Here is a 226,591-nt window from a genome sequence, read left to right as displayed (position 1 = left end):
CGGGAGGCGGAGATCGACGCGCTGACGGGGCGGAGCCGCAGGGTGCTCGGACATCTGCTGGACCGCGCCGACTCGGAGCTCGCGCACACCCGCGCCCGGGTCGTGGCGCTGTCGCCGGCGGCGACGCTGGAGCGGGGATACGCGGTGCTGCAGCGGCCGGACGGCCATGTGGTGCGCTCGCCCGCGGACGCCGGGGCGCCGGGCGAGGACCTGCGGGCGCGGGTCTCGGAGGGCGAGTTCACGGTGCGGGTCGCGGAGTGAGGCCGGTTCTGCCGGAGCCCCCCAACGGCGTGAGGCCCGGTTCTGCCGGAGCCCCCGCACGGCGTGAGGCCCGGTTCTGTCGGAGCCCCCGCATAGGGTGGACGGCATGACGGACGACGGGACGACGACGGCTGCCGCGACGGGCACGCTCGGCTACGAGCAGGCGCGGGACGAGCTGATCGAGGTCGTGCGCCGCCTGGAGGCGGGCGGCACGACGCTGGAGGAGTCGCTGGCCCTCTGGGAGCGCGGCGAGGAGCTGGCGAAGGTGTGCCGGCACTGGCTGGAAGGCGCGCGGGCCCGGCTGGACGCGGCGCTGGCGCGCCCGGACGGGAGTGCGGAAGCCGGCGGCTCCACGGACTGAGGGGCAGGCGGGGCGCGCCCCCGGGTGCACCTGTGGGGTGGATCACTTCGCTCCGGATTTAGTTGAACTTTAATCTATATCCCGGTTAGGCTGCACTCACAGCTCGCCCCCGCATCCGTCCGGAAGGTAACGCCCCAGATGTCCCTCGTTCTTGACCCCGCCGCCCAGGACCTCCTCTTCCGCGAGGCCCGCACCGCCAACACGTTCACCGACGAGCCGGTGACCGACGAGCAGGTCCAGGCGATCTACGACCTGGTCAAGTACGGCCCGACGGCCTTCAACCAGTCGCCGCTGCGCGTCGTCCTGGTCCGCACCCCCGAGGGCCGCGAGCGTCTGGTCAAGCACATGGCCGAGGGCAACCGCCCGAAGACCCTGGCCGCACCGCTGGTGGCGCTCCTCGTCGCGGACCACGAGTTCCACGAGGAACTCCCCGCGCTCATGCCGCACTACCCGCAGGCCAAGGACGCGTTCTTCTCCGAGCGCCCGGTCCGCGAGCAGTCCGCCGGGCTGAACGCCGCCCTGCAGGCCGCCTACTTCATCATCGGCGTCCGTGCCGCCGGCCTCGCCGCCGGCCCGATGACCGGCTTCGACGCCGCGGGCATCGAGAAGGAGTTCCTGGACAGCGACCACAAGCTGCTCATGGCCGTCAACATCGGCAAGCCCGGCGAGGACGCCTGGTTCCCGCGCCTGCCGCGCCTGTCCTACGACGAGGTCGTCACGACCGTCTGATCCCCACCCCGTACGTCGAGAGGGCCCGCAGCGCCGAGCGCTGCGGGCCCTCTCCGCGTACAGGGTGCCGGGGATTTCAGGAGGAGGACGTCTCCAGGGCCGCGGCCATCTCCGCCAGCCGCTCCTTCGGAGCCGAGCCCGTGACCACCGTGGTCACTCCCTCGGCGTGCAGCACGAGGGCGTCGTACTTCGGCCCCTCCCAGCGCTGCCACTCCTTGCCGGCCACCTCTTCGGTGCGTCCGGTGTCCTCGGCGTCCTGGCTGACGTCGGGGACGTACTTCTTGGCGGGGGTCGTGGACTGCTCCACCGCGACGTAGTTGCCGTCCGGGTCGAGGAAGCCGAGGTGCCAGCCGGAGCCCGCCTGGCCCTCGTACGAGACGGAGGTCGGCTTCCACTCCTTCGACAGCCCCGTGGGCGCCGCCACCGGGTACGGCGCGGCACGACGGGCCGTCGCGAGCTCGACCCGGTAGTCGACCGCCTTGATCGGGTCGGCCTTGTCGTCGTGCGGGATGAAGAGGTAGACGACGCCCGCCACCGCGGTGATCACGAGCATCGACAGGAACATGTCCCGGACGGTCTGCTTGCCTCGCTTGCTTGCCACGGACTCAATGGTGGCATGGGCCTCAGGCCGCCCGACCGGCGGGCACCCGCTCATACGTGACCCGCCCTGCTCATTTTATCGACCTACCGATAGAGTCACAGCACCCTCTTTTCCGGTCGTCGTCGTACAGAAAGGTGCGCTCCGATGTCCGAGCATCATCTGCCGTCCCCGCTCGAGGTCTCCCCGGAGGCCCCCGACCGCAACCTGGCCATGGAACTCGTCCGGGTCACCGAGGCCGCAGCCATGGCCGCCGGTCGCTGGGTCGGCCGCGGCGACAAGATCGGCGCCGACGGCGCCGCCGTGAAGGCCATGCGCACGCTCGTCTCCACCGTGTCGATGAACGGCATCGTCGTCATCGGTGAGGGCGAGAAGGACGAAGCGCCCATGCTGTTCAACGGCGAGCGCGTCGGCGACGGCACCGGAGCCGAGGTCGACATCGCCGTCGACCCGATCGACGGCACCACGCTCAACGCCAAGGGCATGCCCAACGCGATCGCCGTCCTGGCCGCCGCCGACCGCGGCGCGATGTTCGACCCGTCCGCCGTCTTCTACATGGACAAGCTGGTCACCGGCCCGGAGGCGGCCGACTTCGTCGACATCAACGCGCCCGTGTCCGTGAACATCCGGCGCGTCGCGAAGGCCAAGAGCTCGGCCCCCGAGGACGTCACCGTCGTCATCCTGGACCGCCCCCGGCACGAGAGCGTCGTCAGGGAGATCCGGGAGACGGGCGCCCGGATCAAGTTCATCTCCGACGGCGACGTCGCCGGGTCGATCATGGCCGCCCGCGAGGGAACCGGCGTCGACCTGCTCATGGGCATCGGCGGAACCCCCGAGGGCATCATCTCGGCCTGCGCCATAAAGTGCCTCGGCGGTGTCATCCAGGGCAAGCTCTGGCCCAAGGACGAGGCGGAGCGGCAGCGCGCGCTCGACGCCGGTCACGACCTGGACCGGGTGCTGTCCACCGACGACCTCGTCAGCGGCGACAACGTGTTCTTCGTCGCCACAGGGATCACCGACGGCGAACTCCTGCGCGGTGTGCGGTACCGCGCGGAGACGGCCACCACGGAGTCCCTGGTGATGCGGTCCAAGTCGGGCACGATCCGGAGGATCGACTCGACGCACCGGCTCTCGAAGCTGCGGGCCTACAGCGCGATCGACTTCGACCGCGCCAAGTAGCCCCGGCGGCACGGATGGGGGGACCGCCCGGCGGGCGGTCCCCCCACCCAGTACGCGAGCGCTTCAGCCCGCCGCGGCTATACGCCCCGTGGGGGCCGCCGCCTTCAGCTCCATGTCACGCCTGCGGCGCCGGGCGAGCACCACGCGGCGTTCCGCTGCGGTGAGGCCGCCCCACACCCCGTAGGGCTCGGGCTGGACCAGCGCGTGCTCGCGGCACTCCACCATCACCGGACACCTCGCACAGACCTGCTTCGCCGACTCCTCACGGGACAGCCGGGCAGCGGTCGGCTCCTTCGACGGGGCGAAGAACAGCCCGGCCTCGTCCCGGCGGCACACCGCCTCCGAGTGCCAGGGCCCCGCCTCATCCTCCCGCGCGGGTGCGCGCTGGGACGGCACGGCGGCGACCTGCAGGGGCTGATGCGGCATGTGCAGCACGGTCCACTCCTGACGACGGCTTGGGCTTCGCGAGCAAGAGGCGATGCAGCACTCCCTACCCGCTGTACGCACGCCTATGCACTGAGTGGCGTCGCCGGCGGGCCCCCGCGGGCGCTCCGCGCCGCCGACTGGCCTGAAATCGCGGGTGCCGCGGCGTCAGTGGCCGAGGTGCTTGCGCAGCTGCTGGTGGAGGTTGGCGATGAGCTTGCCGCGCTTGGGCTTCGCCTCGACGCTTCCGAAGACGGAATAGCCGTTCACCACGACCACCGGAGCCTCCGGGTCCGCGGATTCCAGTGTGTCGACCTCGAAATTGCCGAAAACGCCCGTCCCGCTGCCCCGGAGCGAGATGTTCTCGGGGACCTTGATCTCGACGCTGCCGAAGATGGACGTCGCGTTGATCACCGTCAGGCGCTGGCCGAACAGCGCCTCGGTCAGGTCGATCTCGACGCTGCCGAAGAGCGCGAAGGCGTTCGTGCGGCCGCCGACGCGCCAACGGCCCCTGCGGGTGGAGCCGCTGAAGACCGCCACCAGGTTCTCGGCGGGCCCGGAGGCCCCGGTGGTGTCGGCGTAGGGCGAGCCGGCCTGACGGGTGCTGCCGCCGGGCGCCGGCAGGTCCTGGACCAGCGGCTCGAGCTCGCCGACGGTCTTGGCCCGGTAGACGAGGTCGACCCGCTCGGCGTGCTCCTCGGCGGTCAGCCGGCCTTCGGCCACGGCCTCCCGCAGGATGTCCGCGATCCGGTCGCGGTCCGCGTCGGAGGCGCGGATCCCGGCGGGCGCGGGACCGGCCGGAGCGACGGGCTGCTGAGGCTGCTTCTCGAGGTCCACCGGACCAGCCTACCCAAACGCGATAGATCGCGACCAGTGCCTCTCCGGCCTCGTCGCGAATCCCTTCCGGGGCCACCGGCCCGCCGGACCGGCCGGTCCGGGTGAGCCTTACCTCACAGGCTCGGCGCGTCCCCGGCGCTCTACCCTGGTGGATGCGCTGCCCAAGGGTGGTCAGCCGCTGTCGCCGAGTGAGGAATGGCCGTAATGCCAGAGTTTGCGTACTCCGATCTGCTCCCCCTGGGAGAGGACACCACGCCGTACCGGCTGGTGACCGCCGAGGGCGTCTCGACCTTCGAGGCCGACGGCCGTACGTTCCTCAAGGTGGCTCCGGAGGCCCTGCGCACCCTCGCCGCCGAGGCGATGCACGACATCTCGCACTACCTGCGGCCCGCGCACCTCGCGCAGCTGCGCCGCATCGTCGACGACCCCGAGGCCTCCTCCAACGACAAGTTCGTCGCGCTGGACCTCCTGAAGAACGCGAACATCGCCGCCGCGGGCGTCCTGCCGATGTGCCAGGACACCGGCACGGCGATCGTCATGGGCAAGCGCGGCCAGAACGTGCTCACCGAGGGCGGTGACGAGGAGGCCCTGTCGCACGGCGTCTTCGACGCGTACACGAAGCTCAATCTGCGGTACTCGCAGATGGCCCCGCTGACCATGTGGGACGAGAAGAACACCGGCTCGAACCTGCCGGCGCAGATCGAGCTGTACGCGACGGACGGCGGCGCCTACAAGTTCCTCTTCATGGCGAAGGGCGGCGGCTCGGCCAACAAGTCCTTCCTGTACCAGGAGACCAAGGCGGTCCTCAACGAGGCCTCCATGATGACGTTCCTGGAGGAGAAGATCCGTTCGCTGGGTACGGCGGCCTGCCCGCCGTACCACCTGGCGATCGTCGTCGGCGGCACGTCGGCCGAGTTCGCGCTGAAGACCGCGAAGTACGCCTCCGCGCACTACCTGGACGAGCTGCCCGCCGAGGGATCCCCGACCGGCCACGGCTTCCGGGACAAGGACCTGGAGCAGAAGGTCTTCGAGCTGACGCAGAAGATCGGCATCGGCGCCCAGTTCGGCGGCAAGTACTTCTGCCACGACGTCCGGGTCGTCCGCCTCCCCCGGCACGGCGCCTCCCTGCCCGTCGCGATCGCCGTGTCCTGCTCGGCCGACCGCCAGGCGACCGCGAAGATCACCGCCGAGGGCGTGTTCCTGGAGCAGCTGGAGAAGGACCCGGCGCGTTTCCTCCCCGACACCACCGACGAGCACCTGGACGAGTCCGGTGACGTGGTGAAGATCGACCTGAACCAGCCGATGGACGACATCCTCGCCGAGCTGACCAGGTACCCGGTCAAGACCCGCCTCTCGCTGACCGGCCCGCTGGTCGTGGCACGCGACATCGCGCACGCCAAGATCAAGGAGCGGCTGGACGCGGGCGAGGAGATGCCGCAGTACCTCAAGGACCACCCGGTGTACTACGCGGGCCCGGCCAAGACCCCCGAGGGTTACGCGTCCGGCTCCTTCGGCCCGACGACGGCCGGCCGGATGGACAGCTACGTCGCGCAGTTCCAGGCGGCGGGCGGCTCCAAGGTGATGCTCGCCAAGGGCAACCGGTCCAAGCAGGTCACGGACGCGTGCGACGCGCACGGCGGCTTCTACCTCGGCTCGATCGGCGGCCCCGCCGCCCGTCTCGCACAGGACTGCATCAAGAAGGTCGAGGTCGTCGAGTACGAGGAGCTCGGCATGGAGGCGGTCTGGCGGATCGAGGTCGAGGACTTCCCCGCGTTCGTCGTGGTCGACGACAAGGGCAACGACTTCTTCACCGAGCCCGCCCCGGCACCGACCTTCACCAGCATCCCGGTCCGCGGCCCCGGCCTCGGCTGACCTTCCCGGCCCGGCGACCGCAGGGGCATCCGGCAGACTGCCGGGTGCCCCTGCCGTGTCTCCGGAGCGGGCCGGCGGCTCCTGACCCGTGCGTTTCGGCCACCCGACCTCCATCAGCACCCGGCCGCCACTGGCCGAGGCCGCTCCTGCCAAGGAACCCGGGGCGTAGTTCACGCCATTGATCGTCCCGTCACTACTCTCGGATGCATGGCGCATCTAGTTTGAACAGGCGTTCGACGCGCGATCTCCTCGCCCGGCCACCGGCTCGGGCACACCCGTTCCGGCAGGAAGAGAAATCGGTCATGTCACGTTTCGCAGTTGCCCTGCGCTCCGGCCTCGCCGCGGCCGCCCTCGCCGGCGCCGTCCTGGGCGCGCCCCAGGCCGTCGCCTCGGACGTGCCCGCGGTGGCGGTGTCGGCGAAGGCCGACGCGACGACCCTGGCCCTGGCCGAGGAGGACCCGCAGGCGACGGCCGCCGCCGCGACGGTGTGCGGGACCGGGTACGCCCTGAACAAGGCGATACCGCTGCCGGTCGGAACCGAGCCCGACATGCGCCTGGCGACCCTGTTCTCCTACACCAACGGGGCCAAGGGCTGCGCGATCCTGGACAACAACGTGGGCGTCTCCCGTTACATGTACCTGAAGGTCTGCAAGGTGGACGGAACCGGCTGCGACACGGACACCGGGAACTTCACCCAGTACGCGGGCCCCGTCTATGTGTCGAGCATCGCGTGCGCCAAGGTGACGGCGAAGATGGGCACCTCGTCCAGCAACCTCTCCGTCAACTACTCGAGCGACTACGTGTTCCCCTGCAACTGATCCGCACCGCTCGGGCGGCAAGGAGCGGGCGCGCATCCGACGGCGCCCGCTCCGCCGCGTCCGACCGGCCGACGACCTCTCCGCGGATACCTTTCCGGCGGGAGACGCGCGGGGAATACGTGGAACACCCCGCGTGCTCATCTGCATCAGGAGGTCTGAACACCATGGACGGAACGGCCGAGGAAACGACGTACCGCGTCGAGCACGACTCGATGGGCGAGGTGAAGGTGCCCGCGCACGCCAAGTGGCGTGCACAGACCCAGCGCGCGGTGGAGAACTTCCCGATCTCCGGGCAACGGCTGGAGCGCGCCCACATCGAGGCGCTGGCCCGGATCAAGGCGGCCGCCGCCAAGGTGAACGCCGAGCTGAAGGTGCTGGATCCGGACATCGCGGACGCGATCCAGGAGGCGGCCGCCGAGGTCGCGGAGGGCCGCTGGGACGAGCACTTCCCCGTCGACGTCTTCCAGACGGGTTCCGGCACGTCGTCCAACATGAACACCAACGAGGTCGTGGCCACGCTGGCCGGCGAGCGGCTGGGGCGCGAGGTCCACCCCAACGACCACGTCAACGCGTCCCAGTCGTCGAACGACGTGTTCCCGTCGTCGATCCACATCGCCGCGACGGCCGCCGTCACCGCCGACCTGATCCCGGCACTCGAACATCTGGCTGCCTCGCTGGAGCGGAAATCGGCCGAATTCTCGGAGGTCGTGAAGTCGGGCCGTACGCATCTGATGGACGCCACGCCCGTCACCCTGGGCCAGGAGTTCGGGGGCTACGCGGCGCAGATCCGTCACGGTGTCGAGCGGTTGCGCGCCTCGCTCCCCCGCCTCGCCGAACTACCCCTGGGCGGTACGGCGGTGGGCACCGGGATCAACACCCCGCCCGGTTTCTCCGCAGCGGTGATCGCCGAGGTCGCCCGCACGACCGGGCTGCCGCTCACCGAGGCCAGGAACCACTTCGAGGCGCAGGGGGCCAGGGACGGGCTCGTCGAGGCCTCGGGCCAGCTCCGTACCATCGGCGTCTCCCTCACCAAGATCTCCAACGACCTGCGCTGGATGGCCTCCGGCCCCCGCACCGGCCTGGCCGAGATCAGCCTGCCCGACCTGCAGCCCGGCTCGTCGATCATGCCGGGCAAGGTCAATCCGGTGATCCCGGAGGCGGTGCTGATGGTCGCCGCCCAGGTGACGGGCAACGACGCCACGGTCGCCGCCGCCGGGGCGGCCGGAAACTTCGAGCTCAACGTGATGCTCCCGGTCATCGCGAAGAACCTGCTCGAGTCGGTGCGGCTGCTCGCCAACGCCTCCCGGCTGCTCGCGGACCGCACGGTCGACGGCATCACGGCCGACGCCGAGCGGGCGCGGCGGTACGCGGAGTCCTCTCCCTCGGTCGTCACCCCGCTCAACAAGTACATCGGCTACGAGGAGGCGGCGAAGGTCGCCAAGAAGTCCCTGGCCGACGGCACGACGATCCGGGAGACCGTGCTGGCCGGAGGGTACGTCGACCGCGGCGACCTGACGCTGGAACAGCTGGACGAGGCCCTGGACGTGTTGCGTATGACCCGGCCATGACCGTAACCCGCCGCACCGGCGCGCACGTCTCTAAGATCTCTTCATGACAGCGACGGACGCGGGTACGGGAGCAGGCACCGGGGCGGGTGCGGGGGACGGAGTGCGCTGGGCGCCGGGGGACCGGATTCTCTGGCGCTACCGGGCCAACGAGAGGCCCGGTGACGGCGACGGCACGGTCCACATCTGCCGGCCGGTCACCGTCGTCCAGGACACGGACGAGCTGCTGGCCGTGTGGATGGCGTCCGGCACCGAGTGCGTGAGACCGGTCCTCGCCGACGGCACCCAGGTGCACGCCGAGCCCCTCGCCACCCGCTACACCCGCCCGCGCACGACGGCGCGCTCGCGGTGGTTCGGCTCGGGGGTGCTGAAGCTGGCCCGGCCGGGCGACCCCTGGTCGGTCTGGCTGTTCTGGGACCGGGGCTGGCTCTTCCGCAACTGGTACGTCAACCTCGAGGAGCCCCGCTCACGCTGGGCGGGCGGGGTCGATTCGCAGGACCACTTCCTCGACATCTCCGTACGCCCCGACCACAGCTGGGAGTGGCTCGACGAGGACGAGTTCGCCCAGGCCCAGCGCGTCGGGCTGATGGACGAGGCCACCGCCCGGCGGGTGCGCGAGGCCGGGCTGGCCGCGGTCGAGGTGATCCAGCGCTGGGGCGCGCCCTTCAGTGACGGCTGGGAACACTGGCGGCCCGAACCCCACTGGCAGGTCCCCCCGCTGCCCGATGACTGGGACCGCACCCCCGCCCCCACGCCGTCGTGAGACCCTTGATGCACCCCAGGGGGGCAACCGTAGGATCGCCCTCCATGAACCGCCCCTCCGGACCGATGCGCCACAACCGGCGTGACCGGACGGGGGCCTGACCATCAGTCACCGCGCGCGTCGCACGAGTCACACGGTTCACGAGACCGGTGGACGTGCGGTCGCCCGAACCACTACGAGGGGGTGGAGACGTGCTCGCTGTCCGCTGCCCGGCCACCGGGAGACCCCGGACCGGCCCCCTGCGCGGCCGAACGGTTTCGGCCCCTTTCCCGAGGGCATCCGGTGACAGCCGTTGTTCTCACCGCTCTTGCCGGGGCACAGTGGCGCAAGGCCCCGAGGTGACCGCGCCTGCCTCATACAACCGGCCCGGACGGACGGAATCCCACGCGTGACGGAGCATCCCACCTCCCACGAAGGCCGACAGCCCCTCGCTGCCCGGCCGCAGGAACGCGCCCGGCCCCGGCAGCAGGAGGCCCCGCCGGGCGCCGCTGCCACGGCCGCGATCCCCGGCCCCTCCCCCGCGGTGCCGAACGCGGTGAAGGGCCCGGTCCCGAACGCCCTGCCGAACCCGGCACCCGGCGCGGAGGCCGCCGCACCCGTCGCCGACACCCAGACGGTCTCCCGCCGCGAGGGGGACCGTCTGCGTTTCGTCGGCGCGGCGACCCGCCGGATCGCCCGGGGCATAGACCTGGACGAGATCGTGCTGGGCCTGTGCCGGGCGAGCGTGCCCACGTTCTCCGACGCCATACTCGTCTACCTCCGCGACCCGCTCCCGGTGGGCGACGAGCGCCCGGCCAACCCCTTCGTACTGCGGCTGCGGCGCACCGACAGGCTGCGGCTGGCCGACGAGGAAAGCGAGAGCGGTCCGGAGGGCGAGCGGCTGCGGCTGCCCGTCACCGACCCGCAGGCCGGGCTGCTGCCCGCGGCCGACCTGTGCGAGATCATGGCGGGCGGCGCGCTCGCCGAGGTGCTGCGCGGGGTACGCCCCGTGTTCGGTGACTCCGCCGCGGCCCGCGTGGCCCTGCCCGAGCTGCTGGGGGCGGGCCGGACGGTGCCGACCGGGCACCGCGCGATCCTGGCGCCGCTGCGCGGCCGGCGCCGGGTGATCGGTGCCGCGGTCTTCCTGCGCGGCACGGACCGCCCGCCGTTCGAGGCCAACGACCTCCTGGTCGCGGCGCAGCTGGCCACGCACACGGCGCTCGGCATCGACAAGGCCGTGCTGTACGGGCGCGAGGCGTACATCGCCGACGAGCTCCAGCGCACGATGCTGCCCGACTCGCTGCCCCAGCCCACCGGCGTACGCCTGGCCTCGCGCTACCTCCCGGCCGCGGAGACGGCCCGGGTGGGCGGCGACTGGTACGACGCGATCCCGCTGCCCGGCAGCAGGGTCGCCCTGGTCGTCGGTGACGTGATGGGGCACTCCATGACGTCCGCGGCGATCATGGGCCAGCTGCGCACCACCGCGCAGACCCTGGCGGGACTCGACCTGCCTCCGCAGGAGGTCCTGCACCATCTGGACGAGCAGGCCCAGCGGCTCGGCAGCGACCGCATGGCGACCTGCCTGTACGCGGTGTACGACCCCGTCGCACACCGCATCACCATCGCCAACGCGGGGCACCCGCCGCCCGTGCTGCTCCATCTGGGGGGCCGGGCCGAGGTGCTCCGGGTGCCGCCGGGCGCGCCGATCGGGGTCGGCGGGGTCGACTTCGAGGCCGTCGAGCTGGACGCGCCGGCCGGTGCCACGCTGCTGCTGTACACGGACGGCCTGGTGGAGTCCCGGATGCGGGACGTCTGGACGGGCATCGAGATCCTTCGGGAGCGGCTGGCCGCCACCGCCCAGCTGACGGGGCCGGACCACTCGCCGCCGCTGGAAGCGCTCTGCGACGACGTGCTGGACATGCTCGGGCCGGGCGACCGGGACGACGACATCGCCCTGCTCGCCGCCCGCTTCGACGGGATCGCCCCGAGTGACGTCGCGTACTGGTTCCTCGAACCGGAGGACGCGGCTCCGGGACGTGCCCGCAGGCTGGCCCGCAGGGCCTTGAGCAGGTGGGGCCTGGACGACCTCTCGGACGAGGTGGAGCTGCTGGTCAGCGAGGTGGTGACCAACGCCGTGCGCTACGCGGAGCGGCCGGTGACACTGCGGCTGCTGCGCACGGACATCCTGCGCTGCGAGGTCGGCGACGACTCCCCGCAGCTGCCCAGGCAACGGCGTGCCCGGGAGACGGACGAGGGCGGCCGGGGACTGTTCCTGGTCAACCGGCTGGCCAGGCGGTGGGGGGCGACCCGGCTCTCCACGGGCAAGGTGGTCTGGTTCGAGATGGCGACCCCCTAGGGGATCGCCCTGTCCCCGCCGGTTCCCCTGTTGCCGACCTCCCGTCGGCGGAGTTGACCTCAGCCGCAGCGCGGACGACGACCGGGGACAGCCCGGCACCCCTGGTGCGCGGGGTCCTGGACGACGCGGCGCGCGAGCGGCTCGTCTCCGACATCTCCGGCCATCTGCCGGACGGGGCGAGCAGGCCGGTCCTGGAGCGTGCGCCGCAGTACTGGCGCAACGCGGACAAGGACCTCGGCGACCGTGTCGCGAAGAAGGTCAACGGCGGCTGACGCCGGACACGTAGGAGGGGCGGGTGCCGGCCGGCACCCGCCCCTCCTACGTCGCTACTGCCCGAGCAGCCCCTCGGCGCCCGGCCGCTCGCCCGGCGGCTGCTCACCGTCGTCGGGGTCCTTGGTCTCGCTGGGTGTCCCGCTCGGCGTCTGGGAAGGGGTCTCGCTCGGCGTCTCGACCGGCGGCGACTCCTCGCCGGGCGTCTCGCTCGGCGACTCGGAGGGCTCCTCCGGCTCCTCGGACGGCGTCTCGGAGGGCTCCTCGGTCTCGGACGGGGTGACCGAGGGGGTCTCGGTCACCGCCGTCTCGCCGCGCTCCACACCCTCCAGGTCGAAGGTGGCGTCCGAGCCGCCCCCGAGCGCGCCCAGCGTGTAGTCCGCCCAGATCTTCGCGGGGAATCCGCCGCCGTTGGCCCGGCCGGAGTTGGCCGTGCCGGTGAGGCTGACCTGGCCGCCGCCCTCCTTGGTGGACTCGCCGAACAGGGCCACGGCGGTGGAGAGCTCCGGGGTGTAGCCGGTGAACCAGGCCGCCTTGTTGTTCTCCGACGTGCCCGTCTTGCCCGCGGCGTCGTAGGCGGAGGTGTTGGCCTCGTGGCCGGAGCCGATGTCGACGACCTCGGTCAGCGCCTTCGTCACGGTGTCGGCGGACGCCCTGCTGATCACCTGGCCGCCCACGCCGTCGACCGGCTCCATGGTGCGGTCACGGTTCGCGGCGGACTTCACGATGGTCGGGGTGACCTTCTTGCCGTGGTTGTCCAGGGTGGCGTAGACCCCGGCCATGTCCCACGTGGAGGCGTTCATGGTGCCCAGGGTCATCGCGGGCGTCTCGGGGAAGTTCTTGTCCGGCACGCCCAGGGCGAGCGCCGTCTTCTTCACGGCGCTCGGGTCGGCGTCGACGACCATCTGCGCGAAGACGGAGTTGATCGACTTGTCCATGGCCCGCTGGACGGTCGGACTGTCGTAGCTGATGTCGTCCTCGTTCTGCGGGGCGAACGGGACGCTGCTGCCGACCACGGGGCGCTTGCTGGTGCCGTCGTAGATCGTGTTCAGGCCGATCAGGTCGCCGTCCTGGGTCTTCGAGCCGTTCTCCAGCGCGGAGGCGAGCACCAGCGGCTTGAAGGTGGAGGCCGGCTGGTAGTCCTGGCGGGTGGCGTTGTTGTACCAGTGCTCGGTGGCGCCGACGCCTCCGTACAGCGCGACCACCCTGCCGGTCTTCGGATCCACGGAGGTGGCGCCGGCCTGCACGGTCGCGTCGACCTTGTTCGTGTCCCGGTCGAGCTGGTTCTCCAGCTGCCGGTTCACCGACTTCTCGAGCTGCTTCTGCCGCTTCCGGTCGATGTTGAGGGTGACCGTCCAGCCCCCGGCGTCCAGCATCTCGTCGGTGATGCCCTGCCGCTTCATCTCGTCGTTGGCGGCCTCGACGAGGTAGCCGGTCTGGCCCTCCATGCCGGGGGCCGCCTTGGGCGCCTTCGGGACGGGGAACGTCAGCTTGTCCCGCTCGGCCCGGTCGAGCCAGCCCTCGTCGACCATGTTGTTCAGCGTGTAGGCCCAGCGCTCCTTGACCAGCTTCTTGCCGGTCGGGGTGGCGTAGGCCCAGTCGTACTGGCTGGGGGCCTGGAGGAGGGAGGCGAGGTAGGCGCCCTGGGAGGTGTCGAGATCCTTGGCGTCGACGCCGTAGTAGGCCTGCGCCGCCGCCTGGATGCCGCTCGCGCCGCGCCCGTAGTACACCGTGTTCAGGTACCCGGCGAGGATGTCGTCCTTCTTCATGCGCTGGTCGACCTTGAGCGAGATCACCAGCTCCTTGAGCTTGCGGGTGACCGTCTGGTCCTGGGTGAGGTAGTAGTTCTTCACGTACTGCTGCGTGATCGTGGAACCACCCTGCTTGCCCTTGCCGGAGAGCGTGTTGAGCAGGCCTCGCGCGGTGCCCTTGAGGTCGACGCCCTGGTCCCGGTAGAAGGACTTGTTCTCGGCGGCGACGAAGGCGTGCTGGACGCTCTTCGGTACGACGCCGAGGTCGACTATCTCGCGGTTGACCTCGGAGTTGCTGCGGGCCAGGAGCGTGCCGTCGCTGTACTTGTAGACGTTGCTCTGCTTCTCGGCCTGGGCGTTGGCCTCGGGCACGTCGACGTACACGTAGAGCGCCGCGAAGGCGCCCATCACCAGCAGGCAGAGCCCGAAGAAGGTGCCCAGGACCTTGCGCCAGGTGAAGAGCCGGCGTATTCGGCCGCCCTCGGCGGCCTGGCGCGCTCCCCGCCCCTGGGCTCGTCGCTCATCCGCTCGACCCATCGCTGTGGTGCTCCTGTTCTTCTGCTCGTACCGCTCCGGTCAGACCTGCCAGCTAACACTGAAAGCTTGGACAAATGGCAGGCGATCCGGTCTTTTCCGGACGTGAGAATCAGCACCCGGTCCCGAAGGAACCGACTCGCGAGGGATGCACAAGGTTGCGAGACGCGTTAATGTGAGATCACATTGCTAGCGCGGCGCCTTGCCGCGGAGAACGGGGGACCCATGTCCGCACCGCACGACCTTCCCGGCACCACGGGCCCGGGCGCCGACCTGACGCCGGACGCGCCCGAGATGCCCGCCCCGCAGGTCAGGGAGGTGACCGCCCACTCCATCCCCGGCGGCCTGGGGCTCCTGCTGACCGTCCTCGGGGTGTTCCTCGGCGTGGCGCTCGCCATCGTCGGGGGCGTCCTCGGCTCCGACGGGCACAACGGGGTCGGCATCCCGCTCTTCGTCCTCGGACTGCTCCTGGCCGTCGCCTCCTTCTTCTGCATGAGCGGTGTGAAGATGGTCGCTCCGGGCGAGGCCCGGGTCATCCAGCTCTTCGGCCGTTACGTCGGAACGATCCGCGCGGACGGCCTGCGCTGGATCAACCCGCTGACGTCCAGCCGCAAGATCTCCACCCGGGTCCGCAACCACGAGACGGCCGTCCTGAAGGTCAACGACGCCTACGGCAACCCGATCGAGCTGGCGGCGATCGTCGTCTGGAAGGTCGAGGACACGGCGCAGGCGCTCTTCGAGGTCGACGACTTCCTGGAGTTCGTCGCCACCCAGACCGAGGCGGCCGTCCGGCACATCGCGATCGAGTACCCGTACGACGCCCACGAGGAGGGCGGGCTCTCCCTGCGCGGCAACGCCGAGGAGATCACCGAGAAGCTCGCGGTGGAGCTCACGGCGCGGGTGCAGGCGGCGGGCGTGCGGATCATCGAGTCCCGGTTCAGCCATCTCGCCTACGCCCCCGAGATCGCCTCGGCGATGCTCCAGCGGCAGCAGGCGGGGGCGGTCGTCGCGGCCCGTCAGCAGATCGTGGAGGGCGCGGTGGGCATGGTCGAGATGGCCCTGACGCGGATCGCGGAGCAGGACATCGTCGAGCTCGACTCCGAGCGCAAGGCGGCCATGGTCAGCAACCTGATGGTGGTGCTGTGCGGCGACCGTGCGGCGCAGCCGGTCCTGAACACGGGCACGCTCTACCAGTGACCGACGACGCCGCCCCTCCTCCGGACCGGGCACCCCGGCGCGGCTCCGCCCGCAAGCAGATGCTGCTGCGGCTGGATCCCGCGGTGCACGACGCGCTGGCCCGGTGGGCCTCGGACGAGCTGCGCAGCGCGAACGCGCAGCTCGAGTTCCTGCTGCGGCGGGCCCTGGCGGAGGCGGGCCGGCTGCCGGGCGGCGCGGGTCCGATCCCCCGCCGGGGCCGCCCGCCGAAGGCCCCGCCGCCCGAGCGGCCCGAGCCGGACGGGACCGCGGACTGAGCCCGCGGGCGGATCCCACCGCGGGCCCGGGCGCCCGGACCGGAGGGGGCGCCCGGCCGGCCGCAGGCGTATACATGCGAGGTATACACACCATGTAGAGTGCGGCTCATGTCAATCGGTCACACCCTCCTCGGACTCCTGGAGTCCGGCCCCCGCCACGGCTACGACCTCAAGCGCGCGTTCGACGAGAGGTTCGGGCACGATCGCCCCCTGCACTACGGCCAGGTCTACGCGACCATGTCCCGCCTGCTGAAGAACGGCCTCGTCGAGGTCGACGGGGTCGAGACGGACGGCGGGCCCGAGCGCAAGCGGTACGCCATCACGGACGCCGGCATCACCGATGTCGCCGCCTGGCTCGCACAGCCCGAGAAGCCGGAGCCGTACCTCCAGTCGACCCTCTACACGAAGGTCGTCCTCGCGCTGCTCACCGGCCGCGACGCCGCCGACCTGCTGGACGCCCAGCGCTCCGAGCACCTGCGCCTGATGCGCATCCTCACGGACCGCAAGCGCAAGGGCGACCTCGCCGACCAGCTGATCTGCGACCACGCGCTCTTCCACCTCGAAGCCGACCTCCGCTGGCTGGAACTGACCGCCGCGCGGCTCGGCCGGCTCGCCGAGGTGGTCGCCCCGTGACCCCCGCCGGCTCCCTCCTCACGGCCCACGGCCTGCACAAGGCCTACGGCTCGACGCCCGCGCTCGACGGCGCCTCGTTCTCCGTGCACCCCGGCGAGGTCGTCGCCGTCATGGGGCCGTCCGGCTCCGGCAAGTCGACGCTGCTGCACTGTCTCGCCGGCATCGTCACGCCGGACTCCGGCACCGTCACCTACGCCGGACGCGAGCTGTCCGCGATGTCCGACGCCGAGCGCAGCGCCCTGCGCCGCGGCGATTTCGGCTTCGTCTTCCAGTTCGGTCAGCTCGTCCCCGAGCTGACCTGCGTGGAGAACGTCGCCCTGCCGCTCCGGCTCGCCGGTGTCCGGCGCAAGGCGGCCGAGGGCACCGCCCTGGAGTGGATGGCGCGCCTGGAGGTCGAGGACCTGGCCGCCCAGCGTCCCGGCGAGGTCTCCGGCGGTCAGGGCCAGCGCGTCGCCGTCGCCCGCGCCCTGGTCGCCTCCCCGAAGGTGGTCTTCGCGGACGAGCCGACCGGTGCGCTCGACTCGCTCAACGGCGAGCGGGTCATGGAGCTCCTCACCGAGTCCGCCCGGACGGCCGGCACGGCCGTCGTGCTCGTGACGCACGAGTCGCGGGTGGCCGCGTACTCGGACCGCGAGGTCGTCGTCCGCGACGGCCGCTGCCGCGACCTGGAGTACGCCGTATGACCTGGCTGCGCGATCTCGGCCTCGGCATACGCTTCGCCGCGGCGGGCGGCCGCGAGGGCTGGGCGCGGACCGCGCTCACCGCCGTCGGGGTGGGCCTCGGCGTGGCGCTCCTGCTGATCGCCTCCTCCGTTCCCCATCTCCTGGCGGAACGCGCCCATCGCGACCTCGCCCGCCAGGAGAGCGCGGCTTCCTACCAGGACAAGGCCGCGAGGTCCGACACCTCCGTGCTGCGGATCAACGCGGAGACCGAGTACAGGGGCCAGGTCGTCGGCGGCTTCCTGATGCGTCCTGAGGGCGCGCACCCGGTGACCCCGCCCGGAGTCGGGGCACTCCCCGGCCCCGGCGAGATGGTGGCCTCCCCCGCACTGGAGGAGCTGCTCGGTTCACCCGAGGGCAGCCTTCTGCGGGAGCGTCTCCCGTACCGGATCACCGCGACGATCGGCGATGCGGGCCTCCTCTCCCCCGGCGAGCTGTACTTCTACGCCGGCAGCGACACCCTGACCGCCGCCGCGGGCGGCCATCGGGTCGACGGGTACGGGGACAGGGTCAGGGACGAGCCGCTCCCGCCCGCCCTCGTCGTCCTGGTCATCATGATCTGTGTCGTGCTGCTGGCACCCGTCGCGATCTTCATCGCCACGGCCGTGCGGTTCGGCGGCGACCGCCGCGACCGCCGGCTCGCCGCCCTCCGCCTGGTCGGTACGGACATCCGGTCGACCCGAAGGATCGCGGCGGGCGAGGCCCTGTTCGGCTCGCTGCTCGGGCTGCTCGCGGGAGTGGTCTTCTTCCTCGTGGGCCGCGGGTTCAGCGGCTCCGTCGAGGTGTGGAACTACAGCGTCTTCCCGTCCGACCTGGCGCCCGCGCCGTGGACGGCGGTGCTGATCGCCTTCGCGGTGCCGCTGTGCGCCGTACTGGTCACGCTGGTCGCCATGCGCGCCGTCATCGCCGAACCGCTGGGGGTCGTACGCGGCACGGGCCACCGCGGGCGCCGCCTCTGGTGGCGTCTGCTCGTGCCGGTCCTGGGGCTCGCCGTCCTGGGAGTGACCGGCAGGGTCGGCGAGGGCGACTTCGTCGACCCGTACCCCATCGCGGCCGGCGCCGTCCTCGTCCTCGTCGGGCTCGCCCTGCTGCTGCCCTGGCTGGTCGAGGCGTGCGTACGCCCGCTGCGCCGCGGCCCGCTGTCCTGGCAGCTCGCCGTCCGCCGGCTCCAGCTGAACAGTGGCGCGGCCTCCCGCGCGGTCAGCGGGATCGCCGTGGCGGTGGCGGGCGCCGTGGCCCTGCAGATGCTGTTCGCGGCGATGGGCGACGAGTTCACGCGCATGACGGGACAGGACCCGTCGCGCGCCCAGTTCCACACCTTCTCCGAGAAGGTCAGCGGGGACGCCGCCACGCGGACCATCGAGGAGTTCCGCTCCACGAAGGGCGTCGAGGCCGTCATCGGCACGGTCGAGACGTACGTGACGAAGCCCGGGACGTACAAGGAGGACCAGGTCACCCCGACCACCTCGCTCAGCATCGGCGACTGCCCGACCCTGAAGGAGCTCGCCGAGATCGGCTCCTGCGCGGACGGCGACGTCTTCGTCGTCCACCCCAGGGGCGACAAGGAGATGAGCGACTGGGTCGACGAGACGGCACGCAAGGGCCAGGAGGTCGAGCTCGACTCCGGTGCCGAGCTGCCGCCGGGCGGCAAGAGGCTGCTCTGGACCCTGCCCGCGGACGCCCGGACCGTCACCGCCGCACCCGACCCGCTCGGCGAGGAGCACTGGGGCATCATGGCGACGGTCGGAGCCGTCGACCCGCGCACGCTGCCGGACGCCCAGACCGTCGCGCAGATCAAGGTGGACGACGGCGTCGAGGACGTCGCCGAGTACGTGCGGAACACCGCCGCCAGGATCGACCCGGGCATGCGGGTCGCCGCCCTGACGTCGATGACCCGCGACCGCCAGTACGCCAGTGTGCAGACGGGGCTGCGGTTCGGCGCGCTGGTGACGCTGCTGCTGATCGCCGCGTCGATGCTGGTGTCCCAGCTGGAGCAGCTCCGGGAGCGCAGGCGGCTGCTGTCGGTCCTGGTCGCCTTCGGCACCAGGCGTTCCACGCTCGGCTGGTCGGTGCTCTGGCAGACGGCGGTCCCCGTGGCCGTCAGCCTCCTGGTCGCGGTGGCGGGTGGCGTCGCGCTCGGCGCCGTCATGACCTGGATGCTGGCCAAGACGGTGACGCGGTGGTGGGTGTTCCTGCCGCTGGCGGGCGCGGGCGGGGCGCTCGTCGTGGCCGTGACGCTGCTCTCGCTGCCCCTGCTGTGGCGCATGATGCGCCCGGACGGGCTGCGTACGGAGTGACGGCGGGAGGGGTGGGTCCGGCGCCGCGCGGACCCGCCCCTTCGAGCCGAGCGGGCCCACCCCTCCCGTACACCCGGCGCCGAGCGGGCTCACCCGTCCGCGTACACCCGCACGGGCAGCGCTCCCAGCGCGGCGCGCAGCGCGGCCGCGAGCTCCTCGAACTCCTCCTGCCGCGCCGAGCCCGTCCGCACGGCCAGCGCGACCCGCCGCGAGGGCGCCGGGTCCGTGAAGCAGCCGGTGGACAGCGCCTCGTTGCGTCCGGTCTCCACGGTCACCGCCGTACGGGGCAGCAGCGTCACCCCGAGCCCACCCGCGACGAGCTGCACCAGGGTGGAGAGCCCCGCCGCGGTCGTCGTCACCGGCGCCCCCTCGGTGCGCCCCGCCTCCCGGCAGATGTCCAGCGCCTGGTCGCGCAGGCAGTGCCCCTCGTCGAGCAGCAGCAACGGCAGGTCCCGCAGCGTCTCGCGCGGCAGTCCGGTCGTCCCGGCGAGGCGGTGCTCCTTCTCCATGACCAGCACGAAGTCCTCGTCGAACAGCGGCAGTTCCGTGACGCCTGGCACCCCGAGCGGCACGGCGAGCAGCAGCAGGTCCAGCCGGCCGGCGGCCAGCCCGTCCAGCAGCGAGGAGGTCTGCTCCTCGTGGACCTGGAGGTCCAGGTCCGGATAGCGCTCATGGACGAGCCTGAGGACCGCCGGCAGCAGATACGGCGCGACGGTCGGGATCACGCCGAGCCTGAGTATCCCGGTGAACGGCGCGCGCACCGCCTCGGCCTCCTCCATCAGCTCGCCGAGCGCCTCCAGCACCGCCCGGCTCCGCACCGCGAGACGCTCCCCCGCGGGCGAGAGCAGCACCTTGCGCGTCGTACGCTCGATGAGCTGGACACCGAGTGCCACCTCCAGCGCGGACACGGCTCCGGAGAGTGCCGGCTGACTCATCCCGATTGCTGCCGCCGCGTCCCGGAAGTGCAGATGTTCCGCCACGGCCGCGAAGGCGCGCAGCTGCGAGAGGCTGGGCTGCTTGACCCTAATAGCCTGATTTACATACGCCACTGATAGGCACCTCCGATCATCCCGACCGAGTGTAGCTATTTCCGCGATCAATGCACTCTGTGCCAGAGTGGGAACCGTCCAACCCCCAGGAACGCCCTCAAAAGGGGATTTCCTACGCAGCAAGGAGTGCGCGTGCTCACTGTCGGTGACAAGTTCCCCGAGTTCGACCTGACCGCTTGTGTGTCGCTGGAGAGCGGCAAGGAGTTCGAGCAGATCAACCACAAGACCTACGAGGGTCAGTGGAAGATCGTCTTCGCGTGGCCGAAGGACTTCACCTTCGTGTGCCCCACCGAGATCGCCGCCTTCGGCAAGCTGAACGACGAGTTCGCCGACCGTGACGCGCAGGTCCTCGGCTTCTCCGGCGACTCCGAGTTCGTGCACCACGCCTGGCGCAAGGACCACCCGGACCTGACCGACCTGCCCTTCCCGATGCTGGCCGACTCGAAGCACGAGCTCATGCGTGACCTCGGCATCGAGGGCGAGGACGGCTTCGCCCAGCGCGCCGTCTTCATCGTCGACCAGAACAACGAGATCCAGTTCACGATGGTGACCGCCGGTTCCGTGGGCCGTAACCCCAAGGAGGTCCTCCGGGTCCTCGACGCCCTGCAGACCGACGAGCTGTGCCCCTGCAACTGGACCAAGGGCGAGAACACCCTCGACCCGGTCGCGCTCCTCTCGGGCGAGTGAGCTGATACGACATGGCACTCGATGAACTGAAGTCCGCCATACCGGACTTCGCCAAGGACCTGAAGCTGAACCTCGGTTCGGTCATCGGCAACAGCGAGCTCCCCCAGCAGCAGCTGTGGGGCACCGTCCTGGCCTGCGCGATCGCCTCGCGCTCGCCGAAGGTGCTGCGCGAGCTGGAGCCGGAGGCCAAGGCCAACCTCTCCGCCGAGGCGTACACCGCGGCGAAGTCGGCCGCGGCGATCATGGCGATGAACAACGTCTTCTACCGCACCCGGCACCTGCTGTCGGACCCCGAGTACGGGAACCTCCGTGCGGGCCTGCGGATGAACGTCATCGGCAAGCCGGGCGTGGAGAAGGTCGACTTCGAGCTGTGGTCGCTCGCCGTCTCCGCGATCAACGGCTGCGGCCAGTGCCTGGACTCCCACGAGCAGGTGCTGCGCAAGGCCGGCGTCGACCGTGAGACGATCCAGGAAGCCGTCAAGATCGCTTCGGTGATCCAGGCGGTCGGCGTGACCCTCGAGGCCGAGGCCGTGCTCGCCGAGCAGTGACCCGCAGTACCTTGTACGAGAAGGGCCCCGAGGACGACCGACCGTCCTCGGGGCCTTTCTTCATGTCCGCCCCGGTGTCAGGGAGCGGGGGGAACTACTGCTTCTGGTCGTCCGGCGTGTCGGTCCCGTCGGAGCGGCCGTCCTCGTCCGCGGGGCCGGCGGCGTCGTCGTCGGCGTGGGACCGGGTGACGGGCGGTGGCGTCGGGGCGAAGGAGATCGCCGTGGCCCCGTGGGGCCCCGGCCCGTCGGGCACGGCCTGTCCCTGCCCGTACGAGCGCAGATAGCCGACCACCGTGTTGGTCACGGCGACCAGGGGCACGGCGACCACCGCACCGCCGATGCCGGCGACCATACCGCCGGCCGCGACCGAGAGCACCACGGCCAGCGGGTGGACGCGTACGGCCCGGCCGAGGATGAACGGCTGCAGGATGTGGCCCTCGATCTGCTGCACCGCGAGCACCACGATCAGCACCATCAGAGCCGTGAACACGCCCTGGGTGACGAGCGCGACGACCACCGCGAGGGCACCCGAGACCACGGCGCCGACCAGGGGGATGAAGGCGAAGAGGAAGATGAAGACGGCGAGCGGGACCGCCATGGGCACGTCGAGGAAGTAGATCCCGAGCCCGATGAAGATCGCGTCGATCAGGGCCACGATCACCGTGCCCCGGACATAGGCGGTGAGGGTGCGCCAGGCGCGCGGTCCGGCGCCCGCGACACCCGGCCGGGCCTGCGAGGGCACCAGCTTGAGCACCCACTGCCAGATGCGCTTCCCGTCGTAGAGCAGGAACAGCGTCGAGAACATCGCCAGCAGCAGCCCGGTGAGGAACTCCACCATCACGGTGACGCCCTGGAGCCCGGCGGAGGTGATCTCCTCGGTGTTGGTGCCGATCGTGTCGCTGAGGTTCTTCGCGATGTCGTTGATCTGTGACTCGGTGACGTGGAAGGGGCTGTCCAGGAGCCAGCGCTTGAGCTCGTCGATCCCGTCCCGCACCCGGTCGGACAGCGTGTCCAGGTTGTCCATCACCTGCCAGACGACGAACCAGCCGACCAGGCCCATGACGACGAAGCCGAGCACCGCGGTCACCGCGGTCGCCAGCCCGCGCGGGAGCCCGACCCGTCTCAGCCGCACGACGGTCGGCTGGAGCATCGCGGTCACCAGCAGCGCGGCGACGAACGCGAGGACGACCAGCTGCACGGCGCTGATGATCCGCATCAGCACCCAGAGCGTGCCGGCCAGCACCAGCAGCCGCCAGCCCGCCTCCGCCGCGACGCGCATCCCCCAGGGGATCGCCGCCACGGGTTCGGGCTTGGCGGCGACGGAGGGGGCGTACGTGGGCGGCCGCGGCACCTGCTCGGCGGCGACGGTGGAGAGCGTGGAGGAGGACCCGCTGGTGACGTCGGCGTCGGCACGGCGCTCGTCCTCGGCGCGGCGTTCTTCCAGGCGCGCCCCGATCTCGGTGAGTTCTGCGCCCAGCCGGCCGAGCCAACCCGGAAGTTTCGACATGGTTTTCCCTTTTCCCCCGTCCGCCCCACACACGCCCCCGGAGCTGTCCGGATCGACCGTACACGCGCGATGCCCCGCACCGTAGGACGGTGCGGGGCATCGCGGAGTTGGGCGTGGAACCTCGCGGGGCTCCTAGTACCAGTGGTTGGCCTGCCAGAACGACCAGGCCGCACAGGGGCTGCCGTAGCGGTCGCTGTTCATGTAGCTCAGGCCCCACTTGATCTGCGTGGCCGGGTTGGTCTGCCAGTCCGCGCCCGCCGACGCCATCTTGGAGCCCGGCAGCGCCTGCATGATGCCGTAGGCCCCGGAGGACGGGTTGGACGCCTGGTAGTTCCAGCCCGACTCGCGGTCCACGATGTTGCTGAAGCACTGGAACTGATCGGCCGGCATCATCTGACGCGCAATGGCCTGGACCTCGGCCACGCTGTAGGAGCCCTGCGCCGAGAACGAGGTGGCGTCACGGACGGACGACCGGCTCGCGCGCTCGGCCTCCTTCTTCTCCTTGGCCTCGCGCTCCGCCTCCAGCTTGTCCTCGGCCGCCTGCTTCTTCGACTTGGCGTCCTTGGCGGCCTGGATGCGGGCCGTCTCCTCGGCGGACTTCTTGGCCGCCGCGTCGGCCGCGGACGCCTGGGCGTCGGCCTGCTGCGTCAGCGAAGCGGTCTGCACCTGGGCCTGCTGGCCCGCGGGGATGTCTGCGAGCAGCGTGGTGTCGGCTGCGGCCGCCTCGAAGTTGTTGTCGTCGACAGCGGGAGTGCTGCCCGACGCAACGCCTACGACGGCGCCTACGGTGGTGACCGCGGTGGCAGATGCCACGGCGAACCCCCGGACCGAGATCCGGCTCACACGGTGTCCTTCCAGCATCGCCCGCTTAGGTGACCTCGCGAGCGCAATCGTGCCCTTGACACTGGCCTCCCTACTGCTTGGGTCACGGGAGGCACGGGCCCGGTGGGCACTCCCTTGCGGAAGTGCCGCGTGGTACTCGCGGGCGGCATACGGACGGCGTCTGTTGAGTTGTGTGATGCGAGGCGCCTCTGGAGGTGCCCAAGTGCCGTATGCGGGGCCTGACGGAAGCAAGACTCTGCCGGAAGGACACGGTGCGTTGCAATTCTGTGTTGCGTGTGAAAGCTCACACCTCGTTTGGCGCACAACTTTTTCGGAAATGACGGCGCAGCACAATGCCGCCCGGCTAAGCTCCTTGGCTCGCCGGGCGGCATCTATGGGGTGTACCAGGTCAGATGTGGCCGTCCTCCAGCATTTCGGTCACCAGCGCGGCGATCGGCGAACGCTCCGAGCGGGTGAGCGTGACGTGCGCGAAGAGCGGATGCCCCTTCAGTTTCTCGACCACGGCGACGACTCCGTCGTACCGGCCGACCCTGAGGTTGTCCCGCTGCGCCACGTCGTGGGTGAGCACCACCCGCGAATTCGCCCCGATCCGGGACAACACGGTCAGCAGGACGTTCCGCTCGAGCGACTGGGCCTCGTCCACGATGACGAACGCGTCGTGGAGCGACCGGCCGCGGATGTGGGTGAGCGGCAGGATCTCCAGCATCCCGCGCCCCAGCACCTCTTCGATGACCTCGCGCCCCGCGACCGCCGACAGCGTGTCGAAGACGGCCTGTGCCCAGGGGCTCATCTTCTCGGACTCGCTGCCGGGGAGATAGCCGAGCTCCTGGCCGCCGACCGCGTACAGCGGCCGGAAGACCATCACCTTCTTGTGCTGCCTGCGTTCCAGCACGGCGTCCAGCCCCGCGCAGAGCGCCAGGGCGGACTTGCCGGTGCCCGCCCTGCCGCCCATCGACACGATGCCGATGTCCGGATCGAGGAGCAGGTCGAGCGCGATCCGCTGCTCGGCACTGCGGCCGTGGATCCCGAACGCCTCCCGGTCGCCGCGCACGAGACGGACGTTGCCCTCGGCCGTGACCCTGCCCAGCGCCTTCCCGCGCTCGGATTGGAGGACCAGGCCGGTGTGCACCGGGTAGTCGGCGGCCTCCGGGATGTAGAGGCTCTCCTCGCTGAAGAGCAGGTCGACCTGCTCGGCCGCGAGGGAGAGCTCCGACATCCCGGTCCAGCCGGAGTCGGTGATCGCGAGTTCGGCGCGGTACTCCTCGGCGAGGAGGCCGACCGAGGACGCCTTGATCCGGAGCGGCAGGTCCTTGGAGACGACGGTGACGTCGTACCCCTCCGCCTGCAGGTTGCGCGCGACCGCGAGGATCCGTGAGTCGTTGTCCCCCAACCGGTAGCCGGCGGGCAGGACGCCGGGGTCGGAATGGTTGAGCTCGACACGGAGTGACCCGCCCAGATCCCCGAGCGGGATCGGGGCGTCCAGCCGGCCGTACCGGACACGGAAGTCGTCCAGCAGGCGCAGGGCCTGCCTCGCGAAGTATCCCAGCTCGGGGTGGTGCCTTTTGGCCTCCAGCTCCGTGACCACGACGATCGGCAGCACGACTTCGTGCTCGTCGAAGCGGGCCATGGCGTTGGGGTCGGCCAGCAGGACGCTGGTGTCGAGAACATAGGTGCGCCTGTCGGGCATGCGGCGCTTAGTGCTGGTCACCACGGAAGGACGTACCCCCTCGGACGAGGTCGGGGAGTGCGACGGGCGTCGCGGAACTTCCCGAAGGGAGAGGACGGACCGGGTTCGGACCCCGTGCGCGGGCCGAACGCCGGCCCTCCGCGTCGGCCGCACGGTGTGCGGTCCTTCGTGTGCAAAGGGCCTCCCGGGCGAGCGGGCTGGGTGCCGCTCACTTGGCTGCGACGTCCGCCTGGTTGCTGACCGGACATCGACCTGAGAGCTGTATTCCCTCGAACACGCGAAGCCATGCCGCGGCCTGCGAGAAGGTGTGTCCCGCCGGGCTCCCGGCCCCCCGTGACCCCGTGCCGTCAGGCCCCGTAGCGCCGGTGGCGCGCCGCGTAGTCACGCAGGGCGCGCAGGAAGTCGACCTTGCGGAAGGCCGGCCAGAAGACCTCGCAGAAGTAGTACTCCGAATGGGCGCTCTGCCAGAGCATGAAGCCCGACAGCCGCTGCTCCCCGCTGGTACGGATCACCAGGTCCGGGTCGGGCTGTCCGCGGGTGTAGAGGTGCTCGGAGATGAGGTCCGTGGAGACGACCTCGGCGAGCTCCTCGAAGGTGGTGCCCTTGGAGGAGTGCTCCAGCAGCAGGGACCGCACGGCGTCCGCGATCTCCTGGCGTCCGCCGTAGCCGACGGCGACGTTGACGATTATCCCGTCGACCCCCGCCGTGGCCTCCTCCGCCTCCTTGAGGACGGTCTGGGTCCGCGCGGGCAGCAGGTCGAGCGTGCCGACGTGGTGGACGCGCCACCGCCCGTCGGACGCCAGCTGGCGCACGGTGTTCTCGATGATGCCGAGCAGCGGGATGAGCTCCGCCTCGGGCCGGTCGAAGTTGTCCGTGGACAGCAGCCAGAGGGTGACGACCTCGACATCGGTCTCGCTGCACCAGCCGAGCAGCTCGGAGATCTTGTCCGCGCCGGCCTGATGCCCCTGCACGGCCGAGCCGCCGGACGCCTTCGCCCACCGCCGGTTCCCGTCGAGGATGACTCCGATGTGCTTGGGCACCTGGTCGTGGTCCAGGCGGCCTCCCACCCGGCGTGCGTAGAGCCCGTACACCAGGTCGCGCAAGTTCACTGAGTTCACCCTCTCGGTTCCGTGCGGGCCCGGGGCCCGCCCTCCCCCTCGCCGGGGGTCCGGGGCCGCCCCCCGGGGGACGCCGTGCGGTCCGCGCTCTCGCGCCGCGGATCGGCATGTCCCGAAGCGGCCACATTACTGCGGACGGGTCACGGGGGCCCAACCCGGCCTGTCACAACTCCGTGATAAGGAGTGAAACGTGACTGATTCCCTCTCCTACCGCGCCGATACCGCACGCTACGACTCCATGGAGTACCGCCGCACGGGCCGCAGCGGGCTCAAGCTCCCCGCCGTCTCGCTCGGCCTCTGGCACAACTTCGGCGACGACCGCGCCCTGGGATCCCAGCGGGCGATCCTGCGCCGCGCCTTCGATCTGGGTGTGACCCACTTCGACCTGGCCAACAACTACGGCCCGCCTCCCGGCTCCGCCGAGCTGAACTTCGGCAAGCTCTTCCGCCAGGACTTCGCCCCGTACCGGGACGAGCTCGTCATCTCCACCAAGGCCGGCTATCTGATGCACCCCGGCCCGTACGGCGAGTGGGGGTCCCGCAAGTACCTGCTCTCCTCGCTCGACGCGTCGCTGAAGCGCATGGGGCTCGACCACGTCGACATCTTCTACTCGCACCGCTTCGACCCGGCCACCCCGCTGGAGGAGACGATGGGGGCGCTCGCCTCCGCCGTGAGCCAGGGCAAGGCCCTGTACGCCGGCGTGTCCTCCTACACCGCGGCGCAGACCGCGGAGGCGGCCCGGATCCTGCGGGAGATGGGTGTGCCGGCCCTGATCCACCAGCCGTCCTACTCGATGGTCAACCGATGGGTGGAGTCCGACGGACTGCTCGACACCCTGGAGGCGGCCGGCATGGGCTGCATCTCCTTCGCGCCGCTCGCCCAGGGGCTGCTCACCGGCAAGTACCTGGCAGGCATCCCGGAGGGTTCGCGCGCCAGCCAGGGCAAGTCCCTCGACCCCGGCCTGCTGTCCGAGGAGATGGTGCGCCGGCTGCGCGGGCTGAACGACATCGCACAGGGGCGCGGCCAGTCGCTCGCCCAGCTGGCGCTCAACTGGGTCCTGCGGGACAGCCGCATGACCTCGGCCCTGATCGGCGCGTCGAGTGTGCGGCAGCTGGAGGAGAACGTGGCCGCGCTCGCCGCACCGGCGCTGACCGCCGCCGAGCTGAAGGACATCGACACCTTCGCCGTGGACACCGCGAGCACCAACATCTGGGCCAACCGGGGCTGAGGCACACGGCCGCCGCGGGGTGGATCTCCGTGCGCCGGGGGGTGGATCTCCGTACGCCGCCGGGGGTCGACACCGGCCCCGCACGCGGCCCGCACATCCGGAGCACACTCCGGGCACAAAAAACGGGCCGGTCCGTGGGGGGGGTTACGGACCGGCCCGAGGGGGGGTTTCCACCATAACCCTTCGTAAGTGATGCTGGGTGCCACGCCACGAAATAATCACTCTCCGAATTCGGCGAACTGCGCTGCGGGACCCTCCGTAGGCGCCTGAGCCGGACGCCATCAGGACCGTTCCTGTCCTGTAGACGTCCTACATTCGGCCCATGACGACACGAGCCCGCGGCGCGACCGTGACCTGGGCCCGGGCGAACGCCCGGCGCCTCGACCGGCAGTCCCTCTCCGACGGCCCCTCCTCGGCCGCCCACGCCGCCTCCGGTGTCCCCGGTGCCGTCGCCGCGATGCTGGGGGCCCATGCGCAGGTGCTGTCCGCCGCCGAGCTCTCGACCGGACTGCGTGCGCCGGGGGTGACACGGACGAACGTGCGTACGGCGCTGTGGACCGACCGGACGGTCGTGAAGACGTTCGGGCCGCGCGGCACCGTGCACCTGCTGCCCGCCGAGGACCTGCCGATGTGGACCGGGGCCCTGTCGGCCGTGCCGGCGGGCGGCAGCCCGTTCACCAAGGACGCCCGGATGACACCGGAGCAGGTCGAGGCGGTGGTGGCCGCGGTGGCCGACGCCCTGACCGGCGCCGAGCTCACGATCGACGAGCTCTCCGACGAGGTGATCGGCCGCACCGGCACCTGGGCGGGCGACCTGGTGATGCCCGCGTTCCAGGGGATGTGGCCGCGGTGGCGCCAGGTGCTGCACCTGGCCGGCCATCGGGGCGCGCTCTGTTACGCGCCGAACCGGGGCCGGAAGGCGACGTACACCAACCCGGGGACCGTCCCGATGCCCGGTCCGGAGGCGACCGCCGCGCTCGTGCGGCGCTACCTGCGGGCCTACGGCCCCGCCACTCCCGTCCACTTCGCCCAGTGGCTGGCGGCGCCCCACAGCTGGGCCGGGCGGCTCTTCGAGGACCTGGCCCGGGCCGGCGCGATCGAGGAGGTGGTGTTCGAGGGCTGCGGGGCCGCCTGGGTGGTGGCGGGCGACACCCGCTTCCCGTCGGCGGGTCCGCGCGGCGTGCGCCTGCTTCCCTACTTCGACGCCTTCACCATCGCCTCCCGGCCCCGCGAGCGGCTCTTCCCCGGCGCCGCCCGCGAACGGGCGCTCGCCGGCGGCCAGGCGGGCAACTTCCCGGTGCTGCTGGTGGACGGCACGGTCGCCGGGGTCTGGCACCAGCGGCGCTCCGGGAGGCGCGTCGCGGTGACCGTGGAACCGCTGAGCCCCCTGGACGCCGGTCTCATGCGGGCGCTGGAGTCGCGGGTGGAGCACCTGGGGCAGGTGCTGGAGGGGACCCCGGAGCTGACGGTGGGAGAGGTGACGGTGGGCGCGCACGCGTAGGGCACGGCCCGGCGGGGCTCAGTGCGGCACGAAGCGGATCGCCACCGTGTCGCCGCCGAGGACCACGAAGTCGCCGTTCTCGCACCGGAACACCGCCTCGCGCACCTCGCCGTGCTCGTCGCGCCGCTCCTGCGTGCCGGTGACGGTCCAGGCACCGCCGTACGGGGGTGGCGGAAGCCGGCTCAGCTGCTCGAACTGCCACTGCCCCGCGGGCACGCACCAGTCGGGCAGGACGGGCCAGGCACCGGAGGTGATGCTCAGCGTCCGGTCGGAGGCGCAGGTGAGCAGCACCGACTGGCCGTCCTCCAGAACGAATTCGACGGCTTCGGGCTCCCCCGCGAGGCCCTCGGGGCGGTAGAACAGGCCCTGGACGGAGGCGATCCGCGCACCCGTGAGCCAGTCGGCCCTCCCGTGGCGCGGCCGGCCGGCGGGAGCGCTGATCTCCTCGCCCGGCAATTCCCTTCCCACCGACATGACCTGCTCCTTCGTTGTGCGCTCAACCACCAGGGTCGCACCACTCGTGGGTAGGACGGAGGGGCAGGTGATGCCGTTGCGTCGGCGGCGTGTGAAGGCGCCCTCAGCGCAGGCCCGTTGGCGATTCCTCCGGCTTGCGCGCCTCGATCAGGAAGCGGGCGCTGTGGGCGACGAACGGCCCCTCCCGCTCGATCCGGCGGTGCAGTGAACGCAGTTGGGGAAGGTAGGCACCCACGGTGAATCCGGGCACCATCCAGATGACCTTGCGCAGGAAGTGGACGACGGCGCCGATGTCGAGGAACTCGATCCGGAGCCGCTCGGCGCGCAGGTCCCTCACCTCCAGCCCGGCCGCCTCGGCGTCCTCCCGCGCAGCCTGCGGATCCCGGGCACCGCGCTCCTCGGCGGACCGCGGGCCGAGGAAGTACTCGACGAGCTCGAACACGCTCTCCCTGCCGACCTGCTGGGAGAAGTACGTGCCCCCGGGGGCCAGGACCCGGGCGATCTCGGCCCACCAGGTCGTCACCGGGTGCCTGCTCACCACCAGGTCGAAGGCACCGTCCGCGAAGGGCAGCGGCGGCTCGTCGGAGTCCGCGACGACGACGGCGCCGCGCGGATGGAGCAGGGCGGTGGCACGGGCGACGTTCGGCGGCCACGACTCGGTGGCCACGGTCAGCGGCGCCAGCACCGGCGCGGAGGCGAGCACCTCCCCTCCCCCGGTCTGGATGTCGAGCGCGGCACGCGCCCGCGCCAGCCGGTCCGCCATGGCGCGCGCGTACCCCCAGGACGGACGCTCCTCGGTGGCCCGCCCCTCGAACCACGAGAAGTCCCAGCCGTCGACGGAGGCGGCGTCGGCCTCCGCGACGAGGGCCTCGAAGCGCGCGTCGGAAGCGGAGGGGACGAAGGGCGCCGAAGATCCGGTCATGGGCCAAGGGTGACAGCCCGCCGCGGACCGGCGCGACCGGATATTCCGTACGTCCGTGCGCCGGGTGGGAGTCAGGCAGCGAGGCCCCCGAACAGCAGGCCGACCAGCGCTCCCGCGATCATGAACGGGCCGAACGGGATGCCCGTCCTGCGTCCGGCGCGTCGCGCCAGCATCAGTCCGGCGCCGTAGAGCGCGCCGAAGAGGAACCCGGCGAAGCCCCCCGCGCAGAGCACCGCCCAGCCGTACCAGCCGAGGGCCACACCGAGGGGGAGGGCGAGCTTCACGTCGCCGAAGCCCATGCCGTTCGGGTTGATCAGGAAGAGCAGGAAGTAGAAGCCGCCGAGCGCCGCTCCGCCGAGGAGGGCGGACGTCCAGGATCCGCCGTGCTCGGGCAGCAGGGCCGCGCCCCCCAGGAGCACGGCGGCGGCGCCGGCCAGGGGCAGCGTCAGCGTGTCGGGGAGCCGGTGGACACGGCGGTCGATGACGGCGAGGAGCACCGCGACGGGGGCCAGCAGCAGCCAGACGACGGCCTCGGGCCGGAGGCCGGTGGCCGCGGCCAGGGCGACGCAGGCGAGCACCGTGACCACCGGGGCGACGACGGCGGGCGCGTAACGGCCGGGCCGGGGCGGCGGAGGGGCCTGCGGTGTCGCGCCTCCCGGGAGCGTGGGGACGGCCACGGCGCAGGCGCCGCAGCGGGTCGGGCCGAGCCAGCCCCCGGCCGGCCCCGTGAGCGCGTGTCCGGCCGGGCACGCGTCCCGCCAGGGCTCCTCGGGCTCGACGGAGAAGCGGTAGGCGGCGCGTGGGAGCAGCAGTCCGGCGGTCACGCCCCAGAGCGCGGCGACCGCAAGCAGGGTGGCGTCCACGGATCCGACCCTAATCCGGCCCGCACGGCGGGGTCTTGGGCCCTGGGACCCACTGCGTGCCGTTCCGGACCCACTCGGCGGCCGGGGGGTCTACGGTCGGTGCCCATGGGGAAATGGCGCAACGGCAGCGGGACACTGACGGTCGGGTCGGACACGGAGGTGCGGGAGGTGCCGCTGCGCATAGCGGCCTCCTACCGGGCGCGGGCGCGCGGACTGCTCGGTGTGGACGGCGTCGACGGCGCCCTGCTGATCACCCCGTGCGGGAGCGTGCACACCTTCCGGATGCGGTTCACCATCGATGTGGCGTACTTGGACCGGAAGTTCGGCGTCCTGGCGGTACGCACGATGAAGCCGGGACGGCTCGGGCTGCCCAGGCTCCGCGCCCGGCACGTGGTGGAGGCGGAGGCCGGGGCGATGGAGCGGTGGGGCCTGCGGCCCGGGACGCGGGTGCGGGTCTCCGTACCGGCTACGGAAGTTTCGCCGCCTGTGCCGTGACGAGCGCGGCCGGGACCTCCGGGGCCCTCGCCGTCAGGAAATTGGCCGCGTAGAAGGTGACGACCGTCGATCCCCTCCGCACGAGGTGGAAGACGAGCGGCACCTCGGTGCCCTCCAGGCTGCCCGTGACCTGGTAGGCGAAGGACTCCTGGCCGGCCTTCGCCGCGGGCAGCGCCTTGACCTCGGTGTAGGTGGACGGGCCGTCGTCGCTCGTCGTACGGAAGCCGTCGGCGCAGGCCCGCACCGCGTCACGGACGGCGCGCAGCAGTTCCTCGGCCCCGCCCTTCGGGTGCGACGTGAGGATCTCGGTGACGACGGTCTGGTCGTCCTGGCCCTCCTCCGTCGTGTCCATCGCCGTACGGAAGACGGTGGCGGCGGGCGTGGGTTCGGGCGAGCCGTTGACGATCGCGATGATCGGCCGGCAGGCCTCGTCCTCGGACTCCTCGGTGCCGCGCTCGTCGGTCCCCTCCAGGGGAGCGATCTCGTAGCCCTTCACCTCGCCCGTCCTCAGGACCACCCCGGCGAGCTGCGCCTCGGTCAGGGTCCTGCCGCTGCCGGCCGTCGTGGGGACGGGAGTCCCGGCGTCGACGGCGTCCGGGCCGTCCGCGGAGCCGGCGGCCGGTGTCGGTGAGGCGGTGGCCTTCCTGCCCGGCCCCCTGCCCTCGCCGTCGTCCGGCCCGCAGCCGGCGGCCGCCAGGCAGAGGGCGAGCGCGCCCGCCGCCACGACAGTGATCCGTACCCTCATCGCTCACCGCTCCTGACCGCCGTGCACCGGGTCAGCACGCTAACAAGCGGGGTGCTCCCGGCGCGTGGGTCCGTGGGCCCAACTCAGGGCGGCCCGGTCCCCAGCAGCGTCCACGCACCGTGGACGGCGGATCCGAGGGCCAGGGCGGCGACGACCGCGCCCGTACGCGCCGTCGTGCGCAGCCCCGCGAGGGCGACGGCCGGGGGCAGGAGCAGCGGGAACGCGGGCATCATCAGGCGCGGCCGGGAGCCGAAGTAACCGGAGCCGATCAGGGAGACGACGACGACCGCGATGCCGTACACCAGCACGGGGAGCGGCTGCCGCTGCCGCACGCACAGGACCACCAGCCACCCCAGGAGCCCCAGCGCGGCGCAGAGCCCGAGTGCGGCGGGAAGCGGCAGCCCCGCGATGAAGGCGGCCAGCGCACGGCCTCCGTCGATGCTGTTGCCCCACTGCGCCTGGACGTCGAAGTACGCGAACGGGCTGCCTTCCCGCACGGCGACGAACACCACGTACGCCAGCCACCCCAGCGGTGCCAGGCAGACCCCCAGCAGCATGCGCAAGTTCCGGCGCACCAGGTCCCGCCGGCCGCCGGCCCTCCACTCCCGTACGAGGACGGCGGCAGCGGTGACCGCGAGCGCCGCGATGAGCGCGGCCGCCGAGGGCCGCGTCAGCCCGGCGAGCACGCACAGCGCGCCCGCGGCGATCCAGCGGCCCCGGAGCACGGCGTACAGGGACCAGGCGGAGAGCGCGGTGAACAGGGTCTCGGTGTACGCCATCGACTGCACGAAGGCCGTCGGGTACGCGCCCCACAGGGCGGCCAGCACCACCCCGGCCCGCCTGCCGTGCAGCTGTGCTCCGACGGCGAAGATCCCCCAGGCCGCGAGGAGCCCGGCCAGCCAGGCGACGGCGATCCCGGCGCCCTGCACGGTGAACGGCGTCACCGCGGCCAGGCCCCGCTCCAGGGCCGGCAGGAGCGGAAAGAAGGCCAGGTCGGGGTGGACCCCGCCGTCGGGGAGGGTGACGGTGTAGCCGTAGCCGCCCTCGGCGATCCGCTGGTACCAGACGGAGTCCCAGCGTCCGCCCAGCAGGTGCAGGGCGTCCTTCCCGGCGGCCGGCGCCCACACTCCGAGGACCAGGAGCCCCACGGCCCTGACCGCCGCGTAGGCGCCCAGGGCGGGAGCGGCGGCGGTGAGCAGGGCGGCGGCACGGTCCCGGGTACTGCGGGGTTCGGGCGCCACCGGGCGGGAGCGCGTCTGCTGATCGGGCATGCGGCCGATTATGGGCCCGCCGCCGGTGAGGTCACCAAGCCGGGGGAGGTCACCGAGCCACGAAGGTCACCACGCCGGGGAGGGCGGAGGCGCTCCTCCCGCCCGCAGCACCTCCGCGTGGGGGGTGTGCCGGGTGCCGAGCCCCCGGCCGACCAGCGGGGCGACCGTACGGATCAGCTTCAGCTGCGCCGAGCGCAGGACGCGCAGGGTGGTGTCGTCGGACCAGCCGGTCGTCGTGGACCACTCGTACCCCGAGCCGACGACCTCGCTGGCGAAGGCCAGCTCGGTCGCGAGCAGGGCCCGCGCCCAGTCCATGGGGTCCAGCGCCTCCTCCCGCGCGAGGGCGCCGCGGATCGACATGCCGCGGAGGCTCAGGTCACGGATGCCGTCGAAGCCCATGGCCACGGCGAACTCCTCGGTGCAGCGGGCGGGACCGCACCATTCCATCAGCCCTTGCTGGAGGAGACGGGACTCCTCGTCGGTCAGGGCCAGCTGCTCAGCCGTGGGCACGCGCCGTCACCTTCCTGTTGCGGCCCGGCCCGGCGCCGTGGGGGTGCGCCGGGACGGGCGTCGATCACCTGCTGCGCAGACGCTAGGCGTGCGGCGGCCCGCCGTCTTGGGCCCAGGGACCCAACTCGGCATTTCAGCCGTCCCGGCCCGCCCGGAGGTCCGCCGCGGAGGCTGCCGCGATACGCCGGATCCTCTTCGTGCGGCCGTGCTCGGCCAGCAGGTCCAGCAGTCGGCGGCTCCGGGTCGCGCCGCCCCGCGCCACCCGGAGCTGCAGCCGGTCCGACCACGCCTCCACGCTCTCGGCGTCGTGGGCGGCGGCGTCCCGGTCCAGGGAGGCGAGGACCGCCAGCTCCCCCGATCGGCGTTCGGCGAAGCCGCGGACGTCCGGACGCAGGGCGGCGGTCCAGCGGCCGTGCTCGGAGACGGGCAGCCTCTCCAGCATCAGGACCACGACGGCCGACGCCAGGGGCTCATCGGTCTCGGCCCGCACGGCGTCCAGCAGGAGCTCGTGCGCGGGCGGCCGGTCCGCGGCCCGCCGGTAGAGCTCCCACCGGTCGTGGCCGTCCTCCCAGGAGGCGCCGTCCTTGTCAGCCGCGTCACCGTCCACCGCCGAGGCCAGGGCAGCCGGCCGAGGTGGCAGAGCCGTGGGCGGGCTCTCCCCGTACTCCTCGTGCTCTTCGTGCTCCCCGTGCTCCTCGTGTTCCCCGTGCTCCCCGTCCTCGCGCTCCTCGCGCTCCTCGCCGGAGAGCTCGGCGAGCACCTCGACCCGGGCCGTCGGCAGCTGCTCCATCGGGGTCTCGACGGCGTCGACGACGAGCACCGGCGGCACCTCCTCGCCCTCCAGCAGACGCGCCCTGGCCACCCGACCGTCCGGCCCGGCCGCCCAGTAGGCCGAGGGCCGCACTCCGGACGCGGGATACAGGACGGTCGTGCGGAGCAGGACCGCGAGGCGCGAGGCCGCCTCGGCCTCGGACGGCGGCGACGTCACCGCGTCCGAGGCGGAGACGTCCCAGGCGAGCGCCAGGTCACCGGCCACGGGGTGATGGGTGCAGAGCACCGGCGCGTCCCGGTTCCGGTCGTCCGTCCGCCCCGTGTCCTCGTCGGCCACGTCCACGTCCTGGGCCTCCGCACCGAGAGCGCAGGCCAGCGCCGACGCCATGGTGCGGGGCGCGGGCCGGTGCACGGTCAGGAAGGTGTAGACCGTCGCCATGGGCGGTCACGTCCTCGCGTCACGGTCCACCGCGGCGCCGCCCGTGGGGGGTGCCGGTGCCCGGCGCCGGCCGGCTCACGCCCGTACTTCGGTGGTGATCATGGCGACATCCGGAAGAGTGCTGGGCGGCTCGTCGCCGTACCACGCGTACTCGATCGCCGAGAGAAAGCCCTCGGTGGCCCAGAGCAGGATCTCCCCGAACAGCGAACCCGTCGGGTCCACGACCGTCGCGTCCACGGGGACGACACCGGAGAGCCCCGGTGACCGGGGAGCGTCGTCCCCCACGCGGAGATCGACGCTCGCCGAGTGCTCGCCCCACTTCGCCACCACCTGGACGTGGTCCACCTGGGCGCGCAGTTCGGCCGCGCCCGGGAAGTCGTGGGCGAGCACGAGCTCGGCCACCGCTTTCTCGGCCTGGCTCAGGGGACGGGGAGTGATCGCAACGGGCACGAGTGGAGCCTCCGTGTAGCCGCCCCTCCGGGGCGATGGTGTGGCACTAGCCGGGGAACTTTCCAGGGATGAACGCCGTACCGAGCCTGGGGACTCCGTTGACGATGGCACCCCGGATCGTCACAGTCTCCCCCTCGATCACCCGGCTCACCTCGTACCTCCCGGCAGCCGGCAGATCCTTGGCACCCTTGAGGCTGTTCATGATCGCGCGGAGGGCCTGCTCACGGCCTCCGGCCTTGGCCACGAGGTCTCCGAACCCGTGCTTGGCCGGGTCGATCACGTGCTCGAGGTTGGCCGGCGTGTTCCACGTCGGCCACGCCTCCTCGAGTGCTTCGGCCGTCACACCGCAGCCGGGGTCGTTGTTGTGGACCAGCACCGGGGTCGCGCCCGCCACCACGTAGTACGTGTGGATCCCGGCGACGGTGAGGTCGTGCGTGGTCTGCCGCTGTGTGTAGCGACCGACCGCGGCGACCGTCAGCGTGGTGCCGTCCGGTGTGCGGAGCCCGGCCCCCGGGCGGATCTCGCCGGCGTCCACCCAGCGCCGCGCGTCCACCGACCAGAACGGATGGGTGTCGGTCGCCGTGACCACCGCGGGTCCTCCGGGCGTACGGAACACGAGCCGGGTGAAGTGCTTGTCCTCGTGCGTCGTGATCAGCCGCTCGACCTCACGTGCACCGGACAGCCCCGTCTCCGGGTCCGTCGCGGACACCATGGCCCCGGGCACGACCTTCTCGATCCCGATGCGCCGCCCGTCCGCGAGCAGGACCCGCGTGCCCGGGAGGAAGCTGTGGGCGGCCGGGCACGTCGGCGGCTTGTCGTCCTTCGGGTCCTTCTTCGGCGGGTCCTTCTTCTCGGCGTCGAGCTTCTTCTGCGCGTCCGCGAGCTTCTTCTCGGCGTCCTTGACCTTCTTGCGGTTCTTGATCAGGCCCTTCAGCCCGTCGTACAGGTCACCACCGTGCTTCTTCAGCGCCTGGATCAGCTTGGCGGCCTTCTTCCACTTCCACGGCGCCCCGTACTTCGCCGCGAGTTTCCCGACCGCGCCCCCGACCAGGCTCAGCAGCACATTGATCAGCGTCTCCGTGCAGGCGCCCATGTCGCCCTTGGTGATGCAGTCCAGCGCGTCGGTGATCCCCAGCTCCTCCGCCAGGATCTTGGCCAGCTCCTTGGCCGCCTCGAGCGCCTTGTCCGAGCTGGTCTTCTCCGCCGCTTGGGCGTCCTGGAGCTCCTTGAGCGCGGCGTCGTAGTCGATCTGGGACTGCGACTTCGGCGATCCGTCGTCCGTGACCGGCTCACCGTCACCCGGCGCCCCCTGGGCCTCGGGGTTCCCACCTCCGCCACCGCAGTCACCGCCGCCGCCGATCCGGCAGACCTGCGCGCCGATCTTCTCCGTCAGCTCGGCACCGATCCCCGTCGCCACCAGTGCGCCGATGATCGCCACGACCACCATGACCAGACCGACGTACTCGATCGCGCCCTGACCGCGCTGGCCCCGGCGCAGTCCGGCCATGCGCACTCCCGTCCGCGGCACCCTCTTCCGCGACCAACGACGCAAACGACGACGCATCTCCCCCGGACCAGTCATACCCGCGACGCTAACCACCGGGCGTGCGGGCGGTCTTGGGCCCGAGGGCCCAACCTGGCGCCGCCCGCGCCCAAAAGCGCGCGTACCCGTGCCGTCCCGGGTCCCGGGCCCCGCGGCGCGCGCACGGCACGCCGTGCAAGGGTTTCGAGCGGCCGTACGCCCGCACTGCCCGTACGCCCGTACGGGCGGTGCGGAGCGGGAAGAAGGGCGACAGCGGATGACGGCCGGTTCCCCGGTACCGACGGCGGAGGAACGTGCGGAGCAGCCCCCGCACGGTGATCCGGACCCCTGCCCCGGCTGCTCGTGACCCTGTTGGGGATCGGCTCGGCGTTCTGGGGGCTGGTGTTCGGGGTGGCCGCGCAGCTACTGCTGAGCGGCGGACGCCGTACGCCTCAGGAGTGGCCCGGGCCGGATCACCCCATCCCGCCCGGGTGCTCCTGGAGCGCGTTCAGGGCGAGACGGACGTCCGAAGGACGGTGCAGAAGGAATCCCACGAGGGCAGAAGCCCGCGTACGTGCGGTGCCTCCCCGTCCGGGCTGCCGGGCGGGACGTCGCGGTCGGGGAGGACGTCGCTGTCGGGCGGGACGTCACCGATGCCCTAGGCCTCCAGCACGTAGAACTCCGATCTCTGCCCGAGCATCTCGAGCCTCGAATCGGGGAAGAACGAGAACTCGGCGCGGAAGAGGCCGTCGAGATGCCCGGGCACTCCGGAGACGACCGTCCTCGCCGTGGGGCCTTCGGGCGCCGCCCCCGCGGTCCAGTCGAAGGAACGCAGGCCACGCATCACGAGGAGCGCGGTGTTGCCCTCGTCGAGCTGCCGGGCGGTGCGCAGCTCGAAGAGCAGGGCGGCCGTGGACGCCGGCTGGTCCACCCGCCAGTCCAGCAACTGCGCCTCCCTCAGCGCGTCCGGCTCGCGGAGCGGATCCCGCCCGGCGCTTCCCGGCGAGCCGGGCGCGGCCTCGTCCTCACCGACGACGAGGTCGTACACGACGACGAGGGTGTCCGGGGCGGGGGCGCCACTCCCGGACGTGCCGGCCGTACGCCTGGACGCGGGGTTCGCCGGCCGGGCGGCCTCGCTCATGTGGTCCACCAAGCAGTCATGCGGGGACGGTAACGGCCCTCCTCCGCAACGGTCTTGGGCCCATGGACCCAACCGGGCACCCACCCCGGAGGTCCTCCGGCGGTCCAGGGACCGACCCGCCACTCGCACGGACGACCTGCCCGGCAGCGGTCCTCGGACCGAGTGCCCGGCCGCCGCCCACATACCGAGTGCCGGGCCGCCGTCCTCAGACCGCGGTCACGCTGCCGACGAGAGCGCTGAGGAGCCCGCGCCCGGACTCCCACTCCCCGTGGCCGCTGTCGGAGTTGATGTGCCCCTGCCTGCCCACGGACGTCCGGGGCACCTGCCAGCCGGAGGCGAGTCCGGCCGCCGCAGCGGATTCGCAGTAGGGGTCGTCGTCACTCGACACGAGCAGGCTCGGGCACGGCAGCGGACGGGCGGTCATGCCCCGGAACGTCGGCGCCGCCTCGCGCGGAAAGTCCGGCCCCCGCGGATCGGGCGGTGCGGCCAGGAAGGCCACGACGCCCTCCGGCCGCGCCTCCTCCAGCCACTGCGCGGCGGCCCAGCAGCCGAGACTGTGCGCCACCAGGACGACGCCGTCGACGTGCTGCCGGGACACGCGCTCGTACGCCGTCCCAACGGACGCGACCCAGTCCCCCAGGTCCGGAGCCGTCCAGGAACCCGGCGCGATCCGTGCGGCGGACGCACCCCATCCGGCCTCCCACACGCTCTGCCAGTGCCGTTCGTCCGAGCCCCCGATCCCGGGGATGATGACGTACGCGACCATCGCCTCTCACCCTTCTTTCCGTCGTCCCCGACCTCTCCGTCGGCCGGGTCTCCGAAGATTCTCGGGTGAGGCAGTGGCGGCACTTCGCCGTGGCGGATGATCGCGAAGGAAACGGGGAGAACAACGATGGAATCACTCGACGCGACGGACCACTCCATCCTCGCCGTCCTCCAGACCGAGGGCCGGCTCTCCGGGGCCGAGGTCGGGCGCCGGGTCGGGCTGTCCCAGCCGGCGGCGAGCGCGCGTATCCAGCGTCTGGAGCGGCAGGGCGTCATCACCGGGTACCGGGCGGTGGTCGACCCGGCCACGGTGGGGCTGAACATCCACGCCGTCGTCCGACTGCGCACCACCCACGCCCGGTTGACGCCGGCGCTCGCGCTCGCAGCCCGGATTCCCGAGGTCGTCACGACGCTCCGTGTCACCGGCGAGGACTGTCTGCTGTTCGATGTGCACTGCGCTGATGCCGGCAGGCTCGAACAGATCGTGGACTCCCTCGCCCGCTTCGGACCCGTGACGACCTCGCTCGTGCTGCGCGGCTATCCGCCCAAGCCGCTGCCCACCGAGTAGGCGGCTGCCTCCGGGGCTCGCCTGCCGCCGAGTAGGCGTCGTGATGTGGGACTTGGGCCCGCATTTGGGACCGAGGGCCCAGGTCACGCGCCTGTTCCCTCCGTACGCTCACCTCCCACGGAGAGCGGGGCAGGTGTCGGCGAGAGGGTGAACCGTGAGCGGTGGCAGCGACTGGGGAGGCAGGATCCCGGGCCATGTACCGCCCGGCGCCGCGGGTGACGGGAGCGGGAGCGGCTGGTTCTTCCCTCTGACCCGTGGCTGGGCGGCCGGGGCCCTCGTCTACGTCGTCGCCGGGTTCCTGGTGACGCGGGCGCTCGTCGAGACGCTCGCCACCGACGAGCGTCTCGACTCGTTCGGCTGGCGGCTGGCCCTGCTGCACCTGCCGGCCGTCCTGGTGACCGTGCTGACGGTCCTGGCCGCCGCCCGCGCCCTGCCCGACCGGCACCGGGAATCGCGCCTCCTGCACCTCCTCGGCACGCTCGCCGTCCCCGTCGCCGGACTCGCGTACGGCTATGTCGTGGCCTGGGACGTCGTGGGCACCGAGGGCCTGCTGATGCCCGCGGTCGCGATGGTCACCGGTGCCGCCGTGGGACTGGCCGTGGACCGGCTCCTGGAGGACGGCGACACGGATGCGGCACCCTCGTCGACGTACACCCGCTCGTACGACTGGCGGGACCAGGGCGCCACCGCCATGGAGTACCTAGGTGTCGTCCTGCTGGTCGTCGCGCTGGTCGGCGCGCTCGCCATGGCCGGGGTCGGAGGCCGCATCGGCGACCGGATCCGCTGCGCCATCTCCTCGCTCACGGGGGACGGCGGCGGCTGCGCGACGGGGGGCGACGGCACCGCGCAGCCCAAGACCGACGCCGACTACGAACCCAAGCTCTGCCAGATATCCAACGTCTCCGACACGGCGGGCGGCAAGGTCAAGATCGGCTGGTTCGAGTGGGGTGAGGAGTACGGCTTCCAGCAGAAGGTCGCCCAGGCCAACACCGACGTGAACGAGGACGGGAAGGTCGACGAGAACGACAAGCTCGTCTACATGACGTTCACCGACGCCGCCTCGGCGGGGGTCAACGCCAGCACGCCGGGAGCCAAGCTCGGGAGCCTGGGCAAGGCGGACGTCGACATCGGCGGCGGCATCAAGATCACCAACGGTGACACCTGGGTCTTCAAGAGCGAGGCCGACGCCCAGAAGATGCGGGACGACATCGAGGAAATGAAGATGTGGGAGACCTCGATGAAGCACAGCGGCGGCTACGGCGGCGGCTGGTACTCCGGCATGAAGTGGGCGGAGAAGAAGGAGGACATCGAGAAGAAGATCGGCGACAAGAAGATCTCCTACTCGACCATCGGCCTCAACGTGTACGCCGACGGCGGTCTCTCCCTCAAGCCGGCCGACGAGACCGAGCTGAGCGCGAAGCTGGGCGGCAAGGCCAAGTTCTCGCCGGACGTGACGATCACCAAGGACGACGTCAACGGCAACGAGTCCTACACCTACACCGCCAAGCTCGAGATCGAGGGCAAGGTGAGCGGCACCGCCGGCCCGCTGGGCGGCACCGCCGGGGCCAAGGACACCCACACGGGGGCGATCACCGTCACCCGCGACCAGAAGACCGGGAAGATCGTCCGGATCGACATGACGAAGACGGTGGAGAAGACCTCGACGTCGGACAAGGGCGAGGCCGGGGGCGACAACGGCCAGAAGGACAAGGACAAGCGGGGCGGCAAGGGCAGCGTGACCGACTCCTCCGGGGACACGGGCATCGAGGTGCAGACGAACTCGATCGTCTTCGGGAAGGAGACCGACAAGATCACCGAGGCCAAGCGCTCCCTCGCCGAGGAGTGGCTCGACGGATCCGGCAACAACACCGCTCCCTTCGAGTACATGTTCGGCGACCAGTCCCTGCGGGAGAAGCCGGCCGGGACCGACCCCTTCGAGCAGCTGATGTTCCAGGACGGCCTGTCCAGCACGATGCAGTACCACGGGGAGACGGACGCCCAGGAGTTCGGCTTCGAGGTCTCCCTGGGCATGAGCCTCGGGTTCTCCCTCTCCGACGAGCACAAGAAGGAGACACTGACGGACGCCCAGTTCCTCGGAGCTCCGCAGGGCGACAAGCGCACGTACCTCCCGTACAGCTACTGCGCGCGGTGAACACGCGCGACGAAGAGGCGATCACGTTGACGAAGTCCACGGCGCTCGGCACCGCCCTTGCCGCCTCCCTCGGCCTGGCCCTGCTCACCGGCTGCGGCGGCACGGACGCCGCAGCCGTCCCGGACGGCTGGGGCACGCTCGACACGAAGAGTGTCTCCGTCGGCTACCCCCAGGACGACGGGTACGCCGTCCAGCCGGCCGCCGAGCGGAGCAAGGCCAACGCGGCGGTGGCGCTGAAGGAGGAGAAGGGGCTGCGCACCGGCATGGTGTCGGTCCAGCTGGACTTCGCCACGGGCGTCGACGACGCCGGCGAGGCCGCCGCGGCGGCGGGCGCCGGGATCGGCCTCGGAGCGACCCGCGAGGACACCCGGGACGTGCGCCTCGCGGGCGAGGAGAGCGCCCGGGAAGCGCGCAGGATCGACTACGAGTTCACCTCGACGGGCGAGGAGTCGACCCCCGTGAAGGGGACGCGGATGACGGGGGTCGTGGTGGCCGGGGTCGACTCGCAGGACGTACCGTTCGCCATCCGGATCAATGCGGTGAAGGGCACGCTGAGTCCGGCGGACCTCGATGCGTTCGTCGAGTCCATCACCGTCAAGTAACCCGTAGCGGAGCTTCGTTCATGGACGTACTGCCCGGTGGCACGGCCACCTTCCTGCTGCTGTTCGGCCTGTTCCTCGGCGCGTTCGCGGTCCGCTCCGGCCTCCGGCTCCTGCGCGTGCTGCGGCTGGTGCGGCACGGCGAGCGGGCCGAGGGCCGCTGCTCGGACCGGCGTGCGGTGGACCGCGGCCCGGACACGGAGAACCGTTACCGCACCGAGTACGTCTTCGCCTTCCGCACCCCGGACGGCCGCGAGGTGGAGTTCACCGACCACGCCCCCGGCCCGTTCGGCTTCCGGGTCGGGGCGCCGGTACGCGTCTCCTACGACCCGGCGGCCCCGGACCGGCTGGCCACGGTGGCCGGGCCGGGGGCGTGGGGCCCGCTGCTGATGCCGGCGGTGTTCGCCGGGGTGCTGGGGCTGTTCTCGCTGGGGCTGCTCGCCGGGTTCGCGGCGGAGCGGGGCTGGCTCTGAGGGGCTGGGCTGGCTCTGAGGGGGGGCTGGATCTAGGGGCGCGCGCTCTGAGGGGCGGGGCCGGCTCTGAGGGGCGGGCTTTTGAGGGGCGGGGCCGTGCCGGTGGGCGCCGCCCCTCCGGCCGTGCCGGTGGGCGCCGCCGGTCCACGTGCCCCTGTCAGTCGGCGGCGTAGGCCGGTCCCAGGGCCACGGCGAAGAGGACGACCGGCTCCTCCTTGTCCATCTGCCCGACGCCGACCCCGACCGCGCAGCCGTATGCGTCCCAGAGCTGCAGGTCGCCGGAGTAGCCGAGTTCGATGAGCGCCGCGAAGAGCGGTGGGACGACGGCGCCCGCCGCCTCGCACTCCTCGTACGGAGCCGTGGGAAGCACGCGGTGCGCCCCCCAGCGCGCGTCCAGCGCGAGTACCACTCCCCAGCGCTCGGTCTCGAACTCCTCGTGCGCGGCGTCCCGGTCGGCATGGGCAGTGGTGGCGGCACCGGCGCCTGTTCCGGCGTCGTAGAAGTCCTCGCCGACCCGGAGCGCGACGATCGCGAAGTCCTCTCCGTGGGCCGAGCGGCCGGGGTCGGCGCAGCACGCCCAAGGCGGCGCGTACGGGCCGGTGCGCAGCGTCTCGATCGCGGCGATGTCGTCGCGGACCCTCGTCCTGAGTTCCGGTGCCCCGCTCACCAGGCGGGACGGGGGGCGGCGACGGGCAGGGGTTCGAGCGCGCCCGCCTCCGCGAGCGCGCGCTGGGCGGCCTCGACCGCCTCGGTGGAACGCCCGGAGTCCAGGACCAGCCCTCCGCCGGCCGTCGGGTGCCGGGATCCGGGCAGATCCCCGGGCACCAGTGCGGCGCGGTTGGCGGAGAGATAGGTCGCCCAGCCGCAGCGGGGCTGCGAGTTGCGCAGGCCGAAGGCCGCCCGGACGGCGTTGAACAGCGGGCGGTCGTAGGACAGACCGGTGTCGGCCTCCCACGATTCGGCCAGGGCGATCAGGACCTCGGGCAGCCGGCCGGCCAGCGGCGGAGCGGCTCCCGCGGGCGCTTCGGCCCCCGGGAACAGCTGGAGGGTGGCCGTGAACGGCGTGTACGCGTCGCTGCCGCCCCCCTTGGCCCTGAGGTACGCGTAGCCTCCGTCCGGCCAGGTACCGACGACGGCGGCCTGCCGGCCGAGAATGTCGGCGTCCTCCTCGGGCCCCCCGGCCTCGACGACGCCGGCGAACTCGTCGGTGTCGGAGGGGACGGGATCTCCCTTCCCGCCCTCCGTGTCCCACCGCCAGTCGACCGGTGCCGGCGCGGACAGCTCCGCCAGCCTGCCGAGCGTCTCCAGCCAGCGTGCCGCCAGCACCTCGGAAGACTCGGGCCGGGGCCCCCAGGACACCTTCACCACCAGTTCGCCGGACATCTGCCTCTCTCCGCCCTCGTACGTCCGCTGCCGCTACGTCCGTTGCCGCTACGTCCGCTGCCGCTAGTTCTCCACCGCAGTGTGCTTCACGATCACATCCACGTCGGCGTCGTCGAACGCCTTCTGCGCCGCTTCGGCGACCTTCGGATTGGAGAAGTTCCATTCCACCGGCTTGCCACCGGCGGCACGGACCTGCCGTTGCGCCTGTTCGACGAACTTCGCCGCCTGGGCCGGCTCGAGTGTGCCGTCGGGCCGCACCTTCTTGCCGTATCCGAACTTAGCCTCCTTGAACGTCTGGGAGGCGGAGTCCCAGCCGTCGAAGTCGACGTCACGGCCGGTGCTGGGGTCCTTGACCGCGTACTCCTTGCCCCGCTTCACCCCGGAGACCTGTTCCTGGTAGCGCATCCAGCGTTCCATGCCGGGCCAGTAGGCCACGGACTGCTTGGCCTTCCACTGGCCGGCACCGAGGTCCTTCGACCCCTTGCGGGGATTCTTCAGGTCCCCGTACCAGGAGGGTTTCGCCCACTTCGCGACCTGCTTGCGGCTGGCCTCCTTCGCGGCGGCCTTGGCCGCGTCCGCGTCCTTCTGCGCCTGCTCGGCGGCGTCGATCTCCTCCTGGCTGACCCCGTCGCAGTCCTTCTCCGCCGCGAAGAGCACCGGGACGCCGTTGACGCGGTACGCAACCGGGACACCCGCTGCCGCGTTCACACCTCCGGCGTACGAAGGCTGCCGTGGGCCGCCGCCGAGCGGCCCCGAGCTGATCAGGCAGCCCTTCTCGGCCAGTTCGTCGGCCGCGTCGTCGGCATGCTCCTGGGCCTCGTCCGCGGCCTTCTTCGCGCCGTCGACGTCGCCCTTGTCCACGGCCTTGCGCGCCCGCTCGGCGGCCTTGCCCGCCTTCTGGGCCGCCTCGCCGAGCTTGCCCAGCTTGCCGAGTTTCCCGAGCTTGCCCAGCTTCTGGGCGATCTTGGCCTCGCCGTAGCCGGGGATGAAGAGGGAGCCGATGTTCCACACGACGGTGGTGCCGGCGCGGGTCTTCTGACCGTTGTTCCACTGGTCCTTGACCTCGTCACCGATGAACATGTCGTCGAGGACGGTCAGTCCCGTGTCGACGGAGGAGCCGCCCCAGTCGGTCAGGGCATCCCAGTAGTCGCCCTTGCTCCACTTCTCGCCGGCGTCCTTGGTGCCCTCGGACCACGCGTCACCGAGCGAGCTGCCGTAGTCCTTGATGCCGTCCCAGGTGCCTGGGAGGTCCGTGACCGTGTCCCAGATCCCGGTGACGTCGCCCCAGATCCCGTCGACGAAGAGACCCTGACCGACCTGCTTGACCTTGTCCCCGGCGCAGGAGAAGAAGGCCCCGAATCCGGAGAAGCAGTCCTCCTCGTCCTCCTTGTCGTCGTCTCCGGCGGCCTCGTCGTCCTCCCAGCCGGGCTCGTCGTCGGCGGCGTCGTTCTTCTCCTCGTCGGTCTCCTCCTGCACACTGCTCGCCGGGTCGGCCTCCGTGCCGCCGGTACTGCCGCCTGTGGTCCCGCCGGTGCCGCCGGCCGTGGTCCCACTGCTCGTGCCTTCGGTGCCGCCGCCCGTGGTCCCGCCAGTCCCGCCTCCGGTGCCGCCGCTCGTGCCTTCGGAGTCACCACCGGTCGTGCCTTCTGTGCCGCTCCCCGAGGCTCCCCCGGTGGTGCCGCCTGTGGTGGAGCCCCCTGAGGCGGCGCCACCCGTATCGGTACCTCCGGCGTCCGAGCCTCCTGCGTCCGAGCCGCCCGTGCTGGATCCCCCGGTGCTGGATCCCCCGGTGTCGGACCCACCTGTGTCGGACCCACCGGTGTCGGACCCACCTGTGTCGGACCCGCCCGTGCCGCTTCCTCCGGTCTGTGACCCACTGCCCGTCGTGGTGGACCCGCCGGTGACCGTGCTGCCGCCGTCCACGCCGTCGTCTGCGCCGCCCTCGCCCTCGTCACCGTCACCCGCGACCACGTCACCGGGGGCGGGCGCTGGGCACGAACTACCGGTCAGCTCACAGAGCGCGCTACGGATCCCACCGGTCAGCTGGGTGCCGATACCGGTGGCCACCAGCCCGCCGATGAGGGCTACGACCACCAGGATCAGGCCCAGGTACTCGAGCGCGGTCTGCCCACCGTCACGGCGCCACGTGATCATCCGGGCGATGCTGAACGGCCGGTGCGGGGCACGCTGTTCAGGCCGGAGATCGAACCAGTCACGGGAACTGCGACGGCACAACAGGACCAGGGTGACCAGCGGGACCACGAGCTGGGTCAGACCACGACCGGTCTGCCCGCCGCTCAGCGTCGCGCACGCCCCGAGAAGGAACCACACGTGGACGCCGAGGAGCCCGCGCCAGATCCAGACATCGCCCGTGCGGACATGCATCGACAGGGTGAAACCCGCAGCACCGGGCAGGGCGGCGTACAGCAGGAGCCCGAGCAGTTCGCCGTCAACGCCGTCGACCGACGCCGCCAGCATCAACCCGCTGATGCCTCCCGCCACGGTGAACCCGAACAGCGCCCGGACGAGGACCAGCACCACCCGCAGAGGCCTCGGCAGCGACGTCCTCCCCGGAGGCAGCGATATCCAACCGGAGCCGCCGACAGCCGCGAATCCTCCTGTGCCAGACACCCTGATCCCCCAACCAGTCGCCCATGCATGGGATTTCACCCACGAGACCCATCGGACCACGGGCGACGCCCATCGGCATGGGCCTCAGGGCCCAAATAAGGGTTGCCGCACCGCGCCGCCCCTGCTCCGGCATGCCTGGGGGCCGACACCAACCGGTGCCGGCCCCGAGGTATGGACAGAGCTCAGGAGGTGCCGCGTCCGGAATAGTCAGGGATCCACGACGCATCAGGATCGGATGCGCCGTGGAACCCTGAGAGCCCGTACCGGCTTGCTACGAGGTGCCCCCGCGCTGGAATGAGACCTCCACGCGGCGGTTCTTCTTCCGGCCCTCTTCCGTGCTGTTGTCGGAGATGGGGTACTCCTCGCCGTAACCGCGGATCTCGAAGGTGACCGTCGGGGGCAGTTGCTTGGACAGGACACCGTTGACCGCTTCGGCACGCTGCTTCGACAGCACATCGCCGTGGGCTGCCGAGCCGAGGTCGTCGGTGAAGCCGAACACCCGCACCTTGGTGGCGTTCTGCTTCTTGACCTCATCGGCGATGGCGGCGATCCGGGAATTCGCCTCCGGGCCCAGCTTGGCGCTGTCCTTCCCGAAGAGGACCTCGGCCTGCAGAGCGAACTTGATGTCTGCGTTGCTGTCCTCCCGGCGCTCCTCGCCGCCCAGATCCTCCACCACCTGGATGATGTCGAGGACCCTGGCGGGCGCGAGCGTTCCGCCCTCGGGCATCTGCAGATCAGGATCATTGCCGTCGACTTCGACCGGCGGCTCGGCACTCGCTTCGGTGCCCGGCGGAACACTGGGACCGTCGTCGGCAAGAGCCGGACCGGCTCCAAGCATCGTCGTACCAGCCATCAGCACGACTGTCGCAATGATCATGCCCGCCGAATCCGGCGCCCTGAACCGTGCACGGATACGTGTCATGTGGATCATCACCCGGAGATCTTCAGCGAGGTTGTCGCGAAGGTCGGCAGGGTGAAGTCAACCTCCGTCGTCGTGTCCGGCGGAGCCGGGAATTGCATGAACACCGGCAAGGACTTCCCGGGCATCACGCCCGAGATCCCTGCTGTGCAGAGGCAACGTCCGTCCGTGTCCCTCAGAATGTAGTAGCGCTTCTTTCCCGTCTTGTCGACGAGTGTGGCACCACCGACGGAGTTGAGGTTCGTCTGGACGATGATCGGCTCGCTACCTGACCAGCCCGAGGGGTTGACTGGTTCGTCCCCCTCGTTCGTCATGGTCCCCTGGACCGTGACGAACCCCGATGAGTCGCGCTTCACCTCGTTGATGACGAGGACCATGTCTTTGGCGCCCTTGATTTCCGCCAACTTTGCATTCGGGTCCACGTTGTCCCCTGCGGCGGTGTCCTCCTGGCCCCCCGCCCCGTCGTCCGTGGGCTTCGCCGTGGCAGGCGAGGAGGACGTCGCGTTGCTCTCCGCACCGCCACCACCTCCGTTCTCACCACCGCAGGCAATGACGGAAAGGGCCATGACAACCACCATGGAGGCAGCCGCCACCGCCCTTCGAGGATCTGTAGCACGCCGGATGCTCATGGATTCTGCTTTCTCAGTCGTGATTCGCGGTCAACGGTCGATCAGGTGCACGGCAAAAAGCGTCTTGACCAGAACGGACCATCGGTCGGGTTTCGCCAGGTCGATACCGAAACCACCTCGGCCGTCACAGCTCAGGGTGACCAGGGCGCCGACGATGTCATCGGGCTTGGGGCTGCAACGGAACTCGATCACCGCGGTGGCATCGGCGGTGGCGTGATCGTCCTCCGTGCCGGGAATCACCGATCCGCCGACAGTGTTGCGGGTCTCCACATTCACCGTGACAGCGTCCTGCAGATAGCCGTAGTCCCACGAGCACCCACCACGAACATCCGATTTGTTCGCAGCGGCGAGACGGCCCGCCGACCCGCACTCGTCGTAGAACCGGTGCTCCCGAAGGAACTGGTCCAGGCCCTCAGGCGTACGCAACGCCGCGAGGAACTCCGGACCCATCCCGTCCCGGGCGTCCTGGGCGGCCGCGAGAGCCGCAGCGTCTGCGGCACCCTGCGCTCCGTTGCGCGTGGCGGCTGCCTGACCGACCGCGAAGAAGGCGAACGCGACGAAGAGCAGGCCCACCACCATCACGACATAGATGGGGAAGGCCTGCCCTCGGTCTCCGCGAAATCCTCCGGCCATTAGCCAGCCTTGATCTGGTCCACCAGCTTGCCGATCCGCGTCGTGATCGAGGTGCCGATACCCAGGCCCACGATGCCACCGATGATCGCGATGACCACGAGGATGATGCCGAGGTACTCGAACGCCGTCTGCCCCTGCGAGCGCTCGCGGCCCGCCATCCGGGTCACGACGGTGTTCTTCCAGCCCCGCACGGCCAGCTGGGTCTGGACTGCGGTCTTCAGCACGGTGTTCGACATGGTGTACCCCTCCGGTATCGGCCGACCGTGGGACGGCCGACGCGTACGTCTCTGTGGTGTCTTCCACGTAACCGGCTTCCTCCTGGCCGGTGCCGCTTTCGACGAGAGAAACGTACGTCGGCACACCTCGCGCACCGGAGGGTCCGTGGGCCCAATCGCGGGCCCAAAGTCCGAGTTGGGCCCGCGGCTCTACACGGCCGACGCGCCTGCCCCTGCCCCGTTCATCCATGGCTGCCCGTCCCCCCGGTTCCAGGCCCCGCGCTCGGCGCGGTGCCGAGCCAGCGGGCGATCGCCTCGCTCCTGCTACTGCTGTGCAGCTTGGTGAAGATGCGGTTGATGTGGTTCTTGACAGTCTTTTCGCTGATGAAACAGGTCGCGGCGATCTGCTGGTTGCTCATCCCCGAAGAGATCAGTTCCATGACTTCCGCCTCCCTCGAACTCAGCTGGTACTGCGCTCTGTTGGGAGAACTCCCCCTATTCAACGACTGTGCCACAACAGGTTGCAGTTGCGAAAGACCCTGCCCGTTCTCCGCGAGTCGCTCCGCCACGTACGCGGAGTCGACGCGAGGCGCGTGCCGCTGCGCGCCGTAGGGCTCGACAGACGGGCGCAGGCCTTCGTGGCCCGTCCCCGTGTATGGGGCGCCTGTTGTCAACGCCGCACCCAGACCGTCGGGAAGGGCCTGCCCCGCCAGACCGAGCCCCTGTCGCATATGGGCGAGGAGCGCGTTGGCCGCTGTGGCTGTGAAGTGCGCGCGGCCGGCCCTGGTGTCCCTGACGGCCTGCACGAGCTGGTCCGCCGTGAACTCGCCGTGGACCAGGTAGCCGCCTGCACCGAGGCGGAGCGCCTCGTGCACGACCTCGCTCTCACGGCTGTACGTCAGCATCATCACGGGTGCAACCTGCACCAGGTGCGGCAAAGCGGAGATGCCGTCCACACCGGGCATGCGGACATCGAGCAGGACGACGTCGGGCCGGTGCCGCACCGCTTCGTCATAGGCCTGCCGGCCGTCCGCCGCCTCGGCGACCACTTCGATGTCGGCCCGGCCGGACAGCAGGACTCCGAGTCCTGCGCGGACGACGGGGTTGTCGTCCGCGACGACGACCCGCAGAGGGGCCGCCACCGGTGCGCCGGGTCCAGTCGGGAAAGCGGGCAGTTCCTCGGGTGCCGCGGAGCGCTGGGGGACGGGGAACCCGGCGGAGCTCTGTTCGGAGCTCGGCGGGTCGGCCTGCGGGGAACTGTGCTGGGAGGCGTGGTTCTGTGCTACCCAGCTCTGGCCCGGTGCGTGCGAGATGTCGTCCGGCATTCTGCGACCTCCTCTCATGGGTTGGGGGACGGAGGTGGAGCGGGTGAGGAAGCGATGAGCGGGTCACTTCAGCTGCGGCACGAAGGTTCCGTCGGGCCGGGCCGTGTACCCGGGTACGGGATCCGGAGCGGGCGCGAGAGCGGCCATGGGCAGTTCCAGCCGCACCTCGGTGCCCTGGGCGGCCTTGCCTTTGCCGATACGGATACGCGCGCCAATCGACGCCGCGCGTTCGACCATGCCCACGAGGCCGAAGTGGCCGGCGCGCTTCAGACTGTCGAGGGTGGTCCCGGAGGGCAGGCCGTCTCCGTCGTCGTACACGGTGACGCGCAGGACGTCTCTCTTGATTCCGGCGAGGACGACGACGTAGGTGGGGTGGGCATGGCGATGGGCGTTCTCCATCGCCTCCGAGGCGATGGTGAGCAGTTGCCGTGCCACCACCTGAGGGATCGGTGGCACGGGTGTGTCGTTGAGCAGACGGAAGACGGCGGACAGGGCGTGCCTGCCGCTGAAGTCGTCCACACGGGCTGCGAGCTCCGCGATGACGTCCACACCGCCGTCCAGGCCGGATTCGCGGCGGAGGTCGGAGAGGAGTTCCCGGGACTCCGCGGCTGCCCGGCGGGCGGACCGTGCCACCAGATCCGCCTGGTGCTTGACGGTGAGCGGGTCCATGCGGTCGGCGGAATGTGCGAGGCCGTCGGCCGCCAGGGCCAGGCCGTGGAGGGTTTTGGCCACGGAGTCGTGCATCTCCCTGGCCAGGCGGGTGCGTTCACCTTCCACCGCTTCGCTCACCGCCAGCCGGGCCCTGGTCTCGGTGAGTGCCTGGCTCGCGGACCCGAAGCGCAGGAGCAGGTTCCGGAGCGTGACCCCGGCTGCTCCCGCGACCATGCAGAAGCCCGGTAGCAGGAGGGACGCCGCACCGCCGGCCTCCAGATCGTCGCTCGTGCCGTAGACGCCGAAGATGATCACCGACTGGAAGGCCGCGAAGATCGCGGCCCCCCGCCAGCCAGATGTCAGTCCGGCCAGCAGGGGGGTACACACGGTGACGTAGGCGAGCGTGGACTCGGGTGTGGCAGTGATCAACAGCAGGGATCCGAACAGCGCGTCGACCGCGATGACCCAGGGGTGACGCAGGAGCAGGGGCCCGAAGCGCTCCCAGTCCCGGAAGAGGACGTACGAGCCCATGAACGTGACGACGATCGCTGAGCCGACCAGCCAGGTCGCGAACCCCGAAGCGGTTCCGGCCAGGGCGAACGGAGTCGCCATGGCGATCATGGCGAGCCGGAATCCGAAGACCTGGCGGCACATCGCCTGGAGCGCGTTGACCTGGATCGCGAGCGCGGGTCGGGGGCGCGCGGCGACCTGGGCCGCCGTGCCCACTTCCGCCCTCAGCCGTGCGGTGAACAGCCTGACCTGGCTCGCCATGGCTCACCTATCTCCCGTCCTCGATGGTCCGGGCCATGTCGTCAGCCACCGCCCAAGAAGCTGAAGTCGACGTTGGCGCCGTAGACGAAGCCGACGACCAGAAGGATCAGCGTCCCCGGCAGCAGGAACGAGGTCACCGCGAAGGTCGCCTTGGGTACCGCCTTGGAGGCCTTGCGGCGGGCGTTCTGGGCATCGGTCCGACGCATGTCGTTGGCGATCTGGATGAGCGTCTCGACGATGGGTGCGCCGAGTTCCTCACCCTGCTGGAGAGTGGTCACGAACATCGCGACCTGCTCCGAGTCGTTGCGTTTACGAAGCTGCTCGAACGCCTCCCGCCGGCTGACACCCATGTCCATCTGCCGCAAGGTGATGCGGAGCTCGTCGGCCCAGGGGCCTTCGTACCGTTCGGCCACCCGTCCCAGGGCCTGACGGAATCCGAGACCCGCCGAGACCACGACCGCCAGCACGTCGAGGAAGTCGGGCAGCGTCCGGTCGATGTGGTCCCGGCGTACCCGGACCGCGGACCAGATGCCCGCCTCGACCCAGAACAGACCGAAGGCCGCCATGAACAGCGCGATGAGGATCTGTCCGCGCGCCAGCATCAGGAGCGCCGCGACCAGCCCCAGCACCCCGTACACCGCTCGACGCGCCGCGTAACGGTCGATGGTGAGCCCGCCCGGGTTGCCCGCCAGGTCGATCTGCCGGCGCTTCTTGCTGACGGCCTTGGGCCCCATCATCCGGAGAACCACCGGGGCCCAGCGCATGCCCAGGCGGTCGACTCCCGAGCCGACCACAGTCGTCCGGCTGGCACCGACCTCGAGGGCCACCGCGAGGTCACCCGGCAGCTTCGCCTCCGCGCGGTACATGCGTATGCCGTGGATCGCCCCGTAGACGGCCAGACCCACGACAGCGGCAAGAATCAGGTCCATGTCAGGTCGCCTTTCAGACGTCGATGCGCGACAGGCGCCGGATCACGACGAACCCGATCGTGTACAGGATGAGCGAGACGACCACGGCCACCTGGCCGATCAGGGCCCCGGTCATACGGTCGAGCGCACCCGGCATGACCGAGTTCATCAGGAGCATCGCCCCCAGTCCGAAGATCGGTACCGCATAGGCCGTGACCGTCACCTGGGACAGCTGGGTCTTCACCTCGCGCCGGGTCTCCTTCCGCTCCTCCAACGTCTGGGTGAGGTTGCGCAACGAACTGACGACCGTGCCGCCGGCCCGGTTGGAGAGGACCAGTGTCGTGACCAGGACGACGAGCTCCCTGGAGGGCAGCCGGTCGGTCAGCTCGCTGAGTGCGTCGTCGAGCGGTTCCCCCACGGCCAGACGGCGCGCGACGCGGGCCAGTTCCTCACCCGCCGGGTCGTCCATCTCCTCTGCGGCCATGGAGATGGCGGTGCGCAGGGCGAGTCCCGCCTGGGTGGCGTTGGCGAGGATGCGGGAGAGCTCGGGGAGCTGATTGATGAAGCGCTCGGTCCGCTTGGCCCGCTGCCAGTTGAGGAAGGTGTTCGCGCCCCACAGGCCGATGAGTGCGGCGACCGGCCCGAAGAAGGAGGCCAGGAGCGAGGACGCGATCACCCACACGGCCGCGACCACCACGAGCGCGTAGACGAAGAACTCACCCGGTGTGATCCCGAGGCCCGTCGCCGCCAGTTTCAGCTCGATCCTGCGGCCCAGCCGTGTCGCGCGCAGCCGTCGGTCGATTCCCCGGAACCGCCGCGGTCGGCTGCCGTCCGTGATCTGTCCGGTGTGCGAGAGGCGGTCGACCAGCGCCTCGCGGTCCGCGCGTCCGGCGGCGTAGGTGTACAGGCCCATGACGCCGAGCACGCCACACAGCAGCGTCACGCCGACCGTGATCAGAGGGAGATTGTTCATGGCGCGATACCTACTTGGCCTCTCGGGTGGCGAGTTGTTCTTCGGACGAGGCGACCCCGAAGGCCTGCGGAATGGGCTGGCTGGCCATGTAGAGGCGCTCGGCCGTCCTGCGGGGGAGCGGGAGGTACTGGAACTGGCCGTGGATCCGGCCGTCGGCGGACATCGGCTGCGCGTTGAAACGGGCGACGGAGACGATGCGGTAGTTGTCGCGGCCGTGGGAGTCGAGGATCGCGATCTCCGTGATCTTCCTGGCGCCGTCGGCGTGCCTGGTGAGCTGGACGATCACATCGACGGCGCTGTTGATCTGGTCGTGCAGCGCCTCGAAGGGAATCTTGATCTCGGACATCGAGGCCAGGGTCTGCAAACGCATGAGGGCGTCCTCGGCGCTGTTGGCGTGGACGGTCGCCAATGAGCCGTCGTGACCGGTCGACATCGCCTGGAGCATGTCGAGCGACTCCCCGCCTCGGACCTCACCCACGACGATCCGGTCGGGACGCATACGCAGGGAGTTGCGGACGAGGTCGCGGATGGTGATCTGCCCCTTGCCCTCGACGTTGGCGGGGCGCGACTCCAGGCGGATCACGTGGTTCTGCTGGAGCTGGAGTTCGGCGGAGTCCTCGATGGTGACGATGCGCTCGTGGTTGGGGATCAGGCCGGAGAGCGCGTTGAGCAGGGTCGTCTTACCGGTACCGGTGGCTCCCGAGACGATGATGTTGAGCTTGGCCTGCACGAGCCCCGACAGCAGGATGAGCATCTGCTCGTCGAGGGATCCGAAGGAGATCATCTCAGGCAGGGTGAAGGAGCGCGGGAAGCGCCGGATGGTGAGGGTCGCGCCGGTCAGCGACAGCGGCGGGATGATGACGTTGACGCGCTCGCCGCTGGGCAGGCGGGCGTCCACCATGGGGTTCGATTCGTCGACCCTGCGGTTGACGGTCGACACGATGCGCTCGATGGTCTGCATCAGCTGCTCGTGCGAGCCGAAGCGCATGGGGAGCTGTTCGACCTTCCCGCTGCGCTCGACGAAGATCTGGTCAGGGCCGTTCACCATGATCTCGGTGATGGAGGCGTCTTCGAGCAGGGGCTCCAGGATGCCGAGGCCGAGTGCCTCGTCGACCACCCTCCGGATGAGCTGGGAGCGTTCGACGGTCGAGAGGACCGGGCCCTCGCGGCTGATGATGTGTCCGAGGACGCGCTCCAGCCGGGCCCGGCGGTCCGCGGCCGCCAGCGAGGACATCTCCGCGAGGTCGATCTCCTCGAGCAGCTTGGCGCGGTAGGTGGCGACCATGTGGCCGTCCTCCCGTCCCCCGCCGCGCTCCTCGGGGGCGGTGATGCGTGCCCGCAGGCTCATGCAGTGTCTCCTCGGTCTGGTGGCCCGGCCGTCGGACCCGCCGGTGCTGGATCGGGCCGGTCAGTCGCGGGGCATCGTCGAGCTCCGCTCCGCCCAGCCCCAGTCGTCGATGCCGGGGACGACCGAAGGGATCCTGACCCGCGCGGTGTACGTCACGTCGTCGCCGCCGAAGCTGGGGGTGAAGGCCGAGTCGTCGGCCAGCCAGTCGCTCATCGCCGCGCGCCCCGCAGCCGGGGGTGGAAGGTCCGGCCGGTCGAAGCTCGCCATGCGGGCGGCGGCCCGTGCACCCGTGCCGGCCTGGCTCACCGTGTAGGCGGCGACCCCCAGCTGGATGGCGAACAGCCCGACGATGAGCAGCAGCGGGATGAACCCCATGTACTCGATGGCGACCTGACCACGGTCCGTGCGCCTCCTGCCTCGTACCACGCTCATCGCTCAGCCCTCCTTGACCGCGGCGGCGTCGCCCTCGACGGTCATCGGGAAGTCCAGTACGCCGGGGACCATCACGGGCACCTTCAGCGAGACCACGGCCCGGTACATGCCGATCTCGGAGCGGCAGCTGATGTCGGCGCCCTCCGCCCAGGCGTCCGGAAGGTCCTCCTCGGCCGCCCGCTGGCAGGCGACCCCGCGGGCGAAGGGTGCGCCGGTGCCCGCGCGTGCTCCCTCGTCCGCGGCGTTGCCCGCGAGGCTGTAGGTGTAACCGATCAGCGCGCACTGCCAGAGCGCGACCGCCACCAGAATGATCAGTGGCGTGACTCCGACGAACTCGATCGCGGTCTGACCGCGGTCACGGGCTCGTCGCCCGTCCGAGCCCGCGCGTAGCCGCCCGGGTATCCCCGTACCCGCTCTCCGCATGATGGTCATCGGTCAACATGCCCCCTCGTCGGTCGTGCCACCGTTCTGAGCCGTGCTGTCTCACGTGCGGCGTGCGCGCCCGAGGGCGCCCCGGTCGTTGCGGTACTTCCCGCCGCCCTTCTCATTCCTCTCGGATGCCTTCACGAGTCCGAGCTCGCCGGCGAGGCTCCAGAGTGCCTGCTTGACCCCGCTCTTGGCGTCGAGTTCGTGCATCCGTCCCGCGTCCACCGCTCCCTGGAGCTCCTTGAAGTTCGCCGGGATCGCCGTGGCCGCCATCCGGGTCCCGGTGATGCGCTGGATCAGTGGCGGCTGGATCTCGGTGTTGCGGTTGAAGCGGTTGACGAGGGTGACGGTCTCCTCGGCCTTGCGGATCTGGAGCCGGTCCCACATCCGTACGATGCGCTTGGCACCCCGCACGGCGACGACGTCCGGCGTCGTGACCAGGACGGCGGTGTCGGCCATCTCGATCGCCGCCGCGTTCGCCCCGTTCATCTGGCTCCCGCAGTCGATGACGACGATCTCGTAGCGGGATCGCAGGGCGCTGACGATCTGGCGGGCGGAGCGGTCGCTGACCTCCTCGCCGCGTTCGCCCTCGCCGGGCGCCAGCAGCAGGGCCATGCCTGTGGAGTGCGAGAAGACGGCGTCGGACAGGACACGCGGTGATATGTCGGTGATCGCCGCGAGGTCGACGATGGAGCGCCGGAACTGCACGTCGAGGTACGAGGCGATGTCACCGGTCTGGAGGTCCAGGTCGACGAGCGCCGTCGTGTACCCCGAGGCCTGTGCCGCGAGCGCCAGTTGTACGGCCGTGACGGTGGCCCCGACTCCCCCCTTGGCCCCGGTGACGGTGACGACGGTGCCGCCCGGCCCGGTGAACACGTCGCCGCCCGAACCGAGGTGGCGCCGCACACCGGTGGACCACTGGGCGGCCGCCTGGACCCTGTTGGCGAGTTCCTCGTAGCTCAGCGGAAGGGTGACCAGGCCCCGGGCGCCGGCGTCCATCGCCGCGGCGAAGAGGCCCTGGCTCGCGTCGGCGGTGATCAGCACGACCCCCACGGCGGGGAAGCGGAGGGAGACCTCCCGGATCAGCTCCAGGGCAGGCACCGGGCCGATCCGCTCGTGGACCAGCACCACCTCGGGCAGTTCCTCGATGGACTCTCCGGCGAGGCGGGCGAGCGTGTCGATGAGCTGTGTCGAGTCACCGGCCGGAGCGGCCGGCTCCGCGTCCGGGAGCTGGCTGAGCAGGGTGGTCACGGACCTGGCCGCGTCGGCGTCACCGACGGCCGGGAGGATCCTCGAGGTCATCCGATCCTCACTTGTCCTTGTCGAGCGTGTAAGTGCGGTCGCCCGGGCGGATCGTGCCGTCGCTGCCGGGCGCGATCAGTGCGAGGCGTACGTGTTCGGCGAAGGACTCCGCGTACGCGACGCGCTGGGTGTCGAGGGTGTTGAGGGCGAAGGTGATCGGTACGACCTCGGACGCCTGGTTCCTGTCGTCCCCGTTCGGGTCGAGCGCGGTCAGCTCGCCGACGTCCAGCACCTTCGCGTTGGAGACGATGACCTTGGACTGGGACACGTCGCCGTCCCGTTCACCCGCGAAGGTGGCGTAGATGTTGACCTTGTCGTCCGGGTGGATCTTGCCCGCCACCCCGGTCGCCGCGTCGATCATGATGGCGATCTCCTGCTCGCCCGGACGCAGTTCCGGACTCTTCACCATCATGTCGGACTGCATCAGGGAGCCCTTCCGCAGTTGCGTCACGGCGATCTTGCCGTCGATCTCACCGATGTCCGTGACGGCGTTGTCCGACAGCCAGCGTTTGGGCATGGAGACCTTCTCGAACTTGTCGGCGGACAGGTCCGTGTAGGGCGCCACGTTGGACTTGAGCCGGTAGGCGTCGACCTCGGGTCCGACCTTCGAGTTGACGTCGCTGATCACCGAGAGCACCCCGGCGAAGGCGCCGAAGGCGCAGAGGACCGACAGGAGCAGGAGTATCACGCCGCGGCGCTGGCGGGAGTTCATGAGCCGGACAACCTCGTTCGAATCGGATGCGTGGAGCAGCGGACAGAGAGGGATGCGCGGTGTCTGCGGAGAGCCGTGGGGACGCTAGGAGCTCGGTGGCCCGGGCGCTCCATGGTTCAGGACACCCGGGGAGTGCATTCGGTTCTCCGACGGTGCCAGCGGGGAGGAACAGAAGCCGCAGCGGTCGCCGATGAGCTCCATTCCGCACCAGGGGCAGATTTCCCGCCTCACCGAGGAAACGAGCTGGTAGATCACGGAGATGTCCGGGAGGAAGGACGCGAATTCGATCAGTTTCCCCGTGCCCCACCAGCGCGGCGATCCGGTGGGCAGCGGGCACTCCTGGACGGCCTGTACGTTCCAGGCGGGGGCGAGGGTCTGCTGGACCCACTCGGAGGTGAGCTGCCCCTTGGCGATCATCAGCTGGGTGGCGAACGGTGGTCCGGCCGGGGGTTCGACGGACGGCCCGATCCGGATCAGCTGAGGGCTGGGCCCGGCGACCACGGCGAACTGCGATCCGGGCACCCAGGACTTGGCGTGCGTCTTGAGGCTGACGGGGACCCGGTCCAGCCGGGCCACGGAGTTCAGCAGGGCCCCGGCGTGGATGTAGTGGGCGAGGAGCCGGACCGCCGAGGCCACCACTCCGGGGCTGAAGTCGCAGACGGACAGCTGGCGCAGCTGGCGCACCAGCACGGCCACGCCCAGTGGCGGCAGGTCCACCTTGAGCAGGGCGATGCGGTCGCTCTCCAGGACCGAGCGGATGGCGTGGAGTCGGCGTTCGTGGGCGGGGCTGATGCTCGTCGGGTAGACCGCGACCACATAGCCGTGCTGCTCCAGGAGCAGGTTCATGTCCCCGATCGCGAGGTCGAGGGGCTGGGCTCCGGGTGCCTGCAGCAGGGCTGCCGTGGGTGTCTGCTGATCGGTCGGCGGCAGCACGAGATCAGCGCTGGTCACTGCTATTGCGGTCGGCACGCTCTTCCCCGTTCGGCTCCGGCCGTCGTCATGGATGACTCCGGCCGCAATCGCTCCTGCTCCGTGCTTCTTCCCCAGCACTTTAGCCACGTCATACGAGGCAGAGAACAGATATCGGAACCCAGTACGAAGACGTGCGGCACAGACGTTCGCAACGCCTCCGTACGAAATCGGACGAAAAGCAGATTGGTTAACTCCTGTACCACTGCACAGAGTTACTCCGCCGCCCGGGTTTGAAATGCGTGGGAATTCATCCGCCCACGTCAGAACGGATACCGGCCGCTTTCCGCAGCCCTCCGGGATATCCACTCCGTCACCATCCGGACGGCTCGGCCGAGTCACCCTCGCGAGTGCACGAGCCGAGCCCGGCAGGCGTCACCCGAACGGGGGGTGTACCGCCCCCACCCGTCCGTCGACCTGCCCCGCTGTCCACATCCGGACCACCAGAGGTCTTGACAACTTGATTGGTCTGGACCAGTTTATCGGCCAACGGTGGCCACCGTTCCCGCCAGCACCCCAACTCCCCCACCGGAGGCAGCAAGTGGAACGCTCCGCAGGCAGCAGCAGGCACAGAAGACGCCCGGTCCGGCCGCTCCTCGGCGGGGCCGTCGCCGTGGTCTCGGCCGGGGCGCTCGCCGTCACCGGTCTCGTCGGAACCGCCCAGGCGGCCGACGTCAACGTCGCCAAGAACGCAGGATTCGAGTCCGGGCTCGCCAACTGGACCTGTTCCGGGGGCAGCGGCGCCACCGTCTCCTCCCCCGTGCACGGCGGCACCTCCGCGCTCAAGGCCACCCCGGCCGGGCAGGACAACGCCAAGTGCACGCAGACCGTGGCCGTGAAGCCCGGCTCCACCTACACGCTGAGCTCCTGGACGCAGGGCGGTTACGCCTACATCGGCGCGAGCGGCACCGGCACGACGGACGTCTCCACCTGGTCGCCCGGCTCCACCAGCTGGACCCAGCTGAGGACCACCTTCACCACCGGCCCCTCCACCACCTCGGTGACCGTCTACACCCACGGCTGGTACGGCCAGGCCGCCTACTACGCGGACGACGTCCAGGTGACCGGGCCCGACGGCGGTGGCGGCACCGACCCGGAGCCCGCCGTCCCCGGGACCCCCGCCGGGCTGAGCGTGGGCACGACGACCAGCTCCTCCATCGCCCTGAACTGGAGCGCCGTCTCCGGCGCGACCGGGTACACCGTCTACCGCAACGGTACGAAGGCCACCACCGCCAGCGGCACCTCGGCGACCGTGACCGGGCTGGCGGCGGACACCGCGTACCAGTTCTCCGTCAGCGCCACCAACGCGGCCGGCGAGTCGGCCAAGTCCGCCGCGGTGACGGGCCGTACGGCGAAGACCACCGACCCGGGCGGCCCCTCGACCTCGGTGCCCAAGCACGCGGTCACCGGCTACTGGCAGAACTTCAACAACGGCGCCACCGTCCAGAAGCTCAGCGACGTCCCCGCGAACTACGACATCATCGCCGTCTCCTTCGGGGACGCCACGGCCACTCCGGGCGCCGTCACCTTCAACCTCGACTCGGCCGGCCTCAACGGCTACACCGTCGCCCAGTTCAAGGCCGACATCAAGGCCAAGCAGGCCGCCGGGAAGAACGTCATCATCTCGGTCGGCGGCGAGAAGGGCTCCGTCGCGGTCAACAGCGACGCGTCCGCGAACGCCTTCGCCGACTCGGTGTACGCCCTCATCCAGGAGTACGGCTTCAACGGCGTCGACATCGACCTGGAGAACGGCCTCAACGCCACCTACATGACGAAGGCGCTGCGCTCCCTGTCGTCGAAGGCGGGCTCCGGCCTCGTCATCACGATGGCACCGCAGACCATCGACATGCAGTCGACCTCCGGTGAGTACTTCAAGACGGCGCTCAACATCAAGGACATCCTGACCGTCGTCAACATGCAGTACTACAACAGCGGTTCGATGCTCGGCTGCGACGGCAAGGTCTACTCCCAGGGCTCGGTGGACTTCCTCACCGCGCTCGCCTGCATCCAGCTGGAGGGCGGCCTCGCCCCGTCCCAGGTCGGTCTCGGTGTACCCGCCTCCACCCGTGGCGCCGGCAGCGGCTACGTCGCCCCGTCCGTCGTGAACGCGGCCCTGGACTGCCTGGCCAAGGGCACGGGCTGTGGATCCTTCAAGCCCTCCAGGACCTACCCGGACCTGCGCGGCGCGATGACCTGGTCCACGAACTGGGACGCCACGGCGGGCAACGCCTGGTCCAACGCGGTCGGCCCGCACGTCCACGGGCTGCCGTAGCCGGCGATACCGGCCGTCCGTCCACGGGCTGCCACAGACAGCGGTACCGTCCGACCACGGGCTGCGGTGGCCATCGCTACCGCGACCCCCTCGGACCGAGGTCCAGCAGCGCCGCCGCTCCCCCGGCGGCGCTGCTGCGTCGTACCACCGTCCACGCCGACGTCACCAGGGCAGCTCGCGCACCTGCTGGACGCACAGCACGACGAACAGAAGCCCCGCCGCGCCCAGCATCCCGTTGCTGAGCCATCCGTTGCGCCATTCCCTGGGGGTTCGCTCCGAGTTGAGCAGCCAGAGCAGGGTCAGGGCCAGGAAGGGCATGAAGAACGCGCCGAGCACCCCGTAGCCGATGACCAGTCCGAACGGCTCGTCCAGCCAGAGCAGGGTCATGGGCGGGAAGGTCAGCCAGAGCAGATACGCGCGGAAGGGCACGGACCGCTCCTGGCGGCCGACCGTCTCGCTGCTCGCCTTCTCCACGCCCGCCCCGACGCGGCCGGCGCGGATCCGTTCCACGAAGTCGGCGAACATCAGGCTCACGCCGTGCCACACACCGATGAGGGACGAGAACGACGTCGCGAAGAAGCCGACCAGGAACAGCTTCGCGGTGCCCGCACCGAAGCGGTCCTCCAGGATCTGCCCGAGGTCGATCAGCCCCCGGTCCCCCTTCGTCAGGGCGATCTGCGAGGAGTGCAGCAGTTCGGCGCCGACGATCAGCATGGCGACGACGAAGACACCGGTGGTGAGGTAGGCGGCCCGGTTGTCGAGCCGCATCACCTTCATCCAGGAGGTGTCCGACCACCCCTTGGCGTTGACCCAGTACCCGTACGCCGCCATGGTGATGGTGCCGCCGACCCCGCCGATCAGACCGAGCGTGTAGATCAGCGAGCCGTCGGGCAGCACGGGGAGCAGCCCGGCGAAGGAGGCGCCGACGTCCGGCACCACCCGGATCGCGACGTAGACCACGACGACGAACATGATGCCGATCAGGACCGTCATGACCTTCTCGAAGACGGCGTACTGGTTGAACCAGACGAAGACCAGGCCGATCAGCCCGGTGATGATCGCCCAGGTCTTCAGCCCCGGTCCGTCCGGGAAGAGCGCCACGATGGGCAGGGCGCTGGAGGACATGGCCGTCGCGCCGTACACGAAGCCCCAGATCACGACGTACACCGCGAAGTAGCCGGTGGTCCACCCGCCGAGGGTGCGCCAGCCGTCGAAGAGGGTGCGGCCCGTCGCGAGGTGCCAGCGGCCGACCGCCTCCGCGAGGGAGATCTTGACGAGGCAGCCGATGACGGCCGCCCACATGAGGGTGTAGCCGAATTTGCTTCCCGCGATGAGCGTCGCGACCAGGTCTCCGGCTCCGACCCCGGTCGCCGCGACGACGATGCCGGGTCCGATGTAGCGCCAGCTGGATTTACGCGGCGGGGAGCCGGGCTCCCCCGTTTGCATGGTCTCGCTTGTCTCCGCCATTCGATCAACGAAGCGCATCATGCCCCTTCACACAAGAGGGCGCGTCGTACCCCCGTCATGCCCCCGCGTGGCGCCGACAGCTGTGGATGTTCCGTGACAGGAGACAGTGGTGCACTCCCCCACGACCCGTGGGACGCTTGGCGCGCTCGACGGTAGGGCGCTGGACGGGGGAAGTGGCATGACAGGCGCGCAAGTTGATCCGCTGGGGAGCGGGGATCCGGCGACGCTCGGCAGGTACGAGCTGCTCGGGAGGCTGGCGTCCGGCGGCATGGGGCGGATCTATCTCGCCAGGGACGCCGACGGGCAGCTGGTGGCTGTGAAGACGCTGCTCGCCGAGGGTGTCGTCAGCGACGTCGAGCGGCGGCGCTTCACCCGCGAGGTGGGGCTCGCCCAGCGCGTCGACAGCACGTTCACCGCACGGGTGCGCGAGGCCGCCCCGCGGGCGGAGAAGCCGTGGATGGCGATCGACTACATCGCCGCGCCGTCGCTGTCCGAGCTGGTGCGCACGGCCGGTGTGCTGCCCGCGTCAGCCGTGCAGTGGCTCGCCGCGGGCACGGCGGAGGCGCTGGTCACCCTCCACGGCGAGGGCATCATCCACCGGGATCTCAAGCCGCAGAACATCCTGCTGCCGCTGCCCGGCCCCCGGGTGATCGACTTCGGCATCTCGCACGCGAACGACCTCACCCGCACGAGCCTCACCCTGGGGACGATCGCCTTCACCTCGCCGGAACAGGCACGCGGGGAGCCGTCGACCGAGGCGTCGGACGTGTACTCGCTCGGGGCGACCCTGTTCCACCTGGCGCTCGGCAGGCCTCCGTACCGGGCCGACAGCGACACCCTCGGTCTGCTCGCCCAGGTCCAGCGGGGCCAGCTCGACCTCGACGGCCTGCCGAAGGAACTGACGAACCTGATCCGCCCCTGCCTGGCGGCCGATCCCGCCGAACGGCCCGTCCCGGCCGAGATGCTGGCCCGCTTCCGGCAGTCGCTGGCCGGGCTCCCGGTGTCCCAGGGGGGCCGGCGCTGGCTGCCGCCCCGCTGGACGGATCTGATCGGCGCGTACGAGCGTCACGGACGCGACCTGGCGCGTGGGGCCGGCATCGGCGTCGGTGACACGGGCCCCGTGGGAGTCGCGGGCGATCAGCCCACGGGGGTGGTCCCGCCGCCCGGGCCGACCCTGGTACTCCCGGAGGAACGGGAGCAGGCGGAGCGCGCCGAGCGGGAGCGCGCCGAACAAGCCGATCGCGCCGAACGTGAACGCGCCGAACAAGCCGGACGGGCCGCACGCGAGCGGGCCCAGCAGGAACAGGCCCTGCGCGCACCCGAGCGGCGGCGCGAGGAGGAGCGGAAGAAGCAGCAGAAGAAGGAACGGAAGAGGGCGCAGCAGGAGGCGGAGAGGCAGCGGCGTGAACGGGTGGAGAACGAGGAGCGGGAGCGGGCCGAGAAGGAGGCCGCCCGGCTGAGGGCCGCCGAGGCCAGGGCCCGGCAGCGCGCCTCACGGACGCCCGCCGCCTCGGCCTCCGCGGGGCTGTCGCCCAGGACGGACCGGCCGGCGCCCCGCCCCGCTCCGCCCCGGGCTCCCGCGCCCACCAGGTCCGGGAGGGGGTCCGCCTTCGTGACCTGGCTGGTGGTGCTGTCGGTCGTCGCGCTGGTCGTCTGGCTGGTCAGCTAGCCGGCCCCGGACGCGGGGGCTCCGGCATGGACCCCAGCAGGCACTGCACGGCACTGCCCCGGCATGACCCCAGCACGCACCGCACGGCACTGCTCCCGGAGCAGTGCCGTGCGGTGGGTGGCGGGCCCGGCACGAGCCGGACGAGAGACGCTAGATCACCAGGCTCAGCGCCGCCGCGACGACGAAGCCCGCGACCGAGAGGACAGTCTCCAGGACCGTCCAGGTCTTCAGGGTGTCGCGCTCGGAGATGCCGAAGTACTTCGAGACCATCCAGAACCCGCCGTCGTTGACGTGGGAGGCGAAGATGGAGCCCGCCGAGATCGCCATGATGATCAGCGCGAGGTGGGCCTGCGACATGTCCTGGCCCTCGACGAGCGGGACGACGATACCCGCGGTGGTGACGATCGCGACCGTCGCGGAGCCCTGGGCGACGCGCAGGACGACGGAGATCAGCCAGGCCAGCAGGATGATGGGCAGGCCGACGTCGTGGAACGTGTCGGCGAGCGCGTCGGCGATGCCGCTCCCCTTCAGCACGGCTCCGAAGATGCCGCCGGCGCCGACGACGAGCAGGATGTTGCCGACGGGCTTCAGCGAGGCGGTGGAGACCGACTCGAGGGACTTGCGGGACCAGCCGCGCCGGATGCCCAGCAGGTAGTAGGCGAGGAGCAGCGCGATGGTGAGCGCGACGAACGGGTTGCCGAAGAACTCGACGACGGAGCGCAGGGTCGACGGGTCCAGCGCGATGGAGGAGAACGTCGCGGCGAGGATGAGGATCAGCGGGGTGCCGATGATCGTCAGCACGGTGCCGAGGGAGACGGGCTCCTCGTGCGGGGTGACACCGGAGGCGCGCTGTTCGGCGACGACCGCGGCCTTGGACTCCTCGGCGGCCTCGACCATGTCCTGCGGGACGTCGACGAAGACGCGCTTGCCGATCCAGGCGGCGTAGACCCAGGCGGCGAGGACGGACGGGATGCCGACGACGGCGCCCATCAGGATGACCCAGCCGAGGGAGACGTTGAAGAGGCCGGCGGCGGCGACCGGTCCGGGGTGCGGCGGGAGGAACGCGTGGGTCATGGAGAGGCCGGCCAGCAGCGGCATCGCGTACAGGATGATCGACTTGCCGGAGCGCTTGGCGGCGGCGTAGACGATCGGCGCGAGGACGAAGATGCCGACGTCGAAGAAGACCGGGATGCCGAAGATGAGGCCCGTGAGTCCCATGGCGAGCGGGGCGCGCTTCTCACCGAAGAGGTTCAGCAGGCGGGCGCTCAGGACCTCCGCGCCGCCGGACACCTCCAGGATCGCGCCGAGCATCGTGCCCAGGCCGATGATGATCGCGACGTGCCCGAGGATGCCGCCCATGCCGGATTCGATGACGGACACCGCGGCGGACTTCTGGACCGTGCCGAAGAGTTCGGTGACGGAGAGACCGGCACCCAGGCCGACGGCTATGGACACGGCGAGCAGCGCGACGAACGGCTGCAGCCTGACCTTGATGATCAGGAGGAGCAGCAGTGCGATCCCGAGGGCGGCGACGGTCAGCAGACCGGGCGTTCCGCCGATCAGGAGGAGCAGTCCACCGGTGTGGGGTGGCGCCTCGGGAGTGGGGGCGGCGGCGAGCAGCATGAGCGGTCAACTCCGGTGGTGACAGGGGGTCCTTCGGGGCAGGGGGGAGCGCGGCACGGCGCCCCTGTGCGAAAAGGGGGACCGGGGCACCGTGCCGTGGTGCGGGGTACTGCGAACGGCTCGGGGGGAGCCGTGGCCCGGGGCCGCGGACCGGCGGGTCAGCGGGACACCGGGGCGTCCGGGCCGGTGCTCAGCCGAGGACCGGCCCGGGCGGGACGGTGATCAGCCGAGGACCGCGAGGGCGTCGATCTCGATGAGCAGCCCCTTGGGCAGGCCGACGTACACCGTCGTACGTGCGGAGGCGGGGGCCTCGAGGCCCTGCTCCTCGAAGTACGCGTTGTAGATCGCGTTCATCTCGGCGAAGTGGTCGACGTCCGTGAGGTAGACGCGCATCATCATCACGTCGTCCCAGCTCGCGCCGCCCTCCTCCAGGATCGCCTTGACGTTGGCGAAGGTCTGCAGGGTCTGCTCGCGCAGCGTCGGGCCGGCCGGGGTGGGGGCCTGGCCCTCGACGGCGGGCAGGAAGCCGACCTGACCGGCGACCTGGAGGATGTTCCCCTTCTTCACGCCGTGCGAGAACTTGGCGGGCGGGGCGGTGTGGGTGCTTGGGGTGAGGGCGGTCTTCTCGGTCATGGCGGTTCAGGCTTTCTTGGTGGGGGTGGTGCCGGAGTACTCCCGGCTGATCGTGTCCGCGGTGCGGCGCACCAGCGGGAGGAGGGTGAGGAGTTCCTCGGCCGTGACGACCACGTTCGGCGCGGACACCGACATGGCGGCGACGACCCGCCCGTCCGCGCCCCGGATGGGGGCGCCGACGCAGTTGATGGACTCCTCGTGGCCGCCGAGGTCGGTGGCCCAGCCCTGTTCGCGTACGACGGCGAGTTCCTTCAGGAAGGCGCCGGCGTTCGGGAGCGAACGGGACGTGTACATGGGGTAGTCGAGCCGTTCGGCGATCGCGCGCCGTTCGGGCTCGGTGAGGTCGGCGAGGAGCAGCTTGGCGACCGCGGCGACGGTGATCGCGACGGGCTTGCCGATCCGTGAGTACATGCGCACGGGGTAGCGGCTCTCGACCTTGTCGATGTAGAGGACCTCGTTCTCCTCGTACACCGCGAGGTGGACGGTGTGCCCGCACTGCTCGTTGAGCGCGACGAGGTGGCTGTGGGCGATCTCGCGTACGTCGAGGTTCTCGACGGCCTCCTGCGCGAGGGCGAAGAGCCGGGCGCCGAGGCGGTAGCGCTGGTCCTCCTGGCGGTAGACCAGGCCGTGCTCGTGGAGCGTACGGAGCAGGCGCAGGGCCGTGGACTTGTGGACCCCGAGCCGCTCGGCGACCTGGCCGAGGTCGGCGGGGCCCTGGGCGAGCAGCGGCAGGATGCTGAGCGCGCGGTCGACGGTCTGGCTCATGTGACTCGTACCTCCTCGTTCGCCCCGGCGGCGGCTGTCCAGCCGGGGCCGAGACGAAGTGTGCCCCAGGCCGTGTCGTCCAGGGCGGCGAGCCGGTCGGCGTACGCGCGGGATGGGGGTCCGGTGAGGTCGCCGGGGACGGTGAGGACCGCGGCGGCCATGAGGTGGCCGTGCCGGGCCCGGTCGCGTACGGGCAGGTCGCGCAGGGTGGCGGAGAGGAACCCGGCGGCGAAGGCGTCGCCGGCGCCGACCGCGGCGACGACGTCGACGCGGAGGGAGGGGACGGTCGTGACCGCGTCCGGTCCGCCGCTCGCCGTCCGCGAGAAGACGGTGACGCCGTCGGCGCCCCGCTTGACGACCAGGACGTCGGGTTGGGGCAGGGCCGCGCGTACGGCGTCGGCGCCGTGGAGCCCCCATGCCTCCTCCGCCTCGTCGTCCCCGACGAAGACGAGGTCGCAGCGGCGGGCGAGGGCGAGCAGGACGTCCGGGCCCTCCTCGGCGTCGCGCCAGAGGCCGGGGCGGTGGTTGACGTCGAAGGAGATCAGCGGGCGGCCGTCGCGGGGGGCGGTGAGGTCGTGGAGGAGCGCCAGGCAGTCGGCGGAGAGCGCGGCGGTGATGCCGGACAGGTGCAGGACGCGCGCGGAGAGGAGGTCCTCGTACGGGACGTTGCGCGGGGACATCGCGGAGGCCGCGGATCCGGCGCGGTAGTAGGCCACCTCGTGGGTGTCGGTGGCCCGGTCCGTCGCCGTGCGGAAGTAGATGCCGGTGGGGCGGTCCGGGTCGCGGCGCACGGCGGAGGTGTCGACGCCGTATCCCGCGATGGTGTCGACGAGGTGGTCGCCGAAGCCGTCGGCGCCGACCCGGCCGACCCACTTCGCCCGGTGGCCGGCGGCGGCGAGCGCGCAGGCGACGTTGGACTCGGCACCGCCGATGCCCCGGCCGAAGGAGGGGACGTCGGCGAGGCGGCCCGGCTGCGAGGGCAGGAACGTCACCATGGACTCGCCGAGGCAGACGACGTCCGCGGTGGCTGTCCTGGCTGCGGATCCGGACACTCTGGGCTCCTCTTGGTCGGCCGTGGGCGCCGGTGCTCACCATTGACCCGGCATCGGCGAGGATGTTAGACAGCGTTAAGCGATATGCGCAATGGCCGTTGCAGACAATGCAACGATCACGTTCCCGAGGAGGATCCCTTGGCCGCCCAGCAGTCCCCCGAGCAGTCCGTGACGGCACTCGCCGCCGAGCGGGTCGACCACCGCTTCAAGGCACTGCCGCCCGACGCGGAGGGGCTGACCGTGGGCGCTCTCGCGGCCGAGCGCCGCAACCTCTTCACGGGAGGCTTCACCACACCCGTGCTGGCGCTGTCCGCCGAGTCGCTCGAGGCGAACCTCGCGCTGCTGGAGACATATGCCGAACGTCACGGCCTTGCGTTCGCCCCGCACGGCAAGACCTCGATGTCCCCTCAGCTCTTCGCCCGCCAGCTGGAGTACGGCGCCTGGGGCATCACCGCCGCCGTCCCCCACCAGGCCCGGGTCTACCGCGCCCACGGCATCCGCCGGATCTTCCTGGCCAACGAACTCGTCGACGCCGTGGCGCTGCGCTGGCTGGCCGGCGAGCTGGACGCCGACCCGGACTTCACCTTCGCCTGCTACGTCGACTCCGTGCGCGGCGTCGAGCTGATGGACGAGGCCCTGCGCGCGGCGGGCGCGGTGCGCCCCGTCGACGTCGTCGTGGAGCTGGGGGCCGGGCAGGGCGCCCGCACCGGTGCCCGTACGGACGCCGACTGCGCGGCCGTCGCCGACGCGGTGGCCGCCGTCCCGACCCTGCGCCTGGTGGGCGTCGCCGGTTACGAGGGCGAGGTGCCGGACGCCTCACCCGAGCGGGTACGGGAGTGGCTGCGCCGGCTCGTCGCGCTGGCCGCCGGGTTCGACGCGGCCGGCCGCTTCGACGCGCTCGCGGACGGCGAGGAGATCCTGGTCAGCGCCGGCGGCAGCGCCTGGTTCGACGCGGTCGCCGATGTCTTCGCCGGCATCCCCGCCCTGAGCCGTCCCGTCTGCAAGCTGCTGCGCTCCGGCGCGTACGTCAGCCACGACGACGGCCACTACCGCCACCTCACCCCCTTCAACCGGGTCCCCGAGGAGGGCGCTCTGCAGCCCGCCTTCCGCCTCTGGGCTCAGGTCGTCTCCCGCCCCACCCCGGAGCAGGCCTTCGTCAACGCCGGGAAGCGCGACGCCGCCTACGACCTCGACCTCCCCGAGGCGCAGGTCGTCCGCTCCGGACGCGACGGTTCGGTGCGCCCGGCCACCGGCATCACCGTCAGCGGGCTCTCCGACCAGCACGGCTGGGTGCGCACCGAGGCGGGCGCCGAGCTGGAGGTCGGCGACTGGATCGGCATGGGCCTCTCGCACCCCTGCACCTCCTTCGACAAGTGGCAGCTGATCCCGCTGGTGGAGGCGGACGGCACCGTCACCGACTACATCCGCACCTTCTTCTGATCCCGGCGGGGTCCGTCTCCGAAAACCCCTGAAAGGCGAGCAACACCATGGACCTGGTCATTCGCAACGCGTCCGTCGTCGACGGCACCGGCACCCCCTCCTACCGCGCCGACGTGGGCATCACGGACGGCCGGATCACGGAGATCCGCGGGGAGGGCGAGGGCCCCCGTCCCACCGCCGCCCGCACCGTGGAGGCCGACGGCCTCGCGCTCTCGCCGGGCTTCATCGACATGCACGCGCACAGCGATCTCGCCCTGCTGCGCGACCCCGACCACAGCGCGAAGGCCGCCCAGGGCGTCACCCTGGAGGTCCTCGGCCAGGACGGACTGTCGTACGCGCCCGCCGACGACCGCACCCTCGCCGAGGTCCGCAGCTCCATCGCCGGCTGGAACGGTGACGGCAGCGACATCGACTTCGACTGGCGCACCGTCGGCGGCTACCTGGACCGCCTCGACCGCAACTTCGGCGGTCAGGGCATCGCCGTCAACGCCGCCTACCTCATCCCTCAGGGCACGGTCCGGATGCTCGCGGTCGGCTGGGACGACCGCCCCGCCACGGACGCCGAGCTGGAGCGGATGAAGGAGCTCGTCGCGCAGGGCATGGCCGAGGGTGCGGTCGGCATGTCCTCGGGGCTGACGTACACCCCCGGGATGTACGCGAAGGACGCCGAACTCACCGAGCTCTGCCGGGTGGTGGCCGCCCACGGCGGCTACTACTGCCCGCACCACCGCTCGTACGGCGCGGGGGCGCTCGCCGCCTACGAGGAGATGGTGCAGCTCACCCGCGACGCGGGCTGCCCCCTCCATCTCGCCCACGCCACCATGAACTTCGGGGTGAACAAGGGGAAGGCGCCCGAGCTCCTCTCCCTCCTGGACGACGCCCTCGCGGCGGGCGCGGACATCTCCCTCGACACCTATCCGTACACCCCGGGCTGCACCACCCTGGTCGCGATGCTGCCCAGCTGGGCCAACGAGGGCGGCCCCGGGGCGGTCCTGACCCGGCTCGCGGACGAGGCGACGGCCGCGAGGATGCGCCACGACGTGGAGGTCGTCGGCTCCGACGGCTGCCACGGCGTCCCGATCGAGTGGGACAGGATCGAGATCTCCGGCGTCGGCTCGCCCGAACTGTCGTCGTACGTCGGCCGTACGGTGGCGGAGTCCGCCCGGCTGCGTGGCGAGGAGCCGTGGGTGACGGCCCGTCGGCTGCTCGTCGAGGACCGGCTCGGCACGACGATCCTCCAGCACGTCGGCCACGAGGAGAACGTGCGGCAGATCATGCGCCACCGGGTGCACACCGGCGGCAGCGACGGCATCCTCCAGGGCGACAAGCCGCACCCGCGCGCCTACGGCACGTTCCCCCAGTACCTCGGCCGGTACGCACGGGAGCTGGGCATCCTCCCGCTGGAGGAGTGCGTCGCCCACCTCACGTCCCGTCCGGCCGCCCGCCTGCGCCTGCCGGACCGCGGGTACGTCCGCGAGGGCTACCGCGCGGACCTGGTCCTCTTCGATCCGGCCACCGTGGCGGCCGGATCGACCTTCGAGGAGCCGCGCACCCTGCCGGTCGGCATCCCGCACGTCCTGATCGACGGCCGCTTCGTCATCGAGGACGGCAGGCGCACCTCCACCCTGGCGGGCCGGGCGGTACGCGGCAGCGGGCGCCGGGCGGCCTGAGCGGCGTCGTCACGGCCTGGGCGGCGTCGTCACGGCTTGGGCAGCGCGCAGCCCGCGCGGTTCAGGTCGATCTGGCTGCCGGTGCCGACGCACGGCACGATGCCGTAGGTCTGCTGGGCGTAGTTGATGCCCTCGCGGACGGTGACGGTGCCGTTCTCGTCGACCTCGCACGGGTTGTTGTCCGTGCACCGCTGTCCGTCCTCGTTCCCGGTGTTGTTGACGGCGACGACCTTGCCGGTCGCGTCGTCGATCACCGGGGACCCGGACGTGCCGCCGATGGTCTGGCAGGCCGAGGTGTAGCGGACCGAGTCCTTCCAGGTCCAGGCACCCTCCTTGAGGCGGTACGCGAACCCGTCGACGGCACAGCTGTACGTGCGCTTCCAGTACCCGGAGGCGACCGTGATCGCGGTGCCCTTCACCGGGTGCGCGGCGGAGAGCTCCAGGGCCTTGATGCCGTAGGAGCTCTCGATCTGCGCGTAGGTGCGCGTGAGCTGGTACAGCGAGACGTCGGTGTCCGTCATGGTCCCGTACGCGATCTTGGAGGCCCGCAGGGTGCCGACACCGCTGCCCGCGGCGTTGAGCAGGGTGAAGCTGCGGGTCGACGCCTTGTTGAGCACGACCTGCCCCGGGGCCGGGAAGCCCGTCTCCAGGCAGTGGCCGTTGGACAGGACGAGCGCGGGGTCGCCGGGCTGCGCCGAGGGCACCCGGACGACCGAGCCTGAGCAGTTGCTGAGCGCGACCGTACCGGCGAAGGTGACGGCCTTGGCACGGACCTCGGTGGCGTCCGTCCTCGTGGCCGCGGCCGTTCGCGCGGCCGTGGCTGTGTCCGTGCGCGTGGTCGCGTCGGTGGCCGTGGACGCTGCTGCGGGTGCGACGCCCGCCCCGAGGAGCAGGACGGAAAGAAGTGCGCCGACGAGAGGCTTGTTCATGTGGGGGTCCCCTCCAGATGCGCCAGTGACCGGAGTTCTTCCGGTTTGACATGCGCATGCTTGCGCACAGGGAGGAGATCCAACAAGGGGCGAAATCAAGCCGCCGGAGATCGGCGCACCGGCTCCGCCGTCCGCGGGGGGCCCGGCGCCCCGGACACCTTCCCGGACACCGGCCGGCCGAGGAGAACCCCCGCCAGCACGAGCCCCAGCCCGCAGAACTGACGGACCGCGAGCGTCTCGCCCGCGATCAGCGTCCCCAGCAGCACCCCTGTCACCGGATTGAGCAGCCCCACCAGGCCGACCGTCGCCGCGGGCAGGTGCCGCAGGCCGGCGAACCACGCGGCGAAGGCCAGAGCCGTCGCCACCACGGAGACATAGGCGAAACCCAGGAGCGCCGGGCCGTCCAGATCGGGCGGCGCGCCCTCGACGAGCACGGCGAACGGGAGCAGCAGCACCCCGCCGGCGATCAGCTGCCAGGCCGTCGAGGCCAGCACATCGACCTCCCCGCCCCATCGCTTGGCGAGGACGTACCCCAGGGAGGAGAGGAGCATGGCCCCCACGGAGGCGAGCACGCCGCCGGGCGAGGCCGACGCCGTACCGCCCAGCAGCATGAGCGCGACTCCCCCGGCACCGACGACCGCCCCGGCCAGGTGCCGCGCGGGCGGGCGTTCCGCGACGAGCCCCCAGGCGACCGCCGTCATGACCATCGGCGAGGTGGCCATGATCGTCGAGGCCAGGCTGGTCGGCAGCGACTGTGCGGCGATGTACACCAGGGCGAAGAAGACGCCCGTGTTGAGCAGTCCGAGCACGGCACTGCGCCACCACCACGAGCCCCTCGGCAGCCGCCGCCGGACCACGAGGAGCAGCAGCCCGGCGGGCAGGGCCCTGATCGCGGCGCCGTACAGCGGGTCCCCGGCGGGCAGACAGGCGTGGGTGACGAGGTAGTTCGTACCCCAGGACACCGGGGCCACCGCCGTCACCAGTGTCCAGCGCACACCAGCTTCCATGGAAGCTATTATGCCTTCCTGGGAAGCTATAGTGGAACCATGCAGGAGCATCCCGGCGGACCGCTGGACCACGTGGCACGGATCCAGGCCGAGTGGGCCCGGGAGCGCCCGGATCTCGACGTGCGCCCGCAGGCCGTGATCGGCCGGCTGCACCGGCTGGGCGCCCTGCTCACCGAGCAGTTGTGCGCCGTGTACCGCCGTCACGGCCTGGGCGAGGGCGAGTTCGACGTCCTCGCCGCCCTCCGGCGCGCGGGAGAGCCGTACGAGCGCGCTCCGGGCGAGCTGGCCGCCCACACCATGGTCACGACGGGCGCCATGACCAAGCGCGTCGACCGCCTGGAGCGCGACGGGCTCGTCACCCGCCGCCGCTCGGCGGCCGACGGCCGGGGGCGGGTCGTGGCGCTCACCCCGGCGGGACGGGACCTCATCGACCAGGCGTTCGGCGCGCACATGCAGAACGAACGCCGCCTGCTGGACGCCCTGTCGCCCGAGGAGGCAGCGCGGCTGGAGACCCTACTGACCGCCTGGCTGGCCCGCGTCGAACCACCGGCTCCGGGCGGCTGAGCCGCGGGAAGCCGGGCCCTCGTCCCCGCGGGATCCGCGCCCGCCGCAGGGCGCGGTGGGGCCGCGTTCCCCGTGTCTTCTGCGCCGTCAGGGCAGGTGAGAAACCCCTGAGTGTCTGCGTAGTGTCGGGGTATGACACTCGACCTCGACGCCTACTTCGCCCGCATCGGCTGGGCGGGAGACACGGACCGCCGCCCCACCGTGGAGGTGCTGCGGTCCGTGCACCGCGCCCACGTGCTGGGCATCCCGTTCGAGAATCTGGAGCCCCTCCTCGTCGGCGCCCCGTCCCTCGCGCTCCCGGACCTGGAGAGGAAGCTCGTCCGCAGCGAGCGCGGCGGGTACTGCTACGAGCACAACACCCTCCTGACCGCCGTCCTGACCCAGCTCGGGTTCCGGGTGACGCTGCTGACCGCGCGGGTGGTGGTGGGCGCCGCGCCCGGTGACGTCCGGCCCCGGACGCACATGCTCATGCAGGTGGACGTGGAGGGGGAGCCCACCTCCTGGCTGGCCGACGTCGGCTTCGGCTCGCACGGGGCGCTGCTGGAGCCGATCCCGCTGGTGGTGGACACCGAGCTGGTCGACACCCCGCGCCGCCACCGGCTGGTGCACGCCCCGCACGACGGGCCGCTGGAGATGTGGGAGCTCCAGACGGACAAGGGCGGCTACTGGGAGCCGCAGTACGAGTTCACCCTGGAGCCCTTCGAGGCCCCGGACTACGAGGTCATCAACTGGCACATCGCCACGAACCCGCGCTCGCCGTTCCGGCAGGCGGTGTACGCCCAGCGCACCTTGCCGGGCCTGCACCGGGCCCTGTCCGGGCGGACGCTCGTGGAGACCGCCGACGACGGCACGGTCGAGGAACGGGAGCTGAGCGACTCCGCCGAGGTGCTGCGGGTGCTGGCCGAGGACTTCGGCGTACGCCTGCCCGAGGGGACCGTCCTGCCCGGCTGACCGGTTCCCGCGCCCCGTCGCGCGGGGGCGCGGGGGCCTGGTGCGCGCCCCCGCGTGGCGCATCTCACCCGGCCCCGCGCCCCACGCGCCCATTCCAAGCCGCGGCGCCGCCCCGACCGGCCCTTCCCACGGTCTGCGGGCGGGGCGGCATGCCGATGGAAGACCCGGCGCGCCGGCGCGCGTCCCCGGAGGGAGCAACAGGTGCGCGAACCGGGCGCACCGCGCGAGGCACGGTCGTAAGCTCGCAGCCATGCAGGTCATCCAGTCCACGAAGCTCTCCGGCGTCTGTTACGAAATCCGCGGCCCCGTGCTCGAGGAAGCGATGCGGCTCGAAGCCGCAGGTCATCGCATCCTCAAGCTCAACACGGGCAACCCGGCGGCGTTCGGGTTCGAGTGCCCGCCGGAGATCCTCGAGGACATCCTGCGCAACCTCTCGGGCGCCCACGGCTACGGCGACGCGAAGGGCCTGCTCTCCGCGCGCCGCGCGGTGATGCAGCACTACCAGACCAAGGGGATCGACCTCGGCGTCGAGGACATCTACCTGGGCAACGGCGTCTCCGAGCTGATCCAGATGTCGATGCAGGCGCTGCTCGACGACGGCGACGAGGTGCTCGTCCCCGCTCCGGACTACCCGCTGTGGACGGCGTCGGTCGCGCTGGCCGGCGGGACGGCCGTGCACTACCGGTGCGACGAGCAGGCCGACTGGATGCCCGACCTCGCGGACATCGAGCGGAAGATCACCGACCGCACCAAGGCGCTCGTGATCATCAACCCGAACAACCCGACGGGCGCGGTCTACGACGACGAGATGCTGCGCGGGCTGACGGAGATCGCCCGGCGCCACAACCTGGTCGTCTGCTCCGACGAGATCTACGACCGGATCCTCTACGACGGCGCGACGCACACCCCGACCGCCGCCATCGCCCCGGATCTGATGGTGCTCACCTTCAACGGGCTCTCGAAGAACTACCGGATCGCCGGTTACCGCTCCGGCTGGATGGCGGTCTGCGGCCCGAAGGCACACGCCTCCTCGTACATCGAGGGCCTGACGGTCCTGGCGAACATGCGCCTGTGCGCCAACATGCCCGCCCAGCACGCGGTGGCCACCGCGCTCGGCGGACGGCAGTCGATCAACGAGCTGGTGTTGCCGGGCGGACGGATCCTGGAGCAGCGGGACGTGGCGTACGACCTGCTCACCCAGATCCCCGGGGTCACCTGTGTGAAGCCGAAGGGGGCGCTGTACCTCTTCCCGAGGCTCGATCCCAAGGTCTTCAAGATCAAGGACGACCGGCAGATGGTCCTCGACCTGCTGCGGGCCGAGAAGATCATGGTCGTGCAGGGCACGGGCTTCAACTGGCCGGAACCCGATCACTTCCGGGTGGTCACGCTGCCTCCGGCCAAGGACCTGACCGACGCGGTGACCCGGATCGGGAACTTCCTGGACGGGTACAGCCAGCCGTAGGACCAAGATCTTCGGATCCGACACAACTTTAGACTGAATCCAAGATAGGATGGCCTTACAGCGACACCAGGAGGCCACCCATGTACGAGCCGATCCGCACCAAGTCGGTCCACACATCGGCCGACGACGCCGATTTCCCGCACCGCAGCCGTGAGGACGAGCTGGACATCCAGCTCGCCGGGCATCTCGCGGCCCTCCTCGCCGTCACCGACGAACTGGGCCTGGACGCCATGGGCGACCGCATCGCCCAGCAGGTGGCCCGGCTGCGTTCCGCGCCGCCCGCCCGGCACGCCGGACGGAGCGAGGCGTCCCCGGCCGCCCTGCACCGCCGCGCCCACGCCCTGGCCGGCCGGGCCCTCGTGGTCGCCGCGTCCCGCGCCGACACCGCGGCGGCGATCCTCGCGGCCGAGGCCATGGACACGCACACCGCGGCCCTCGCCGCTCCCGCCGCGCCGGCGGTCCTGGTCGGCGCCCCCTGACGCACCCGGTCCACGGGTCGCGAAGACGCGTGGACCGGGTGCCCTGCACGAGCGGGCGCGGACCGGACCCGCCTCACGCGCGGAGGCTACGCTGCGGGACGGACCCGCACCGTGGCCGAGGCGGTCGAGGCACTGTGCAGCCCGTCCCCCGCGTAGGCGACCGTGTAGACGACCTCACCCCGGACGGACGGCAGGTCGTTGATCCTGAAGGTGCCGTCGGCCGCGACCGCCGCCGACGTCAGGGTGCCGGTGCCCTTCTTGTCCGTCCGCCGCACGGACAGCGTGATGCCTGAGGGAAGCGCCCGGCCCTGGCCGGTCAGGGTGCCGGTGATCTCCAGGCTCTGGTTCTTCGTCGCCTCGGCCGGGGCCGTGAGCGCGATGGCCGTCGGCGCCTTGGCCACCGTGACCTGGAGGGTGACGTCCTCGGCGGGACGATGGGTCACGCCCCCCAGGAAGGACAGGGTGTACGTGGCCTCGCCGACCAGCGAGGGGACGTCGAGGACGGTGAACGTGCCGTCCGTGTCGACCTCCACGGCGGCGAGCTTGCGGTCGCCGTCGGCGTCACGGCGTACCGCGGACACCTTGACCGGCTCGGCGGGTGCGGCGCCGTCGAGTTCGAGCCGGCCCCGGATGCCGAGCGGTTCGCCGACGACCGGCGCTGCCGGGGTGGTGGACAGCGCGCCGGTGAAGCGCGCGTCGTACTGGGCGGCGGGCGGCTGGATCACGTGCAGCCAGTAGGACGTGCCCGTGGAGTTGGTGGTCAGGGCGAAGAGCCGGGAGCCGTCCTTCGACCAGCCCAGGCCCCGCGGCGCGACCCGGGCACCGTCGAGGTCGCCCTCGAAGGCGAACTCGAACGCCGAGGCGCCCTCCTCCGGGTCGGCCTTCTGGATCAGTAGATCGGGTACGGAACCGGCCGCCGTGGCGCCCCGGGCGATGTACTCCCCGTCCCCGCTGAACGCGACGGCGGACGCCTTGGCCCCCTCCGGCAGCGCCCGGTAGGGCGTCGGGGCGTCGGACAGGTCGCCCGCGTCGAGCAGCCGGGTGCCGTACGCCGCGTCGGCGACCGCGACCCGGCTGCCGTCCGGGGACAGCGCGAGGTCCTTGAGGTCGAGCCCGCCCACCCCCTCGCCGTCCGCGAAGCGGCGCTGCGGCCCCCGGACGAGGGTGTCACCGCTGCTGTCGAACGCGGTGAGATAGGGGTCGGTCCCGGCCGTGCTCAGCGTCTGGCCCATGACCAGCGTCCCGGGCGCCTGGGGCGCCGTCGCGAAGTAGAGCTTTCCGGTGCCCTCCCAGCCGGTCGCGTGGGGCGCGCCGAGGGCGCTGCCGTAGAGGTAGCTCCGGTACTGGTCGCACTGGCTGGCGGTCGGCGTCTCCGTGTGCCACACCTTGCCGCCCGCGTAGGCGACCTGGCGTCCGCACTCGCCGTAGTACGTGGTGGCCGTGTGGACGGTCTTCGCGTACGTCTCCGTGTCGTACGCGGCGATCCGGCCCATCTCCGACACGAACAGCTTGCTGCTGTCCGCGGAGAGCGCCATGCCGCCCACGGCTCCGTAGCTGCTCGTCAGGGTGCCGACGCGCTGCCCCTGGAAGGTGTAGACGAGGACCGACGACTTGGTGTTCAGGCTCCGGGTGTCGTCGCTGATGTAGATCCGTTCGTGCGCGGAGTCCACGACCATCGAGGAGAACGACGTGATGGGCACCTTGGCCACGTCGTCGTCCGCCGCCTGGGCCGTCGGCGCCGCGAACACGGTGAGTCCCGCGCCGCCGAGCGTGAGCGCGAGGAGTGTCGCGAGTCCGCGCTTCCTCTGTCCTGGCCTGTTCAACTGTTGCCCCCCACACGGTTGTCGGCGCCCGCCGTACCGGTCGGCGCCCTGGGGGGATCATGCAACAGATGTGAAGGTTATGTGCGCAAGTTGTTGGCGATGCATGGACGTTCCCCCTGAAATGGGGTGCTGCCCCGCCGGAGGCGTTCTCCTGGAAAGAAGCGGCACCCGGAACCATGAGGGGGCTCCGGGTGCCGTGCCGCGGCGGGCCGTCGACCCCACAGGTCAGGGCGGATGCCGAAGTGACCCGGCCGCGGGGACGGTGAGGGGATCAGCCCAGGCGCCGGACCAGCGCGCGGTACTCGTCCCACAGCTCCTTCGGCGTGTGGTCACCGAAGGTGTTCAGGTGCTCGGGGATCAGCGCCGCCTCCTCGCGCCAGACCTCCTTGTCCACGGTGAGCAGGAAGTCGAGGTCGGACTCGGAGAGGTCGAGTCCCTCGGCATCGATCGAGCCCTTGGACGGCAGGATCCCGATCGGCGTCTCGACGCCCTCGGCGGTGCCCTCCAGCCTCTCGACGATCCACTTGAGGACGCGGCTGTTCTCACCGAAGCCGGGCCACACGAACGAGCCCGCCTCGTTCTTGCGGAACCAGTTCACGTAGTAGATCTTCGGGAGCTTCGACTGGTCCGCCTTGTCGGCGCCGACCTCGATCCAGTGCTTCATGTAGTCGCCCATGTTGTAGCCGCAGAACGGCAGCATGGCGAACGGGTCGCGGCGCAGCTCGCCGACCTTGCCCTCGGCGGCGGCGGTCTTCTCGGAGGCGACGTTGGCCCCGAGGAAGACGCCGTGCTGCCAGGTGAAGGACTCGGTGACCAGCGGGACCGCGGAGGCACGGCGGCCACCGAAGAGGATGGCCGAGATCGGCACGCCCTTCGGGTCCTCCCACTCGGGCGCGATGATCGGGCACTGCCCGGCCGGCACGGTGAAGCGGGCGTTGGGGTGGGCGGCGGGCGTGCCGGACTCGGGCGTCCAGTCGTTACCCTTCCAGTCGGTGAGGTGCGCGGGCGCCTCCTCGGTCATGCCCTCCCACCACACGTCGCCGTCGTCGGTGAGCGCGACGTTGGTGAAGACGGAGTTGCCCCACATCGTCTTCATGGCGTTGGCGTTGGTGTGCTCGCCGGTGCCGGGCGCGACGCCGAAGAAGCCGGCCTCCGGGTTGATGGCGTACAGCCGGCCGTCCTCGCCGAACCGCATCCACGCGATGTCGTCGCCGATGGTCTCGACGGTCCAGCCGGAGATCGTGGGCTCCAGCATGGCGAGGTTGGTCTTGCCGCAGGCACTCGGGAAGGCCGCGGCGACGTACTTCGACTCCCCGCGCGGCGGCGTGAGCTTGAGGATCAGCATGTGCTCGGCGAGCCAGCCCTCGTCGCGGGCCATCACCGAGGCGATGCGGAGCGCGTAGCACTTCTTGCCGAGCAGGGCGTTGCCGCCGTAGCCGGAGCCGTAGGACCAGATCTCGCGGTCCTCGGGGAAGTGCGAGATGTACTTGGTGGCGTTGCAGGGCCACGGCACGTCGGCCTCGCCCGCGGCCAGGGGTGCGCCGAGGGTGTGCACGGCCTTGACGAAGAAGCCGTCGGTACCGAGCTCGTCGAGGACCTCCTGGCCCATGCGCGTCATCGTGCGCATCGAGACGGCGACGTAGGCGGAGTCGGTGATCTCCACGCCGATCGCGGAGAGCGGCGAGCCGACGGGGCCCATGCAGAACGGGACGACGTACATCGTGCGGCCGCGCATGGAACCGCGGAAGACGCCCTTCTCCCCCACGAAGATCTCCCGCATCTCGGCGGGGTCCTTCCAGTGGTTCGTCGGACCGGCGTCCTCCTCCTTCTCGGAGCAGATGAACGTCCGGGTCTCGACGCGCGCGACGTCGCTCGGGTCGGATGCGGCGTAGTACGAGTTGGGACGCTTGACCGGGTCCAGCTTGGTGAAGGTGCCCTTGGCGACGAGCTCCTCGCACAGGCGCTCGTACTCGGCCTCCGAGCCGTCGCACCAGACCACGCGGTCCGGCTGGGTGAGGGCGGCGATCTCGTCCACCCAGGAGGCCAGCTCCTGGTGCCGAGTGGGAACAGTGAGGGGAGCCGCGATGTCTCGCGCCACGATCGCTCCTTGTGATGAGGGTGTGTTGTCAGGCCCCGTGGGGGCTGCGACCCGGATGCTGACCCCTTCGAATTCCCCTGGCGCTCATCCGGTGCCGACCGCACTCATTTGATCATCCGACTATCCCGCCCATATGTCCAGAGGGCCGCCCACGTGAGCATCGCCACGTGTAGCAGTTACCTACGGGGGCGTAGGTAGCATGCCGATATGACTTCTGCCGCCCCCGGGTCCGGACCCGTCGAGCTCACCGACCCCGTCCCGGTCAAGCCACGGATGCGCGGCTGGCTGCACGCGGGCATGTTCCCCGCGGTGGTCATCGCCGGGATCGTCCTGATCGCCCTGTCCGACAGCACGCGCGCACGGGTCGCCTGCGCCGTCTACGTGCTCAGCGCCTGCCTGCTGTTCGGTGTGAGCGGGGTCTACCACCGGGGCACCTGGGGCCCGCGCGGCGAGGCCGTGCTGCGCAGGCTCGACCACGCCAACATCTTCCTGATCATCGCGGGCACCTACACGCCGCTGACCCTCCTGCTGCTGCCGGAGTCCACCAGCCGCCCGCTCCTGTGGGCGATCTGGGGCGCCGCGGCGGCCGGTATCGCCTTCCGCGTCTTCTGGGTCGGCGCCCCGCGCTGGCTCTACACCCCGTGCTACATCGCGATGGGCTGGGCCGCGGTGTTCTTCCTGCCGGACTTCATGCGCGCCGGCGGCATCGCGGTGCTGGTGCTCGTCATCGTCGGCGGGCTGCTCTACAGCGCGGGCGGCGTCATCTACGGCCTCAAGCGCCCGAACCCTTCACCGCGCTGGTTCGGCTTCCACGAGGTGTTCCACTCGCTGACGCTCGCGGCGTTCATCGCGCACTACGTCGGGATCTCCCTGGTCGCCTACCAGCAGTGACCGATCCGTCACGGCGAAGGGCCCGGCCATCGGCCGGCCCCTTCGCCGTACGCCCGTCAGCCGCCCAGCTTCACGGCGAGCTCCCCCGCGTCCGTGGTCGGCGCGTCACACACGAAGTGCCGGCAGACGTACGCGGTCGGCTCACCGCCCACCAGCGGCCGGTCCACCAGCAGCGGGAACTCGGTGCCCGCGTCCGCCACCTCGCCCGCCGCCACGACCGCGCCGGGCGCCCGTCCCAGCAGCGCCGTCCGGTGCAGCTCCCCGCCGACCGGTCCGGCCACCGCGACCTCGCGCGGACCGTCCAGCAGCGCCTCGGCGACCGCGAGCCCCCAGCCGATGAACCGGGGGGCCTTCGGGCCGAGGGCCCCGACGATCCCGAGGGCGCCCTCGGCCGCCGTACGGTGCGGCTCGGAGCCGGTGTGCGCGGCGTAGGAGAGCAGCGCGCCGGCGGCGGCGGTCCAGCCGGCCGGGGTGGCGCTGTCGGTGGGGTCCTGGGGGCGCCGGATCAGCTGCTCCGCGTCGTCGGCGGTGTCGAACAGCTGCCCGCCCTCGCCCGAGAAGTGCTCCAGCACGATGTCCAGCAGGAAGCCCGCGAACTCCAGCCAGGCGCCCTCACCGGTGACGGAGGCGAGGGCGAGGAAGCCCTCGGCGACGTCGCCGTAGTCCTCCAGGACCCCGGAGTTGGCCCCCGCGTGGCCGTCCTTCGAGGTGCGGCAGAGCCGGGCGACGTCGCCCATGTGCACCCGCACCAGCAGGTCGGCGGCCTCGGTGGCCCGCTCGACCAGGTCCGGACGGTCGAAGTAGGCACCGGTCTCGGCGAGGGCGGCGATCGCCAGCCCGTTCCAGGCGGCGACGATCTTGTCGTCGCGCTCGGGGCGCACCCGCAGATCGCGCGCCGCCAGCAGCCGGGCCCGCACGTCGGCGACGCGCCCGGCGTCGGCGGGCTCCGCCTCACCGGCTCCCACGAGCCGCAGGACGGAGGAGCCCTCCTCGAAGGTGCCTTCCTCGGTCACCCCGAAGTACTCGGCGGCGAAGGCGGCGTCCTGGTCGCCCAGCACCTCGCGCAGCTGGGCGGGGGTCCACACGTAGTACGCGCCTTCGACGTGCCGTCCCTGCGCGTCCGCGCTGTCGGCGTCCAGCGCGGAGGCGAAACCGCCCTCGACGGTGCGCAGTTCGCGCACCATGAAGTCGGCCGTCTCCAGGGCCACCCGGCGGGCCAGGTCCGAGCCGGTGACCCGCCAGAGATGGGCGTACACGCGGCAGAGCAGGGCGTTGTCGTAGAGCATCTTCTCGAAGTGCGGGACCACCCACTCACGGTCCACCGCGTAGCGGGCGAATCCGCCGCCGAGCTGGTCGTAGATCCCGCCGTGCGCCATGGCCGCGCAGCTGTCGGCGGCCATCTGCAGGGCGCCCTCGGCACCCGTGCGGGCGTGGTGGCGCAGCAGGAACTCGATGACCATGGACGGCGGGAACTTGGGCGCTCCGCCGAAGCCGCCGTGCTTCTCGTCGTAGTCCCGGGTCAGCCGCAGCAGGGCCTGCGCCAGCTCCGCCTCGCCGGGCAGTCCTCCCTCGGCGGCGGTGAGGGAGCGGCCGGCGAGGTCGCGGACGATGCGCCCGGCCACCTCGGCGACCTCCTCACGACGGTCGGACCAGGCGGCCACGACCCCTTCGAGGACCTGCGGGAAGGAGGGCATGCCGTGGCGGGGCTCGGGCGGGAAGTACGTACCGAAGTAGAAGGGTTCGGCCTCCGGGGTCAGGAAGACGGTCATCGGCCAGCCGCCCTGACCGGTCGCGGCCTGCACGGCCTCCATGTACACGGCGTCGACGTCGGGCCGCTCCTCGCGGTCGACCTTCACCGGCACGAAGTGCGCGTTGAGGTAGTCGGCGGTGGCCGCGTCCTCGAAGGACTCGTGGGCCATGACGTGACACCAGTGGCAGCTGGCGTAGCCGACGCTGAGCAGCACCGGGACGCCGCGCCGCCGGGCCTCCTCGAAGGCCTCGGGTGCCCACGGCCACCAGTCGACGGGGTTGTCGGCGTGCTGCAGGAGGTACGGGGACGTGGTCTGCGCAAGTCGGTTGGCCATGCCCCAATCCTTGCGCACCGAGGGGTGGCGTCGGGGGACGGGCTCACCGGGGGCGGGGTCGGGCCCCTGGGGCGCCCACCCGGCACGGCGGCGGACCCGGTGCCCGGCGGCATGCGGACCGTAGGCTGAGCGGAGCAGCACCGGACGGACGAGCATCCTCGAAGGGGGCACGCCATGACCGCCGAGATGGTCGTACCCGCATGGATGCACCAGCAGGTCAGCGCGGAGCAGTACGACTCCTGGTCCGACGAGCAGTGTGCCGGCATCGAGATCGTGGACGGCATGGTCGTCGTGAGCCCGAGCGCCTCCAAGCGCCACAACCGGCTGGCCCGGATCCTGGCCAACGCCCTGGACGCCGCCGCGGGCCCGGACCGGAACGCCGACACGGACTTCGACGTACGGCTCCAGGACGTTCCCCTCACCAACCGCCGCCCGGACATCGCCGTCTACCGTGCGGAGACCATCGATCTGACACCCACCCGCCCGGAACATGTGCTCCTGGTCGTCGAGGTCGTGTCACCCGGCTCGGAGACCACGGACCGGATCGTGAAGGTGGACCAGTACGCCAAGGCCGGCATCCCCTTCTACTGGCGGATCGAGCAGGCCGCCACCGGCGTCCCCCTCGTGTACACGTACGTTCTCGACCCCGCCACCAAGGCCTACAGGGAGGGCGAGATGTTCACCGGCGTGATCAAGGCCGCCGCGCCCTTCCCCGTCACGGTCGATCTGGGAACTGTCTGACGGCGTTCCGCCCCCAGCGGCATCGTCTGCGGCCGGCCCGGGGTCAGCGTCGGGCTCCCGTCGACGGGAGCCCGACGGATCACCGGTGCACGGCGAACACCCGGGCCGGGAAGCCGGAACCACCGTACGGTTTGGGCCAGGTGGCGACGATCAGGGCGCCCGCCTCGGGGAGCCGGTCCAGATGGGCGAGGAGTTCGATCTGCCACCGCCCCTGCCCCAGGACGTACGCCTCCAGGCCGTAATCGCCAGCGGAGGCGGCGAGCCCCGGGTCGGTGTCGGACTGTTCGTGGCCGATGGCGGTGACGCCCGCGTCCTCGATCAGGTACCGCAGGACCTCGGCCGACCAGCCCGGCCGGTGGCTGACGCCCGCCCCGTCCAGGTTGGCCATCGCCACCGGGTCCGGCCACCGCCGGCTCCATCCCGTGCGCAGGGCGACGAACGAGCCGGCCGGCACGGGGCCGTTGCGGCGCTCCCAGGACTCCACGTCGTCCGGCGTGGGGGTGGCGTCGGGGTCGGCGTCCACCCGGGCGGTGATGTCGAGGACCACCAGCGGGAGGATCATCTCCTCGACCGGGATCCGGTCCAGCGTCCGGGCCCCGGCCACGAAGTGGGCGGGCGGGTCGACATGGGTGCCCCACTGGCCCACCAGGGTGTAGCGGTCGACGGTGAAGCCGTCACCCCGGTCCAGGTCGAAGACCTTCTCACGCCGCTCGTCGCCGAAGCCCGCGAAGTGCGGCTGTCCCGGCCGGAAGGCATGGGTGAGGTCGGTGTAGACGGCCTTCCCGGTCAGCTCGCGGTACGCCTGCCACAGCCCGGGCAGGGGCTCGCCGGTGGTCATCGGACGTCCTCCAGGTCGGTGCTCCGGGCGTCCGGGCCGTGGGTGGCCGGTGAACCGGCGGCGGGTGAGTCGGCGGCGGGTTCGCCCGGCGCCCGCTCCTCGGTGACCGCCGCCGGGCCCTGCCGCCGCGTCATCCCGACTCCGACGAGCACGACCGCCATGCCCAGCACCACCCGCACGCCGATCTCCTCGCCCAGGACGACCGCTCCGAGCAGTACGGAGACGACGGGCAGGAGGTAGCCGACCACGGCGGCGCTCGTGGCGCCCTCGTCGTTGATGATCCGGTAGGTGAGGTGGAAGGTGATCGCGGTGCAGAAGACGCTCAGGACGACGGCCGCGACGACCACCGTCGGACCGGGGTCGATGGACTGGAGGCCTCCGATCGGCACCGCCACCGCGGTCAGTCCGCTCGCGGCGACGAGCTGGGCGGCGGAGAGCGAGATGGTGGGGGTGCCCTTCCGGACCAGGGTGCGGCCCATGTAGGTGAACGCGACGGCGTAGCTGGCGGCCGCGCCGATGATGGCGAGGGCGCCCCAGCCCGCGGCGCCGGTCGTCTGCCAGGGCGCGAAGATGAGGATCGTGCCGGCGAAGCCGAGCAGGAGGCCCGTCAGGCGTACGGGGCGGAGTCCGCGTTCGGAGCCGAGGGCGAGCCCCAGGGCGAGCGACCAGAGCGGGGTCGTGGCGTTCAGGACACCGGCGAGGCCGGAGCCGACGCTCTGCTGGCCCAGGCTGAACAACGCGAACGGAAGGGCGTTGCAGAAGAAGGCCGCGACGACGATGTGCCGCCACACGGCGATGCCCCGGGGCAGCCGGTGACCCGCCAGCCGGCAGGCGACGACGAGGACGAGCGCTCCGAGGACACAGCGGGCGAACGTGACCTGGAGCGGGGAGAGGCCCCGCAGGGCCAGCTCGATCCAGAGGAACGTCGAGCCCCACAGCAGGGCGAGCACCGCCACCCGCAGTCCTGCCCGGAGACTCCGCGTACTGCCGTTCTTCATGCTTCCTCCACTCGGTTCAGCACACGGTCCGTGCGGGCTCCCGGGGTGCCTCCGTCGGGCGTCCGGTCCATCCCGGTTCTTCGAAGGTGCCCCAGCAAAGCTGTAATGACAAGCAAATGGTTCTACCTGATCTGTTAAGCTGTGCTACATGCTTGACGTGAGGAGACTGCAGGTCCTGCGCGCGGTCGTCACCAGCGGTACGGTCACGGCCGCCGCGGCGCACCTCGGCTACACGCCGTCCGCCGTCAGCCAGCAGATGGCGGCGCTGGAGAAGCAGGCAGGCACGGCCCTGCTGGAGCGGGTGGGCCGCGGGGTGCGGCCCACGGCCGCCGGCCTGCTGCTGACCGAGCACGCGGCGCTGATCAGTTCGGCGGTCGCCCAGGCGGAGACCGCTCTCGCCGACCTCCGCGCCGGACGCACCGGGCGCCTGTCGGTCCGCTACTTCGCCACGGCCGGATCCACCCTGGTGGCCCCCGCTCTGGCCGGGCTGCGCACCGCGCATCCCGGCATCCGCATCGACGCCCAACTCACCGATCCCGAGGACCCGTTCCAGGAAATGGTGCGGGGCCGCGCCGACGTGGCCGTGGTCGTCCAGGCGTCGGGCCGCATCGGCAGGGGCTTCCGGCTCGTCCACCTCCTCGACGACCCGTACGCCGCCGTGCTGCCGCTCGGCCATCCGCTCGCCGGCCAGGAGGTCGTCGACCTGCATGAGCTCTCCGGCGAGCAGTGGGTCGGCTGCGAGCCGCCCGGGCCCTGCCTGGAAGCGGTGACCGAGTCCTGCGCGGCGGCCGGTTTCAGCCCCGACTTCGTGATCCAGAGCGAGGACTACGCCACCGCACAGGGCTTCGTCGCCGCGGGCCTCGGCGTGGGCCTGATGCCGGGGCTGGGACTGCGCAACCGGCACCCGGGCGTCGTCGTGCGCCCGGTCCGCAACCCCGAACCCGTCCGTGTGATCTCGGCCGCCGCGCGGGAGGTCTCCCTCCAGCAGCCCGCCCTGCGTGACCTGCTGGACGCACTGCAGGAGGCGGCCGTCACCGCGGGCCCGCCCGGGACGGGCTGAGGGCGACCACCGGGCGCGGACCTGCGCCGCGCGCCACCGGTACGCACGTCGCGACGCACCTCGCGGCTGGGGGCGGTCGGCGGGCGCCGACCGGAGACAGGCGTCAGGCCGCACGGACGGAGTGGGCGGCGGGCGCGACGGGCGCGGTGGCCAGGGTCACGACGCTGGTGAAGATCTCCCTGCCGCCCTGCCGGGCGCTGATCCGGATCCTGCCGGGGTCCGCCGTCCACTCGGCCTCCAGGTCGCAGGCGATGTCCATCTCGGCGTACTTCATGAACTCGTTCTCCATACCGGTGACGACCATCGGCCTCGGGTGCGCCGCTGCCAGGGCAGCCTGGCGGGCGGCCTCCAGCAGGAGCATGCCCGGGGCGTGGTCGACGAGGTGGTCGAAGAGGACGGGGTGGGTCGTGTCGACCCGCAGCTGCCAGCGGTCGGGCCGGTCCGTGGCGGCCAGCACCACGTCCTCGAAGCGGTCGCGGCCGAACGGCGTGAGACCGGCCGGGGGTGACAGCGGCAGGGCCCGCGCGGTGGCCGCGGTGGCGTCGGCGTAGGCACCGCGCAGCCGGTTGTAGACCGTGCGGTCCTGGATGGTGAAGCGCGAGCGCGCGGTGGCCATCGGGCGGCCCGCCCGCTCCACGTCGACTCTGAGCGATATCGCGGCGGCGCGGTCCCGACGGTACGTCACGTCGTCGCAGGTGATGTGCAGTTCGAGCTCGGCCGGGCCGCCGTCGGCGAACGTGGCCGCCGGGTCGAGCGTCCAGCTGAAGTCCTTCCAGAGCAGCTGGTGGCCGAACGGCACCTGGTAGGCACCGTGGGACAGCAGCGGCAGGGTCTGGCGTACCGTCTCGCTGAGCAGGAGCGGATCGTGCAGGCCGTGGCGGCCGGCGTAGAACGGATGCGCGGAAGGCCAGGCGGCGGTGACGGTGAAGGCGTCGGGCGCCGTCCGCCGCCAGGTGCGCAGCAGCATTTCGTCCTGGTTCACCTTGTGCGTCAAAGTGGCCGAAACCATCTCAAACTGGCTCTCGACGGCACGCTGAACAAGGCTTACGGGCATGGCTGGTCTCCCTGATGTGGTGACTCTCGACTGGGCACACACAGATGGAGCAACGACGCCCGTAGTGACACGAGAGCGCCGACGTGAATAAAATAGAGGTCGTTCTTTTTGTTTGTCTACAGGTACTAGGGAGACTGCCGATGGCACGGCAACGGCAGGAGCGCGCCGAGCGGACTCGGGCCGCCCTCATCCACGCGGCCGCGGAGATGTTCGACCAGGTGGGCTACCACGGAGCGGGTCTGAACGCGATCCTGCAGAAGGCGGGCACCACCACGGGAGCCATGTACTTCCACTTCAAGTCGAAGGAGGACCTGGCGCGCGCGGTCATCGTCGAGCAGGCCGCCGAGCTTCGGTGGCCCGACGACGGGAAGGGCCTGCAGCAGCTGATCGACGTCTGCCAGTACCTCTCCGTGGAGATGCGCTCCAACGTCCTCTTCCGGGCGGGCGTCCGGCTCGCCGTCGAGCAGAGCGAGGTGAACCTGCTCGACTACTCGGTCTACGACTGGTGGGGCGATCAGTTCCGCACCCATCTGACCGAGGCGCGCGAGCTCGGCCAGCTGTATCCGGACGTCGACGAGTACGCGTACCCCCCGGTGATCGTCGCCGCGTACACCGGCACACAGATCATGTCGCGGCTCGCCACCAACCGGGCCGACCTGCCCGAGCTCATAGAGAACATGCTGCGGTGCCTGCTCCCGGCCCTGGCACCGCCCGAGGTCATCGCCACGCTCACGTTCCCGGAGAACGGCGGGGAGGAATCGCCGGAGGGTGCGAAGCGGACGGCGCGGACAGCGGCGGAACCTCCCGGGGACGCCGCGCGGTGAGCCCGGTCCAGGTGCTGCTGACCGGCTCGACCGGCTTCGTCGGGCGGGCGGTGCTCCGCCGGCTGCTGAGCGAGCACGCGGACGGCAGGGACGTCGAGGTGCGCGCCGTCACCCGCGGGGACCCCACCGCCGCACCGGTGCCGGAGGGGGTGGAGCGGGTCCGCGCGGACCTGTCGGACCCCGCCTCGCTCTCCAGGGCGGCGAGCGGCATGGACGTCCTCGTCCATCTCGCCTGCCGGGTCGACGGCGACGCCGAGGAGTGCGAGCGGACGAACGTCGGCGGCACCCGGGCGGTCGTCGACGCGGCCCGGCGCGCCGGGGTGGGCCGCATCGTGCAGCTGTCCACGGCGGCGGTGTACGGGCCCGGCCCGCACCGGGGCATCTCCGTAGACGAGGTCACGCCGGCCCCCGTGTCGGCGGCGAGCCGGACCCGGCTGGCCGCCGAGCGGATCGTGCTCGACGCGGGCGGCGTCGTGCTCCGGCCCGGTCTCGTCCTCGGAGCCGGGGACCGCTGGGTCGTGCCCGCGCTCGGTGAACTGCTCCGGCGGGTGCCGGCCCGCTGGGACGGCGGGCGCGGACGGGCCTCGGTCGTGGACGTCGAGGACCTGGCGCGTCTCCTCTGCGCGCTGGCCACGGCACCGGAGGCCCTGCCGCCAGGGGTGCACCACGCAGGCCATCCGGTGCCGGTGCGCAACCACGACCTCATGACGAGGCTGGCGGACCTGGCCGTACTGGAGCGGGTCACCGGTGATCTGTCCTGGGAGCAGTGCCTGGCGCGGCTGCGGGAGACTCCGGGCCGCATCAGCGAGAGGCAGTTCACACTGCTGGCACGTGACCACTGGTACGCGAGCGAGGAGATCTGGCGGCTCACGGGCTGTGCCCCGGGACCGGGTCCGCTGGACCGGCTGGCCGGGGCGGCCGCCTGGTACCGCGCCCACCTCGCGGCGGTGTGAGGCGGTCCCGCAGGCCGGTGCCGCGTCCCGCCCGGGCGGTCGCGCACCACCTGCGGGGAAGCCGGATCGCACACAACCGACTTGGCGGAATCGTTCCCGCGTCGGGCACGGGAGGGGCCGGTGCGGGGATCCGGCGGTACGTTCGCAGGACTGGGGGCCGTGACCTCCCGGACTCCGCCCGGACCGTGGGCGGGCGGGAGTGCGACGGAGGAACCCCACCCCCGGCACCCGGAGCGCACCTCGCCGTCCGGTCGGCCCGTGGGGTTCAGTCCCCGTAACGGATACCGAGGTCGCACCCATGGTGAAGCAGGTGAGAGCGGAACGCACCCGACAGGCCCTGATCGCCGCGGCTGCCGTCGAGTTCGACCGGCGGGGGTACGCCGGGACCTCGCTGTCCGCCGTGCACCGGGCCTGCGGGATGACGATGGGAGCGCTCAGCTTCCACTTCCCCACCAAGGCGGAACTGGCGCGCGCGGTCCTCCAGGAGGCCGAGGACATCACCCGGGGGGCGCTTGCGCGGTTCGCCCCGGCCCGTCCGGTCCCCCCGGTCGCCGAATTCACCCTCGCGCTCGCCACGCTGCTGGACGAGGAGGCCAGTGTCCGTGCGACGGCCAGGCTCACCCACGAGCAGGCCGTCCCCTCCCTCTGGCCGACCCTGTGGCGGACCGCCCTCCAGGACCTGATGGCCCCGGCGCGCGAGCGGCCCGGCCCCGGCCCCGCGCCCGGTGAACTGGAGCTGCTGGCCGTCTATCTGACGGCGGGCGCCGAGGCGGCCCTGCGGGCGGGCCGCACGGGCGAGGAGGTCCGGGCCCAACTCGCGTGTCTGTGGTCCCTGGCCCTCGGTCCTTCGCCGGACCCGGCTCCGGAGGCCCTCGCGCCTTCCACCGACGAGTGTCCGGTCGACGCCGCCCCCACTCCGCACTGATCCGATTCCCCCCTCCCGTGCCGCTGTGCACGGAATCGCGTTCCTACGACGAAAAGGCTCTCTCCATGACTCGACGCTGCGCGCTCGTCACCGGTGGTTCCCGAGGGATCGGGGCCGCCGTCGCGACCGAACTCGCCGCCACGGGGCACCGGGTGGCCGTGCACTGCCGCGCCGAATCCCCGGCCGCGAAGGCCGTGCTGGACTCCCTGCCCGGCACCGGCCACGCCCTGGTCACCGGCGATCTCGGCACACCTGGTGCGGCCCGCGAGATCATCGCGTCCGCGGTGGAACAGCTGGGCGCGGTGGACGTGCTCGTCAACAACGCCGGTGTCTACGCCGAACAGCCCGTCACCACCACCTCGTACGAGGACTGGCAGGCCGACTGGCGCCGCCTGGTCGACGTCAACCTGCTCGGACCGGCCGACCTGATCTGGCACCTCGTCGAGCACCTCCAGTACCGGCTCCAGGGGCCGCAGGGTGCGCGCATCGTCAACATCGGCTCGCGGGGCGCCAGTCGCGGCGAGCCCGACGCCCCCGCCTACGGGGCGACCAAGGCCGCCCTCCACGCGCTGACCCAGTCGCTCGCCCAGTCGCTGGGCCCGCTCGGCATCGCGGTGACCGCCGTCGCCCCCGGGTTCGTCCGCACCGACCTCACGGAACCCATGCTCGTCGGGCCCACCGAGGAGCAGGTGCGCCGGCAGAGCCCCCTCGGCAGGATCGCGGCGCCCTCGGACGTCGCCGCCGCCGTGTCCTGGCTGAGCAGTGCGCCGGCGGAGTGGTGCAGCGGCGCCGTACTCGACGTCAACGGCGCCTCCCACCTGCGCTGAACCGCCCCCCTCCCGACCACGAACGGAGACACACGTGCGCGCCGCGCTCCTGCAGATCGCCGTACGACCGGACGAGACCGTCACCGCACGCCGGACCCGAGCGGCGGCCCTCGTCCGCGAGCAGCACGCCGCCGACCTGGTGATCCTTCCGGAGCTCTGGACGGTCGGCGCGTTCTCCTTCGACGCGTTCCACGACCACGCGGAGCCCCTGGACGGGCCCACGGCCCATGCCATGAGCCGGGCCGCGGCCTCCGCGCGGGTCTGGCTGCACGCGGGCTCGATCATCGAACGCGGCCCGGACGGCACCCTGTACAACACCTCTCTCGTGTTCGCGCCCGACGGAGCACCGCAGCGTCGGTACCGGAAGATCCACCGCTTCGGCTTCGACCGGGGCGAGGCGGCCCTGCTGGCCCGGGGCGAGGAGACCGTCACGGTCGCGCTGGGCGACGGCGGGCCGACGGCGGGGCTCGCCACCTGCTACGACCTGCGCTTCCCCGAGCAGTTCCGCGCGCTGGTGGACGCCGGTGCCGAGATGTTCCTCGTCCCGGCGGGCTGGCCCGCCGCACGCCGTGCCCACTGGTCCCTGCTGGCCCGCGCCCGGGCCGTCGAGTCCCAGGCGTACGTCCTCGCCTGCGGTACCGCGGGCACGCACGCCGGGGTGGAACAGGCGGGCCACAGCGTGGTGGTCGACCCGTGGGGTGAGGTCGTCGCCGAGGCGGGGTCCGGGGAGGAGACACTCGTCGTCGACCTCGATCCGGCGCTCGTCACCAGGACACGTGCGGACTTCCCCACCCTGCGCGATCGGGTCCTCGGTGTGCCGGCGCCCCGCTGACCGGCCTCGCCGTCAGGTGCCGCTCACCTCCGCACGCGCGGAGGCGGGCGGCACCTGTCGTATGAGTCCTCCGGCCCCAAGGCGTCCCCCACGCGCCGTCAACTCCCGTCCCGCACAACGGAGTCGATTACATGGCCGCAGACCCTTGCGGCCGACCTCGCAGACGTGTAACACTCTTTCGCGAGGCAGTCTGCCCTCTTCCAGGAGCCTTCGCACTGCCCTCGCGTCGCCATCAGGCGGCGCTTTTTTGTTTCCCCGCCACGGTCCTTCTTCCCGAAGTCTCCCGAATCTCTTCCGAAGTCTCCCGAAGGTGAGGCGACCCGTGCCCATGGCCGACCCGACCCCCTCGCAGTCCCGCCCCGAGCAGTGCGCGTCGAGCCGTTGCCGTCGCGCTGCCCACTCCGACGCCCTCCCGCGCCGACGCGCCGCCCCCGGTGCGCGGCTCTGCGGCTCCTGCAAGCGCGCTCTCGCGGCCGATCTGGCCGCGCTGCCCACGCTCCACCACGAGAGCGAGCAGCAGCTCGTACTCCCCGCACGTCAGCGGGGCCCGGCCCGGATCACGGGCCACCGCCCCGACGCGCCGCCCGTGAGCGACGCGGCGCTGGAGGCCCGGCACGACGCACTCGTACGGCTGAGCTCCTGGGCCCGCCTCGTGCTCGACGAGGCCGGTTCCGTCGGGACGCCGCCGGACCGGACCGTCCCCGCACTGGCGTCCTTCCTCGGCCGGCACACCGACTTCCTGGCCGCCCACCCCGCCGCGGGCCCGGCGGCCGACGAGATCGGCCACGTGGCCACCGCCCTGCGGGCCCTCGTGGCGCCGCCCCGGCCGGAGCTCGTGCCGCTCGGCCGCTGCGTCGAGCCGGACTGCGACGCCGAGGTCTCCCTCCCCGGGCGAGGCGGCGACGACCTGGTGCTGCGCGGACCGATGTGCGGCGCGGGACACGTACTCACACCGCGGCAGTGGCTGCTCATGAACCGCCGCCACCGGACGGAACAGGCGAAGGAGCCGGCATGAACGGCGAGCACACCGCACGCGGCACACGCGTCCCCACCTCACTCGCGGCCCTCGCCCTGGGAGTCCGTGAGGGCACGATCCGCCAGTGGGCCCGCCGCGGCAGGATCACCCGGTACGGGACCAGGCGGCAGGCCCTGTACGACCTGAACGAGCTGGCCGCGCTCGCGGCCGGGGAGGACGGCATGACGGCCGCCTCCCCCCGCACGCCCGGCGTCTGACCGACCGCACCGCACCCCCCTTCCACACACCACCGTCCGGCTACCGCCGCGCGGTGCCGACGCATGCCCGGATCCGGGCCGTCGGACCAGCCCCGAGGAGACAGAGACATGCAAGCACCGCAGGAATCGCAGTGGCAGCAGCACTGGCAGGCGCGGCGTGACCCCTTCGTCGACGAGTGCCTCCGGGCTCGCGAGAGCCTGCTCGCCGACCTGAAGGACCCGGGCGCCGCCCAGGCCCGCGTCCTGGACGACCTCATCGACATCGGCGCCAGCTCACTGCACTGGAAGGAGCAGGGGTACGACGCGGTCGCCGCCGACCCGGCAACCTTCCGTTCGGTCCTCCCCGTCATGCGCTACAACGACTTCACCGAGCAGATCGACCGGGAGACCCGCACCAAGGGCGGAATCCTGTCGTGCAGCCCCGTCCTGCGCTGGCTCAAGACCAGCGGGACGACGGGCACCCCCAAGCGCGTCCCGTACACGCTGCACTGGCTGCTGACGTACCGCATCCCGGCGATGAAGGCCATGTGGGGCACGTATCTGGAGCACCACCCCGAGATCCTCGCGCACCCCTGGGCGACGCTCGACACCCAGACCGTCCGCGAGGACGTGTACGACTTCGTGCACGGCGTCGAGCACCAGGCGATCAGCAACCGGCACCCTCAGATCAACAGCCGCGACTGGAACCCGCCGTGGTACGAGTCCCCGTGGTTCGGCCCCGGCACGCCCGCCGACCACGCCGGTCGCATGTACCACCGCATCCGGCACCTCGTCGGCAAGGACCTGCACTACATCTCGGCGATCAACCCCAGCACCCTGGTCTCGCTGCGGGACCTGATCGCCCGGCACGGCGCCGAACTGGTGCGCGACGTGCGGGCGGGCACCCTGCGGGGCAGGCCGTGGACCGATCCTGACGAGGACACCGCACTGCGACTCGAACGGACGCTGGAGAAGGACGATTTCTCCCTGGTCGACATCTGGCCCTCGCTGACCCTGTACAGCTGCTGGCTGTCGGCCTCCGCCCAGCTGTACCGGCCGCGCCTGGACGCCGTGCTGCCGGGCGTCGCCAAGCTGCCGTTCATGAGCTGCGGGACCGAGGGCGTCACCACCATCCCCGTGGACGACACCCTGGACAGCCAGCCGCTCGCCGTCAGTCAGGCCTACTTCGAGTTCGTCCCGGCCGACGTGCCGCTGGGCGCGCTGCTCGACGCGGGCGGGACCGTCGAGACGCTGCTGTACGACGAGGTCGAGGCGGGCCGCGACTACCACTTGATCATGTCCCAGGGCAACGGCCTCTACCGGCTGTGGACCGGTGACATCTACCGCGTCGACCGGATCGTGGACGGCACGCCCTGGGTCCACTTCACCCATCGCGACGGGCTCTTCCACTCCTTCACCGGCGAGAAGATCACCGAGGGGCAGGTCACCCAGGCCATCCGCCAGGGACTCGAGGCCGGCGGGCTCGACACCGGGCTGTACATGTGCGGCCCGCGCTGGGACGAGCTGCCGTCCTACACGGTCGTCGTCGAAGTGCCCACTCCCGGACCGGAGCTGGACGGCGAGATATCCACGGCGATCGACCGCGAACTGTCCGTCATCAACATCGAGTACGCCTCGAAGCGGGACAGCGGACGGCTCGCCGCCCTCCAGGTACGGACCGTCGCGCAGGGGGCGATCGCCACCTACGTGGAGTCCCGCCGGCAGAAGGGCAACGCCACCCAGTACAAGTACACGCCGTTCCAGAAGGACATCGACTTCGTCGACGCCGTCCTCGCCCACTGACGTCCGCCGGAGAACCGCTCCAACCGACACCAGCCGACTCCACTCCACTCCGCTTCGCCAAGGAGAACCGACCATGATCGAGACCCTGAGGCCCCCGCAGAACACCCGCCGCGAGATCATCGACCTGCCGTGCGGCGACGCCCGGCTCGCCATGCACGTGTGGCGGCCCGAGCAGATCAAGGGAGCCGTCTTCTACTTCCACGGACTGCAGAGCCACGCCGGGTGGCTGTGGGAGGTGGGGCCGCAGTTCGCCGACAACGACATCGCGCTCTTCGTCCTCGACCGCCGCGGCAGCGGCATCAGCCCGGGGACGCCGGGTGAGATCCCCGACGCCGACACCGTCCTCGGGGACTACGCGCGGGCCGTCGCGTTCGTCCGGGAGATGATCGGCGACGACGTGCCCCTGTCGCTCTTCGGCCACTGCCTCGGCGGCTCCTTCATGGCGGCCCTGATGTGCCACGAGGGGTTCACCACCTCGTACGACGCGGCCGTGTTCTGCTCCGCCTGGCTCGGGCGGATGCACGCCACCCTCACCCCGGAGGCACGCGCCGCGCTCGCGGCGGACGGGAGCGCGGAGCCGTGGGACGCGGGGCTGCGGGCCGCCGACTTCACCGACGAGGTCAAGTACCAGCACTTCATCGACCACGACGACCTGGCCGTGCGGCAGTTGACGCGCCGTTCGCGGGCCGTGCTGCTCGACCTGGAGCGGCGCTACCTCGCGCCGGGAGGTGTGCGGCCCCAGGCGCCCGCCGCGACCTTCGTCTCCGGGATGACCGACCCGGTCGTGGACCTCGACGCGGCCCACTCCGTCTTCCAGGACCTCGTGGCCGGGCGCGGCGCGATCATGAAGTTCCCCACCGACAAGCACTACCTCTTCTACACCGACGTCAGCGGCGACCTGGTCGACTGGACGTCGACGTACACCCTGCTCCAGGGGCTGAACCGTGGCGCCTGAGCCGGGGAGGGCCCGGCTGTACCACGTCGAACTGCCCATGCGGACGCCGTTCGACCACCCCGCCGCCCGGCGCCGTACGTCGGACAGCCTGGTCCTGAGGCTCTCGGCCGACGGGGTGGACGGGATCGGTGAGTGCGCGCCGCGGCCGTACGTCACGGGCGAGACGACCACGGGGGTGCGCGCCGCGCTCGAACGGGTCGACTTCGACGCGGTCCTCGCGCCGCTGACCGGCCGGGATCCCGCGGAGCTGCTCGGCCTGCTGCACCGGGACGGCTTCGCGCGGACCTTCGGCATCGACGGCGGCAACAACCTGCTCTGCCTGCTGGAGACCGCGGTGCTCGACTGGCTGGGGCGCCGGCTCGGGGTGGGCGCGGGCAGCCTGCTGCCCGGCGGGACCTCCCGGGAGCCGGACGCGCTCGCCGTCTCGCAGGTGCTCGATCTCAGCCTGGACGCCGAGGAGTTCCTCGCCACCCGGGGCCCCTTCCACTTCGTGAAGATCAAGGCCTCGGACGACATCGGGCGGGACGTCCGTACCGTCCGCACGATCCGCTGCAAGATCGGCGACGACGTGCCGGTCATGATCGACGCCAACATGTGCTGGACCCCCGCGAACGCGGTCGGCCACGCCCGCCGGCTGGCCGGGGCCGGGGTCGACTACGTGGAGGAGCCCCTGCCCAAGGGCTCCTGGGAGGCGCTGCGCGTGCTGCGGCGCGACGGCGGGGTCCGGATCATGCTGGACGAGTCGGTGTGCACCTCCCTGGACGCCCGTACGGCGGTCGAGGCGGGGGCCTGCGACGCGTTCAACATCAGGGTGTCGAAGAACGGCGGCCCGCTGCCTGCCGCCGGGCTCGCCGCCTACGCCCAGGAGCACGGGGTCCGCTTCCAGTTCGGCGTCCAGGTCGCCGAGGTGGGCCCGCTCATCAACGCGGGCCGCGCCCTGGCCTTCGGCCGTCCGGGGGCGCTGACCGTCGAGGCGGGACAGTCCGACCGGTTCTTCCCGGAGATGATCGTCGCCCCGCCCCCCGCGGTCGACCGCACCACCAACACCCTGTCGCCCACGCACGGCACCGGCTGGGGCATGGACCTCACCGGCAGCGCGGAGCGCTGGGCCGTACGGGACCTCTGAGGTACGGGCATCTCGGACCAGGCATACCGGGCCTCCGGGACACAGCCACACGCCCGCGCGGGGCCTCTCCCCGCACGCACGTCAGGACGGGCCGTCCGCCGCAGGGCGCTCGTCCACTCCCCCTCGCACACCATCCGCGTACACCCATGCCCGAAAGGCGGGAACTCACATGACCGTACTGTTCGAATGCACCTACCGGAACGAGCGTTACTTCGGCCTCGGCCTCCCCGAGGACGACGAGCCGCTGCGCCTCACCCCGCTCGGCGGCGTGGACCTGAGGAAGCTGCTGCTCGCACGGGGGGACGTCGCCGTCCTCCGTGCCGCCTCCGGGACGGTGACCGTCCCCGTGGGCGAACGCGACGCGGTGTCCTTCCGTCCGCCCCTGCTGCCCGACCACCCCGGGGACGCCATGGTCGGCGGCTTCATGCAGACCCACAACGTCAAGGTGGACGCGGACACCCCGTCCCAGCCGAACTGGTTCCTCAAGGGCCTCGGTGACGTGCTCAGGACCTCAGGGGAGGAGTTGCGCGCGCCCGCCGGCGCGGTCGCGCTGACCGAGGAGGCGGAGGTCGTCCTGGTGTACGTGACGGACGACGACCACCGGCCCCGGTACGTCGGTCACACCTTCGGCAACGACCTCACCGACATCGGCCGCTTCCGCCGCAACCGGGGACACCTCTCCTACGCCAAGCTGTGCGACGCGGCCGTGGCGCCCTGGCTGTTCCTGGACGAGCCGCCGCGCCACGTCACCGGGCACGTCACGATCGAACGGGACGGCGATCCCCACTGGCGGGGCGAGTTCACCACCGGCGTCAAGGCCCTGCACTACGGGCTCGACGCCATCATGTCCGAACTCTTCTCCCACGACGCCCTGCTCGCCCCCGGCCGCGTCCACTACGTCTACATCGGCGCCGACCGCAGCAGCTTCCACGACGGCTTCCGCATGACCGACCGCGATCGCGTCACGCTGGACTTCACGAGCCACGGCGTCACCCTGTCCAACACCGTGCGCTGCGCGTCACCGGCTCTCGCGGCCGGCGCGGCCGAGCGCCCGTGAGCGGGGGCGAGGGGGTGCGTGACCACGGGAGGGACGTGCGCGGGCTCAGCGACGCCGAGGCCGCGTCGGCCTACTCCCACGCACTCCTGCGCGGCAGCGGCCGGCTCACCGCCTCCTTCGCCGTGGACGGCGTCCTCCCGCTGGAGCAGGTCGAGCGGGCCGTGGAGCCGTGGATCCGGCGGCTGCCGTCCCTGTCGCTGCGGATCGAGGACACCGGGGGCGCCGGGCTGCGGTTCCGGCAGGGGGCGCATGGCCCCTGCTCCGTCCAGGCGTCCGCGGCCGTGGACGCGGGGGACGACGCACTGACCGAGGGCGGGCGGCTGTGGCGGCTGCGGGTCGGACACGACCGCGGGGGCGCGACCCGCTTCCGGCTCACCCTCCACCCGGCGATCTGCGACGGCTACTCCACGGCTCGTTTCGTACGGCCCCTGCTGGACACCCTGTTCGCGTCCCCGGGCCACGACGCCCGCCAGGTCCCCGGGCACGCCCTTCCGCCCGACACCGACGCCCTCACCTACGAGGGCGGGGGCGGCGCGTGTTCGTGCGGCGCCTGCATGCCGTCGGGGTCGCCGCGACGGCTCCGGCGGGCCGTGACGTCGTACGCGGAACACGGCTCGTACGGGGGCGGGCGCCGGGAACGGCGGGGCGGGCGGGCCGGGGATGCCGTGACCCTCGCGCTGACCGCGTACGAGAGCCGCCGGCTGCGCGACTGGTGCGAGGCCCGGCAGCTGACGGCGAGCGGGTTCCTCTCGACCGTGCTGGCCGACGCGCTCGCGCGGGAGACCGGCCGCAAGGAGGTCACCGTGGCGACGTCGGTCTCCCTGCGGCGGCGGTACGCCGAGCGGACGCTGATCGCCGAACCGGGGTGTGTGACGGGGGCGGTGAGGGTGCCGCTGCGCCCCGGTACCGCTGGCGATCCCGTGGGCCGGGCCAGGGCGCACGCGGCGGCGCTGTGTGCGGCGGAGCGTGCCTGGCGTCCGGAGCGGCGCGGGCACGCCGGGATCCGCCGGTCCGTCGAGCGGGACGCGACGGGCACGGGGGTCCCGGAGCTGCGGGTCACCGACGCCGGGTCGGTGGACACCGCGCTGGGCCCGCACGTGGGGCGGATGACGGGGTTCCGGGCCCTCGCCGCCTCCGGCGGCGGCCCGCCCGGAGGCACTCTGTACCTGTCGTCGTTCAAGGGCGCGTTGACCGTCGCACTGACCTCCCGGGGGCTCGGGACGGGGTGGCCGGTGGTCGCGGAGCGGGAGCTCGCCGAGGCGGCGCTGCTGCGGCCCGCACTCCTGCCCGCGTAAACGCGCAGGTGGGCGCCATGCGGAGGCGCGTACTCCTCGAAGTCGTCGTCGGGGAACCCTCCCCCTCTTGAAAACAAAGAAGTCGTTCTCTATTTTTTTAGAGCGGGCTTCGGACAGACGGACCCGCGGAACGCGACCAGTCCACAGGAAGGGAAGGCGCCATGGTGAGGACGTTGTCCCCGACGGCTCCCGGGTCCACCATGGCGGCGGCCACCATTCCCGCCGTACGGCCTCCGCGCACCCGGGCGGGATCCCCCGTGAACCGCCCGGCTTTCGACGCCTTCGTCGCGGAGGTCTTCGAAGGGCTGCCCCGCGCGGACCAGCGCAGGTGGGCCCATGTGTACACACGTGGCCTGCTGGTGACGCCGGGTCGCAAGACCGTGCGGAGGCTCGCGGCCTCCGTGTCGGACTCGGCCACGGCCGCCCAGGCCCTGCACCAGTTCGTCAACGCCAGCCCCTGGAGCTGGGAGCCGGTCCGTGCCCGTCTGGCCGACTGGGTCGTACGGCGCTCCCGGCCCCGCGCCCTGGTCATCGGCGTGGCGGTGCTGCCCAAGCGGGGAGACCGCTCCTGCGGAGTGCACCGCCGCTTCGTCCCGCAGGGCGGACGCACCGTCAACTGCCAGGTCGGCATCGGCGCGTTCCTCGCCACCGACGACGTGACGGCACCCGTCGGCTGGCGGCTGTTCCTTCCCGGCCCGTGGTCCGAGGACCGGGAACTGCGCGGCCGGGCCCGCGTCCCCGAGGGTGCTCCCGGCACCCGGGGCCCCGCCGACGCCCAGGTACTGGATCTGGTCGACGGGGCCGGCCGGAACGTGACGGACCGGGCGGCGGACGGTCTGCCCGTCGTCGCCGACCTCGCCGGCTTCGCGGACACCACCGCGCTGGTCGGCGGGCTGGTCGCCAGGCGGCGGCGGTTCGTCGTGTCGGTGCCGGGTGACCTCGTCGTCCTTCCGGACCGTGCCGGCCCCGGCACCTCCGGCTCCCGGGCCGGCTCCGGGCCCGTACGCGCGCGGGACCTCCTGGCGGCGCACCTGGCCCGGCCCCCGCTGCGGCCGCCGACGGCGGCGGCCGTGGTGACCGGAGGGGCGACGGGGGTGGTCCGCCTCCCCGGCATCCCCGTCCCCCTCCGGCTGATCGGCGGGCGCGGGCCGGACGGGTCCGGTGGCGGCCGGATCTGGCTCACCGACCTCGTGGACCGGCCGCCCCGCGAGGTGTGGGCGACGGCCGGGCTGTCCACGCGCGCCGCCGACACGATGGAGCTCCTGGCCGACGACTTCGGTCTGCGTGCCTTCGAGGGGCGGTCGTACCCCGGCTGGCACCACCACATGACGCTGGTCTCCGCCGCCTTCGCCTACGGCGCACTCGGCTCCACCGCACCGCCGGCCGCCCCCGCCCGGTCCCCTCACGGACCGCGGGCCGGACGGCCACCGCGCGGGGCGCGGAGCACTGCGGGTCCCGCACGCGGTCCGGCGGGTCCGGCCCGGGGATCGGCGGGTTCGTCTCCGGAGGCGTCGTCGCGGGCCCCGTCGGCTCCGACGCGGTCCGCTACGGCACCGTCGCGGACCCTCCCGACCCCGACACGAACGGAATGCTCCTGATGAACCTCCCCAAAGCGTTCTGGCTGCTGTGGTTCGGGCAGACCGCCAGCCGGCTCGGGACGCTCGCCCCCGCCTTCCTCGTCCTCTACCTGGAGGACAACGGGCTCGTGGCCCCCGGCACGACCCCCCTCGTCGTCGGCCTCTTCGGAGCCGGTGTGGTGCTGTCCGGGCTGGTGGGAGGGGCGGTCGCCGATCTCATCGGGCCGCGCCGCACCATCGTCGCCGCCCAGCCGGTCGCCGCCGTGGCGGCCCTGTTGTTCGCCCTCGCCGACCACGTGGTCGTGCTGTGCGCGCTGTCGCTGATCACCGGCTTCCTCTCGTCGGTCGACCGGCCGGCCGGAGCCGGGCTGATCTCCTCGATCGTCCCGAAGGAGCAGTTCTCGAAGGCGTACAGCCTCTTCCTGGTGGGCTTCAACATCGGGATGTCGCTGAGTCCGGTGCTCTCCGGGTTCCTTCTCGAAGTCAGCCCCACCGCCCTCTTCGTGGTCTGGGCGGCGTCCAGCCTGGTCTACGCGGCCCTGGTCTTCGCCGTACCCGCCGATCCGCCGCCGGTGCGGGGCTCCGACCGGCCCACCGGGCTCCCGGCCGCCCTCAGGTCGTCCGCGCGTGACATCGCCGAGCCGTTCCGCACCCCCGTCCTGGTCGCCTTCCTCCTGCTGACCTTCCTGCTGGCCTGCGTCTACCTCCAGGTCAACTCCGCGCTCCCGCTGGACATGCGGGGCAGTGGACTGACCAGCGGGAACATCGGGTTCGTCCTCGCGGTCAACGCGGTGCTCTCCATCCTGCTGCTGCCCCTCGTGCCCCGCCTCGTCGGCGGGATGCGGGCCCACGTCCCGCTGATCCTGGCGGCCGGGTTCATGGCGCTCGGCTTCGGCGCCAACGTCTTCGCCCACAGCATGATCTCCTTCACGCTCGCCACCGTCGTGTGGACGCTCGGAGAGGTCCTGTGGGCCCCGATGTCCGCGACCTTCATCGTGGACCGGGCCCCCGCCGGACGCATCGGCACCTACCAGGGCTCGTACTTCTTCGCCTGGAACGCCGCGTTCGTCATCGGTGGCCCCGCAGGGCTCGCACTCGCCCACACCCGTGGCTACGGGGCGCTGTGGATGTCCGTCCTCGCCCTCGGCCTCGCCGTGGCGCTCGGCTTCGCGCTGCTGCCTCGGCTGGCGGGCTTCGGAGCCGGGTCCGGCTCCGGAGCCACTCCCCGCACACCTACCGACACCACCACTCTGACACCGAAAACCAGGTGACCAGCATGTCCGCACCCACCCCCCGCACCGCCCTGCTGATCGGCGCCGCCGGAGGCATCCTCACAGAGGTCTCCCGCAGGCTCGCCGAGGAAGGCCACACACTCGTCCTGTTCGACCGGGACCCGGAGGCCCTGGGCCGGCTCGCCGAGGAGCTGGCGGAGATCACGAAGGTCGAGGCCGTCGTCGGTGACATCACCGACATCCCGGCCGCGGAGCGCCAGTTGACCGACATCGTCGACCGGTTCGCCCCGTCGGTCCTCGTCAACGGGGTCGGCGGCGACACCCGGGTGATCAACTACGCCGACCTGACCGCGGCCCACTTCGACCAGTCGTTCCTGGAGAACGTGGTCAGCAGCTGGATAGCGGTCAAGGTGTGCGCCCCGCGCATGGCCGCCGACGGCTACGGCCGCATCGTCAACTTCGCCTCGGCGGGCGGCCGTACCTACAGCCACTTCAACAACGCCGCGTACGTCGCGTCCAAGGCCGCCGTGATCGGCATGACCAAGCAGATGGCGTACGAGCTCGCGGCCGACGGCGTCGTCCTCAACGTCGTCGCCCACGGCCCGATCGCGACCGAGCGGGTCGCCGGCGCCTGGGAGCGGCGCGACCCGGCGCAGAAGGAGGCCGTGCTGTCCAGGCTGCCGATGGGGCGCATGGGCACCGTGGCGGAGGCGGTCGGCAGCGTGCTCCACCTCTGCTCGGAGAGCGCCGGCTACTCGACCGGTTCGGTCATCGACATCAACGGCGGCCTCTACATGTGAGCCCCGTCCACCCCCCACCCCACGACCTGCCCCGGGAGGCATCCATGGCGACGTTCGTCGTCGAGTTCGAGTACACCGTCGACCGCGCGGGCCGGGAGCACCTGCACCCCGCCCACACCGACTACCTGCGCGCCCTCACCGACCGGGGCGTACTGCTCCTGGCCGGTCCGCTCCAGGACGCCAACGGAGGCCTCCTCGTCTACGAGGCCGAGGACCGCGACCACCTCCAGGACATCCTCGACGCCGAGCCCTACGTCGACGGCGGGATCGTCGGAGACGTCCGTGTCCGCCGGTGGGCGCCCGGAAAGGGCACGGGGATCGCGCCCCAGCCGTCAGCCGCCTGATCCAGAGGCCATCAGCCCGATCCACAGAGGTTCCCGAAAGGACCACCTGACGTGCCCGTAACGACCGCTCAGCCAGACACCGCCCTGCGCCGGGAAGCGCTGCACGCCGGCATCGTCGATCCGGACATGGACTCGATGCGCCTGCTCAGCGAGACGGCGATGAGGTTCCCCGACGCCCTGTCCTTCTCCTCGGGCGCACCCCACGACGGTACGCACGACCTCTCGAAACTCTCGCTCCACGTCGACCGGTACATCGCGCACCTGCGGGAGAAGGGGGTGCCCGAACAGCGCATCACGCGGCTGCTCTTCCAGTACGGACCCGTCAACGGGTTCATCCAGGAGGAGGTCGCCCTCATGCTCGCCAAGGACGAGGACATCGATGTCACTCCTGAGGCGATCATGATCACGCACGGCTTCCAGGAGGCGGCACTCGTCGCCCTGCGCGGTCTGTTCCGCTCGCCCGACGACGTGCTGCTGTCCGTGTCCCCCGCGTACGTCGGCATCCGGGGCGCCGCCCGCATGCTGGACATCCCGGTCAAGGGCATCACCGAGGGGCCCCGCGGACTCGAACCGGAGGCCGTGGCCGCCGCCGTGCGCGCCGTGCGCGCCGAGGGGAAGCGCCCCGCCGCGCTGTACCTGGTCCCCGACTTCTCCAACCCCTCGGGCACGGTCGTCCCGCTCGACGCCCGCCGGCGGCTGCTGGAACTGGCCGCCGAGGAGGGGTTCACCATCCTGGAGGACAACCCGTACGGGCTGTTCGCGAGCGACGAGGAGCGGCTGCCGACCCTGAAGTCGCTGGACACCCGCGGTGACGTCGTCTACCTCGGCTCCTTCGCCAAGTCCGCGTTCCCCGGTGCCCGCCTCGGCTACCTGGTCGGCGACCGCACGGTCGTCGGCGAGGACGGCGTCCGGCGCACCCTCGCCCAGGAACTCTCCAAGGCCAAGGCGATGTTCACGGTCGGCTCGTCCTCGCTCTCCCAGGCGGCGATCGGCGGCATCCTCGTGGATGCCGGCCACGACCTGCGGTCCGTCACCCGCGAGCTGGCCGCCGTCTACCAGGAGCGGCTCGCCGCCACCCTCGACGCCCTCGCCGAGCACTTCCCGCCCGAGCGGTACGCCGCGCACGGGGTGCGCTGGAACCGGCCGCGCGGCGGCTTCTTCCTGGTCGTCGAGGTGCCCTTCACGGCCGACCTGGCCGCCATGGAGCGGTCCGCCCGCGACCACGCGGTGAGCTGGGCGCCGATGACCATGTTCCACCTCGACGGCAGCGGCGAACGGGCCCTGCGCCTGGGCTTCAGCAATCTGGCCCCCGCCGCGATCCGTGAGGGCATCGCCCGCCTGGCCCGCTTCATCGACTCCGAGTCGGAGGCCCACTCATGAGCAGCACCGCCAGCACCGGATCCCGGCCCGTCGCCGTGATCGTCGACGGCTACTCCGCCGGCAACTTCTACCCCGCGGCCTTCGCGGCCCACGGCACGGACGTCGTCCACGTCCAGAGCACCCCGGAGCTCATCCCCGCGATGGCCCCGCCGGATCTCACCGCGTACGCGCGCAACGTCGTGGGCACGGACGAGTCCGCCCTCGTCGGCCTGTTGCGCGACCTCGGCCCGGTCTGCGTGATCGCCGGCCAGGAGTCGTCGGTGCCGCTCGCCGACCGGCTGAGCGAGGCGGTCGGTGTTCCGTCCAACGGCTCGGCGCTGTCCTCCGCCCGCCGCGACAAGTACGAGATGATCGAGGCACAGCGCCGGGCGGGGGTGCGCTGCGCCCAGCAGTTCAAGACCGACGCCCCGGACGCGGCGGTGGCCTGGGCCGAGGACCACGGGCGGTACCCGGTGGTCGTCAAGCCGCTCAGCTCGGCGGCGTCCGACGGAGTCGTCGTCTGCGACGGCCCCGACGCCGTGCGCACGGCCGCCCGGACCGTGCTCGACGCACCGAACATGTTCGGCCTCGCCAACACCGAGGTCCTCGTGCAGTCCTACCTCAAGGGCACCGAGTACATCGTCGACACCGTCAGCTGCGACGGCGAGCGCTACGTGTGCGGGGTCTGGGAGTACGAGAAGACGCTGCTGCCGTCCGGCAAGAACATCTACAACCGCGACCTCCTCGCCGACCCGGACGACAACCCCGTGGTCGCCACGCTCACCTCGTACGTCGACGAGGTGCTCGCCGCGCTCGGCATCGCCTGGGGGCCGTCCCACGCCGAGGTCATCGTCACCGACGAAGGGCCCGTCCTCGTCGAGATCGGCACCCGTCTCAACGGCAACCTCAACGCCCCGTTCCACGACGTGTGCCTCGGCCACAACCAGGCGGCGCTCACCGCGCAGGCGTACACGCGGCCCGACGAGTTCCGCGCCCGGTACGCCGGCCGTACCTACACCCGGAAGCAGCCCGCCGCCGTCTACAACACCCCGACCGAGCAGGACGGCGTGGTGGAGTCCGTCGACGGGACGGCCGTGGCGGAGATCCGCTCCCTGGAGAGCGTCTTCCTCGCGACGGTCAAGTTCGCGCCCGGCTCCCGGATCACGCCGACGGTCGACCTGCTGACCAGCTCGATGCGCGTGTTCCTCACCGCGCCCGGTGAGGCGACGCTGACCGCCGACTACGAGAAGGTCCGCTCGCTGAAGGACGCGGTCTACCGGACCGTCTGACGACCCGCCGGTCGCCCCCACCACTGCTCGACACCCACTCCTCACCCCTTCTTCGGAGGCTCGCTGTGCACAGCCGTATCGGTATCTTCCTGTCCCCCGTCCACGAGACCGGTCAGGACCCGCACCTGGCGATACGCCGGAACCTGGACCTCGTCGAGTACGTCGACGACCTGAACTTCGACGAGGCGTGGTTCGGTGAGCACCACACCCTGGGCTGGGGCCTCGTCGGGGCGCCGGAGGCGATGATCGCCGCCGCCTCGCAGCGCACCAGCCAGATCAAGCTGGCCCACGGCGTCGTACCCCTCTCCGGGCACCACCCCTTCCACGTCGCGAGCCGGGCGGTCCACCTCGACCACCTCACCCGGGGCCGGTACATCCTGGGTGTCGGCCCGGGTGTGCCCTTCGACGCGAAGATGTTCGGTCTGGAGCAGCCGGTGCAGCGGCGTCGTCTGGAGGAGGCGCTGCCGACCGTCCTGGAGCTCGTCAACGGCGATGAGCGGATCACCCAGCAGACGGACTGGTTCGACCTGCGCGAGGCCAAGATCCAGCTGCCGCGCTTCAGCCCGCAGGGCATCGAGGTCGCCGTCGCCACCTCCGGGACCTCGCAGTCCAGCCCGCGGCTGATCGGCCAGTACGGCCTGAGCATGACCTCGTTCGCGCTGCCCTTCGCCCTGCTGACGCCGGGTGCCCCCGCGCACATCAACCTCGCCCACCAGTGGAAGTACGCCACGGAGGCCGCCGAGGAGCACGGGCAGACCCTCGACCGCGACAAGTGGCGCATCGCGCTCCCGGTGCACGTCGCCGAGACCCGCGAGGAGGCGTACGCGGACGTGCGCGAGGGCTACGACCGCTGGCTGTTCGAGTACTTCGGCAAGGCGGCCGGCCGCGAGGTGCTCAGCCCCGACGTGCCGCGCGAGAGGGCCCTGGAGGCCCGGGTCGAGGCCGGTGGCGCGCTCGTCGGCTCCGTGGACGACGTCGTCGCGGGCATCGAGCGGCTGCACGAGATCACCGGCGGCTTCGGCTCGCTGCTCGTCTACGTCGCCGACTGGTGCTCGTGGGAGAAGACGAACCGCAGCATGGAGCTGCTCGCCCGTCATGTCGCCCCGCGCCTCACGGGTTCCGCCAAGCGCCCGCAGGAGGCCGTGGACTTCGCGATCGCCGCCCGCAACCGGTAGGCCCCGCCCGCACGGCTCCGGGAAACCCCGCGGGAAGCGTTCCGGGAGGGTTTCCGGAAGTCGTTCCCGGAAGTCCGCCACGCCGGGGCCGTGCCGGCCCGGCGGCCGTCCTCTTCGATCGGAAAGAACTCATGCTGGAGCAACGCTCGTTCCGCGACATACTCGGCCGGTTCACCACGGGAGTGGTCCTGGTCACCGCCGACACGGCCGAGGGCCCCAAGGGCATGGCGGTCAACTCCTTCACCTCCGTCTCCCTGGACCCGCCGCTGGTCGCCCTGTGCGCCGCGGACACCTCCGCCACCTGGCCGGCCATCCGCGACACCGGGTCCTTCGCCGTGACGATCCTCGGCGACCGGCACGCGGAGCTGTGCCGCCTGTTCAGTGCCAAGGGCGTCGACCGGTTCGCCGGCGGGGAGTGGTCGACGACCCGTGCCGGACACCCCATTCCCGCCGACGGTCTCGGCTGGCTGGACTGCCGCATCAGCACGGTCCACCCGGCGGGCGACCACGAACTGGTCATCGCCGAGGCCCTGGACGGCTCCCTGACGGACCAGGCGGGCCCGCTGGTCTTCCACGCCGGCCGCTTCACCGCGCTGGCCGCTGCCTGACACCGGCGGGCCGGCGGGTGCCGGGCCCCGGCCAGGGGCTCCGGCCCCCGGGGCCCGCCCCGGGCACGACGGGGTCCGCCCCGGGCCGACGGGGGTCCGGCCGCCCGCCACGCGTTTTCCACGCCTGCCGCGCGCCGGGCCGAGGCCACCGGCGCCCTCGGTCCGCTCCGGCCGGGCCCGGCACCTCCACCCGGTACGCGACCCCGCCTCGTCGCCCACGAGAAAGGCAACCTGCGTGTCCCCCACCGATTCCACGCTCACCCTTGCCCTGCCGCCGGACGCCGGGGACGAGGCCGGCCTCCGTTTCGTCCGGAGCGCCCCACGCCATCTCGTCGACCGGAGCGCGGTGACCGAGGTCCTGATCACGGACTGGCGGCGACTGGGGCCCGACGCCTTCCGGCTGGGAGCCCAGTGGCCGCGCGCGCACCCCTTCTACGCGCCCATCGCCGGCGCCTGGTACGACCCCCTGCTGGCCGCGGAGTCACTCCGGCAGGCGTCCGTCCTGGTCGGGCAGACGTACTACGGGGCTCCGGCCGATCACCACTTCACCATAACCGAACTGGAGTTCGAGATAGTTCCGGGTGCCGTCCTGCTGGGCACCCGGCCCGCCGAGATGCGTCTGGAGGCGGCCGCCACGGACGTCCGGCGCCGGCGGGACACCCTCACCGCCCTCACCCTGGAGGCCGACCTGCTGCGCGGCGGTGACTTCGCCGGCGCGGGACGGCTGACGCTGCACGCGTCGGCCCCCGTCGGCCCCGCCGCGCGGGAGGTCGGCGCGTACCCGCCCCTGCCCGACCCCGTCCCGCCCGAGATCGTGGGGCGTCTGGACGAACGCGACGTCGTCCTCGGCGTCCCCCGCAGCGCCGCCGCCCGCCGCGGCCTGACCTGGGACCTGCGGATCGACCCCGGCCATCCGGTGCTCTTCGACCACCCCACGGACGATATCCCCGGCATGGTCCTCGTGGAGGCCGCCCGCCAGGCCGTCCAGGCGGCCTGCGCCCCCTACCGCGTCCTCCCCGTCGAACTCCGCAGCGCCTTCCACGCCCCCCTCGACCTGGCCACCCCCTGCCGTATCTCCGCGACCAGACTCCCCGCACGGGACGCGGGCGAGGACGCGGCGGTCCGGGTCACGGCGTGGCAGTCCGGCCGCCTGGCCTTCGACAGCCTCGTGGTCGCGAGCCTGTGCGGCTGAACCCTTCCGCCGGCCGCGGGGACGCCCCCTCCCGCGCGTGACGGGCCCGCGACGCCCGGCCCGCCCGGTCGCTCTCTCGCGCTGACGGGCCGTACGCAGGACACTGGGTGCCTGTGGCAGCTGGTCGGGCCGAAGTCGCCGGAACTCTGGGGGGACACATGCGGGACAGCCATCGGGCGGAAGCCGAAAGGCTGTTGGTACGGGCCGTGGAGGAGGAGGCGCGGCGGACAGGAGGCCGGACGGACACCGGCGCGCTGCTGGCGCGTGCGCGGGGCGCGCTGGACACCATCGCGGCGGGCGCGGCCGACGAGTACGCCGCCTACACGCAGGCGCTGGACGCGGCGGGGTCGGGCCGGCAGCCGCTGTCGGCGCGGTTCAGCAGAGCGACGCTGGGAACCCCGATGCTGGTGACGGGAGTTGCCGCCGCGGCCGCCTTCGGCGCGGACCTGGCGCTCGGCACCGCGACCGGTCTCGCCCTCGGCGCGGGCGCGGTCGTCGCCGTCGCGGGGACGACCGCGACGGTGGCGCGGGCGACGGCCTCCCACTGGCCCGCCGCGCACCGCAGGGCGGGCGAGCTGAACCAGCCCGGCGGCCCCGAGCAGCTGCGGCTGGCGTGGCTGACGGCCCTGGAGGTCCGGGGCATCCGCCCGTTCCTCGACCAGCAGCGCGTACTGACGGCCTCCACCCGTCCGCCGAAGAAGAAAGCGGGAGCGTCGGTCGTGCCGCAGCTGCGCGGCGGGGACCGCAGCGCGGCCGCACGCACCCGCTCGCTCCTGGAGCAGTCCTTCGGCCATCTGCCCTCCGTGGACGGCCCGTTCGCGGGACGCCGCACCGAACTGGCCCGGATCGCCCAGTGGGTGCACGCGGCGCGTGCCGCGACGGAGACCAGGCCGACCGTCGTCGTCCTGCACGGCGCCCCGGGCTCCGGGCGCACGACCCTCGCCGTACGGGCGGCGCACGCGCTCAAGGACCAGTTCCGCGGGGCGTGCGTGGTCGACCTGCGCGGCGCTGTCTCCGGCGAGGCCCCGCTGCCGACCCGGGACGCCCTGCTGCACCTGCTCAACCGGCTGGGTGCACCCCGCGAACAGCTCCTCTTCCGCGAGAGGTCCTCCCCCGAACAGCAGGTACGGCGGCTGAGCGAGCTCTACCACCAGCACCTGACGGGGACGCCCGTCACGATCGTCCTGGACGACGCCACCGACGCCGCCCAGGTCCGCACGCTCGTCCCCGAGCGCTCCGACAGCCTCGTCCTGGTCACGTCCCGCGAGCCGCTCGACCTGCCCGGCGACATCCCGGCCCGGGTGCACCACCTCCCCGTCGGCGCCCTGGACGCGGCGGGTGCCGAGGAACTGCTGCGCGCGTCGGCCCACGACGAGGAGGCCGGCCCGTACGACCACGCGTCGACCGACACCGTCGCCGAGCTGTGCGGCGGCCTGCCGCTCGCCCTGCGCGTCGCGGGCTCCTCGCTCGGCGCGCGGACGAGGGCGGAGCTCGCCGCCGCCCTCGGGGCGTACGGTCCGGTCGCCCCCGTGGAGCGGGCCCTGTGGCTGCGCTACACCGACCAGTCCGAGGCCGCCCGCCGGCTGCTGAGGCGGCTCGCCCTGGCCGGACGCTCCAGCCTCGGGGCCGCCGCCGCGGCGTCGCTGCTCTCCTCCGACGAGCAGGAGGCCGGCCGCCTCCTGGAGTCACTGGCCGGGGCCGGACTCCTCGTATATGTGCGCGGAGCGCGCTACCGGCTCCACGACCTCGTACGGGACTTCGCCCTGGCACGGCTGCTGGACGAGGAGCCGGCGACGGACCGTACGGCCGCGCAGGAGCGCCTCATCCAGAACTACGCGGAGCTCGCCGACTCCGTGATCCGCATGGTCGACGGCAAGATGTCCACCCGCGCCGGGCAGTTCGGCTCGCACGGCTTCAGCTCGCTGGACGCGGCCCTGCGCTGGCTGGACGACGAGTCGAGCTTCATCACCTCGGCGCTGCGGCACACGGAGGGCGTGGACCAGGGGGCGGTGCTCCACCTGCTGGGCGCCCTGTGCGACTACTGCCTGCTGCGCGGCGACCTCTACCGGCTCGGCGAGATCAGCGAGCTGACGCGCGCCGTCGACCAGGGGCTCCTGGAGCGGTCCGTCCAGTGGCGTACGGGCATCGCGGCCCGGCAGCTCGGTGAGCTGGACAAGGCCCGCACCACGCTGTCCTCCGTCGTCGGCCTCTACCGCGAGGCACAGAACGACGCGGGCGCCGCCCTCGCGCTCTGCTCGCTCGGCATCACGCTGCACCACCAGGGCAATCTGCGGGAGGCCTCCGCGCGGCTGCGGGAGGCCCTCGACCTCCAGGCCTCGCCGGAGCAGGCCGAGGACCGCGCCTGGTCCCTGCACGCCCTCGCCGCCGTCGAGCGCGACCGGGCCAATCTGGCCGAGGCGCTGACCCTGCTGGACACCGCGCTGACCCTGCACCGGGAGGGCGAGTCGCTGCACGGCGAGGCCTGGACGCACTTCCAGCTCGGCCAGGTCTGCCTGCGGATGGGCGAGGTCGCGAGGGCCGAGGAGGAGCTGTCCACCGCCCTGGACCTGTACGGCCGCACCCGGGACGAGCGCGGGGAGGCCTGGGCCCTGACGCAGCTGGCCCGCGCCCGGCTCCTCGACGGCGACCCCGCCCCGGCGGTGGAACAGCTGCGCGGAGCCCTCGCCCGGCACCGGGGCAACGAGGACGCGCGGGGCGAGGCCTGGACCCGCTACTACCTCGGGCAGGCGCTGGAGGAGGACGGCGACACCGACCAGGCCGTACGGGAGCTGGAGCGGGCCCGCACGATGTTCTCCCGGATGCGGGACGTCTACGGGCTGGCGTGCGCCCGTCACCACTCGGGGCGCGTCACCCGCGACCAGCGGGCCGCGCAGACGGGCAACCTGCGCAACTCCGGCTTCGCCCGGCAGCTCCTGGTGGACGCCCGGGCCGACTTCCGGCGGATCGGGGTGGCCCACGGCGAGGCCTGGACCTGCCTGGAGCTGGCGCTGGTCGACGGGGGCAACAACCGCGCTGCGCAGGCGCTGGAGCTGTGCGGCGAGGCGATCACCCTGTTCGCCTCGTACGGCGACGTCCGGGGCGGCGACTGGGCCGCGTTCCTGCGGTGCACCCTCCTGCCGTACGCCTCACCCGGCGGCAGCGAGGTGGGCACGGTGGTGGCCCAGCAGGAGCTCGCGGACCTGCTGGAGGCCGCCCACCCGCTGCGCGACGCGAAGCTGGAGGACTGCGCCGAGGCCTTCCGGGTCGTCCTGAACCGCGGGATCGACCTCGACGACGGCTGGCAGGCCTGGCGCCTGGGCCTGACGCCGTCCCGGCACGCCCGTGAGGTGATGGGGGTGCCGGTCGGCGTACGGCCCTGAGCGCGGAGGCGGGGCGGGCGGCGGCCGACGGGCAGGGCGGGCCCACAGGCCGCCCGGCCCCGTCGCGTCAGCCCTGACCGGAGGGGCCCGCCTTCGTCGTGCCGGAGGCGGCCGCCCCGGCCTTGCCGTCGGTGCCCTCGGGCTCCGCGGCCGGGTCGGGGGCCTCCTCGAAGTCGACCCTGCCCATGTGGCGGTTCATCGACTTCATCAGGAACCACACCCCGACGGCGAGCGCCGCGAAGACGAGGAAGCCGAGGACGCCGGGGGTCACCTTGTTCTTGTCGAGCTCGTCGGCGGCGAGCGGAACGAGCTGCGTCAGTGCCTGGGTCGCGTACATATCAGGCATTGTCGCGGATGCCCGCGAAGAGGTCGCTCTCGGGGAGGGAGGTATCGACCAGGGACTTGGCCAGCTCGTACTCCTCGGTCGGCCAGACCTCCCGCTGGACGTCCATCGGGACCCGGAACCAGCCGCCGTCCGGATCGATCTGCGTCGCGTGCGCGATCAGCGCCTTGTCACGGATCTCGAAGAAGTCGTCGCACGGGATGTGCGTGGTCAGCGTGCGTTCGGCGCGCTCGAACTCCTTCCAGCGCTCCAGCCAGTCGCCGTACGGGGACTCCAGCCCACGGGCCAGCAGGGCCTCGTGGAGGGCGACCGTGCGCGGCTTGTTGAAGCCCTGGTTGTAGTAGAGCTTCTGCGGCTGCCAGGCCGGGCCGAACTCCGCCTCGGGGAACCTCTCGGTGTCCGCGGCGGCCTCGAACGCGATCATCGAGATCGTGTGCGTCTTGATGTGGTCGGGGTGCGGGTACCCGCCGTTCTCGTCGTAGGTGGTGATCACCTGCGGCCGGAACGCCCGGATCTTCGCGACGAGACGCCCCGCCGCCGTCTCGTCGTCCTCCAGCGCGAAGCAGCCCTCGGGCAGCGGCGGCAGCGGGTCGCCCTCGGGCAGACCGGAGTCGACGAAGCCGAGCCACTCCTGCTTGACGCCGAGGATCTCGCGGGCCTCGTCCATCTCCTTGCGGCGCACCTCGTGGATGTTCGCCTCGATGTACGCGTCGCCCTGGAGCTTCGGGTTCAGAATGGAGCCCCGCTCGCCCCCTGTGCAGGTGACGACGAGGACGTCCACCCCCTCGGACACGTACTTGGCCATGGTGGCCGCGCCCTTGCTCGACTCGTCGTCGGGGTGGGCGTGAACGGCCATCAGTCTCAGCTGCTCGGTCAAGACTCGGTCCTCAGTGATTGGTCGCAGTGGTCGGCTTCTATAGTGACTGAACCGGGGGGTGGAAAATTCCTCGATCCCCGGTACGGGAGGAACGATCATGGCAGCGGTTCGCGAGGCCTTGCCCGAGGGGCGTTACGGCCGGTCGCAGGACGAGCGCGCGGACCGCAAGCTGAAGATCGTCGGCTCGGTGCTGGGTGTGGCCTTCCTCGCCATGGTCGGCTGGTTCGGCTACGACTACGTGGCCGGCCAGGACGTCAGCGCGGAGCTCATCAAGTCCAGGATCGTCTCCGACACCCGTGCGGAGGCCCACCTCGAGGTCCGCAAGGACCGGGACGCCGACGGGCACTGCACCCTCCGCGCCCTCAGCGAGGACGGCGGCGAGGTCGGCCGGGCGGACTTCCGCTTCGACGAGCGCTCCGGGCGGATCGACGAGGTCGTCTCCCTGCGCACCACATCCAGGGCGACGGCGGTGGAGCTCAAGGGGTGCTCCGCGGACGGCTGACCGTGCGGGGCGCGCGCCGCCCCTGATGCCCGCGCTCCCGCGCCGACCTGCGGGAACGCACGTGTGACGTTTTACCTTCTCCCCCTTTTCGCGCGGAATTGTTAGGCTCGTTGTTTCGCCCACCCGTGGCAGCGCATGCTTGGGGTAGGGCGTTGCTTTGTATTCCCAGCACCGACGAGGAGCACCCTGTGACCCAGACCAGCGATAACGTCACCTGGCTCACGCCGGAGGCGTACAACCAGCTGAAGGCGGAGCTGGAGTACCTGTCTGGTCCCGCGCGCACGGAGATCTCCGTCAAGATCGCGGCGGCCCGCGAGGAGGGTGACCTCCGCGAGAACGGCGGCTACCACGCGGCCAAGGAGGAGCAGGGCAAGATGGAGCTCCGGGTCCGTCAGCTGACCCAGCTCCTGGAGCACGCGAAGGTCGGCGAGGCCCCCGCCGACGACGGCGTGGTCGAGCCCGGCATGGTCGTGACCATCGCCTTCGACGGCGACCTGGACGACACGGTCACCTTCCTGCTCGCCTCCCGCGAGTACGCGAGCACCGACATCGAGACCTACTCCCCCCAGTCCCCGCTGGGCACCGGCGTGAACGGCAAGCGGGTGGGCGACGACGCGGAGTACGAGCTCCCGAACGGCAAGAAGGCCGGCGTGAAGATCGTCTCGGCCAAGCCGTACCAGGGCTGATCCCCCCAGCACATGAGGAGCCCCGGCCGCACATGCGGCCGGGGCTCCGTCGTGCCCGGGGCCGGCGGGCCAAGGCCCTCCGTCCGGATCAGGCCGGGCTCGCGGGCTCAGCGGGCCAGCAGGTCCAGGATCGCCGCCGCGATCTCGTCGGGAGCCTCCTCGGCCATGAAGTGCCCCGCCCTGGTCAGCCGGTGGTCCAGGTCCGGCGCCCACGCCTTCCACACCCCGGCGGCGTCGAACCCCAGCTGCGCGCCCCAGTCCTGCTGGATGACCGTCACGGGCATGGCCAGCTGCGACCCGGCGTCCAGGTCCGCCTGGTCGTGCGTGACGTCGATGCCCGCGGAGGCCCGGTAGTCGGCGACGATCGACGTCACCGCCGCGCCGCTCGCCCGCAGGTACTCGGCACGCACCTCCTCCGGCATGGCGGCCGGGTCGGCGGCCCAGGCGTCGAGGAACGAACCGAAGAACGCGTCCGCGCTGTTGGCGATCATCGTCTCCGGCAGGCCGGGCGGCTGCGCCATGAGGAAGAGGTGGTAGCCGACCGCCGCCGGGACGCCGTGCAGGACGTTCCACATGTCGAGCGTCGGCACGACGTCGAGGATGCCCAGGTGCGTGACGGTCTCGGGGTGGTCCAGCCCCGCCCGGAAGGCGACCAGCGCGCCCCGGTCGTGGCCGACGAGAGCGAAGCGCTCGTGGCCGAGCGCCGCCGCCAGGGCGACGACGTCGGCGGCCATGGTGCGCTTGGCGTAGACGTCGGGGCCGGTGGCCTCCGGCTTGTCGCTGGAGCCGTAGCCCCGCAGGTCGGGACAGATGACCGTGTGCTCTTCGGCGAGCCCCTCGGCGACGTGCCGCCACATCAGGCGGGTCTGGGGGAAGCCGTGCAGCAGCACGACCGGGGTGCCGCTGCCACCGACGGCGGCAGCCAGCTCCACCCCGTCCGCACCGGGGAGGCGGATGTCGTCGAAGCCGGGGAGGGTGAGCGTCATGAGGGACCGTCCTGTCGGGTCGGGGGCTGACCGGGCCAGCGTGGGCGAGGGCGATCAGCAGCCGATCAGTACGGTTGGGCGCGGCCGCCCCCGGCACGGAGGATGGGTGCATGCGAATCGACGTGCTCGGTGCCGTGCGGGCCTTCCACGACGACGGGAGCCCGGTCGGCCTGGGCGGGCCCCGCCATCGTGAGGTGCTCGCCCGGCTCGTGGCCGCCGAGGGGCGGATGGTCACCACCGACACCCTGGTCGACGACCTGTGGACCGACCCGCCGGCCCGCGCCGTGGGCGCTCTGCGTACGTTCGTCGCCGCGCTGCGCCGTGCCGTCGAACCCGACCGGCCGCCCCGCGATCCCCCGCGCGTCCTCGTCACCGAGGGTCCCGGCTACGCGCTGCGCCTGCCGCGCGAGGACGTGGACGTCCACCGGTTCGAGGACACCCTGGCCCGTGCCCGGCACAGCCCCGACGCGGTGACCGACCTCGACGCGGCACTCGCGGCCTGGCGTGGCCCCGCCTACGCCGATGTGACCGGCTCCGTATGGGCACAGCGCGAACGGACCCGGCTGGAGGAGCTGAGGCTGGAGGGGGTGGAGCTGCGTGCCCACATCCTCCTCGACTCCGGGGAGGGGGCCGCTCTCGTCGCCGGACTGGGCGCCCATGTCGCCGAACATCCGTGGCGCGAGCCGGCCTGGGGGCTGCTCGCCCGGGCGCTCCACCGGGCGGGCCGCCAGGCCGACGCGCTCGCCACCCTCCGTCGCGCCCGCGCCATGCTCGTCGGCCGGCTGGGGCTCGACCCCGGCGCCGGCCTCCGGCGGCTGGAGGCGGACATCCTCAACGGGTACGAGCCGCCGGAAGCCGCGCCTGCCCCGTGGACCGGCCACGGGGTCCGGTTCGGCCCGCGCACCACCGTGGATCTGGCCCGCACCCTCGCGCTGGCGGGCGGAGAGGCCCTCGTCCACTCCCGGCGCGACCGTCTCGCCGCCGTCCTGGCGGCGGAACGCACCGGGGACCTCACCCTGACCGCCCGGATCATCGGCGCCTACGACGTGCCCGCCGTCTGGAGCCGCGCCGACGACCCCGAGCAGTCCCGCGCCGTCGTCGCGGCTGCCGAGCGCACGCTCGCCGCGCTCGGCCCCGACGGCCCCGCCGACCTGGTCGCCCGCCTCCTGGCCACGGTCGCCGTCGAGAGCCGCAGCGCGGATCTGTCCCGGCCCCGGCTGGAGCGCGCCCAGCAGGCGGCGCGGCGGGCCGAGACGGTGGCACGGGAGCAGGCCGATCCCGCCCTGCTGGCGTTCGCCCTCAACGGGGTGTTCCTCCAGTCCTTCTCCAGCCCCGGCCTCGCCCCCGTACGGGACAGGACCGGCGCCGAGATCCTCGGCCTGGCCACCCGCTTCGGGCTGCCGGACTTCGCCGTGCTCGGCCGGCTCGTACGCCTGCAGTCCGCCTCGGCCCTCGGCGACCTCGACGCCGCGGCCTCGCACGCCGACGCGGCCGAACAGCTCGCCGCCACGACCGAGGCGCCCCTCGTCCCCGTCCTCACCAGGTGGTTCCGCGCCCGGGCCACGGCCGCCCGCAGTGCCGAACCCGGCGGACCGACCGCCGCCGAGGCCGCGGCGCACTACCGCGCTGCGGAGGACGCCCTCCGGACAGCCGGTATGCCGGGGCTGCACCGCGGTCTGTTCCCGCTCGCCCTCCTGGGGCTGCGCCTGCTCCACGACCGGCCCGCGCCCACTGGCCCGCGCCTCGACTGGGGCCCGTACGGACCCTGGGCGCACCCTCTCACGCTGCTCGCCCAGGACCGGGCCGAGGAGGCCCGTGCGGCCCTCGCCGCGGTGCCCGACCCCCCGCGTGACCACATGCAGGAGGCACTGTGGTGCCTGACCGCCCACGCCGCCGCCCGCCTCGGCGAGCGCGGGACCGCGGCACGGGCGGCGGCCGCCCTGCGCGACGCCCGCGCAGAAGACGCCGGCGCCGCGAGCGGGATGCTGACCCTGGGCCCGGTGGCGCGCTACCTGGCGGAGGCGGAGGCCTGCGCCGGCCCGCACACACCGACGCCGTGACCCGGCAAGCCCCAGCCGGCTGGCCTGGTCACAGCCTGGTCCGAGCGGGCTCCTAGTATGAGAAACCGTGTTCTCCGACGGACGCTGACGCCCGCTTGGTCGTGCCCGCCGCCCAACGCCTGACACCACGTCCAACGCGCGGCGACAGAGCCGAGCATCGAGGAGAGGAACGTTCATGCGCGCCCGGAGCATCGCAGCGGCCACCGCGACGGCAGTAGCGCTGGTGGCGGCCCGCGACCTCGTCCAGAAGAAGCACGCACTGCTCCGGAACTTCCCGGTGATCGGGCACGCCCGCTACCTGCTGGAGACGATCGGGCCGGAACTGCGGCAGTAAATCGTGACCTCCAACGACGAGGAGCGCCCGTTCAGCCGCGACCAGCGCACGTGGATCTACGCGTCGGCGAAGGAGGAGAACAACTACTTCGGGTTCGGAACCGACAACGACGTCGAGCACATGCAGGGGCACGCGTACCTGAAGCAGCGCACGTTCGCCGGTGCGCTGCCCGACGTGCACGACCCGCAGGCCCCGCTGCCTTCGGCCAAGGTGCTGGGCGGGCCGCGTGGGCGCGCCCGGGCGTTCCGGCCGGCGAGCGTGGTGAACATCTCGGCGATGAGCTTCGGATCGCTCTCCGGTGCGGCGGTCACGGCGCTCAACAAGGGCGCGGCGCTGGCGGGCACGCTGCACAACACCGGAGAGGGCGGCCTCTCGCCGTACCACCGCAACGGCGGCGACCTCGTCCTGCAGATCGGTACGGCGTACTTCGGCTGCCGCAACGAGGACGGCACCTTCAGCATCGACAAGCTCAAGGATGTCGTCGCCGGGGCCCCGGTCAAGGCGATAGAGATCAAACTCTCCCAGGGCGCCAAGCCAGGGCTGGGCGGGATGCTGCCGGGCTCGAAGGTGACCCCGGAGATCGCCGGGATCCGCAGTATCCCGCTCGGCCAGGACTGCGCCTCGCCCTCGCGGCACACCGCGTTCAGCGACGTCGACTCGATGCTCGACTTCGTCGAACTGATCGCCACCGAGACCGGTCTGCCGGTCGGGGTCAAGAGCGCGGTCGGCGAGATGAACTTCTGGCAGGAGCTGGCCCAGCTGATGGCGCGTGGTGACCGTGGTGTCGACTTCGTGACCGTGGACGGCGGCGAGGGCGGCACCGGGGCGGCGCCGCTGACCTTCGCCGACTCGGTGTCGCTGCCGTTCCGGATGGGTTTCTCCCGGGTCTACGGCACCTTCGCCGAGCTGGGGCTGACCGACGACCTGACCTTCATCGCCTCCGGCAAGCTCGGCCTGCCCGAGAACGCCGCGGTCGCCTTCGCCCTGGGTGCCGACATGATCAACGTGGCGCGTGAGGCGATGCTGTCGATCGGCTGCATCCAGGCGCAGAAGTGCCACACCGACAAGTGCCCCACCGGCATCGCCACCCAGAACCCCAGGCTGGCCCGCGGCATCGACCCGGCCTCGAAGGCCACCCGGGCGGCTGCCTACCTGCGCACCCTGCGCAGGGAGCTGATGAAGCTCTCGGCGGCCGTCGGCGTCGCCCACCCGGCACTCATCACAGCCACCGACGTCGAGATAATGAACGGCGACTACGACGCCCGCACCCTGCTCAGCGTCTACGGCTACAAGAACGGCTGGGGTGAGCTCGGCCCGCACCTCGCCGAGGAGCTCACCGCCCTGCTCACCACGAAACCGGCCTCCGGCCAGAAGCCGATCGCCTGACCCGCCGGTATCACCCTGCCTGATCCGAACGAAAGACCCCTAGGCGAGCATAAATGTCCGAAAAAGTGAGATTCCAAAGCACCGTCGGCCCTGAACTGGCCGGAGTGATCGACCAGCCCGAGGGCGAGATCCGGGGCTGGGGGCTCTTCGTGCACGGATTCACCCTCGGCAAGGACTCACCCGCCGCCTCGCGCGTCAGCAAGCAGCTGGCACGCGAGGGGATCGGGATGCTGCGCTACGACAACCTCGGGATCGGCGACTCCGACGGCGACTGGGGAGACGGTTCCTTCACCATCAAGGTCCAGGACACGCTCCGTGCGATAACCCTGATGGCGGAGCGGGGAACTCCGGTGGAACTGCTGGTGGGGCACTCGTGGGGAGGCGCGGCCGTCCTCGCCGCAGCGGCCGAGGCGACCGGCGTCCGCGCGCTCGCCACCATCGGGGCACCCATCGACCCCAGCCACGTCGAGCGGCAGTACGACGCGGTCGTGGACCGCGTCCTGAGCGAAGGGGAGCACGAGTGGTTCGTCGGCGGGCGGACCCTGGTCCTCAAGCCTGCCTTCGTCGAAGACGTCCAACAGGCTCACCTGCGCGAACGGATTGGCGAGTTGAACCTGCCGCTCCTCGTTCTGCATTCGCCCACCGACTCCACCGTCGACATCGACAACGCCGGAGAGATCTTCCGCGAGGCACGGCACCCGCGAAGCTTCGTCGCGCTCGAGGAAGCAGACCATCTCCTGACCGCACGAGGACAGGCGCAGCGGGCCGCGCACATCATCAGCGCCTGGGCCGACCAGTACATCCGGGCGTGAGGTGATGTCCGGTTCCGGCTGGTCGACTTCACAACGTCATCAGTGCAACGTGCGGAACACCCCCGAGGACAGCCCGGCCCGGGCCCCCTACAGGACACGCCTGTCGGGGACCCGGGAAGGCACACGGCTCGGCATGAGACGCCGTCAGCGGGACGCGGCCGTCAGACGGCCGCCTGGCGGTACTTGCGGACAGCCAGCGTGCGGAAGACCACGATGATGACGACGGACCAGATGATCGAGGCCCAGACGGGGTGCTGCATCGGCCAGGCGTCGGACGGGGAGACACCGGGGTTCCCGAACAGCTCGCGGCACGCCTGGACGGTCGCGCTGAACGGGTTCCACTCGGCGATCGGCTGGAGCCAGCCCGCCATGTTCTCCGTGGGTACGAAGGCGTTCGAGATGAACGTGACCGGGAACAGCCAGATGAGACCGCCCGAGGTCGCCGCTTCCGGGGTGCGTACGGACAGGCCGATCAGAGCACCGATCCAGGAGAAGGCATACCCGAGGAGGAGCAGCAGGGCGAAGGCCCCCAGAGCCTTCGGGACGCCTTCATGGATGCGCCAGCCGACGAGCAGGGCGACGATCGTGAGCACGATGACGGTGAGCGTGGTCTGGACGAGGTCGGCCAGCGTGCGGCCGGTGAGCACCGCGCCGCGCGCCATGGGCAGGGACCGGAACCGGTCGACGAGTCCCTTGTGCATGTCGTCGGCGATGCCGGCGCCCGCGCCGGCCGTGGCGAAGGTGACCGTCTGCGCGAAGATCCCGGCCATCAGGAAGTTGCGGTACTCGACGGCACTGGTCGAGCCGTCGACCACGAGCGACCCGCCGAAGACGTAGCTGAACAGCACCACGAACATGACCGGCTGGATGAGCCCGAAGAGCACCATCTCGGGAATCCGGCTCATGCGGATCAGGTTGCGCCGGGCCATGACCAGGGAGTCGGCGATCGAGCGGCTGACCGCCCCGCGCGTCTTGAGCGGAGTCTGACTCTGCGTGTCGGTGACGGTCACTTCTCCTCCTTCCGGCCCTCTGCGGCCTCGGTCGATGCGTTCTCGCCGTTCTTCCCCAGCTCGGCGGCGTGCCCGGTGAGCGAGATGAAGACGTCGTCGAGGGTGGGACGGCGCAGGCCGATGTCGTCGATCTCCACGCCGCGGGCGTCGAGGTCGCGGATGACGTCGGCGAGCAGCTTGGCCCCGCCGGTGACCGGCACGGTCAGTTTGCGGGTGTGCTCGGCCACGGAGATCTCCCCCTTGCCGTACGCGGCGAGCACCGAGCGGGCCGGTTCGATCTCGTCGGGCCGGTGCACCACGACCTCGACGCGCTCGCCGCCGGTACGGGCCTTGAGCTCGTCGGACGTACCGCGGGCGATGACCTTGCCGTGGTCGATGACGCAGATGTCGTGGGCGAGGTGGTCGGCCTCCTCCAGGTACTGCGTGGTCAGCAGGAGCGTCGTACCCCCCGCGACGAGCTCCTCGATGACCTCCCAGAGCTGCTGCCGGTTGCGCGGGTCGAGCCCGGTGGTGGGCTCGTCCATGAACATCACCGGCGGTGAGACGACGAGCGCCGCCGCCAGGTCGAGGCGGCGGCGCATGCCTCCGGAGTACGTCTTCGCGGTGCGGTCGGCCGCGTCGGCGAGGTTGAACTTCTCCAGGAGCTCCCCGGCCCGCTTCTTCGCGTCGCGCGAGCTCATCTGGTAGAGCTGCCCGACCATCTGGAGGTTCTCGCGGCCCGTGAGGTATTCGTCGACGGCCGCGAACTGGCCGGAGAGGCCGATCGATCGGCGTACCTCGTCGGGGTTCTTCAGGACGTCGATGCCCGCCACGACGGCCCGCCCGCTGTCGGGCCGGAGCAGGGTGGTCAGGACGCGTACGGCTGTCGTCTTGCCGGCGCCGTTGGGCCCCAGCAGGCCGAGGACGGTGCCTTCGGGTACGTCGAGATCGACGCCGCCCAGTGCTTGTACATCGCCGAAGGTCTTCACCAGGCCTTCGGCGTAGATGGCGCCTGGCATACGGGATTCCCCCAGTTGCTTTCGCGTGAATTCCTGAGCGGATCGTAGAGTTCCCAGCCCCCCGGGACCCGGAACACCGGAATGTTCGGCGATGCAAGGTAACGCGATACATCGCGACCGACAACAGGTTTTCGTGCGGGGCCCGGCCCCTCAGGACCTGACCAGATAGCCCGCGGCCCGCAGCGAGGCGGCGACCTCGTCGCAGTGCTCCGGCCCCTTGGTCTCCAGGTGGAGTTCCACCTCCGCCTCGCTGAGCCCGAGCCGTGGGTCGGTCCGTACGTGCTGGATGTCCAGCACGTTGGCGTCGGCGAGGGAGAGCGTGGCCAGCATCGCGGCCAGCGCTCCGGGCCGGTCGGTGAGCCGGAGCCGCAGGCTCAGGTAGCGGCCCGCCGCGACCATGCCGTGCGTCAGGATGCGCTGCATCAGCAGGGGGTCCACGTTGCCGCCCGACAGCACGGCGACGACGGGCCCCCGGAAGGACCCCGGGTCGCTCAGCAGCGCCGCGACCGGGCTCGCCCCGGCGGGCTCGACGACCATCTTCGCCCGCTCCAGGCACAGCAGCAGCGCACTGGAGAGCTCGTCCTCGGAGACCGTGCGGACCTCGTCCACCCACTCCTGGACCAGCGGGAACGTGAGGTCTCCGGGCCGCCCCACCTTGATCCCGTCGGCCATGGTCTGCACCGAGTCGAGCGCCACCGGGTGCCCGGCGGACAGCGAGGGAGGGAAGGCGGCCGCGCCCGCCGCCTGGACGCCGACGATCCGGACGTCGGGGCGCAGCGCCTTCACGGCGACCGCGATGCCCGCGGCGAGGCCGCCCCCGCCGATGCCGACGACGATCGTGCGGACCTCCGGGCACTGCTCGAGGATCTCCAGACCCACGGTGCCCTGGCCCGCGATGATGTCCGGGTGGTCGAAGGGGTGGATGAAGACGGCGCCCGTCTCCTCGGCGTACTCCTGGGCGGCGGCGAGCGTCTCGTCGACGACGTGCCCGTGGAGCCGGACCTCGGCTCCGTACTCGCGGGTGGCCGCCACCTTCGGAAGGGGCGCGCCCACGGGCATGAAGACCGTCGAGCGTACGCCGAGCAGCGAGGAGGCGAGTGCTACACCCTGCGCATGGTTTCCGGCACTCGCGGCCACCACGCCGGACGCCCGCTCGACGGGGCTGAGGCCGGCGATCCGCACGTACGCGCCGCGCAGCTTGAACGAACCGGTGCGCTGGAGGTTCTCGCACTTGAAGTGGACCGGTGCGCCCACGAGGGCGCTGAGATGGCGGCTGCCCTCCATCCCGGTCGTTCGGGCCACCCCGGACAGCATCTTCTGCGCCCCTCGGACGTCGTCGAGGATGAGCGGAGGAAAGGGGCCTGACGTACGGAAGGTCATGACAGCAAGTCTTGCAGCTCGGAGCGGTCGGGGCCGTCGCATCTCATGGCGGCCTGCGGTGGTGTCCACAGGTTTGTGCAGCGCTGGTACACGTTGCCCCGTGGCCGCGTACTCTGTCCCCCACCCATCCGACACTCGCACGAAGAGAGCCCCCGGCCATGCCCCCTCAGGACATGACGACTGCCGCGTCTCCTTCCGGGGGCGCGGCCCCCGGACATCCGGGAACGGACCACCTCCTCGACGCGCTCCAGCACCAGGTGGCCGTCTTCGCCCGCCGTGCCGAGCAGACCCGCCTCGGCGGTGTCGGCCAGGTCCGCAACTCGATGGACCGGGCGGCCTATCTGCTGCTCAACCGGCTCGACGTGGAAGGCCCCATGGGCGTCAAGGCGCTGGCCGCGGGCATGGGGATCGACTCCTCCACCGTGACCCGCCAGGTCGCGCCGCTCGTCGACACCGGTCTGGTCAAGCGCACCTCGCACCCGGAGGACGGGCGCGCCGTCGTGCTCCAGCTGTCGCCGCGGGGCCAGGCCCGGCTCGACGAGGTCCGCGCCTCACGGCGTGAGCTGATGTCCCAGGTGACCGACGGGTGGAGCGAGGAGGAGCGTGACACCTTCTGCGCCCTGCTGACCCGGTTCAACGGCTCGCTGGCGGCCCGGCAGGCGGCGAACCAGCCGGCGCAGGAGAACTGACCTGCGGTCCCGTCCTGTGGGCGCTCCGTTTCGGATCTACGCTTGAAGGGCGTGCACTCGTCCATCGAGGAGGCCGCCATGACACGGAAAGTCGCCGACTGCCGCAAGTACCCGAGTGTGTCGAACTGCTCCCTCACCATTTCCGGTGAGGAGGACGAAGTCGTCCGGGCCGCCGTGGAACACGCGGTCTCGGTCCATGAGCACCAGGACAGCCCCGAGATGCGTGAGCAGATCCGGGGTTCCCTGGAGGACGAGAAGGCAGCGGTCTGAGACCGCACGGTCCGCCCGGCCGGGATCTTCCGGCCGGGCGGACGCGCCGGCTGTCAGCCGAGCGCCTGCGTGAGGTCGGCCAGCAGGTCGTCGGCGTTCTCGATGCCGACGGACAGCCGGACGAGGTCGGCCGGCACCTCCAGCGGGGAACCCGCCGCCGAGGCGTGGGTCATACGGCCCGGGTGCTCCAGGAGCGATTCGACACCGCCGAGCGATTCGCCGAGCGTGAAGAGCTTGGCGCGGTTGCAGACCTCGACCGCCGCCTCCTCGCCGCCCGCGACCCGGAACGACACCATCCCGCCGAACGCCTTCATCTGCTTGGCGGCGACCTCGTGGCCCGGGTGCTCCGGGAGACCCGGGTAGAGGACCTGGGTCACCTTGGGGTGCCGGGTGAGGAGGTCGGCGACCTTGGTGGCGTTCTCGTCGTGGCGGTCCATGCGGACCGCGAGGGTCTTGATGCCGCGCAGCACCAGCCACGCGTCGAACGGCCCGGCGACCGCGCCCATCGCGTTCTGGTGGTACGCCAGTTCCTCCGCCAGCTCCGGGTCGCTGACGACGAGCGCGCCGCCGACGACGTCCGAGTGGCCGCCCATGTACTTGGTGGTGGAGTGCACCACGACGTCGGCGCCGAGCGCGAGCGGCTGCTGGAGGTAGGGGCTGGCGAAGGTGTTGTCGACGACCAGCCGGGCGCCCGCCTGCCGGGCGACTCCGGCGACGGCCGCGATGTCGGTGATGCCGAGCAGCGGGTTCGACGGGGTCTCCACCCAGATCGCCTTGGTGCGCGGGGTGAGCGCCGCCCGTACCGCGCTCACGTCCGAGGTGTCGGCGACCGAGAACTCCACGCCCCAGCGCGAGGCGACCTTCGCGAACAGCCGGAACGTGCCGCCGTAGGCGTCGTTCGGGATGACGACGTGGTCACCGGGGGTCAGCAGCGTGCGCAGGAGGCAGTCCTCCGCGGCGAGGCCCGACGCGAAGGCGAGCCCGCGGCGGCCGCCCTCCAGCGCCGCGAGGTTCTCCTCCAGCGCGGTGCGGGTGGGGTTGGCGCTGCGGCTGTACTCGTAGCCGCCGCGCAGTCCGCCTACGCCGTCCTGCTTGTACGTGGACACCTGGTAGATCGGCGGGACCACGGCGCCGGTGAGGGGATCCGCCGTGTTGCCGGCGTGGATCGCAAGGGTCTCGAAGCTGTGCTGGTCGCTCATGGGGCCCGAGCGTAGTTCGTCGGGAGGGGAGTTGAAGGCCACTCGCCGCCCGCTTACCCGTCCGGGGACAATGGACCGCATGGAGATTCTGTGGTTCCTGCTCGCCCTGTGCATGCTGGTCGCCGTCGTCGGCCCGGTCATGCTGCGGCGCCGTGGCGGTATCCGCCAGGTCGCGCCCGGTTCGCCCGACGCCGCCGACCCGGACGATTACGGCTTCGCGCGCCAGGAGGAGCTGGACGTCCGGATGCCGGGGCCCGACCAGGACCTGCTCGACGTCCTCGACGTCGTCCAGGGCACCCAGAGCTGGAAGGCCGCCTCCCAGCTGCTCGCGGGCACTCCCAAGGAGAGCGAGATCCGCTGGCAGCGGGTGCAGGCGTTCGCCGGCGCGGCCTCCCTGGAGCTGGCGCGGCGGCCCGGTGCCGGCGGCGCGTGGCTGAGGGCGTGGCGGGCCGAGGCCCCGAAGGACGCGGGGGCGGCGGCGGTGCACGCGGAGTTCCTCGTGCAGCAGGCGTGGCGCACCGGCACCGTGGGCACCGACGACTTCCGGATCATCCTGGAGGAGGCCCGTACGGTCTGCGGCGAGGCCGCCCTGCTGGCTCCGGGCGACCCCGTCCCGTACCTCGTGGAGCTCGCCGTGGCGCGTGGGCTGGGGTACTCGCACGAGCAGTTCGACCAGCTCTGGGCGAAGATCATCGACCGGGCCCCCGCACACATGGGCGCCCACATCGCCGCTCTGCACTTCTGGTGCGAGAAGTGGCACGGCTCCCGCGAGGAGGCCGACCGCTTCGCGACGACGGCCGCCGCCCGCGCCCCGCAGGGCTCGCTGCTCGCCGCGCTGCCGCTGTTCGCCGTGTACGAGCACCTCCCCGAGGTCAATCTCGTGCAGGGCTTCTACCGGGGTGCCGTCGTGACGAAGGCGGTCGAGGGCGCGATGTTCGCGGTGCACGCGGCCCGCGCCGACGACCCGGTGCTCGCGCACGTCCGGCACCTGCTGGTCCTCTTCCTCGTCCGCATGGAACGCTGGTCGGAGGCGATGCACCAGCTCGTCCACATCGACGGCCACGTGGGCGCGCTGCCCTGGACCCAGGACCCCGACCCGGCCGCCGAGTACACGGTGTACCGGGCGCTGGCCGTCGCCGGGTACGAGGCGAACGGCGGCAGTCCCGCGACACTGCTCCACTGACCCGGCACCCCCGCCCCCTCCGGATTGGACCGGCACCCCCATGGCACGACTGATCCCACTGATCCTCATAGCCCTCGCCGTCTGGTTCTGGCTCCGGGCGCGCAGGAAGACGGCCTCCTACCTGGCCTCCTACGAGTCCCCGGCGGCCACGGACCGCGAGGGTGACGAGGGGCACGGTCCCCGGTCCCCGGCGGCCTGAGGGCACGGAATCCACGGCGCCCCCGCGGCGTTGTACCGAGCAACACCGACCCCCGGAGGAGCCCCCGCATGTTCCTGACCCGCCGCACCCCGCAGCTCCCCACCCCGGAGGAGGCCCTGCGCGGCCGCTCCACCCCCGAATTCACGGTGCCGGACCGCCACACGGTCCTCGGTAACCCGCTGACGGGCCCCTACCCGCAGGGCCTGGAGGTCGCCGACTTCGCGCTGGGCTGTTTCTGGGGCGCCGAGCGCAAGTTCTGGCAGACGGAGGGCGTCTGGACGACGCTCGTCGGTTACCAGGGCGGCTACACCGAGAATCCCTCGTACGAGGAGACCTGCTCGGGCCTGACCGGCCACACGGAGGCCGTCCGTGTCGTCTTCGACCCGAAGGTCGTCAGCTACGCGGACCTGCTGAAGCTCTTCTGGGAGTCCCACAACCCGACCCAGGGCTTCCGCCAGGGCAACGACGTGGGCACGCAGTACCGCTCGGCGCTCTACCCCCACTCCCCCGAGCAGGCGGAGGCCGCCGAGGCCTCCCGTGAGGCGTACCAGCAGGTGCTGACGGGCGCCGGTTTCGGCACGATCAGCACGGAGATCCTGCCGGCCGAGGGCCGCACCTTCTGGCCTGCGGAGGCCTACCACCAGCAGTACCTCGACAAGAACCCGGACGGCTACTGCGGTATCGGCGGCACGGGCGCCACCCTGGAGTCCCCCTCCGAGACGAACTGGGGCCGCGCCTGCCCGACGGGCATCGCACCGGCGCCGACGGAGGGCTGAGCCCCACCGGCCTCCGTGATCGCGTGATCGCTACTCTGTTCCCCCGCCCGGCTGCGGGCGGGGGAACAACAGGGGTGGGACATGCGCAGAGGGATCGCCGCATTCGCGGCGGTGGCGGCCGTGGGCGCCGCGGTGGTGACGGCTCCGGCCGCACACGCCGAGGGCAGGGGCGACATCCGGATCGTCAAGACGGTCGTGAACGCGGGCGGCAGTGTGATCGTCGGCGTCAAGAACGTGAAGCGGTTCCCGATCGTCATGACGATCAAGGACAACTCGGGCGTGAAGGGCGTGGCGCACGTGTCCGCCTTCAACACGTCCAACTTGCACGGGCCGGTGTCGTACCTGGGCACGTCGTGCAGGAAGAGCAGCTCCACCACGTCCGTGTGCACCGCGACGATGGAGTTCGACCCGTCGTGGATCGACTCCTACGGGAGCGGCAACGAGGGCTGGGACGCCAATTCGGTGGCCGGGACCTGGCAGGTCAACGCCACGGTCGAGGCCAACGACAAGGACTACTGGATCTCCGACCGCATCGCCACGTTCAAGGTGAAGCGCGCGGCGACCCTGACGACGGACGCCGCTCCCGAGCCGGTGAAGAAGGGCGGCACGCTCACCGTCACCGGCAAGCTGTCCCGCGCCAACTGGACGGATCTCACGTACCACGGCTACACCAAGCAGGTGGTGAAGCTGCAGTACAAGACGCCCGGCGGCGCGTACCACACGGTCAAGACGGCGACCACGGACAGCGCGGGACGCCTCAGGGCGACCGTGAAGGCCTCCGCGTCGGGCAGCTGGCGCTGGGCGTTCCTCGGCACGACGACGACCATGAAGGTCGTCTCCACCGGTGACGCGGTCACGGTGAAGTAGGCGGCCACGCGGTGGCGTGGCCGGCCGCCTCTGCCCGCGGCGAATCTGCCGCGGGCAGAGAGCGGCGACGTGGGCGCCCGGGCAGGCCAGGAGTGGAGTGAGCGCGGCCGCACCGGCCGCCCCCCACGACCGGGAGACCCGATGTCGCCCCACCCCGCCGCCCTTCCACGCGCCGCCGACGAGGGCACCCCTCCGACGCGCTTCGACGACCACTTCGCGGCCCAGCTCCTCGCCCAGCGGATCGTGTTCCTGGGCACTTAGGTCGACGAGGTCTCCGCGAACCGGATCTGCGCGCAGCTGCTGCTCCTGCCGGGGAGATGCTGCGGATCCGGTCGCAGGTCGAGGAGGTCCTGGCCCGCCACACCCCGCACGACCCGGCGCCCCTGCCGGCCGACACCGACAGGGACAGGTTCTTCACCGCGCGCGAGGCGGTGGCGTACGGCCTCGCGGACGAGGTCCTCAGCCGACGGGTCTGGCCGCCGCCTGACCGTACGCCCCACCCACGCGTGCGGGGGTCAGGCGGCCAGCCGCACCTGGCCCATCGAGGTCCGGGACGGAGCCACACGGGAGGCCGTACCGCGGCGGGTGAGCTCTTCCTGGGCCAGGGAGAGCACGTCGGCCAGCCCGAGCCCGAGCGAACGGGCCGCCGCCGCGAGCACCTCGGACGAGGCCTCCTTGCGGCCGCGCTCGATCTCGGAGAGGTACGGCACGGAGATCTGTGCGGCCTCGGCCACGTCCTTGAGGGTCCGCCCCTGCACGAGGCGCTCGCGGCGCAGGACATCGCCGACGACGTCCCGCCACAGGGGCTCCCGCGCGGCGGGAACGGGGCGCAGAGGGATGACCCGGGCGTGGTTCGATGCGTGGCTGCTCATCGTCCGAGCCTAGGAAGGATCCGCCCGGAACGGCAGGGGAAACCCTTCCGCGCCGGGCGGATCTGCTGTCGGCAGAACGGCGGTGGCCCGGGGCGGACGCGGCCCGGGCCTCCGGTCCCGGGCCCCCGCGCGCACGGCGGAGGGGCCCGGAACCGTCCCGTGACGGCGGTCAGTTGCCGATGTTCGCCTGCGGTCCTCCGTACTGCTTGAGCAGTGCCGGGACGTCCGCGGCCGGGTCGAGCGAGTAGCCGTAGTGGTCGCCCGGCTTGAACGTCGTCCCGTTCGTCTGCTGCTTGCCGGTGCAGGAGACGCAGATGCTGCCGGTCTGGGTCAGGGACGCGGCGGTGGTGTCGATGGTGTACGGGTTCGCGACGCTCTGGTAGTAGCTGTTCTCGATGACGGTCTTCGAGGCGCCGCGCGACAGGTTGCCGTACGACGTCACGTTCTGCAGGTAGTTGTTGTAGAGGTGCGCGAAGGCGACGTTGTCGATGCTGGGGTTGCGCTGGTTGGTGTCGTGGATCCAGTTGTGGTGGATGGTCATCCGGGCGGTGACGTTGTCCGTCCAGCCGATGCCGAAGGCCTTGTTCTGCTCGCCCATGACGTTCCAGGAGACGGTGAGGTAGCTGGTGTCCTTGCGGCTGTCGATGAGCCCGTCGTTCATCCGCTCGATGCGGTTGTGGTCGATCCAGATGTGGTCGGCGGTGTCCATCTGGATGCCGTCGTAGTCGTAGTCCTTGTCGTCCGGGTCGTCCTCGGTCATCCGGGTGTCACGGATGGTGAGGTTGCGGATGACGACGTTGTGGATCCCGGTGCCGAGGAAGAAGCCGCCACCGACGATCTGGCCGGAGGTGCCCGTGCCGATGATCGTCTTGTCGGACTTCACCGGTATCTCGTGCCCGTACGGGGTGACCGTGATCGCGGCCGCGACCTTGATGACGTAGGGCTCGGACGCGGTGGCGTACGTCACCAGGTCGGTGTAGTTCGTGACGGTGACGGTCCGGCCCGCCGCACCGCCCGTGGTGCCGCCGCCGGTGGAGGCGAAGCCGTCGGCCTTGTCGGACCAGGCACGCCCCGCGGAGACCGGCTTGAAGGTCCACTGCTTGTTGCTGTTGGCGGTGCAGGTCTCCTGGATGACGGCCGCGCCACTCGCCGTCGAGGCGTCCTTGTCACTCATGCAGAGACCGCTGTTGACGTTGACGATCTGATACGAGTCCGTCCCGCTCGCCGCCAACGTCCACTGCTGGTTCGCCTGACCCGCACACCCCCACTGCTGGAGCCGCGTCCCGCTCACCTTCGAGTGGTCGGGCACGTCGACGCACTTGCCGCTCTGCCTGTTCACCAGCCGGTACTTCCCGGCCCCGTCGGCCGTCAGCGTGAACTGCTGCCACGCCGCACCCTCCGTACACCCCCACTGCTGCAACAGGGCACCGTTCGCCGTCGACGCCGCCGGGACATCCACGCACTTGCCGCTCTTCTTCACCACCAACTGGTACACACCCCCCGCCGCCGGCACCGTCGCCGCACCCGCAGGAGACGCCAGCCCACCGGCCAGCACCCCTCCGGCAGCGAGCACCAGTGCTGTCAGCAGGGCGCCGAGCCCCTTCGTCCGCTTCCTGTGTCCACTCATGCCAGGTTCCTCGTCTCTTCCGTGTCGGGTGTCGTGGGCCGTGCGTCCGCTCATCGGACGGGGTTCCAGCCGTCGGAGCCGGCCAGGTACTTCTGCGGGGTGTGGTCGGCGGCCTGCGCGTCCGTCAGCTGCGGCCGGTTGCCGTTGACCGTGGCTCCGGCGCCGGTGTTGCGGTACTCGGAGAACCGGGCGTTCTTCCAGGAGTTGGTGGACATGTCCGTCCACGGCTGGGCGGTCGCCAGGGCCGAGGACAGGGAGCTCTCGCGGTAGAGCACCTGGGCGTTCGCCCTCCAGGGCCGTCCCAGCTGGGTGGTGTTGCCGACGGCACCGGTGATGGTGGACCGGTAGAACAGGAAGCCGTACTTCTTGTCCGCGGCGGTGCTCGCGGCGGTGATCGGACCGCCGGTGGTGCGCCGCTCGTGGATGGCGCAGGCGTGGAAGACGGCGGTGCCACCGCCGTAGATGAAGTCCACGGTGCCCTCGATCCGGGAGTCCACGACGTACGCCCGGGCCCGGTCGTTCAGCAGGAAGGTGTCCTGGTCGCCGAGCAGTCTGACGTCGTCGAGGACCGTGCGGTCGGCGTCGAGGTAGAGGGCGAGGGCCTGGTCACCGGTGTCGGAGCTGTTCTCGTCGAAGTCGTTCGTCATCGTCAGGTTCTCGGCGGTGAAGTCATGGCCGAGGGCGACGACGGTGGCCGAGCCGGCGGTGCCGTAGTCACCCGCGTTGCGGTTCCCGATGATCACGACGTCGTCGGACGAGTCGCCCGTGCCCTTCAAGGTGATGTAGGGCTTGTCGGCGGGGATGCTGACCTGCTCCCGGTAGGTCCCGGGTTTGACGGTGATCGTGACCCGGCTCGCGTTCCCGCTGCCGACGGCGTTCACGGCCGCCTGGACGGTGGTGTACGTGCCCGTGCCGTCGGAGGCGACGGTGGTGGGGGCGGTGGACCCCACCGGTCTGAAGGTCCACTGCTTGTTGCTGTTGGCGGTGCAGGTCTCCTGGATGACGGCCGCGCCACTCGCCGTCGACGCGTCCTTGTCGCTCATGCAGAGACCGCTGTTGACGTTGACGATCTGATACGAGTCCGTCCCGCTCGCCGCCAACGTCCACTGCTGGTTCGCCTGACCCGCACACCCCCACTGCTGGAGCCGCGTCCCGCTCACCTTCGAGTGGTCGGGCACGTCGACGCACTTGCCGCTCTGCCTGTTCACCAGCCGGTACTTCCCGGCCCCGTCGGCCGTCAGCGTGAACTGCTGCCACGCCGCACCCTCCGTACAGCCCCACTGCTGGAGCAGCGCGCCGTTCGCCGTCGACGCCGCCGGGACATCCACGCACTTGCCGCTCTTCTTCACCACCAACTGGTACACACCGCCCGCCGCCGGCAGCGTCGCCGCACCGGCGGGCGTCACCAGGCCACCGGCCAGCACGCCCCCCACCACGGTCGCGACGGCCACGGCACGTCTCCTTCTGTTCGGTTTCTCGGTCATCGTTCGCTCCTTCGGATGGGTCGGCAGGTGCGGCTTGTGAGCCGCAGTGCTCAGGTAGATGCGTGGGGCGGGTGAGGATGACAGAAATCCGGAAGAAACTTTTCCGGGCCCCCGGGCGAGCACCCCTGTGCCGGATGCGGCAGGAGTGGCGTACGGGGATGGGCCGGCAACTTCTTTACGGGCCCCCTCTGTTGTGCCACGATGCGTGCCTCCGGACTCCGGGCCGGTGGACCCGTCTCCACGGTGACGCCGGTGACCGGCCCCGAAGCGAGTGAGGAGCCGAGACGGGATGACGGACAGCGGGACCGGCCGCGCGGTGCGCGACACCGCGGTGCTGGTGGGTGAGGCCCGTCGCGGCGACACGGCCGCCCTGGAGGAACTGCTCTCCGCGCACCTGCCGTTGGTATACGGGATCGTCGGGCGGGCCCTCAACGGCCATACCGACGTGGACGACCTGGTGCAGGAGGTGATGCTGCGGATCGTCCGCGGGCTGCCGTCCCTGCGCGAGCCCGAGCGGTTCCGCTCGTGGGCGGTGTCCATCGCCTACCGGGAGATCCAGCAGCACCAGCGGCGCACGGCCCGCGACCGGTTCCGCGGACACGAGGTGGAGGAGGTCGCCGACCCCCTCACCGACTTCGCCGAGCGCACCGTCGCCGAGCTCGAACTCACCGGCCAGCGCCGCGACCTGGCGCGTGCCGCCCGATGGCTGGACGCCGACGACCGGCGCCTGCTCGCCCTGTGGTGGGAGGAGGAGTCCGGGCGTATCGGCCGGGCCGACGTGGCCGGCGCCCTCGGGCTGAGCGCCCGGCACACCGCGGTCCGGGTGCGGCGCATGAAGCTGCGGCTGGAGGAGGCCCGTACGGTCGTCGGCGCCCTGGCGGCCGATCCCCGCTGCCCGGGGCTGGCCGATGCCGCGCACGGCTGGGACGGCGGCACGGGCGCGCTCTGGCGCAAGCGGCTGACCCGTCATGTCCGCGGCTGCCCGCAGTGCGGTGCGCGGGGGGCCGGCCTGGTCGCCCCGGAGAAGCTGCTGCCCGGGCTCGGCCTGCTGCCGGTGCCCGGAGGGCTGGCGGACGGGGTACGTCACACCGTGGAGGCGTCGTCGCTGCTCGGGCAGTCGGCCACCGGCGGGATCCGCGACCTCCTGCACCATGTCACGGCCACGTCGGTCACGGCGTCGGCCGCCGTGCTCGCCGTCGTCGTCGGTGGGCTGACCTACCCCGTGTGGCACTCCCCCGCCCCCTCCCCGCGCGCGGCGCCGCCCGCCGCGAGCCGCCCCGCGCAGCCGGTGCCGACGGTGTCCGCCCCGCCCTCCCGGACGCCTGCCGCCTCGGCCTCGCCGTCCGCCGTCCCGTCCCCGGAGGCCGCCGTCGTGCGGCGGGCGGGTGCGGCGATCGGCGTGACCGGGGCGGACATCTATCTCGCGCCCGACGGATCGGACGACGGGGACGGCAGCCGCGCCCGCCCGTACGCGACCCTCGGCAAGGCGGTGTCCGCGGTCCGCCCCGGGCAGGTGATCGCGATGCGCGGCGGCACCTACCGCCCCGCCGAGGGGGCGTCCCTCACCACCGACGGCACGGCGGGCAGAAGGATCACGCTCAGCAACTACCAGGGGGAGCAGCCGGTCATCGACGCCTCCGGGCTGCCGGCCACGACCTGGGCGGTCACCCAGCAGGCGGACCACTGGACGGTGCAGGGGCTGGAGATCCGCGGCTCGGCGAGTCACGCGTACGTCTGCCGGGGCTGCCGGGACACCGTCTTCCGCGGTCTGTCCCTGCACGACAACGCGGAGTCCGGGCTCACCCTGCGCGACGCCGGCACGGAGGGCAACACCGTGCTGGACAGCGACTTCTACGCCAACGGCCCCGGGCCGGCCGGCGGGGTCGGCCTGGCGGTCAAGTTCGGCTCGGGCGGCGGGAACACGATCCGCGGCTGCCGCGCGTTCGGCAACGGGGCCGACGGGATCGATCTCGGCGGCTTCACCAGCCCGGTGACGGTGAGCGGCTCCTGGTCCTACCGCAACGGCAACGGTTTCACCCTCGGCGGCGGCCACACCTCCGCCTCCGTCGCCCATGTGCTCACCGACGACGCGGCCTGGGACAACGCGGGGCTCGGCTTCAACGACGAGGGGAACCCGGGCGCGATCCGTCTGACCCGTAACACCGCCTTCCGCAACGGCACGGGCTTCTACCTGGCCACCGCCGCCGCCGTGCTGAGCTCCAACGCGGCGGTGGACAGCGGCGACGGGAAGGACACGGTGCTCTCGGACGCCTCCCGGTCCGACGGCAACAGCTGGGACGGGGGCGGCGGCGCGACGGAGTTCACCACCACCGACCCGTCCACCGCCGAGGCCGGGCGCGCGGTGGACGCCACCCTGCCCCGGACCGCCTTCCTGACCCCGTCCGGCACCGCGCCGGGCGCCCGTATGACGCCCGTGGGTGAGACATCCTGAGGGGCGCCGGCACGAGAGGACTCCGTATGACGGCAGACGACCATGGCTCCGTCCCGTGGGACCGCCCCTGGTTCGCCGCGAACGAGGTGCTCGCGTTCGTCCTGGAACTGGTCGCGATCGGCGCCCTGGCCCGGTGGGGCTTCACGGCCCCGGAGGGTGTGGCGGCGTCGGTGGCGCTCGGGATCGGGGCACCCGCGGCGGCCGTCGTGCTGTGGGGCCTGCTCGCCGCACCCCGCGCCCGGTTCCCGCTGCCGCTCGCGGGCGTACTGGCCGTGAAGACCGTGGTCCTCGGCGGCGGCGCGGCGGCGGTGTACGGGACGGGGCACCCGGTGGCGGCCGTGGTCCTGGCCGCGGTGACGGTGGTGAACACGGGCTGCGCGGAGTACCACCGGCGCCGGTAGCGCCTGCCGGAGGCGCTCGGGACGCGGCGCGGGGGCGGCGAGCACCGGCCCCCGCGCTGCGGCACCGTCAGATCAGGCCCTGGGCCAGCATCGCGTCCGCGACGATCTCGAAGCCCGCGATGTTCGCACCCACCACGTAGTTGCCCGGGCTTCCGTACTTCTCCGCCGTGATGTGGCAGGAGTCGTGGATGTGCCGCATGATCTGCGCGAGGCGCTCCTCCGTGTGGGCGAAGGTCCAGGAGTCGCGGGAGGCGTTCTGCTGCATCTCCAGCGCGCTGGTGGCCACTCCGCCCGCGTTGGCCGCCTTGCCGGGGGCGAAGGCGACACCCGCCTCCTGGAAGACGTGGACGGCCTCCGGGGTGGTGGGCATGTTGGCGCCCTCGGCGACCGCCTTCACCCCGTTGCGTACGAGCGCGAGGGCGTCGGCCTCGTGGAGTTCGTTCTGGGTGGCGCAGGGCAGGGCCACGTCCACGGGGACGCTCCAGACGCCCGCGCCCTCGACGTACCGCACGTGGTCGCCGCGCCGCTCGGCGTACTCGGAGATCCGGCCGCGGCCGTTCTCCTTGATCTCCTTGAGCAGGTCGAGGTCGATGCCCTTCTCGTCCACGACGTAACCGCCGGAGTCGGAGCAGGTCACGACGGTCGCACCGAGTTGCTGGGCCTTCTCGATCGCGTAGATGGCCACGTTGCCGGAGCCGGACACCGCGATGCGCTGGCCGTCGAGGGACTCGCCGCGCACGCGCAGCATCTCGGCGGTGAACAGGACGCAGCCGTAGCCTGTCGCCTCGGTGCGCGCCTGGGCGCCGCCCCAGCCGAGGCCCTTCCCGGTGAGCACACCGGACTCGTAGCGGTTGGTGATCCGCTTGTACTGGCCGAAGAGGTAGCCGATCTCCCGGCCGCCGACGCCGATGTCACCGGCGGGGACGTCGGTGTACTCGCCCAGGTGGCGGTGGAGTTCGGTCATGAAGGACTGGCAGAAGCGCATGACCTCGGCGTCGGACCGTCCCTTGGGGTCGAAGTCCGCGCCGCCCTTGCCGCCGCCGATCGGCATGCCGGTGAGGGCGTTCTTGAAGATCTGCTCGAAGCCGAGGAACTTCACGATGCCGAGGTTGACCGAGGGGTGGAAGCGCAGCCCGCCCTTGTAGGGGCCGAGCGAGCTGGAGAACTCGACGCGGAAGCCGCGGTTGACGTGGATGTCGCCGGCGTCGTCCGACCACGGCACCCGGAAGATGAGCTGGCGTTCGGGCTCGCAGACCCGCTCGATGATGCGGGCGTCGACGAGTTCCGGTCGCCGCGCCAGCACGGGGCCGAGCGTTTCGAGGACCTCCCGCACCGCCTGGTGGAACTCGCCCTCGCCCTGGTTACGCCGCAGGATCTCCGCGTAGAGGGGTTCGATGACGCGGTTCCCGGCGGTGCGCGGGGTCAGGGTTTCGGAACTGGCCGGCATCTGATCAAGACCTTCCGTGGGTGGGCTCGTGCGCGCTCGGCGCCGCCTGTCCCCGGAGGCGCCTACGGCCGTGCGGGCCGTTGCACCCGGCAAGTCTCGCAGCGCGACCCGGCGCGGCCCGGGCGACATCCACGGAACGGACGGGGTTGTTCGCCCCGGTAGGGGCCCTTCTGCACCCGTACGCCTGTCGGCGGGGGGCCGTACGGCGCCCGCGTCACGGGGCCGTACGGGTGGCGAACCTCACAGCCGGAGGAGGACGGCCGTGAGGTTCGCGCCGCCGCGGATTCAGGCCGCCGCGTTCTCCGTCACCGTGACCTTCCCCTTGCGGATGGTCGCCACCCGGGGTGCCTTGCGGGCGAGGGAGCTGTCGTGGGTGACCATCACGAAGGTCAGTCCGTGCTCCTTCCACAGTCCGTCGAGCAGTTCCATGATCTCGTCGCGCATGGACTCGTCGAGGTTGCCGGTCGGTTCGTCGGCGAGCAGCACCTTCGGCCGCTTCACCAGGGCCCTGGCGATCGCGACACGCTGCTGCTGGCCGCCGGACATCTCGCTCGGCAGGTGGGTGGGCCGGTCGCCGAGGCCCACCGACTCCAGGGCCTCCGCCGCCCGTTCGCGACGGGCCTTCGCTCCGATACCGAGGGGGACGAGCGCCGTCTCGACGTTCTCCTGGGCGGTGAGCGTCGGGATCAGGTTGAAGCTCTGGAAGACGAATCCGATGGACTCGGCCCGGACCTTGGTCAGCCGGGACTCGGGGAGCCTGGCCAGGTCGACGCCGTCGAGCTCGATGGTGCCGGAGGTCGGCCGGTCCAGCCCGCCGAGCATCTGGAGGAGCGTGGACTTGCCTCCGCCGGTCGGCCCCTGGATGACGAGCCGTCCGCCGTCCTCGATGGTCAGATCGACGCCGGCGAGCGCGTCGACGGGGTTCTTGCCGCGCATGTAGCGCTTGGTGACGCCCTTGAGCTGGTACACGTGTGGACTCCTGCTGTACGTACGGGAGGGGTGGGGCGGGGCGGTGTTACGCGACGCGGCGCAGCGCGTCGGCCGGCCGCAGCCGCGATGCCCGCCAGCCGCCGAAGGCTCCCGCGATCAGTCCGCCCGCCACGGCCAGGCCGACGGCGACGAGGATCGTGGTGAGGGAGACCGGGGCGGTCAGCGCGATGTCGAGGGTCTTGGACGCGGTCTGCCGGCCGGGGCCGCCGCCGCCCATCGGGCCGCCGCCCATGCCGCCGCCTCCCATGCCGCCGCCTCCGCCGGTGGAGCCGAGCTGGGCGCTGAGGGTGGGGCTGACGGCCGTCACGGCGTAGGCGCCGGCGAGGCCGACGGCGATGCCGAGGACACCGCCCATCAGGCCGTTGACGAGGGCTTCGCCGACGACCTGGCGGGTGACGCGCCCGCTCTTCCAGCCGAGGGCCTTGAGGGTGCCGAACTCCCGCACGCGGCGGCTGACGGCGGAGGAGGTGAGCAGTCCGGCGACGAGGAACGCGGCGGCCAGGACGGCGATGGAGAGCCACTTGCCGACGCTGGAGGCCAGGTCGGAGGCGGTGGAGAGGGAGCCGGAGACCGTGTCGGCGAGGTCGGCGGAGGTGGTGACCGTCGTGCCCGAGATGTTCTTCTGGATGGCGGCCTTGACGGTGTCGATCTGCTGGGAGTCCGCGGCCTTCACGTAGACCGTGGTGACCTTGTCCTTGGAGTCGGCGACGGTCTGCGCCTGCTTCAGCGGGATGTAGACGTTGGCGGCCGCGTCACCGCTGTCGGCCGTGGAGACGCCCACGATCGTGTAAGCGGTGCCGGAGATGGTCACGGTCTTGTCGACCGCGAGCGACTTCTCCTTGGCGTAGGCGGAGTCGACGACCGCGACCTTGGCGTCCGTCTCGGCCGCCTTGAACGTACGGCCCTTGGTGATCTTGGAGGAGGTCAGCGGGCCGAGGTCCTGCTGGGTGACGTCGGTGCCGTAGACGGTGAAGGAGTTGACGTCGAAGGAGGCTCCGCCGCCCTCGACCCGGCCCTGCGGCTGGCCGCTGCCGCCCTGGCCGCCGCCCGGGCCGCCCTGCCCGCTCTGCCCCGAGCTCTCGTCCTGCTTGAACTCGCCGCGCTTGAACTGCCCGTCGACCTTCATGACCGTCAGGCTCAGTCCGCCGACGGCGTCCGCGACGCCGTCCTGCTCGCCCACCTTGCCGACGGTGCTGGAGGCCAGCGTCTGGAAGCCCTGGACCATGACCCGGTCCGTGCTCTGGGTCGCGTCCTCGTCGTCCTTGGCGTCGAACTCGAACCGGGGACGTTCGGTGCCTCCCGAGCCCTGGGCGGCGGCGGCCTTGGTCACCGTCATGTCCGTGCCGAGGCCGTACAGCGATTCGAGGACCTTGTCCTGGGCCTTGCTCATGCCCGAGGAGACGGAGCTGACGATGATGACGAGCGCAATGCCGAGGGCGAGCCCCGAGGCGACGACGAGCGCCGCCTTTCTGCGGCGGCGCAGCTCGCGCCGGAGGTAGGTGAAGAACATGGCGTGAAGCTATGGACCGGGTGTGATGAGGAGTTAAGGGCCCGATGAGAGCCGCATGAGAACCCTGGCGCCCCGCACACGCCGAAGGCGGCGGCACCCGGGGGAATCCGGGTGCCGCCGCCTTCGGAGGGGGAAAGGGCGGGGATCAGGCGGCGGAACCCGCCGTCCACTCCGACCAGTTCATGTTCCAGCCGTTGAGGCCGTTGTCGGGGGCGATGGTCTTGTCCGGGGAGTTCGTGACCACGACCACGTCGCCGATCAGGGAGTTGTCGTACAGCCAGGCGGCAGGGGTGCCGGAGTCACCGGCGCCCTTCGTGTCGGACAGGCCGACACAGCCGTGGCTGGTGTTCGCGCTGCCGAAGATCGACTTGGCGCCCCAGTAGTTGCCGTGGATGAACGTGCCCGACGTGGACAGCCGCATGGCGTGCGGGACGTCCTTGATGTCGTACTCGCCCTTGCCGTCGTCGTCCGTGAAGCCGACCGTCGAACCGTCCATGCGGGTCTCCTTGAATTTCTCGGAGATCACCATCTGGCCGTTGTACGTCGGGTTGTCGGCGGAGCCGGCGGAGATCGGGATGGTCTTCACGGTCTTGCCGTCCCGGGTGACCGTCATGGTGTGCGACTTGGCGTCCACGGTCGAGACCTGGTTGCGGCCGACCTTGAAGGTGACCGTCTTCTGCTGCACACCGACGACGCCGTCGGCGCCCTCGACGCCGTCGAGGGCCAGCTTCAGCGTGACGGTGGAGCCGCCCTGCCAGTAGTCCTCGGGGCGCAGGTCCAGGCGCTGGTTGTTGAACCAGTGGCCGACGACTTCCTGGCCGCTGCTCGACGTCACCTTGATGCCGTCCTGGACGGCCTTCTTGTTGGTGATCGCCTTGTTGAAGTTGATCGAGACCGGCATGCCGACGCCGACGGTGGAACCGTCCTCGGGCGTGAAGTTCCCGATGAAGCTGTTCTCGGGCGAGACCGTGGTGAAGGAGCTGTTGGCGTGCGCCTCACGGTCCTTGGAGTCGGTCGCCGTGGCGCTGATCTTGTACGTCGTCGAGCGCTCGAGCTGGCCGCCGGGCTTCCAGCTGGACCCGTCGGCGGCGAGGGAGCCCTCGACGGCGTCGCCTTCGGCCGTGGTCATGGTGACCTCGGTCAGCTTGCCCTTCGCGACGGTGACCATCGCGGCGTTGTTGATGCTCGCGTTGGTCGCCCCGTTCTTCGGCGCGATCGTTATCTGCGCCTCGGAGGTGTCCTTGGCCGCGGCCTCGTCGACCTGCGCCTGTGACGTCTTCGAGCTGTCGGCGCTCGCGCCGGTGCTTCCGCCGTCGTCGCTGCAGGCCGAAAGCACCAGTACACCGCCGAGCAGTGCGGACGCGGCCATGAGGCCCTTGCGCCGCTTGCTGTCCGTGATCACACGCTTCTCCATCGTTGCCGATTCCCCAAGATCCCCGGACAGGGTCGCCCGACGGCGATGCCCCGTCAATGTTCCAAGAACACCGTGGCCGGGTCTTCCGTTCCACATCCACCGGAGATGTGGGGAACACCACTCATCGACGCACCCGGGACCGCGGCGGTTCCCGCCACCTGTGAGGAGCGTCCCGCGGGCGTCAGCGTTCCGTATGTCCGCCGCCTTCTTCGTCGTCCGTCTCATTGTCCTCGATCCCGTAGTACGCCTCGTCCCCGTCCTCTCCGGCGGCCCAGTCCTCGGCCTCGGGGTCGTAGTCGATCGTCTCGCTGCTCCAGGAGGCCTGGGCGAGCTCGACCCCGGGCACCTGGCCGACCAGATCGAACGGGTCGATCAGCGAGGCGAGGGCTTCCGCTGCGTCTTCCCTGACGGTCTCCTCGGCATGCGTACGTTCCTCGGCGGACTCGTCGGCGGCCGCGCCGGAGGCGGTGAAATCGGCCGCGATGCTCTCCAGGGCGGTTCCGGTCAGGGCGTCCGCGTCGCTGATCTCCAGGACCAACTCCACGCGAAGCCGAACAAATGAGGGTGTCTGCGAAGTGCTCATACGCCGGAGCGTAAGGCTCCCCGGACCCGCGGCTTTCCTCCGACCCGCTGCTTTGCTTAGCATCGGCCCACGGGGCTAACTGATGGTTGTCGCAAGGGGATCGATTCTGTGTCCATCGCTCGTCGCACGCTGCTGACCACCACGGCAGCAGGCACCCTGCTCTGCGCTCTCTGGTTCGTCCCCTCCGCCAACGCGACCGGCGAGGCGGACACGCAGAGTGGTTCCACCGGCACCTCCGCCGGCACCTTCACCGGCACCTCCACCGGTTCCTCCACCGGGATCCGGCAGGCCTCGGCCACGGGGGATCCCACCTCGCAGGACACGCTGGCCGACACCGGTACGGGCATCGACACGACCCCGTATCTGATCGGTGGGACGGCGTCGCTCTGCGTCGGCGCGGGGTTCGTCGCGTACTCCGTACGCCGGGGCGGCATGACGGCCCAGGGCGTCTGAGGCCGCACGGCCGCCGCGGCCCGTATCACCGGGACGCGGCGGCCCTCATGACTCAGGCCAGCGGGCCGGTCACCGCCTCCACCACCGCGACCAGCTTCCCCTCCCGCACGAAGGCGTCGGCGGCGGCCAGGTCCGGGGCGAGGAAGCGGTCCGGGCCGGGCCCCTGGACACCGGCGTCCCGCAGCGCCTCGATGACGGCGAGCGACGCGGGCCCGGGGGTCAGCCCCTCGGCGGCGCGGAGCTCCACGGCGCGCGTGGCGGCGTACAGCTCCACCGCCACGATCCGCGCGAGACCGGTGACGGCCGTACGGAGCTTCCGGGCGGCCGACCAGCCCATCGAGACGTGGTCCTCCTGCATCGCGGAGGACGGGATCGAGTCGACGGACGCCGGGACGGCGAGCCGCTTCAGCTCGCTGACCAGGGCCGCCTGCGTGTACTGGGCGATCATCAGCCCCGAGTCGACCCCGGCGTCGTCGGCGAGGAACGGCGGCAGCCCGTGCGAGCGGTTCTTGTCCAGCAGCCGGTCCGTGCGGCGCTCGGTGATCGATCCGAGGTCCGCGGCGACGATCGCCAGGAAGTCGAGGACGTACGCGACGGGCGCGCCGTGGAAGTTGCCGTTGGACTCGACCCGGCCGTCGCTCAGGACGACCGGGTTGTCGACGGCGGAGGCCAGTTCACGGTCGGCGACGAGCCGCCCGTGGGCGAGCGTGTCGCGCCCCGCACCGTTGACCTGGGGGGCGCAGCGCACGGAGTAGGCGTCCTGGACCCGGGGGGCGTCGTCCTGATGGTGGCCGGTGAGGCCCGACCCGGCGAGGACCCGCAGCATGTTCGCGGCGGAGGCGCCCTGGCCCGGGTGCGGGCGGATGGCGTGCAGTTCCGGGGCGAGGACCCGGTCCGTGCCCAGGAGGGCCTCCAGGGAGAGCGCGGCGGTGATGTCCGCGCCGGTGTAGAGGTTCTCCAGGTCCGCCAGGGCCATCACGAGCATGCCCAGCATGCCGTCGGTGCCGTTGAGGAGGGCGAGGCCCTCCTTCTCGCGCAGTTCGACGGGGGTGATGCCGTGGGCGGCGAGGAGCTCACCGGCGGGGCGCACGGTGCCGTCGGGGCCCTCCGCGTCGCCCTCGCCCATGAGGGTCAGGGCGCAGTGCGAGAGCGGGGCGAGGTCGCCGGAGCAGCCGAGCGAGCCGTATTCGTGGACGACGGGGGTGATGCCCGCGTTGAGCACGTCGGCCATGGTCTGCGCGACCTCGGGGCGTACGCCGGTGTGGCCGGAGGCCAGCGTCTTCAGCCGCAGGAACATCAGCGCCCGGACGACCTCGCGCTCGACGTGGGGGCCCATGCCGGCCGCGTGCGACCGGACGATGTTGCGCTGCAGCTGCGCCCGCAGGCCGGGGCCGATGTGCCGGCTGGCGAGGGCGCCGAAGCCGGTGGAGACGCCGTAGACCGGCTCGGGCTTGGCGGCGAGGGCCTCGACGGTCTCGCGGGCGGCGGCGAGCGCCTCGACCGCGGCTGCGGAGAGCTCCACCCGGGCGCCCCGGCGGGCCACGGCGATGACGTCCTCGGCGGTGGTACCGGACGTCCCCACCACGACTGTATGCATATTCATATTCAGAAGCCTACGGACTGAAACCCGCCATGTCACCAGTGGTCGTGCGGTTGACCCCTTACCGATCGCCGCCGGGCGGGTTGCCGCGCAGCCTGCGGCGGTCGTGGGGGGACCTGGGCGGGGAGTCGGCGAGCCGGATCACGTCACCGTCGCGCCCCGCGACCACCGGCCGCCGGGAGTGCGCCGCCTTCGCCTGGTACTGGGCGGCGTCCGCCAGGCGGAAGAGCCGGCGCGCCGAGTGGACCGGCCCGATGTCGTCCCCCGTGGACGCGACACCGCAGGCGACCCCGTCGCCGAGCTCCAGGGCCACGGCGCGGGCGCAGAGCTCCTCGGAGACCCCGACCACGTCGTCCGCCGAGGGCCCGACGGTCAGCAGGCAGAACTCGTCCCCGCCCAGACGCGCGGACAGCGCCCCCGGGAGCATCGCGCCGCAGAGCGAGAGCACCGAGCCGAAACGTTCCAGCAGCCGGTCGCCGAACGCGTGGCCGTGCGTGTCGTTGACCGCCTTGAGTCCGTTCAGATCGCAGACGACCAGGCTGACCACGGCACCCTCGGAACGGTGCAGGTCCACCGCCTCGTCGAGCCGGAGGTCGACGGCCCTGCGGTTGGCGAGGCCGGTCAGCGGGTCCGTGAAGGCCAGCGTGCGGACCTCCTCCAGCCGCTCGGTCTGCGCGATCCCCGCCGCGGCGACGGCGGCCAGCACGGTGGCGAAGTCCGCGTCGTCCCGGTCGAACACCGGGGCCCCCGCCGGACGGGCCACGTACAGCTCGCCCCAGGCGCGCCCGTGCAGCACGATCGGCGCCACCACACAGCAGCCCCGCCCGCGGCGGCGCAGCGCGGCGACCCGCTGGTGGCAGTAGGGGCGGGCCCCCCGGGCCGGGCCGCCGGCGCCCGGACCGCCGTCGGCGGTCTCCACCCAGGCGTCGGGCTCACCCCCGCCCGCCCAGCGCTCGTGGAGGAATTCGGTGATCTCCGGGAACTGGTGCACGGGGTAGGACTCGCTCTCGGGGAACTCCTCCTCGCCCTCGGCCCGCTCCCCCACGTTCACCAGCACGCGCAGCCTGCCCTGCTCCCGCTCCCACACGGAGAGGGCGGCGAAGCTGCCGCCCAGCGCCTGGCACGCCCCCACCGCGGCGGCACGCCAGGACTCACGTGCGGTGTAGGCCGCCGCCATCGTCTGTGCCAGCCCAACCACTGCGCGCAGGCGCGCATCATCACCGCCCATTGCCCCACCTTAGGTAGCTTTACCCGTATATGAGCAGTTGGCGGCGCTGATGATCTTCAGAACGTCTTCCTGCTCATTCCCCGGGCCAGCTGGGCTTCCGCTTCTCGTTGAACGCGGCCACCCCCTCGGCACGGTCCCCGGAGAAGGCCACGGAGCGCCACGCGGCGTCCTCCACCTCGAGCCCGGCCCGCAGATCGAGCCCCTGGCCCAGCCTCAGCGCCCGCTTGGCGGCCCGGAGCCCCACCGGGGAGTTCGCCGCGATACGGCCGCCGAGGGCCAGTGCCTCCTCCCGGTCCCGGCCCGCCTCGACCAGCTCGTCGACCAGGCCCAGCTCGCGCGCCTCGGCCGCCTCCACCCTCCGGGCGGTGAAGACCAGCTCGGCGGCGCGCGCCGCGCCGACCCTCCGGGGCAGCAGCTGCGTACCGCCTCCGCCCGGGATGACGCCGACGGACACCTCGGGCAGGCCGACCACGGCCGTGCGGTCGGCCACGATCACGTCACAGGCCAGCGCGAGCTCGAAGCCACCGCCGAGGGCGAAGCCGTGCACGGCGGCGACGACCGGCATCGGCAGCTCCAGCACCCCGGTGTACGCGGCCCTGGCCGTGGGCCGCTGCCGGACGAGCTCGGCGTCGGTGAAGGAGTTCCGCTCCTTGAGGTCCGCGCCCACGCAGAAGGCCCGCTCGTGGCTGGACGTGAGCACGGTGGCCCGTACGCCCTGGTCGGCTCCGAGCGCGGCGCAGGCCTCGGCGATGGAGACCGCCATGGCGGTGCTCACGGCGTTCATCGCCTTCGGGCGGTCGAGCACCAGCTCGGCCACGTGCTCCCGGCCCTCGTGCCGCCGTACGACGACGAACTCCCCGAACCTCTGCTCCGACGTGACACCCATGACTGCACCCCTGACGGTTAACGAGCGTTACCGGGATCCTAGGCAGTCGGGTGAGCGGGCCTCAACGGCCCCCGGCGGGGCGCGGTGACGTGCCCCGCCCACCGCGTCAGGCCGACGGCTTGCCGCGCCGGGCCAGGAGCCACGGCTCCACCACGCCCAGCCCGCGCACCGGCCGCTGCCACATCGGCTGCAGCCCGAAGCGGTACGTCGGCAGAGGGGGCTCCGCGTCATCCGGTCGGCCCTCCTTCTCCGCGAGCCGGGCGCGCTCGGCCGCCGCGGCGACCTCCTCGGCCGCCTGCGTCTCGGAGGCGGGGGCGTCGCCGTTCCTGATCAGCTCCTCGGCGAAGGCGCCGTCCACCAGCACCGCGTCCTTCGGCGCTATCGACGTGAGCCGGCTGGCCAGGTTCACCGTCGTGCCGAAGACGTCGCCCATGCGCGTGGTGACCGTGCCGAAGGCGATGCCGACGCGCAGCGCGGGCATGGTCGTGTCCTGGGCCATCGCCTCGACCAGCCGGAGCGCTATCTCGCCCGCCGTGCCCGCGTCGTCCGCGGCGAAGAGCACCTCGTCACCGAGGGTCTTGATGAGCCGTCCCCCGTGGGCGGCAACCAGGTCGGCGGAAGTCGTCTCGAAGGCCTCGACCAGCTCGCCGAGCTCCTCCTCCTCCAGCCGCCGGGTCAGCCGGGTGAAGCCGACGAGGTCGGCGAAGCCCACGGCGAGCCGCCGGTCGACCATCTCCTCGTCGTCCCCGGTCTGCACGACCCGGCCCGTCGCGGCGGCCAGCTGGCGCCGCCACACGTACACCAGGAACTCCTGCAGCTCCGGCAGGAGCAGCTCGATCAGCGGATACGTGACCTCGGTGCGGGTCATGCCCGGCTCGGGAGGCTCGGTCAGCCCTGCCAGGAAGGAGTCGATCTGCCACTCCGCGAGCCGGGCGGTGGTCTGTCCGGTGGACCGGGCCACCTGGATCGCCATCGGCTCGCTGAGCAGCCCCGCCTCCACGAGACCGGCGAGCCGGCGCAGTGCCAGCACGTCGGCCTCGGTGAGCGCCTTGGCCTGTCCGATGTCGGCGAAGCCCATGGCCCGCCAGAACCGGGACGCCAGGTCCATGGAGACCCCGGCCGTCCTGGCCGCCTGGAACGGCGTGTAGCGGCGGTCGGCCCCCAGGATCAGGGCCTCCAGCCGGATGGCCAGCGGGTCGTCGGTCGGTTCCGCCGTGTGGTCGACCTCGTGATGCGGTGTCGAGTGGACCGACGCCCCCGACGAGGGCTCCGCGCCGTCGTCGGAGTTCGTGTCGTCGACGGTCACCGGCCGCCTCCTGCCCGTTCCCTGCGCACTGCCCTGCCGATCTGTCGCTGGATCGCCTCAACGATACGGCAGGTGTGCCCTGGCTCACGTCGCCGGTGGCGCGGTTCTCACCTGTCCGGCGCCCCGTGCGCACCTGACGTCACCCGTATGTGCGCAGCGCCGGATCAGGTGAGGCCTCCGCCCTCCCCGCGCAGGTGGACGATGTCTCCGGCCGACACGGGCTCCTGGATCCCGTCGCCCGTCGCCAGCACGAGACGTCCGTCGCCGTCGATCGCGACGGCCTCGCCGACGACGGACCGGTCGCCCGGCAGCTCCGCCCGCACCGTCCGGTCGAGGGTGGCGCATCCCGCCGCGTAGGCGGCCTGGAGCCCGCTCTCGGCGGCGTCGCCGCCGGCGTCCCGCCACTGCCCGTACCACTGTTCCAGCGACCGCAGGACGGCCCGGAGCAAGGTCTCGCGGTCGGTGGAGACCGCGCCGGCGAGCGCCAGCGAACCGGCGTGCGGGGCGGGCAGCTCGGCCGCCCGCAGCGACACGTTGACCCCGATGCCGATCACGACGCCGTCCCCGGCGCGCTCGGCGAGGATGCCGCCGGTCTTGCGTTCCGTGCCGCCGATGGTCACCAGGAGGTCGTTGGGCCATTTCAGTGCCATGTCGACGCCCGCGGCCTGCGCGAGGCCCGTGGCGGCGGCGACCCCGGCCAGCAGCGGAAGCCATCCCCAGCGCTCCACGGGCACCGTGCCGGGGGTCAGGTGGACGGAGAGGAAGAGGCCGGAGCGGGGCGGCGCCGTCCAGGTCCGGTCGAGCCGCCCGCGGCCCGCGGTCTGCTCCTCGGCGACCAGCACCGTGCCTTCGGCCAGCCCTCCGCCCGCGGCCCGGGCCGCGAGGTCGGAGTTGGTGGAGCCGGTCGCCTCGACGATGTCGAGCGAGGTCCACAGACCGTCGGGCCGCAGCAGTCCGCGGCGCAGCGCAGCGGCGTTCAGGGGCGGCCTGTCGAGGTCCGACCAGCGGTTGTGCGGCGCATCGGGAGGAGTCATGCAACCCACATTAGGTGTGGCCAACGACGCACTGCCGAACCGTATCCGCGCCGATACGCTACGGGTCAGTAGCAAGGCCCGCCGACGAGCGGGCCGCCGTCGAGCACGAACCGGTCCAGCACGTCTACCGGATGTACCAGCCGTCCCCGTGACCAGGCAGGGAGCCGCCACCCGATGTCCGAGCCGCAGAGCGACATCCACACCACCGCGGGCAAGATCGCGGACCTGCAGCGCCGTATCGAAGAGGCCACACACGCAGGTTCCGCCCGTGCCGTCGAAAAGCAGCACGCGAAGGGCAAGTTGACCGCCCGTGAGCGGGTCGAGCTCCTGCTCGACGAAGGTTCGTTCGTGGAGCTCGACGAGTTCGCACGGCACCGGTCGACCAACTTCGGCATCGAGAAGAACCGCCCTTACGGGGACGGTGTCGTCACCGGGTACGGCACGGTCGACGGCCGCCCCGTCTGCGTGTACTCGCAGGACTTCACCATCTTCGGCGGCTCGCTCGGCGAGGTCTACGGCGAGAAGATCGTCAAGGTCATGGACTTCGCGATGAAGACCGGCTGCCCCGTGATCGGCATCAACGACGGCGGCGGCGCCCGTATCCAGGAGGGTGTGGCCGCGCTCGGGCTGTTCGCCGAGATCTTCCGCCGCAACGTGCACGCCTCGGGCGTCGTCCCGCAGATCTCCCTGATCGTCGGGCCGTGCGCGGGCGGTGCGGTCTACTCCCCCGCCATCACCGACTTCACGGTCATGGTCGACCAGACCTCGCACATGTTCATCACCGGGCCCGACGTCATCAAGACCGTCACCGGTGAGGACGTCGGCTTCGAGGAGCTGGGCGGCGCCCGCACCCACAACACCACGTCCGGCGTGGCCCACCACATGGCGGGCGACGAGAAGGACGCCATCGAGTACGTCAAGTCCCTGCTGTCCTATCTCCCGTCGAACAACCTCTCGGAGGCCCCGGCCTTCCCGGAGGAGGCCGACCTGGAGACCACGGACGAGGACCGCGAGCTCGACACGCTCATCCCGGACTCGGCGAACCAGCCCTACGACATGCACACCGCCATCGAGCACGTGCTCGACGACGGCGAGTTCCTGGAGACCCAGGCCCTGTTCGCACCGAACATCATCACCGGCTTCGGGCGCGTCGAGGGCTACCCGGTCGGCATCGTCGCCAACCAGCCGATGCAGTTCGCCGGCTGTCTGGACATCGACGCGAGCGAGAAGGCCGCGCGCTTCGTCCGTACGTGCGACGCGTTCAACGTGCCGGTCCTCACCTTCGTCGACGTGCCCGGCTTCCTGCCCGGCGTCGACCAGGAGTACGGCGGGATCATCCGGCGCGGCGCCAAGCTCATCTACGCCTACGCGGAGGCGACCGTCCCGCTGATCACGGTCATCACCCGCAAGGCGTTCGGCGGCGCGTACGACGTCATGGGCTCCAAGCACCTGGGCGCCGACCTCAACCTGGCCTGGCCGACCGCGCAGATCGCCGTGATGGGCGCCCAGGGAGCGGTGAACATCCTGCACCGCCGCACCATCGCCGCCGCCGACGACCCCGACGCCACCCGCGCCGAGCTGATGACCGACTACGAGGACGCGCTCCTCAACCCGTACGTCGCCGCCGAGCGCGGCTACGTCGACGCGGTGATCATGCCGTCCGACACCCGGGCGCACCTGGTGAAGGGCCTGCGCCAGCTCCGCACGAAGCGCGAGTCGCTGCCGCCGAAGAAGCACGGCAACATCCCCCTCTAACCACCGGGAGCCACCATGATCAAGGTCGTACGGGGCAATCCGACCCCGGAGGAGCTCGCCGCGGCCCTCGCCGTGGTCCGGGCGCGCGCGGCGGCGGTGGCCGCCGTCCCGTCCGGCGCCCCGCTGCCGCCCGAGCAGTGGTCCGACCCGGGCCGGATCGCCCGGCAGGGCGCGCTCCGGCCGGGGCCCCGGTCCTGGGCGCGGACGTACTGGCCCTCCTGAGGCGGGGCTTCCGGCGGCGCTTGAGTACCCGTACTCAGGCGCCGCGGCCGCGTCCGGAGCACCATCGGGACCATGCTGTGGTCCGACCCCGAGAACAAGCCGCCGAAGGAACTGCGCGACGCCCAGGACATGATGCGTCGCGCGGGTCTGCTGCTGGCGCTGGCCATGGTCGTGGCGATGGTCGTGCTGGGGACCCGCTGAGGGCGTCCCGGCCGTGATCCGCCGGGCTCCCGGAGGCCTCCGGCCCCGCCTACGATGGCGGGCATGACTGATCAGCGTCGCCTCGTCCTCGCCTCCGCGTCCCCCGCCCGTCTCGGACTCCTGCGCCAGGCGGGCCTCGCCCCCGAGGTGATCGTCAGCGGGGTGGACGAGGACGCGATCACGGCTCCCACTCCGGGCGAGCTGGCGCTCGTCCTGGCACGGGCGAAGGCAGCCGCGGTGGCTTCCCGGCCGGAGGCCGCGGGCGCGCTCGTCGTCGGGTGCGACTCGGTGCTGGAGCTGGACGGCGAGGCGTACGGCAAGCCCGCCGACGCCGAGGAGGCCACCGCCCGCTGGAAGTCGATGCGCGGCCGGTCCGGCATCCTGCAGACGGGCCACAGCGTCATCGACACGGCCACCGGCCGTACGGCGTCGGCGACCGCGTCCACCGTCGTCAGGTTCGGCGAGCCGACGGACGCCGAGGTGGCGGCCTACGTCGCTTCGGGCGAGCCCCTCCACGTGGCAGGGGCGTTCACCCTGGACGGCCGCTCGGCGCCGTTCGTCGAGGCGATCGAGGGCAGCCACGGCAACGTCATCGGCCTGTCGCTGCCGCTGCTGCGCAGTCTGCTCGGCGAACTGGGCACCCCCATCACCGACTTGTGGGTCTGAGCGGCGGCCGTCTCACACCGGGGCCGGCGTCCCCTCGACGCCCGGCCCCTCGGCCCTCGTCTCCGGCTCACGCCGGTCGAAGGTCACCAGGGTGAGCACGATCAGCGCGAGGACGGCCATCAGGAACGCGAAGGCCGCCCAGCCGATCAGTCCGACCGCCAGCGCTCCCAGCACCCCGTGCACGACCGCGCACGCGATGAGGGTGATCCTGCCGAAGCGGCCGGGGGCCCGGTCCCGTATCGCCGCCAGCAGCGGTACGAGCCCGCAGAGCACCAGCAGGGCACCGGAGACACCGCCCATCACCCAGGTGCCGGTGACCATGGCGTCAGGATCCATCCCGGCCAGGGACATGCTCTGGTTGCCGGCGACCGTCGCGAGGACGCCGTTGACGAGCACGATGCCCACGGCTTCCACGAACAGAACGATCGCGGTCACGAAGGCCACTGGTCTGCGCACCACGGCGCCACCCCCTGTTACCTGTAGTACGTGCGGTAGCGCGGACCCTACTAACCGGTAATGCTCCGGACAAGAGGAAGCGCACGGCTCGTGCGCACGGGGCGCCGCCCCGCCGCCGGGGCAAAGTTTCCCTCGGCCGTTCGTAGGGACTCCACAAAGAAACGCCGCGCGGCGTTGACCGTCCGGACAGAGACTTGGGCCACACTTCGTGGCTACTGTGCGGTTGAGGATCCCGGCGTACCGTGGTGCGACAAGGGATTTCGCGACTCGAGCAAGCCTCGAATCACACTCCGTGTGGGCAAGTTCACTATTGGGGACGGGTCGTACGGCCGTGTCGGTAGTCCCTAAACTCAGCTTGTTCTCAAGGAGGGAGTCATCGTGCGCAAGGTGCTCATCGCCAACCGTGGCGAAATCGCTGTCCGTGTTGCTCGGGCTTGCCGGGATGCCGGAATCGCGAGCGTGGCCGTCTACGCCGATCCGGACCGGGACGCTCTGCATGTGCGCGCGGCCGACGAGGCGTTCGCTCTGGGCGGTGACACCCCGGCCGCCAGCTATCTGGACATGGCCAAGGTGCTCCAGGCCGCGAAGGACTCCGGGGCGGACGCGATCCACCCCGGTTACGGCTTCCTGTCGGAGAACGCGGAGTTCGCCCAGGCCGTGCTGGACGCCGGTCTGACGTGGATCGGCCCGCCGCCGCAGGCGATCCGGGACCTCGGCGACAAGGTCGCGGCCCGTCACATCGCCCAGCGCGCCGGCGCCCCGCTGGTGGCCGGCACGCCCGACCCGGTGTCCGGCTCGGCCGAGGTCGTGGAGTTCGCCGAGAAGAACGGCCTGCCGATCGCGATCAAGGCCGCCTTCGGCGGTGGCGGCCGCGGCCTGAAGGTGGCCCGCACGCTGGAGGAGATCCCCGAGCTCTACGACTCCGCCGTCCGTGAGGCCGTCGCGGCGTTCGGCCGCGGGGAGTGCTTCGTGGAGCGCTACCTCGACAAGCCCCGGCACGTGGAGACCCAGTGCCTGGCCGACACCCACGGCAACGTCGTCGTCGTCTCCACCCGTGACTGCTCGCTCCAGCGCCGCCACCAGAAGCTCGTGGAGGAGGCCCCGGCGCCGTTCCTGTCCGAGGCCCAGAACGCGGAGCTGTACGCGGCGTCGAAGGCGATCCTGAAGGAAGCCGGCTACGTCGGCGCCGGCACCGTCGAGTTCCTCGTCGGTGTCGACGGCACGATCAGCTTCCTGGAGGTCAACACCCGCCTCCAGGTCGAGCACCCGGTCACCGAGGAGGTCACCGGCCTCGACCTCGTGCGCGAGATGTTCCGCATCGCCGACGGCGAGGAGCTCGGCTACGGCGACCCCGCGGTGCGCGGGCACTCCTTCGAGTTCCGCATCAACGGTGAGGACCCGGGCCGTGGCTTCCTGCCCGCCCCCGGCACCGTCACCCTCTTCGCCCCGCCGACCGGTCCGGGCGTCCGCCTGGACGCCGGTGTCGAGTCCGGCAGCGTCATCGGCCCGGCCTGGGACTCCCTCCTGGCCAAGCTGATCGTGACGGGCGCGACCCGCGAGCAGGCCCTTCAGCGCGCCGCGCGCGCCCTGGCCGAGTTCCAGGTCGAGGGCATGGCGACCGCCATCCCCTTCCACCGTGCGGTCGTCGCGGACCCGGCGTTCACCTCGGACCCCTTCCGGATCCACACCCGGTGGATCGAGACGGAGTTCGTCAACGAGATCAAGCCCTTCGCGGTCCCCGCGGACCAGGATGCCGACGAGGAGTCCGGCCGCGAGACCGTCGTCGTCGAGGTCGGCGGCAAGCGCCTGGAGGTCTCCCTCCCCTCCTCGCTCGGCATGAGCCTGGCGCGCACCGGCCTCGCCGCCGGGGCGAAGCCCAAGCGCCGCGCGGCGAAGAAGGCCGGCTCGGCCGCCTCCGGCGACACCCTCGCCTCCCCGATGCAGGGAACCATCGTCAAGATCGCCGTCGAGGAAGGCCAGGAGGTCAAGGAAGGCGACCTCATCGTCGTCCTCGAAGCGATGAAGATGGAGCAGCCCCTCAACGCCCACCGCTCGGGCACGGTGAAGGGCCTGGCGGCGGAGGTCGGCACCTCGGTGTCGTCCGGCGCCGCGATCTGCGAGATCAAGGACTGAGCACCCGCTCCGTCTTCCCCTGGGGGCCCGGCACCTGCCGGGCCCCCAGTGGCATCCTTGGGACGCGGAGCGGACACCAGGAGGACAGGGCGATGGCCATGAGCACGGCACCGACACCGGCCCGGCCGATGCGCGCCGACGCGCGCCGCAACTACGACCGGCTGCTGCGCGAGGCCCGCACGTCCTTCGCCGACCGGGGCACGGACGCCTCGCTGGAGGACATCGCCCGGCGGGCGGGTGTGGGCATCGGCACCTTGTACCGGCACTTCCCGAACCGCCAGGCCCTGATGAACGCGGTGTTCCAGGAAGCCCTGACCGCCCTGCTCGCCCGCTCCCGCGAGCTGGCGCAGGCCGACCGGCCGTGCACCGCGCTGGTGGAGTGGCTGGGTGCGATCGTCACCCATGCGGGTGAGTACCGCGGCCTGGCACAGGCGCTCATGTCGGCCCCGGGGGACGCGACTTCGGCGCTGACGTCCTGCCATGTGCCGTTGCGCCAGGCAGGAGCGCGCCTGCTGACCCGCGCCCAGTCGAGCGGTTCGGTCCGGGCGGACGTGTCCATCGACGACCTGTTGCAGCTGACGAACGCGATCGCGCTGGCCGCGGAGCAGACCCCGGCCGATCCCGCCCTGGCCGACCGCCTGTTGCGGCTGACACTGCGCGGACTGAAGGCCGGTCCGGGCGACGGCGAACCCTTGGGTCCGTCAGCCGGCTGACGGACTCGTCGACCGGGTGCCCCTACCGGCGCCGCAGATCCGCCACCCTGCCCACCGGCCCCTCCGCCATGGCCGCCGCGCTGCGCAGCTGGGGACCGAGGCCTCCCGGCCCCCCGTGGCCGCCCTGGGTGCGCCGTTGGCCCGGCAGCGGCATGTCCTGCCGCGGCTGGCGGCCCTGCGGAAGGGCGTCGCCGGCGGCGGAATCCGCGTCGGGCCCCGCCACCGTGATCTCCACCCCCTGGTCGGCCAGGGCCTGCAGCTCGGTGGCCGCACGCTCGTCGTGGACCGGCGGCTCGTCCGTCACCAGACGGGTGATGAGGTCCGTGGGCACGGTCTGGAACATGGTGTCGGAGCCGAGCTTGGTGTGGTCCGCCAGGACCACCACCTCGGCCGCGGCCTGCACCAGCGCCCGGTCCACACTCGCGGAGAGCATGTTGGACGTGGACAGTCCGCGCTCCGCGGTCAGCCCGCTCCCGGACAGGAACGCCCGGGTCACGCGCAGTCCGTGGAGCGACTGCTCGGCACCGCTGCCGACGAGCGCGTAGTTGCTCCCGCGCAGCGTGCCGCCGGTCATCACCACTTCCACCCGGTTGGCATGGGCCAACGCCTGGGCGACCAGCAGCGAGTTGGTGACCACGGTCAGGCCGGGCACCCGCGCGAGCCGGCGGGCCAGCTCCTGCGTGGTCGTTCCGGCGCCGACCACGATGGCCTCGCCCTCACCGACCAGACCGGCCGCCAGGTCGGCGATGGCGGTCTTCTCCGCGGTGGAGAGATGGGATTTCTGCGGAAAGCCGGACTCCCGCGTAAAACCGCCCGGCAAGACCGCACCGCCGTGCCGGCGGTCGAGGAGTCCTTCTGCCTCCAGCGCCCGCACGTCCCGCCGTACGGTCACTTCGGAGGTCTGGACGACGCGGGCGAGCTCACGGAGCGATACCGCCCCGTTGGCGCGCACCATTTCGAGGATCAATTGACGACGTTCTGCAGCGAACACGAAACTGACAGTAACCTGGCCGTACGTTGCTTTTCAGCAGTTTGCGCCGAATAAGAGAAGTTGTACATAGGCGGGGCCCCGCAGTGGTATACGGGGCCCCGCCTGTGAACGAGCGGTACGCGCTACGCCTCGCCGGCGCTCTTCCGCGTGTGCAACTGCCGTGCCACTTCGGCGATCGAGCCGGACAGCGACGGGTACACGGTGAAGGCGTTGGCGATCTGCTCCACCGTCAGGTTGTTGTCGACGGCGAGCGAGATCGGGTGGATCAGCTCACTGGCCCTCGGGGCGACGACGCAGCCGCCGACGACGATGCCGGTGCCCGGCCGGCAGAGGATCTTGACGAAGCCGTCCCTGATGCCCTGCATCTTGGCGCGCGGGTTCCGCAGCAGCGGCAGCTTCACGACACGGGCGTCGATCCTGCCGGAGTCGACGTCGGCCTGGCTGTAACCGACGGTGGCGATCTCCGGGTCGGTGAAGACGTTCGCGGAGACCGTCTTCAGGTTCAGCGGTGCCACCGCGTCGCCGAGGAAGTGGTACATCGCGATGCGGCCCTGCATCGCCGCGACCGAGGCCAGGGCGAAGATCCCGGTGACGTCACCGGCCGCGTACACGCCGGGGGCGCTGGTGCGGGAGACCCGGTCGGTCCGGATGTGCCCGGACTCCTTGAGCTGGACCCCGGACTCCTCCAGGCCCATGCCCGCGGTGTTGGGGATCGCGCCGACCGCCATCAGGCAGTGCGTGCCGGAGATGACGCGGCCGTCGGCCAGGGTGACCTCGACGCGGTCGCCGACGCGCTTGGCGGACTGGGCGCGGGAGCGGGCCATGACGTTCATGCCGCGGCGCCGGAAGACGTCCTCCAGGACGGCGGCGGCGTCCGGGTCCTCGCCCGGGAGCACCCGGTCGCGGGAGGAGACGAGGGTCACGCGCGAGCCGAGCGCCTGGTAGGCACCGGCGAACTCGGCGCCGGTGACGCCCGAGCCGACCACGATGAGCTCCTCGGGGAGCTCGTCCAGGTCGTAGACCTGGGTCCAGTTCAGGATGCGCTCGCCGTCCGGCTGGGCGTCCGGGATCTCACGGGGGTGGCCACCGGTCGCGATCAGCACCGCGTCGGCGGTGAGCCGCTCCTCGGTGCCGTCGGCGGCGGTCACCACGACCTGGCGGGACCCGTCGGCGGCCTGGAGGCCGTCCAGCCGGCCCCGGCCGCGCATGACCCGGGCGCCCGCGCGGGTGACGGACGCGGTGATGTCGTGCGACTGGGCGAGCGCGAGGCGCTTGACCCGTCGGTTGACCTTGCCGAGGTCGACACCGACCACCCGCGCGGCCTGCTCCAGGTGCGGGGTGTCGTCGGCGACGATGATGCCGAGCTCCTCGTAGGAGGAGTCGAAGGTGGTCATCACCTCGGCCGTCGCGATCAGGGTCTTGGAGGGCACGCAGTCGGTCAGGACCGACGCGCCGCCGAGACCGTCGCAGTCGACGACGGTCACCTCCGCGCCGAGCTGGGCGCCGACCAGTGCCGCCTCGTAGCCGCCGGGGCCGCCGCCGATGATCACGATCCGGGTCACGAAATGTCCGCCTCGCGTGGTGTCATCCCACGGCCGTCTGCCGCCCCGGCCGGGGGTCCGGGGGATCGCCCCGGCGTATGCAGTACGTAGTTCATTGTCCCGCACGCGCCAAGCTGCTTCGCCCCGGGGCCCTCCATACGGGAACGGGCCTGGCCGGGCCACGGCCTCCGCGCTCCCGCGGACCGCCCACGACCGGGGACGATCCTGGCCGGAACCCTCACGCCCCAGGCCGCCTCACGTACCCTCGACCCCATGTCGCTCTACGCCGCGTACGCCGGCAACCTCGACGCGCGGCTGATGACGCGCCGCGCACCGCACTCCCCGCTGCGCGGCACGGGCTGGCTCAACGGCTGGCGGCTCACGTTCGGCGGGGAGCAGATGGGCTGGGAGGGCGCGCTGGCCACGGTGGTGGAGGCACCCCGGTCCCAGGTGTTCGTCGCGCTGTACGACCTGGCCCCGATGGACGAGGACTCCATGGACCGCTGGGAGGGTGTCGGCCTCGACATCTACCGGCGCATGCGGGTGCGCGTGCACACGCTGGACGGCGAGGAACCGGCCTGGATGTACGTCCTCAACGGCTACGAGGGCGGGCTGCCCTCGGCCCGCTACCTGGGCGAGGTGGCGGACGCCGCCGAGTCCGCGGGCGCGCCCCACGACTACGTGATGAACCTCCGCAAGCGCCCCTGCTGAACCCGGCCCCCGGGCCCCTTCTGTACGAAAGTACGAATACGACCGGCCAGACTCTCCACGGACGCATCTACGCGCGTAGGGAATCAGCGGTTACCCTCATCCGCGTGAACGCATCTGTTATTCCGGACCACATCCAGGGCGACCCGTACGCCGCCGCCGCCGACGCCGCCGCCCGCCTGCGCGAGCTGACCGGCGCCGAGACCCACGACGTCGCTCTCGTGATGGGCTCCGGGTGGGCCCCCGCGGGCGATGCGCTCGGCATTCCGGAGGCCGAGTTCCCGGTCACCGAGCTTCCCGGGTTCCCGGCTCCGGCCGTGGAGGGCCACGGCGGCACGATCCGCTCGTACAGGATCGGGGAGAAGCGGGCCCTGGTCTTCCTGGGCCGCACGCACTACTACGAGGGCCGCGGTGTGGCCGCCGTCGCGCACGGCGTCCGGACGGCCGCCGCCGCGGGGTGCCGGACCGTCATCCTGACGAACGGGTGCGGTGGCCTGCGCGAGGGCATGCGCCCCGGCCAGCCGGTCCTCATCAGCGACCACATCAACCTCACGGCGGCCTCGCCGATCGTGGGCGCGAACTTCGTCGACCTGACCGACCTCTACTCGCCCCGGCTCCGCGCACTCTGCAAGGACATCGACGCGACCCTCGAAGAGGGCGTCTACGTGCAGTTCCCCGGCCCGCACTACGAGACCCCGGCCGAGATCAACATGGTCCGCGTCATGGGCGGCGACCTCGTCGGCATGTCCACGGTCCTCGAGGCGATCGCGGCGCGTGAGGCGGGTGCCGAGGTGCTGGGCATCTCCCTGGTCACGAACCTGGCCGCCGGCCTGAGCGGGGAACCCCTCAACCACGAAGAGGTCCTCCAGGCCGGCCGCGACTCGGCCACGCGCATGGGCGCGCTGCTGGCGCGGGTGCTGGACCGGGTCTGACCGGGCCCGGCCCCCACCGGGCCGGCCCCGCCTCCCCCGAGGCGCTGGCCGACCGGATTCAGCCCCGTCGGCGTTCACGGCGCGGGGGTCCGGGGGCAGAGCCCCCGGCAGCCCGCCCGGCGCCACACCGAGGACACAGGCCGACCGAATCCGGCCCCGCCGGCGATTGAGGCGCAGGGGCCCGGGGCAGAGCCCCCGGCAGCCCCGCGCCGCGGCCACTCCCCCGCTCCCCCACCCGCAGAAAGGCGGACACCGTGCAGCAGGATCTCCTCACCCGCGCCAGGACCTGGCTCGCCGAGGACCCCGACCCCGAGACGAGGGCGGAGCTCGAAGGCCTCATCGAGGCCGGTGACGAGCCCGCGCTCGCCGACCGCTTCGCCGGCACGCTCCAGTTCGGCACGGCCGGCCTGCGCGGCGAGATCGGCGCGGGGCCGATGCGGATGAACCGCTCCGTCGTCATCCGCGCGGCCGCCGGACTGGCTGCCTACCTGAAGGCGCGGGGGCAGGCCGGAGGGCTCGTCGTCATCGGCTACGACGCCCGCTACAGGTCCGCCGACTTCGCGCGCGACACGGCGTCCGTGATGACCGGCGCCGGCCTGCGCGCGGCGGTGCTCCCGCGCCCGCTGCCGACCCCCGTCCTCGCGTACGCCATACGCCACCTCGGGGCCGTCGCCGGCGTGGAGGTCACGGCGAGCCACAACCCGCCGCGCGACAACGGCTACAAGGTCTACCTCGGCGACGGCTCGCAGATCGTGCCCCCGGCCGACACGGAGATCGCCGCCGCGATCGAGGCCGTGGGCCCGCTCGGCGGCGTACCGCGCCCGGAGTCGGGCTGGGAGGTCCTCGGCGACGAGGTGCTGGACGCCTATCTCGCACGTACGGACGCCGTCCTCGCCCCGGGCTCGCCCCGCACCGCGCGGACCGTCCACACCGCGTTGCACGGCGTCGGCACCTCCGTGCTGACGGCGGCCTTCGCCCGGGCCGGTTTCCCCGAGCCCGTGCTCGTGGCCGAACAGGCCGAGCCGGACCCGGCGTTCCCCACCGTCGCCTTCCCCAACCCGGAGGAGCCCGGCGCGATGGACCTCGCGTTCGCGACGGCGCGCCGGGCGCGGCCCGACGTCGTGATCGCCAACGACCCGGACGCCGACCGCTGCGCCGTCGCCGTCCCCGACGGCGGTGACTGGCGGATGCTGCGCGGCGACGAGGTCGGCGCGCTGCTCGCCGCGCACCTGGTGGACCGGGGCGCCACCGGTGTGTTCGCCGAGTCGATCGTGTCCTCGTCGCTGCTGGGCCGCATCGCCGAGAAGGCCGGTCTCGGCCACGAGGAGACGCTGACGGGTTTCAAGTGGATCGCCCGCGTCGACGGCCTGCGGTACGGGTACGAGGAGGCCCTGGGCTACTGCGTCGACCCGGACGGGGTCCGCGACAAGGACGGCATCACGGCCGCCCTGCTGATCGCCGAACTCGTCTCGGTGCTCAAGGAGAAGGGCCGCACCCTCCTGGACCTGCTCGACGATCTCGCGCTGGAGCACGGACTGCACGCGACGGACCAGCTGTCGGTCCGTGTCGAGGACCTCTCGGTCATCGCGGATGCGATGCGCCGTCTGCGGGAGTCCCCGCCGGCCTCGCTGGCGGGGCTCCCCGTCACCTCGGCGGAGGACCTCTCGCAGGGCACGGACTCGCTGCCGCCCACGGACGGCCTGCGCTACCACCTCTCGGGCGCCCGCGTGATCGTCCGTCCGAGCGGCACGGAGCCCAAGCTCAAGTGCTATCTGGAGGTCGTCGTCCCGGTCGGCTCGGCGGACGAGCTGCCCGCGGCCCGCGCACGGGGCGCGGACCTGCTGGCCGGCATCAAGCGGGACCTGGCGGCGGCCGCGGGGATCTGACGTCGGCTCCCGCGCGGCGGGCGGCACCGGGTGAGGGGTGCCGCTCCCGCGCGGCGGCGGCACCGGGTGAGGAGTGCGGCCCGGCCCGCCCGGCCCCCGCTCAGCCGATCGCGAGGAGCACCACGAGCAGCACCGCGCCGACGGCTGCCGGGGCGATCACCTCGTAGGCCCAGCGCACGGACGCGGTGACCGTGCCCGGTTCCTTGCGGGCGGCGGCGCGCTCGGCCAGTTCCCGCAGGTCGCCCACCACCTGGTCGGCGGCGGCCGCCCGGGCCTGGGAGTCGCGGACGTCGGCGTGCACGGAGGTCCGGCCGTACGGGTCGTCGTGCGCCTGCTGGCCGGCCTTCCTCGCGGCGCGCTTGCGCTCGCGCAGGGAGACGGGGACCGCCCAGAGCTGGTACTTGGTGCCGTCGTGGGTGAACAGCTCGCTGGAGTAGGCGGCGCGCACGCTGGAGACGTCCGTCCAGGGGAGCACGATCGTGCGGAACGGGTTGCGGATCCGGATCCGCTCCTCGCCGGCGAACACGGCCGGACGCAGCGTGAACGCCACGATCAGCGGGACGACGGTCAGCAGCGCGGCCAGCGCGAGCCACGGCACCCGCCCCTCCCCCTGGGCCACCGCGTCGCCGCCGATCCAGCCGACCAGCAGGATGAGCAGCGCGCCGCTGACCAGCCCGGCGCCCGACCGGTAGGTCCGGTCGGCGTGTGCGGGCTCGGCGGGGGGTGTGGGGCTCGTCATGGTCCTGATTCTGCCTGACGCCGCTCGCGGTCCGGGGCGCGGCCGTGCCCCGCTCGGGGAGGGAGCGGGAGGAAGGCGCGAAAGGGGGAGGGCCCTGTACAGGTCGCTACGCGCGTAGATATGCTCATGTGGTGACCATGCCCACCACTGCTCCTGCATTCGCCGACGCGACGGCGTCCGACAGTGCGCTGCGCCGCTTCCTGCACGGGCTGCCCGGCGTCGACACGGTCGGTCTCGAAGCGCGGGCCGCCTCCCTCGGTACCCGATCGATCAAGACGACCGCCAAGGCCTACGCCATCGATCTCGCCATCTCGATGATCGACCTGACGACGCTGGAAGGCGCGGACACCCCCGGCAAGGTCCGGGCCCTCTGCGCGAAGGCGGTCAACCCCGACCCCACCGACCGCACGACCCCGCGCACCGCGGCCGTCTGCGTCTACCCCGACATGGCGGCGACCGCCGTCGCCGCGCTGGCCGGCTCCGGGGTGAAGGTGGCGTCCGTCGCGACGGCCTTCCCCGCGGGACGCGCCGCGCTGGACGTCAAGCTCGCGGACGTCCGCGACGCCGTGGCGGCCGGGGCCGACGAGATCGACATGGTGATCGACCGCGGCGCCTTCCTCTCCGGGCGCTACCTCAAGGTGTACGAGGAGATCGTCGCCGTGAAGGCCGAGTGCGGCTCCGCGCGGCTGAAGGTGATCTTCGAGACCGGCGAGCTCTCCACGTACGACAACATCCGGCGGGCCTCCTGGCTCGGGATGCTGGCGGGCGCGGACTTCATCAAGACCTCGACCGGCAAGGTCGGCACGAACGCCACCCCGGCGAACACCCTGCTGATGCTGGAGGCCGTGCGCGACTTCCGCGAGCAGACGGGCGTCCAGATCGGCGTGAAGCCCGCGGGCGGCATCCGCACCTCCAAGGACGCCGTCAAGTTCCTCGTCCTGGTGAACGAGACGGCGGGCGAGGACTGGCTGGACAACCACTGGTTCCGCTTCGGCGCCTCCAGCCTGCTGAACGACCTGCTGATGCAGCGCCAGAAGCTCAGCACCGGCCGTTACTCCGGCCCCGATTACGTGACGGTGGACTGATCCCCATGGCATCTGCATTCGACTACGCACCGGCTCCGGAGTCCCGCTCCGTCGTCGACATCGCGCCCTCGTACGGCCTGTTCATCGACGGTGAGTTCACCGAGGCCGCCGACGGCAAGGTCTTCAAGACGGTCAGCCCGTCCACCGAGGAAGTGCTCTCCGAGGTCGCGCGAGCGGGCGCGGAGGACGTGGACCGGGCCGTGAAGGCGGCCCGCAGGGCCTTCGAGAAGTGGTCCGCGCTCCCCGGCTCCGAGCGTGCCAAGTACCTGTTCCGGATCGCCCGGATCGTCCAGGAACGCTCCCGGGAGCTCGCCGTCCTGGAGACCCTGGACAACGGCAAGCCCATCCGGGAGACCCGCGACGCCGACCTCCCCCTGGTCGCCGCGCACTTCTTCTACTACGCGGGCTGGGCGGACAAGCTGGACCACGCGGGCTACGGCGCGGACCCGCGTCCGCTCGGCGTGGCGGGCCAGATCATCCCGTGGAACTTCCCGCTGCTCATGCTGGCCTGGAAGATCGCCCCGGCCCTCGCCACCGGCAACACGGTGGTGCTGAAGCCGGCGGAGACCACTCCGCTGTCGGCCCTGTTCTTCGCCGACGTCTGCCGGCAGGCGGGCCTGCCCAAGGGCGTCGTCAACATCCTGACGGGGTACGGCGACGCGGGCTCGGCCCTCGTCGAGCACCCGGACGTGAACAAGGTCGCCTTCACCGGCTCCACCGCCGTCGGCAAGGCCATCGCCCGGCAGATCGCGGGCACGGAGAAGAAGGCCACGCTCGAACTGGGCGGCAAGGGCGCCAACATCGTCTTCGACGACGCCCCGGTCGACCAGGCCGTCGAGGGCATCGTCACCGGCATCTTCTTCAACCAGGGCCAGGTCTGCTGCGCGGGCTCGCGCCTCCTCGTCCAGGAGTCCGTGCACGACGAGGTGCTGCACTCCCTCAAGCGCCGGCTGTCCACGCTCCGGCTCGGCGACCCGCTGGACAAGAACACGGACATCGGGGCGATCAACTCCGCGGAGCAGCTCTCCCGGATCACCGCGCTCGTCGAGACGGGCGAGGCGGAGGGCGCGGAGCGCTGGACGGCACCGTGCGACCTGCCCTCCTCGGGCTACTGGTTCGCCCCGACCCTCTTCACCGGTGTCACCCAGGCGCACACGGTCGCCCGCGACGAGATCTTCGGCCCGGTGCTGTCGGTGCTGACCTTCCGCACACCGGACGAGGCGGTCGCCAAGGCCAACAACAGCCAGTACGGCCTCTCCGCGGGCATCTGGACGGAGAAGGGCTCCCGCATCCTCGCGGTGGCGAACAAGCTCCGCGCCGGAGTGGTGTGGGCCAACACGTTCAACAAGTTCGACCCGACCTCGCCGTTCGGCGGATACAAGGAGTCGGGCTTCGGCCGCGAGGGCGGCCGTCACGGTCTGGAGGCCTACCTCGATGTCTGACGGGCGACTGAGCGTCTTCAAGACCTACAAGCTGTACGTCGGGGGCAAGTTCCCCCGCTCCGAGAGCGGCCGGGTGTACGAGGTGACGGACTCGAAGGGCAGGTGGCTGGCGAACGCCCCGCACTCCTCCCGCAAGGACGCGCGTGACGCGGTCGTGGCCGCGCGCAAGGCGTTCGGCGGCTGGTCGGGGGCGACCGCGTACAACCGCGGGCAGATCCTCTACCGCGTCGCGGAGATGCTGGAGGGCCGCCGGGAGCAGTTCGTGCGGGAGGTGGCGGACGCCGAGGGGCTGTCGAAGTCCAAGGCGGCGGCCGTCGTCGACGCGGCGGTCGACCGCTGGGTCTGGTACGCGGGCTGGACGGACAAGATCGGTCAGGTCGTGGGCGGGGCGAACCCGGTGGCGGGCCCCTTCTTCAACCTGTCCACCCCGGAGCCGACCGGTGTGGTCGCGGTCCTGGCGCCCCAGGAGTCGTCGTTCCTGGGCCTGGTCTCGGTGATCGCCCCGGTGATCGCCACGGGCAACACCGCGGTCGTCGTCGCCTCGGCCGGCGCACCGCTGCCCGCGCTCTCCCTGGGCGAGGTGCTCGCCACGTCGGACCTGCCGGGCGGTGTGGTCAACATCCTGTCGGGCAGGACGGCCGAGCTCGCCGCTCCGCTGGCGTCCCACCAGGACGTCAACGCGATCGACCTCACGGGCGCCGACGCCGAACTGGCGACGGAGCTGGAGGTCGCGGCCGCCGACAACCTGAAGCGCGTCGTGCGCTCCCGTCCACAGGCTGTGGACGGAGCGGACTGGTCCGCCGACCCGGGCACGCACCGGCTGACGGCCTTCCTGGAGACGAAGACGGTCTGGCACCCGACCGGTGCCCTGGGGGCCTCCGGCTCCTCGTACTGACCCCGTACACGGTGTGGGGCCGCCCCCCGGGCGGCCCCACACGCGTGCGTACGGTAGGTCAGCCGGTGATCAGACCGGTCACCTGTCCGACCACGGGCAGGTCGCCGAGCGCGGCGCCGCTGGTCAGCGGGTCGGTGACCAGTGCCGTGGTCACCGGCTTGAAGTCGGCGATCTGGGCGCCCACCGCGTTGTCCAGCGGGTCCACGCCCGTCCCCGCCAGCGGGTCGAGCTGCAGGTCCGTGACGGGCTTGACCGCCCCGGCGAGGCCGTAGCCGAGCGCGCTGGTCAGTGCGGGTGCCGCGGCGTCACCGACCGCCCCCAGCGTGCTGTCCGCGGTGTCCGAGCCGGTGGCGGGCGTCGCGGGCAGCGGGGCCGCCTGGGCGGCCGCGCCTCCCGCACCGAGCGCCGCGCCCAGCGCGGTGAGAGTCAGTCCGGCGCGCAGCAGTGCGCGGTGCCGGGGCTTGGACAGTGCATGACGTGCCATGTTTTCCCACCTGATCGGGATGTATCGGGTAATCATCCGTGCGCGCAGAGTAGTTGAGGTGTGATGCTCGATACCAACAGGACCTCCCGGGGATCCCCTGCGCGGGTCAATGCCTCACACTTCTGTTCTGTGAGTTCCCAACCGATCCCCACGCGCGTCGTGCTGCTCGCCGGTCCGTCCGGCTCCGGCAAGTCGTCCCTCGCCGCCCGCAGCGGTCTGCCGGTCCTGCGCCTGGACGACTTCTACAAGGAGGCGAACGATCCGACACTGCCCCGGGTCACCGGCAGCGCGGACATCGACTGGGACTCGACCCTGTCCTGGGACGAGGAAGCGGCCGTGGCGGCCATAGCCGAGCTGTGCCGGACGGGACGTACGGACGTCCCGGTGTACGACATCGCCACGAGTTCGCGGACCGGCCACGAGACGCTGGACATCGAGCGGACCCCCCTGTTCGTCGCGGAGGGCATCTTCGCGGCGGACATCGTGGGGCGCTGCCAGGAGCTGGGGCTGCTGGCGGACGCGCTCTGTCTGCGCGGCAGGCCGTCCACGACGTTCCGACGGCGCCTGGCGCGGGATCTGCGGGAGGGCCGGAAGTCGGTCCCCTTCCTGCTGCGGCGCGGCTGGCGGCTGATGCGGGCCGAGAGGAGCATCGTGGCCCGCCACGCGGCGCTGGGCGCCCATCCCTGCGGCAAGGCCGAGGCCCTCGGCCGCCTGGCCGCCGCGGCGGCGGGCCGCTGCCGGGCCCCGCGGAGCCGGGTGGCGAACTGACGCCTCCCGGCACACGGGCCGGTGCCACGGGACACCGGCCCGCACGCGGCGCGGGCCGTGTCAACCGGATCAGCCGAGCGGGAGCTCCAGGCGGGCTTCGCCGTCGCCCGGGGAACTGACGGTGACGGTGCTGCCCTCGGTGCCGACGAACGAGTACAGGTCGTCGCGGCTGTTGACCACGAGCGCCAGGGCGTGGCCGTCCGGAAGGTCGTAGGCGGTGGGCTGGAGCGCCCAGCTGACGCTGTGGCCGCCGCTCCGGGGCCCCCTGGCCAGGGTGAAGGGCTCGTGGGTGATGATCCGCGCGGCGCCGTCCGGGGCGATGTCGAACAGGTAGGCGACGAGAGTGACGTCGCCGTCGGTGCTGCTCACGTCGAGCCGCACCGTCGCGGTGCCGCGGATCCGCCGGGCCACACCGCTCTCACCGGTCAGCGGCCCGGTCGACCAGACCAGCAGGTCGGACCGCTCGAACTTCCCCAGGTCGTACGCCTTGGGGTTGCCGAACCACTCCTTCTGCCCGGTCTGCAGGATGGTGTCCATCGCGGTGGCCGCGGTCGGCTCGCCACCGCTGAAGTCCCGGGACCAGTCGGCGGCCGGGGTCTCGGCCAGCGCTCCGTCACCGGTGCCACGGGTGCCGGTGAGGTACCAGAGCTCGCGGCCGGCGACGACGGCTTCCCATGACTCGCTCGGTTCGCGGCGCGCCGGCTCGGTGATCCGGTCGCCGCCGCCGAGGGCGGGAGCGGTCCGGTAGCTGAACATGACCTGGCTGTTCACCTCCGGCCAGTCGGCCACGCCGTTGTCGGCACCGAGCAGGTGGTGGTCCAGCCAGTCGTAGGCCTCCCGCATCGGCTCCCGCAGCCCGGGGAACGGCACTCCGGACAGCAGCCCGGCCAGGCCGGGGCCCTCCGGTGCGCCGTGGTCGCCGATCCACAGGTTCAGCCGCTTCGGCACGGTGAGCCGGGTGAACGCCTCGATCGCCTGCCCGACGGGGAACAGGCTCTCGTGCCAGGTGTTCGAGACGAAGGTCGGGATGCCCCGTTCGTTGGTGAGGTCCGCGTAGGCCTCCGGGGACCGCTCGGTGCCCCAGGCCACCACCCTCTGGAGGTTCTCCCCGGCCAGGAAGTCCCGGAGGACCTCACAGGTCTCCTGGTCGAACTTCTCCTCCAGCGAGTCACCGCCGGTGAAGGCGATCAGCCCGTTCACCGCGGCGAGATGCCGGGTGCCGTTGTCGTACAGGCTGGTGGCCAGGTTGCCCCAGGTGCTCAGCGCGACGACGGCGGACACCCGCGCGTCCCTGTCGTGCGCGGCGACCAGCTGGCTGATCCCCGAGCCGTACGACTCGCCGAGGAAGCCGACCGAGCTCGGGGCGAAGTGGTCCTGCGCGTAGTCGATCACCCTCGACCCGTCGGCCCGGTCCTTGGGCCCCGCCACGTCGATGAAGCCCTCGGACGTCGACAGCAGCGCCGGGTCGCCGATCCCCCGGGGGGTGTACGCCAGCACGTGGTAGCCCCGGCGTGCGAGCGTCAGGTACGCGTACAGGAAGGGGAGCCAGCCCAGGGGGCTCCAGCCGGCGGGCACGATCACGACCGGGTGGGGCTCACCGTCGTTCAGCTTGACCGAGAGCGCCGACAGCTTGAACCCCTCCTCGGTGAGGATGTGCGGGAGATCGATCGTGGCGCGCTCCCGGACCTCGGCCGTCAGCCGCTCCAGCTCCGGCGGAAGCCCGCCGGACGCCTCGCCCCGGAGGGCCGCGAGCAGGGCCGTCGCCACCGCGGCGGCCGCGGGGCTGACGGTGGGGCCAGGGGCCCAGATCCCGTCGGCCGCGATGCCTTCGAGTGTCGCTTCGGTGATCGACGGGGTCGGCTGTTCACCGGCAGCAGTCACGTGCGGACCGTCCTTCTGGGGATAACGGGGGCCGCGAGGACGTGAGCCTTCGGCGGCAGCGGCGGGGAGCTCCCGCCCGGCAGGCGCCGCGAGGAGGCCGCCCGGGACCATGATCGACGAGGTCGGGACATATCACGACTGTTCGTCGCGAAGTCACCCGGTCGAGTGATCAACGCCGCGACAACGACGAACGGGGGCGGACAGGACCCCCCGGCCTGTCCGCCCCCGCTGCGCGTTCCCCCGTGCCGCCGCCTCCCCCGAAGCCGCGGCCTTTCCCCGTTCCCCCGTGCCCCCGTTCCCCCCGTAGACCTCAGGCCACCAGCTCGCCGAAGGACTCCTCCTCGTCACGGCCGAAGCTGAGGACGTCGTCCTCGCGGAGCCGGCGGAGCGACCGCCAGATGCTCGACTTCACCGTGCCGACACTGATGTCGAGGATGGACGCGATCTCCGGGTCCGTGCGGCCCTCGTAGTAGCGGAGCACCAGCATCGTGCGCTGGAGTTCGGGCAGCCGCGCGAGCGCCTGCCAGAGCACCGCCCGCAGTTCCGTGCCCCGCATCGCGTCCGTGTCGCTCACCGTCTCCGGGAGCTCCTCGGTCGGGTATTCGTTGAGCTTGCGCCTGCGCCACGCGCTGATGTGCAGGTTGGTCATGGTGCGGCGGAGGTATCCGCCGACCGCCGCCTTGTCGCTGATCCTGTCCCACGCCCGGTACGTCGAGAAGAGGGCGCTCTGCAGCAGGTCCTCGGCCTCGAACCGGTCGCCGGTCAGGTGGTAGGCGGTCGCGTACAGGGAGGCGCGGCGCTCCTGGACGTAGGCGGTGAACGCCACTTCGGCGTCCTGTGCCCCGTCCGGGGACCTCCGCTCCCCCGTGACCTCCCCGTACGCGCTTCCCCCGGTCTCCCCCGTGGGCACGTCGACCATCGCCAGGTGCGACGTGTGCGGACGCCCGGCGCCACGTGCACGCCCCCGCCCCTGCACACCGGACTTCTCCGGACTCCGCCCGACGTCGTGAAGGCGCGTGACAACTGCGCTTGAGGTGGTGCTGTGCAGTGCGTTCATCTGGCGCCCCCCATCGGTGGAGTCCGTTCGTTCCCCTGTGCCAATGAGCTTGCCGGGGCAGTTTCATGGCCCTGTCCCCCGACTGTCACAGGCCTGTCACAGGGCATGTCGGCCGATCAAGTCCGGGGGATTGTCGAAACGTGGCAGCACCATGGGCCAGAATGACCCCCGTGCCTTTCCTGTTGCTGATCGAGGACGACGACGCCATCCGCACAGCCCTCGAACTCTCGCTGTCACGCCAGGGCCACCGTGTGGCCACCGCGGCGACGGGAGAGGACGGCCTGGAGCTGCTCCGGGAGCAGCGGCCGGATCTGGTCGTGCTGGACGTGATGCTGCCCGGGATCGACGGTTTCGAGGTCTGCCGGAGAATCCGGCGCACCGACCAGCTGCCGATCATTCTGCTGACCGCGCGCAGCGACGACATCGACGTCGTGGTGGGACTGGAGTCCGGCGCGGACGACTATGTCGTGAAACCCGTGCAGGGGCGGGTGCTCGACGCCCGGATCCGCGCGGTCCTGCGTCGCGGGGAGAGGGAGTCCACCGACTCGGCGACGTTCGGGAGCGTGGTCATCGACCGCTCGGCCATGACCGTCACCAAGAACGGGGAGGACCTGCAGCTCACGCCGACCGAGCTGCGGCTCCTGCTCGAGCTGAGCCGGCGGCCCGGACAGGCCCTGTCCCGGCAGCAGTTGCTGCGCCTGGTGTGGGAGCACGACTATCTCGGTGACTCCCGGCTGGTGGACGCGTGCGTGCAGCGGCTGCGGGCGAAGGTGGAGGACGTGCCCTCCTCGCCGACCCTGATCCGTACCGTGCGTGGTGTGGGCTACCGGCTGGATTCGCCTCAGTGAGCGATTCCGCGAAGCGTTCCATACGCGCGGGTCTTCGCTGGACCAGCCTGCGGCTGCGGCTCCTGGTCGTGTTCGCGCTGGTGGCCCTGACGGCGGCGGTGTCCGCGTCGGGCATCGCGTACTGGCTGAACCGTGAGGCCGTCCTCACGCGTACCCAGGACGCCGCGCTCGGCGACTTCCGCCGCCAGATGCAGAACCGGGCGGCCTCGCTGCCGCAGCAGCCCACGGCGGACGAACTGCGCGACACCGCGGAGCAGATGGCGAGCAGCAGCCCCGGCTACCACGTGCTGCTGATCGGCACCCATGACGGCAAGCCCGTCACCGGGGCCTCCGACATCGACTCCTTCACCAAGCTCGACGTGCCCGCCTCGCTGCAGAAGCAGGTGAACAAGAAGCAGCCGCTGACGTCGAGCAACACCTACGAGTACCACCTGTTCTGGCAGCGCGTCACTCTGGGGAACACCCCTTATCTGGTGGCCGGGACGAAGATCATCGGTGGTGGTCCCGCCGGGTACATGCTGAAGTCGCTCGAGCAGGAGCGCGAGGACCTCAGCTCGCTGGCCTGGTCCCTGGGCATCGCCACCGCGCTGGCCCTCGTCGGCTCGGCGCTCCTCGCCCAGGCCGCGGCGACCACGGTGCTGCGGCCGGTGCAGCGGCTCGGAGACGCGGCGCGCAAGCTCGGCGAGGGCAAGCTCGACACCCGTCTGGCCGTCTCCGGCACGGATGAACTCGCCGATCTCTCGCACACGTTCAACAAGGCCGCGAGCTCCCTGGAGAAGAAGGTCGCGGACATGAGCGCGCGGGAGGAGTCGAGCCGGAGGTTCGTCGCCGACATGTCGCACGAGCTGCGCACCCCGCTGACCGCGATCACGGCGGTCGCCGAGGTGCTGGAGGACGAGGCGGACAGCCTCGACCCGATGATCGCTCCGGCCGTGCACCTGGTGGTGAGCGAGACCCGGCGGCTGAACGACCTGGTCGAGAACCTCATGGAGGTCACCCGCTTCGACGCCGGCACGGCCCGCCTCGTCCTGGACACGGTCGATGTCGCCGACCAGGTGACCGCCTGCATCGACGCCCGCGCCTGGCTCGACGCGGTCGATCTGGACGCGGAGCGCGGGATCATGGTTCGGCTGGATCCGCGCCGGCTCGACGTGATCCTGGCCAATCTGATCGGCAACGCCCTCAAGCACGGCGGTTCACCGGTGCGGGTGTCCGTGCGGACCGACGAGGACGAGCTGGTCATCGAGGTCCGCGACCACGGCCCGGGAATCCCCGAGGACGTCCTGCCCCACGTGTTCGACCGCTTCTACAAGGCGAGTGCCTCCCGTCCCCGCTCCGAGGGCAGCGGTCTCGGCCTGTCCATCGCGGTGGAGAACGCGCACATCCACGGCGGCGACATCACGGCCTCCAACCTGCCGGACGGCGAGGGCGCGATGTTCGTCCTGCGGCTCCCCCGGGACGCGGAGGCGCTGACCGGCGCCCCGGAGGACGACGACCCCGACCGGAACGAGAGGGGCGACGCGAAGTGATCCGCAGCGAGCGTGCGTACGGCGCACCGCGCACGGTCCGGCCGGTCCGGACACCCGGACGGGCCGGTGCCGCGCTGGCCGCCGTCGTGGCCTGTGCGGCGCTGGCCGCCGGCTGCGGCATCCGCAGCACCTCGGTGCCGGTCGACGCCGGGGCGGCGCCGTCCCGGATGCCGTGCCGGACCGCCCCGGCTCAGGAGACCCTGCCTCCGGCGGAGAGCGTCTCCGTGCGGATCCATCTGGTCTGCGCCTCTCAGCTGGTGACGGTGGAGCGCACGGTCGAGGTCGACGCGTCGCGTTCCGACCCCCTCCTGATCGCACAGGCGCTCCTGAGCGAGCTGCAGGCCGAGCCGGACGCGGACGAGCGGCGCGCCGGGTTCTCCACCGATGTGCCGGTGGCGCTGCGCGTCTCCGCCGCACACAAGGGGGACCCCGAGGGCACGCTGCGCCTCACCAAGCAGCCGGACGACCTGCCGGCGGAGGCGCTCGCGCAGGTGGTGTGCACGTACGCGGACAGCGAGCCGCTCGGTTCCGGGGGCTCGGTGCTGCTCGGCGGGCCGGGGAACTACGCGCCGCGGGGCTATCTGTGCACGACGGACACGAAGACGCGGCCCGGGGACGTGCCCACACTGGGTGCGCTCGAACTGGACCGATGACCGCCGAGGGGGCGTCGGCGGTCCGCCCCGCCCGGCGGCCGTGCCGCTCGTCACAGCGCCGTCCCGGAAGGTGCGGAACCGATCCTGCCGTTCGTGGCGTCTTGGTGGACGTGCGTCACAGTTCGGACGGCCAGGCCGTCATCCGCTTCCGCGCGGCGGGGGTAGTCCTCCTCCTCGCGCATCTCCTGTTCGTCGGCTGGCTGACCCTGCGCCCGCTGGACGTGCCCTGGATGACGGCCGCGAACTTCCAGCCCTTCGCCGGGATCAAGGCGGATCTGGCCCTGGGCCCGGCCGAGGCGGGGCGCCGCATCGGCGAGGGCCTGCTGCTGCTGGCGCCGCTGGGCGTACTGCTGCCCATGGCCGGCGGCAGGCTGCTGGTCTCCCCGTGGGCGTCGCTGGCCCGTACGGTCGCGGCCGGGGCCCTGATCTCGATGGCCATCGAGCTGGCGCAGACGGGGGTCCCCGGCCAGGTCGTCGACGTCGACTCGCTGCTCCTGAACACCGCCGGCGTCGCGGTGGCCCATCTGCTGGTCGTCCCGCTGTCGCGGTCCCGGCTGCGCCGGGGCAACCGGGCAGGGGCCGGTGACCTTTCCCGGTTCGGGGCGCGGACCCGCTCACTCCGGGTCGAGGCCCCTCAGGGGTCCACCCCGACGATTACCAGGGTCGGCATCGCCCCGTAGAGCGATGCTTTGTACCCCTTCGCGGAGCGACCATGGATACATCGGGAGCGCGACGGAGCCGCTCCCCGAACGGTTCGCGAAGGAGCCCACCATGGCCGCACTTGTCCGCCCCAGCCAGGGCCGCATGATCGGTGGGGTGTGCGCGGCGCTGGCACAGCGCTTCGGCACCTCCGCAGGGACGATGCGTGTCATCTTCCTCGTGTCGTGCCTGCTCCCCGGCCCCCAGTTCCTGCTCTACCTGGCGCTGTGGGTACTCCTGCCGTCGGAGAAGAGCCGGGCCGCGACGGCCTGGTGACCGCCGGCCCCACGGGGGGAGAGAGGGCTGTGGGGCGCACACCCGGTCCGGGTGTGCGCCCCACATGCGTCTACCGCTGGTCAGCCACCGATCGGCAGGACGCCGGTCAGACCGCCGGCGGGCAGGCCGCCGAGCAGGTTGGTGCCGGGCGCCGAGAGGGCGCTGCTGCTGCCGCGCTGCTGCTGCTGGTCGAGAAGTCCGCCGGCCGCCTTCTGCACGGCGGGCAGCGCCTCCGTGACGGAGTCGAGCGCGATGTTGGAGGGAAGGCCTCCGGCCAGGGCGTCGACGGGCACGGCGACGGCGGAGGCGCTGCCCGCACCGGCGGCGGCGAAAGCGGCACCGAGAGCGGCGACGCCGAGAATCCTGACAGCAGACTGCTTCATGTGAAATTCATCCTTGGGGAAGGGGATGTGAGCGGCTCTGCAAGGTAGTCAGCCCCGCATCCCTCCCGCAAACACGCCACGACACGGAAAACGGCCGGAATCCCTTGATCCCGGCCGTTCCCCCGTCAGTCCGTTCAGCCCGCCACGGACGAGGAAGCACTGGTCACAGCGGTCTGCCGGAAGAGCCATTCCGATTTCAGCTCGGCGTATCCGGGCTTCACCACGTCGTTGATCATCGCCAGACGTTCATCGAAAGGAATGAACGCTGATTTCATCGCATTGACTGTGAACCACTGCATGTCGTCGAGCGTGTATCCGAATGTCTCGATCAGCCGCTCGAATTCCTGGCTCATGCTCGTCCCGCTCATCAGCCGGTTGTCCGTGTTCACGGTGGCGCGGAAATGCAGTTTCCGCAGCAGCCCGATGGGGTGCTCGGCGTACGAGTCGGCGGCACCGGTCTGGAGGTTGGAGGTCGGGCACAGCTCCAGCGGGATCCGCTTGTCCCGCACGTAGGAGGCGAGGCGGCCGAGCGTCACACCGCCGTCGTCGGCGATCTCGATGTCGTCGATGATGCGGACGCCGTGGCCGAGCCGGTCCGCACCGCACCACTGCAGTGCCTGCCAGATCGACGGCAGGCCGAAGGCCTCGCCCGCGTGGATGGTGAAGTGGTTGTTCTCGCGCTTCAGGTACTCGAAGGCGTCCAGGTGGCGGGTGGGAGGGTAGCCCGCCTCGGCGCCCGCGATGTCGAAGCCGACCACACCCAGATCGCGGTAGCGGTTGGCGAGTTCGGCGATCTCCAGCGCGCGGGCGGCATGCCGCATCGCGGTGAGGAGGGCGCCGACACGGATGCGGTGGCCGTTCGCACGGGCCCGTCGCTCGCCCTCGCGGAAGCCCTCGTTGACCGCCTCGACGACCTCTTCGAGTGACAGGCCGGCGGTGAGGTGCTGCTCCGGCGCGTACCGGACCTCCGCGTAGACGACACCGTCCTCGGCGAGGTCCTCGGCGCACTCCGCCGCCACCCGGAAGAGCGCGTCACGGGTCTGCATGACGGCGCAGGTGTGGGCGAAGGTCTCCAGATAGCGCTCCAGCGAACCGGAGTCGGCCGCCTCGCGGAACCAGATGCCGAGCTTGTCGGGCTCGGTCTCGGGCAAGGCGTCGTAGCCCTGCGCCAGGGCCAGCTCGACGATCGTGCCGGGGCGCAGGCCACCGTCGAGATGATCGTGGAGCAGCACCTTGGGCGCGCGGCGGATCTGGTCGGGACCGGGGACGTTCAGGGTCTGGCTCGTCATCCGGGCACTCTAGCGCCTACGCGCGTAGAGCGCTGGGCGCCGATGCGTAACAGTGACTGCGAAGCCAGGTGGAATACACCTTCCCTTCTGACACTGTTCTGTCATGGCACAGCGCGCACTTCCCCTGCCTGCCGCCAGGCTGGGACGGGCCGTCCTCACGGCCGGAGCAGCACCCGAGGTCAGCGGCGTGGTCCTGCTGCTCCCGGACGGCGGGGCCGATTCCCGACGCCGTCCCTCCGCCCTCTCGTACGCGGCGCAGCTGCCGCTCGCCCGGACCCTGGCCCGCGCGGGCCGGGACGACGGGCTCGCGGTGCACGTCGTGCGCTACCGGACCCGGGGGTGGAACGCCGGCGCGGATCCGGCGGCCGACGCCCACTGGGCGGCCGACGAGGTCGTACGCCGCTACGGCGACGTCCCGGTCTGCCTCGTCGGGCACGGGATGGGGGGCCGTGCCGCCCTGCGCGGCGCCCGGCACGACGCCGTCAACTCCGTGCTGGCGATGGCACCCTGGCTGCCGGAGGACGGGGACCAGGAACCCGAACCGGTGAAGCACCTCGCGGGGCGCCGGGTCCTGATCGTCCACGGCACGAACGACGCGCGGACGAACCCGGAGCTCTCCTACCGGCTGGCGGAACGCGCCAAGAAGGCCAACCGGGACACCTGCCGCTTCGAGGTCCACTCGGACGGGCACGCGCTGCGCCAGCACCGCTCCGAAGTGATGGCGCTGGCCTCCGACTTCATCCGGGGCTCGCTGTTCGCCCGGTCGTACGCGCGCCCGGTGGCCGACGCCTTCGCCGCCCCGCCGCCGCTGGGGCTGAGGATGCCGCTGGCGGCCGGGTTCGGGCAGTCGCTGAGGCACTGAGGAACACGGGCGGCCACCTTCGGGGTCGGGGAGCCCCGCGCGCCCGTCAGTCCGGCAGCAGGCTCCCCCGGCGCGACAGCAGGAAGCGCTTGAAGGCGGCCACCGGCGGCGTGTCGGGGTGGCCGTCCAGCCAGGCGACGCCGATCTCGCGGACCGCCCGCGGAGCCGTCACCGTCAGCTCGACCACCCCGGGCCGGGCGACGGCGGGGGGCGGCAGCAGTGCCACACCGAGCCCCGCCGCGACGAGGCCGCGCAGGGTCTCCGCCTCCTCGCCCTCGAACGCGACCCGCGGGGTGAAGCCCGCCTCGGCACAGAGGTCGTCGGTGATCCGCCGCAGCCCGTAACCGGGTTCGAGGGTGACGAACGCTTCGTCGGCGGCCTCGGCGAGACGGACCCGGCGGCGCCCCGCCAGCCGGTGGTCGTCGGGGACGACGAGGCGCAGCCGCTGCTCGTCGAGGCGCGTGGCGACGAGGTCCGGGGCGTCGGGGACGGGCGAGGTCAGGCAGAGGTCGAGGCCGCCCGCCCGCAGCCGGTCGAGCATGGCCTCGGCGTAGTTCTGGACGAGCTGGAAGCGGACCCCGGGGTGATCGGCCCGGAAGGCCCGGATCAGCGCGGGCACGGTCTCGGAGCCCATCGTGTGCAGGAAGCCGAAGGCGACCTTGCCCGCCGTGGGGTCGGCGTCGGCGCGCACCGAGTCGGCCGCCTTCTCCACCTCCGCCAGGGCGCGTTCGGCGGAGCCCAGGAAGGTGCGGCCCGCGGGGGTGAGCGAGACCGTGCGGCCCCGGCGTGCGAACAGGGCGACACCCAGGTCCTGTTCCAGCCGCACCATGGCCCGCGACAGCGTCGACTGCGGGACGCCCAGCTCGTGCGCGGCGCGGGTGACGTGCTCGTGGCGGGCCACGGCCTCGAAGTACGCGAGCCGGGGCGCGAGTACGGCACGGATGTCTTCTTCGTAACTGCTCGGTGACAGCCGAGGCTGTGAGCTGTGCTGATGCGCCATGGGAACGATTATGAGGGTTTCATGCATTGGACGCATGAAACCGTGCGGTCTACGTTCGGTGCATGCCTCCTGCCAGTACCGGGGCGTCCACCATCGTGCTGGACGCCGCCGTTCCGTCTGCCCCCGTCGCCGCACCGCCCACCGTCCCGGACCGCCTCACCCCCGGTGGTCCCGGCTACCGCAGGATGAGCTTCGCGCTCTTCTCGGCGGGGATCGCGACCTTCGCCCTCCTCTACTCCACCCAGGCCCTGCTGCCCGCCGTCTCCGCGTCCTTCGGCGCGACGGCCGGGCAGGCGAGCTGGACGGTCTCCGCGGCGACCGGGGCGCTGGCCCTGTGCGTACTGCCGCTGAGCGCGCTCTCCGAGCGCTTCGGGCGGCGTCAGATGATGACGGCGTCCCTGGCGGTCGCCGTGGTGATCGGGCTGCTCGTCCCCTTCGCCCCGTCGCTCGGCTGGCTGATCGCGCTGCGCGCGGTCCAGGGCGCGGCACTGGCGGGACTGCCGGCGTCGGCGATGGCGTACCTGGCCGAGGAGGTCCGGCCCAAGGCCCTGGTGGCCGCGATCGGACTCTTCGTGGCGGGCAACAGCATCGGCGGCATGAGCGGCCGTATCCTCGCCGGCTGGATCGCCCAGCTCTGGGGCTGGCGGATGGCGCTCGGCGCGATCGGGCTGCTCGCCGTGGTCTGCGCGGTGGTCTTCCACTTCATGATCCCCACGGCCCGCCACTTCAGCCCCTCCTCGCTCAACCCGAGGGCCCTGGCGAAGACCGTCACCGGCCACCTCTCCGACCCGCTGCTGCGCAGGCTGTACGCGATCGGCGCCCTCTTCATGACGGTGTTCGGCGCGGTCTACACCGTGATCGGCTACCGGCTCGTCGAGGAGCCCTTCGGCCTCCCGCAGGGGGTCGTCGGCTCGATCTTCCTGGTCTACCTCGTCGGCACGGCCTCCTCCGCCGCCGCGGGCCGCCTGGTCGGCCGGCTCGGCCGCCGGGGCGCGCTGTACCTCGCCGTCTCCACGACGGCCGCGGGTCTGCTGCTCTCCCTGGCCGACCAGCTGGCCGCCGTCCTGGCCGGCCTGGTCCTGATCACGGCCGGCTTCTTCGCCGGGCACGCGGTCGCCTCGTCGTCGGTGAGCCGTACGGCGACGACGGGCCGCGCCCAGGCCTCCGCGCTCTACCAGTCCGCGTACTACCTGGGTTCGAGCGCGGGCGGCACTCTCGGCGCCGTCGCCTTCCACGCGGGCGGCTGGGGCGGCACGGTCGCGCTCGGTGTCCTGGCGGTCCTCGGAGTCCTGTCGATCACCCTCTTCGGGACCCGGGCGGCACGGACCGAGCGGCTCCGCGCCGCGTCCCCGGCACCGGTGCACAACTGAGACCTTCCCACCACAACCGCTGCTCCCCTGCGCGCGTCCAACAAGCGGAGACACCGTCCGCGGGCGAACGCGAAGGGGAGCAGGCGTACATGACGATCATGGGGAACATACGCGGCGTACGGGTACGGCGTGGAGCCGTCCTGTCCGTCGCCGGACTGGTGGCCGCGCCGGCCCTGGTCCTGGGCACGGGGACGTCCGCCCAGGCGGCGTCCTGCACGGCGGCGAAGGGCCCGTACCAGAAGCAGGTCGAGAAGTGGCTGGGGCGGACGGCCGACGGGAAGCAGTCGTCGGCGGACTGCACCGCGATCCGCTCGTTCCAGGTCGCCAAGGGCATCACCCCGGCCATCGGGTACGCGGGGCCGGTCACCTGGCGCACGATGAAGACGATCACCGCACAGAAGGCGGCGGGGAAGAACCCCAACGCGGCGAAGAAGTGCCCCACGAACAAGGGCCGCATCGCCTGCGTGGACCTGACCAGGCAGCTGAGCTGGATCCAGGACGGGTCCAAGCTGAAGTTCGGCCCGGTGCCGGTGCGGACGGGGCGCAACGGTGACGAGACGCGGACCGGGTCCAAGAAGATCTACTGGCGCAACATCGACCACTGGTCGACGCTCTACGACGTCAGCATGCCGTACGCCCAGTTCTTCGACGGCGGGCAGGCGTTCCACTCGGTCACCAAGTCCATGTACAACAACCCGGGGTCGGCGGGCTGCGTCAACATGCGTCCCGCGGACGCGAAGGCGTACTGGAACCTGTTGAAGAACGGCGACGACGTGTACGTCTACGGGCGCAAGCCCGGCACCTGAGCAGCGGTTTCCTCGTTTTCCACCCCGGTTGTCAGTGCCCTCCGGTAGCTTCCACAGTGAGGGGTGTCACAGCGCAACAGGGGTGGAGCGATGAGTGATCTGACAGCGACGGCTGACATCGACAGCCGTCTGGAGGGACACCGGGTCGAGCTGACCGGTTACTGCTACCGGATGCTCGGCTCGGCCTTCGAGGCGGAGGACGCGGTCCAGGACACGCTGGTGCGCGCCTGGCGCAGCTTCGACAAGTTCGAGGGCCGTTCCTCGCTGCGCTCCTGGCTCTACCGCATCGCGACGAACGTCTGCCTGGACATGCTGAACGCGGGCAACAAGCGGGCCAGGCCGGTGGATCTGACCGGCCCGACCCCGCTGGCCCAGGCCGCGCTGAACCCCCTTCCGGAGAACACCTGGCTGGAGCCGATGCCGGACGGGCGCATCCTGCCCTCGGTGGCGGACCCGGCGGAGGCTGCGGTGGCCCGCGAGTCGGTGCGCCTCGCGTTCGTGGCCGCCCTCCAGCACCTGCCGCCCAAGCAGCGCGCGGTGCTGATCCTGCGCGAGGTCCTGGCGTGGAAGGCGAGCGAGGTGGCCGAGCTGCTCGACACGTCGGTCGCCTCGGTCAACAGCGCCCTGCAGCGGGCCCGGGCGACGCTGTCGGACACGGACAGCACGGCGCCGGACACCGCGAATCCGCTGGACGACGAGCAGCGCAAGCTGCTGGACCGCTACGTGGCGGCGTTCGAGGGATACGACATGGCGGCGCTGACGGCGCTGCTCCACGAGGACGCCGTGATGACCATGCCGCCGTTCGACCTCTGGCTCCAGGGGCACGACGACATCACCGGCTTCATGCTCAGCATCGGCGCGAGCTGTGCCGGTTCCCGGCTGGTGGCGACGGAGGCCAACGGGACGCCTGCCTTCGCGCACTACAAGCCGAATCCGGACGGGCCGGGGTTCGTGCCGTGGGCGGTGCAGGTCATCGACATCTCGGACGGCGCCATCACCGGGATGCACTGCTTCCTGGACACCCCGCGCTGGTTCCCGCTGTTCGGGCTTCCGGACCACCTGGAGGCCGACGCGTGAGGGTGTCACGCCCTGTGGTGATCGGCTGGTTCCTGTTGGTGGCGGGTGGCTGGGCGGCGACACTGTGGCTGGGCGAGCCGTCCGCCACGGCGGGCCCGGCCCCTTACTCCAGCGTTCCGAGCGACAACCCCGTACCGGGGCCGCAGCCGGAGGGCGGCTCGTGTGCGACACCGAGTGCAGCATCGTCACCCTCGGCCGACGCCGATCCGTTGCTGCTCGCCAAGGTGCCGGGCGAGTACAGGGCCGAATACGCACAGGGGGTCTACTGCGTCTACATCACGGCACGCGACAGCGCCCGGGCCCGCTGAGCACGAGTCACTCCGGGGCCGACCGGACGTTACCCACCACGTCGGTCAGCCCCACCAGGCCGAGCAGCGCCCCGAGTTCGAGCGGGACGTTGCGCAGCCGCAGCTCGACCCCTCCGGCTCTGCGCGCGACGAGCCCCAGCCGGGCGATCGCCTCGACGAGGGCGAGATCCGGGCGCACCACCCCGCCCACGTCGCAGTCCACCACGGCGGTTCCGGGGACGTGGGCGAGCAGGGCCTCCAGCTCTGCACAGAGGCCCGGCACATCGGCGCGGGTGACGCGGCCGGTGAGGACGAGGGCGTTCGGAGTCATGGCATCCACACCAGGGAGACCGGCGGGATGCCCGAAACTCATCGGCGGCCGGGCACGTGTGCCTCAGCTCACCGGGAGGATTCCGGTGTCCAGATCCAGGCCGAAGGGCTTGGGCAGCGTCAGTGTCTCGCCGTACTCGACCGCTTCCAGGACCCGGTAGGTGCCGTCGCTCGGCTCCCCGTACAGGGTCGCGGTCGGGCGGCCGGTGTGCCAGGGATCGAGCAGCAGGAACAGTTCGATGCCGGCCTTCGCGTACCCGTGCGCCTTGCCGATGCGGTCGTGGTTGGCGTTGGCCGGTGAGGTGATCTCCACGACGAGCCTGACAGCCTCCGCCGGTACGCGATTCCCGGGCCCGGACGCGACGGCCCTGGGCAGGACGACGAGATCGGGGATGTAGAGACCGGCCCGTCCGGGTACGGAGACACCGAGCGTCTGGTAGATCCCCCACTCCTCCGGGATGACGGCATACAGCCTGCGCTGGAGCAGCTCCGCAGTGGTGTTGTGGTCCTTGGACGGCGGTGGCGACACGGTGACGATCCCCTCGATGATCTCCACCTTGCAGCCCTCGGGTGCGTCCGTCTCCTCCCAGATCCGGACGAGGTCGTCCCAGTCCTGGCCGTGGCCCGGCCCGGGATCGACGGTGAGTGCGCTCATGGCGGTCTCCTCTTATCGGTGCGTCACCGAGTCCAGCATGCCGAACGGGACCGGTGGTGGTCCACCGGTCCCGTTCACCCGAAAGGGAAAGCCGCAGGTCAGGCGATACGTTCCCGCACCACCGGCGTGGCGGTGAAGGGGGTGCCGGCCGGGGCGATGTCGTACGAGCCGGGCAGGGCCTTCAGCGCGTACTCGAACTTCTCGGGGGTGTCCGTGTGCAGGGTCAGCAGCGGCTGGCCCTCGGTCACCGTGTCCCCCGGCTTCGCGTGCAGCTCGATGCCCGCACCCGCCTGCACCGGGTCCTCCTTGCGGGCCCGGCCCGCGCCGAGGCGCCAGGCGGCGACGCCGACGTCGTACGCGTCGAGGCGGGTCAGCACGCCCGAGGACGGGGCGCTGATCACGTGCTGCTCGCGGGCGACGGGAAGCGCGGCGTCCGGGTCGCCGCCCTGGGCGGAGATCATGCGGCGCCAGACGTCCATCGCGGAGCCGTCGGCCAGGGCCTTCTCCGGGTCGGCGTCCTTGAGCCCGGCGGCGTCGAGCATCTCGCGGGCGAGCGCCAGGGTCAGGTCGATGACGTCCTGCGGGCCGCCGCCGGCGAGGACCTCGACGGACTCGCGGACCTCCAGGGCGTTCCCGGCGGTGAGGCCGAGCGGGGTGGCCATGTCGGTGAGCAGTGCGACGGTGCGTACGCCGCTGTCGGTGCCCAGCGCGACCATGGTGGAGGCCAGTTCGCGGGCGTCCTCGATCGTCTTCATGAAGGCGCCGGAGCCGACCTTGACGTCCAGGACGAGCGCGCCCGTGCCCTCGGCGATCTTCTTGGACATGATCGAGCTGGCGATGAGCGGGATCGCCTCGACGGTGCCGGTGACGTCGCGCAGCGCGTACAGCTTCTTGTCGGCGGGTGCCAGGCCGTCACCGGCCGCGCAGATCACCGCGCCGGTGGTGTCCAGCACGTCGAGCATCTCGGCGTTGGAGAGGTGGGCCCGCCAGCCGGGGATGGACTCCAGCTTGTCGAGGGTGCCGCCGGTGTGGCCGAGACCCCGGCCGCTGAGCTGCGGCACGGCGGCGCCGCAGGCGGCGACCAGCGGGGCGAGCGGCAGGGTGATCTTGTCGCCGACGCCGCCGGTGGAGTGCTTGTCGGTGGTCGGGCGGGAGAGCGCGCCGAAGTCCATCCGCTCGCCGGAGGCGATCATCGCGGCGGTCCAGCGGGCGATCTCCGTGCGGTTCATGCCGTTCAGCAGGATCGCCATGGCCAGCGCGGACATCTGCTCGTCGGCGACCTCGCCGCGGGTGTACGCGTCGATGACCCAGTCGATCTGCTCGGGGCTGAGCTCGCCGCGGTCCCGCTTGGTGCGGATGACGGAGATGGCGTCCATGGGATGGGAGTCCTTCCGGCCGGATGGGGAGGCGAGAGAGTCCCGTTGACTCTACGCGCATAGAGAGGAAACGTTCCGCCGCGCCGTCCGGGCGGCCCGGTCGGGCCCGCCCGGAGAGCGGCGCGGCGGCGGGGGGATCACCCCAGGTGCTGCGGTCCGAACGACTGCGGCAGCATCTCGTCGAGCGTACGGAGCCCGTCCGGCGTCTCGAGCACGAGCTCGGGCCCGCCGAACTCGTACAGCAGCTGCCGGCACCGGCCGCACGGCACGAGCACGGAGCCGGTGCCGTCGACGCAGGTGAAGTGGGTCAGCCGGCCGCCGCCCGTGTCCGCGAGCCGCGAGACCAGCCCGCACTCGGCGCACAGACTGATGCCGTACGAGGCGTTCTCGACGTTGCACCCGGTGATCGTGCGGCCGTCGTCGACGAGGGCCGCCACCCCGACCGGGTAACCCGAATACGGGGCGTACGCCCGGGACATGGCGTCCCGGGCGGCCTCGCGCAGGGCCTCCCAGTCGACGGGCCGCGTCGGGGTCGTCACTTGCCCTCGCCCTTGCGGTACGGCACTCCGTCGGCCTTCGGCATGCGCAGCCTCTGCGCGGACAGGGCGAGCACCAGCAGCGTCGTGACGTACGGCGCGGCGTCGACGAACTGGCTCGGGACCTGGTCCGTCAGGCCGTACCAGGTGAAGAGCAGGGCGGAGATGACCGCCGAGATCAGCGCGGTCAGGTACTTCTTCCGGTACAGCTGCCAGAACACGACGATCACCAGCAGGATCGCCAGGAGCAGCAGCATCGCGTGGACGTTCTCGGCTCCGCCGCGGAGCTTGAGGCTGTCGGTGAAGCCGAAGAGGCCCGCGCCGAGTGCCATGCCGCCGGGCATCCAGTTGCCGAAGATCATGGCGGCGAGGCCGATGTATCCGCGGCCGCCGGTCTGGCCCTCCTGGTAGATGCTGGTGGCGACGAGCGAGAGGAACGCGCCGCCGAGTCCGGCCAGCCCGCCCGAGATCGTCACCGCGATGTACTTGTACTTGTAGACGTTCACGCCGAGGGTCTCGGCCGCGACCGGGCTCTCACCGCAGGAGCGGAGCCGCAGACCGAACGAGGTGCGCCACAGCACCCACCAGGTGACGGGGATCAGCAGCAGGGCGACGACGGTCAGCAGCGACAGTCCGGTGACCAGGCCGCCGATGATGCCGGCGAGGTCGGAGACGAAGAACCAGTGGTGTTGCTGCAGGTCCTGCATCCAGTCCGACAGCCCCGGGACGGTGATCTTGTCGATCTCCTCCAGCCGCGGGGACTGCTTGGAGGACCCGCCGGGCTCGTCGGCGAAGGTGAAGTTGGAGAGGTAGCGGGTGACGCCGACGGCGAGGATGTTGACGGCCACACCGGAGACGATGTGGTTCACGCCGAAGGTGACGGTGATGATCGCGTGCAGCAGCCCGCCGAGGGCGCCGCCGATGATGCCGAAGAGGACGCCCACCCAGGGGCCCCACTGGAAACCGGCCCAGGCACCGAACCAGGTGCCGAGGATCATCATGCCCTCGAGGCCGATGTTGACGACACCGGCCCGCTCGGCCCAGAGTCCGCCGAGACCGGCCAGACCGATCGGGACGGCCAGCTCAAGGGCGCCGGCCACCTGCCCGACCGAGGTCACGTCGTCCGCGCCGCTGATGAGGCGCACCAGCGAGACGAGGGCGAGCGCACCGGCGATGATCAGGAGGACGGCGGGCAGGGAGAGCGTGCGCCGGCCTTTGCCCTTCGGGGCGGCGACGCGTGCGGCGGAGACTTTGCTGGTGCTCACAGGGCCGCCTCCTTCTCGGTGGTGAGGGCGTGGCCGGCGGCGAGTTCCTCGCCGACCTTCTGCTGCTGGCGGCGGGTCCCGTAACGCCGGACGAGTTCGTAGCTGACGACGACGGAGATCACGATCAGCCCCTGCATGATCGTGGCGATCTCCTTCTCGAAGCCGAACTGGTCGAGCGGCGAGGACGCCTTGTCCAGGAAGGCGATCAGCAGCGCGCTGAGGGCGATGCCCAGCGGGTGGTTGCGGCCGAGCAGGGCGATGGTGATGCCGGTGAAGCCGAGGCCGACGGGGAAGTCGAGGCTGTAGGTGTGCGTGTCACCCAGCAGCGTCGGCATGCCGACGAGTCCCGCGATCCCACCGGAGATCAGCATCGAGGTCAGGATCATCTTCTTGGCGTCCACACCGGAGGCCTGGGCGGCGCTCTCGCTGGCACCCGTGGCGCGCAGGTCGAAGCCGAACCTGGTGCGGTTCAGGACGAGCCAGTAGACGAGGCCGCAGCCGGCCGCGACGAAGGTGAAGCCGTAGATCTCCCCGGCCTCGGGGCTCAGGGACAGGCCCGGGAACCAGCCGGACTCCGGGATCTCGCCCGTGGTCAGGTTGTTGGAGCCCGCCGCCTGGTCACCGAAGTTCTTCGGCAGGATCAGCCAGGCGATCAGCGACGTCGAGATGGAGTTGAGCATGATCGTCGCGACGACCTCGCTCACACCCCGCGTGGTCTTGAGGATGCCCGCGATACCGGCCCAGAAGGCGCCCACCAGCATCGCCACGACGACGATGAGAGCGATCTGGAGCGGCCCGGGAAGGGTGACACTGGCACCCACGAGGGCGGCCACCATCGCGCCGAGGCGGTACTGCCCGTCGACCCCGATGTTGAAGAGGTTCATGCGGAAGCCGACCGCGACCGCGAGGGCGGCGAGGTAGTACGTCCCGGCCTGGTTGATGATCAGGACCTGTACGTCGCTGTACGACACCTGCTCGAACAGCAGCCGGTACAGCTCGAACGGGTCGCGGTTCGAGATCAGCAGCACCAGGGTGCTGAGCGCGAAGGCGACGACCAGGGCGAGCACCGGGCCGGCGAAGCCCAGGATCAGCCGGTCCTTGTCGAATTTCCTCATCAGGCCTCGTCCTCCGGTGCCGCTTCGAGGTGACCGGCGGCGGCGCCGGTCATGGCCGAGCCCAGTTCCTCGGGTGTGATGGTGGCGGGGTCGGCGTCCGCGACCAGCTGCCCCCGGTACATGACGCGAAGGGTGTCGGAGAGCCCGATGAGCTCGTCCAGGTCCGCCGAGATGAGCAGGACGGCGAGCCCTTCGCGGCGCGCCTCGCGGATCTGGTCCCAGATCTGCGCCTGCGCGCCGACGTCCACCCCGCGGGTGGGGTGCGCGGCGATCAGCAGTTTCGGGTTGTGGCTCATCTCCCGGCCGACGATCAGCTTCTGCTGGTTGCCGCCGGAGAGCGAGGCGGCGGTGACCTCGATGCCCGGGGTCCGGACGTCGTACTCGCGCACGATCCGCTCGGTGTCGACGCGTGCGGCCTTCGGGTCCAGGAGCCAGCCCTTGCTGTTGGGCTTCTCCGTGACGTGGCCGAGGATGCGGTTCTCCCAGAGCGGGGCGTCCAGCAGGACGCCGTGCCGGTGGCGGTCCTCGGGGATGTATCCGATGCCGCTCTCGCGCCGCTTGCGCGTGGGGGCGGACGAGATGTCGTCCGTGTCCAGCGTGATGACGCCGCTGTCCGGACTCCGCATCCCGACGAGCGCCTCGATCAGTTCGGTCTGCCCGTTGCCCTCGACGCCCGCGATACCGAGGACCTCGCCCTTGTGGATCGTGAAGCCGACGTCGGAGAGGACGTCGCGCACGACGCCGTCCGGGTCGGTCACACCGAGGGAGAGCCCTTCGACGCGGAGCATCGGCACGTCGGTGACCGTCGACTCGCGGGTCTCCGGCGAGGGGAGCTCGCTGCCGACCATGAGCTCGGCGAGCTGCTTGGTCGTGGTGTTCGCGGGGTCGGCGGTGCCCACCGTCGTACCGCGCCGGATCACCGTGATCTCGTCGGCGACGGAGAGGACCTCGCCGAGCTTGTGGGAGATGAAGATGACGGTGAGGCCCTCGGCCTTGAGCTCGCGGAGGTTCGCGAAGAGCGCGTCGACCTCCTGCGGGACGAGCACGGCGGTCGGCTCGTCGAGGATGAGGATGCGTGCGCCGCGGTAGAGGACCTTGAGGATCTCCACGCGCTGGCGGTCGGCGACCCCGAGGTCCTCGACGAGCGCGTCGGGCCTGACCCCCAGGCCGTACGCGTCGGAGATCTCCTTGATCTTCCTGCGCGCCGCGGATCCGATGCCGTGCAGCTTCTCGCCGCCGAGGACGACGTTCTCCAGGACGGTGAAGTTGTCGGCGAGCATGAAGTGCTGGTGGACCATTCCGATACCGCGCGCGATGGCGTCACCGGGGTTGCCGAACGAGACCTGCTCGCCGTCCACGGCGATGGTGCCCTCGTCCGGCTTCTGCATGCCGTAGAGGATCTTCATCAGGGTGGACTTTCCGGCGCCGTTCTCACCTACGAGGGCGTGGACCGTTCCCTTGCGTACGGTGATGCCGATGTCGTGGTTGGCCACGACGCCGGGGAAGCGCTTGGTGATGCCGTGCAGTTCTACGGCAGGGGGACTGCTGGACGCGTTGATGACGCACTCTCCTTGGCCGGACAGGAGCGGGGGCACAGAGGGCAGGGGGTGGGGTGAAGTTATCGCGCCAAAGGGCTGTCTACACGCGTAGCGCTGCCGAATCGTGAAGCGCGGGCACCAGGCACGGCCGGAACTCCTGGTGCGGAGCCGGTGCGAGCGGGGGCACTGCGAGGGGCACAACTTCTTCGATGAACACCCCACGGGCCCGGAGCGGCAAGGGTGCGCACTCCGGGCCCACGGGAAACCAGCGCGACGACCGGAGTCGTTACGGGGTGGTCTTGACGGTGATCGTGCCGTCGATGATTTCCTTCTTCGCCTTGTCCACGGCCGCGATGACCTCGGTCATCTTGGTGAAGGCCGGGTTGGACATGGCCAGGCCGACGCCGTCCTTGTCGAGGCCGTAACGGATCTCACCGGACTGCGGCTTGCCGTCCTGGACGGACTTGATCAGGTTGAAGACGGAGTCCTCGACGTCCTTGGTGACCGAGGTCAGGATCGACGCCTTGTAGGCGGCGAGGCCTTCCTGCTTGTACTGGTCGGAGTCGACGCCGATGTTCCACTTGCCGGCCTTGGAGACGGCCTCGATGGCACCGGAACCGGCCAGACCGGCCGCCGAGTAGACGACGTCGGCACCCTTGTCGAGCTGGCCCTGGGCGGCGGCCTTGCCGAGGTCGGGCTTGGAGAAGCCCGAGAAGTCCGGCGGCTGGGTCAGGTACTGCGGAAGGACGTTGACCGAGGCGTCGGTGTCCTTGACGCCCTGGATGAAGCCGGCCTCGAACTTCTTGATCAGCGGGGTCTCGACACCACCGATGAAGCCGACCTTCTTGGTCTTGGTGACCTTGGCGGCGGCGACACCCGCGAGGTAGGAGCCCTGCTCCTCGTTGAAGACGATGTTGGCGATGTTGTCGCCGGTCACCGAGGAGTCGTCGATGATGCCGAAGGTGATCTTCGGGAACTTCGGCGCGACCTTCTTGATGGCGGGGGCGTAGGCGAAGCCGACACCGATCACCGGGTTGTTGCCGGCGCGGGCCAGCGAGGTGAGGCGCTGGACCTTGTCCGCGTCCGACTCGCCCTCGGAGGGCTCGGCCTCGGTGCCCTTGACGCCGAGGTCCTCCTCGGCCTTGGCCAGCCCCGCGTAGGCGGCGTCGTTGAACGACTGGTCGCCGCGGCCACCGATGTCGTAGGCGATGGCCGTCTTGTCGGCCTTGGAGTCGGACGACGTACCGCTGTCCGACGACGAGTCGCCACACGCGCTGACGCTGAGCGCGAGCGCCGCGGACATGACGCCCACGGTGGCAATCCTGGTGATCCGGCGCAAGGGAAGGCTCCTTCAAACCTGACCGAAGCGCCTCTTCCGGCGCTGGTTTCGCCGCGATCGTAACGCGCGTAGATGTCAGATAAGGACCTGTACGGAAGCCGTTATCGGATCGTCGCGAACAGAAGGTGTCATGTCCGGTTACGAACTGTTGCCGTCGAGCAACGCGGCGGCGGTGAACAGCTCCACTCCGACCGTGATCGCTTCCTCGTCCACGTCGAAGTTCCCGCGGTGCAGGTCGAGGCCGCGGGTGTCCCCCGGGGCGCGCACACCGAGCCTGGCCATGGCACCTGGGATCTTCTCCAGGTACCAGGAGAAGTCCTCTCCGCCCAGGCTCTGTTCGGTGTCCTCGATCGCGTACGACCCGCGGCGGATGGTCATCGCGGCGTCGAGGAGACCGATCGTCTCCGCCTCGTTCACCACGGGCGGCACGCCCCGGACGTAGTCGATCACCGTCTTGGCCCGGTACATTCCGGCCACCTCGTCGATCGCCGCGTGCACCAGGTCGGGCGCCTGCCGCCAGCTCTCCAGATCGAGGCAGCGAACCGTCCCGGACAGCTCGGCGTGCTGCGGGATGACATTGGGGGCGTGGCCGGTCTCCAGGCGGCCCCAGGTGACGGCCATCCCCGCCCGCGCGTCGACCCGGCGGGCGAGCAGCGCGGGCACGTCGGTGGCGACCCGGGCGGCGGCGGTGACCAGGTCGGTGGTGAGGTGCGGCCGTGCGGTGTGCCCGCCGGGACCGTCGAGGGAGATCTCCACGCGGTCGCACGCGGAGGTGATCGGCCCGATCCGGAGCCCGACCTTGCCCACGTCCACCTTCGGGTCGCAGTGCACCCCGATGATCCGCCCCACGCCGTCCAGCACCCCGGCCGCGACCGCGTCGGCGGCGCCGCCGGGCAGCACCTCCTCGGCGGGCTGGAAGATCAGCCGCACCGGGCGGGGCAGCAGCCCCTGCCGGTCGAGGTCGCTCAGGACGAGCCCTGCCCCCAGGACGCAGCTGGTGTGGACGTCGTGTCCGCAGGCGTGGGCCCGGTCGGGCACGGTGGAGCGGTAGGAGACCCCCACCTTCGTGTCCGGGATCGGCAGCGCGTCGATGTCGCCCCGCAACGCCAGCATCGGCGTCACGCCGTCCCACTCGCCCACGTCGCAGACGAGTCCCGTGCCACCGGGCAGCACGCGCGGCTCCAGGCCGGCTTTCTCCAGCCTGGCCTTGATCGCGGCCGTCGTACGGAACTCCTGGTTGCCGAGCTCAGGGTGCATGTGCAGATCACGGCGGAAGGCGATGAGCTCGGCACGCAGGTCGTCGGGCAGGGTGCCGGGCATGACGGCCTCTGCGTGGGGCGCACGGGACTTCAACTGGTTCACCCAGTCAAGGGTAGGCCCATCACGCCCGCAACTGGCCACAGATCAACAAAAGTTCAGCCGCTTAGAGGAACAATCGCTGGTGCTGCAGCGTGTGACGGATGCTGCCGCTGGGTAAACTGGGCCGTTTTCCACCGCGATGGGCAAGGTGCGGCACGCACCCACGGAGTCAGGGGAGCCTGAGAAGCTCACGGAGGGTGCCGACGTAGGCCGTGACGTCACGCCCGCCGGGCGGCGGCGCGGTAGCGGCCTCTGTTGCCGCTGCCGGAACCGCTTCCGTCACCGCGTCCTGGGCGGGCGTCCGGCAGGAGCGGCAGAGCCCGTCCGGGAGCGCCTCGACGCGGCCGGGCGCGCCGCACTCCACGCACTCGACCATCGGGCGGGGCGCGGGTGCCCCCGGCGCTTCCGGGGCCGGTGCGGCGGCCACCCTGGGCGGGATCTGGTCGCGGAGCCGCTTCCGCACGAAGCCGACCGGGGAGCCGATGGCGTCGGGGAGCCCGGCCGCCAGGGCCCGGATCAGGTACTCCTCGCCCACGCCCCGCGCGAGCCATGCGGCGGCCAGGCCCTCCAAGGCGGAGCAGTCGGCGGCGGAGAGGGCGAGGCGGGCGTCGGTCCGGCCGAGACGGGCGAGGGCGAGGTACGCGGGTGAGGGGCCGGAGGTCTCGGCGGGCACGGGGCCGGGCTCCTGGGTGCGCTGCCGCGGCACCGGCGGGGCAGGGACGCCAGGGGCGGCCGGAGGAGCGGGGGCAGGGGCGGACGCGGAGGTCGGCGCACAGCCCGCCGAGCCGGTGAGGAACGCGGTCCACCACTCGTTGTCGCGGGCCGTACGGGACCAGTAGGTGCGGGTGATCCAGCGGACCTGGCTTCCGCCCGCCTCGGCGGGCATCCGTACGTGGCGCAGGTGTCCTGCCACCCCCAGGGCTCTCAGGGCGCTGCCGACGGCCATCTGGCCGTACAGCGGCAAGCTCCTGGCCAGCGACTTGATGTCCATGGCCGCACCTTCGGGCAGGTGGTCCACGTAACCGGCGACGTACCGCTCGCGCTCCGGCAGCAGGGCGAAGTCGTCGGGGCGCGCCGGGCGTTGGTCCGGGGCGGAGCGCTTGCCGTAGCCGGGATTGGCCTTGGCGTAGGGGCGGGAGAGTGCGGGTGCGCACGGGCCGGAGTTAGGGTGCTCGATAGCCACGGGATCGATCCTGTTCGATCGTGGGGTGAGACCCCGGCCTGGTGCTTCGAACACCGCGCCGGGGTCGTTCAGTTGGGGGCACCGTAAGCAGTCGCGACTCTGCGCCGCAAGTCGGTCACGATGAGTCATATTTTCTGACCGTGACGGGGTCGGGAGGTGGGGAAGGTTCTTTCCCACCCTTCTTTTCCCACCCGGATGAGGACACGTCTCGACTCCCGGCCCTCGGATCCCGGCCCTCGGATCCCGAAGCTCAAGCGTCGGGCCCGCGCCCCGCGGCTATCCCTCGGACGAGTGAACCAGCGATTCCGGAGCTCGGGGGCCGAGCTTCGGGACCCGAGCACCGGGACCGGCTCCGTCCCGGACCGTCGACGAGCTCACGCCATCGGGCCCCCACGGCTGGTGCGTTCGCATACCGTGCCCTCATGCCGCACGAGCGCACGCACGGCGGCTACCGGAGGGGCGGCCCGCAGGCGGCGGTCCCTCCGGAGTCCGACCGGCAGAACACGCCCCGACCGCGCACCACACCCCTGCGACGGCACACGCGCCGACGACAGAAAGGGCACCTCCGTTGACCAGTGGTTCCCGCAGCGCCCCGTCCACGCTCCTCCACCGCTTCGACCGGACCTTCCGCGTCTGGCACTACGGCGTGAGCCACTCCTCCCTGTTGCTCCGTTCCCGCATGGACGGCGTGGAGGACTGCCGGCTGGATCTCCTCTTCGAAGCGGTCGAGTCCATGCAGCTCGTGAAGCGTTACGAGGGGCTCGAACTCCACTCGGTCGACGACTCCACGTTCTCCCGCGTCTACGAGGAATCCGGCGTCCCGCCGAAGTGGCGGGGCACACGCCTCGTGGTCCACCTGAGATCCCGCAGCGGCACGGGCTACGTGCAGTGCGGGCGCGTCGTCGCCGACCGGCACCAGGACGACGAGGGGGAGACGGAGCCGCGGGACGTGGTCTGGAGCCTGCGCCCTTCCGGCCTGCGCGTCCCCGGTGCGCAGGCCGGGGGCACGAAGGCCGGTACGCCGGGCTGAGGGCGGGCGAAACCGTGCCCGGCAGGCACCACACGGTGCCTCAGGACACGAGGGTCTGTTCCGCCAGCTCCTCCAGCTTCACGGTGAACAGGCCGCTCTTGTCCGCCTTGACGTCCGTCACCCTGAGCTGTGTGCCCGGCGAGAGGATGTACTCCTCCTCGCCGGTGAAGGCGGAGAAGCTGCGGATGCCCACCGCCCGGACGGGGGTCACCTCGAAGAGCGTCCGCCGTCCGCGTCCGCCGAGGAACGCCCGTGCCACACCACGCTCGGACGTGCACGAGGACACGCCCCACCAGGTCACGGTCCGGCCGAGCGGGTACTGCGCCCGGAGGTCGAGCGCGACTCCGCGCCACAACGGCTCCGTACGGGCGGGGAGTCGGGACACCGCCGAGAACAGGAGCCGCAGATAGGGCAGGTAGGGCACGACCCGGTCCCGGTCCGGGGAGCGCAGGACGGCGTTGATCTCCCGGTAGAACGCGGACTCGCAGGTGTAGAGGTGCAGGGCGGCGATGGCGTCGGCGGAGAGCTCACCGGCCGTCTCCTCCACACGCCTCTTGCCGAACTCGTGCGAGCGCAGGACGTGACGGTCGATGCCGGCCAGCAGGGAGGCCACCGGGCCGACGGCCTCCCGGAAGTCCAGGAGCGGGGTGTCGAACACACCGGTGATCGCGGGGAGGACGAGACCCTCGTCCTTGACGCTCGCCAGCCGGTCCAGATAGAGCTGGTGCAGCTCCATGGTCGACGCGATGAACGCGCCCATCCGGTCCGCGAGGGCCCCGCCCTCCCCGCCGGCCCCCACGTCGTCCGCGTTCCACCCCTTGCTCGGCAGCCAGTCGATCTCGTCGGCACCCATCGAGGCGAGTGCGGCGTTGACCGTCCCGAAGTGCTCGCCCTCGCAGAAGACGTCGCCCTGTGCCGCGGGGTTGGGGTGGTCGATGTGCCGGACCTCGACGTCGGGGTACTTCTTCTGGATGCGGAGGACGACGTTCTTCAGGCTCCGCGCATGAGCCCCCCACCAGGCGAAGACGACCCCGCGGTCCTCGTCGTCGGCGTTCTGCTTGGCCCTGAGGATCTCCTCGACGATCCGCTCGACGGCCGGACGCCAGAACCTGGTGTGCTGGTCGGTCGCCATCGCGCCGTCACCACTGGCGGTGAGCGCCGCGTTCAGCAGCAGCACCCCTTGGGTGAGCATCGCCTGGAACCACTCCGGCGGCTGGACGGTGTCGTGCTCCTTCAGGAGCGCGCGCACGTCGGCGATCGGGGTCTTCTTGGGTATGCCGTACTTCCACATCGCCGCGGCCTTGATGATGCAGCGGATGCTGACCACCCGGCCGAACTGGCTGTCCTTCCAGTCGTGGAAGGTGTTGTCGAACATGGCGATGCCGGTGGCGCTCTCCGGCCGCGGGTAGGGGTTCTGGCCGAAGACGACGACCTTCCACTTGTGCGGCGGATTGGGCTTGAGCGCCTGGAAGGTCAGCTCGCGCACGGGGACGACGCCCGCTCCGCGGCCCGGACCGATGAACTCGGCCGCGTCCGCACGGGACTCGATGACCGGCTTCAGCAGCGGAAGCCACGGTTCCCCGCCGCCCTCGAAGAGTGCGGCCAGGGCCAGGGGGTCGTTCGGGTCGGGCTGAGCAGGGGTGGTGGCATCGCTCATGGTGAAGGTGCTCCGCGGTGTCGGTCCGTGCTGGGGCATGACATCGGCGGGCCGTGTCGTCCTCACATCCGGCCCCCGCATGTGAGGACGAGTTATATCCCCGGGCACTGACAGCCGCGCCCTCCCCTGTGGATCCGCGGCGGAGTCCCCCGCGGGTCCGCGACGGACGGCCGCGGGCTCCCCACCCCTGGCGGGACACCCGCGGCCTGATCCGGACGGGAGGCTCTAGCGCAGCCACACCCCGCTCGTGGCGATCTTCTTCAGTTCGGCGATGCTCAGGGCGGGGTCCTCACGGGAGGCCGCCTCGTTCTGGTTCCCCGTGTTGAAGGCGGAGATCACCACCCGGAAGCCGTCGGGGCGCATCGTGTCGGCCGACCACATCTTCACGCCCGCACCGCCCTTCTCCCCCGCGTCCTTGCGCGTCGCGACCTTCGTACCGTCCGGCAGGACCTCCGCGTCGGGGCCGAAGAGGTCGCCCTCGACGCCGGACATGCCCTGCTGGACGTTGATCTGCACGAAGCTCCGGCCCCGGCCGTCGTCGACCACGACGTACGCGTACTCCCCCTCCTGCTTCCCCGAGTCCTTCACCGTCAGCCGCGCGGGGAGCTGCTCGGTCAGCTCGGCCAGGATCTCCTCGCCGCTCTGCCCCTGCGGGATCGGCTGTTCCAGCGGCTGCTCCACGGGAGCGGGCAGGGACGCGGCGACCGGGTTCCAGGCCTCGGACCGGACCAGTGCCGTCAGCTGCTCCGGCGACAGCGGCGGGGTGGGCCGGCTGACGGGAGCATCCTTCTCCGCCGCCGCGTTCCACTCGGACACCGTGATCCGGTACCCCTCGGGTGTCAGCAGGTCCGCGTACCACCGCTTGGTCTCCACGCGCCGGTCCGGGTACTCCCAGCCCTGGAACAGCACCAGGTGCGACCCGTCCTCCAGCGTCTTCGCCGAGCAGGCCTCGAACGGGGTCAGGTTCTTGTCCGGGCAGGAGAGATCGTCCTCGTTCGGCGGCGCCTCGGGGTCCTGTCGGCTCAGCCCCACCGACACTGCCGCCTTCCCGTGGCCGTCGTCGTACACGACGGAGGCGAAGGGTGCCCGCAGTTCCTTCTTGTCGCCCGTGCCACGGGTAACGGGGATCTTCGGCCGGGTGACCTCCCCCTCCGGCAGCAGCCCTTCGAGCACCCTGGTCACCTCCTGCGCGGAATTTGGGCTCTCCGACGCACCCTTGTCACCGCCCGCGACCTTGGTCGACTGCGACCCCACGGCGGCCCCGTCGCCACCGCCCTGCGACCCGCCCCCGCCTCCGCCTCCGCCTCCGGTGACGAACGACCCGCCGAGACCGATCACGGCCAGCGCCATCGCGCTCCCGGTCACCACGGCGCTGCGGCGCAGCACCGTCCGGCGCCGGCCGCGCGTGACCGCTCCGTCGACGAGCGGTCGTCCTGCTGCGGAGAACCCTTCTCCCGTCCGCTTCATCGCCGCGTCGAGCCGGCCCTCGAAGGCGCTCCGGTCCTCCTGCGCGCCGTTTTCGGACATGCGTCCACCACCGTCCTCATACTTGGGAAAGGAAAAAGAATCAGGAAGAAGCGCGAGAAGATCGCGGTGCCCGGACAGGCTCGGCGCCCGGACGGGCTCAGTGCACGGCCAGCTCGCCGATGCTGTCGCCCAGTTGGTCACGCAGCCGGGCGAGCGCACGGGTGCTGCGGGTCCGCACCGCCGCCGAGCTGACGTGCAGCGCGTCGGCGGTCTCCACGACCGACCGGTCCTCCCAGTACCGCAGCACGATCACCGCGCGGTCCTTCGGCGGCAGACCGCGCAGCGCGTCGAGGAGTGCCACCCTCAGGGACGCGTCCCCGGCCGACTCCCCCGGCCGGTCCGGCAGTTCTCCGATCGGGCGCTCCCCGGAGGATTTCCTGCGCCGGTACCGGAGATAGCAGCGCACCAGGACGGTGTGGGCGTACGCCGCGGGGTTCCCTATGCGCGACGAGCGCCCCCACATCGCGTACATCCGGCCGAGCGTCTCCTGCACGAGATCCTCGGCGAGATGCGTGTCACCGCCGGTCAGCAGGCACGCGGACCGGAACAGAGGCCCCATACGCGCTTCCGCGAACTCACGGAAGGCGGCCTCCTTGGGCTGTCTCATCCGTCACCCCCTCTTTCTTCCACACCCTCTAGATGCGGTGACCGCCGGAGAATGTTTCATCCCCGCCGGCGAGATCTGCCGGGAAGCCACGGCACGGTCCGGGACCGGCGGCAGAACCCGCCGCACCCGTCGATGTCAGTGGTGCGCAGTAGCGTCGTGAGCAGTGGAGAACACCTCTCGATCGGAGTGCAAGATGACCGCGAACCGTGTGCAGTCGCAGCCTGTCCGGGTCGTCCTGACGGACCTGAACTCCGCTGTCGTGGAGGCCTGGCGCGCCGCGTTCGCCGATACGCCGGAGGTCGAGATCAGGAAGGGCTCCATCCTCGACGCGAAGGTGGACGCGTGGGTCAACCCCACCAACTCCCGCGGACGCATGGACGGCGGAGCGGACGCGGCCATCAAGCGGCACCTCGGCGCCGGCATCCAGCTCCGGGTCCAGCGGGCGATCCGTGACGGGTTCGGCGGGAGCCTCCCGGTGGGGAGTTCCGTCTGTGTGCCCTCCGGAGCGGTCGAGCCGACGTTCCTCATACCGACACCGACGATGGCGGAGTCCTCGCAGAACGTCAGCGAGACCCTGAACGTGGCCCTGGCCTGCGCCGCCGCGTTCCAGGCGGTCCACCAGCAGAACAAGAGGGCGCCGGGCAGCATCCGGTCGGTGGCCCTCGTCGGCATGGGGGCCCGTACCGGCCGGGTGCCCGCGCGTGTCTGCGCCAACCTGATGTGGACGGGCTACACCCTGTTCAACGACTTCGTCTTCGCGGACTACGACGACCTGCGGAGCACCGTCATCGCCCAACTCGACGACATCGAGGCCGCTCCCGCCACGGAGCGGGTCCGCATCGCCCCGGCCGGCCGGGGCGCGGCCCGCCGCTGAGAGGACACACCGACCAGGAGCGGATCCAGTAACGAGCCCTGCAGGCACTCCACTTAGGCTGCTGCCGTTGGCCAATGCGTCAAAAGTGGGGGGTACACGGCTGATGAGCCATGCCGCAGAGGTCTTCCAGCCGCTCCAGTCCGACGATCCGTCCTCGGTGGGGGGTTACCGGTTCGCCGCGCGACTGGGCGCCGGGGGGATGGGCCGGGTCTATCTGTCGCACACGCAGGGCGGCCGCCCCGTGGCGATCAAGGTGGTCCGGCCGGAGTTGGCCGACGATCCTGACTTCCGAAGACGGTTCGCCCGGGAGATCAAGGCGGCGCGGCAGGTCAAGGGGGCGTACACCGCCGAGCTGATCGACGCCGACGCCGACGGCGTACCGCCGTGGCTCGCCACGCTGTACGTGCCGGGGCCGTCGCTGACGGAGGCGGTGACCCGACGCGGTCCGCTGCCGGTACCGGCCGTGCTGTGGCTGATGGCCGGGGTGGCCGAGGCGTTGCAGGCCATCCACGCCGAGGGCATCGTGCACCGGGACCTGAAACCGTCGAACGTGCTGCTGGCTCTCGACGGTCCACGGGTGATCGACTTCGGTATAGCGCTGGCCGCCGACGGGACGTCGTACACCGCGCCGGGGAGCACGATCGGCACGCCTTCCTTCATGTCACCGGAGCAGGTGTCCGGCGGTGAGATCACTCCGGCGGCCGACATCTTCGCGCTCGGTCAGACGGCGGCGTTCGCGGCACTGGGGCGGACGCTCTACGGCGACGGTTCCGCCGTCAACGTCCAGTACCGGATCCTGCACTCCGCACCCGAGCTGTCGCTGCTGCCCGAGTCGCTGCGTCCGTTGTTCGCCCGGTGCCTGGCAGCCGAACCGGCGGAGCGCGCCACGCCCGCGGAGGTGGTGGAGTGGTGCCGGCAGCGCCTGGGGGCGGAGGCCGACGCGGGTGGGGGGCCCGCCGTGTGGCGGGAGGTCGCCGGGCCGCGGACGGTGGTACCGGCGCCGGTGCCCGACCCGACCCCGGCCTGCCCGCAGCCGCCGGAGCTCGCGCGTACGGCCGGGACCGCACCGGCGCCCCTGCTCGCCCCGCCTCATCCGCAGCCGCAGCCGCAGCCGCAGTCCGGGTGGCCGCAGAAGCAGCTGACGGTGGAGGAGCGCAGGGCCCGCAGCCGGCGCACCGTGCTGGTCACCGCCGCCGCGGTGACGGGAGGCGCACTGCTGGTGGCGGGGCTGGCGTGGACCCTCACGGATGTGCTGAACCGGCTCGGTGACCGGGACACAGCCGGCTCCGGGACGTCCGCGACGGAGCCTGCCGCACGGTCGTCCGCGTCCGCCTCCGCGCAGGGCTCTTCCGACGGCCCCTCCCCGGATCAGCCGGACGGATCGGGTTCATCCGGCCCCTCGGCGGTCGGGGCCGGTGACGACGCCTCCGGGAGCGGCGCGTCCGGAAGGGACGCGAACGGGGATCCGTGGCCGGAGGTGTTCGCCCCGGTGACGGTGGACGCGAAGCACCGGCTGAGCCTCGCGAACCCCCCGTCCATGAAGGGCGACAAGGGCGACATCCACCTCAGTTGCGCGTCGGTCAGCTGTGATCTGAAGGGCGAGCACACCGTGTTCATGCAGATCTTCGGAGGTCACGGCACGGCCCTCGACGAGTGCCGTCTCATGCTCCACAGCGCCAGGAGTCACAGCTGGACGCTGGCCGCGGCCGCCGCCGGCACCGAGTTCTGCATGAAGGACGACAAGGGCAACATCGGGCTGTTCGTGGTCCGGACGAAGTCGACCGCCCTGCCGGACCTCGCCTTCCTCCAGGGGGACCTGACCGTCTGGCCGGGCGCGGACCGGTAGGGCCCGGCCGCGCCGGGCTCCCGCTCCCTCACCCCTCCGTGACCGCGGTGACCGCCGTGACCCGCCACGGCGCGAGCCGCTGCACGTCCTTGGCCGTCTCCGTGACCCCGCTCAGGAAGCCCTGGGCGCGGGGGGACGCCGTGTCGCGGAGCCATTCCGGCGCTATGTCGCAGACGGCGACCTTCACGCCCGTGCCCGTGAGGGCCAGCGGGAGGGTGTGGACCACCGTCGACGGGAAGCTCAGGACCGTGTGCCCGATGGGGCCCCTGCGGGCGATGAGTTCCAGAGGGAGGTCCGGGCGGACGATCTCCAGGCCGGTGGCGGATTCCAGGGCGTGGAGCTTGTCGGCGGATTCGCGCCGGTGGGCGAAGTAGCGGGTGGCGCCATGGGCGCGGGCGAGCGAGGTGACCGCCTCCTGGTACGGGACGGGGTCGACCACGCCCGTCTCCACCAGGGAGGTGCCGACCAGGTCGGCGCCCTTGGTGATGAGGGGCGGGCCGAAGCGGTCCCGGGTCCAGGCGAAGGTGTTCGCGGTGACCTCGATGCCGGTGGGAGCCTCCACCGGCATCGCGGTGAACACCTCGACGGACCGGGTCGCCGACGGGGTGAAGCTGCGGCGGGCCGCGGAGGTGACCGGGGCCAGGAGCAGTTCGCGCGGTCCCCCGCTCCCCCGGCGGTGCCAGCGCACCAGGCGTTCGCCACGGGCCAGCTGGGCGACGAACTCCATGGTGGCGGTGCCGTCGTCGACGACCGTGATCCGGCGGGTGCGGACCAGGCTGAGGAGCAGTTGCACGTACCGGGAGAACGGATCCCCGATGACGATGCGGTCGGCCTTGCGGATCAGGCCGGTCAGCGCCCGCAGGGCCTTCAGAGGCGCGCCGTTCTCCCCGCGCGCCTCCTGCCAGCGGACGGCGATGCCCTCGTCGCGGGCCAGCTCCGCCATCCTGCGCAGCTGGCCGCGCGACATCGGGTCGACCGGGGGGAGGACGACGACCGTGGTGTCGTCGTGGCCTCCCCTGGTGTGGGTCCACTCCAGGACGTTCAGGAGCTGGACCGGGCTCTCGACGAAGGCGAGGTTCACCGGTCGGCCCGTCAGACCGCGACCGGCTCGGCGGCCGGCGCGTTCTCGCCCTCGGCGACGACGCCCGCGACCCGGCGGAGCTTCTTCATCGGGCCGAGCTCGGACTCGTAGACCTTCTTGACCCCGTCGCCGAGCGACGCCTCGATGGTGCGGATGTCGCGGACGAGGCGGGTGAGGCCCTGCGGCTCGACGGAGGCGGCCTGGTCGGAGCCCCACATGGCGCGGTCCAGGGTGATGTGGCGCTCGACGAACGCGGCGCCGAGCGCGACGGCCGCAAGGGTCGTCTGCAGGCCGGTCTCGTGGCCGCTGTAGCCGATCGGGACGTTCGGGTACTCCTGCTGGAGGGTGTTGATGACCCGCAGGTTGAGCTCCTCGGCCTTCGCCGGGTACGTCGACGTGGCGTGGCAGAGCAGGATGTTGTCGCTGCCGAGGACCTCGACCGCGTGACGGATCTGCTTCGGCGTCGACATGCCGGTGGAGAGGATGACGGTGCGGCCGGTGGCGCGCAGGGCGCGGAGCAGCTCGTCGTCGGTGAGGGAGGCGGAGGCGACCTTGTGGGCGGGGACGTCGAACTTCTCGAGGAAGGCGACGGCCTCGGTGTCCCACGGGGAGGCGAACCAGTCGATGCCGCGCTTGGCGCAGTGCTCGGCGATGGCGGTGTACTCGGCGTCGCCGAACTCCACGCGGTGGCGGTAGTCGATGTACGTCATCCGGCCCCAGGGGGTGTCGCGCTCGATGTCCCACTGGTCGCGCGGGGTGCAGATCTCCGGGGTGCGCTTCTGGAACTTGACCGCGTCGCAGCCGGCTTCGGCGGCCACGTCGATCAGCGCGAGCGCGTTGTCGAGGTCGCCGTTGTGGTTGATGCCGATCTCGCCGGTGACGTAGACGGGGTGGCCGGGACCGGCGGTGCGGGTGCCGAACGTGCGCAGACGGGAGGTGCTGCTCATGGTGGTGCTTCCTTACGTGGTGGGGGTGTCGGGGGTTTCGGTGGAGAGGGTGAGGGTGGGGCCCAGGAGCCATGCCGCGATCTCGCGGATGGCGCCGGAACCGCCGGGGTTGGTGGTCACGGCGCGCGCGGCGGCGCGTACCGAGTCGTGGGCGTTCGCCACGGCGACGGGCCAGCCCGCCAGGCCGAAGCACGCCAGGTCGTTGACGTCGTTGCCGGCGTAGAGCACGCGGTCGGGAGCGATGGACTGCTCCTCGCACCACTGCTTGAGTGCCAGGTCCTTCCGGTCGATGCCGTGCAGGACGGGGACCTGGAGTTTGCGGGCACGGGCGGCGACGACCGGGTTCTGTTCCGTGGAGAGGATCAGGACCGGTACGCCGGCCCGGCGCAGGGCGGCGACACCGAGGCCGTCGCCGCGGTGCACGGCGACGATCTCGCGGCCGTCGGAGTCGATGAGGACGCGGTCGTCGGTCTGTGTGCCGTCGAAGTCGAGGACGACGGCGTCGATGTCCGCCCGGGTGGGGAACGGTGAGGGGTCCAGGAGCGGCGCGAGGGCGCGGGCGCGGGCCAGGTCGTGCGGGTCGTCGATCTCCAGGACCCGGGCGGGGTCGGTCGGCACGAGCGCGGTGTGGCCGAAGAAGCGGTGGCGGTGGGTGCGGAACCCCTCGACGTCCATGGCGTACGCGGCGCCGGTCTCCAGGTAGTCCTGGGGCCGGTCCTGGCGGCGGGGGCGTACGGCCTTGTCGTGGTTGACGCCGTAGGTGTCGTCCTCGACCGCGCTGCCGTCCCGCCACACGAAGCCGTGGAAGGGGGCGACCGTGACGGCGGTGTCGGCGCCCTCGCGGGCGACGGCGGCGGCGACGCCGTCGATGTCGTCCCGGGTGATGAAGGGGCTCGTGCACTGGACCAGGAGGACCACGTCGGCCTTCCGGCCGTGCGCCGCCGTCTCGTAGGCGTGCAGGGCGTGCAGGACCGCCGCCTCGCTGGTCGCGGTGTCCCCGGCGATGGCGGCGGGGCGCTGGACGCAGTGCAGCCGGGTGTCCTCGCCGAGCGCCTCCGCCGCGGTCCGGGCCGCGTCGGCGATGGCCGGGTCGTCGGTCGTCACGACGACGTCCGTGACCTCGGGCGAGGCGAGGCAGGCGCGGACCGCGCGGGCGACGAGCGGTACGCCGCCGACCCGGGCGAGGTTCTTCGCGGGCACGCCCTTGGATCCGCCGCGGGCGGGGATCACGGCGAGCACGGTGGGGGTCGGGGTCATGGATGCTCCTGAATCGGTGGTCACAGCTCGCCCATCCGCCGGATCACGGGGGCGACCCGCTGGACGCCGTGGCGGTAGGCGCCGCGCGCCGCGTTGCGCACGGTGTCGCGGACGGCGCCCCGGACCCGGCCGGTCTCCTTCGGCGTGACGGCGCCGGGCAGCGGCCGGCCGTCGGGGCCCAGGTGGTGGCGGGCGAGGATGCCGGGGAGGTATCCGGGCGCGGTGGCGGGCGTGTAGTAGGGGGCCAGGGCGGGGAGCGGCCCGGCGGCGAGCAGCGCCGCGACCCGGGCGCGGGCGGTGTCGTAGGCCGTGCCGTAGCTGCCGTCGGCGGCGACGCCCTGGCCGGCCAGCCACTCCTCGTCGGGCTCCGGGCGGCGGCCGCCGTCGAGGTGGTCCCAGGAGGTGATCAGCCCGGAGCCGATGAAGTGGTGGTTGCCGAGTGCCTCGCGGACGCCGAGGTCGGAGAGGATCGCGGTCGGGATCCTCCGGTGCAGGGACTCCAGGGCCGCGGTCGAGGAGACGGTGACCAGCAGGTCGGTGCGGTCCAGCACCTCGCCCATGTGCCCGTAGACGAGGCGGAAGTTGGGCGGCAGGCCGCCGGGGATCCGCTCCGCGAGGCGTTGGTAGGGCAGCTCCTCGATGTGCGTGGTGTGCTCGCCCGGCTTGGAGCGCAGCTTCAGCAGGACCTCGCGCCCGGGGTGCAGCCGGGCGTGCTCGACGAGCCGGCGCAGCAGGTACGTGCGGTCGGCGCGGGACTCGGGGACGGAGGGCTGGGCGGCGAACACCACGGTGTCGCGGCCCTCCAGCGCCTCGTGGGGCTCGCCCCCGAGGAACGGCAGGGCCGCTTCCGTGACGGACGAGGCGTCGGCGCCGACCCCTTCGTACACCGCGCGGAACCGCTCGGCGTCGTGGCGGGAGTTGGCGAGGACGACGTCCGCGCCGTGGCGCAGCAGGAGGCCGTCCGCGAGCTTCTCGTAGACGACCCCGACGTAGCCCGTGACGACGACGGGCCTGCGGGGCAGGTCCAGAGCGGCCAGGCCGTGCAGCATCGCCTGGACGGCGCCGCCGACGAGGGCGAGGACGACGACGTCGTACGCCTCGTCCCGCACCGTGTGCAGGAACTCGACGGCCGTCACCTCGCGCACCCGGGCGGCGTCGACGCCGACGTCACCGACTTCGGCGAGCTGGCGGGGCGTCGGCGTGGCCCGGCCGCGCAGCAGCAGCCCGCTGAGCTCGACAGGGCGCTCGGCCGTGCCGGTCGCCGGGGTCCCGGAGAGGCGGCGCGCGGTGAGCGCGCCCCATTTCCACCGGGTGTCGGAGTCGGCGAGCACGGCTATGCGGAGCGCCGCACGGTCGGCTGCGGGGGTGGCGGCCGGAGAGGCCGCGTCATCGGTACGAGGGGGCACGTCGTAAAAGCTAGGAAGCCATTTCGATCCGCGGCCCAACGCGGTGGCAACAAATGGTTAACAGCCGGTCGACGGTTGGGGATTCCCCTCGGATATCCGCCGATTCGGCTGCGCCCACAAGCGGGTTCACCTTTCCGCCGCGCGTCGTTCACTTTCCGTACGGGCGGGGGTCGGGGGAAATGCCGGGGCCGCGTCTAGCGTGACGCGGGTGGTTAAGCTCTCCGTCATCGTGCCGTTCTACAACGTCCAGGCATACGCCCCCGATACGCTCAGAAGTCTGCGGGCCAACAGCCGCGAGGACTTCGAGTTCATCCTCGTCGACGACTGTTCGACCGACGGGACGGCGGAACTCCTGCGCCGGGCCCGGGACGGTATCGAGGGGGTGGTCGTGCGCGCACACGAACGCAACGCGGGCCTGGCCACCGCCCGCAACACCGGCCTGGACGCGGCCCGCGGCGAGTACATCGCCTTCCTCGACGGCGACGACTGGCTGGCGCCCGGCCACTACTCCCGCCTGCTGGCGCAGGCCGAGGCCCTGGACTGCGCGTTCGTGCGTACGGACCATGTCCAGGTCACCGGCACGGCCCGCACGGTACGCCGTGTCCCGCACGGTCCGCGCGGGGTGGTGAGCGACCCGAGGGACGCGATCCTGCCCGCCGGCCGGACGACCTCGGTGGACTACGCGTTCGCCTGGGCGGGGCTCTACCACCGAAGCCTGCTGGACCGGGGGCTTCTGCGCTTCACCGACGGGCTGCGGACCGCAGAGGACCGGCCGTGGATCTGGCGGCTGCACCGGGAGGCGGAATCCTTCGCGGTCCTGGGAACGCTGGGCCATTTCTACCGGCGCGGCGTCACCACGTCCCTGACCCAGATCGGTGACGAGCGGCAACTCGATTTCATTCGCGCGTACGACCAGGTGATCTCCGATACGGCGGCTGACCGTGACGCGGACACACTGATGCCGAAAGCGGTGCGGACCTACTGCGCCGTCATTTCCCATCACATGGGAGAGATCGGAAAATTCGAGCCGGCGGTGGCCCGCACGCTGAAATCACGCTGCGCGGCGGCGCTCGGCCGGATGCCCCGTCAGGTGCTCGACGACGTCCTGGACTCCATGGACACCGAACGGGCGACCGTGCTGCGCAGGCTGCGCCGCCGGGCCGCCGCCACCGAGGGAGCGACAGCCGCGTGACCACCCAGATCTTCGTCGCCTCCGGCCTCCGCGGCACCGCGCTGCTCGCCGCGGCACTCGACTCCGGCTGTTTCGGCGAGTCCCGCCGCCGCGTCCTCCTGCTGTGCGACACCACGGCGGTCCCCGAGGCGCAGACCCCGGTCGGCACGGCGCCCGGGTTCGACCGGCTGCGCGCGCGCTTCGACGAGGTGCGTTCGTGGAACGACACGGTCTTCCCCCTGCACCCGGCCGCCTGGTCTCCCCGCCCCGACGACGTACCGCTGTGGGAGCGCCATCTGCGACGCGCGTGGGACCTCGGGGACGAGGAGGTCGAGCTGGCCCTGGAGTCACCGCACACGGCCCCCTCCCAGTCGCTCGCGCAGATCTTCACGGGCGGACCGGTGACGGTGTACGCGGACGGCCTGACCGGGTACGGCCCGACGCCCGGCAAGGTTCCGCCGCTGATCGGCACCCGCGTCCGGCAGCTCCTCCATCCGGATCTCCTCCCCGGACTGCGGCCCCTGCTGCTGGGTGAGTTCGGCGTCCCGTCCCGGCCCGTGCCCACGGAGGCCCTCCGGAAGGTCTTCGGGGAGCTGGCCGACGCAGCGCCGGAGGTCGAGGCCGCCGAGGGGTGCGCGCTCCTGCTCCTCCCCGGGACGGGAACGTTCCCCGACGCCGAGGAGGCGGAGCTCCGCCTGCGGATGGTCCGGGGCACGGTCGCGCTCGGCCACACCCGTCTCGTCCTCGTGCCCCACCCCCGTGGCTCGGGTCCCGTCCGCCCGGCCCTGCGGGCGGAGGCCGCGCGCCTCGGCGCGGAACTGACGGTCCCGGAATCCGTCCCCGCCGAGGTCCTGCTCGATCGGCTGCGCCCCGCACTCGTCGTCGGCTGCTCCTCGACGGCTCTGGTCACGGCGGCGGCGCACCACGGCCTGCCGGTGGCCAGGGCCGGGACGGGCGCCCTCCTGGAGCGCCTGACCCCGTACGAGAACCCGGCGCGGATCCCGGCCACGATCGTCGACGCCCTGCTGCCCGATCTGGCCGGGCCCGCCGGCGTTCCGGACGGGCCGCAGGTCACCGGGGCCGCGGTGGCGGAGGCCCTCGACGGTCTGCTGCCGGCGGTCGCCTTCGCGATGCGGCCCCGCGTCCGCCCGGACCTCCGTCCGGCGGCGGAGCGCTACCTCGCCGCCCACCTGAACGCCCGGACCTGGCGGTACTTCAAGCGGCGCCGGCTGGGATCGCTGGCCCTCCCCGGCGTGGTGCCCGCGCGCCTGGCCTTCGTCAGCCGGAGCCCCGCACTGCGCCGTCTCGCACGGCGGGCGCGGGCGCTCAAGCGCCGCTGACGAGCCGGGATCAGCCCAGGAAGCGGGTCAGTCCGAGGCGCGTCCAGAGGAGCGCCGCACCGAAGGAGACGGCGCCCGTGGCGGCGGTGACACCGATCACCAGGGCCGCCGCCACCGGCAGGCTCAGGTCCGTGTCCACGAGGACGTCGGTGAGGACGCCCAGGACCAGCACGTGGATCATGTACGCGCCGAACGAGGCACCCGCCAGGCGGGTCAGGGCCGGGCGCAGGCGGTCCGGCACACGGACCCGGTGCAGGGAGAACAGCACTCCCGCGCCGAGCAGGGCGACCAGGACGCTCGCGTACGGGATCGTGTAGTGCACGCGGTGCTGGTACGCGACGATCGCCGCCAGGGCCGCGACCGCCGGCAGGAGCCACCACAGACGCCGGCGGCCCGACGGGACCGACGGCAGCGCGAGGACCAGGGCGCCGAGGGCCGCGTAGATCAGCTGGTACGGGCCGAAGCCCCACCCGAAGCGCGGCAGGTCCAGGTCCGTCGTCCGCGCCAGGTCGCCGAACAGGGTCGGGGCGGCCCCCAGGGCGAGGAGGGCGATCCCGGTGCCCCAGGGACGCTTGCCGGACGTCACCCCGGACTTCACCCCGGACTTCACCAGGGCGGCGAAGCCGAGGAGCATGATCACGGGGATGTAGGCGTAGAGGTACCAGAGGTGGTACGCCGGGCGGATCGAGGCGAACAGCGCGTCGAACGCCAGGTCCCCCGCCGGCGCGTCGTTGGTGCCCCGCAGCCTGCCCCAGGCGATGTAGAGCACGCTCCACACGGCGAGGGGCACGACGATCCGGACGATCCGCCGCCACAGCTGCCGTCCGTCCCGGACCGGGGCGCCGGCCAGGACGACCCAGCCGGCCATCGCGAAGAACAGCGGTACGGCGAAGCGGCCCGCCGAGTCCGCCACCAGCCCCGCCCAGTAGGTGCCGGGGCCGTTCGCGGCCTCGCGGCCCGCGGCGTTCACGAACGCGGAGCCGGTGTGGCAGAGGATCACGCCGACCGAACAGATCAGCCGGAGCAGATCGACGTCGTACCGGTGTTCGCGGTGCGGTCGGGGTTCGGGGGCGGGCTGCGGCGCGTGCGCGGGGGCGGCCGGGCCGGCCGGGGAGACGGAGGAAGGCATGGTCATCGCAGGCTACGAACGTGTCGGGCCGGGGTGAACTCCGGTCAGGTGAACAGTCACTTCGTGCGGGTGTCGGGCAGGTGAAGGCCCGGTGCCGGCTCGGCGGTCCGGGGGCCGGGGAGGTGCGGGGCGTCGCCACCGGCGAAGGGGTCCGTCAGCCCGAAGAGGCCCCGGAGCTCGGCGAGGTTGGCGCGGGTGACCGACCAGAGGTGCTCCTGGCGGCCGTGCACGTCGGCCACGGCCGCCCGGTGGTCGTCCAGCACGTGCGCCGCGCGCTCGGCGAGGCGTGCGCCCAGCGCCCGGTCGTGGACGGAGAGGCCCCACTCGGGACGGTCGATGTCCGCGAGGAAGTAGGCGAGTTTGGGGTGCGACACCAGGCTGATGACCGGCGTGCCGCAGCCGAACGGGATCATCCCCGCGTGCCCGCGCATGCCGATCACCAGGCGGGTGCGCCGGTAGAGCTCGCGGATCCGGTCGTTGGAGAACAGGTACAGCGGCTCCACCGGGAGGGCTGTGCCGTGTTCCCGGCGCAGGTCGTGGACGAACTTCTCGTCGGCCGGCATGTGGGCCGCGTAACGGACCTCCGCGCGTGTGCCGATGGCGCGCACGGCGGCGGCCGTCTCGGCCAGGAAGTGGCCGTAGTCGTGGCCGAAGCGCAGTCCGGCCCGGTCGTAGGCGCAGTTGATCAGCACCGTGTCGTCCCGGTCCGTGCCGTCGTCCCGGCCGTCGTCCAGCCCCGGGTCGAGGTGCCGGGCCACGGTCGTGGGGCACGGCTGGTAGCGGACCCGGTCCCGCAGTTCCTCCGGCAGGAGCTCCCTGACCCGGTCCACGGACCCCTGGTTGCGGAGCCCGAAGAAGGCGGACTTCGCGACCAGGGCGCGCAGGCTCGCCGCGAAGCGTTCCCGCCGGTAGCGCTGGCCGTCGAAGACGTTGTAGCCGACCGCGAAGACGGCGAGCGGCGCGGAGATCCGGGCGAGGACGTCGTCGGGGATGTTCCACTGCCAGCCGCTGTTGCTGTTGGGCGCGGTGTCCGGGAGGAAGAGCCCGCCGCCGCCGACGACGATGCCGCGCCGGGCGTTCAGCTCCTCCAGACCGGTCTCGTCGACCAGCCGGTGGACCGACCGCTCGTGCCAGCGGGCGGCGCCGGTGTCGGGGCCGAAGCACATCCGTACGGCCTCGGGGAGCACCTTGTCGCCCGCGTTCTCCTGGCCGTCGGCGAACAGGGCGACGTGCGCGAGCTGTTCGTGCGCGGGAGCGGGAGCGGCCCCGCCCGGCGTGGCGGGCGCCGGGCGCGTACGGGCGTACCAGGCATGGCAGTTGCCGTCGGTGGGGTCCGCGTCGAGCCCTTCACGTGCGTACGCGTGTGCGTCCGCCTCGCGGCCCAGCAGCCAGGCGAGCCGGGCGAGCTGGCCGTAGGCGCGGGCCGCGAAGTCGGGTGAGACGGTGGCCAGGAGCAGGTGCGCCTCGGCCTCCTCGTAGCGGGACAGCGCCATCAGGCTGATGCCCAGCGTCTCGTGGCAGCGCGGCAGGTCGGGCCGGTCCGCGACCGCCGGGGTCAGCAGGACGACGGCCTCGTCGTAGCGGCCCTGCTGCCGGTGCACCTCGGCGACCTGGCGGACGAGGTCCACCGGTGCCCGCCTCCCCTCGGGGAAGGGCAGGGCGCAGTGCAGCAGCAGTTCGGGGTGCTTGGGCCCCGGCAGGGCGCAGTAGGCGGCGCGGAACGCCTCGTCGTCCATCTCGTAGCGCTCGCGGGCCTCGCCCGCAGGGGTCCCGGGCGCCGGATCCGCACCGAGGTGGAGGACGACGGTGCTCCCGGGCACGGGGGTGTCGACGAACGGCCGGCCCGCCGGTACGTCGTACCGGGAGCCCAGCGGTTCGAGGATCCCGGCCTCGGTCAGCGCACGGTCCACCGTGTCCTCGCCGCCTTCGGCCAGGGCGTCCAGCAGCGCGTCCGTCACGTCCTGGCGCTGGATCACCAGCAGTCCGCCGTCCCGCACGGTCCGCCCGCCGCCGGGCCCGGGCTGCGGCACGGCGGCCACTCCGGTGCGGAGGGCCAGCAGCGGGAGGAGCGAGCCGAGGACGACCATGCCGGGGCTCAGGGCGACGACCGTGTCGTAGCCGCTCTCCCGGAAGACGTCGAGGCGGCTGCGCGCGCTCCGCGGGACGAGGCGCGGGTGCAGCCGCCGGGCCGCGTCGAACGCGGAGTCGGGCAGGCCGGGGTGGAGGACGAGGAAGTCCTCGCAGACGGTGGGGTCGGCCAGCGCGAGACTGCGCAGCAGCACCAGGAGGCCGGGCATCCGGGCCTCGTCGGTCCAGGCGGCGAAGGCGATCCTCCGCCTGCCGGTGACGGCGCGCCTGTCGTCGGCGTCGGGCCCGGCGGCCGTGCCGCCCCCGGTGGGGTCGGTGCGTCTGTCGGCGGGGGTGGTCATCGCAGCGCGGTCCTCATCTCGGTGTCGTCCTGGTGGGTCGCGCGGTCGCCGACCCACGCGCGCTCGCGCGGCTGCAGCTGCCCCGGAAGTCCGAAGCCGATGAGGTCCAGGCGGTCGGCCGTGTCCAGGAAGTCCAGGAGCCGGAGCACGGTGAACGCGGTGCCGGTCCCGGGGCCCCAGCCGTCCTCGCCGAGCAGTGCCGGATCGTCGAGGGGGTGCCGCAGCGAGGCGTCCCCGACGCGCTCCTGCGCGCCGGGGACCAGGCGGGCGCGCAGCGACCTGCGCCAGTGCGGCAGCGGGTCGCCGAAGACCAGCCGGGTGCCCGTCCGGCGGTCCCAGGCGGGGCCCGTCCACGGGGTGTCGCCCCGCAGGGTGACCGCGTGCAGATCGGTGCGCGGGGCGGTGGGCGGCACGGTGTCGCAGCGCACGACCAGGTCGTACCCGTCGATCAGTCCGGCGAGCGGGCTGCCCGGGACGCTCTCCTCGTCGGCGATCCGGGGGGCGCCGGCGACGAGGCAGACGGAGCGTCCGGCGACCAGGCGGCGCAGCGCGCCGACGCCAGCTGGCTCGGCGCCCCCGAGCAGCGGGTCGGCGAGCCTGTCCCGGTCCAGCAGCCGGCGGTGGGCGGCGTACAGGATGTTCAGACGGCGGACGTCCGGGTCGGCCATGCCGCCGCCCGCCGCGGTGCGCCGGCGGACGGCCTCGGCGAAGTCCGTGCGGACCTGCCCCGCGGGGGCGTTGTGCAGGGCCCGCAGGCGGGTGCCGTCCTCGCCGGGGAGCAGCCCGGCGGCCTCGTCCAGGCAGGAGCGGAGATCCTTCAGGGTGGCGGTCCGGCGCGCGATGTCCTCGGCCGACGCCGGGTTCTGCTGGAGCGCCAGATGCCGCTCGTAGGCCTGGGCCGCCTCGTCGCGGCGGCCCAGCGCGTCCAGGGCACTCGCGCGCAGCCGCCAGGCACCCTTGGACCGGGAGCGCAGGGCGGTGGCCTCGACGGCGACGGCCAGGGCGAGGCGGGTCTCCGCGTCCCCGCCGGCCTCCAGGGCACGCTGCCCGGTGCGCAGCAGGGCGTCGAACGCGTCCTCGTCGCTGCCGCAGGCGGTCGTGAGGCCGCCGATGGCGGCGACGAGCCGGGTCCGCCGTGCGTCGTTCAGGGGACCGCCCGTCGCGAGGCCCTCCAGGTAGTCACCGCACAGGCGCAGGGCGGCGGTCGGCGCGGTCCGCGCCGTGCCGCTCTGCCCGGTTCTCGCCCGTACCGCCTTGAGCAGCCCCGTGAAGGTCTGGCCCATGCTCGTTCCGCCGTTCTGTCATCAGTGGCCGGCGCCGGGGCACGCGCCCCGGTCCCGGGATCAGAGGCCCAGGCTGCTGCGGGTACGCCGTACGGTGCGGCGCAGCCGGATCGCCGCGCCCCGGGGGCCGCCGCCGGGCAGGGTGAGTTTCTGCAGACGGCGGCGCTTGAAGTAGTGCTGCGTGGTGCTGTCGAGGTGGTCCCGCAGCCAGGACTCGGCCTCGGCGCGCAGCGTGGGGTGGAGCCCGGACTGCATGCAGTAGCCGACCGTCCGGACCAGGGGCGCGAGGGTGTCCGGAGCGGTGGACGGCAGTCCGGGCACCGGTTCGCCGGCCTGCTCGTCCAGGTCGGGCACGAGGTGGTCGACGATCGTGAGCGGGATGCGGTTGCTGTTCTCGTACGGGGTGATGCGGTCCAGGACGAGCCGGGTGCCGACCCGCGCGACGGGGATGCCGTAGTACACGGCGGCGGTGAACATCGCGGTCGAGAAGCAGCCGACGACGAGCGTGGGGGCGCACCGCTCGTAGAGGGTCTCGGCGAGCAGCGGGCTGTCCAGCGTGGTCAGCCGCACCCCGAGCGCGGTGGCGGCGTCGTCGAGCGCCCGGGAGTAGCGGGCCGGCGCGGTGGGGTGGGGCTTGAAGAGGACGGAGGTGTGACCGGCCCGGGCCGCACCGCGCAGCATGCGCAGGTGCAGGTCCTCCTCCTCCTCGGCCGTGAGGATGTTCAGGGCGGCGAGGTACTGGCCGAGGAGTACGGCCGTGGGTGCCTCGGCCTCCGCCTCCGCGAGCCGGCGGTCGCCCTCCGCCGCCGCGGCGATCTCGCCGAGGACCGTGCGGAAGGCGTCGTTCGGTACGAGCTCGGGCTCGACCCCGGACTCGGCGAGGAGGAGCGGGCGCAGTCCCGGTACGAGGTCCAGGTGGAGCACCCGCTGGATGCGGCAGGCGATGGACCTCGGCACCTTGTTGCGGGTCGGGCCGTAGCTCATCAGGCCGTCCGCGTAGACGTGCACGGCGCTCTCGGAGAAGATCGCCGCCAGCGCGCGGGCCGGGTTGACCTGGATGGACTCGACGGCGAGGTCGACGGGCCCGTCGGGGTCGATGCCCCACGCGAGACGGAAGGCGCGCTGCCAGAGCTCGGTCTCCTCGGCGCGCGGGCCCCATCCGCTCGGGTGGTGCGGGCTGATGGCGTCGTTCCAGTCGACGACGGAGTCGAAGCGGGCGGCGATGCCCCCGTAGCCGCGCATCTCCTCCAGCCGGAGGGCGGTTTCGGGGATCGCCGCGTTGTTGGAGACGAGCAGGACGCGGTGGCTGTCCTGCCCCGGACCGAACTGGCCGGCGTCCAGCGCCGCGGCGAGTGTGGCCGCCCCGTAGAGGGTCGACACCTGGAAGATCTGCGTGCGCGTGGGCATGGTCAGGCGGCCTTCTGCTTGTCACGCAGGCGGTGGAGCAGGGTGCTGCGCCTGGTGTCCATCATCGTCAGGGTGTGGTCGAGCACCTGCTGCGGCATGCGGTGCAGCGCGGCCGCCGACTCGTGGCGCAGGCGCCGGAAGGTGGCGGGCTCGTAGGCGTCCGCCTTCTCGTTGTGGAAGGCGATCATGGCGCAGTAGGTGCGGACCGCCTTGGGGAGGAGGAGCTCCGCGTCCGGGTCCTCGCGGATCTCGTCGATCAGCGTGTCGTAGGCGGGGAAGAAGTCCAGCTGGCGGGAGTCCTTGATCTGCGTCAGGGACGTGGTGACGCCGCGGCGGTAGAAGACGCCGTACAGGTTCAGCGCCGCACAGGTCCGTGCCCGCAGGTGCAGCTGCCAGATCCACAGCCGGTCCTCGGCGGTGCGCAGCCGGGTCGTGAAGCGGTGGCCGCCGTCCTCGAAGAGCCGCCGGTGGTAGACGCCCGCCCATACGAAGGGGTAGTCGACCATCGTCTCCCACTCGGGGGCCGCGATGCCTTCGCGCGGGTCCATCACCGTGTGGCGGAGCCGGGCGGGGGCGCGCCGTACGACCCGGCTGGTCCCGGTGGCCTGGACGTGGTCGGTGCGGGCGAAGTCGCAGTCCAGCTCGGCGGCGGCGTGCAGCAGCCGGGCCAGGTGCCCGGGGGCGTACCAGTCGTCGCCGTCGAGGAAGGTGACGAAGTCGCCGCGGGCCGCGTCGATGCCGCTGTTGCGGGCCGCCGCGATGCCGACGTTCTTCCCGTGCCGGATGACCTCGGCGTGCGGGATCCGGTCGGCCCAGCGGTCGACGACGGCCGGCGTGTCGTCCGTGGAGCAGTCGTCGACCAGCAGGAACTCGATGTCGGGGCCCGCGTTACGGGCAAGACTGCCCAGCGTCGTGTCGGCGAAGGGGCCGACATTGTGGAACGGGACGACGACGGACAGTTTCGGCACGCGGGCCCTCACCTTCGATCATGGTCCGGTCACGCTAGTGACGCGGGTGAAGGAGCGGGTGTCGTACGGCCCGACGAAGGGTGAACTCTGGGCGTCCTCGGGGTGCCCCGGGGCGGGCTGACCCCGGACCGGGGGCCCGGGGGCGGGGTGGCTCCGAGCCGGGGGCGGGGTCCGGGGGCGGGGTGGCTCCGAACCGGGGCCCCGGGGCTCAGCTCACCCCGTACCGCGCCTCGATGCCGGCGACGACGATCCGCAGGCCGTCCTCGAAGCGCTCGTCGTAGTTGCTGAAGATCTCGGCCCCGGCCGCCGCCGCCAGCGGATAGCGCCGCAGCCGCTCGGCCCGCACGTCGACGTCGTACCCCTCCCGCCGCTCGTCGGGCATCGGCTGGACGCCCTGCTCCTCGGTGACGAAGCCCAGCGTGTAGGCGTTGACGGTCGTCCCCGCGCGCACCGCCTGCCACAGCTCGAACCCCGCGTCGACCATGGTGCGCAGGTGGGCCTCCAGCCCGTCGGCGTGGTCCGTGCCGGTGAACCGGGCGCCGCTGTAGACCTTCGCCCCGTCGCGGTAGCGCAGCAGCGCCCCGCGCAGCGCGCCCTGGTACGCGACCATCTGCTCCTGCCAGCCGCGCGGGGCGGGGCCGGGCAGCTCCCCCTCCAGCATCCGGCGGTACATGACCGTCGCCATCTCGTCGAGCAGCGCCTGCTTGTCCTTGAAGTGCCAGTAGAGCGCGGGCGCCTTGACGTCCAGCTCCCTGGCGATGGCACGCAGGGTCAGCCCGTCCAGGCCCACCTCGTTCAGCAGCTTGAGACCGGCGTCAGCGACGCGCGCCCGGTCGATCTTCGTCGTACCCACCTTGACAATTTAACAGTGTTAAGCACACACTCCCGACCATGGAACTTAACAGCGTTAAGGAAACGGACGTCCTGATCGTGGGAGCAGGCCCCAGCGGCCTCGCCCTGGCCTGCGACCTCGCCCGCCGCGGGGTGCGCGCTCTCGTGGTCGAGCAGGCCGCCTCACTCTTCCCCGGCTCGCGGGGCAAGGGGATCCAGCCGCGCACCCGGGAGGTGCTCGACGACCTCGGCGTGGGCGGGGCGGTACGGGAGCACGGCGGTGCCGCACCGGTCGGGATGACCTGGAAGGACGGTGAGCGCCAGGGCGCGTACGACATGTTCCGCCGCGCCGAGCCCACCGAGGCGGAGCCGTACGGGGAGCCCTGGATGATGCCGCAGTGGCGGACCCAGGAGATCCTGCTCGCCCGCCTCCGCGAACTGGGCGGCGACGTCCTGTTCTCCGCCGCCCTCACGGGCCTGTCGCAGGACGGCGGCGGGGTCACGGCCCGGCTCACCACCGGCGAGGTGCGGGCCGCCTACCTGGTGGGCGCGGACGGCGGACGCTCCACGGTCCGGCGCGCGCTCGGCATCACGATGACGGGCGAGACCGTCGACCCCTCACCCACCCTGGTGGCCGACGTCCGGATCGCGGAGGCGGCCCTCGACCGGGTCGACTGGCACATCTTCCTGGGCGAGGCGGGCCTGCTCACGCTCTGCCCGCTGCCCGGCACGGCGGACTTCCAGCTGGTCGCCCGCTTCGAGGACGGGACGCCCGACACCACACCGGAGGGCGTGCGGGCGCTCGTCGCCGCCCGCACGCACCTGAGCGAGGACGACGTCACCGAGGTGCGCTGGTCGTCGGACTTCCGGCCGCGCGCCGCCCTGGCCGACCGGTTCCGCGAGGGCCGGGCCTTCCTCGTCGGCGACGCCGCGCACGTCCACTCCCCGGCGGGCGGCCAGGGGCTGAACACCAGCGTCCAGGACGCCTACAACCTGGGCTGGAAGCTGGGCCAGGTCCTGCTGCACGGCGCGCCGGCCGCCCTGCTGGAGACCTACGAGCAGGAGCGCCTCCCGGTCGCCGCCGAGATGCTCGGCCTCTCGACCCGCATCCACCGCGGCGAGCAGGAACGCGGCACCGCCGCGCAGCAGTTGGGTCTCGGCTACCGCGAAGGGCCGCTGGCATCCGGCCGCGCGGGACTCCTGGAGGCCGGCGACCGCGCCCCTGACGGGCCCACGGGCGAGGGCGGGCGCCTCTTCGACGCCTTCCGGGGGCCGCACTTCACCCTGCTCGCGGTCGGCACGGACGCCCCGCTCCCCGCGTACACCGGCGAACTCCTGCGCACCCTCCGCACCGAGGGGGCCGAGGCCTACGGCAAGGGCCTGTTCCTCGTCCGGCCCGACGGCTACGTCGGCTGGGCGGGCGAGGACGCCTCGGGGCTCGCCGAGTACGCCGGCCGGCTGGGTCTTGACCTCAACTCCGCTTGAGGTCCTACCGTCCAGGACATGGACTACTCACATGACGACGCCGGACTCGCACGACAGCCCATCGGGTACTGGAGCTGGGCCGCCCACGACGCGGCCGTGACCCACATCCGGGCCGGGCTGGCCGAACACGGCCTGACCCAGCCCCCCTGGTGGGTCCTCAACCAACTGGTCGACGCGGGCGAAGAGGGCCGTCCGCGCGCCGAGGTGGTCACGACGCTCCGCGGCTACCTGAACGTCGGCGACTCGCTGGAGCCCGAGATCGACACCCTGATCGTGGAGGGCCTGGTCACGCAGGACGCCGCCACCCGCCTGCGGCTGACCCCGGAGGGGGACGCACTGCGCGCCAAGGCCGCCGAACGGGTGGGCCGGGCACTCGCGGACATCCACGCCGGCATCACCGACGAGGAGTACGTCGCCGCCCTCAAGGTCCTCCAGCGGATGATCCACAACGTGGGCGGCACGGCGTGGCACCACTGAGCCCCGGCGCCCCGGGCCCCGTTCAGATGCCGCTGACCGACAGCTTCGCCGCGAACCCGAGGAACAGCACACCCGCCAGCGACGTGGCCCCGGCCGACAGCCGCTTGCGGCGCCGGAAGGCGGTGGCCAGGCGGGTGCCCCCGAATATGAGCGTCGAGAGGTAGAGGAAGCTGCCGATCTGCAGCAGCGTGCCGAGCAGGAGGAAGGAGAGCGCCGGATAGGCGTAGCCCGGATCGACGAACTGCACGAAGAAGGAAATCAGGAAAAGAATCGCCTTGGGATTGAAGAGACTGACCACGAGCGCCCGGCGGTAGGGGTGTTCCGCTCCTGCCGCGGGCGCCGCGCTCGCGTCCGACAGCTCCGCCACCCGCTGGTGCCGTTCGCGCCACATCGACACGGCCGCCCGCATCATCCCGATCGCCAGCCAGGTCAGATAGCCCGCCCCCGCGTACTTGACGACCGCGAACAGCAGCGGCGTCGTCTGCAGCAGGGAAGCGGCGCCGAGCGCGGACAGCGTCATCAGGACCGTGTCCCCGGTCCAGACTCCGGCGGCGGCCACATAACCGGTGCGCACCCCACGCCTCGCGGCGACGGAGAGCACGTACAGCGAATTCGGACCCGGCAGCAGAATGATCAGCACCAGGCCGGCGAGATAGGTCGGAAGATCGGTGACACCTAGCATGAACGGAGTGTCGCACGCGGGTACGACACTCCGTTCAGCCGTTCCACATCGCGGAGAGTTGCGAAAAGGCCCCTCAGAACGCGTCCGTCGGGACGTACGCGCCCCAGACCTCCCGCAGGGCGTTGCAGACCTCGCCCACCGTGGCCCGCGCCGCGAGCGCGTCCTTCATCGGGTAGAGGACGTTGTCCGTGCCCTCCGCGGCCTCCTTGAGCTCCACGAGTGCCGCGTCCACGGCGCCCTGGTCACGCTCCGCGCGGAGCTTCGCGAGGCGGGCCGCCTGCTGGGCCTCGATCGCCGGGTCGACGCGGAGCGGCTCGTACGGCTCCTCCTCGTCGAGGCGGAAGCGGTTGACGCCGACGACCACGCGCTCCCCGCTGTCCGTCTCCTGGGCCACGCGGTAGGCGCTGCGCTCGATCTCACCCTTCTGGAAGCCGCGCTCGATGGCGTCGACCGCACCCCCCATGTCCTCGACCCTGCCCATCAGCTCCAGGGCCGCGGCCTCGACGTCGTCGGTCATCCGCTCGACGACGTAACTGCCCGCGAAGGGGTCGACGGTGGCCGTCACGTCCGTCTCGTACGCCAGGACCTGCTGGGTGCGCAGTGCGAGCCGGGCCGACTTGTCCGTCGGCAGGGCGATGGCCTCGTCGAAGGAGTTGGTGTGGAGCGACTGGGTGCCCCCGAGGACCGCGCCCAGTCCCTGGACGGCGACCCGGACCAGGTTGACCTCCGGCTGCTGGGCGGTCAGCTGGACGCCGGCGGTCTGGGTGTGGAAGCGCAGCATCAGCGACTTGGGGTTCTCCGCTCCGAACTCCTCCTTCATCACCCGGGCCCAGATCCGGCGCGCGGCACGGAACTTGGCGACCTCTTCGAGGATTGTGGTCCGGGCGACGAAGAAGAAGGAGAGCCGCGGCGCGAAGTCGTCCACGTCCATGCCGGCCGCCACCGCGGTGCGCACGTACTCGATGCCGTCCGCGAGGGTGAACGCGATCTCCTGCGCGGGCGAGGCCCCCGCCTCCGCCATGTGGTAGCCGGAGATCGAGATGGTGTTCCACTTCGGGATCTCGGCCCGGCAGTACTTGAAGATGTCGGCGATCAGCCGCAGCGAGGGCTTGGGCGGGAAGATGTACGTGCCCCGGGCGATGTACTCCTTGAGCACGTCGTTCTGGATCGTGCCCGTCAGCCTCTCCGCCGGCACGCCCTGCTCCTCGGCGACCAGTTGGTAGAGGAGCAGGAGGAGCGCGGCGGGGGCGTTGATGGTCATCGAGGTCGAGACCTCGCCCAGCGGGATCCCGCCGAACAGGACGCGCATGTCGTCGATCGAGTCGATCGCCACACCGACCTTGCCGACCTCGCCGGAGGCGATGGGGGCGTCCGAGTCGTGTCCCATCTGGGTCGGCAGGTCGAACGCGACGGACAGGCCCGTGGTGCCGTTGGCGATCAGCTGCTTGTAGCGGGCGTTGGACTCGGTGGCGGTACCGAAACCGGCGTACTGCCGCATCGTCCACGGCCGGCCCGTGTGCATCGAGGGGTACACGCCGCGCGTGAAGGGGTAGGCACCCGGGGCGCCCAGCTTCTCCTCGGCCCGCCAGCCGTCGAGAGCCTCCGGCCCGTACACCGGCTCGATGGGCAGTCCTGACTCGGACTCACGCGTCATGTGCTGTGCCTCCCGCTCGAGCTACTAATCAGTAACAAATCTCGCGACGGACTCTATCGGCGGCGCCACGCCCTGCGGAGCACCCTCGCCGGGGACCTTGCTCACAGCGCGTCCCCGGCGACCCGGACGCACGTCCCCCATCATGCGCAGGATTCGGCAACCGGGCAGGACGGGAATCCGTCCCATAGGACATCCGCGCACGGGCGGCGGGACGGGGCAGGCGCGACCGGCGCCGCGACGGCGAATCAGGGGGCAGAGGATGGGACGGGTACGGGAGAACAGCCACACGCGCCTCGTGCGCACAGCGGCCGCGGCTGCCGTCGGCGTGCTCGCGCTGGCCGCACTGACGACGGGCTGCAAGGTCGAGAGGGTCGGGGGCGCGGAGCCCACCGCCGCCGGGCAGCCGGGCACGCGCCCCACGGACGACGCCAAGCCGAGCGGCCCGGCGTCCCCCTCGGCCCCCGCCTCACGGACCCCGACCGCCCGGCCGGCCCCTGAGCCGAGGACCCTGATGTCCGTCGGCGACCGGAGCGGGCGCGTACGGGAACTCCAGGCCCGGCTGCGCCAGATCGGGCACTTCGACCGCAGCCCCACGGGGTACTACGGCACCGTCACCGTCACCGCCGTGCAGTCCTTCCAGGGCAGACGTGGCCTGGCCCGGACGGGCAGGACCGACGCGGTCACCTGGGAGCGGCTGCTCGCGATGACCCGGAAACCGACGGCGAAGGAGCTCGACCCGCCGGTCGCCGGACCGGCGCCCGCGAAGCTCGACGCCCGTTGCCTGAAGGGCCGCGTCCTCTGCATCAGCAAGAACAGCCGCACGCTGTCGTGGGTGATCGACGGCAGGGTCGACTCCACCATGGACGTGCGGTTCGGCTCCCAGTACACGCCCACCCGCGACGGCGTCTTCTCGGTGTACTGGAAGTCCCGCCACCACGTGTCGACGCTCTACGACACCCCCATGCCGTACGCCATGTTCTTCAGCGGCGGCCAAGCGGTGCACTACTCGTCGGACTTCGCGGCGCGCGGCTACGACGGCGCCTCGCACGGCTGCGTGAACGTGCGGGACGAGGGGAAGATCGCGTCGCTCTTCGCCCAGGTGCGGGACGGCGACAAGGTCGTCGTCTACTGGTAGCGAATGCAACTGGATGAGAGGCGCGGACGGGACCGGGGGAACGAGTCCCGCCCGCGCCGATGCGCTGAGCCGAAGGTACGGGGGGAACCCCGGCTCTGTGCGCGGCCGATGACCAGTCGGCACTCACTACTGCGCCGGAACGCCGGAGAACGTTACAGCTGCCGCGTTCTCGCAGGTCAGCGCGTTATCGAGGAGAGTGCCTGCGAGCTCTCGGTGAGGGCTGCCGCCGGCATGCGCCGCGAGACGTCCCGCGTCACACCGTCCCGCGTCGTCTCCGCGGACCGCGTGAGGGAGGTGAGGGAGCCCTCGCCCTCCGTGCCCCCCTCGCCCTTGCCGTCGTCGTTCCTGCCGTCGCCGTCGCCCTTGCCGTCGTCGGGACCGTCCTGGCCACTCCCGCCGTCGCGGTCGTCCGCGCCCAGGAGACGGTCGCAGAAGCGGTCCAGGTTCGCTTCCCCGCGGGCCAGTTCGAGGAGCCGGCGCTCCTCGTCCCGGCTCAGGGAGTCCGCGCGGTGGCCACGGCACGCCTTGACCGACTTCCTGTACACCTCGGCCGGATTCCTGCCCGGCGCCTCCCGGCCGTCCGTGCCGCCCTCGGTGCCGCCGCCCTCCCGGTCCTCACCCTCGCGGTCCGCCCCGCCGTCCGTCTGCCCGGCCGGCCCGTCGCTCCCGTCCGTCCCGCCGCCCGGCGGGACGGGCACCTCGGAGGCCCGCGGAGGCCTGGGCACACCAGGGGTGACGGAGGGCAGCGGCGACGGCTCACCCGCGTCGGGCTCCTCCGCGCCGAGCTCCTCGGGTGACGCCGCGGCGGAGACGGACGAGGCCGGAACCGGCGAGCCGTGACCCCCGAACGGCGCGGGAAGCACGCCCGTGCCCCCGGCGACCGCCACACCTCCCAGCGCGCACCCGACGAGCGAGACGGCGAGGCCGTAGCGCACCGGGCGTGTCCAGCGCGGACGCCGGAGCGGGGCCGCGGGCGACGCCCCGATCCGCACCGTACGCAGAACGTCCTGCTGTCCCGTGTGCCCGGCGGGGCTCGCGGCTCCCGCCCGACCGGCGCCCCGGGCTTCGCGGAAAGCGGCCAGAACGGCCTTCTCACCGGGCAGTTCGCCGTCCGGAGGGCTTACGGTCCGCAGCGCGAGCAGGGCGGCCTCGAGCCGCCGGGCCTCGGTTCCCGCGTGATCGTCGACGGGGCCGACGGGCTCGCCGCGGAGCAGTTTCTCCGCCACGTCCGCGTCGAGCCACTCGTGCTGCTCGTCGGCCATCACATGTCCTTCTGCGTCCACGGACGCGAATGCGTCACACCGGCGGGCGTCGTCGCGCCCTGCCGGCCCGGCCGCTGCGCGGGTACGGCACCGAGCTCCGGGCCGACCGCCGGAATGTCGTCCTCCGGGCCGTGGTCGGCACCGACCAGCTCCGCCAGCCGCTTCAGTCCGCGGTGGGCGGCGGTCCGCACCGCGCCCGGGCGCTTCCCCAGCGTCCGGGCGGCGCTCTTGGCGTCGAGCCCGATCACCACGCGGAGCACGACCGCCTCGGCCTGGTCCTGCGGAAGCTGCGCGATGAGCGACATGGCACGTCCGGTCGCCAGCGATTCCAGCGCCTCGCCCGCGGTGTCGGACTCGGCCGGCTCCCCCGACAGTTCGCTCTCGTCGCCGCCGATCGCCGGGCGCCTGCCTCTCATCCGTATGTGATCGAGCGCGCGGTTGCGCGCTATGCGGGCCGCCCAGCCGCGGAACCGGTCGGCGTCCCCGCTGAACCGGTCGAGGTCACGCGCTATCTGCAGCCAGGACTCGGACGCCACGTCCTCCGCGTCCGGTTCACCGACCAGTGTCCGTATGTAGCCCAGAAGCCGCGGGTGCACAGCGCGGTACACAGTCCGGAAGGCGTCCTCGTCCCCGTCCTGTGCCGCGAGCACCGCGGCGGTCAGCCCCGCGTCGTCCCCCAGCACTCCCTCAACCCGCCCTGCTGATCCGAATCGTAGCTGGTCACCACTACTGCGCCACCCTGCGCGCGTCAGCACGCTACGTGGTCGGACAGTGCCCCGTCCATGACTTGTACAACCCGCAACTGTCTCCTGACCCCGTGCGGTGTGACAGAAAACGCACCCACGGCGCTGAGATGAGTACGGGGTCGCTCTGCGGCCCCGTGGAAGACGGCCGGGGCCTCTCCTGTGGGGGGTGGCGGCCCCGGTCGTCGTTCCGTCCCTCCCGTGACGTCACATCAGGGGGACGTCACGGAGCGGCCACGGCCGCGAGCGCGGCGGGACACCACCGCGCGCAGCACCCTCCGGCCCTCGGTCGACAGGTCCAGGACCCTGCGCAGTCCCGCTCCCCCGCCCGGCGATCCGGCGGTCTCGGCGAGGGTCTCCAGGATGTCGGACTGCCGGCGGAGTTCGCCCGTGACGAGCGGACCACCGTCCTCCCGCCCGGGACCCCGGAACACCTCCGTGCCGCCCGCCGGGACGTCGAACTCCCTGTGTACGTCGAGGGCGAGGAGCGAGCAGGCCTCCGCCCACGCGCGCAGGGGCACGGCGGCGAAGTCCCGGGGCGCGGCTCCGAGCAGTGCGCGGACACGGGCGGCGACGGCGTCGCTCTCCGCCGCGGCCTCCAGCGACGCGTGTGCGCCGTCGAGCCGGGCGGCCCATTCCGCACCGCTCTCACAGCTCGCCCAGAGCGGGCGCAGCGGCTCCGGGTCGCCCCCGGTCCCCGGCGGCGGGAGGCAGCGGTCCAGGCAGGCGAGCCCGCTCGCCGCCAGGCCTCGCCCGTCGGCACGGGCGATCAGTTCCAGCAGACTCATCGACGCCTCCCCCATCCGTCCATCGGTTCCCGGGAAGACACGGCTTCCCGCTTACCGCGTACAGCGCCAGATGGCTGAAAAGCGTCACTCATGCGACACGGAAGATCACAACGGGACTCAGCGGGACAGGCTCTCGATGCCCAGACGGTCCAGGAAAGCGAAGAAAAGTTCCTCCGCGGACCACTCGGGCCACTCGATACGCAGCAGTTCGAGTAAGGGTCCTTCGAGTACGCCCCGACCGGTTTCGGCCGCCCACTCCACCGCCCGGGCCGCCGCGTCCTCGGGCGGCAGGAAGAAGTCCTCGAGCGTCGTGCCGTCCCGGTCCATGCGCTCCGCCATGGGGGCCCTGCCGAGGCAGGCGTACCAGGACCCGCTGTGCGGCGCCGCCGCCTCGACGGCCACACAGACACCGTCCATGACGAAGCCGAGCAGGACGGGCGCCCGCGCGGCGTCGGCGAGTGCGGTCATGCTGCCGAGCGAGGGCTCCGTGGGGTGGGACCAGACCTGCCAGCCGTCCGCGCGGTACTCGCGCAGCGTCAGCCGCTCGCGCGCGTCCCGCAGCGCGGGATGGCCGATGAGCGGCTCACCGCTGCGGCCCACCAGATAGCAGCCCCAGAAACCCACGTCGTACTCCCCCCGCGGTCCGGGCTGCCATTCTTCCCGCCCGGCACCGCGGGGAAGCGCGAAAACGGGTCAACTCAGACGGGGGCCTGGCCGGTGGGCGACGGGACGGAGAGCGGGGTCGTACCGAGGGCGGCGCGCTCGCCCTGCATCCGGGTCAGCTTGCGCACGAAGAGGATCGCGAGGACGGCCGCGACGATGTCGAGGCCGTCGGCAGCCATGACCAGGGTCACGGCGCCCGCGGCCTCGGACAGCTCGGCCTGGTCGTAGATCTTGGAGGCGCTCCAGGTGAAGAGGGTCGATACGACCCAGAGCGTCCACCAGAGATCGAGCGGGGCCATGGAGACCGTGCGCCAGCCCCCGTCAGGGTTGGTCTGCGCGCTCGCGGTCCAGACCCCGGCGGCCACCCGGCGCGGCAGCCAGAAGTTGGCGACGGGGACGAACCAGCCGCCGATCGCCCAGCCCGGTCGCATGGGCTGCAGACCCGCGTCGAACACCTCGGCGTTGATCCGTACCCGGTGGAACCAGATGATGAAGACGACGGCCGTGGCCAGCATCGCCAGCAGTTGGAGGCTTCCGGCCATCCCGTAGAGGATCTCGGCACGATCGGCCGGGGCCGGGTCGAACAGCCCCGTCTCCCCCAGGCCGGCGAACTCGCTCCGGAGGTTCGTCCCCGCCACGAGCGCCAGCACGTCGGTGGCGATGACTCCGCCGAGCAGCACGACCGCCGCCTTGCCGAGCAGGACGGGCGAACGCAGGCGGTGAAGCGCTTCCGGCATCGGGACGGGACCCGCCGCCATCAGGCCGTGCGGCGGCGCCGGACGGGCTGTCACGCAGACGGAGCACCTCCCGTCCGCGGATGTCACCGGTCTCGTACCGCATGTGGTGCACAGCATGTGGAAACCCCCCAGGGTCCATGTTCTTCGGGAACGCGTGAGCCGCGCGCCCCTCCCCAGGGCGCGCGGCTCACGGAACGTAGCCCTTCCCCGCGGGCGATGTCCACGGGGTTGTGTTTCAGTCCGACGAATCGACCTCGTCGGCCAGTGTCCTGAATTCGGCCCAGCTCAGCTCGGGCTTGCCCGGGTCCCACAGCTTCTGGGAGACCGCGTTGAGCGGCATGCGGATGCCGGCGGCCACCTGCGCCTGGGTCTGGGCGTTCGGGAAGTCGCCCCAGACCGCGAAGCGGCCGCCGAGGATCTGCTTCGACCAGCGCTCGGCCACCGGCTCGGTGCCGCGCAGGACGAACGGGGTCCACTGCTCGTAGATCCGCTCACCCGTCGGGTACGTGAAGTCGTTGGGCTCGCCGAGCACGTAGTAGAGGTACTCGTCGTTGAGGTTGATCACTTTGCGGCCCTCGGCCAGGTACTCCTGGGGCGGCCGGGCGCCGATCTCCTTGCCCGTCCAGTACTCGACCTCGATGCCCTTGTCGCCCGTGACCGTCCCGCCGCCGAAGAAGCCGTCGTTCCACGCCTTGGGGATCTTCTTCGCCTTGGTGATCACCGCGGCGCGGTCGTTCAGCCAGCCCTCCGCCAGGTCCTGGACGGTGGCGTCGTCGCCGTACTTCTTCCGCGCGGCCGCGGCGAGCTGCGGGTAGGAGGCGGCCGGGTCGCTCACGGTGAGCGCCTGGTACTCGTCCGCGCCGACGTGGAACCAGTCGCCGGGGAAGAGCTCCGCGTACTCCTTGAGCAGGTCGTCGACGATCTTGGCCGACTCGGGCTTCGAGATGTCGATGGCGCCCTCCCGCACGACCCCCTGCGTGTTCCGCAGCCGCAGGTCGGGGTGGGCCTCCAGGACCGCGCCCAGGTGTCCGGGCGAGTCGATCTCGGCGACGATCGTGATGTGGAGGCTCTGCGCGAGCTTCACGATCCGGCGGACCTCCGCCTTGGTGAGGTGCTCCTCGGAGACCACTTCGGGGTGCGTGTCGGACTCGATCCGGAAGGCCTGGTCGTCGGAGAAGTGGAGGCCGAGCTGGTTGAGCTTGAGGTCGGCCATCTCGTGCAGCCGGTCCTCGATCCACTCCGCGCTGTAGTGCTTGCGCGCGATGTCGATGTTGAGTCCGCGCTGCGGACGGTCCGGGGTGTCGCGCACCGTGCCCTCGGGCACGGTGCCGTCGGCGTTCAGCGACTGCTTGAGCGTGCGGGTCCCGTAGAACACGCCCGCCTGGCCGGGACCGCTGATGGTGACCCGGTCGCCCTCGGTCCTCAGGGTGTACGACTCCGGTCCGCCCTTGCCCGAGAGCGCCAGCTCGACGTCGCCCGGGCGGGGGGACTTCTCGCCCCGGTAGTCGATCTTCAGCTCCCGGGCGAGCAGCTTCGCCTCGTCGGCGAGCTCGGGATCGGCCGCGACGACCGTACTGTTCTCGCCCGGCTTCCAGCCGGGCCCGCGTGCGGCGGTGTGCTCGCGTACCGCGGGTATGGTCCGCGGCGTCGTGGAGAGCGGGTAGCTCCGGCTGGGGGACGGCGCGGCGGAGGTG

General features: G+C 71.8%; 211 protein-coding genes and 4 pseudogenes (2 of these 215 only partly in view). 104 read left to right on the top strand and 111 right to left on the bottom strand.

Going from position 1 to position 226,591, the window contains the following annotated elements:
• The 3 genes from xseA to OG488_RS24315 all read left to right on the top strand — a co-directional run.
• Positions 1-261, top strand: the 3' portion of a protein-coding gene (gene xseA / locus OG488_RS24325) for an exodeoxyribonuclease VII large subunit (RefSeq protein ID WP_329232425.1). The gene continues 951 nt to the left of window position 1, outside the view; only the last 261 of its 1,212 coding nucleotides appear in the window; the start codon falls outside the window, past its left edge; it ends in the stop codon at positions 259-261.
• Positions 262-367: 106 nt separating this feature from the next.
• A complete protein-coding gene (locus OG488_RS24320) occupies positions 368-622 on the top strand; it encodes an exodeoxyribonuclease VII small subunit (RefSeq protein WP_329232423.1) in 255 nt (84 codons plus the stop codon).
• A 138-nt stretch (positions 623-760) separates the two neighbouring features.
• Positions 761-1,351: a malonic semialdehyde reductase gene (locus tag OG488_RS24315; protein WP_329232421.1), complete on the top strand. Its 591-nt coding sequence runs from the start codon at positions 761-763 to the stop codon at positions 1,349-1,351.
• 76 nt (positions 1,352-1,427) lie between these two features.
• On the opposite strand, the gene OG488_RS24310 is transcribed toward OG488_RS24315, so the two are convergent.
• Positions 1,428-1,952, bottom strand: a complete 525-nt coding sequence (locus OG488_RS24310) for a DUF4245 domain-containing protein (RefSeq protein WP_329232420.1) — start codon at positions 1,950-1,952, stop codon at positions 1,428-1,430.
• A gap of 144 nt (positions 1,953-2,096) precedes the next feature.
• On the opposite strand from OG488_RS24310, the gene glpX reads away from it, so the two are divergent.
• Complete coding sequence (glpX, locus tag OG488_RS24305; RefSeq protein WP_329232419.1) at positions 2,097-3,128, top strand: class II fructose-bisphosphatase; 1,032 nt, start codon at positions 2,097-2,099, stop codon at positions 3,126-3,128.
• Between the two features lie 63 nt (positions 3,129-3,191).
• Here the strand turns inward: glpX and OG488_RS24300 are convergent, their stop codons facing one another.
• The gene (locus OG488_RS24300) at positions 3,192-3,563 is read right to left on the bottom strand and encodes a WhiB family transcriptional regulator (protein ID WP_329232418.1); all 372 of its coding nucleotides are present in this window, start codon (positions 3,561-3,563) and stop codon (positions 3,192-3,194) included.
• A 156-nt stretch (positions 3,564-3,719) separates the two neighbouring features.
• A complete protein-coding gene (locus OG488_RS24295; protein ID WP_329232414.1) occupies positions 3,720-4,388 on the bottom strand; it encodes a DUF1707 SHOCT-like domain-containing protein in 669 nt (222 codons plus the stop codon).
• 204 nt (positions 4,389-4,592) lie between these two features.
• Between OG488_RS24295 and OG488_RS24290 the strand changes: the two genes are divergently transcribed.
• The 6 genes and pseudogenes from OG488_RS24290 to OG488_RS24265 form a co-directional block, all read left to right on the top strand.
• Positions 4,593-6,260 carry a fumarate hydratase gene (locus OG488_RS24290; RefSeq protein WP_329232412.1) on the top strand — a complete coding sequence of 556 codons (1,668 nt, stop codon included), beginning with the start codon at positions 4,593-4,595 and terminating at the stop codon, positions 6,258-6,260.
• Between the two features lie 302 nt (positions 6,261-6,562).
• Positions 6,563-7,078, top strand: coding sequence for a hypothetical protein (locus tag OG488_RS24285; RefSeq protein WP_329232411.1), 516 nt, complete (start codon positions 6,563-6,565; stop codon positions 7,076-7,078).
• A 164-nt stretch (positions 7,079-7,242) separates the two neighbouring features.
• Complete coding sequence (locus OG488_RS24280) at positions 7,243-8,646, top strand: class II fumarate hydratase (protein WP_329232409.1); 1,404 nt, start codon at positions 7,243-7,245, stop codon at positions 8,644-8,646.
• Positions 8,647-8,689: 43 nt separating this feature from the next.
• Entirely contained in the window at positions 8,690-9,406 is a 717-nt protein-coding gene (fomD, locus tag OG488_RS24275) for a cytidylyl-2-hydroxypropylphosphonate hydrolase (RefSeq protein ID WP_329232407.1), read from the top strand.
• Positions 9,407-9,794: 388 nt separating this feature from the next.
• Positions 9,795-11,741 carry an ATP-binding SpoIIE family protein phosphatase gene (locus OG488_RS24270; protein ID WP_329232404.1) on the top strand — a complete coding sequence of 649 codons (1,947 nt, stop codon included), beginning with the start codon at positions 9,795-9,797 and terminating at the stop codon, positions 11,739-11,741.
• A gap of 73 nt (positions 11,742-11,814) precedes the next feature.
• A pseudogene (locus tag OG488_RS24265) lies at positions 11,815-12,013 on the top strand (catalase-related domain-containing protein); the annotation flags it as partial.
• A 54-nt stretch (positions 12,014-12,067) separates the two neighbouring features.
• Here OG488_RS24265 and OG488_RS24260 read toward each other — a convergent pair.
• Complete coding sequence (locus OG488_RS24260; protein ID WP_329232402.1) at positions 12,068-14,299, bottom strand: transglycosylase domain-containing protein; 2,232 nt, start codon at positions 14,297-14,299, stop codon at positions 12,068-12,070.
• Positions 14,300-14,521: 222 nt separating this feature from the next.
• On the opposite strand from OG488_RS24260, the gene OG488_RS24255 reads away from it, so the two are divergent.
• The 5 genes from OG488_RS24255 to OG488_RS24235 all read left to right on the top strand — a co-directional run bounded on the left by OG488_RS24255 (position 14,522) and on the right by OG488_RS24235 (position 19,417).
• Complete coding sequence (locus tag OG488_RS24255) at positions 14,522-15,493, top strand: SPFH domain-containing protein (protein WP_329232400.1); 972 nt, start codon at positions 14,522-14,524, stop codon at positions 15,491-15,493.
• Positions 15,490-15,768, top strand: a complete 279-nt coding sequence (locus tag OG488_RS24250; protein ID WP_329232398.1) for a hypothetical protein — start codon at positions 15,490-15,492, stop codon at positions 15,766-15,768. The genes OG488_RS24255 and OG488_RS24250 overlap by 4 nt, the downstream gene beginning before the upstream one ends.
• A gap of 108 nt (positions 15,769-15,876) precedes the next feature.
• Positions 15,877-16,401: a PadR family transcriptional regulator gene (locus OG488_RS24245; RefSeq protein ID WP_329232396.1), complete on the top strand. Its 525-nt coding sequence runs from the start codon at positions 15,877-15,879 to the stop codon at positions 16,399-16,401.
• Complete coding sequence (locus OG488_RS24240) at positions 16,398-17,084, top strand: ABC transporter ATP-binding protein (protein ID WP_329232394.1); 687 nt, start codon at positions 16,398-16,400, stop codon at positions 17,082-17,084. Before OG488_RS24245 ends, OG488_RS24240 begins: the two co-directional genes overlap by 4 nt.
• Positions 17,081-19,417 carry an ABC transporter permease gene (locus OG488_RS24235; protein WP_329232392.1) on the top strand — a complete coding sequence of 779 codons (2,337 nt, stop codon included), beginning with the start codon at positions 17,081-17,083 and terminating at the stop codon, positions 19,415-19,417. Before OG488_RS24240 ends, OG488_RS24235 begins: the two co-directional genes overlap by 4 nt.
• 89 nt (positions 19,418-19,506) lie before the next feature.
• On the opposite strand, the gene OG488_RS24230 is transcribed toward OG488_RS24235, so the two are convergent.
• The gene (locus OG488_RS24230) at positions 19,507-20,466 is read right to left on the bottom strand and encodes a hydrogen peroxide-inducible genes activator (RefSeq protein WP_329232390.1); all 960 of its coding nucleotides are present in this window, start codon (positions 20,464-20,466) and stop codon (positions 19,507-19,509) included.
• 132 nt (positions 20,467-20,598) lie between these two features.
• Here OG488_RS24230 and OG488_RS24225 point away from each other — a divergent pair, with 132 nt between their 5' ends.
• Positions 20,599-21,153 (top strand): peroxiredoxin, encoded by a 555-nt coding sequence (locus OG488_RS24225; RefSeq protein WP_014154322.1) that lies wholly within the window; start codon positions 20,599-20,601, stop codon positions 21,151-21,153.
• Between the two features lie 11 nt (positions 21,154-21,164).
• Positions 21,165-21,701, top strand: a complete 537-nt coding sequence (locus OG488_RS24220; RefSeq protein ID WP_329232388.1) for an alkyl hydroperoxide reductase — start codon at positions 21,165-21,167, stop codon at positions 21,699-21,701.
• A gap of 94 nt (positions 21,702-21,795) precedes the next feature.
• Here OG488_RS24220 and OG488_RS24215 read toward each other — a convergent pair whose 3' ends face one another.
• From OG488_RS24215 to OG488_RS24200, 4 genes are all read right to left on the bottom strand, one after another.
• The gene (locus OG488_RS24215) at positions 21,796-23,208 is read right to left on the bottom strand and encodes an AI-2E family transporter (protein ID WP_329232386.1); all 1,413 of its coding nucleotides are present in this window, start codon (positions 23,206-23,208) and stop codon (positions 21,796-21,798) included.
• Between the two features lie 132 nt (positions 23,209-23,340).
• Complete coding sequence (locus tag OG488_RS24210; RefSeq protein ID WP_329232384.1) at positions 23,341-24,051, bottom strand: lytic transglycosylase domain-containing protein; 711 nt, start codon at positions 24,049-24,051, stop codon at positions 23,341-23,343.
• A 388-nt stretch (positions 24,052-24,439) separates the two neighbouring features.
• On the bottom strand, positions 24,440-25,762 hold the full coding sequence (locus OG488_RS24205) for a PhoH family protein (protein ID WP_329232383.1): 1,323 nt from the start codon (positions 25,760-25,762) through the stop codon (positions 24,440-24,442).
• A 323-nt stretch (positions 25,763-26,085) separates the two neighbouring features.
• Positions 26,086-26,847: an isoprenyl transferase gene (locus OG488_RS24200; RefSeq protein ID WP_329238967.1), complete on the bottom strand. Its 762-nt coding sequence runs from the start codon at positions 26,845-26,847 to the stop codon at positions 26,086-26,088.
• A gap of 199 nt (positions 26,848-27,046) precedes the next feature.
• Here OG488_RS24200 and mgrA point away from each other — a divergent pair, with 199 nt between their 5' ends.
• Both mgrA and OG488_RS24190 read left to right on the top strand, forming a co-directional pair.
• Positions 27,047-28,084, top strand: a complete 1,038-nt coding sequence (gene mgrA, locus OG488_RS24195) for an L-glyceraldehyde 3-phosphate reductase (protein WP_329232381.1) — start codon at positions 27,047-27,049, stop codon at positions 28,082-28,084.
• Positions 28,085-28,406: 322 nt separating this feature from the next.
• Positions 28,407-29,585, top strand: a complete 1,179-nt coding sequence (locus OG488_RS24190) for a winged helix DNA-binding domain-containing protein (protein ID WP_329232379.1) — start codon at positions 28,407-28,409, stop codon at positions 29,583-29,585.
• Between the two features lie 18 nt (positions 29,586-29,603).
• On the opposite strand, the gene OG488_RS24185 is transcribed toward OG488_RS24190, so the two are convergent.
• The 3 genes from OG488_RS24185 to OG488_RS24175 form a co-directional block, all read right to left on the bottom strand.
• Complete coding sequence (locus tag OG488_RS24185) at positions 29,604-30,059, bottom strand: hypothetical protein (RefSeq protein ID WP_329232377.1); 456 nt, start codon at positions 30,057-30,059, stop codon at positions 29,604-29,606.
• 103 nt (positions 30,060-30,162) lie between these two features.
• Positions 30,163-30,981, bottom strand: a complete 819-nt coding sequence (locus OG488_RS24180; RefSeq protein ID WP_329232376.1) for a class I SAM-dependent methyltransferase — start codon at positions 30,979-30,981, stop codon at positions 30,163-30,165.
• Positions 30,982-31,052: 71 nt separating this feature from the next.
• Complete coding sequence (locus OG488_RS24175) at positions 31,053-31,844, bottom strand: A24 family peptidase (RefSeq protein ID WP_329232374.1); 792 nt, start codon at positions 31,842-31,844, stop codon at positions 31,053-31,055.
• 105 nt (positions 31,845-31,949) lie between these two features.
• Here OG488_RS24175 and OG488_RS24170 point away from each other — a divergent pair, with 105 nt between their 5' ends.
• Positions 31,950-32,339 (top strand): DUF192 domain-containing protein, encoded by a 390-nt coding sequence (locus OG488_RS24170; RefSeq protein ID WP_329232373.1) that lies wholly within the window; start codon positions 31,950-31,952, stop codon positions 32,337-32,339.
• Here OG488_RS24170 and OG488_RS24165 read toward each other — a convergent pair.
• From OG488_RS24165 to OG488_RS24130, 8 genes are all read right to left on the bottom strand, one after another.
• A complete protein-coding gene (locus tag OG488_RS24165; RefSeq protein ID WP_329232371.1) occupies positions 32,311-33,084 on the bottom strand; it encodes a hypothetical protein in 774 nt (257 codons plus the stop codon). The two genes, OG488_RS24170 and OG488_RS24165, sit on opposite strands and share 29 nt — an antisense overlap.
• An 83-nt stretch (positions 33,085-33,167) precedes the next feature.
• Positions 33,168-34,355, bottom strand: coding sequence for a hypothetical protein (locus OG488_RS24160; protein WP_329232368.1), 1,188 nt, complete (start codon positions 34,353-34,355; stop codon positions 33,168-33,170).
• A 66-nt stretch (positions 34,356-34,421) separates the two neighbouring features.
• Complete coding sequence (locus OG488_RS24155; RefSeq protein WP_329232367.1) at positions 34,422-34,865, bottom strand: hypothetical protein; 444 nt, start codon at positions 34,863-34,865, stop codon at positions 34,422-34,424.
• Positions 34,866-34,998: 133 nt separating this feature from the next.
• A complete protein-coding gene (locus OG488_RS24150; protein ID WP_329232365.1) occupies positions 34,999-36,075 on the bottom strand; it encodes a hypothetical protein in 1,077 nt (358 codons plus the stop codon).
• Positions 36,076-36,150: 75 nt separating this feature from the next.
• Complete coding sequence (locus OG488_RS24145) at positions 36,151-36,525, bottom strand: hypothetical protein (RefSeq protein WP_329232364.1); 375 nt, start codon at positions 36,523-36,525, stop codon at positions 36,151-36,153.
• Between the two features lie 46 nt (positions 36,526-36,571).
• Positions 36,572-38,032, bottom strand: coding sequence for a Hint domain-containing protein (locus OG488_RS24140; protein WP_329232362.1), 1,461 nt, complete (start codon positions 38,030-38,032; stop codon positions 36,572-36,574).
• Positions 38,033-38,705: 673 nt separating this feature from the next.
• On the bottom strand, positions 38,706-39,188 hold the full coding sequence (locus OG488_RS24135) for a hypothetical protein (RefSeq protein ID WP_329232359.1): 483 nt from the start codon (positions 39,186-39,188) through the stop codon (positions 38,706-38,708).
• Between the two features lie 205 nt (positions 39,189-39,393).
• Positions 39,394-39,954: an RBBP9/YdeN family alpha/beta hydrolase gene (locus tag OG488_RS24130; RefSeq protein WP_329232357.1), complete on the bottom strand. Its 561-nt coding sequence runs from the start codon at positions 39,952-39,954 to the stop codon at positions 39,394-39,396.
• Positions 39,955-40,080: 126 nt separating this feature from the next.
• On the opposite strand from OG488_RS24130, the gene OG488_RS24125 reads away from it, so the two are divergent.
• From OG488_RS24125 to OG488_RS24110, 4 genes are all read left to right on the top strand, one after another.
• Complete coding sequence (locus OG488_RS24125; RefSeq protein ID WP_329232355.1) at positions 40,081-40,521, top strand: Lrp/AsnC family transcriptional regulator; 441 nt, start codon at positions 40,081-40,083, stop codon at positions 40,519-40,521.
• A 154-nt stretch (positions 40,522-40,675) separates the two neighbouring features.
• Positions 40,676-42,673 carry a hypothetical protein gene (locus OG488_RS24120; protein WP_329232353.1) on the top strand — a complete coding sequence of 666 codons (1,998 nt, stop codon included), beginning with the start codon at positions 40,676-40,678 and terminating at the stop codon, positions 42,671-42,673.
• Complete coding sequence (locus OG488_RS24115; protein ID WP_443074242.1) at positions 42,670-43,275, top strand: hypothetical protein; 606 nt, start codon at positions 42,670-42,672, stop codon at positions 43,273-43,275. Before OG488_RS24120 ends, OG488_RS24115 begins: the two co-directional genes overlap by 4 nt.
• 20 nt (positions 43,276-43,295) lie before the next feature.
• On the top strand, positions 43,296-43,745 hold the full coding sequence (locus OG488_RS24110; protein ID WP_329232351.1) for a DUF3592 domain-containing protein: 450 nt from the start codon (positions 43,296-43,298) through the stop codon (positions 43,743-43,745).
• A 157-nt stretch (positions 43,746-43,902) separates the two neighbouring features.
• Here the strand turns inward: OG488_RS24110 and OG488_RS24105 are convergent, their stop codons facing one another.
• The 17 genes from OG488_RS24105 to OG488_RS24025 all read right to left on the bottom strand — a co-directional run bounded on the left by OG488_RS24105 (position 43,903) and on the right by OG488_RS24025 (position 59,954).
• Complete coding sequence (locus OG488_RS24105) at positions 43,903-44,412, bottom strand: hypothetical protein (RefSeq protein ID WP_329232349.1); 510 nt, start codon at positions 44,410-44,412, stop codon at positions 43,903-43,905.
• Positions 44,409-45,128, bottom strand: coding sequence for a hypothetical protein (locus OG488_RS24100; protein WP_329232347.1), 720 nt, complete (start codon positions 45,126-45,128; stop codon positions 44,409-44,411). The genes OG488_RS24105 and OG488_RS24100 overlap by 4 nt, the downstream gene beginning before the upstream one ends.
• A 63-nt stretch (positions 45,129-45,191) precedes the next feature.
• Positions 45,192-47,759, bottom strand: coding sequence for a Tox-REase-5 domain-containing protein (locus OG488_RS24095; protein WP_329232345.1), 2,568 nt, complete (start codon positions 47,757-47,759; stop codon positions 45,192-45,194).
• A 271-nt stretch (positions 47,760-48,030) separates the two neighbouring features.
• Complete coding sequence (locus tag OG488_RS24090) at positions 48,031-48,636, bottom strand: OmpA family protein (protein WP_329232343.1); 606 nt, start codon at positions 48,634-48,636, stop codon at positions 48,031-48,033.
• Positions 48,637-48,689: 53 nt separating this feature from the next.
• Positions 48,690-49,307 (bottom strand): hypothetical protein, encoded by a 618-nt coding sequence (locus OG488_RS24085; RefSeq protein WP_329232341.1) that lies wholly within the window; start codon positions 49,305-49,307, stop codon positions 48,690-48,692.
• Positions 49,308-49,337: 30 nt separating this feature from the next.
• Positions 49,338-49,940, bottom strand: a complete 603-nt coding sequence (locus tag OG488_RS24080; protein WP_329232339.1) for a pilus assembly protein TadG-related protein — start codon at positions 49,938-49,940, stop codon at positions 49,338-49,340.
• Positions 49,940-50,176 carry a hypothetical protein gene (locus OG488_RS24075; RefSeq protein ID WP_329232337.1) on the bottom strand — a complete coding sequence of 79 codons (237 nt, stop codon included), beginning with the start codon at positions 50,174-50,176 and terminating at the stop codon, positions 49,940-49,942. The genes OG488_RS24080 and OG488_RS24075 overlap by 1 nt, the downstream gene beginning before the upstream one ends.
• A gap of 221 nt (positions 50,177-50,397) precedes the next feature.
• Entirely contained in the window at positions 50,398-51,480 is a 1,083-nt protein-coding gene (locus tag OG488_RS24070) for a response regulator transcription factor (RefSeq protein WP_329232335.1), read from the bottom strand.
• Between the two features lie 63 nt (positions 51,481-51,543).
• Complete coding sequence (locus OG488_RS24065) at positions 51,544-52,902, bottom strand: sensor histidine kinase (protein WP_329232333.1); 1,359 nt, start codon at positions 52,900-52,902, stop codon at positions 51,544-51,546.
• Positions 52,903-52,943: 41 nt separating this feature from the next.
• Positions 52,944-53,831 (bottom strand): DUF5936 domain-containing protein, encoded by an 888-nt coding sequence (locus OG488_RS24060; protein ID WP_329232330.1) that lies wholly within the window; start codon positions 53,829-53,831, stop codon positions 52,944-52,946.
• A 13-nt stretch (positions 53,832-53,844) separates the two neighbouring features.
• Positions 53,845-54,783 (bottom strand): type II secretion system F family protein, encoded by a 939-nt coding sequence (locus OG488_RS24055; RefSeq protein WP_329232329.1) that lies wholly within the window; start codon positions 54,781-54,783, stop codon positions 53,845-53,847.
• A gap of 10 nt (positions 54,784-54,793) precedes the next feature.
• Positions 54,794-56,131: a CpaF family protein gene (locus OG488_RS24050; protein ID WP_329232327.1), complete on the bottom strand. Its 1,338-nt coding sequence runs from the start codon at positions 56,129-56,131 to the stop codon at positions 54,794-54,796.
• 60 nt (positions 56,132-56,191) lie between these two features.
• Positions 56,192-56,563 carry a TadE/TadG family type IV pilus assembly protein gene (locus OG488_RS24045; protein ID WP_329232325.1) on the bottom strand — a complete coding sequence of 124 codons (372 nt, stop codon included), beginning with the start codon at positions 56,561-56,563 and terminating at the stop codon, positions 56,192-56,194.
• A gap of 3 nt (positions 56,564-56,566) precedes the next feature.
• The gene (locus OG488_RS24040; RefSeq protein WP_329232323.1) at positions 56,567-56,995 is read right to left on the bottom strand and encodes a TadE family protein; all 429 of its coding nucleotides are present in this window, start codon (positions 56,993-56,995) and stop codon (positions 56,567-56,569) included.
• Between the two features lie 51 nt (positions 56,996-57,046).
• Entirely contained in the window at positions 57,047-58,291 is a 1,245-nt protein-coding gene (locus tag OG488_RS24035) for an AAA family ATPase (RefSeq protein ID WP_329232321.1), read from the bottom strand.
• 7 nt (positions 58,292-58,298) lie between these two features.
• Positions 58,299-59,003, bottom strand: coding sequence for a Flp pilus assembly protein CpaB (cpaB, locus tag OG488_RS24030; protein ID WP_329232320.1), 705 nt, complete (start codon positions 59,001-59,003; stop codon positions 58,299-58,301).
• Between the two features lie 84 nt (positions 59,004-59,087).
• Positions 59,088-59,954 carry a hypothetical protein gene (locus OG488_RS24025; protein WP_329232318.1) on the bottom strand — a complete coding sequence of 289 codons (867 nt, stop codon included), beginning with the start codon at positions 59,952-59,954 and terminating at the stop codon, positions 59,088-59,090.
• A gap of 559 nt (positions 59,955-60,513) precedes the next feature.
• Between OG488_RS24025 and OG488_RS24020 the strand changes: the two genes are divergently transcribed.
• On the top strand, positions 60,514-62,244 hold the full coding sequence (locus OG488_RS24020) for a chitinase (protein WP_329232316.1): 1,731 nt from the start codon (positions 60,514-60,516) through the stop codon (positions 62,242-62,244).
• Positions 62,245-62,406: 162 nt separating this feature from the next.
• Here the strand turns inward: OG488_RS24020 and OG488_RS24015 are convergent, their stop codons facing one another.
• Positions 62,407-63,711: an Nramp family divalent metal transporter gene (locus OG488_RS24015; protein WP_329232314.1), complete on the bottom strand. Its 1,305-nt coding sequence runs from the start codon at positions 63,709-63,711 to the stop codon at positions 62,407-62,409.
• A 178-nt stretch (positions 63,712-63,889) separates the two neighbouring features.
• Here OG488_RS24015 and OG488_RS24010 point away from each other — a divergent pair, with 178 nt between their 5' ends.
• Positions 63,890-65,380: a serine/threonine-protein kinase gene (locus OG488_RS24010; RefSeq protein ID WP_329232313.1), complete on the top strand. Its 1,491-nt coding sequence runs from the start codon at positions 63,890-63,892 to the stop codon at positions 65,378-65,380.
• 150 nt (positions 65,381-65,530) lie between these two features.
• Here the strand turns inward: OG488_RS24010 and OG488_RS24005 are convergent, their stop codons facing one another.
• From OG488_RS24005 to OG488_RS23990, 4 genes are all read right to left on the bottom strand, one after another.
• Complete coding sequence (locus OG488_RS24005; RefSeq protein ID WP_329232311.1) at positions 65,531-67,003, bottom strand: GntP family permease; 1,473 nt, start codon at positions 67,001-67,003, stop codon at positions 65,531-65,533.
• A gap of 222 nt (positions 67,004-67,225) precedes the next feature.
• On the bottom strand, positions 67,226-67,636 hold the full coding sequence (locus OG488_RS24000; RefSeq protein ID WP_329232309.1) for a RidA family protein: 411 nt from the start codon (positions 67,634-67,636) through the stop codon (positions 67,226-67,228).
• 6 nt (positions 67,637-67,642) lie between these two features.
• Positions 67,643-68,401, bottom strand: a complete 759-nt coding sequence (locus OG488_RS23995; RefSeq protein ID WP_329232308.1) for an IclR family transcriptional regulator — start codon at positions 68,399-68,401, stop codon at positions 67,643-67,645.
• The gene (locus OG488_RS23990; RefSeq protein ID WP_329232306.1) at positions 68,398-69,453 is read right to left on the bottom strand and encodes a sugar kinase; all 1,056 of its coding nucleotides are present in this window, start codon (positions 69,451-69,453) and stop codon (positions 68,398-68,400) included. The genes OG488_RS23995 and OG488_RS23990 overlap by 4 nt, the downstream gene beginning before the upstream one ends.
• Before the next feature lie 138 nt (positions 69,454-69,591).
• Here OG488_RS23990 and OG488_RS23985 point away from each other — a divergent pair, with 138 nt between their 5' ends.
• The gene (locus OG488_RS23985) at positions 69,592-70,893 is read left to right on the top strand and encodes an alanine racemase (protein WP_329232305.1); all 1,302 of its coding nucleotides are present in this window, start codon (positions 69,592-69,594) and stop codon (positions 70,891-70,893) included.
• 47 nt (positions 70,894-70,940) lie between these two features.
• Positions 70,941-72,563 (top strand): N-acyl-D-amino-acid deacylase family protein, encoded by a 1,623-nt coding sequence (locus OG488_RS23980; protein ID WP_329232302.1) that lies wholly within the window; start codon positions 70,941-70,943, stop codon positions 72,561-72,563.
• 29 nt (positions 72,564-72,592) lie between these two features.
• Here OG488_RS23980 and OG488_RS23975 read toward each other — a convergent pair whose 3' ends face one another.
• Positions 72,593-73,492 carry a S1 family peptidase gene (locus OG488_RS23975; protein ID WP_329232300.1) on the bottom strand — a complete coding sequence of 300 codons (900 nt, stop codon included), beginning with the start codon at positions 73,490-73,492 and terminating at the stop codon, positions 72,593-72,595.
• A gap of 95 nt (positions 73,493-73,587) precedes the next feature.
• Entirely contained in the window at positions 73,588-74,499 is a 912-nt protein-coding gene (locus tag OG488_RS23970; RefSeq protein WP_329232299.1) for an EamA family transporter, read from the bottom strand.
• A gap of 39 nt (positions 74,500-74,538) precedes the next feature.
• On the opposite strand from OG488_RS23970, the gene OG488_RS23965 reads away from it, so the two are divergent.
• The 4 genes from OG488_RS23965 to OG488_RS23950 all read left to right on the top strand — a co-directional run bounded on the left by OG488_RS23965 (position 74,539) and on the right by OG488_RS23950 (position 77,955).
• Positions 74,539-75,063, top strand: coding sequence for a MarR family winged helix-turn-helix transcriptional regulator (locus OG488_RS23965; protein ID WP_329232297.1), 525 nt, complete (start codon positions 74,539-74,541; stop codon positions 75,061-75,063).
• A gap of 132 nt (positions 75,064-75,195) precedes the next feature.
• Positions 75,196-76,014 carry an arylamine N-acetyltransferase family protein gene (locus OG488_RS23960; protein WP_329232296.1) on the top strand — a complete coding sequence of 273 codons (819 nt, stop codon included), beginning with the start codon at positions 75,196-75,198 and terminating at the stop codon, positions 76,012-76,014.
• Positions 76,015-76,264: 250 nt separating this feature from the next.
• A complete protein-coding gene (locus OG488_RS23955; RefSeq protein WP_329232294.1) occupies positions 76,265-77,476 on the top strand; it encodes a pyridoxal phosphate-dependent aminotransferase in 1,212 nt (403 codons plus the stop codon).
• 80 nt (positions 77,477-77,556) lie between these two features.
• On the top strand, positions 77,557-77,955 hold the full coding sequence (locus OG488_RS23950; protein ID WP_329232292.1) for an SCO4983 family protein: 399 nt from the start codon (positions 77,557-77,559) through the stop codon (positions 77,953-77,955).
• A gap of 86 nt (positions 77,956-78,041) precedes the next feature.
• Here the strand turns inward: OG488_RS23950 and OG488_RS23945 are convergent, their stop codons facing one another.
• Together OG488_RS23945 and OG488_RS23940 are read right to left on the bottom strand one after the other, a co-directional pair.
• On the bottom strand, positions 78,042-79,778 hold the full coding sequence (locus tag OG488_RS23945; RefSeq protein WP_329232290.1) for an Ig-like domain repeat protein: 1,737 nt from the start codon (positions 79,776-79,778) through the stop codon (positions 78,042-78,044).
• Between the two features lie 271 nt (positions 79,779-80,049).
• Complete coding sequence (locus tag OG488_RS23940; protein WP_329232289.1) at positions 80,050-81,876, bottom strand: phosphoenolpyruvate carboxykinase (GTP); 1,827 nt, start codon at positions 81,874-81,876, stop codon at positions 80,050-80,052.
• A 207-nt stretch (positions 81,877-82,083) separates the two neighbouring features.
• Here OG488_RS23940 and trhA point away from each other — a divergent pair, with 207 nt between their 5' ends.
• Entirely contained in the window at positions 82,084-82,767 is a 684-nt protein-coding gene (trhA, locus tag OG488_RS23935; protein ID WP_329232287.1) for a PAQR family membrane homeostasis protein TrhA, read from the top strand.
• A 56-nt stretch (positions 82,768-82,823) separates the two neighbouring features.
• Here trhA and OG488_RS23930 read toward each other — a convergent pair whose 3' ends face one another.
• Positions 82,824-84,851: a thioredoxin domain-containing protein gene (locus tag OG488_RS23930; RefSeq protein WP_329232285.1), complete on the bottom strand. Its 2,028-nt coding sequence runs from the start codon at positions 84,849-84,851 to the stop codon at positions 82,824-82,826.
• Between the two features lie 174 nt (positions 84,852-85,025).
• Here OG488_RS23930 and OG488_RS23925 point away from each other — a divergent pair, with 174 nt between their 5' ends.
• Positions 85,026-85,592 (top strand): Uma2 family endonuclease, encoded by a 567-nt coding sequence (locus OG488_RS23925; protein ID WP_329232283.1) that lies wholly within the window; start codon positions 85,026-85,028, stop codon positions 85,590-85,592.
• Between the two features lie 79 nt (positions 85,593-85,671).
• On the opposite strand, the gene OG488_RS23920 is transcribed toward OG488_RS23925, so the two are convergent.
• The gene (locus OG488_RS23920) at positions 85,672-86,430 is read right to left on the bottom strand and encodes a cyclase family protein (RefSeq protein ID WP_329232281.1); all 759 of its coding nucleotides are present in this window, start codon (positions 86,428-86,430) and stop codon (positions 85,672-85,674) included.
• The gene (locus tag OG488_RS23915) at positions 86,427-87,428 is read right to left on the bottom strand and encodes a DMT family transporter (protein WP_329232279.1); all 1,002 of its coding nucleotides are present in this window, start codon (positions 87,426-87,428) and stop codon (positions 86,427-86,429) included. Before OG488_RS23915 ends, OG488_RS23920 begins: the two co-directional genes overlap by 4 nt.
• Positions 87,429-87,576: 148 nt before the next feature.
• Here OG488_RS23915 and OG488_RS23910 point away from each other — a divergent pair, with 148 nt between their 5' ends.
• Positions 87,577-88,488: a LysR family transcriptional regulator gene (locus tag OG488_RS23910; protein WP_329232277.1), complete on the top strand. Its 912-nt coding sequence runs from the start codon at positions 87,577-87,579 to the stop codon at positions 88,486-88,488.
• Positions 88,489-88,591: 103 nt separating this feature from the next.
• Here OG488_RS23910 and OG488_RS23905 read toward each other — a convergent pair whose 3' ends face one another.
• A complete protein-coding gene (locus tag OG488_RS23905; protein ID WP_329232275.1) occupies positions 88,592-89,497 on the bottom strand; it encodes a ScbA/BarX family gamma-butyrolactone biosynthesis protein in 906 nt (301 codons plus the stop codon).
• A gap of 185 nt (positions 89,498-89,682) precedes the next feature.
• Here OG488_RS23905 and OG488_RS23900 point away from each other — a divergent pair, with 185 nt between their 5' ends.
• The 22 genes from OG488_RS23900 to OG488_RS23795 all read left to right on the top strand — a co-directional run bounded on the left by OG488_RS23900 (position 89,683) and on the right by OG488_RS23795 (position 114,307).
• Positions 89,683-90,366 carry a ScbR family autoregulator-binding transcription factor gene (locus tag OG488_RS23900; protein ID WP_329232273.1) on the top strand — a complete coding sequence of 228 codons (684 nt, stop codon included), beginning with the start codon at positions 89,683-89,685 and terminating at the stop codon, positions 90,364-90,366.
• On the top strand, positions 90,363-91,319 hold the full coding sequence (locus OG488_RS23895; RefSeq protein ID WP_329232271.1) for an NAD-dependent epimerase/dehydratase family protein: 957 nt from the start codon (positions 90,363-90,365) through the stop codon (positions 91,317-91,319). The genes OG488_RS23900 and OG488_RS23895 overlap by 4 nt, the downstream gene beginning before the upstream one ends.
• A 298-nt stretch (positions 91,320-91,617) precedes the next feature.
• Entirely contained in the window at positions 91,618-92,244 is a 627-nt protein-coding gene (locus OG488_RS23890) for a TetR family transcriptional regulator (protein ID WP_329232270.1), read from the top strand.
• Positions 92,245-92,309: 65 nt separating this feature from the next.
• On the top strand, positions 92,310-93,071 hold the full coding sequence (locus OG488_RS23885; protein WP_329232269.1) for an SDR family NAD(P)-dependent oxidoreductase: 762 nt from the start codon (positions 92,310-92,312) through the stop codon (positions 93,069-93,071).
• Between the two features lie 34 nt (positions 93,072-93,105).
• Positions 93,106-93,903, top strand: coding sequence for a carbon-nitrogen family hydrolase (locus tag OG488_RS23880; RefSeq protein ID WP_329232267.1), 798 nt, complete (start codon positions 93,106-93,108; stop codon positions 93,901-93,903).
• 328 nt (positions 93,904-94,231) lie between these two features.
• Positions 94,232-94,918 carry a hypothetical protein gene (locus OG488_RS23875; protein WP_329232265.1) on the top strand — a complete coding sequence of 229 codons (687 nt, stop codon included), beginning with the start codon at positions 94,232-94,234 and terminating at the stop codon, positions 94,916-94,918.
• A complete protein-coding gene (locus OG488_RS23870; protein WP_329232263.1) occupies positions 94,915-95,136 on the top strand; it encodes a hypothetical protein in 222 nt (73 codons plus the stop codon). Before OG488_RS23875 ends, OG488_RS23870 begins: the two co-directional genes overlap by 4 nt.
• 108 nt (positions 95,137-95,244) lie before the next feature.
• Positions 95,245-96,918 (top strand): GH3 family domain-containing protein, encoded by a 1,674-nt coding sequence (locus OG488_RS23865; RefSeq protein ID WP_329232262.1) that lies wholly within the window; start codon positions 95,245-95,247, stop codon positions 96,916-96,918.
• Between the two features lie 73 nt (positions 96,919-96,991).
• Positions 96,992-97,873: an alpha/beta fold hydrolase gene (locus OG488_RS23860; protein ID WP_329232260.1), complete on the top strand. Its 882-nt coding sequence runs from the start codon at positions 96,992-96,994 to the stop codon at positions 97,871-97,873.
• Entirely contained in the window at positions 97,863-98,999 is a 1,137-nt protein-coding gene (locus OG488_RS23855) for a mandelate racemase/muconate lactonizing enzyme family protein (protein ID WP_329232258.1), read from the top strand. The genes OG488_RS23860 and OG488_RS23855 overlap by 11 nt, the downstream gene beginning before the upstream one ends.
• A 169-nt stretch (positions 99,000-99,168) precedes the next feature.
• Positions 99,169-100,056 carry an FAH family protein gene (locus OG488_RS23850; RefSeq protein ID WP_329232256.1) on the top strand — a complete coding sequence of 296 codons (888 nt, stop codon included), beginning with the start codon at positions 99,169-99,171 and terminating at the stop codon, positions 100,054-100,056.
• A gap of 35 nt (positions 100,057-100,091) precedes the next feature.
• Positions 100,092-101,351, top strand: coding sequence for a hypothetical protein (locus tag OG488_RS23845; protein WP_329232253.1), 1,260 nt, complete (start codon positions 100,092-100,094; stop codon positions 101,349-101,351).
• Positions 101,352-101,551: 200 nt separating this feature from the next.
• Positions 101,552-102,949: an IS701 family transposase gene (locus tag OG488_RS23840; protein WP_443074281.1), complete on the top strand. Its 1,398-nt coding sequence runs from the start codon at positions 101,552-101,554 to the stop codon at positions 102,947-102,949.
• Positions 102,949-104,199: an MFS transporter gene (locus OG488_RS23835; protein WP_329232249.1), complete on the top strand. Its 1,251-nt coding sequence runs from the start codon at positions 102,949-102,951 to the stop codon at positions 104,197-104,199. Before OG488_RS23840 ends, OG488_RS23835 begins: the two co-directional genes overlap by 1 nt.
• Positions 104,200-104,204: 5 nt before the next feature.
• Positions 104,205-104,960 (top strand): SDR family NAD(P)-dependent oxidoreductase, encoded by a 756-nt coding sequence (locus OG488_RS23830; protein ID WP_329232246.1) that lies wholly within the window; start codon positions 104,205-104,207, stop codon positions 104,958-104,960.
• A 44-nt stretch (positions 104,961-105,004) separates the two neighbouring features.
• Positions 105,005-105,304, top strand: a complete 300-nt coding sequence (locus OG488_RS23825) for a YciI family protein (protein ID WP_329232244.1) — start codon at positions 105,005-105,007, stop codon at positions 105,302-105,304.
• Positions 105,305-105,355: 51 nt separating this feature from the next.
• A complete protein-coding gene (locus tag OG488_RS23820) occupies positions 105,356-106,684 on the top strand; it encodes an aminotransferase-like domain-containing protein (protein WP_329232242.1) in 1,329 nt (442 codons plus the stop codon).
• Positions 106,681-107,952 (top strand): ATP-grasp domain-containing protein, encoded by a 1,272-nt coding sequence (locus tag OG488_RS23815; RefSeq protein ID WP_329232241.1) that lies wholly within the window; start codon positions 106,681-106,683, stop codon positions 107,950-107,952. The genes OG488_RS23820 and OG488_RS23815 overlap by 4 nt, the downstream gene beginning before the upstream one ends.
• Before the next feature lie 65 nt (positions 107,953-108,017).
• Positions 108,018-109,127 (top strand): LLM class flavin-dependent oxidoreductase, encoded by a 1,110-nt coding sequence (locus tag OG488_RS23810; RefSeq protein ID WP_329232240.1) that lies wholly within the window; start codon positions 108,018-108,020, stop codon positions 109,125-109,127.
• Positions 109,128-109,258: 131 nt separating this feature from the next.
• Complete coding sequence (locus OG488_RS23805; RefSeq protein ID WP_329232238.1) at positions 109,259-109,735, top strand: flavin reductase family protein; 477 nt, start codon at positions 109,259-109,261, stop codon at positions 109,733-109,735.
• A gap of 235 nt (positions 109,736-109,970) precedes the next feature.
• Positions 109,971-110,927 carry a ScbA/BarX family gamma-butyrolactone biosynthesis protein gene (locus tag OG488_RS23800; RefSeq protein WP_329232236.1) on the top strand — a complete coding sequence of 319 codons (957 nt, stop codon included), beginning with the start codon at positions 109,971-109,973 and terminating at the stop codon, positions 110,925-110,927.
• A 158-nt stretch (positions 110,928-111,085) separates the two neighbouring features.
• Entirely contained in the window at positions 111,086-114,307 is a 3,222-nt protein-coding gene (locus OG488_RS23795; RefSeq protein WP_329232235.1) for a tetratricopeptide repeat protein, read from the top strand.
• Positions 114,308-114,374: 67 nt separating this feature from the next.
• Here the strand turns inward: OG488_RS23795 and OG488_RS23790 are convergent, their stop codons facing one another.
• Both OG488_RS23790 and mca read right to left on the bottom strand, forming a co-directional pair.
• The gene (locus tag OG488_RS23790; protein ID WP_329232234.1) at positions 114,375-114,644 is read right to left on the bottom strand and encodes a hypothetical protein; all 270 of its coding nucleotides are present in this window, start codon (positions 114,642-114,644) and stop codon (positions 114,375-114,377) included.
• 1 nt (position 114,645) lies between these two features.
• Positions 114,646-115,527, bottom strand: a complete 882-nt coding sequence (mca, locus tag OG488_RS23785; RefSeq protein ID WP_329232232.1) for a mycothiol conjugate amidase Mca — start codon at positions 115,525-115,527, stop codon at positions 114,646-114,648.
• A 97-nt stretch (positions 115,528-115,624) separates the two neighbouring features.
• On the opposite strand from mca, the gene OG488_RS23780 reads away from it, so the two are divergent.
• Positions 115,625-116,029, top strand: a complete 405-nt coding sequence (locus OG488_RS23780) for a DUF4307 domain-containing protein (RefSeq protein WP_329232231.1) — start codon at positions 115,625-115,627, stop codon at positions 116,027-116,029.
• Positions 116,030-116,217: 188 nt separating this feature from the next.
• Positions 116,218-116,715, top strand: a complete 498-nt coding sequence (greA, locus tag OG488_RS23775; RefSeq protein ID WP_329232229.1) for a transcription elongation factor GreA — start codon at positions 116,218-116,220, stop codon at positions 116,713-116,715.
• Positions 116,716-116,822: 107 nt separating this feature from the next.
• Here the strand turns inward: greA and OG488_RS23770 are convergent, their stop codons facing one another.
• Positions 116,823-117,701, bottom strand: coding sequence for an alpha/beta fold hydrolase (locus OG488_RS23770; RefSeq protein WP_329232227.1), 879 nt, complete (start codon positions 117,699-117,701; stop codon positions 116,823-116,825).
• A 110-nt stretch (positions 117,702-117,811) separates the two neighbouring features.
• Between OG488_RS23770 and OG488_RS23765 the strand changes: the two genes are divergently transcribed.
• The 3 genes and pseudogenes from OG488_RS23765 to OG488_RS23755 all read left to right on the top strand — a co-directional run bounded on the left by OG488_RS23765 (position 117,812) and on the right by OG488_RS23755 (position 122,293).
• On the top strand, positions 117,812-119,761 hold the full coding sequence (locus OG488_RS23765) for an AfsR/SARP family transcriptional regulator (protein ID WP_329232226.1): 1,950 nt from the start codon (positions 117,812-117,814) through the stop codon (positions 119,759-119,761).
• Between the two features lie 175 nt (positions 119,762-119,936).
• A pseudogene (locus OG488_RS23760) lies at positions 119,937-121,481 on the top strand (FMN-binding glutamate synthase family protein).
• A gap of 65 nt (positions 121,482-121,546) precedes the next feature.
• On the top strand, positions 121,547-122,293 hold the full coding sequence (locus tag OG488_RS23755; protein ID WP_329232224.1) for an alpha/beta hydrolase family protein: 747 nt from the start codon (positions 121,547-121,549) through the stop codon (positions 122,291-122,293).
• A 161-nt stretch (positions 122,294-122,454) separates the two neighbouring features.
• Here OG488_RS23755 and OG488_RS23750 read toward each other — a convergent pair whose 3' ends face one another.
• From OG488_RS23750 to ilvA, 3 genes are all read right to left on the bottom strand, one after another.
• Positions 122,455-123,303, bottom strand: coding sequence for an ABC transporter permease (locus tag OG488_RS23750; protein WP_443074241.1), 849 nt, complete (start codon positions 123,301-123,303; stop codon positions 122,455-122,457).
• Positions 123,300-124,301 carry an ATP-binding cassette domain-containing protein gene (locus OG488_RS23745; RefSeq protein WP_329232222.1) on the bottom strand — a complete coding sequence of 334 codons (1,002 nt, stop codon included), beginning with the start codon at positions 124,299-124,301 and terminating at the stop codon, positions 123,300-123,302. The genes OG488_RS23750 and OG488_RS23745 overlap by 4 nt, the downstream gene beginning before the upstream one ends.
• 150 nt (positions 124,302-124,451) lie before the next feature.
• Positions 124,452-125,681, bottom strand: a complete 1,230-nt coding sequence (gene ilvA / locus OG488_RS23740) for a threonine ammonia-lyase (RefSeq protein ID WP_329232220.1) — start codon at positions 125,679-125,681, stop codon at positions 124,452-124,454.
• 158 nt (positions 125,682-125,839) lie between these two features.
• Between ilvA and OG488_RS23735 the strand changes: the two genes are divergently transcribed.
• Both OG488_RS23735 and OG488_RS23730 read left to right on the top strand, forming a co-directional pair.
• Positions 125,840-126,370: a MarR family winged helix-turn-helix transcriptional regulator gene (locus tag OG488_RS23735; protein ID WP_329232218.1), complete on the top strand. Its 531-nt coding sequence runs from the start codon at positions 125,840-125,842 to the stop codon at positions 126,368-126,370.
• 78 nt (positions 126,371-126,448) lie between these two features.
• The gene (locus tag OG488_RS23730) at positions 126,449-126,640 is read left to right on the top strand and encodes a DUF1059 domain-containing protein (RefSeq protein ID WP_329232216.1); all 192 of its coding nucleotides are present in this window, start codon (positions 126,449-126,451) and stop codon (positions 126,638-126,640) included.
• Positions 126,641-126,693: 53 nt separating this feature from the next.
• Here OG488_RS23730 and OG488_RS23725 read toward each other — a convergent pair whose 3' ends face one another.
• Positions 126,694-127,839, bottom strand: coding sequence for a cystathionine gamma-synthase (locus OG488_RS23725; protein ID WP_329232215.1), 1,146 nt, complete (start codon positions 127,837-127,839; stop codon positions 126,694-126,696).
• 79 nt (positions 127,840-127,918) lie between these two features.
• On the opposite strand from OG488_RS23725, the gene OG488_RS23720 reads away from it, so the two are divergent.
• From OG488_RS23720 to OG488_RS23700, 6 genes and pseudogenes are all read left to right on the top strand, one after another.
• On the top strand, positions 127,919-129,022 hold the full coding sequence (locus OG488_RS23720) for a hypothetical protein (RefSeq protein WP_329232213.1): 1,104 nt from the start codon (positions 127,919-127,921) through the stop codon (positions 129,020-129,022).
• Positions 129,023-129,062: 40 nt separating this feature from the next.
• Positions 129,063-129,221: a hypothetical protein gene (locus OG488_RS23715; protein WP_329232211.1), complete on the top strand. Its 159-nt coding sequence runs from the start codon at positions 129,063-129,065 to the stop codon at positions 129,219-129,221.
• A gap of 68 nt (positions 129,222-129,289) precedes the next feature.
• On the top strand, positions 129,290-129,997 hold the full coding sequence (gene msrA, locus OG488_RS23710; protein ID WP_329232210.1) for a peptide-methionine (S)-S-oxide reductase MsrA: 708 nt from the start codon (positions 129,290-129,292) through the stop codon (positions 129,995-129,997).
• Between the two features lie 81 nt (positions 129,998-130,078).
• A complete protein-coding gene (locus OG488_RS23705; protein WP_329232207.1) occupies positions 130,079-130,864 on the top strand; it encodes a hypothetical protein in 786 nt (261 codons plus the stop codon).
• Positions 130,865-131,005: 141 nt separating this feature from the next.
• A pseudogene (locus tag OG488_RS39300) lies at positions 131,006-131,122 on the top strand (ATP-dependent Clp protease proteolytic subunit); the annotation flags it as partial.
• Between the two features lie 47 nt (positions 131,123-131,169).
• Positions 131,170-131,337 (top strand): annotated as a pseudogene (locus OG488_RS23700) (ClpP family protease); the annotation flags it as partial.
• A 42-nt stretch (positions 131,338-131,379) separates the two neighbouring features.
• Here the strand turns inward: OG488_RS23700 and OG488_RS23695 are convergent.
• The 3 genes from OG488_RS23695 to OG488_RS23685 form a co-directional block, all read right to left on the bottom strand.
• Positions 131,380-131,736: a helix-turn-helix domain-containing protein gene (locus tag OG488_RS23695; protein ID WP_329232206.1), complete on the bottom strand. Its 357-nt coding sequence runs from the start codon at positions 131,734-131,736 to the stop codon at positions 131,380-131,382.
• A 169-nt stretch (positions 131,737-131,905) separates the two neighbouring features.
• On the bottom strand, positions 131,906-133,363 hold the full coding sequence (locus OG488_RS23690) for an RICIN domain-containing protein (RefSeq protein WP_329232204.1): 1,458 nt from the start codon (positions 133,361-133,363) through the stop codon (positions 131,906-131,908).
• Positions 133,364-133,413: 50 nt separating this feature from the next.
• The gene (locus tag OG488_RS23685; protein ID WP_329232202.1) at positions 133,414-134,814 is read right to left on the bottom strand and encodes a pectinesterase family protein; all 1,401 of its coding nucleotides are present in this window, start codon (positions 134,812-134,814) and stop codon (positions 133,414-133,416) included.
• Between the two features lie 322 nt (positions 134,815-135,136).
• Between OG488_RS23685 and OG488_RS23680 the strand changes: the two genes are divergently transcribed.
• Positions 135,137-137,299 carry a sigma-70 family RNA polymerase sigma factor gene (locus OG488_RS23680; protein WP_329232200.1) on the top strand — a complete coding sequence of 721 codons (2,163 nt, stop codon included), beginning with the start codon at positions 135,137-135,139 and terminating at the stop codon, positions 137,297-137,299.
• 26 nt (positions 137,300-137,325) lie between these two features.
• Positions 137,326-137,700: a YrdB family protein gene (locus tag OG488_RS23675; RefSeq protein WP_329232199.1), complete on the top strand. Its 375-nt coding sequence runs from the start codon at positions 137,326-137,328 to the stop codon at positions 137,698-137,700.
• 67 nt (positions 137,701-137,767) lie between these two features.
• Here the strand turns inward: OG488_RS23675 and gdhA are convergent, their stop codons facing one another.
• The 5 genes from gdhA to OG488_RS23650 all read right to left on the bottom strand — a co-directional run bounded on the left by gdhA (position 137,768) and on the right by OG488_RS23650 (position 143,644).
• The gene (gdhA, locus tag OG488_RS23670; protein ID WP_329232197.1) at positions 137,768-139,147 is read right to left on the bottom strand and encodes an NADP-specific glutamate dehydrogenase; all 1,380 of its coding nucleotides are present in this window, start codon (positions 139,145-139,147) and stop codon (positions 137,768-137,770) included.
• Between the two features lie 285 nt (positions 139,148-139,432).
• Complete coding sequence (locus OG488_RS23665; protein ID WP_329232196.1) at positions 139,433-140,116, bottom strand: ABC transporter ATP-binding protein; 684 nt, start codon at positions 140,114-140,116, stop codon at positions 139,433-139,435.
• 46 nt (positions 140,117-140,162) lie between these two features.
• The gene (locus OG488_RS23660) at positions 140,163-141,647 is read right to left on the bottom strand and encodes an ABC transporter permease (RefSeq protein WP_329232194.1); all 1,485 of its coding nucleotides are present in this window, start codon (positions 141,645-141,647) and stop codon (positions 140,163-140,165) included.
• Positions 141,648-141,792: 145 nt separating this feature from the next.
• Entirely contained in the window at positions 141,793-143,061 is a 1,269-nt protein-coding gene (locus tag OG488_RS23655; RefSeq protein ID WP_329232192.1) for a L,D-transpeptidase, read from the bottom strand.
• A 181-nt stretch (positions 143,062-143,242) separates the two neighbouring features.
• Entirely contained in the window at positions 143,243-143,644 is a 402-nt protein-coding gene (locus OG488_RS23650) for a hypothetical protein (RefSeq protein ID WP_329232191.1), read from the bottom strand.
• A gap of 108 nt (positions 143,645-143,752) precedes the next feature.
• On the opposite strand from OG488_RS23650, the gene OG488_RS23645 reads away from it, so the two are divergent.
• Positions 143,753-144,097 carry a hypothetical protein gene (locus OG488_RS23645; RefSeq protein ID WP_329232189.1) on the top strand — a complete coding sequence of 115 codons (345 nt, stop codon included), beginning with the start codon at positions 143,753-143,755 and terminating at the stop codon, positions 144,095-144,097.
• Between the two features lie 52 nt (positions 144,098-144,149).
• Here OG488_RS23645 and hutH read toward each other — a convergent pair whose 3' ends face one another.
• The 5 genes from hutH to OG488_RS23620 all read right to left on the bottom strand — a co-directional run bounded on the left by hutH (position 144,150) and on the right by OG488_RS23620 (position 150,151).
• Positions 144,150-145,700 carry a histidine ammonia-lyase gene (hutH, locus tag OG488_RS23640; RefSeq protein WP_329232187.1) on the bottom strand — a complete coding sequence of 517 codons (1,551 nt, stop codon included), beginning with the start codon at positions 145,698-145,700 and terminating at the stop codon, positions 144,150-144,152.
• 58 nt (positions 145,701-145,758) lie between these two features.
• Positions 145,759-146,925, bottom strand: coding sequence for a GGDEF domain-containing protein (locus tag OG488_RS23635; protein ID WP_329232185.1), 1,167 nt, complete (start codon positions 146,923-146,925; stop codon positions 145,759-145,761).
• A 73-nt stretch (positions 146,926-146,998) separates the two neighbouring features.
• Positions 146,999-147,811: an enoyl-CoA hydratase/isomerase family protein gene (locus OG488_RS23630; protein WP_329232184.1), complete on the bottom strand. Its 813-nt coding sequence runs from the start codon at positions 147,809-147,811 to the stop codon at positions 146,999-147,001.
• A 106-nt stretch (positions 147,812-147,917) separates the two neighbouring features.
• Complete coding sequence (locus tag OG488_RS23625) at positions 147,918-149,117, bottom strand: adenylate/guanylate cyclase domain-containing protein (protein WP_329232183.1); 1,200 nt, start codon at positions 149,115-149,117, stop codon at positions 147,918-147,920.
• A gap of 164 nt (positions 149,118-149,281) precedes the next feature.
• A complete protein-coding gene (locus tag OG488_RS23620) occupies positions 149,282-150,151 on the bottom strand; it encodes a biotin--[acetyl-CoA-carboxylase] ligase (protein WP_329232182.1) in 870 nt (289 codons plus the stop codon).
• A gap of 174 nt (positions 150,152-150,325) precedes the next feature.
• Between OG488_RS23620 and OG488_RS23615 the strand changes: the two genes are divergently transcribed.
• From OG488_RS23615 to OG488_RS23600, 4 genes are all read left to right on the top strand, one after another.
• Positions 150,326-151,906: an acyl-CoA carboxylase subunit beta gene (locus OG488_RS23615; RefSeq protein ID WP_329232180.1), complete on the top strand. Its 1,581-nt coding sequence runs from the start codon at positions 150,326-150,328 to the stop codon at positions 151,904-151,906.
• A gap of 15 nt (positions 151,907-151,921) precedes the next feature.
• Positions 151,922-152,128 (top strand): acyl-CoA carboxylase epsilon subunit, encoded by a 207-nt coding sequence (locus tag OG488_RS23610; protein WP_329232178.1) that lies wholly within the window; start codon positions 151,922-151,924, stop codon positions 152,126-152,128.
• Positions 152,129-152,200: 72 nt separating this feature from the next.
• Complete coding sequence (gene mmpB / locus OG488_RS23605; RefSeq protein ID WP_329232177.1) at positions 152,201-152,329, top strand: morphogenic membrane protein MmpB; 129 nt, start codon at positions 152,201-152,203, stop codon at positions 152,327-152,329.
• Between the two features lie 54 nt (positions 152,330-152,383).
• On the top strand, positions 152,384-152,995 hold the full coding sequence (locus tag OG488_RS23600) for a nucleoside triphosphate pyrophosphatase (RefSeq protein WP_329232175.1): 612 nt from the start codon (positions 152,384-152,386) through the stop codon (positions 152,993-152,995).
• A gap of 12 nt (positions 152,996-153,007) precedes the next feature.
• Here the strand turns inward: OG488_RS23600 and OG488_RS23595 are convergent, their stop codons facing one another.
• Positions 153,008-153,451: a hypothetical protein gene (locus OG488_RS23595; RefSeq protein WP_329238958.1), complete on the bottom strand. Its 444-nt coding sequence runs from the start codon at positions 153,449-153,451 to the stop codon at positions 153,008-153,010.
• A 378-nt stretch (positions 153,452-153,829) separates the two neighbouring features.
• On the opposite strand from OG488_RS23595, the gene OG488_RS23590 reads away from it, so the two are divergent.
• A complete protein-coding gene (locus OG488_RS23590; RefSeq protein ID WP_329232174.1) occupies positions 153,830-155,584 on the top strand; it encodes an acetyl/propionyl/methylcrotonyl-CoA carboxylase subunit alpha in 1,755 nt (584 codons plus the stop codon).
• Positions 155,585-155,676: 92 nt separating this feature from the next.
• Positions 155,677-156,297 (top strand): TetR/AcrR family transcriptional regulator, encoded by a 621-nt coding sequence (locus OG488_RS23585; protein WP_329232172.1) that lies wholly within the window; start codon positions 155,677-155,679, stop codon positions 156,295-156,297.
• A 22-nt stretch (positions 156,298-156,319) separates the two neighbouring features.
• Here the strand turns inward: OG488_RS23585 and OG488_RS23580 are convergent, their stop codons facing one another.
• Positions 156,320-157,288 carry a DeoR/GlpR family DNA-binding transcription regulator gene (locus OG488_RS23580; RefSeq protein WP_329232170.1) on the bottom strand — a complete coding sequence of 323 codons (969 nt, stop codon included), beginning with the start codon at positions 157,286-157,288 and terminating at the stop codon, positions 156,320-156,322.
• Positions 157,289-157,410: 122 nt separating this feature from the next.
• Positions 157,411-158,850, bottom strand: a complete 1,440-nt coding sequence (locus tag OG488_RS23575; protein WP_329232168.1) for an NAD(P)H-quinone dehydrogenase — start codon at positions 158,848-158,850, stop codon at positions 157,411-157,413.
• A gap of 252 nt (positions 158,851-159,102) precedes the next feature.
• Here OG488_RS23575 and OG488_RS23570 point away from each other — a divergent pair, with 252 nt between their 5' ends.
• The 3 genes from OG488_RS23570 (at position 159,103) to OG488_RS23560 (ending at position 162,355) form a co-directional block, all read left to right on the top strand.
• On the top strand, positions 159,103-159,540 hold the full coding sequence (locus OG488_RS23570) for a gamma-glutamylcyclotransferase (protein ID WP_033297850.1): 438 nt from the start codon (positions 159,103-159,105) through the stop codon (positions 159,538-159,540).
• Positions 159,541-159,644: 104 nt separating this feature from the next.
• On the top strand, positions 159,645-160,469 hold the full coding sequence (locus OG488_RS23565) for a purine-nucleoside phosphorylase (protein ID WP_329232167.1): 825 nt from the start codon (positions 159,645-159,647) through the stop codon (positions 160,467-160,469).
• A gap of 254 nt (positions 160,470-160,723) precedes the next feature.
• Positions 160,724-162,355 (top strand): phospho-sugar mutase, encoded by a 1,632-nt coding sequence (locus OG488_RS23560; RefSeq protein ID WP_329232165.1) that lies wholly within the window; start codon positions 160,724-160,726, stop codon positions 162,353-162,355.
• 100 nt (positions 162,356-162,455) lie between these two features.
• On the opposite strand, the gene OG488_RS23555 is transcribed toward OG488_RS23560, so the two are convergent.
• A complete protein-coding gene (locus OG488_RS23555) occupies positions 162,456-163,094 on the bottom strand; it encodes a PH domain-containing protein (RefSeq protein WP_329232163.1) in 639 nt (212 codons plus the stop codon).
• Positions 163,095-163,231: 137 nt separating this feature from the next.
• On the opposite strand from OG488_RS23555, the gene deoC reads away from it, so the two are divergent.
• Genes deoC through OG488_RS23540 form a run of 3 tightly spaced genes read left to right on the top strand, consistent with a single transcriptional unit; the run spans position 163,232 to position 166,516 of the window.
• Positions 163,232-164,179 (top strand): deoxyribose-phosphate aldolase, encoded by a 948-nt coding sequence (deoC, locus tag OG488_RS23550; RefSeq protein ID WP_329238955.1) that lies wholly within the window; start codon positions 163,232-163,234, stop codon positions 164,177-164,179.
• 5 nt (positions 164,180-164,184) lie between these two features.
• On the top strand, positions 164,185-165,621 hold the full coding sequence (locus OG488_RS23545) for an aldehyde dehydrogenase family protein (RefSeq protein ID WP_329232162.1): 1,437 nt from the start codon (positions 164,185-164,187) through the stop codon (positions 165,619-165,621).
• Positions 165,614-166,516: an aldehyde dehydrogenase family protein gene (locus tag OG488_RS23540; RefSeq protein WP_329232160.1), complete on the top strand. Its 903-nt coding sequence runs from the start codon at positions 165,614-165,616 to the stop codon at positions 166,514-166,516. Before OG488_RS23545 ends, OG488_RS23540 begins: the two co-directional genes overlap by 8 nt.
• A gap of 58 nt (positions 166,517-166,574) precedes the next feature.
• On the opposite strand, the gene OG488_RS23535 is transcribed toward OG488_RS23540, so the two are convergent.
• Positions 166,575-167,000, bottom strand: a complete 426-nt coding sequence (locus OG488_RS23535) for a hypothetical protein (RefSeq protein WP_329232158.1) — start codon at positions 166,998-167,000, stop codon at positions 166,575-166,577.
• A gap of 63 nt (positions 167,001-167,063) precedes the next feature.
• Here OG488_RS23535 and OG488_RS23530 point away from each other — a divergent pair, with 63 nt between their 5' ends.
• The gene (locus OG488_RS23530) at positions 167,064-167,768 is read left to right on the top strand and encodes a uridine kinase family protein (protein WP_329232156.1); all 705 of its coding nucleotides are present in this window, start codon (positions 167,064-167,066) and stop codon (positions 167,766-167,768) included.
• A 69-nt stretch (positions 167,769-167,837) separates the two neighbouring features.
• Here the strand turns inward: OG488_RS23530 and OG488_RS23525 are convergent, their stop codons facing one another.
• A complete protein-coding gene (locus OG488_RS23525) occupies positions 167,838-169,649 on the bottom strand; it encodes a CocE/NonD family hydrolase (RefSeq protein ID WP_329232154.1) in 1,812 nt (603 codons plus the stop codon).
• A gap of 310 nt (positions 169,650-169,959) precedes the next feature.
• Positions 169,960-170,706 (bottom strand): SigE family RNA polymerase sigma factor, encoded by a 747-nt coding sequence (locus OG488_RS23520; protein ID WP_329232152.1) that lies wholly within the window; start codon positions 170,704-170,706, stop codon positions 169,960-169,962.
• A 170-nt stretch (positions 170,707-170,876) separates the two neighbouring features.
• On the opposite strand from OG488_RS23520, the gene afsQ1 reads away from it, so the two are divergent.
• From afsQ1 to OG488_RS23495, 5 genes are all read left to right on the top strand, one after another.
• A complete protein-coding gene (gene afsQ1 / locus OG488_RS23515; protein WP_015578482.1) occupies positions 170,877-171,554 on the top strand; it encodes a two-component system response regulator AfsQ1 in 678 nt (225 codons plus the stop codon).
• On the top strand, positions 171,551-173,083 hold the full coding sequence (locus OG488_RS23510; RefSeq protein WP_329232150.1) for a HAMP domain-containing sensor histidine kinase: 1,533 nt from the start codon (positions 171,551-171,553) through the stop codon (positions 173,081-173,083). Before afsQ1 ends, OG488_RS23510 begins: the two co-directional genes overlap by 4 nt.
• The gene (locus tag OG488_RS23505; RefSeq protein ID WP_329232148.1) at positions 173,080-173,736 is read left to right on the top strand and encodes a hypothetical protein; all 657 of its coding nucleotides are present in this window, start codon (positions 173,080-173,082) and stop codon (positions 173,734-173,736) included. Before OG488_RS23510 ends, OG488_RS23505 begins: the two co-directional genes overlap by 4 nt.
• 104 nt (positions 173,737-173,840) lie before the next feature.
• On the top strand, positions 173,841-174,416 hold the full coding sequence (locus OG488_RS23500) for a VanZ family protein (RefSeq protein ID WP_329232146.1): 576 nt from the start codon (positions 173,841-173,843) through the stop codon (positions 174,414-174,416).
• Positions 174,417-174,507: 91 nt separating this feature from the next.
• Positions 174,508-174,711 carry a PspC domain-containing protein gene (locus tag OG488_RS23495; RefSeq protein ID WP_329232144.1) on the top strand — a complete coding sequence of 68 codons (204 nt, stop codon included), beginning with the start codon at positions 174,508-174,510 and terminating at the stop codon, positions 174,709-174,711.
• A gap of 80 nt (positions 174,712-174,791) precedes the next feature.
• Here the strand turns inward: OG488_RS23495 and OG488_RS23490 are convergent, their stop codons facing one another.
• Both OG488_RS23490 and OG488_RS23485 read right to left on the bottom strand, forming a co-directional pair.
• Positions 174,792-175,094, bottom strand: coding sequence for a hypothetical protein (locus OG488_RS23490; protein ID WP_329232142.1), 303 nt, complete (start codon positions 175,092-175,094; stop codon positions 174,792-174,794).
• A gap of 134 nt (positions 175,095-175,228) precedes the next feature.
• Positions 175,229-176,383 (bottom strand): adenosine deaminase, encoded by a 1,155-nt coding sequence (locus OG488_RS23485; protein WP_329232140.1) that lies wholly within the window; start codon positions 176,381-176,383, stop codon positions 175,229-175,231.
• Between the two features lie 103 nt (positions 176,384-176,486).
• On the opposite strand from OG488_RS23485, the gene OG488_RS23480 reads away from it, so the two are divergent.
• A complete protein-coding gene (locus tag OG488_RS23480) occupies positions 176,487-177,245 on the top strand; it encodes an alpha/beta hydrolase (protein WP_329232138.1) in 759 nt (252 codons plus the stop codon).
• A 46-nt stretch (positions 177,246-177,291) separates the two neighbouring features.
• Here OG488_RS23480 and OG488_RS23475 read toward each other — a convergent pair whose 3' ends face one another.
• Positions 177,292-178,245: a LysR family transcriptional regulator gene (locus OG488_RS23475; protein WP_329232135.1), complete on the bottom strand. Its 954-nt coding sequence runs from the start codon at positions 178,243-178,245 to the stop codon at positions 177,292-177,294.
• Positions 178,246-178,307: 62 nt separating this feature from the next.
• Between OG488_RS23475 and OG488_RS23470 the strand changes: the two genes are divergently transcribed.
• The 4 genes from OG488_RS23470 (at position 178,308) to OG488_RS23455 (ending at position 181,806) form a co-directional block, all read left to right on the top strand.
• On the top strand, positions 178,308-179,615 hold the full coding sequence (locus tag OG488_RS23470) for an MFS transporter (protein ID WP_329232133.1): 1,308 nt from the start codon (positions 178,308-178,310) through the stop codon (positions 179,613-179,615).
• Between the two features lie 98 nt (positions 179,616-179,713).
• Positions 179,714-180,421 (top strand): L,D-transpeptidase, encoded by a 708-nt coding sequence (locus OG488_RS23465; protein ID WP_329238952.1) that lies wholly within the window; start codon positions 179,714-179,716, stop codon positions 180,419-180,421.
• Between the two features lie 90 nt (positions 180,422-180,511).
• Positions 180,512-181,498: a sigma-70 family RNA polymerase sigma factor gene (locus OG488_RS23460; RefSeq protein WP_329232131.1), complete on the top strand. Its 987-nt coding sequence runs from the start codon at positions 180,512-180,514 to the stop codon at positions 181,496-181,498.
• Positions 181,495-181,806, top strand: a complete 312-nt coding sequence (locus OG488_RS23455) for a hypothetical protein (protein ID WP_329232129.1) — start codon at positions 181,495-181,497, stop codon at positions 181,804-181,806. The genes OG488_RS23460 and OG488_RS23455 overlap by 4 nt, the downstream gene beginning before the upstream one ends.
• Positions 181,807-181,813: 7 nt before the next feature.
• Here OG488_RS23455 and OG488_RS23450 read toward each other — a convergent pair whose 3' ends face one another.
• The 10 genes from OG488_RS23450 to OG488_RS23405 form a co-directional block, all read right to left on the bottom strand.
• Positions 181,814-182,158 carry an STAS domain-containing protein gene (locus OG488_RS23450; RefSeq protein WP_329232127.1) on the bottom strand — a complete coding sequence of 115 codons (345 nt, stop codon included), beginning with the start codon at positions 182,156-182,158 and terminating at the stop codon, positions 181,814-181,816.
• Positions 182,159-182,179: 21 nt separating this feature from the next.
• Positions 182,180-182,770, bottom strand: coding sequence for a Uma2 family endonuclease (locus OG488_RS23445; RefSeq protein ID WP_329232125.1), 591 nt, complete (start codon positions 182,768-182,770; stop codon positions 182,180-182,182).
• Positions 182,771-182,868: 98 nt separating this feature from the next.
• Positions 182,869-184,146 (bottom strand): thymidine phosphorylase, encoded by a 1,278-nt coding sequence (locus OG488_RS23440; protein ID WP_329232123.1) that lies wholly within the window; start codon positions 184,144-184,146, stop codon positions 182,869-182,871.
• A gap of 137 nt (positions 184,147-184,283) precedes the next feature.
• The gene (locus tag OG488_RS23435) at positions 184,284-184,685 is read right to left on the bottom strand and encodes a cytidine deaminase (RefSeq protein ID WP_329232122.1); all 402 of its coding nucleotides are present in this window, start codon (positions 184,683-184,685) and stop codon (positions 184,284-184,286) included.
• The gene (locus tag OG488_RS23430) at positions 184,682-185,947 is read right to left on the bottom strand and encodes an ABC transporter permease (protein ID WP_329232120.1); all 1,266 of its coding nucleotides are present in this window, start codon (positions 185,945-185,947) and stop codon (positions 184,682-184,684) included. Before OG488_RS23430 ends, OG488_RS23435 begins: the two co-directional genes overlap by 4 nt.
• Complete coding sequence (locus tag OG488_RS23425; protein WP_329232119.1) at positions 185,944-187,062, bottom strand: ABC transporter permease; 1,119 nt, start codon at positions 187,060-187,062, stop codon at positions 185,944-185,946. The genes OG488_RS23430 and OG488_RS23425 overlap by 4 nt, the downstream gene beginning before the upstream one ends.
• On the bottom strand, positions 187,062-188,645 hold the full coding sequence (locus tag OG488_RS23420) for an ABC transporter ATP-binding protein (protein ID WP_329238949.1): 1,584 nt from the start codon (positions 188,643-188,645) through the stop codon (positions 187,062-187,064). The genes OG488_RS23425 and OG488_RS23420 overlap by 1 nt, the downstream gene beginning before the upstream one ends.
• A 241-nt stretch (positions 188,646-188,886) precedes the next feature.
• Positions 188,887-189,939, bottom strand: coding sequence for a BMP family lipoprotein (locus OG488_RS23415; RefSeq protein ID WP_329232115.1), 1,053 nt, complete (start codon positions 189,937-189,939; stop codon positions 188,887-188,889).
• A 138-nt stretch (positions 189,940-190,077) separates the two neighbouring features.
• A complete protein-coding gene (locus tag OG488_RS23410) occupies positions 190,078-191,301 on the bottom strand; it encodes an amidohydrolase (RefSeq protein WP_386858524.1) in 1,224 nt (407 codons plus the stop codon).
• 166 nt (positions 191,302-191,467) lie between these two features.
• On the bottom strand, positions 191,468-192,481 hold the full coding sequence (locus OG488_RS23405; protein ID WP_329232113.1) for a MarR family transcriptional regulator: 1,014 nt from the start codon (positions 192,479-192,481) through the stop codon (positions 191,468-191,470).
• A 568-nt stretch (positions 192,482-193,049) separates the two neighbouring features.
• On the opposite strand from OG488_RS23405, the gene OG488_RS23400 reads away from it, so the two are divergent.
• A complete protein-coding gene (locus OG488_RS23400; RefSeq protein ID WP_329232111.1) occupies positions 193,050-193,511 on the top strand; it encodes a hypothetical protein in 462 nt (153 codons plus the stop codon).
• Positions 193,512-193,551: 40 nt separating this feature from the next.
• On the opposite strand, the gene OG488_RS23395 is transcribed toward OG488_RS23400, so the two are convergent.
• From OG488_RS23395 to OG488_RS23385, 3 genes are all read right to left on the bottom strand, one after another.
• Complete coding sequence (locus OG488_RS23395; protein WP_329232109.1) at positions 193,552-195,168, bottom strand: ADP-ribosyltransferase domain-containing protein; 1,617 nt, start codon at positions 195,166-195,168, stop codon at positions 193,552-193,554.
• Positions 195,169-195,393: 225 nt separating this feature from the next.
• A complete protein-coding gene (locus tag OG488_RS23390; protein WP_329232107.1) occupies positions 195,394-196,695 on the bottom strand; it encodes a hypothetical protein in 1,302 nt (433 codons plus the stop codon).
• A 97-nt stretch (positions 196,696-196,792) separates the two neighbouring features.
• Complete coding sequence (locus OG488_RS23385; protein WP_329232105.1) at positions 196,793-197,302, bottom strand: SigE family RNA polymerase sigma factor; 510 nt, start codon at positions 197,300-197,302, stop codon at positions 196,793-196,795.
• A gap of 193 nt (positions 197,303-197,495) precedes the next feature.
• Between OG488_RS23385 and OG488_RS23380 the strand changes: the two genes are divergently transcribed.
• Both OG488_RS23380 and OG488_RS23375 read left to right on the top strand, forming a co-directional pair.
• Positions 197,496-198,176, top strand: coding sequence for a macro domain-containing protein (locus OG488_RS23380; protein ID WP_329232103.1), 681 nt, complete (start codon positions 197,496-197,498; stop codon positions 198,174-198,176).
• A gap of 103 nt (positions 198,177-198,279) precedes the next feature.
• A complete protein-coding gene (locus OG488_RS23375; protein ID WP_329232101.1) occupies positions 198,280-200,022 on the top strand; it encodes a serine/threonine-protein kinase in 1,743 nt (580 codons plus the stop codon).
• Positions 200,023-200,050: 28 nt separating this feature from the next.
• Here the strand turns inward: OG488_RS23375 and OG488_RS23370 are convergent, their stop codons facing one another.
• The 4 genes from OG488_RS23370 to OG488_RS23355 are packed head-to-tail and all read right to left on the bottom strand — an operon-like array spanning position 200,051 to position 204,713.
• Complete coding sequence (locus tag OG488_RS23370; protein WP_329232099.1) at positions 200,051-201,103, bottom strand: hypothetical protein; 1,053 nt, start codon at positions 201,101-201,103, stop codon at positions 200,051-200,053.
• 11 nt (positions 201,104-201,114) lie between these two features.
• Positions 201,115-202,050: an N-acetylneuraminate synthase family protein gene (locus tag OG488_RS23365; protein WP_329232098.1), complete on the bottom strand. Its 936-nt coding sequence runs from the start codon at positions 202,048-202,050 to the stop codon at positions 201,115-201,117.
• A gap of 12 nt (positions 202,051-202,062) precedes the next feature.
• A complete protein-coding gene (locus OG488_RS23360; protein WP_329232096.1) occupies positions 202,063-203,307 on the bottom strand; it encodes an acylneuraminate cytidylyltransferase in 1,245 nt (414 codons plus the stop codon).
• Positions 203,308-203,327: 20 nt separating this feature from the next.
• The gene (locus tag OG488_RS23355) at positions 203,328-204,713 is read right to left on the bottom strand and encodes a DUF6716 putative glycosyltransferase (RefSeq protein WP_329232094.1); all 1,386 of its coding nucleotides are present in this window, start codon (positions 204,711-204,713) and stop codon (positions 203,328-203,330) included.
• A gap of 208 nt (positions 204,714-204,921) precedes the next feature.
• Here OG488_RS23355 and OG488_RS23350 point away from each other — a divergent pair, with 208 nt between their 5' ends.
• Positions 204,922-205,905: a glycosyltransferase family 2 protein gene (locus OG488_RS23350; RefSeq protein WP_329232092.1), complete on the top strand. Its 984-nt coding sequence runs from the start codon at positions 204,922-204,924 to the stop codon at positions 205,903-205,905.
• A complete protein-coding gene (locus tag OG488_RS23345) occupies positions 205,902-207,224 on the top strand; it encodes a polysialyltransferase family glycosyltransferase (protein WP_329232090.1) in 1,323 nt (440 codons plus the stop codon). The genes OG488_RS23350 and OG488_RS23345 overlap by 4 nt, the downstream gene beginning before the upstream one ends.
• A 10-nt stretch (positions 207,225-207,234) precedes the next feature.
• Here the strand turns inward: OG488_RS23345 and OG488_RS23340 are convergent, their stop codons facing one another.
• The 6 genes from OG488_RS23340 to OG488_RS23315 form a co-directional block, all read right to left on the bottom strand.
• Positions 207,235-208,359 carry an acyltransferase gene (locus OG488_RS23340; RefSeq protein ID WP_329232089.1) on the bottom strand — a complete coding sequence of 375 codons (1,125 nt, stop codon included), beginning with the start codon at positions 208,357-208,359 and terminating at the stop codon, positions 207,235-207,237.
• A 50-nt stretch (positions 208,360-208,409) separates the two neighbouring features.
• Complete coding sequence (locus OG488_RS23335; RefSeq protein ID WP_329232087.1) at positions 208,410-210,782, bottom strand: tetratricopeptide repeat-containing glycosyltransferase family protein; 2,373 nt, start codon at positions 210,780-210,782, stop codon at positions 208,410-208,412.
• Positions 210,779-212,065 carry a hypothetical protein gene (locus tag OG488_RS23330; RefSeq protein WP_329232085.1) on the bottom strand — a complete coding sequence of 429 codons (1,287 nt, stop codon included), beginning with the start codon at positions 212,063-212,065 and terminating at the stop codon, positions 210,779-210,781. The genes OG488_RS23335 and OG488_RS23330 overlap by 4 nt, the downstream gene beginning before the upstream one ends.
• Positions 212,066-212,125: 60 nt before the next feature.
• Positions 212,126-213,472: a polysialyltransferase family glycosyltransferase gene (locus OG488_RS23325; RefSeq protein ID WP_329232083.1), complete on the bottom strand. Its 1,347-nt coding sequence runs from the start codon at positions 213,470-213,472 to the stop codon at positions 212,126-212,128.
• Between the two features lie 2 nt (positions 213,473-213,474).
• A complete protein-coding gene (locus tag OG488_RS23320) occupies positions 213,475-214,440 on the bottom strand; it encodes a glycosyltransferase family 2 protein (protein WP_329232081.1) in 966 nt (321 codons plus the stop codon).
• A 208-nt stretch (positions 214,441-214,648) separates the two neighbouring features.
• Positions 214,649-215,293: a TetR/AcrR family transcriptional regulator C-terminal domain-containing protein gene (locus OG488_RS23315; RefSeq protein ID WP_329232079.1), complete on the bottom strand. Its 645-nt coding sequence runs from the start codon at positions 215,291-215,293 to the stop codon at positions 214,649-214,651.
• A 38-nt stretch (positions 215,294-215,331) separates the two neighbouring features.
• Between OG488_RS23315 and OG488_RS23310 the strand changes: the two genes are divergently transcribed.
• Positions 215,332-216,756 (top strand): FAD-dependent monooxygenase, encoded by a 1,425-nt coding sequence (locus tag OG488_RS23310; RefSeq protein WP_329232078.1) that lies wholly within the window; start codon positions 215,332-215,334, stop codon positions 216,754-216,756.
• Positions 216,757-216,774: 18 nt separating this feature from the next.
• On the top strand, positions 216,775-217,233 hold the full coding sequence (locus OG488_RS23305) for a MarR family winged helix-turn-helix transcriptional regulator (protein WP_329232076.1): 459 nt from the start codon (positions 216,775-216,777) through the stop codon (positions 217,231-217,233).
• Between the two features lie 22 nt (positions 217,234-217,255).
• Here the strand turns inward: OG488_RS23305 and leuE are convergent, their stop codons facing one another.
• Together leuE and OG488_RS23295 are read right to left on the bottom strand one after the other, a co-directional pair.
• Positions 217,256-217,915, bottom strand: coding sequence for a leucine efflux protein LeuE (gene leuE / locus OG488_RS23300; protein ID WP_329232074.1), 660 nt, complete (start codon positions 217,913-217,915; stop codon positions 217,256-217,258).
• 73 nt (positions 217,916-217,988) lie between these two features.
• Positions 217,989-219,569, bottom strand: a complete 1,581-nt coding sequence (locus OG488_RS23295; RefSeq protein WP_329232072.1) for an acyl-CoA mutase large subunit family protein — start codon at positions 219,567-219,569, stop codon at positions 217,989-217,991.
• A gap of 259 nt (positions 219,570-219,828) precedes the next feature.
• Here OG488_RS23295 and OG488_RS23290 point away from each other — a divergent pair, with 259 nt between their 5' ends.
• Entirely contained in the window at positions 219,829-220,704 is an 876-nt protein-coding gene (locus OG488_RS23290) for a L,D-transpeptidase family protein (protein WP_329232071.1), read from the top strand.
• A gap of 176 nt (positions 220,705-220,880) precedes the next feature.
• Here the strand turns inward: OG488_RS23290 and OG488_RS23285 are convergent, their stop codons facing one another.
• The 6 genes from OG488_RS23285 to OG488_RS23260 all read right to left on the bottom strand — a co-directional run.
• Complete coding sequence (locus OG488_RS23285; RefSeq protein ID WP_329232069.1) at positions 220,881-221,966, bottom strand: hypothetical protein; 1,086 nt, start codon at positions 221,964-221,966, stop codon at positions 220,881-220,883.
• Positions 221,966-222,649, bottom strand: coding sequence for an RNA polymerase sigma factor (locus OG488_RS23280; RefSeq protein WP_329232066.1), 684 nt, complete (start codon positions 222,647-222,649; stop codon positions 221,966-221,968). Before OG488_RS23280 ends, OG488_RS23285 begins: the two co-directional genes overlap by 1 nt.
• 272 nt (positions 222,650-222,921) lie before the next feature.
• Entirely contained in the window at positions 222,922-223,497 is a 576-nt protein-coding gene (locus OG488_RS23275) for a hypothetical protein (RefSeq protein WP_329232065.1), read from the bottom strand.
• 117 nt (positions 223,498-223,614) lie between these two features.
• A complete protein-coding gene (locus OG488_RS23270; protein ID WP_329232063.1) occupies positions 223,615-224,121 on the bottom strand; it encodes a hypothetical protein in 507 nt (168 codons plus the stop codon).
• A 74-nt stretch (positions 224,122-224,195) separates the two neighbouring features.
• Positions 224,196-224,951: a DUF4328 domain-containing protein gene (locus OG488_RS23265; protein WP_329232060.1), complete on the bottom strand. Its 756-nt coding sequence runs from the start codon at positions 224,949-224,951 to the stop codon at positions 224,196-224,198.
• A 181-nt stretch (positions 224,952-225,132) separates the two neighbouring features.
• On the bottom strand, positions 225,133-226,591 hold the 3' portion of the coding sequence (locus tag OG488_RS23260; protein WP_329232058.1) for a family 20 glycosylhydrolase. It continues 128 nt past the right edge of the window; 1,459 of the gene's 1,587 nt are visible here — the last part of the coding sequence; its start codon lies off the right edge, out of view; the stop codon is at positions 225,133-225,135.

The sequence above is a fragment of the Streptomyces sp. NBC_01460 genome, from assembly GCF_036227405.1.
GTDB lineage: Bacteria > Actinomycetota > Actinomycetes > Streptomycetales > Streptomycetaceae > Streptomyces.
Note: the sequence above shows the minus strand (reverse complement) of the source record. Positions and strands in the feature narration are given on the sequence as shown.

What these genes read in the sequence shown, in the direction of transcription:
- OG488_RS24320 (WP_329232423.1), top strand. Translation starts at nt 368, where the DNA reads ATGACGGACGACGGGACGACGACGGCTGCCGCGACGGGCACGCTCGGC.
- OG488_RS24315 (WP_329232421.1), top strand. Translation starts at nt 761, where the DNA reads ATGTCCCTCGTTCTTGACCCCGCCGCCCAGGACCTCCTCTTCCGCGAG.
- glpX (WP_329232419.1), top strand. Translation starts at nt 2,097, where the DNA reads ATGTCCGAGCATCATCTGCCGTCCCCGCTCGAGGTCTCCCCGGAGGCC.
- OG488_RS24290 (WP_329232412.1), top strand. Translation starts at nt 4,593, where the DNA reads ATGCCAGAGTTTGCGTACTCCGATCTGCTCCCCCTGGGAGAGGACACC.
- OG488_RS24285 (WP_329232411.1), top strand. Translation starts at nt 6,563, where the DNA reads ATGTCACGTTTCGCAGTTGCCCTGCGCTCCGGCCTCGCCGCGGCCGCC.
- OG488_RS24280 (WP_329232409.1), top strand. Translation starts at nt 7,243, where the DNA reads ATGGACGGAACGGCCGAGGAAACGACGTACCGCGTCGAGCACGACTCG.
- fomD (WP_329232407.1), top strand. Translation starts at nt 8,690, where the DNA reads ATGACAGCGACGGACGCGGGTACGGGAGCAGGCACCGGGGCGGGTGCG.
- OG488_RS24260 (WP_329232402.1), bottom strand. Translation starts at nt 14,299, where the DNA reads ATGGGTCGAGCGGATGAGCGACGAGCCCAGGGGCGGGGAGCGCGCCAG.
- OG488_RS24255 (WP_329232400.1), top strand. Translation starts at nt 14,522, where the DNA reads ATGTCCGCACCGCACGACCTTCCCGGCACCACGGGCCCGGGCGCCGAC.
- OG488_RS24245 (WP_329232396.1), top strand. Translation starts at nt 15,877, where the DNA reads ATGTCAATCGGTCACACCCTCCTCGGACTCCTGGAGTCCGGCCCCCGC.
- OG488_RS24235 (WP_329232392.1), top strand. Translation starts at nt 17,081, where the DNA reads ATGACCTGGCTGCGCGATCTCGGCCTCGGCATACGCTTCGCCGCGGCG.
- OG488_RS24220 (WP_329232388.1), top strand. Translation starts at nt 21,165, where the DNA reads ATGGCACTCGATGAACTGAAGTCCGCCATACCGGACTTCGCCAAGGAC.
- OG488_RS24215 (WP_329232386.1), bottom strand. Translation starts at nt 23,208, where the DNA reads ATGTCGAAACTTCCGGGTTGGCTCGGCCGGCTGGGCGCAGAACTCACC.
- OG488_RS24190 (WP_329232379.1), top strand. Translation starts at nt 28,407, where the DNA reads ATGACGACACGAGCCCGCGGCGCGACCGTGACCTGGGCCCGGGCGAAC.
- OG488_RS24185 (WP_329232377.1), bottom strand. Translation starts at nt 30,059, where the DNA reads ATGTCGGTGGGAAGGGAATTGCCGGGCGAGGAGATCAGCGCTCCCGCC.
- OG488_RS24180 (WP_329232376.1), bottom strand. Translation starts at nt 30,981, where the DNA reads ATGACCGGATCTTCGGCGCCCTTCGTCCCCTCCGCTTCCGACGCGCGC.
- OG488_RS24170 (WP_329232373.1), top strand. Translation starts at nt 31,950, where the DNA reads ATGGGGAAATGGCGCAACGGCAGCGGGACACTGACGGTCGGGTCGGAC.
- OG488_RS24165 (WP_329232371.1), bottom strand. Translation starts at nt 33,084, where the DNA reads ATGAGGGTACGGATCACTGTCGTGGCGGCGGGCGCGCTCGCCCTCTGC.
- OG488_RS24160 (WP_329232368.1), bottom strand. Translation starts at nt 34,355, where the DNA reads ATGCCCGATCAGCAGACGCGCTCCCGCCCGGTGGCGCCCGAACCCCGC.
- OG488_RS24150 (WP_329232365.1), bottom strand. Translation starts at nt 36,075, where the DNA reads ATGGCGACGGTCTACACCTTCCTGACCGTGCACCGGCCCGCGCCCCGC.
- OG488_RS24140 (WP_329232362.1), bottom strand. Translation starts at nt 38,032, where the DNA reads ATGGCCGGACTGCGCCGGGGCCAGCGCGGTCAGGGCGCGATCGAGTAC.
- OG488_RS24135 (WP_329232359.1), bottom strand. Translation starts at nt 39,188, where the DNA reads ATGAGCGAGGCCGCCCGGCCGGCGAACCCCGCGTCCAGGCGTACGGCC.
- OG488_RS24130 (WP_329232357.1), bottom strand. Translation starts at nt 39,954, where the DNA reads ATGGTCGCGTACGTCATCATCCCCGGGATCGGGGGCTCGGACGAACGG.
- OG488_RS24125 (WP_329232355.1), top strand. Translation starts at nt 40,081, where the DNA reads ATGGAATCACTCGACGCGACGGACCACTCCATCCTCGCCGTCCTCCAG.
- OG488_RS24110 (WP_329232351.1), top strand. Translation starts at nt 43,296, where the DNA reads ATGGACGTACTGCCCGGTGGCACGGCCACCTTCCTGCTGCTGTTCGGC.
- OG488_RS24100 (WP_329232347.1), bottom strand. Translation starts at nt 45,128, where the DNA reads ATGTCCGGCGAACTGGTGGTGAAGGTGTCCTGGGGGCCCCGGCCCGAG.
- OG488_RS24090 (WP_329232343.1), bottom strand. Translation starts at nt 48,636, where the DNA reads ATGATCATTGCGACAGTCGTGCTGATGGCTGGTACGACGATGCTTGGA.
- OG488_RS24085 (WP_329232341.1), bottom strand. Translation starts at nt 49,307, where the DNA reads ATGAGCATCCGGCGTGCTACAGATCCTCGAAGGGCGGTGGCGGCTGCC.
- OG488_RS24080 (WP_329232339.1), bottom strand. Translation starts at nt 49,940, where the DNA reads ATGGCCGGAGGATTTCGCGGAGACCGAGGGCAGGCCTTCCCCATCTAT.
- OG488_RS24075 (WP_329232337.1), bottom strand. Translation starts at nt 50,176, where the DNA reads ATGTCGAACACCGTGCTGAAGACCGCAGTCCAGACCCAGCTGGCCGTG.
- OG488_RS24070 (WP_329232335.1), bottom strand. Translation starts at nt 51,480, where the DNA reads ATGCCGGACGACATCTCGCACGCACCGGGCCAGAGCTGGGTAGCACAG.
- OG488_RS24065 (WP_329232333.1), bottom strand. Translation starts at nt 52,902, where the DNA reads ATGGCGAGCCAGGTCAGGCTGTTCACCGCACGGCTGAGGGCGGAAGTG.
- OG488_RS24060 (WP_329232330.1), bottom strand. Translation starts at nt 53,831, where the DNA reads ATGGACCTGATTCTTGCCGCTGTCGTGGGTCTGGCCGTCTACGGGGCG.
- OG488_RS24055 (WP_329232329.1), bottom strand. Translation starts at nt 54,783, where the DNA reads ATGAACAATCTCCCTCTGATCACGGTCGGCGTGACGCTGCTGTGTGGC.
- OG488_RS24050 (WP_329232327.1), bottom strand. Translation starts at nt 56,131, where the DNA reads ATGAGCCTGCGGGCACGCATCACCGCCCCCGAGGAGCGCGGCGGGGGA.
- OG488_RS24045 (WP_329232325.1), bottom strand. Translation starts at nt 56,563, where the DNA reads ATGAGCGTGGTACGAGGCAGGAGGCGCACGGACCGTGGTCAGGTCGCC.
- OG488_RS24040 (WP_329232323.1), bottom strand. Translation starts at nt 56,995, where the DNA reads ATGACCATCATGCGGAGAGCGGGTACGGGGATACCCGGGCGGCTACGC.
- OG488_RS24035 (WP_329232321.1), bottom strand. Translation starts at nt 58,291, where the DNA reads ATGACCTCGAGGATCCTCCCGGCCGTCGGTGACGCCGACGCGGCCAGG.
- cpaB (WP_329232320.1), bottom strand. Translation starts at nt 59,003, where the DNA reads ATGAACTCCCGCCAGCGCCGCGGCGTGATACTCCTGCTCCTGTCGGTC.
- OG488_RS24015 (WP_329232314.1), bottom strand. Translation starts at nt 63,711, where the DNA reads ATGGCGGAGACAAGCGAGACCATGCAAACGGGGGAGCCCGGCTCCCCG.
- OG488_RS24010 (WP_329232313.1), top strand. Translation starts at nt 63,890, where the DNA reads ATGACAGGCGCGCAAGTTGATCCGCTGGGGAGCGGGGATCCGGCGACG.
- OG488_RS24005 (WP_329232311.1), bottom strand. Translation starts at nt 67,003, where the DNA reads ATGCTGCTCGCCGCCGCCCCCACTCCCGAGGCGCCACCCCACACCGGT.
- OG488_RS24000 (WP_329232309.1), bottom strand. Translation starts at nt 67,636, where the DNA reads ATGACCGAGAAGACCGCCCTCACCCCAAGCACCCACACCGCCCCGCCC.
- OG488_RS23995 (WP_329232308.1), bottom strand. Translation starts at nt 68,401, where the DNA reads ATGAGCCAGACCGTCGACCGCGCGCTCAGCATCCTGCCGCTGCTCGCC.
- OG488_RS23980 (WP_329232302.1), top strand. Translation starts at nt 70,941, where the DNA reads ATGGACCTGGTCATTCGCAACGCGTCCGTCGTCGACGGCACCGGCACC.
- OG488_RS23975 (WP_329232300.1), bottom strand. Translation starts at nt 73,492, where the DNA reads ATGAACAAGCCTCTCGTCGGCGCACTTCTTTCCGTCCTGCTCCTCGGG.
- OG488_RS23970 (WP_329232299.1), bottom strand. Translation starts at nt 74,499, where the DNA reads ATGGAAGCTGGTGTGCGCTGGACACTGGTGACGGCGGTGGCCCCGGTG.
- OG488_RS23965 (WP_329232297.1), top strand. Translation starts at nt 74,539, where the DNA reads ATGCAGGAGCATCCCGGCGGACCGCTGGACCACGTGGCACGGATCCAG.
- OG488_RS23960 (WP_329232296.1), top strand. Translation starts at nt 75,196, where the DNA reads ATGACACTCGACCTCGACGCCTACTTCGCCCGCATCGGCTGGGCGGGA.
- OG488_RS23955 (WP_329232294.1), top strand. Translation starts at nt 76,265, where the DNA reads ATGCAGGTCATCCAGTCCACGAAGCTCTCCGGCGTCTGTTACGAAATC.
- OG488_RS23950 (WP_329232292.1), top strand. Translation starts at nt 77,557, where the DNA reads ATGTACGAGCCGATCCGCACCAAGTCGGTCCACACATCGGCCGACGAC.
- trhA (WP_329232287.1), top strand. Translation starts at nt 82,084, where the DNA reads ATGACTTCTGCCGCCCCCGGGTCCGGACCCGTCGAGCTCACCGACCCC.
- OG488_RS23930 (WP_329232285.1), bottom strand. Translation starts at nt 84,851, where the DNA reads ATGGCCAACCGACTTGCGCAGACCACGTCCCCGTACCTCCTGCAGCAC.
- OG488_RS23925 (WP_329232283.1), top strand. Translation starts at nt 85,026, where the DNA reads ATGACCGCCGAGATGGTCGTACCCGCATGGATGCACCAGCAGGTCAGC.
- OG488_RS23920 (WP_329232281.1), bottom strand. Translation starts at nt 86,430, where the DNA reads ATGACCACCGGCGAGCCCCTGCCCGGGCTGTGGCAGGCGTACCGCGAG.
- OG488_RS23915 (WP_329232279.1), bottom strand. Translation starts at nt 87,428, where the DNA reads ATGAAGAACGGCAGTACGCGGAGTCTCCGGGCAGGACTGCGGGTGGCG.
- OG488_RS23910 (WP_329232277.1), top strand. Translation starts at nt 87,577, where the DNA reads ATGCTTGACGTGAGGAGACTGCAGGTCCTGCGCGCGGTCGTCACCAGC.
- OG488_RS23905 (WP_329232275.1), bottom strand. Translation starts at nt 89,497, where the DNA reads ATGGTTTCGGCCACTTTGACGCACAAGGTGAACCAGGACGAAATGCTG.
- OG488_RS23900 (WP_329232273.1), top strand. Translation starts at nt 89,683, where the DNA reads ATGGCACGGCAACGGCAGGAGCGCGCCGAGCGGACTCGGGCCGCCCTC.
- OG488_RS23890 (WP_329232270.1), top strand. Translation starts at nt 91,618, where the DNA reads ATGGTGAAGCAGGTGAGAGCGGAACGCACCCGACAGGCCCTGATCGCC.
- OG488_RS23885 (WP_329232269.1), top strand. Translation starts at nt 92,310, where the DNA reads ATGACTCGACGCTGCGCGCTCGTCACCGGTGGTTCCCGAGGGATCGGG.
- OG488_RS23875 (WP_329232265.1), top strand. Translation starts at nt 94,232, where the DNA reads ATGGCCGACCCGACCCCCTCGCAGTCCCGCCCCGAGCAGTGCGCGTCG.
- OG488_RS23870 (WP_329232263.1), top strand. Translation starts at nt 94,915, where the DNA reads ATGAACGGCGAGCACACCGCACGCGGCACACGCGTCCCCACCTCACTC.
- OG488_RS23865 (WP_329232262.1), top strand. Translation starts at nt 95,245, where the DNA reads ATGCAAGCACCGCAGGAATCGCAGTGGCAGCAGCACTGGCAGGCGCGG.
- OG488_RS23860 (WP_329232260.1), top strand. Translation starts at nt 96,992, where the DNA reads ATGATCGAGACCCTGAGGCCCCCGCAGAACACCCGCCGCGAGATCATC.
- OG488_RS23850 (WP_329232256.1), top strand. Translation starts at nt 99,169, where the DNA reads ATGACCGTACTGTTCGAATGCACCTACCGGAACGAGCGTTACTTCGGC.
- OG488_RS23840 (WP_443074281.1), top strand. Translation starts at nt 101,552, where the DNA reads ATGGCGGCGGCCACCATTCCCGCCGTACGGCCTCCGCGCACCCGGGCG.
- OG488_RS23835 (WP_329232249.1), top strand. Translation starts at nt 102,949, where the DNA reads ATGAACCTCCCCAAAGCGTTCTGGCTGCTGTGGTTCGGGCAGACCGCC.
- OG488_RS23830 (WP_329232246.1), top strand. Translation starts at nt 104,205, where the DNA reads ATGTCCGCACCCACCCCCCGCACCGCCCTGCTGATCGGCGCCGCCGGA.
- OG488_RS23825 (WP_329232244.1), top strand. Translation starts at nt 105,005, where the DNA reads ATGGCGACGTTCGTCGTCGAGTTCGAGTACACCGTCGACCGCGCGGGC.
- OG488_RS23815 (WP_329232241.1), top strand. Translation starts at nt 106,681, where the DNA reads ATGAGCAGCACCGCCAGCACCGGATCCCGGCCCGTCGCCGTGATCGTC.
- OG488_RS23805 (WP_329232238.1), top strand. Translation starts at nt 109,259, where the DNA reads ATGCTGGAGCAACGCTCGTTCCGCGACATACTCGGCCGGTTCACCACG.
- OG488_RS23795 (WP_329232235.1), top strand. Translation starts at nt 111,086, where the DNA reads ATGCGGGACAGCCATCGGGCGGAAGCCGAAAGGCTGTTGGTACGGGCC.
- OG488_RS23790 (WP_329232234.1), bottom strand. Translation starts at nt 114,644, where the DNA reads ATGTACGCGACCCAGGCACTGACGCAGCTCGTTCCGCTCGCCGCCGAC.
- OG488_RS23780 (WP_329232231.1), top strand. Translation starts at nt 115,625, where the DNA reads ATGGCAGCGGTTCGCGAGGCCTTGCCCGAGGGGCGTTACGGCCGGTCG.
- OG488_RS23770 (WP_329232227.1), bottom strand. Translation starts at nt 117,701, where the DNA reads ATGACGCTCACCCTCCCCGGCTTCGACGACATCCGCCTCCCCGGTGCG.
- OG488_RS23765 (WP_329232226.1), top strand. Translation starts at nt 117,812, where the DNA reads ATGCGAATCGACGTGCTCGGTGCCGTGCGGGCCTTCCACGACGACGGG.
- OG488_RS23745 (WP_329232222.1), bottom strand. Translation starts at nt 124,301, where the DNA reads ATGCCAGGCGCCATCTACGCCGAAGGCCTGGTGAAGACCTTCGGCGAT.
- ilvA (WP_329232220.1), bottom strand. Translation starts at nt 125,681, where the DNA reads ATGACCTTCCGTACGTCAGGCCCCTTTCCTCCGCTCATCCTCGACGAC.
- OG488_RS23735 (WP_329232218.1), top strand. Translation starts at nt 125,840, where the DNA reads ATGCCCCCTCAGGACATGACGACTGCCGCGTCTCCTTCCGGGGGCGCG.
- OG488_RS23730 (WP_329232216.1), top strand. Translation starts at nt 126,449, where the DNA reads ATGACACGGAAAGTCGCCGACTGCCGCAAGTACCCGAGTGTGTCGAAC.
- OG488_RS23725 (WP_329232215.1), bottom strand. Translation starts at nt 127,839, where the DNA reads ATGAGCGACCAGCACAGCTTCGAGACCCTTGCGATCCACGCCGGCAAC.
- OG488_RS23720 (WP_329232213.1), top strand. Translation starts at nt 127,919, where the DNA reads ATGGAGATTCTGTGGTTCCTGCTCGCCCTGTGCATGCTGGTCGCCGTC.
- OG488_RS23715 (WP_329232211.1), top strand. Translation starts at nt 129,063, where the DNA reads ATGGCACGACTGATCCCACTGATCCTCATAGCCCTCGCCGTCTGGTTC.
- msrA (WP_329232210.1), top strand. Translation starts at nt 129,290, where the DNA reads ATGTTCCTGACCCGCCGCACCCCGCAGCTCCCCACCCCGGAGGAGGCC.
- OG488_RS23705 (WP_329232207.1), top strand. Translation starts at nt 130,079, where the DNA reads ATGCGCAGAGGGATCGCCGCATTCGCGGCGGTGGCGGCCGTGGGCGCC.
- OG488_RS23695 (WP_329232206.1), bottom strand. Translation starts at nt 131,736, where the DNA reads ATGAGCAGCCACGCATCGAACCACGCCCGGGTCATCCCTCTGCGCCCC.
- OG488_RS23690 (WP_329232204.1), bottom strand. Translation starts at nt 133,363, where the DNA reads ATGAGTGGACACAGGAAGCGGACGAAGGGGCTCGGCGCCCTGCTGACA.
- OG488_RS23680 (WP_329232200.1), top strand. Translation starts at nt 135,137, where the DNA reads ATGACGGACAGCGGGACCGGCCGCGCGGTGCGCGACACCGCGGTGCTG.
- OG488_RS23675 (WP_329232199.1), top strand. Translation starts at nt 137,326, where the DNA reads ATGACGGCAGACGACCATGGCTCCGTCCCGTGGGACCGCCCCTGGTTC.
- gdhA (WP_329232197.1), bottom strand. Translation starts at nt 139,147, where the DNA reads ATGCCGGCCAGTTCCGAAACCCTGACCCCGCGCACCGCCGGGAACCGC.
- OG488_RS23660 (WP_329232194.1), bottom strand. Translation starts at nt 141,647, where the DNA reads ATGTTCTTCACCTACCTCCGGCGCGAGCTGCGCCGCCGCAGAAAGGCG.
- OG488_RS23655 (WP_329232192.1), bottom strand. Translation starts at nt 143,061, where the DNA reads ATGGAGAAGCGTGTGATCACGGACAGCAAGCGGCGCAAGGGCCTCATG.
- OG488_RS23650 (WP_329232191.1), bottom strand. Translation starts at nt 143,644, where the DNA reads ATGAGCACTTCGCAGACACCCTCATTTGTTCGGCTTCGCGTGGAGTTG.
- hutH (WP_329232187.1), bottom strand. Translation starts at nt 145,700, where the DNA reads ATGAATATGCATACAGTCGTGGTGGGGACGTCCGGTACCACCGCCGAG.
- OG488_RS23635 (WP_329232185.1), bottom strand. Translation starts at nt 146,925, where the DNA reads ATGGGCGGTGATGATGCGCGCCTGCGCGCAGTGGTTGGGCTGGCACAG.
- OG488_RS23630 (WP_329232184.1), bottom strand. Translation starts at nt 147,811, where the DNA reads ATGGGTGTCACGTCGGAGCAGAGGTTCGGGGAGTTCGTCGTCGTACGG.
- OG488_RS23620 (WP_329232182.1), bottom strand. Translation starts at nt 150,151, where the DNA reads ATGACTCCTCCCGATGCGCCGCACAACCGCTGGTCGGACCTCGACAGG.
- OG488_RS23615 (WP_329232180.1), top strand. Translation starts at nt 150,326, where the DNA reads ATGTCCGAGCCGCAGAGCGACATCCACACCACCGCGGGCAAGATCGCG.
- OG488_RS23610 (WP_329232178.1), top strand. Translation starts at nt 151,922, where the DNA reads ATGATCAAGGTCGTACGGGGCAATCCGACCCCGGAGGAGCTCGCCGCG.
- mmpB (WP_329232177.1), top strand. Translation starts at nt 152,201, where the DNA reads ATGCTGTGGTCCGACCCCGAGAACAAGCCGCCGAAGGAACTGCGCGAC.
- OG488_RS23600 (WP_329232175.1), top strand. Translation starts at nt 152,384, where the DNA reads ATGGCGGGCATGACTGATCAGCGTCGCCTCGTCCTCGCCTCCGCGTCC.
- OG488_RS23585 (WP_329232172.1), top strand. Translation starts at nt 155,677, where the DNA reads ATGGCCATGAGCACGGCACCGACACCGGCCCGGCCGATGCGCGCCGAC.
- OG488_RS23570 (WP_033297850.1), top strand. Translation starts at nt 159,103, where the DNA reads ATGTCGCTCTACGCCGCGTACGCCGGCAACCTCGACGCGCGGCTGATG.
- OG488_RS23555 (WP_329232163.1), bottom strand. Translation starts at nt 163,094, where the DNA reads ATGACGAGCCCCACACCCCCCGCCGAGCCCGCACACGCCGACCGGACC.
- deoC (WP_329238955.1), top strand. Translation starts at nt 163,232, where the DNA reads ATGCCCACCACTGCTCCTGCATTCGCCGACGCGACGGCGTCCGACAGT.
- OG488_RS23545 (WP_329232162.1), top strand. Translation starts at nt 164,185, where the DNA reads ATGGCATCTGCATTCGACTACGCACCGGCTCCGGAGTCCCGCTCCGTC.
- OG488_RS23540 (WP_329232160.1), top strand. Translation starts at nt 165,614, where the DNA reads ATGTCTGACGGGCGACTGAGCGTCTTCAAGACCTACAAGCTGTACGTC.
- OG488_RS23535 (WP_329232158.1), bottom strand. Translation starts at nt 167,000, where the DNA reads ATGGCACGTCATGCACTGTCCAAGCCCCGGCACCGCGCACTGCTGCGC.
- OG488_RS23530 (WP_329232156.1), top strand. Translation starts at nt 167,064, where the DNA reads ATGCTCGATACCAACAGGACCTCCCGGGGATCCCCTGCGCGGGTCAAT.
- OG488_RS23520 (WP_329232152.1), bottom strand. Translation starts at nt 170,706, where the DNA reads ATGAACGCACTGCACAGCACCACCTCAAGCGCAGTTGTCACGCGCCTT.
- OG488_RS23495 (WP_329232144.1), top strand. Translation starts at nt 174,508, where the DNA reads ATGGCCGCACTTGTCCGCCCCAGCCAGGGCCGCATGATCGGTGGGGTG.
- OG488_RS23490 (WP_329232142.1), bottom strand. Translation starts at nt 175,094, where the DNA reads ATGAAGCAGTCTGCTGTCAGGATTCTCGGCGTCGCCGCTCTCGGTGCC.
- OG488_RS23485 (WP_329232140.1), bottom strand. Translation starts at nt 176,383, where the DNA reads ATGACGAGCCAGACCCTGAACGTCCCCGGTCCCGACCAGATCCGCCGC.
- OG488_RS23480 (WP_329232138.1), top strand. Translation starts at nt 176,487, where the DNA reads ATGGCACAGCGCGCACTTCCCCTGCCTGCCGCCAGGCTGGGACGGGCC.
- OG488_RS23475 (WP_329232135.1), bottom strand. Translation starts at nt 178,245, where the DNA reads ATGGCGCATCAGCACAGCTCACAGCCTCGGCTGTCACCGAGCAGTTAC.
- OG488_RS23470 (WP_329232133.1), top strand. Translation starts at nt 178,308, where the DNA reads ATGCCTCCTGCCAGTACCGGGGCGTCCACCATCGTGCTGGACGCCGCC.
- OG488_RS23465 (WP_329238952.1), top strand. Translation starts at nt 179,714, where the DNA reads ATGGGGAACATACGCGGCGTACGGGTACGGCGTGGAGCCGTCCTGTCC.
- OG488_RS23460 (WP_329232131.1), top strand. Translation starts at nt 180,512, where the DNA reads ATGAGTGATCTGACAGCGACGGCTGACATCGACAGCCGTCTGGAGGGA.
- OG488_RS23450 (WP_329232127.1), bottom strand. Translation starts at nt 182,158, where the DNA reads ATGAGTTTCGGGCATCCCGCCGGTCTCCCTGGTGTGGATGCCATGACT.
- OG488_RS23445 (WP_329232125.1), bottom strand. Translation starts at nt 182,770, where the DNA reads ATGAGCGCACTCACCGTCGATCCCGGGCCGGGCCACGGCCAGGACTGG.
- OG488_RS23440 (WP_329232123.1), bottom strand. Translation starts at nt 184,146, where the DNA reads ATGGACGCCATCTCCGTCATCCGCACCAAGCGGGACCGCGGCGAGCTC.
- OG488_RS23425 (WP_329232119.1), bottom strand. Translation starts at nt 187,062, where the DNA reads ATGAGGAAATTCGACAAGGACCGGCTGATCCTGGGCTTCGCCGGCCCG.
- OG488_RS23395 (WP_329232109.1), bottom strand. Translation starts at nt 195,168, where the DNA reads ATGAGCGATGCCACCACCCCTGCTCAGCCCGACCCGAACGACCCCCTG.
- OG488_RS23390 (WP_329232107.1), bottom strand. Translation starts at nt 196,695, where the DNA reads ATGTCCGAAAACGGCGCGCAGGAGGACCGGAGCGCCTTCGAGGGCCGG.
- OG488_RS23385 (WP_329232105.1), bottom strand. Translation starts at nt 197,302, where the DNA reads ATGAGACAGCCCAAGGAGGCCGCCTTCCGTGAGTTCGCGGAAGCGCGT.
- OG488_RS23380 (WP_329232103.1), top strand. Translation starts at nt 197,496, where the DNA reads ATGACCGCGAACCGTGTGCAGTCGCAGCCTGTCCGGGTCGTCCTGACG.
- OG488_RS23375 (WP_329232101.1), top strand. Translation starts at nt 198,280, where the DNA reads ATGAGCCATGCCGCAGAGGTCTTCCAGCCGCTCCAGTCCGACGATCCG.
- OG488_RS23365 (WP_329232098.1), bottom strand. Translation starts at nt 202,050, where the DNA reads ATGAGCAGCACCTCCCGTCTGCGCACGTTCGGCACCCGCACCGCCGGT.
- OG488_RS23360 (WP_329232096.1), bottom strand. Translation starts at nt 203,307, where the DNA reads ATGACCCCGACCCCCACCGTGCTCGCCGTGATCCCCGCCCGCGGCGGA.
- OG488_RS23340 (WP_329232089.1), bottom strand. Translation starts at nt 208,359, where the DNA reads ATGACCATGCCTTCCTCCGTCTCCCCGGCCGGCCCGGCCGCCCCCGCG.
- OG488_RS23335 (WP_329232087.1), bottom strand. Translation starts at nt 210,782, where the DNA reads ATGACCACCCCCGCCGACAGACGCACCGACCCCACCGGGGGCGGCACG.
- OG488_RS23330 (WP_329232085.1), bottom strand. Translation starts at nt 212,065, where the DNA reads ATGGGCCAGACCTTCACGGGGCTGCTCAAGGCGGTACGGGCGAGAACC.
- OG488_RS23325 (WP_329232083.1), bottom strand. Translation starts at nt 213,472, where the DNA reads ATGCCCACGCGCACGCAGATCTTCCAGGTGTCGACCCTCTACGGGGCG.
- OG488_RS23310 (WP_329232078.1), top strand. Translation starts at nt 215,332, where the DNA reads ATGGAACTTAACAGCGTTAAGGAAACGGACGTCCTGATCGTGGGAGCA.
- OG488_RS23305 (WP_329232076.1), top strand. Translation starts at nt 216,775, where the DNA reads ATGGACTACTCACATGACGACGCCGGACTCGCACGACAGCCCATCGGG.
- leuE (WP_329232074.1), bottom strand. Translation starts at nt 217,915, where the DNA reads ATGCTAGGTGTCACCGATCTTCCGACCTATCTCGCCGGCCTGGTGCTG.
- OG488_RS23295 (WP_329232072.1), bottom strand. Translation starts at nt 219,569, where the DNA reads ATGACGCGTGAGTCCGAGTCAGGACTGCCCATCGAGCCGGTGTACGGG.
- OG488_RS23290 (WP_329232071.1), top strand. Translation starts at nt 219,829, where the DNA reads ATGGGACGGGTACGGGAGAACAGCCACACGCGCCTCGTGCGCACAGCG.
- OG488_RS23285 (WP_329232069.1), bottom strand. Translation starts at nt 221,966, where the DNA reads ATGGCCGACGAGCAGCACGAGTGGCTCGACGCGGACGTGGCGGAGAAA.
- OG488_RS23275 (WP_329232065.1), bottom strand. Translation starts at nt 223,497, where the DNA reads ATGAGTCTGCTGGAACTGATCGCCCGTGCCGACGGGCGAGGCCTGGCG.